Annotated in this window: 219 protein-coding genes, 2 tRNA genes and 1 pseudogene (1 of these 222 cut by a window edge); 91 read left to right on the plus strand and 131 right to left on the minus strand. The window is 32.5% G+C overall.

Annotation, left to right across the window (positions count from 1 at the left end; translation table 11 throughout):
* Nucleotides 1–79: 79 nt before the first annotated feature.
* The 14 genes from QGM60_RS12405 to QGM60_RS12470 all read left to right on the plus strand — a co-directional run bounded on the left by QGM60_RS12405 (nt 80) and on the right by QGM60_RS12470 (nt 10,263).
* On the plus strand, nt 80–739 hold the full coding sequence (locus tag QGM60_RS12405) for a hypothetical protein (RefSeq protein WP_281140573.1): 660 nt from the start codon (nt 80–82) through the stop codon (nt 737–739).
* Between the two features lie 156 nt (nt 740–895).
* Nucleotides 896–1,366 carry a hypothetical protein gene (locus tag QGM60_RS12410; protein ID WP_281140574.1) on the plus strand — a complete coding sequence of 157 codons (471 nt, stop codon included), beginning with the start codon at nt 896–898 and terminating at the stop codon, nt 1,364–1,366.
* Complete coding sequence (locus tag QGM60_RS12415; RefSeq protein WP_281140575.1) at nt 1,359–1,871, plus strand: MepB family protein; 513 nt, start codon at nt 1,359–1,361, stop codon at nt 1,869–1,871. Before QGM60_RS12410 ends, QGM60_RS12415 begins: the two co-directional genes overlap by 8 nt.
* Nucleotides 1,872–2,172: 301 nt before the next feature.
* Nucleotides 2,173–3,027, plus strand: coding sequence for a type II CAAX endopeptidase family protein (locus QGM60_RS12420; protein ID WP_281140576.1), 855 nt, complete (start codon nt 2,173–2,175; stop codon nt 3,025–3,027).
* Between the two features lie 69 nt (nt 3,028–3,096).
* Nucleotides 3,097–3,837, plus strand: coding sequence for a DJ-1/PfpI family protein (locus QGM60_RS12425; RefSeq protein WP_281140577.1), 741 nt, complete (start codon nt 3,097–3,099; stop codon nt 3,835–3,837).
* Nucleotides 3,838–3,937: 100 nt separating this feature from the next.
* Complete coding sequence (locus QGM60_RS12430; protein WP_281140578.1) at nt 3,938–4,789, plus strand: AraC family transcriptional regulator; 852 nt, start codon at nt 3,938–3,940, stop codon at nt 4,787–4,789.
* A 95-nt stretch (nt 4,790–4,884) separates the two neighbouring features.
* Nucleotides 4,885–5,370: an anthrone oxygenase family protein gene (locus tag QGM60_RS12435; RefSeq protein WP_281140579.1), complete on the plus strand. Its 486-nt coding sequence runs from the start codon at nt 4,885–4,887 to the stop codon at nt 5,368–5,370.
* A gap of 12 nt (nt 5,371–5,382) precedes the next feature.
* Nucleotides 5,383–6,228 (plus strand): NmrA family NAD(P)-binding protein, encoded by an 846-nt coding sequence (locus QGM60_RS12440; RefSeq protein WP_281140580.1) that lies wholly within the window; start codon nt 5,383–5,385, stop codon nt 6,226–6,228.
* A complete protein-coding gene (locus QGM60_RS12445; protein WP_281140581.1) occupies nt 6,225–6,962 on the plus strand; it encodes a hypothetical protein in 738 nt (245 codons plus the stop codon). Before QGM60_RS12440 ends, QGM60_RS12445 begins: the two co-directional genes overlap by 4 nt.
* An 11-nt stretch (nt 6,963–6,973) precedes the next feature.
* Entirely contained in the window at nt 6,974–7,414 is a 441-nt protein-coding gene (locus QGM60_RS12450) for a GNAT family N-acetyltransferase (protein ID WP_281140582.1), read from the plus strand.
* Between the two features lie 130 nt (nt 7,415–7,544).
* Nucleotides 7,545–8,174 (plus strand): DUF1801 domain-containing protein, encoded by a 630-nt coding sequence (locus QGM60_RS12455; RefSeq protein WP_281140583.1) that lies wholly within the window; start codon nt 7,545–7,547, stop codon nt 8,172–8,174.
* Nucleotides 8,175–8,203: 29 nt separating this feature from the next.
* Complete coding sequence (locus tag QGM60_RS12460) at nt 8,204–9,205, plus strand: alpha/beta hydrolase (RefSeq protein ID WP_281140584.1); 1,002 nt, start codon at nt 8,204–8,206, stop codon at nt 9,203–9,205.
* Nucleotides 9,206–9,226: 21 nt separating this feature from the next.
* Complete coding sequence (locus QGM60_RS12465) at nt 9,227–9,871, plus strand: fused MFS/spermidine synthase (protein ID WP_281140585.1); 645 nt, start codon at nt 9,227–9,229, stop codon at nt 9,869–9,871.
* Between the two features lie 41 nt (nt 9,872–9,912).
* Nucleotides 9,913–10,263 (plus strand): hypothetical protein, encoded by a 351-nt coding sequence (locus QGM60_RS12470; RefSeq protein WP_281140586.1) that lies wholly within the window; start codon nt 9,913–9,915, stop codon nt 10,261–10,263.
* Here QGM60_RS12470 and QGM60_RS12475 read toward each other — a convergent pair.
* Nucleotides 10,260–10,751: a CBS domain-containing protein gene (locus QGM60_RS12475; RefSeq protein WP_281140587.1), complete on the minus strand. Its 492-nt coding sequence runs from the start codon at nt 10,749–10,751 to the stop codon at nt 10,260–10,262. The genes QGM60_RS12470 and QGM60_RS12475 overlap by 4 nt on opposite strands.
* A gap of 376 nt (nt 10,752–11,127) precedes the next feature.
* On the opposite strand from QGM60_RS12475, the gene QGM60_RS12480 reads away from it, so the two are divergent.
* On the plus strand, nt 11,128–11,838 hold the full coding sequence (locus QGM60_RS12480) for a hypothetical protein (RefSeq protein WP_281140588.1): 711 nt from the start codon (nt 11,128–11,130) through the stop codon (nt 11,836–11,838).
* Between the two features lie 72 nt (nt 11,839–11,910).
* Here QGM60_RS12480 and QGM60_RS12485 read toward each other — a convergent pair whose 3' ends face one another.
* Complete coding sequence (locus QGM60_RS12485) at nt 11,911–13,983, minus strand: M13 family metallopeptidase (RefSeq protein WP_281140589.1); 2,073 nt, start codon at nt 13,981–13,983, stop codon at nt 11,911–11,913.
* Between the two features lie 103 nt (nt 13,984–14,086).
* Complete coding sequence (locus QGM60_RS12490; protein WP_281140590.1) at nt 14,087–14,617, minus strand: hypothetical protein; 531 nt, start codon at nt 14,615–14,617, stop codon at nt 14,087–14,089.
* Nucleotides 14,618–14,785: 168 nt separating this feature from the next.
* On the opposite strand from QGM60_RS12490, the gene QGM60_RS12495 reads away from it, so the two are divergent.
* The 3 genes from QGM60_RS12495 (at nt 14,786) to QGM60_RS12505 (ending at nt 19,090) form a co-directional block, all read left to right on the plus strand.
* Nucleotides 14,786–15,736 (plus strand): NAD-dependent epimerase/dehydratase family protein, encoded by a 951-nt coding sequence (locus QGM60_RS12495; RefSeq protein WP_281140591.1) that lies wholly within the window; start codon nt 14,786–14,788, stop codon nt 15,734–15,736.
* A 282-nt stretch (nt 15,737–16,018) separates the two neighbouring features.
* Complete coding sequence (locus QGM60_RS12500; RefSeq protein WP_281140592.1) at nt 16,019–17,293, plus strand: ribonucleotide-diphosphate reductase subunit beta; 1,275 nt, start codon at nt 16,019–16,021, stop codon at nt 17,291–17,293.
* Nucleotides 17,294–17,308: 15 nt separating this feature from the next.
* Nucleotides 17,309–19,090 (plus strand): ribonucleoside-diphosphate reductase subunit alpha, encoded by a 1,782-nt coding sequence (locus QGM60_RS12505; protein ID WP_281140593.1) that lies wholly within the window; start codon nt 17,309–17,311, stop codon nt 19,088–19,090.
* Nucleotides 19,091–19,284: 194 nt separating this feature from the next.
* On the opposite strand, the gene QGM60_RS12510 is transcribed toward QGM60_RS12505, so the two are convergent.
* From QGM60_RS12510 to QGM60_RS12520, 3 genes are all read right to left on the minus strand, one after another.
* Nucleotides 19,285–19,358, minus strand: a tRNA-Asn gene (locus QGM60_RS12510).
* Between the two features lie 86 nt (nt 19,359–19,444).
* A complete protein-coding gene (gene rseP, locus QGM60_RS12515; protein ID WP_281140594.1) occupies nt 19,445–20,788 on the minus strand; it encodes an RIP metalloprotease RseP in 1,344 nt (447 codons plus the stop codon).
* Between the two features lie 74 nt (nt 20,789–20,862).
* Nucleotides 20,863–22,794, minus strand: a complete 1,932-nt coding sequence (locus QGM60_RS12520) for a M1 family aminopeptidase (RefSeq protein WP_281140595.1) — start codon at nt 22,792–22,794, stop codon at nt 20,863–20,865.
* 81 nt (nt 22,795–22,875) lie between these two features.
* Between QGM60_RS12520 and QGM60_RS12525 the strand changes: the two genes are divergently transcribed.
* The 4 genes from QGM60_RS12525 (at nt 22,876) to QGM60_RS12540 (ending at nt 26,095) form a co-directional block, all read left to right on the plus strand.
* Nucleotides 22,876–23,550, plus strand: a complete 675-nt coding sequence (locus QGM60_RS12525) for an SCO family protein (protein ID WP_281140596.1) — start codon at nt 22,876–22,878, stop codon at nt 23,548–23,550.
* Between the two features lie 82 nt (nt 23,551–23,632).
* On the plus strand, nt 23,633–23,854 hold the full coding sequence (locus QGM60_RS12530) for a FeoA family protein (protein ID WP_281140597.1): 222 nt from the start codon (nt 23,633–23,635) through the stop codon (nt 23,852–23,854).
* Nucleotides 23,855–25,954: a ferrous iron transport protein B gene (feoB, locus tag QGM60_RS12535; RefSeq protein ID WP_281140598.1), complete on the plus strand. Its 2,100-nt coding sequence runs from the start codon at nt 23,855–23,857 to the stop codon at nt 25,952–25,954.
* 3 nt (nt 25,955–25,957) lie between these two features.
* Complete coding sequence (locus QGM60_RS12540; protein WP_281140599.1) at nt 25,958–26,095, plus strand: FeoB-associated Cys-rich membrane protein; 138 nt, start codon at nt 25,958–25,960, stop codon at nt 26,093–26,095.
* A 225-nt stretch (nt 26,096–26,320) separates the two neighbouring features.
* Here QGM60_RS12540 and QGM60_RS12545 read toward each other — a convergent pair whose 3' ends face one another.
* A complete protein-coding gene (locus QGM60_RS12545; RefSeq protein WP_281140600.1) occupies nt 26,321–27,106 on the minus strand; it encodes a hypothetical protein in 786 nt (261 codons plus the stop codon).
* Between the two features lie 81 nt (nt 27,107–27,187).
* On the minus strand, nt 27,188–27,844 hold the full coding sequence (locus QGM60_RS12550) for a metal-dependent transcriptional regulator (RefSeq protein ID WP_281140601.1): 657 nt from the start codon (nt 27,842–27,844) through the stop codon (nt 27,188–27,190).
* Nucleotides 27,845–27,944: 100 nt separating this feature from the next.
* Between QGM60_RS12550 and QGM60_RS12555 the strand changes: the two genes are divergently transcribed.
* The 5 genes from QGM60_RS12555 (at nt 27,945) to QGM60_RS12575 (ending at nt 34,267) form a co-directional block, all read left to right on the plus strand.
* Nucleotides 27,945–30,197 carry a TonB-dependent receptor gene (locus QGM60_RS12555; RefSeq protein WP_281140602.1) on the plus strand — a complete coding sequence of 751 codons (2,253 nt, stop codon included), beginning with the start codon at nt 27,945–27,947 and terminating at the stop codon, nt 30,195–30,197.
* A 39-nt stretch (nt 30,198–30,236) separates the two neighbouring features.
* Nucleotides 30,237–31,151, plus strand: a complete 915-nt coding sequence (locus QGM60_RS12560; RefSeq protein ID WP_281140603.1) for a zinc ABC transporter substrate-binding protein — start codon at nt 30,237–30,239, stop codon at nt 31,149–31,151.
* An 11-nt stretch (nt 31,152–31,162) separates the two neighbouring features.
* On the plus strand, nt 31,163–31,909 hold the full coding sequence (locus QGM60_RS12565; RefSeq protein WP_281140604.1) for a metal ABC transporter ATP-binding protein: 747 nt from the start codon (nt 31,163–31,165) through the stop codon (nt 31,907–31,909).
* An 80-nt stretch (nt 31,910–31,989) separates the two neighbouring features.
* Nucleotides 31,990–33,114, plus strand: a complete 1,125-nt coding sequence (locus QGM60_RS12570; protein WP_281140867.1) for a metal ABC transporter permease — start codon at nt 31,990–31,992, stop codon at nt 33,112–33,114.
* The gene (locus QGM60_RS12575; RefSeq protein WP_281140605.1) at nt 33,107–34,267 is read left to right on the plus strand and encodes a metal ABC transporter permease; all 1,161 of its coding nucleotides are present in this window, start codon (nt 33,107–33,109) and stop codon (nt 34,265–34,267) included. Before QGM60_RS12570 ends, QGM60_RS12575 begins: the two co-directional genes overlap by 8 nt.
* 1 nt (nt 34,268) lies before the next feature.
* On the opposite strand, the gene QGM60_RS12580 is transcribed toward QGM60_RS12575, so the two are convergent.
* Both QGM60_RS12580 and QGM60_RS12585 read right to left on the minus strand, forming a co-directional pair.
* On the minus strand, nt 34,269–34,460 hold the full coding sequence (locus QGM60_RS12580) for a hypothetical protein (protein ID WP_281140606.1): 192 nt from the start codon (nt 34,458–34,460) through the stop codon (nt 34,269–34,271).
* An 8-nt stretch (nt 34,461–34,468) separates the two neighbouring features.
* A complete protein-coding gene (locus QGM60_RS12585; protein WP_281140607.1) occupies nt 34,469–35,260 on the minus strand; it encodes a TerB family tellurite resistance protein in 792 nt (263 codons plus the stop codon).
* 178 nt (nt 35,261–35,438) lie between these two features.
* On the opposite strand from QGM60_RS12585, the gene QGM60_RS12590 reads away from it, so the two are divergent.
* The 3 genes from QGM60_RS12590 to QGM60_RS12600 all read left to right on the plus strand — a co-directional run bounded on the left by QGM60_RS12590 (nt 35,439) and on the right by QGM60_RS12600 (nt 37,325).
* Complete coding sequence (locus tag QGM60_RS12590) at nt 35,439–35,849, plus strand: BrxA/BrxB family bacilliredoxin (protein WP_281140608.1); 411 nt, start codon at nt 35,439–35,441, stop codon at nt 35,847–35,849.
* An 86-nt stretch (nt 35,850–35,935) separates the two neighbouring features.
* Nucleotides 35,936–36,679, plus strand: coding sequence for a lysophospholipid acyltransferase family protein (locus QGM60_RS12595; RefSeq protein WP_281140609.1), 744 nt, complete (start codon nt 35,936–35,938; stop codon nt 36,677–36,679).
* Complete coding sequence (locus tag QGM60_RS12600) at nt 36,669–37,325, plus strand: HD domain-containing protein (protein WP_281140610.1); 657 nt, start codon at nt 36,669–36,671, stop codon at nt 37,323–37,325. The genes QGM60_RS12595 and QGM60_RS12600 overlap by 11 nt, the downstream gene beginning before the upstream one ends.
* Before the next feature lie 54 nt (nt 37,326–37,379).
* On the opposite strand, the gene QGM60_RS12605 is transcribed toward QGM60_RS12600, so the two are convergent.
* Entirely contained in the window at nt 37,380–38,162 is a 783-nt protein-coding gene (locus QGM60_RS12605) for a hypothetical protein (RefSeq protein WP_281140611.1), read from the minus strand.
* A gap of 120 nt (nt 38,163–38,282) precedes the next feature.
* Entirely contained in the window at nt 38,283–39,155 is an 873-nt protein-coding gene (locus QGM60_RS12610; protein ID WP_281140612.1) for an AraC family transcriptional regulator, read from the minus strand.
* A 257-nt stretch (nt 39,156–39,412) separates the two neighbouring features.
* Between QGM60_RS12610 and QGM60_RS12615 the strand changes: the two genes are divergently transcribed.
* On the plus strand, nt 39,413–39,967 hold the full coding sequence (locus QGM60_RS12615; protein ID WP_281140613.1) for a hypothetical protein: 555 nt from the start codon (nt 39,413–39,415) through the stop codon (nt 39,965–39,967).
* 70 nt (nt 39,968–40,037) lie between these two features.
* Here the strand turns inward: QGM60_RS12615 and QGM60_RS12620 are convergent, their stop codons facing one another.
* From QGM60_RS12620 to hemH, 20 genes are all read right to left on the minus strand, one after another.
* Complete coding sequence (locus QGM60_RS12620; RefSeq protein WP_281140614.1) at nt 40,038–41,111, minus strand: PA0069 family radical SAM protein; 1,074 nt, start codon at nt 41,109–41,111, stop codon at nt 40,038–40,040.
* A gap of 166 nt (nt 41,112–41,277) precedes the next feature.
* Nucleotides 41,278–41,769 carry a hypothetical protein gene (locus tag QGM60_RS12625; RefSeq protein WP_281140615.1) on the minus strand — a complete coding sequence of 164 codons (492 nt, stop codon included), beginning with the start codon at nt 41,767–41,769 and terminating at the stop codon, nt 41,278–41,280.
* Nucleotides 41,770–41,967: 198 nt separating this feature from the next.
* Nucleotides 41,968–42,699 (minus strand): hypothetical protein, encoded by a 732-nt coding sequence (locus QGM60_RS12630; protein ID WP_281140616.1) that lies wholly within the window; start codon nt 42,697–42,699, stop codon nt 41,968–41,970.
* A 535-nt stretch (nt 42,700–43,234) separates the two neighbouring features.
* Nucleotides 43,235–44,704, minus strand: coding sequence for an AAA family ATPase (locus QGM60_RS12635; RefSeq protein WP_281140617.1), 1,470 nt, complete (start codon nt 44,702–44,704; stop codon nt 43,235–43,237).
* 1 nt (nt 44,705) lies between these two features.
* The gene (locus QGM60_RS12640; protein ID WP_281140618.1) at nt 44,706–46,070 is read right to left on the minus strand and encodes a S41 family peptidase; all 1,365 of its coding nucleotides are present in this window, start codon (nt 46,068–46,070) and stop codon (nt 44,706–44,708) included.
* Nucleotides 46,071–47,258 carry a hypothetical protein gene (locus tag QGM60_RS12645; RefSeq protein ID WP_281140619.1) on the minus strand — a complete coding sequence of 396 codons (1,188 nt, stop codon included), beginning with the start codon at nt 47,256–47,258 and terminating at the stop codon, nt 46,071–46,073.
* A gap of 102 nt (nt 47,259–47,360) precedes the next feature.
* Nucleotides 47,361–47,576, minus strand: coding sequence for a hypothetical protein (locus QGM60_RS12650; protein WP_281140620.1), 216 nt, complete (start codon nt 47,574–47,576; stop codon nt 47,361–47,363).
* 99 nt (nt 47,577–47,675) lie between these two features.
* A complete protein-coding gene (locus QGM60_RS12655) occupies nt 47,676–47,894 on the minus strand; it encodes a hypothetical protein (RefSeq protein WP_281140621.1) in 219 nt (72 codons plus the stop codon).
* 147 nt (nt 47,895–48,041) lie between these two features.
* Nucleotides 48,042–48,698, minus strand: a complete 657-nt coding sequence (locus tag QGM60_RS12660) for a response regulator (RefSeq protein WP_281140622.1) — start codon at nt 48,696–48,698, stop codon at nt 48,042–48,044.
* Nucleotides 48,699–48,800: 102 nt separating this feature from the next.
* On the minus strand, nt 48,801–50,855 hold the full coding sequence (locus QGM60_RS12665; protein WP_281140623.1) for a tetratricopeptide repeat-containing sensor histidine kinase: 2,055 nt from the start codon (nt 50,853–50,855) through the stop codon (nt 48,801–48,803).
* Nucleotides 50,856–50,891: 36 nt separating this feature from the next.
* Nucleotides 50,892–51,107: a hypothetical protein gene (locus tag QGM60_RS12670; protein ID WP_281140624.1), complete on the minus strand. Its 216-nt coding sequence runs from the start codon at nt 51,105–51,107 to the stop codon at nt 50,892–50,894.
* A 297-nt stretch (nt 51,108–51,404) separates the two neighbouring features.
* On the minus strand, nt 51,405–51,566 hold the full coding sequence (locus tag QGM60_RS12675) for a hypothetical protein (protein ID WP_281140625.1): 162 nt from the start codon (nt 51,564–51,566) through the stop codon (nt 51,405–51,407).
* Between the two features lie 136 nt (nt 51,567–51,702).
* Complete coding sequence (locus QGM60_RS12680; RefSeq protein ID WP_281140626.1) at nt 51,703–52,869, minus strand: hypothetical protein; 1,167 nt, start codon at nt 52,867–52,869, stop codon at nt 51,703–51,705.
* A gap of 46 nt (nt 52,870–52,915) precedes the next feature.
* Complete coding sequence (locus tag QGM60_RS12685) at nt 52,916–53,338, minus strand: hypothetical protein (RefSeq protein WP_281140627.1); 423 nt, start codon at nt 53,336–53,338, stop codon at nt 52,916–52,918.
* A gap of 182 nt (nt 53,339–53,520) precedes the next feature.
* A complete protein-coding gene (locus QGM60_RS12690; RefSeq protein ID WP_281140628.1) occupies nt 53,521–54,303 on the minus strand; it encodes an enoyl-CoA hydratase-related protein in 783 nt (260 codons plus the stop codon).
* A gap of 79 nt (nt 54,304–54,382) precedes the next feature.
* Nucleotides 54,383–55,837: a HAMP domain-containing sensor histidine kinase gene (locus QGM60_RS12695; protein ID WP_281140629.1), complete on the minus strand. Its 1,455-nt coding sequence runs from the start codon at nt 55,835–55,837 to the stop codon at nt 54,383–54,385.
* Nucleotides 55,838–55,878: 41 nt separating this feature from the next.
* Nucleotides 55,879–56,427: a CopD family protein gene (locus tag QGM60_RS12700; protein ID WP_281140630.1), complete on the minus strand. Its 549-nt coding sequence runs from the start codon at nt 56,425–56,427 to the stop codon at nt 55,879–55,881.
* Nucleotides 56,427–59,513, minus strand: coding sequence for a glycosyl hydrolase (locus QGM60_RS12705; protein ID WP_281140631.1), 3,087 nt, complete (start codon nt 59,511–59,513; stop codon nt 56,427–56,429). The genes QGM60_RS12700 and QGM60_RS12705 overlap by 1 nt, the downstream gene beginning before the upstream one ends.
* A gap of 44 nt (nt 59,514–59,557) precedes the next feature.
* Nucleotides 59,558–60,913 carry an MATE family efflux transporter gene (locus QGM60_RS12710; RefSeq protein WP_281140632.1) on the minus strand — a complete coding sequence of 452 codons (1,356 nt, stop codon included), beginning with the start codon at nt 60,911–60,913 and terminating at the stop codon, nt 59,558–59,560.
* 4 nt (nt 60,914–60,917) lie between these two features.
* Entirely contained in the window at nt 60,918–61,952 is a 1,035-nt protein-coding gene (gene hemH, locus QGM60_RS12715) for a ferrochelatase (protein ID WP_281140633.1), read from the minus strand.
* Nucleotides 61,953–62,172: 220 nt separating this feature from the next.
* Here hemH and QGM60_RS12720 point away from each other — a divergent pair, with 220 nt between their 5' ends.
* Nucleotides 62,173–65,697, plus strand: coding sequence for a TraB/GumN family protein (locus tag QGM60_RS12720; protein WP_281140634.1), 3,525 nt, complete (start codon nt 62,173–62,175; stop codon nt 65,695–65,697).
* A gap of 5 nt (nt 65,698–65,702) precedes the next feature.
* On the opposite strand, the gene QGM60_RS12725 is transcribed toward QGM60_RS12720, so the two are convergent.
* Nucleotides 65,703–66,602, minus strand: a complete 900-nt coding sequence (locus tag QGM60_RS12725; protein WP_281140635.1) for an AraC family transcriptional regulator — start codon at nt 66,600–66,602, stop codon at nt 65,703–65,705.
* A 201-nt stretch (nt 66,603–66,803) separates the two neighbouring features.
* Here QGM60_RS12725 and hemA point away from each other — a divergent pair, with 201 nt between their 5' ends.
* The 7 genes from hemA to QGM60_RS12760 all read left to right on the plus strand — a co-directional run bounded on the left by hemA (nt 66,804) and on the right by QGM60_RS12760 (nt 73,930).
* Nucleotides 66,804–68,054 carry a glutamyl-tRNA reductase gene (gene hemA, locus QGM60_RS12730; protein WP_281140636.1) on the plus strand — a complete coding sequence of 417 codons (1,251 nt, stop codon included), beginning with the start codon at nt 66,804–66,806 and terminating at the stop codon, nt 68,052–68,054.
* Complete coding sequence (hemC, locus tag QGM60_RS12735) at nt 68,047–69,621, plus strand: hydroxymethylbilane synthase (RefSeq protein WP_281140637.1); 1,575 nt, start codon at nt 68,047–68,049, stop codon at nt 69,619–69,621. The genes hemA and hemC overlap by 8 nt, the downstream gene beginning before the upstream one ends.
* 71 nt (nt 69,622–69,692) lie before the next feature.
* Nucleotides 69,693–70,718, plus strand: coding sequence for a uroporphyrinogen decarboxylase (hemE, locus tag QGM60_RS12740; protein WP_281140638.1), 1,026 nt, complete (start codon nt 69,693–69,695; stop codon nt 70,716–70,718).
* Nucleotides 70,719–70,776: 58 nt separating this feature from the next.
* Nucleotides 70,777–71,544 carry an EI24 domain-containing protein gene (locus tag QGM60_RS12745; RefSeq protein WP_281140639.1) on the plus strand — a complete coding sequence of 256 codons (768 nt, stop codon included), beginning with the start codon at nt 70,777–70,779 and terminating at the stop codon, nt 71,542–71,544.
* On the plus strand, nt 71,544–72,080 hold the full coding sequence (locus QGM60_RS12750) for a GNAT family protein (RefSeq protein WP_281140640.1): 537 nt from the start codon (nt 71,544–71,546) through the stop codon (nt 72,078–72,080). The genes QGM60_RS12745 and QGM60_RS12750 overlap by 1 nt, the downstream gene beginning before the upstream one ends.
* A 3-nt stretch (nt 72,081–72,083) precedes the next feature.
* Nucleotides 72,084–72,986: an oxygen-dependent coproporphyrinogen oxidase gene (gene hemF / locus QGM60_RS12755; RefSeq protein ID WP_281140641.1), complete on the plus strand. Its 903-nt coding sequence runs from the start codon at nt 72,084–72,086 to the stop codon at nt 72,984–72,986.
* Nucleotides 72,977–73,930 carry a DUF4421 family protein gene (locus tag QGM60_RS12760; protein WP_281140642.1) on the plus strand — a complete coding sequence of 318 codons (954 nt, stop codon included), beginning with the start codon at nt 72,977–72,979 and terminating at the stop codon, nt 73,928–73,930. Before hemF ends, QGM60_RS12760 begins: the two co-directional genes overlap by 10 nt.
* A gap of 32 nt (nt 73,931–73,962) precedes the next feature.
* On the opposite strand, the gene QGM60_RS12765 is transcribed toward QGM60_RS12760, so the two are convergent.
* Nucleotides 73,963–76,599: a DEAD/DEAH box helicase family protein gene (locus QGM60_RS12765; protein ID WP_281140643.1), complete on the minus strand. Its 2,637-nt coding sequence runs from the start codon at nt 76,597–76,599 to the stop codon at nt 73,963–73,965.
* Nucleotides 76,600–76,677: 78 nt separating this feature from the next.
* Between QGM60_RS12765 and hemB the strand changes: the two genes are divergently transcribed.
* From hemB to QGM60_RS12805, 8 genes are read left to right on the plus strand one after another with little or no spacing between them, the layout of a single operon-like run.
* Nucleotides 76,678–77,667, plus strand: a complete 990-nt coding sequence (hemB, locus tag QGM60_RS12770; RefSeq protein WP_281140644.1) for a porphobilinogen synthase — start codon at nt 76,678–76,680, stop codon at nt 77,665–77,667.
* 3 nt (nt 77,668–77,670) lie between these two features.
* Nucleotides 77,671–78,060, plus strand: coding sequence for a c-type cytochrome (locus QGM60_RS12775; protein WP_281140645.1), 390 nt, complete (start codon nt 77,671–77,673; stop codon nt 78,058–78,060).
* Between the two features lie 50 nt (nt 78,061–78,110).
* Nucleotides 78,111–79,229: a hemolysin family protein gene (locus QGM60_RS12780; RefSeq protein ID WP_281140646.1), complete on the plus strand. Its 1,119-nt coding sequence runs from the start codon at nt 78,111–78,113 to the stop codon at nt 79,227–79,229.
* On the plus strand, nt 79,229–79,702 hold the full coding sequence (locus QGM60_RS12785; protein WP_281140647.1) for a methylated-DNA--[protein]-cysteine S-methyltransferase: 474 nt from the start codon (nt 79,229–79,231) through the stop codon (nt 79,700–79,702). The genes QGM60_RS12780 and QGM60_RS12785 overlap by 1 nt, the downstream gene beginning before the upstream one ends.
* Before the next feature lie 12 nt (nt 79,703–79,714).
* The gene (locus tag QGM60_RS12790) at nt 79,715–80,356 is read left to right on the plus strand and encodes a hypothetical protein (RefSeq protein ID WP_281140648.1); all 642 of its coding nucleotides are present in this window, start codon (nt 79,715–79,717) and stop codon (nt 80,354–80,356) included.
* 30 nt (nt 80,357–80,386) lie between these two features.
* Nucleotides 80,387–81,541: a serine hydrolase gene (locus QGM60_RS12795; protein WP_281140649.1), complete on the plus strand. Its 1,155-nt coding sequence runs from the start codon at nt 80,387–80,389 to the stop codon at nt 81,539–81,541.
* A 13-nt stretch (nt 81,542–81,554) separates the two neighbouring features.
* Nucleotides 81,555–82,031, plus strand: a complete 477-nt coding sequence (locus QGM60_RS12800) for a hypothetical protein (protein ID WP_281140650.1) — start codon at nt 81,555–81,557, stop codon at nt 82,029–82,031.
* Complete coding sequence (locus tag QGM60_RS12805; RefSeq protein ID WP_281140651.1) at nt 82,024–82,737, plus strand: 3'-5' exonuclease; 714 nt, start codon at nt 82,024–82,026, stop codon at nt 82,735–82,737. The genes QGM60_RS12800 and QGM60_RS12805 overlap by 8 nt, the downstream gene beginning before the upstream one ends.
* A gap of 51 nt (nt 82,738–82,788) precedes the next feature.
* Here the strand turns inward: QGM60_RS12805 and QGM60_RS12810 are convergent, their stop codons facing one another.
* On the minus strand, nt 82,789–85,002 hold the full coding sequence (locus QGM60_RS12810) for a M43 family zinc metalloprotease (RefSeq protein ID WP_281140652.1): 2,214 nt from the start codon (nt 85,000–85,002) through the stop codon (nt 82,789–82,791).
* A 168-nt stretch (nt 85,003–85,170) separates the two neighbouring features.
* Here QGM60_RS12810 and QGM60_RS12815 point away from each other — a divergent pair, with 168 nt between their 5' ends.
* Entirely contained in the window at nt 85,171–86,862 is a 1,692-nt protein-coding gene (locus QGM60_RS12815; protein WP_281140653.1) for an ABC transporter ATP-binding protein, read from the plus strand.
* Here the strand turns inward: QGM60_RS12815 and QGM60_RS12820 are convergent.
* The 9 genes from QGM60_RS12820 to QGM60_RS12860 all read right to left on the minus strand — a co-directional run bounded on the left by QGM60_RS12820 (nt 86,857) and on the right by QGM60_RS12860 (nt 95,515).
* Entirely contained in the window at nt 86,857–86,982 is a 126-nt protein-coding gene (locus QGM60_RS12820) for a hypothetical protein (protein WP_281140654.1), read from the minus strand. The two genes, QGM60_RS12815 and QGM60_RS12820, sit on opposite strands and share 6 nt — an antisense overlap.
* A gap of 241 nt (nt 86,983–87,223) precedes the next feature.
* A complete protein-coding gene (locus QGM60_RS12825) occupies nt 87,224–87,877 on the minus strand; it encodes a CoA transferase subunit B (protein ID WP_281140655.1) in 654 nt (217 codons plus the stop codon).
* A gap of 18 nt (nt 87,878–87,895) precedes the next feature.
* Nucleotides 87,896–88,600 (minus strand): CoA transferase subunit A, encoded by a 705-nt coding sequence (locus QGM60_RS12830; RefSeq protein WP_281140656.1) that lies wholly within the window; start codon nt 88,598–88,600, stop codon nt 87,896–87,898.
* 92 nt (nt 88,601–88,692) lie between these two features.
* A complete protein-coding gene (locus QGM60_RS12835) occupies nt 88,693–91,044 on the minus strand; it encodes a transglycosylase domain-containing protein (protein WP_281140657.1) in 2,352 nt (783 codons plus the stop codon).
* A 9-nt stretch (nt 91,045–91,053) separates the two neighbouring features.
* Nucleotides 91,054–91,554, minus strand: a complete 501-nt coding sequence (locus tag QGM60_RS12840; RefSeq protein WP_281140658.1) for a gliding motility lipoprotein GldH — start codon at nt 91,552–91,554, stop codon at nt 91,054–91,056.
* Nucleotides 91,535–92,725: a regulatory iron-sulfur-containing complex subunit RicT gene (ricT, locus tag QGM60_RS12845; protein WP_281140659.1), complete on the minus strand. Its 1,191-nt coding sequence runs from the start codon at nt 92,723–92,725 to the stop codon at nt 91,535–91,537. Before ricT ends, QGM60_RS12840 begins: the two co-directional genes overlap by 20 nt.
* A gap of 237 nt (nt 92,726–92,962) precedes the next feature.
* The gene (locus tag QGM60_RS12850) at nt 92,963–93,193 is read right to left on the minus strand and encodes a ferredoxin (RefSeq protein WP_106680623.1); all 231 of its coding nucleotides are present in this window, start codon (nt 93,191–93,193) and stop codon (nt 92,963–92,965) included.
* Nucleotides 93,193–94,437 carry a peptidase U32 family protein gene (locus QGM60_RS12855; RefSeq protein WP_281140660.1) on the minus strand — a complete coding sequence of 415 codons (1,245 nt, stop codon included), beginning with the start codon at nt 94,435–94,437 and terminating at the stop codon, nt 93,193–93,195. The genes QGM60_RS12850 and QGM60_RS12855 overlap by 1 nt, the downstream gene beginning before the upstream one ends.
* A gap of 4 nt (nt 94,438–94,441) precedes the next feature.
* Nucleotides 94,442–95,515, minus strand: a complete 1,074-nt coding sequence (locus tag QGM60_RS12860; protein ID WP_281140661.1) for a rhodanese-related sulfurtransferase — start codon at nt 95,513–95,515, stop codon at nt 94,442–94,444.
* Between the two features lie 394 nt (nt 95,516–95,909).
* Between QGM60_RS12860 and recA the strand changes: the two genes are divergently transcribed.
* From recA to QGM60_RS12880, 4 genes are all read left to right on the plus strand, one after another.
* Nucleotides 95,910–96,911, plus strand: a complete 1,002-nt coding sequence (gene recA / locus QGM60_RS12865; protein ID WP_281140662.1) for a recombinase RecA — start codon at nt 95,910–95,912, stop codon at nt 96,909–96,911.
* A 107-nt stretch (nt 96,912–97,018) separates the two neighbouring features.
* Nucleotides 97,019–97,444, plus strand: coding sequence for a hypothetical protein (locus tag QGM60_RS12870; protein WP_281140663.1), 426 nt, complete (start codon nt 97,019–97,021; stop codon nt 97,442–97,444).
* A gap of 56 nt (nt 97,445–97,500) precedes the next feature.
* Nucleotides 97,501–98,046 carry an RNA polymerase sigma factor gene (locus QGM60_RS12875; protein WP_281140664.1) on the plus strand — a complete coding sequence of 182 codons (546 nt, stop codon included), beginning with the start codon at nt 97,501–97,503 and terminating at the stop codon, nt 98,044–98,046.
* 2 nt (nt 98,047–98,048) lie between these two features.
* Complete coding sequence (locus QGM60_RS12880; RefSeq protein ID WP_281140665.1) at nt 98,049–99,641, plus strand: hypothetical protein; 1,593 nt, start codon at nt 98,049–98,051, stop codon at nt 99,639–99,641.
* A 62-nt stretch (nt 99,642–99,703) separates the two neighbouring features.
* Here the strand turns inward: QGM60_RS12880 and QGM60_RS12885 are convergent, their stop codons facing one another.
* Entirely contained in the window at nt 99,704–100,465 is a 762-nt protein-coding gene (locus tag QGM60_RS12885) for a lysophospholipid acyltransferase family protein (RefSeq protein WP_281140666.1), read from the minus strand.
* Between the two features lie 196 nt (nt 100,466–100,661).
* On the opposite strand from QGM60_RS12885, the gene trpS reads away from it, so the two are divergent.
* Nucleotides 100,662–101,630, plus strand: coding sequence for a tryptophan--tRNA ligase (gene trpS, locus QGM60_RS12890; protein WP_281140667.1), 969 nt, complete (start codon nt 100,662–100,664; stop codon nt 101,628–101,630).
* 57 nt (nt 101,631–101,687) lie between these two features.
* Here the strand turns inward: trpS and dprA are convergent, their stop codons facing one another.
* A complete protein-coding gene (gene dprA, locus QGM60_RS12895; RefSeq protein ID WP_281140668.1) occupies nt 101,688–102,806 on the minus strand; it encodes a DNA-processing protein DprA in 1,119 nt (372 codons plus the stop codon).
* Between the two features lie 105 nt (nt 102,807–102,911).
* Between dprA and QGM60_RS12900 the strand changes: the two genes are divergently transcribed.
* Together QGM60_RS12900 and QGM60_RS12905 are read left to right on the plus strand one after the other, a co-directional pair.
* Nucleotides 102,912–103,853 (plus strand): SPOR domain-containing protein, encoded by a 942-nt coding sequence (locus QGM60_RS12900; RefSeq protein WP_281140669.1) that lies wholly within the window; start codon nt 102,912–102,914, stop codon nt 103,851–103,853.
* A 61-nt stretch (nt 103,854–103,914) separates the two neighbouring features.
* Nucleotides 103,915–104,424, plus strand: coding sequence for an acyl-CoA thioesterase (locus QGM60_RS12905; RefSeq protein ID WP_281140670.1), 510 nt, complete (start codon nt 103,915–103,917; stop codon nt 104,422–104,424).
* 198 nt (nt 104,425–104,622) lie between these two features.
* On the opposite strand, the pseudogene QGM60_RS12910 reads toward QGM60_RS12905, so the two are convergent.
* From QGM60_RS12910 to QGM60_RS13035, 26 genes and pseudogenes are all read right to left on the minus strand, one after another.
* Nucleotides 104,623–104,927 (minus strand): annotated as a pseudogene (locus QGM60_RS12910) (GIY-YIG nuclease family protein).
* A 208-nt stretch (nt 104,928–105,135) separates the two neighbouring features.
* Entirely contained in the window at nt 105,136–106,404 is a 1,269-nt protein-coding gene (locus tag QGM60_RS12915; protein WP_281140671.1) for a peptidoglycan DD-metalloendopeptidase family protein, read from the minus strand.
* Between the two features lie 29 nt (nt 106,405–106,433).
* On the minus strand, nt 106,434–107,225 hold the full coding sequence (locus QGM60_RS12920; RefSeq protein ID WP_281140672.1) for a DUF4292 domain-containing protein: 792 nt from the start codon (nt 107,223–107,225) through the stop codon (nt 106,434–106,436).
* Nucleotides 107,226–108,587 (minus strand): tetratricopeptide repeat protein, encoded by a 1,362-nt coding sequence (locus QGM60_RS12925; protein ID WP_281140673.1) that lies wholly within the window; start codon nt 108,585–108,587, stop codon nt 107,226–107,228.
* A 166-nt stretch (nt 108,588–108,753) separates the two neighbouring features.
* On the minus strand, nt 108,754–109,200 hold the full coding sequence (locus QGM60_RS12930; protein ID WP_281140674.1) for a hypothetical protein: 447 nt from the start codon (nt 109,198–109,200) through the stop codon (nt 108,754–108,756).
* Between the two features lie 71 nt (nt 109,201–109,271).
* Nucleotides 109,272–110,291 carry a sugar phosphate nucleotidyltransferase gene (locus tag QGM60_RS12935; RefSeq protein WP_281140675.1) on the minus strand — a complete coding sequence of 340 codons (1,020 nt, stop codon included), beginning with the start codon at nt 110,289–110,291 and terminating at the stop codon, nt 109,272–109,274.
* Nucleotides 110,292–110,433: 142 nt separating this feature from the next.
* Nucleotides 110,434–110,868: a dUTP diphosphatase gene (dut, locus tag QGM60_RS12940; protein ID WP_281140676.1), complete on the minus strand. Its 435-nt coding sequence runs from the start codon at nt 110,866–110,868 to the stop codon at nt 110,434–110,436.
* Nucleotides 110,869–110,907: 39 nt separating this feature from the next.
* Entirely contained in the window at nt 110,908–112,365 is a 1,458-nt protein-coding gene (locus tag QGM60_RS12945) for an oligosaccharide flippase family protein (RefSeq protein ID WP_281140677.1), read from the minus strand.
* A 145-nt stretch (nt 112,366–112,510) separates the two neighbouring features.
* Nucleotides 112,511–113,035 (minus strand): hypothetical protein, encoded by a 525-nt coding sequence (locus QGM60_RS12950; protein WP_281140678.1) that lies wholly within the window; start codon nt 113,033–113,035, stop codon nt 112,511–112,513.
* A gap of 162 nt (nt 113,036–113,197) precedes the next feature.
* Nucleotides 113,198–114,058: an ATP synthase F1 subunit gamma gene (gene atpG, locus QGM60_RS12955; protein ID WP_281140679.1), complete on the minus strand. Its 861-nt coding sequence runs from the start codon at nt 114,056–114,058 to the stop codon at nt 113,198–113,200.
* Between the two features lie 73 nt (nt 114,059–114,131).
* On the minus strand, nt 114,132–115,712 hold the full coding sequence (gene atpA, locus QGM60_RS12960) for a F0F1 ATP synthase subunit alpha (protein WP_281140680.1): 1,581 nt from the start codon (nt 115,710–115,712) through the stop codon (nt 114,132–114,134).
* Between the two features lie 52 nt (nt 115,713–115,764).
* Complete coding sequence (gene atpH, locus QGM60_RS12965; RefSeq protein ID WP_281140681.1) at nt 115,765–116,301, minus strand: ATP synthase F1 subunit delta; 537 nt, start codon at nt 116,299–116,301, stop codon at nt 115,765–115,767.
* A 6-nt stretch (nt 116,302–116,307) separates the two neighbouring features.
* Nucleotides 116,308–116,808 carry a F0F1 ATP synthase subunit B gene (locus QGM60_RS12970; RefSeq protein ID WP_281140682.1) on the minus strand — a complete coding sequence of 167 codons (501 nt, stop codon included), beginning with the start codon at nt 116,806–116,808 and terminating at the stop codon, nt 116,308–116,310.
* A gap of 101 nt (nt 116,809–116,909) precedes the next feature.
* Nucleotides 116,910–117,098 (minus strand): ATP synthase F0 subunit C, encoded by a 189-nt coding sequence (gene atpE, locus QGM60_RS12975; protein WP_013993139.1) that lies wholly within the window; start codon nt 117,096–117,098, stop codon nt 116,910–116,912.
* A 40-nt stretch (nt 117,099–117,138) separates the two neighbouring features.
* On the minus strand, nt 117,139–118,317 hold the full coding sequence (atpB, locus tag QGM60_RS12980; RefSeq protein ID WP_281140683.1) for a F0F1 ATP synthase subunit A: 1,179 nt from the start codon (nt 118,315–118,317) through the stop codon (nt 117,139–117,141).
* Between the two features lie 89 nt (nt 118,318–118,406).
* Nucleotides 118,407–118,799: a DUF6168 family protein gene (locus QGM60_RS12985; protein ID WP_281140684.1), complete on the minus strand. Its 393-nt coding sequence runs from the start codon at nt 118,797–118,799 to the stop codon at nt 118,407–118,409.
* The gene (locus tag QGM60_RS12990) at nt 118,792–119,040 is read right to left on the minus strand and encodes an AtpZ/AtpI family protein (RefSeq protein WP_281140685.1); all 249 of its coding nucleotides are present in this window, start codon (nt 119,038–119,040) and stop codon (nt 118,792–118,794) included. The genes QGM60_RS12985 and QGM60_RS12990 overlap by 8 nt, the downstream gene beginning before the upstream one ends.
* Entirely contained in the window at nt 118,994–119,425 is a 432-nt protein-coding gene (locus QGM60_RS12995; RefSeq protein WP_281140686.1) for a polymer-forming cytoskeletal protein, read from the minus strand. The genes QGM60_RS12990 and QGM60_RS12995 overlap by 47 nt, the downstream gene beginning before the upstream one ends.
* Before the next feature lie 20 nt (nt 119,426–119,445).
* Nucleotides 119,446–122,013: a tetratricopeptide repeat protein gene (locus QGM60_RS13000; RefSeq protein ID WP_281140687.1), complete on the minus strand. Its 2,568-nt coding sequence runs from the start codon at nt 122,011–122,013 to the stop codon at nt 119,446–119,448.
* A gap of 189 nt (nt 122,014–122,202) precedes the next feature.
* Nucleotides 122,203–122,703, minus strand: a complete 501-nt coding sequence (locus tag QGM60_RS13005; protein WP_281140688.1) for a hypothetical protein — start codon at nt 122,701–122,703, stop codon at nt 122,203–122,205.
* A gap of 3 nt (nt 122,704–122,706) precedes the next feature.
* Nucleotides 122,707–123,426, minus strand: a complete 720-nt coding sequence (locus tag QGM60_RS13010; protein ID WP_281140689.1) for an ABC transporter ATP-binding protein — start codon at nt 123,424–123,426, stop codon at nt 122,707–122,709.
* 16 nt (nt 123,427–123,442) lie between these two features.
* On the minus strand, nt 123,443–124,921 hold the full coding sequence (locus QGM60_RS13015; protein ID WP_281140690.1) for a DUF5687 family protein: 1,479 nt from the start codon (nt 124,919–124,921) through the stop codon (nt 123,443–123,445).
* 49 nt (nt 124,922–124,970) lie between these two features.
* A complete protein-coding gene (locus QGM60_RS13020) occupies nt 124,971–125,660 on the minus strand; it encodes a hypothetical protein (protein ID WP_281140691.1) in 690 nt (229 codons plus the stop codon).
* Nucleotides 125,660–126,298, minus strand: coding sequence for a hypothetical protein (locus QGM60_RS13025; RefSeq protein ID WP_281140692.1), 639 nt, complete (start codon nt 126,296–126,298; stop codon nt 125,660–125,662). Before QGM60_RS13025 ends, QGM60_RS13020 begins: the two co-directional genes overlap by 1 nt.
* Nucleotides 126,299–126,300: 2 nt before the next feature.
* Complete coding sequence (locus QGM60_RS13030) at nt 126,301–126,945, minus strand: hypothetical protein (protein WP_281140693.1); 645 nt, start codon at nt 126,943–126,945, stop codon at nt 126,301–126,303.
* Nucleotides 126,946–126,947: 2 nt separating this feature from the next.
* Nucleotides 126,948–127,280 carry a PadR family transcriptional regulator gene (locus QGM60_RS13035; protein ID WP_281140694.1) on the minus strand — a complete coding sequence of 111 codons (333 nt, stop codon included), beginning with the start codon at nt 127,278–127,280 and terminating at the stop codon, nt 126,948–126,950.
* A gap of 113 nt (nt 127,281–127,393) precedes the next feature.
* On the opposite strand from QGM60_RS13035, the gene QGM60_RS13040 reads away from it, so the two are divergent.
* Entirely contained in the window at nt 127,394–128,452 is a 1,059-nt protein-coding gene (locus tag QGM60_RS13040; protein WP_281140695.1) for a ferredoxin--NADP reductase, read from the plus strand.
* A 32-nt stretch (nt 128,453–128,484) separates the two neighbouring features.
* On the opposite strand, the gene QGM60_RS13045 is transcribed toward QGM60_RS13040, so the two are convergent.
* Nucleotides 128,485–129,519 carry a glycosyltransferase family 9 protein gene (locus QGM60_RS13045; RefSeq protein WP_281140696.1) on the minus strand — a complete coding sequence of 345 codons (1,035 nt, stop codon included), beginning with the start codon at nt 129,517–129,519 and terminating at the stop codon, nt 128,485–128,487.
* Nucleotides 129,520–129,618: 99 nt separating this feature from the next.
* Nucleotides 129,619–130,227, minus strand: a complete 609-nt coding sequence (locus tag QGM60_RS13050) for a DUF4254 domain-containing protein (RefSeq protein ID WP_281140697.1) — start codon at nt 130,225–130,227, stop codon at nt 129,619–129,621.
* Nucleotides 130,228–130,301: 74 nt separating this feature from the next.
* On the opposite strand from QGM60_RS13050, the gene upp reads away from it, so the two are divergent.
* On the plus strand, nt 130,302–130,961 hold the full coding sequence (gene upp, locus QGM60_RS13055) for a uracil phosphoribosyltransferase (protein WP_281140698.1): 660 nt from the start codon (nt 130,302–130,304) through the stop codon (nt 130,959–130,961).
* On the opposite strand, the gene QGM60_RS13060 is transcribed toward upp, so the two are convergent.
* Nucleotides 130,950–131,867 (minus strand): DUF6427 family protein, encoded by a 918-nt coding sequence (locus tag QGM60_RS13060; RefSeq protein ID WP_281140699.1) that lies wholly within the window; start codon nt 131,865–131,867, stop codon nt 130,950–130,952. The genes upp and QGM60_RS13060 overlap by 12 nt on opposite strands.
* 41 nt (nt 131,868–131,908) lie before the next feature.
* Here QGM60_RS13060 and QGM60_RS13065 point away from each other — a divergent pair, with 41 nt between their 5' ends.
* The gene (locus tag QGM60_RS13065; protein ID WP_281140700.1) at nt 131,909–132,136 is read left to right on the plus strand and encodes a uracil phosphoribosyltransferase; all 228 of its coding nucleotides are present in this window, start codon (nt 131,909–131,911) and stop codon (nt 132,134–132,136) included.
* Here QGM60_RS13065 and purD read toward each other — a convergent pair.
* Complete coding sequence (purD, locus tag QGM60_RS13070) at nt 132,131–133,402, minus strand: phosphoribosylamine--glycine ligase (protein ID WP_281140701.1); 1,272 nt, start codon at nt 133,400–133,402, stop codon at nt 132,131–132,133. The genes QGM60_RS13065 and purD overlap by 6 nt on opposite strands.
* Before the next feature lie 84 nt (nt 133,403–133,486).
* Here purD and QGM60_RS13075 point away from each other — a divergent pair, with 84 nt between their 5' ends.
* Genes QGM60_RS13075 through QGM60_RS13085 form a run of 3 tightly spaced genes read left to right on the plus strand, consistent with a single transcriptional unit; the run spans nt 133,487 to nt 137,060 of the window.
* Complete coding sequence (locus QGM60_RS13075) at nt 133,487–134,794, plus strand: phenylacetate--CoA ligase family protein (RefSeq protein ID WP_281140702.1); 1,308 nt, start codon at nt 133,487–133,489, stop codon at nt 134,792–134,794.
* 8 nt (nt 134,795–134,802) lie between these two features.
* Nucleotides 134,803–135,897: a UDP-N-acetylglucosamine 2-epimerase (non-hydrolyzing) gene (gene wecB / locus QGM60_RS13080; RefSeq protein ID WP_281140703.1), complete on the plus strand. Its 1,095-nt coding sequence runs from the start codon at nt 134,803–134,805 to the stop codon at nt 135,895–135,897.
* Entirely contained in the window at nt 135,897–137,060 is a 1,164-nt protein-coding gene (locus QGM60_RS13085; protein WP_281140704.1) for a glycosyltransferase family 4 protein, read from the plus strand. Before wecB ends, QGM60_RS13085 begins: the two co-directional genes overlap by 1 nt.
* Here the strand turns inward: QGM60_RS13085 and QGM60_RS13090 are convergent.
* The 18 genes from QGM60_RS13090 to QGM60_RS13175 all read right to left on the minus strand — a co-directional run bounded on the left by QGM60_RS13090 (nt 137,057) and on the right by QGM60_RS13175 (nt 157,328).
* Nucleotides 137,057–138,412 carry an undecaprenyl-phosphate glucose phosphotransferase gene (locus QGM60_RS13090; RefSeq protein ID WP_281140705.1) on the minus strand — a complete coding sequence of 452 codons (1,356 nt, stop codon included), beginning with the start codon at nt 138,410–138,412 and terminating at the stop codon, nt 137,057–137,059. The two genes, QGM60_RS13085 and QGM60_RS13090, sit on opposite strands and share 4 nt — an antisense overlap.
* Nucleotides 138,413–138,509: 97 nt before the next feature.
* Nucleotides 138,510–139,715, minus strand: a complete 1,206-nt coding sequence (locus QGM60_RS13095; protein ID WP_281140706.1) for a WcaI family glycosyltransferase — start codon at nt 139,713–139,715, stop codon at nt 138,510–138,512.
* 3 nt (nt 139,716–139,718) lie between these two features.
* Nucleotides 139,719–140,273, minus strand: coding sequence for a putative colanic acid biosynthesis acetyltransferase (locus QGM60_RS13100; RefSeq protein WP_281140707.1), 555 nt, complete (start codon nt 140,271–140,273; stop codon nt 139,719–139,721).
* 129 nt (nt 140,274–140,402) lie between these two features.
* The gene (locus tag QGM60_RS13105; RefSeq protein ID WP_281140708.1) at nt 140,403–141,485 is read right to left on the minus strand and encodes a glycosyltransferase family 4 protein; all 1,083 of its coding nucleotides are present in this window, start codon (nt 141,483–141,485) and stop codon (nt 140,403–140,405) included.
* Nucleotides 141,482–142,747, minus strand: coding sequence for an O-antigen ligase family protein (locus QGM60_RS13110; RefSeq protein WP_281140709.1), 1,266 nt, complete (start codon nt 142,745–142,747; stop codon nt 141,482–141,484). The genes QGM60_RS13105 and QGM60_RS13110 overlap by 4 nt, the downstream gene beginning before the upstream one ends.
* A gap of 2 nt (nt 142,748–142,749) precedes the next feature.
* Nucleotides 142,750–144,159: an O-antigen polysaccharide polymerase Wzy gene (locus QGM60_RS13115; protein WP_281140710.1), complete on the minus strand. Its 1,410-nt coding sequence runs from the start codon at nt 144,157–144,159 to the stop codon at nt 142,750–142,752.
* Nucleotides 144,160–144,340: 181 nt separating this feature from the next.
* A complete protein-coding gene (locus QGM60_RS13120; RefSeq protein ID WP_281140711.1) occupies nt 144,341–145,669 on the minus strand; it encodes an MATE family efflux transporter in 1,329 nt (442 codons plus the stop codon).
* 11 nt (nt 145,670–145,680) lie between these two features.
* Complete coding sequence (locus QGM60_RS13125; protein ID WP_281140712.1) at nt 145,681–146,502, minus strand: sulfotransferase domain-containing protein; 822 nt, start codon at nt 146,500–146,502, stop codon at nt 145,681–145,683.
* A gap of 184 nt (nt 146,503–146,686) precedes the next feature.
* The gene (locus tag QGM60_RS13130) at nt 146,687–147,730 is read right to left on the minus strand and encodes a GDP-L-fucose synthase (protein ID WP_281140713.1); all 1,044 of its coding nucleotides are present in this window, start codon (nt 147,728–147,730) and stop codon (nt 146,687–146,689) included.
* A complete protein-coding gene (gene gmd, locus QGM60_RS13135; RefSeq protein WP_281140714.1) occupies nt 147,730–148,845 on the minus strand; it encodes a GDP-mannose 4,6-dehydratase in 1,116 nt (371 codons plus the stop codon). Before gmd ends, QGM60_RS13130 begins: the two co-directional genes overlap by 1 nt.
* The gene (rfbD, locus tag QGM60_RS13140) at nt 148,838–149,716 is read right to left on the minus strand and encodes a dTDP-4-dehydrorhamnose reductase (RefSeq protein WP_281140715.1); all 879 of its coding nucleotides are present in this window, start codon (nt 149,714–149,716) and stop codon (nt 148,838–148,840) included. Before rfbD ends, gmd begins: the two co-directional genes overlap by 8 nt.
* Entirely contained in the window at nt 149,710–150,258 is a 549-nt protein-coding gene (gene rfbC, locus QGM60_RS13145; protein WP_281140716.1) for a dTDP-4-dehydrorhamnose 3,5-epimerase, read from the minus strand. Before rfbC ends, rfbD begins: the two co-directional genes overlap by 7 nt.
* The gene (gene rfbA / locus QGM60_RS13150) at nt 150,248–151,123 is read right to left on the minus strand and encodes a glucose-1-phosphate thymidylyltransferase RfbA (RefSeq protein ID WP_281140717.1); all 876 of its coding nucleotides are present in this window, start codon (nt 151,121–151,123) and stop codon (nt 150,248–150,250) included. The genes rfbC and rfbA overlap by 11 nt, the downstream gene beginning before the upstream one ends.
* A 3-nt stretch (nt 151,124–151,126) precedes the next feature.
* The gene (gene rfbB, locus QGM60_RS13155) at nt 151,127–152,185 is read right to left on the minus strand and encodes a dTDP-glucose 4,6-dehydratase (RefSeq protein ID WP_281140718.1); all 1,059 of its coding nucleotides are present in this window, start codon (nt 152,183–152,185) and stop codon (nt 151,127–151,129) included.
* A complete protein-coding gene (locus QGM60_RS13160; RefSeq protein ID WP_281140719.1) occupies nt 152,169–153,230 on the minus strand; it encodes a hypothetical protein in 1,062 nt (353 codons plus the stop codon). The genes rfbB and QGM60_RS13160 overlap by 17 nt, the downstream gene beginning before the upstream one ends.
* 5 nt (nt 153,231–153,235) lie before the next feature.
* Nucleotides 153,236–154,930: a hypothetical protein gene (locus QGM60_RS13165; protein WP_281140720.1), complete on the minus strand. Its 1,695-nt coding sequence runs from the start codon at nt 154,928–154,930 to the stop codon at nt 153,236–153,238.
* Nucleotides 154,931–154,959: 29 nt separating this feature from the next.
* Complete coding sequence (locus tag QGM60_RS13170; RefSeq protein WP_281140721.1) at nt 154,960–156,462, minus strand: GH3 auxin-responsive promoter family protein; 1,503 nt, start codon at nt 156,460–156,462, stop codon at nt 154,960–154,962.
* Nucleotides 156,462–157,328: a M23 family metallopeptidase gene (locus QGM60_RS13175; protein ID WP_281140722.1), complete on the minus strand. Its 867-nt coding sequence runs from the start codon at nt 157,326–157,328 to the stop codon at nt 156,462–156,464. Before QGM60_RS13175 ends, QGM60_RS13170 begins: the two co-directional genes overlap by 1 nt.
* 113 nt (nt 157,329–157,441) lie before the next feature.
* Between QGM60_RS13175 and QGM60_RS13180 the strand changes: the two genes are divergently transcribed.
* On the plus strand, nt 157,442–157,624 hold the full coding sequence (locus QGM60_RS13180; RefSeq protein ID WP_281140723.1) for a twin-arginine translocase TatA/TatE family subunit: 183 nt from the start codon (nt 157,442–157,444) through the stop codon (nt 157,622–157,624).
* Between the two features lie 57 nt (nt 157,625–157,681).
* On the opposite strand, the gene QGM60_RS13185 is transcribed toward QGM60_RS13180, so the two are convergent.
* From QGM60_RS13185 to QGM60_RS13205, 5 genes are all read right to left on the minus strand, one after another.
* Complete coding sequence (locus tag QGM60_RS13185) at nt 157,682–158,662, minus strand: DUF4837 family protein (RefSeq protein ID WP_281140724.1); 981 nt, start codon at nt 158,660–158,662, stop codon at nt 157,682–157,684.
* 23 nt (nt 158,663–158,685) lie between these two features.
* Nucleotides 158,686–160,212: a LysM peptidoglycan-binding domain-containing protein gene (locus tag QGM60_RS13190; protein ID WP_281140725.1), complete on the minus strand. Its 1,527-nt coding sequence runs from the start codon at nt 160,210–160,212 to the stop codon at nt 158,686–158,688.
* Nucleotides 160,213–160,290: 78 nt separating this feature from the next.
* Nucleotides 160,291–162,663 carry a hypothetical protein gene (locus QGM60_RS13195; RefSeq protein WP_281140726.1) on the minus strand — a complete coding sequence of 791 codons (2,373 nt, stop codon included), beginning with the start codon at nt 162,661–162,663 and terminating at the stop codon, nt 160,291–160,293.
* A complete protein-coding gene (locus QGM60_RS13200) occupies nt 162,635–163,669 on the minus strand; it encodes a hypothetical protein (RefSeq protein ID WP_281140727.1) in 1,035 nt (344 codons plus the stop codon). Before QGM60_RS13200 ends, QGM60_RS13195 begins: the two co-directional genes overlap by 29 nt.
* On the minus strand, nt 163,662–164,852 hold the full coding sequence (locus QGM60_RS13205; RefSeq protein WP_281140728.1) for a phosphoglycerate kinase: 1,191 nt from the start codon (nt 164,850–164,852) through the stop codon (nt 163,662–163,664). The genes QGM60_RS13200 and QGM60_RS13205 overlap by 8 nt, the downstream gene beginning before the upstream one ends.
* An 86-nt stretch (nt 164,853–164,938) precedes the next feature.
* Here QGM60_RS13205 and QGM60_RS13210 point away from each other — a divergent pair, with 86 nt between their 5' ends.
* Nucleotides 164,939–166,093 (plus strand): DNA polymerase III subunit delta', encoded by a 1,155-nt coding sequence (locus QGM60_RS13210; RefSeq protein ID WP_281140729.1) that lies wholly within the window; start codon nt 164,939–164,941, stop codon nt 166,091–166,093.
* Nucleotides 166,094–166,109: 16 nt separating this feature from the next.
* On the opposite strand, the gene QGM60_RS13215 is transcribed toward QGM60_RS13210, so the two are convergent.
* The 9 genes from QGM60_RS13215 to QGM60_RS13255 form a co-directional block, all read right to left on the minus strand.
* Nucleotides 166,110–166,955, minus strand: a complete 846-nt coding sequence (locus tag QGM60_RS13215) for a DUF4249 domain-containing protein (RefSeq protein WP_281140730.1) — start codon at nt 166,953–166,955, stop codon at nt 166,110–166,112.
* Between the two features lie 4 nt (nt 166,956–166,959).
* Entirely contained in the window at nt 166,960–169,335 is a 2,376-nt protein-coding gene (locus tag QGM60_RS13220) for a TonB-dependent receptor (RefSeq protein ID WP_281140731.1), read from the minus strand.
* A gap of 193 nt (nt 169,336–169,528) precedes the next feature.
* Nucleotides 169,529–170,422 (minus strand): LytTR family DNA-binding domain-containing protein, encoded by an 894-nt coding sequence (locus QGM60_RS13225; protein ID WP_281140732.1) that lies wholly within the window; start codon nt 170,420–170,422, stop codon nt 169,529–169,531.
* A gap of 94 nt (nt 170,423–170,516) precedes the next feature.
* Nucleotides 170,517–171,038, minus strand: coding sequence for an OmpH family outer membrane protein (locus QGM60_RS13230; protein WP_281140733.1), 522 nt, complete (start codon nt 171,036–171,038; stop codon nt 170,517–170,519).
* 196 nt (nt 171,039–171,234) lie between these two features.
* Nucleotides 171,235–172,107, minus strand: coding sequence for a class I SAM-dependent methyltransferase (locus QGM60_RS13235; protein ID WP_281140734.1), 873 nt, complete (start codon nt 172,105–172,107; stop codon nt 171,235–171,237).
* 110 nt (nt 172,108–172,217) lie between these two features.
* Nucleotides 172,218–174,089 (minus strand): tRNA uridine-5-carboxymethylaminomethyl(34) synthesis enzyme MnmG, encoded by a 1,872-nt coding sequence (mnmG, locus tag QGM60_RS13240; protein ID WP_281140735.1) that lies wholly within the window; start codon nt 174,087–174,089, stop codon nt 172,218–172,220.
* Nucleotides 174,090–174,168: 79 nt separating this feature from the next.
* Nucleotides 174,169–174,579: an rRNA maturation RNase YbeY gene (gene ybeY, locus QGM60_RS13245; protein WP_281140736.1), complete on the minus strand. Its 411-nt coding sequence runs from the start codon at nt 174,577–174,579 to the stop codon at nt 174,169–174,171.
* Complete coding sequence (locus QGM60_RS13250) at nt 174,572–178,174, minus strand: DUF4175 family protein (protein WP_281140737.1); 3,603 nt, start codon at nt 178,172–178,174, stop codon at nt 174,572–174,574. The genes ybeY and QGM60_RS13250 overlap by 8 nt, the downstream gene beginning before the upstream one ends.
* Before the next feature lie 117 nt (nt 178,175–178,291).
* A complete protein-coding gene (locus tag QGM60_RS13255) occupies nt 178,292–178,651 on the minus strand; it encodes an immunity 22 family protein (protein WP_281140738.1) in 360 nt (119 codons plus the stop codon).
* 134 nt (nt 178,652–178,785) lie between these two features.
* On the opposite strand from QGM60_RS13255, the gene gltX reads away from it, so the two are divergent.
* The gene (gene gltX / locus QGM60_RS13260; protein WP_281140739.1) at nt 178,786–180,303 is read left to right on the plus strand and encodes a glutamate--tRNA ligase; all 1,518 of its coding nucleotides are present in this window, start codon (nt 178,786–178,788) and stop codon (nt 180,301–180,303) included.
* Between the two features lie 79 nt (nt 180,304–180,382).
* On the opposite strand, the gene QGM60_RS13265 is transcribed toward gltX, so the two are convergent.
* Nucleotides 180,383–181,060 carry a hypothetical protein gene (locus QGM60_RS13265; protein ID WP_281140740.1) on the minus strand — a complete coding sequence of 226 codons (678 nt, stop codon included), beginning with the start codon at nt 181,058–181,060 and terminating at the stop codon, nt 180,383–180,385.
* An 81-nt stretch (nt 181,061–181,141) separates the two neighbouring features.
* Between QGM60_RS13265 and QGM60_RS13270 the strand changes: the two genes are divergently transcribed.
* Together QGM60_RS13270 and QGM60_RS13275 are read left to right on the plus strand one after the other, a co-directional pair.
* A complete protein-coding gene (locus QGM60_RS13270; protein ID WP_281140741.1) occupies nt 181,142–182,077 on the plus strand; it encodes an SPFH domain-containing protein in 936 nt (311 codons plus the stop codon).
* Nucleotides 182,070–182,591: a hypothetical protein gene (locus tag QGM60_RS13275; protein WP_281140742.1), complete on the plus strand. Its 522-nt coding sequence runs from the start codon at nt 182,070–182,072 to the stop codon at nt 182,589–182,591. The genes QGM60_RS13270 and QGM60_RS13275 overlap by 8 nt, the downstream gene beginning before the upstream one ends.
* Nucleotides 182,592–182,633: 42 nt before the next feature.
* On the opposite strand, the gene QGM60_RS13280 is transcribed toward QGM60_RS13275, so the two are convergent.
* Nucleotides 182,634–182,840 (minus strand): hypothetical protein, encoded by a 207-nt coding sequence (locus QGM60_RS13280; RefSeq protein WP_281140743.1) that lies wholly within the window; start codon nt 182,838–182,840, stop codon nt 182,634–182,636.
* 67 nt (nt 182,841–182,907) lie between these two features.
* On the minus strand, nt 182,908–184,905 hold the full coding sequence (locus tag QGM60_RS13285; RefSeq protein WP_281140744.1) for a glutamine--tRNA ligase/YqeY domain fusion protein: 1,998 nt from the start codon (nt 184,903–184,905) through the stop codon (nt 182,908–182,910).
* A gap of 89 nt (nt 184,906–184,994) precedes the next feature.
* Here QGM60_RS13285 and QGM60_RS13290 point away from each other — a divergent pair, with 89 nt between their 5' ends.
* The 3 genes from QGM60_RS13290 to QGM60_RS13300 all read left to right on the plus strand — a co-directional run bounded on the left by QGM60_RS13290 (nt 184,995) and on the right by QGM60_RS13300 (nt 185,728).
* Nucleotides 184,995–185,195 carry a zinc ribbon domain-containing protein gene (locus QGM60_RS13290; protein WP_281140745.1) on the plus strand — a complete coding sequence of 67 codons (201 nt, stop codon included), beginning with the start codon at nt 184,995–184,997 and terminating at the stop codon, nt 185,193–185,195.
* A gap of 45 nt (nt 185,196–185,240) precedes the next feature.
* A complete protein-coding gene (folB, locus tag QGM60_RS13295; protein ID WP_281140746.1) occupies nt 185,241–185,612 on the plus strand; it encodes a dihydroneopterin aldolase in 372 nt (123 codons plus the stop codon).
* 45 nt (nt 185,613–185,657) lie between these two features.
* Nucleotides 185,658–185,728, plus strand: a tRNA-Cys gene (locus QGM60_RS13300).
* Here QGM60_RS13300 and QGM60_RS13305 read toward each other — a convergent pair.
* The 6 genes from QGM60_RS13305 to rnr all read right to left on the minus strand — a co-directional run bounded on the left by QGM60_RS13305 (nt 185,719) and on the right by rnr (nt 190,561).
* Nucleotides 185,719–186,204 (minus strand): hypothetical protein, encoded by a 486-nt coding sequence (locus QGM60_RS13305; protein ID WP_281140747.1) that lies wholly within the window; start codon nt 186,202–186,204, stop codon nt 185,719–185,721. The genes QGM60_RS13300 and QGM60_RS13305 overlap by 10 nt on opposite strands.
* A gap of 92 nt (nt 186,205–186,296) precedes the next feature.
* Nucleotides 186,297–186,980: a LysE family transporter gene (locus tag QGM60_RS13310; RefSeq protein ID WP_281140748.1), complete on the minus strand. Its 684-nt coding sequence runs from the start codon at nt 186,978–186,980 to the stop codon at nt 186,297–186,299.
* A gap of 47 nt (nt 186,981–187,027) precedes the next feature.
* Nucleotides 187,028–187,699 (minus strand): head GIN domain-containing protein, encoded by a 672-nt coding sequence (locus QGM60_RS13315; protein ID WP_281140749.1) that lies wholly within the window; start codon nt 187,697–187,699, stop codon nt 187,028–187,030.
* 5 nt (nt 187,700–187,704) lie between these two features.
* The gene (locus QGM60_RS13320) at nt 187,705–187,941 is read right to left on the minus strand and encodes a hypothetical protein (protein ID WP_281140750.1); all 237 of its coding nucleotides are present in this window, start codon (nt 187,939–187,941) and stop codon (nt 187,705–187,707) included.
* Nucleotide 187,942: 1 nt separating this feature from the next.
* Nucleotides 187,943–188,242, minus strand: a complete 300-nt coding sequence (locus QGM60_RS13325) for a heavy metal-binding domain-containing protein (protein WP_281140751.1) — start codon at nt 188,240–188,242, stop codon at nt 187,943–187,945.
* Nucleotides 188,243–188,314: 72 nt separating this feature from the next.
* Nucleotides 188,315–190,561 carry a ribonuclease R gene (gene rnr, locus QGM60_RS13330; protein WP_281140752.1) on the minus strand — a complete coding sequence of 749 codons (2,247 nt, stop codon included), beginning with the start codon at nt 190,559–190,561 and terminating at the stop codon, nt 188,315–188,317.
* A gap of 700 nt (nt 190,562–191,261) precedes the next feature.
* Between rnr and rpiB the strand changes: the two genes are divergently transcribed.
* From rpiB to QGM60_RS13350, 4 genes are read left to right on the plus strand one after another with little or no spacing between them, the layout of a single operon-like run.
* Complete coding sequence (gene rpiB, locus QGM60_RS13335) at nt 191,262–191,696, plus strand: ribose 5-phosphate isomerase B (protein WP_281140753.1); 435 nt, start codon at nt 191,262–191,264, stop codon at nt 191,694–191,696.
* Nucleotides 191,697–191,699: 3 nt separating this feature from the next.
* Nucleotides 191,700–192,617 (plus strand): cation diffusion facilitator family transporter, encoded by a 918-nt coding sequence (locus tag QGM60_RS13340; protein WP_281140754.1) that lies wholly within the window; start codon nt 191,700–191,702, stop codon nt 192,615–192,617.
* Complete coding sequence (locus QGM60_RS13345) at nt 192,617–193,069, plus strand: GNAT family N-acetyltransferase (protein ID WP_281140755.1); 453 nt, start codon at nt 192,617–192,619, stop codon at nt 193,067–193,069. Before QGM60_RS13340 ends, QGM60_RS13345 begins: the two co-directional genes overlap by 1 nt.
* Nucleotides 193,059–193,655: a CHAP domain-containing protein gene (locus QGM60_RS13350; protein ID WP_281140756.1), complete on the plus strand. Its 597-nt coding sequence runs from the start codon at nt 193,059–193,061 to the stop codon at nt 193,653–193,655. The genes QGM60_RS13345 and QGM60_RS13350 overlap by 11 nt, the downstream gene beginning before the upstream one ends.
* On the opposite strand, the gene QGM60_RS13355 is transcribed toward QGM60_RS13350, so the two are convergent.
* The 3 genes from QGM60_RS13355 to rnpA all read right to left on the minus strand — a co-directional run bounded on the left by QGM60_RS13355 (nt 193,652) and on the right by rnpA (nt 196,572).
* Nucleotides 193,652–194,503 carry an OmpA family protein gene (locus QGM60_RS13355; protein ID WP_281140757.1) on the minus strand — a complete coding sequence of 284 codons (852 nt, stop codon included), beginning with the start codon at nt 194,501–194,503 and terminating at the stop codon, nt 193,652–193,654. The two genes, QGM60_RS13350 and QGM60_RS13355, sit on opposite strands and share 4 nt — an antisense overlap.
* Nucleotides 194,504–194,566: 63 nt before the next feature.
* Nucleotides 194,567–196,201 carry a S41 family peptidase gene (locus QGM60_RS13360; RefSeq protein ID WP_281140758.1) on the minus strand — a complete coding sequence of 545 codons (1,635 nt, stop codon included), beginning with the start codon at nt 196,199–196,201 and terminating at the stop codon, nt 194,567–194,569.
* Nucleotides 196,198–196,572: a ribonuclease P protein component gene (gene rnpA / locus QGM60_RS13365; RefSeq protein WP_281140759.1), complete on the minus strand. Its 375-nt coding sequence runs from the start codon at nt 196,570–196,572 to the stop codon at nt 196,198–196,200. The genes QGM60_RS13360 and rnpA overlap by 4 nt, the downstream gene beginning before the upstream one ends.
* Before the next feature lie 88 nt (nt 196,573–196,660).
* On the opposite strand from rnpA, the gene QGM60_RS13370 reads away from it, so the two are divergent.
* A complete protein-coding gene (locus QGM60_RS13370; protein ID WP_281140760.1) occupies nt 196,661–197,161 on the plus strand; it encodes an endonuclease V in 501 nt (166 codons plus the stop codon).
* 30 nt (nt 197,162–197,191) lie between these two features.
* Here the strand turns inward: QGM60_RS13370 and QGM60_RS13375 are convergent, their stop codons facing one another.
* Entirely contained in the window at nt 197,192–198,001 is an 810-nt protein-coding gene (locus QGM60_RS13375; RefSeq protein ID WP_281140761.1) for a LexA family transcriptional regulator, read from the minus strand.
* A 345-nt stretch (nt 198,002–198,346) separates the two neighbouring features.
* Between QGM60_RS13375 and QGM60_RS13380 the strand changes: the two genes are divergently transcribed.
* The 11 genes from QGM60_RS13380 to QGM60_RS13430 all read left to right on the plus strand — a co-directional run bounded on the left by QGM60_RS13380 (nt 198,347) and on the right by QGM60_RS13430 (nt 210,143).
* Entirely contained in the window at nt 198,347–202,054 is a 3,708-nt protein-coding gene (locus QGM60_RS13380; protein ID WP_281140762.1) for a hypothetical protein, read from the plus strand.
* Nucleotides 202,055–202,243: 189 nt separating this feature from the next.
* Nucleotides 202,244–204,808: a hypothetical protein gene (locus tag QGM60_RS13385; RefSeq protein ID WP_281140763.1), complete on the plus strand. Its 2,565-nt coding sequence runs from the start codon at nt 202,244–202,246 to the stop codon at nt 204,806–204,808.
* A gap of 4 nt (nt 204,809–204,812) precedes the next feature.
* Nucleotides 204,813–205,043 (plus strand): hypothetical protein, encoded by a 231-nt coding sequence (locus QGM60_RS13390; protein WP_281140764.1) that lies wholly within the window; start codon nt 204,813–204,815, stop codon nt 205,041–205,043.
* A gap of 47 nt (nt 205,044–205,090) precedes the next feature.
* A complete protein-coding gene (locus QGM60_RS13395) occupies nt 205,091–205,585 on the plus strand; it encodes a hypothetical protein (RefSeq protein ID WP_281140765.1) in 495 nt (164 codons plus the stop codon).
* A gap of 339 nt (nt 205,586–205,924) precedes the next feature.
* Nucleotides 205,925–206,329, plus strand: a complete 405-nt coding sequence (locus QGM60_RS13400; protein WP_281140766.1) for an SMI1/KNR4 family protein — start codon at nt 205,925–205,927, stop codon at nt 206,327–206,329.
* 178 nt (nt 206,330–206,507) lie between these two features.
* Complete coding sequence (locus QGM60_RS13405; protein WP_281140767.1) at nt 206,508–206,822, plus strand: hypothetical protein; 315 nt, start codon at nt 206,508–206,510, stop codon at nt 206,820–206,822.
* A gap of 24 nt (nt 206,823–206,846) precedes the next feature.
* Complete coding sequence (locus QGM60_RS13410; protein ID WP_281140768.1) at nt 206,847–207,167, plus strand: hypothetical protein; 321 nt, start codon at nt 206,847–206,849, stop codon at nt 207,165–207,167.
* Nucleotides 207,168–207,280: 113 nt separating this feature from the next.
* Nucleotides 207,281–207,652: a hypothetical protein gene (locus QGM60_RS13415; RefSeq protein ID WP_281140769.1), complete on the plus strand. Its 372-nt coding sequence runs from the start codon at nt 207,281–207,283 to the stop codon at nt 207,650–207,652.
* Nucleotides 207,653–208,589: 937 nt separating this feature from the next.
* Nucleotides 208,590–209,027 carry a TIGR02594 family protein gene (locus QGM60_RS13420; protein ID WP_281140770.1) on the plus strand — a complete coding sequence of 146 codons (438 nt, stop codon included), beginning with the start codon at nt 208,590–208,592 and terminating at the stop codon, nt 209,025–209,027.
* On the plus strand, nt 209,012–209,443 hold the full coding sequence (locus QGM60_RS13425; protein ID WP_281140771.1) for a phage holin family protein: 432 nt from the start codon (nt 209,012–209,014) through the stop codon (nt 209,441–209,443). Before QGM60_RS13420 ends, QGM60_RS13425 begins: the two co-directional genes overlap by 16 nt.
* A 109-nt stretch (nt 209,444–209,552) precedes the next feature.
* Nucleotides 209,553–210,143: a hypothetical protein gene (locus QGM60_RS13430; protein ID WP_281140772.1), complete on the plus strand. Its 591-nt coding sequence runs from the start codon at nt 209,553–209,555 to the stop codon at nt 210,141–210,143.
* Nucleotides 210,144–210,197: 54 nt separating this feature from the next.
* Here the strand turns inward: QGM60_RS13430 and QGM60_RS13435 are convergent, their stop codons facing one another.
* Genes QGM60_RS13435 through QGM60_RS13445 form a run of 3 tightly spaced genes read right to left on the minus strand, consistent with a single transcriptional unit; the run spans nt 210,198 to nt 214,483 of the window.
* Complete coding sequence (locus QGM60_RS13435; RefSeq protein WP_281140773.1) at nt 210,198–212,000, minus strand: M1 family metallopeptidase; 1,803 nt, start codon at nt 211,998–212,000, stop codon at nt 210,198–210,200.
* Nucleotides 212,001–212,006: 6 nt separating this feature from the next.
* Complete coding sequence (locus tag QGM60_RS13440) at nt 212,007–213,608, minus strand: S8 family peptidase (RefSeq protein WP_281140774.1); 1,602 nt, start codon at nt 213,606–213,608, stop codon at nt 212,007–212,009.
* A 14-nt stretch (nt 213,609–213,622) separates the two neighbouring features.
* On the minus strand, nt 213,623–214,483 hold the full coding sequence (locus QGM60_RS13445; RefSeq protein ID WP_281140775.1) for an MBL fold metallo-hydrolase: 861 nt from the start codon (nt 214,481–214,483) through the stop codon (nt 213,623–213,625).
* 208 nt (nt 214,484–214,691) lie between these two features.
* Here QGM60_RS13445 and QGM60_RS13450 point away from each other — a divergent pair, with 208 nt between their 5' ends.
* The 3 genes from QGM60_RS13450 (at nt 214,692) to QGM60_RS13460 (ending at nt 218,785) form a co-directional block, all read left to right on the plus strand.
* Nucleotides 214,692–215,009 (plus strand): DUF202 domain-containing protein, encoded by a 318-nt coding sequence (locus QGM60_RS13450; protein WP_281140776.1) that lies wholly within the window; start codon nt 214,692–214,694, stop codon nt 215,007–215,009.
* A gap of 22 nt (nt 215,010–215,031) precedes the next feature.
* A complete protein-coding gene (locus tag QGM60_RS13455) occupies nt 215,032–216,801 on the plus strand; it encodes an SLC13 family permease (RefSeq protein WP_281140777.1) in 1,770 nt (589 codons plus the stop codon).
* A 127-nt stretch (nt 216,802–216,928) separates the two neighbouring features.
* Entirely contained in the window at nt 216,929–218,785 is a 1,857-nt protein-coding gene (locus QGM60_RS13460; protein WP_281140778.1) for a sodium:proton antiporter, read from the plus strand.
* 60 nt (nt 218,786–218,845) lie between these two features.
* Here the strand turns inward: QGM60_RS13460 and QGM60_RS13465 are convergent, their stop codons facing one another.
* From QGM60_RS13465 to lepA, 4 genes are all read right to left on the minus strand, one after another.
* Entirely contained in the window at nt 218,846–219,592 is a 747-nt protein-coding gene (locus QGM60_RS13465) for a hypothetical protein (protein WP_281140779.1), read from the minus strand.
* Between the two features lie 387 nt (nt 219,593–219,979).
* Nucleotides 219,980–221,785: a 7TM diverse intracellular signaling domain-containing protein gene (locus tag QGM60_RS13470; RefSeq protein WP_281140780.1), complete on the minus strand. Its 1,806-nt coding sequence runs from the start codon at nt 221,783–221,785 to the stop codon at nt 219,980–219,982.
* Nucleotides 221,766–222,398: a response regulator transcription factor gene (locus tag QGM60_RS13475; protein WP_281140781.1), complete on the minus strand. Its 633-nt coding sequence runs from the start codon at nt 222,396–222,398 to the stop codon at nt 221,766–221,768. The genes QGM60_RS13470 and QGM60_RS13475 overlap by 20 nt, the downstream gene beginning before the upstream one ends.
* Nucleotides 222,399–222,442: 44 nt before the next feature.
* Nucleotides 222,443–224,239: a translation elongation factor 4 gene (gene lepA / locus QGM60_RS13480; RefSeq protein ID WP_281140782.1), complete on the minus strand. Its 1,797-nt coding sequence runs from the start codon at nt 224,237–224,239 to the stop codon at nt 222,443–222,445.
* 149 nt (nt 224,240–224,388) lie between these two features.
* Here lepA and QGM60_RS13485 point away from each other — a divergent pair, with 149 nt between their 5' ends.
* Entirely contained in the window at nt 224,389–226,794 is a 2,406-nt protein-coding gene (locus QGM60_RS13485) for an outer membrane beta-barrel family protein (RefSeq protein WP_281140783.1), read from the plus strand.
* Between the two features lie 58 nt (nt 226,795–226,852).
* Here QGM60_RS13485 and QGM60_RS13490 read toward each other — a convergent pair whose 3' ends face one another.
* Nucleotides 226,853–227,959 carry a hypothetical protein gene (locus tag QGM60_RS13490; protein WP_281140784.1) on the minus strand — a complete coding sequence of 369 codons (1,107 nt, stop codon included), beginning with the start codon at nt 227,957–227,959 and terminating at the stop codon, nt 226,853–226,855.
* A 60-nt stretch (nt 227,960–228,019) separates the two neighbouring features.
* Here QGM60_RS13490 and QGM60_RS13495 point away from each other — a divergent pair, with 60 nt between their 5' ends.
* Nucleotides 228,020–229,264, plus strand: coding sequence for a M28 family peptidase (locus QGM60_RS13495; protein WP_281140785.1), 1,245 nt, complete (start codon nt 228,020–228,022; stop codon nt 229,262–229,264).
* A 52-nt stretch (nt 229,265–229,316) separates the two neighbouring features.
* Complete coding sequence (locus QGM60_RS13500; protein WP_281140786.1) at nt 229,317–229,907, plus strand: hypothetical protein; 591 nt, start codon at nt 229,317–229,319, stop codon at nt 229,905–229,907.
* 40 nt (nt 229,908–229,947) lie between these two features.
* On the opposite strand, the gene QGM60_RS13505 is transcribed toward QGM60_RS13500, so the two are convergent.
* Nucleotides 229,948–230,148 (minus strand): hypothetical protein, encoded by a 201-nt coding sequence (locus tag QGM60_RS13505; protein ID WP_281140787.1) that lies wholly within the window; start codon nt 230,146–230,148, stop codon nt 229,948–229,950.
* 114 nt (nt 230,149–230,262) lie between these two features.
* Nucleotides 230,263–230,686, minus strand: partial view of a radical SAM protein gene (locus QGM60_RS13510; RefSeq protein ID WP_281140788.1) — the final stretch only. Its footprint extends 968 nt past the window's final position; the window shows 424 of its 1,392 coding nt (coding positions 969–1,392); its start codon lies beyond the right edge, outside the window; its stop codon occupies nt 230,263–230,265.

Genomic DNA, 230,686 nt, shown 5'->3' on the forward strand with positions numbered 1-230,686 from the left:
ACTTAACCTTAATCCTCTCTTTTGTGCTTTCTGATTAATAGTCTAAATGTAATGGATTGTAAACTTAAGATGTATAATTATGAAATACTTCTACCTATTAATAATATTTGCTTTATTATTTAGCTGCAATTCTATGAAGAGTGGGTCTGTTCCTAATTCGGAAGAATGGGTGGATGTTAATTATAGTAAAGGAGTTAAATTCTTGAATAAAAGAAATTTAAATAAAGCTTTAAAATATTTTCATTCTGCTCAACTTTTTGATTCTACTTCTTCAAAATCAAAAAAATCAAAAGAAATAATAGACTCATTACTTCCAATGTATAGAAAAGATAAAACAAAGAGGTTAAGTGGACGATGGAAATTGAAAGAACTAAATTTTAACCCATATCCTGGAAGTTTTTCTGACATTATTGAAATCACAGATAGTCTAATAAAATTTTACCAATATAAATCAGATTCAAAGTTTGAACTAGTTAGAAAGGAGAGAATAAAGTATTCAAAATATAATTCAAAAGATATTCTGTTTGATCCTTACAGTTTGGAATTTGAAAACGGAGAAATTTGGCTTTTTGAAATTGAAAGAAAACTCTTTAAAAATAAATTATACCCCACAATTGAAAAAGGTTCTGATGGTTATCACCATCACGTTATTGATGAGAGAAGTCTAATTATAAATAGAAAGGCAAGGCGAAAGACTCTAAAAGAAGAGACTTATACATTTTATGTTAAGGAAAAATAACCATACATAACAACAGCTATAGTTCATTGCTTCTAACTTTCCTCTCGAAAAGTCTTCACAAATTTGCTATCTTCGGTTTACGGCGGAAAATTCTCGCAGATTTTCTCGCAACGAAACCATATACAAACCATTATAGAACATTTTCCAAGCCAAGAAATGAAAGAGCTTAAATCAGCTATTTTAGAATCTGACTTAACGAAATTGAACTTACTGTTGAGTCAAAATAAAGTTTCTGGATTAAACGATAAGAAAGTAAAAGAACTGATTAGTTTGAGTAAAGAAAAAGGAGTTGTAAAAATTGAAACTACTCTTTTGCTGAAATATAAAGCTGAACTGAACTCATTTTCTAAAAAGGATAAAGAAAAAATTATCATTTCATTGATAGAGGAATTAAGTGAGGAAATTTATTACTCTGGATGGAATGATGGTATTGAAAAAGAGTTGTGGAATTGGGGAAGCGGAATTTCTGAACCGAATGAAATATTTGCAAAGAGAGTTGTCGTATCAGACGCAAAACTAGCAGTAAATTTTGGGAATGAAATTGGACTTTGGGCGGAATGGAATGATAAACAGAATAAACCAAAGGTAATTACTTTGGAAAAATGGATTAAGAAAACAAATGACTAAATTTGAAACTCTGAATAGAAATCTTATTGAGGTTAAAACCAAAATTTACAACAAGCTATCTCTCAATATTTCCGAACTGAAAAATGAACATGAAGGAACAGAGTATGATGCCTGTCAATTTGAACTCAATGGAATGAAAATTATTTCCAGAAGTTCAAAAATCACACCTAAAAAAGTTGGGCAATTTGTGACATTTTGGAAACGTAATAAAAACGGAGAAACAGAACCTTATTCCGAAAATGACTTATTTGATTTTTATGTAATTAACGCTAAATCTGGAGATCGTTTTGGACAGTTTGTATTTCCAAAATCCGAATTAATCAATAAAGGTTTTGTAACCTCAGAAAAAAAGGATGGAAAAAGAGGCTTTAGAGTGTATCCTGTTTGGGATAAAACGCTGAATAAACAGGCAGAAAAAACTCAGAAATGGCAACTGAACTATTTTTATGAAATCAATAAAGCAACCAACTTAAAAGATGTCAGCAAACTGTATGATAAAAAATAAAATCTTAATACTGTTTTTAATAATTCTATTCAATCTACAATTTGGTTTTGGACAGGAAAATGAAGTCTGAATGAAATCGACTGAATCATAATTACCACTGAACCAATTAACCGAAAAGAAACAATTTATAAAATAGTAGAACTAAAATGCAACAAATTTTAGTCCTTGCAGAAATTAAAAACATCTCTACAAAGAAATAAATCATTACTTCCTACAAATAAGGTTACATATTGGCTTTAAAGACTCTGTAACGAAACTCTAACCGCTTCGTCTTCCTAAGACAAACCAATCAAAAAACCAAATGCTTAAAAATCCATCGGAGTGCAGAGATGCATGGAAAACTATTCTTTTATTTCTAGCCATTGTTACTGTTATTAGTGCTTTATTTCATTATGCAATAGTTAACCTATACCCTTCCAGAATATACATAGGATCATTAATGTGGTGTCCTGCTATAGCCACAATAATTACTTTAAAATTAAAGAAGCGACCTATTTCATCCCTAAATTGGAACTGGGGAAATTGGAAGTATATACGACTTTCCTATTTTACACCTGCTTTGTACGGTATTATAACCTACATATTAATCTGGAGTTTTGGTTTTGGAAATTTTGCAAACGATGAAACGATTACAAATTGGGGAAAAGAACTGGGGCTATTTGGTATTGGTACATTAAGTCCCACATTTACATTAATTATAGCTATTATTTTAGTAGGAACGACCGAAGTTATCAGATCAGCGGCAACTACGCTAGGAGAAGAAATTGGTTGGCGAGGTTTTTTTATATACGAGTTAAGAAAAGTACTTTCATTTACTGGTGTTTCTATTTTTAGCGGTATTATTTGGGCTACTTGGCATTGGCCAGTGATAGTATACTATGGCGAGAATGTAATCTTAGAATTAATCTCATTTTATATTGTAATAATATCCATGTCATTTATGATGACCTACTACACATTTAAGTCCAAAAGTTTATGGCCAGCAGTTATATTTCATGCTGTTAGCAATGTGTATATTCAAAAAATATTACCCGAATTAACAATTAGTATCAAAGGAACCGAGCATTGGCTTGGAGAAAACGGAATTATGTTCGCTATTGTTACTTGTCTATTCGGAATTTATTTTTGGAGAAAAGCGATTAAAGAAAAAATGTAGTTCGCAAAGTAAAACAGTGATGGTTGGCAACAACATAGAAATTAACGATATTTGAGAGAAATTTTAAGGATGAAAAATAGTCTTCTATTTATACTTTTAATATTCATAGCGAGTTGTAACTCTAATAAGTCAGATAATAAAGAAAATAATATTGAAAAACTGAACCAACAAAGTTCAGATACACTCACAAAACACCTAAAACCTTTTAAATCTGAATTACCAACCATTGGGCTTTTGATGTACAATGGAGTATTACAAAGTGAAATTATTGCCACTTCAGATGTTTTTGCTAAGCCTACGGAAAATGGAGAACAGCTTTTTAATGTAATTACAATTGCCGAAACTCAAAACCCAATTACTACCGAAGAAGGTATTAAAATCCTTCCTGATTATACTTTTGAAAACTGTCCGAAATTAACAGCTTTATTTGTGCCAAGCGCTTATGATATGTATTCGCAAGTACATAACAACAATATTGTAAACTTCATAAAAGAAAAGAACCAAGAGACAGATTACACTGTCAGCAATTGTGGCGGAGCACAATTAATAGGTAAAGCAGGAATTGCCGATGGACACAAAATTGTGACTTGGATTGGTGGTGGCACACAATTACAAAAAGATTATCCTAATCTAAAAGTTCAGAATGACAGTTTGATAACCTATATAAAAGACGGAAAGTTTTTATCCTCTAACGGTAATTTGGCTAGTTACATTTCTGCCCTTGAGTTAGTAGAGATAATGACCGATTCTACTCATAGAAAATTTGTAGAAAGCTACCTGTATCTCGATAGACTTCAGAATTGGAAATAGTGAATATTTTAAATTAAACAGTGTCAATCGGGATTTAACGCCTAGTTATATTATTTTGATTTTATCTATATTTATCTTGTTAATAGGCTAACAATTCAACATGAATCGTGAAATCTTAGACATAAACGATTGCACTATTTTATTGGAAGAAGCTTCTACCGATAAAACCTTGGTAGACTCCTGCTTTTTTGACGAGCCTGTTATAGCTATAGCGTTTTATGGATCTGGTGATGTTGGTTTAACGGTAAAGTACAACGAAAAAACCAAAACCTTTCATCATACCAAAGGCATGGTACTGTCTTTTTATGCTGACGATAAAGTAGAGTTTCAACATCACGTTTCAGAACTTAAGCCTTTACAATGTTTGGTTATTGCAACTACATTAAAAAGCTTAGATAAGCTACCAAATGGAGAAGGTCTGTTTTTAGAACAATTTTTATCCCAATTAGTTCACCCAAAAGATAGTTATGTAGAAGGCCCCGTATTCAACATGACGCCTGAGATGTTTCTGTTAGTTGAACAATTCTTTAGCAACACCTATGACGGAGGTATTAAAATGATGTTTTACAAAAGCCATATGACTGCATTGCTTGCGCATTATTTTGGACAACTGGCCAACCAACAAACTATTAAAACGGATACTGCCCAATTAGAAAAAATAAATTTGGCTCAAAATATCCTATTGTCCGATTTAGAAAATCCTCCTTCCCTAACCGAATTAGCCCAGAGAATAGGCACCAATACCAACAAACTGAAAAAAGAATTTAAAGCGCAATTTGGTGTTCCTGTTTTTAAATACCTTCAGAATGAACGATTAAAAAAGGCCTACAATCTTATTAAAAATGAACAAAAAAGCATTCAGGAAGCTGCATGGGCTGTAGGCTACGATAGTCTTGGCTCTTTCTCAAATGCTTTTGAAAAAAAGTTTGGTTATAGACCTAGTCAGGTTTAAAAATTCTTTTCGAATAAATCATAGTTCTTCCCGAATAAGTCCCTAAGATACAATCGTAATAGATTTGCTTCATAATTAAAAGCAAAAAATAAAGCATGAAATCTATTACGTTTTTCAGCACCACATTATTAAATGGTCTTTCTGCTGGTTTTTTCTTTGCTTGGTCGGTTTCGGTCATTTTAGGCACAAAAAAAGTAAGTAACTTCACTTATTTAGAAACCATGCAGAATATCAACAAGGAAATTCTAAATCCGCTATTCTTTTTAATCTTTTTTGGAAGTTTAGCTGCTTTAATATTAAACACTGCCTTACAGTTTAATAACAAGCTTGTCTTTTGGCTTCTGCTATCATCAACAATGATTTATTTACTGGGTACTTTTGGAGTTACTGCCCTTGGGAATGTTCCCTTAAACAATGAATTGGAAGCTTTAAATATTAGTCAACTCAACGCTTTAGAATTAAAAAATTTCAGAACCTATTATGAAGGTCACTGGAACATGTATCACAATATTAGAACACTATCAACTATGATTTCTTTTATCCTATTATTAATCTCAATTTTTATTCAAAAAATATTTTAAATCAATCAAATTATGAACAGTAACATTTTAGTCATCGGCGGAACTGGTAAAACTGGTAGCCGAGTAGTAAAGCAATTACAAAACCGAGGAATTAATCCTAGAATTGGATCTAGAAGTGCCTCTCCGAGTTTCGACTGGGACAACAAGGACACTTGGGTAGAATCTTTAAATGGTATCGAAAAGATGTATGTTACCTATTATCCAGATTTAGCTGTTCCTGGCGCTAGAGAAGCTATTGAAAGCTTAACATATTTAGCAAAAGAGCTAGGTGTTAAAAAAATAGTTTTACTCTCAGGAAAAGGCGAAACCGAAGCTGAAGCCTGTGAAGACATTGTTATAAATTCTGGTGTCAATTACACTATTGTAAGAGCATCTTGGTTTAACCAAAACTGGAGTGAAAGTTTCTTTCTAGATCCTATACTTTCTGGTGAAGTGGCGCTACCTATGTCTGATGTATTAATTCCATTTGTAGATGCAGAAGATATAGCCGAAGTAGCATCCACTGTTTTGTTGGATGACAATTATAACGGAAAAATTATAGAAATAACAGGTCCGGAATTAATTACTTTTAAAGACGCTGTTAACATAATTGCCAAAGTCAGTGAAAGAACTTTACACTTTTACGACATAAGCTTAGAACAATATGTAGACGGCATGAGGCAAATGCAAATACCTAATGATGTTATCTGGCTCATTGAGTATTTATTTAGCCATGTATTGACCAATCCAAATAACCAAAAGATCAGTAATGATGTAGAAAACGTATTAGGAAGACCAGCAAAAACATTTAAAGAATATGCCGAAGACACTGTTATAACTGGTGTTTGGGATCCTCAAAAAACAATTAATAAAAAATGAAAAATATAATATTTTTAATATTCTTGGCATTAAGCATATATATGAAGTCTTTTTGCCAAGATGCACCATTAAACCCATTAAATCATAATGCCAATATAGAGTTTCTAACATCAGAAACTTATAATATGGAATGGATTATGTTAAAAGATTCAACCGAAGTAAAAATTGGTGAAATAGAAACTCAAATAAAAAAAGAAAAAGAGTTAATCTATTTTATTACCTCAGTAAATATTAAACAATCATCTACTCAATGGATTGATAGCACCGTTATTTCGTCTGATAATTTAAAGCCTATATACCATTCTTCTTTTAACCAAAATAGGGATATGGTCTTAAAGTTTGACGATAATATCACTGGATACTATTTTGACAAACAAACCAATACTAAAACGCAAATTTTAGAAGAAACCAACAAGCCTTTTTTTGACAGTAATTTTTATCCACAACTAATAAGACTTCTACCTTTAGCCAAAGATTACTCCACTAGCATCTCTATTTTTGACTATAACCCTGATTCTAAAATTGGTGTAATTAAAGCCACAATAAAAAACACCACCAAAATAAAATTAGATTTTGACGGAAAAACTCACAATATTTGGAAAGTTGAAACCACAGACGACATTTCGGATAATTCGGTATTAAACACATATTACATTGAAGTTTCAAAGAGAAAAATTCTTAAACAAGAAATTGATTTTGGTGGAAAAAAAATGATAATGCGTTTAATCGATTAATTTCTTTTAAAATGAAAATAGACTTCATAAACAAATCTGAATATAAGGAAGTGGTGAATCTTTGGGAGGCATCGGTAAGGGCGACGCATCACTTTCTTAAAGATGACGATATTGAGTATTTTAAACCACTCATTTTGAATTCTTATTTAGATGCTGTAGAATTAAGATGTGTGAGAAATCATGAAAGTACCATTATAGGCTTTTCAGGAGTTGCCGAACATAATTTAGAAATGCTTTTCATCCATCCAGATTATAGAGGAAAAGGAATCGGTAAATTATTACTGAACTATTCTATTGAAAATCTGGGTGTATTTAAAGTAGACGTTAACGAACAAAACGGACAAGCTTTAGACTTTTATAAATATTCTGGTTTTGAAGTTGTTGGCCGCTCTGAATTAGATTCATCTGGAAAGCCGTATCCCATTTTACACATGAAATTGAATAAATCATAATAACTATTAACCATAGGAGCTTAAATATCTCTACATTTAGGTACTTTTAAAACACAACCTAAGTAATAATGTGTATATATATAATTTCTAGAAAAGACAATCTTCTTGATCATTAAAAAATTTAAATAGTATGAATCCAAAAGTTGATGATTTTTTAGAGCATTCAAATAAGTGGAAAACAGAATTAGAAACCTTAAGAAATTTGATTTTGGAATGTAACCTCGTTGAAGATTTCAAGTGGAGAAAACCTTGTTATACTTTTCAAGATAAAAATATTGTTATCATAGGCGGCCTAAAAAATTACTGTAACATCAGCTTTCTTAAAGGCGCTTTATTGAAAGATGAAGATAAAATTTTACAAAAACCAGGTAAAAACTCTCGTTCTGCTAGAATAGTGCCCTTTACAAGTGTAGAAGACATATTGAGTTTAAAAACTGTACTTAAAAAGTACATATATGAAGCTATAGAAATTGAAAAATCTGGCTTAAAAATAGAAACATCTGATGAGCTTGAATATCCTGAAGAATTAAAACAAATATTTAAAGAAAATATAAAGTTCAAAACTGCATTTGAAAACTTAACTAAAGGTAGACAAAGAGGTTATCTTTTACATTTTTCTGGTGCTAAACAATACCAAACCAGATTAAACAGAATAGGCAAATATACCGAGAGGATTTTTGATGGTAAAGGGATGTTAGATTGTGTTTGTGGTCACTCAAAAAAAATGCCTAATTGCGATGGTTCGCATAAATATCTTTAACTTTAGGTTTTCTTATAAATAAAGCCCAAATGATAAAGAACTTCATAGTTTTCACTGCAATTTTCCTTAGTTTTCAACTTACTAATGCTCAAGATAACAAGCTCGAATGGTTAGATATTGAATTATCGAATTATGAATACCCTTTTGAGGTTTCCACTGTTACATTACATATTCAAGAACAAGAACTAAAGATGGCTTATATGGATGTGAAGCCAGATAATTACAACGGAAAAAATGTAATGTTGCTTCATGGAAAGAATTTTAATGGTGCTTATTGGGAGACAACGATTGATAGCCTAACAAAACACGGTTTTAGAGTTATTGTACCAGATCAAATTGGATTTGGGAAGTCTTCTAAACCTCAGCATTTTCATTATACATTTCAGCAACTAGCTAAAAATACTAAAGCCTTACTCGACTCCATTAAGGTGTCAAAAACTGCTGTTTTAGGCCATTCAATGGGAGGAATGCTAGCAACTCGATTTGCTCTTATGTATCCTGAAACTACTGAAAAGTTGATTCTTGAAAATCCTATTGGTCTTGAAGATTGGAAACTTAAAGTACCATATAAGCCTGTAGAATGGTGGTACCATAATGAGCTTAAAAAATCTTATGAAGGCATAAAAAAATACCAGCTTGAAAGCTATTACGACAATAAGTGGCAACCTGAGTATGACCAATGGGTAAATCTTTTAGCTGGCTGGACCTTAAATTCCGATTATAAAACTATCGCTTGGAATGCCGCACTTACCTATGATATGATTTTTACGCAACCGGTAGTTTACGAATTCAAAAATATTACTTCACCTACTTTACTAATTATTGGCACAAGAGATAGAACGGCTTTAGGAAAACCCTTAGTTTCTGATGAAGTCAAAAAAACTATGGGACTCTATAGCAAATTGGGAAAAGAAACAAAAGAGAAAATCCCAAATGCAAAATTGGTTGAACTAGATAACATAGGACATTTGCCACATATTGAAGATTTCGATAGGTTTATAAAACCTTTCATTAAATTTCTTGAGGAATAAATACTTCAATATTTACAACCTATGAAGCGCTTGCTCAGCTATATCTATCCTGTTACAAAAACTATCAATTCTAAATATAGTGGGAAGTTAGAAATTACATGGTATAACGGTAAAAAACATCTTAACTCAGCAAATGCCAATTATAGTTATGGTTCACTGCAACGCATTTTAAAATTTGGCTTAAAGAAGATTAATCTTTCTAATGTAAATTCAGTATTAATTTTAGGATTAGGAGGAGGAAGCGTCATTGAAACCTTACGACAAGACTTTAATTATTCTGGACTAATTGAAGCTGTTGAAATTGACCCTGTAATTATAGATATAGCTAAAACTGAATTTGGTATAGACGAGAACGACACATTAAAAATTCATTGTGCGGATGCCTATGAGTTCGTTAAAGACCACTCTAAAACATTTGACCTTATTATTGTGGATCTTTACATAGATTTAGATGTCCCAAACAAATTTCTGGATTTTGAATTTTGGGATAATATTTTGGCACTAAAAAACTTTTCTGGATCCATAATTTTTAATGCAGCAGTTAAAGTTTCAAAAGCTGATAAAATTATTTCGATTTCAAATTATCTAAAGACCAAAGTGTTTAATGTGGAATTTTATGACAATGTCAACAATACTAATACCGTCATTATAGCAAAAGGGCTGTAATTATTTTAATTTATTATATTGTAGTTACTTAAGCGAAGTATATGCAAAGAAAATGTCCTGAATGTGGCAGTAAAATTATTGGTAGAATTGATAAAAAATTCTGTAGTGATGGTTGTAGAAATAACCATAACAACCGCATGAATAAAGATTCTAAGAATCTTATTAGAAACACCAATAACAGACTTAGAAAAAACTATAGAATCTTAGAAGCCTTAAATCCAAATAAGAAAACCAAATGTTCTAGAGCTAAACTCATTGAAAAGGGATTTGACTTTAATTACTTCACAAGTATTTATACCACAAAAGCAGGTACAACCTATTATTTTGTTTATGACCAAGGCTATTTACCTTTAGAAGGAGACTATTACGCTTTGGTAAAACGCGATGACTAAGCAGAGTTGCTAGTCTTAATTGTACTATTCCAATTTTCGCCTTTGAGTTGTAGTGCTGCTTTTAAAATATCCTTTTGGCTTATTTGCCCTACTAACTTTCCATTCTCAACAATAGGAAAACGTCGTCTTCTAGAGCTCAAAAACTTATTGGCAGCATCAAAAACATTCATTTCGCCATCAATAGTTTCAACATCTCTAACCATACGTTTTTCAACATTATCATGTTCTAAAGGCATATTGTAATAACGACTCTCACTCAACTGTTTTAAGCAATCACCTTCAGAAATTATCCCTACTAATTCTTGCCTATCATTAACAACAGGACCACCAGAAATCTTATTTTTTATTAAAGACTCTACAACCTCTTGTACGGACTGTTCTGGAGTAAAGGTTATAAGCTGAGTTGTCATATAATCTTTAACTTTTAATGACGAAGGTGCAACAACATTTTGTTGTTTTCGCGACCCTTGAAAACTTTTGATTCCCATAGTTAGTGATTTTGAGTGAATTCTAAATTTATACAATAATTTTGAGCTTTCAAAACATTAAATATTAAAATAATAGGAATTATTCACTAAATAAGGCTTAAATATTGATTATTCTCAAATAAAAGGCGGTTACAATACTAAAAATGACATCTGAAATCTTCAGAACAAGTCTTTCTAATTTTAATTTGTTCACGGTTTGGTATAACTTTTGGATTAAGTCAATCCAGAATATTTGAATTTAGCAGAATTTTAAAGGTTCAATTCTATTAAATTTCATAGTTTTAGCGCCTTAAATCCTCTATAGGTAATATTCGCTTATAAAAATGATTTAGCAAATATTCTACTAAATAGACTATAAATGATAAACTAAGAACAAATGAAACAGATTACAATTGCAGTTATTATGCTTTTTTCGGTTGGTGTTTTTGCTCAGACTAATGCAGATTTAAAAAAGCACTACGAAGCTTATTACAAACAGATGAAAAAGCAAGGAGATATTCAAGGTATCATTAATGCCATGACTCATCTTGAGGTTTTAGAACCATCTGTTGCCAGAAGAGATACCATTGCTTACATCTACCTTTCTGAAGGACAATATATGCAAGCTCTTAATACTATTGGTGTAGAAAAGAATGCAACAGATTCTGATATGAATGTTGAAGTAAAAGCTTTAGCATTAAAAAATCTTAATCAACCAAAAATGGCTTTAGAACATTATGAAGTACTTTATAAAAGAGACCCAAATGTTTATTTAGCTTACGAAATGGCTGATCTAAAAATCCAAACTCAAGATTTAGCTGGTGCTAAATTAAACATAGATTATGCTTTAGCAAATGTAAAGGATGATATGAAGCGTGCTTATTATGAAACGCAACAGCCTTATGAGACCTCAATGAAAGCAGCCTTATTATACCTAAAAGGTATTTTAACTTTCACAGAAAATAGAACTGCTAATATTGATGCTGCTCTAAAACATATGAACGATGCTTTAGCAATTGACCCTAATTTCAACTTAGCTAGAGTGAGCAGAGAAGCTCTAGAATCCCAAAAAGCGCAAGCAGCTAAAAAACCTGCTACCGGAAACTAATAAAAGCTTAAATATAGAATAAAAAAGCAGCTCAAATTGAGCTGCTTTTTTTATAGTGATTCACAAAGTTTCTTACCAAATTCTTACACGGTCTTCTGGTGCAATGTACATGGCATCACCTTCTTTAATATCAAAAGCTTCATAAAAAGCATCAATATTTCTTAAAGGCTGAATCGCTCTATATACTCCTGGTGAATGAGGATCTGTTTTAATTTGTGTTTCTAAAGCATCTGGTCTACTTAGAGTTCTCCAAACGGTTGCCCAAGACATAAAGAAACGTTGCTCTGGCGTAAAACCATCTATTTTTTCTGGTCTTCCATTCTTTTCCAAATATATCTGTAAGCCATCATAAGCTCCCAAAACACCACCTAAATCACCGATATTTTCTCCAAGTGTGTTTCTACCATCTAGATGTAAACTATCATTAACTTTAATAGCAGAATATTGCTCTACCAACTTATCACCTCTCTTTTTAAACTCTGCTAAATCTTCTTCTGTCCACCAATTCACTAAATTACCATCACTGTCAAATTGAGCTCCTTGATCATCAAAAGCATGAGAAATTTCATGACCTATAACAGCTCCTATACCTCCATAATTAACAGCTTCGTCTGCTGTATAGTTATAAAAAGGTGGCTGTAATATTGCCGCAGGAAACACAATCTCATTATTCAATGGATTAAAGTATGCATTTACCATTTGTGGTGGCATTCCCCATTCTTTCTTATCTACTGGTTGTCCTAAATCTGAAAGTGATTTTTTCATATTCCAATCAGCAAAAGCTAACATGTTTTCAGCATAGCTATTACCTTCTTTTATCATTAATTCAGAATAATCTTTCCACTCGTCTGGATAGGCAATTTTCACTGTAAACTTGTCTAGTTTCTTTATAGCCTCCTTTTTCGTTTCTGGACTCATCCAATCTAACTTATCAATTCTGCCCTTAAATGCTGTAATGACATTGGCTATCATTTTCTCTGCTTTTTCCTTAGCTTCAGGCGGAAATTTAGCATCTACATACAACTTACCAATAGCTTCACCTACTCTACCAGTCACATTATCCATAGCACGATCTTCAGCTGGCTTTTGTTTTTCGGTTCCTCTTAAGGTTTTACTGTAAAATTCCCAGTTGGCTCTTTCCAAATCGGTACTTAAAAATGAAGCATTACTGTTTAAAGTACTCCATTTCATCATTGTTTTGATGTCATTTATTGGTGTAGACTTTAAAATATCATCTAGAGCCTTCATGTATCTTAATTCAATAACATAAACTGTATCTAATTTTTGCTCAACACCTATGTCTGATATAAACATATTCCAGTTTACTGATGGTGTTAGTTCCGATAACTCTTCTAAAGTTCTTGGGTTGTTAAGGTTACTGAAATCTCTACGCTCAGCCTTATCAAGTTGTGGTTCTGCCAACTTAGTTTCGAGTTCTAAAATCATTTCTGCAGCTTTTTTAGCTTCTTCTTCATTGTAATCTACAAACTGCATCATTCTCGTAACGTGATCTACGTATTGTTGACGACGTTCTTTTGATTTTTCATCTTGTAATACATAGTAATCACGATCTGGAAGTCCTAAACTACCTTGAGCAATATACGCAGCATAAACACTACTGTCATTGATATCTGGAAATACATTAAAACTAAAAAATGGTGCATCTATACCTATGGTTTTAGCATACACCGTTTGCATATCTTCAAGATTTTTTATGCCCTCAATTTTGTCTAATAATGGAATAATTGGGTTGATTCCTTCCCTGTTTCTTGCAACCGTATCTAATTCTGATTCAAAAAACAAAAGGGCTTTCTTTTGATCTGTACCTTCTTCGTAAGCACCTAATTCTTTAGATTTTTTTACAATGTTTAATACATCGTTTCGTGTAGATTTTCGTAACACATTAAAACCACCCCAACCAGCCTCATCTTCTGGTATTTTGGTGTCTTTCATCCATGTGCCATTAACGTAATTGTAGAAGTCATCTTTTGGATTTACTAAAGTATCCATGTTCTGCAATACAATTCCAGGAATTTTCTCTTCCTCTGCCATTGCAGTGTCTTTCTTAGCTTCTTCTTTACACGACACAAACGAAAGAATAGCCAAGCCTGATATCGTTAAAAAACGATTAAGATTGGTTTTCATAAATTAATGATTTGATTAGTTCTGATTAAAAGTAATTAATTATTAGACCAATAAATCATAAAATTGTTACAACTTTCAAAAAAATTATATGAAGTTTTAAAAATTACTCAGGTTTAATCTTGTCGTAGAAGTCTCTTTCTAACTTTTTATTAATCTGATAATTAAGATTAGAAAAAGCTTCCAGAACATCTTTTACACCCATCAGCTTTAAACGATCTTCTATATTATCGAGATTAAGATTTTCGTTAAGTTTTAGCATGTTTGTCTCTAGAATGGCAATTCTAGATAAAATTTGATTGGTTCTAAGGGTTTTAGGAACTGACTTATTGAACTCATCCAAAAATTTCTTTAAAGGCTCTTTTTCGCTATTAAAGAAGGATAAATCAGCTTTCTTTAAATAGCTAATCTGTATTGCTAACTCTTGATATTTTTTCCAATTTTCTAATCGTTCTTCACTTTCACTACTGAGTGCATAATCCGTGTAATCAAATTTTTCAATAGCATCTTCAGTAATAAGTGGCTGTTGTTGCTGAGCTTTTTTAGCTGCATCAATATCTTCAGTTTCATTTTTATCGTCTCCACAACTGATTAATAATAAACATGCCAAGCATAAAACGTTTAGAAAAATCTTCATTTTCATTTTTTATTTAAGGTGTAAAGATACTTAAACTAAAATTTTGATCTTGTATTGTCCTCAATAAAAACCTATTAAAGATATCGCATTCTAAAGTCATTTTTTTTGAACATTTTAAGTTTTACAACCTTAATTTCTTATTATTTTTGCTGAAAATTTAATTGTGTCATGTCTTCAAAAATTTTAATCATTGGTGCTTGCGGGCAAATAGGTACTGAACTTACAACAAAACTTAGAGAAAAGTACGGTGTAGATAATGTCATTGCCAGTGACATAAATACCAGAAATCTAGACTTAGTAAATTCTGGCCTTTTTGAAATCATAGACGCTAAAAATTTTAATGCAATTAAAGACTGTTGCATTCACAATAATGTGAAAACAGTGTATTTAATGGCAGCGCTATTGAGTGCTACTGGCGAAAAATACCCTATGGAAGCTTGGGATCTTAACATGAATTCATTATTTCATGTCCTTAATTTAGCCAAGCAAAAGGTAATTGATAAAATTTTCTGGCCAAGTAGTATTGCTGTATTTGGCCCTACAACACCTAGCAATAATACTCCACAACACACCATTTGCGAACCAACTACAGTTTACGGTATTACCAAACAAGTTGGAGAACGTTGGTGCGAATACTACCATAACAAATATGATGTAGATGTAAGAAGTATTCGCTATCCAGGAATTATTAGTCACAAAGCAATGCCTGGCGGCGGAACCACCGATTATGCGGTAGAGATTTATCACGAGGCTATTAAAAATGGCACTTATGAATGTTTCTTATCTGAAGATACTAGCCTTCCTATGATGTTTATGGAAGATGCTATTAAAGCCACAACCGAATTAATGGAAGCACCTTCCGAAAAACTGACTATAAGATCGTCTTATAATTTAGCTGCTATTACATTTACACCAAAAGAAATTTACGAAAGCATTAAATCATTATTGCCTGAATTTTCAATTTCCTACAATCCCGATTTTAGACAAGCCATTGCAGATAGTTGGCCTTCGTCAATTGATGATAGCGTTGCAAGAGAAGATTGGAATTGGCAACACGATTTTGATTTAGATGCCATGACAAAAGTGATGCTAGAAGAACTAAAAAAGAAATACAATTAATTTTTTTCTTTAAAATTTAAGTCTAAAAATTGAACTTTAGAATAGTCTTTTTCTCACTTTTTCAAGTCTTTACACAACTCCTTTTTAAGGCCTATTTTTTCACTTGTTAAGCTAAATTTTCAGCATGTTTTTTTGGGGTGTTTTTTCACATCTTAACCCAAAATTTAAAATCCCAATGTTGATAAATTGTTAAGAACAAAGATGGCATCTCCTCATTTCGTTTAGAATATTTTATGACTTTTATCAAATCTTATTTTTGATTGATTCTAACCGATTCTGTTTATGGAAATTTTGCACATTACTAAAAGAAATTTTAGCCAAAAACCTTTTGAGCTAAGTAAAATTACAAACGCCATTTTAAAGGCGATGAAAGCCGTTAACCACGGAGAAGCGACTGATGCACAGCTTATTGCAAACAACGTTCATGATGTTTTGTTAGCAAGAAAAAACCAAGATGTAGACTATTTACCAACCGTAGAGGAGGTACAAGATGTTGTTGAGGATAAGCTGATGGAAAGTGAATTTCATGATGTGGCTAAAGCCTATATTCTTTACAGAAATAAACAAGCTCTAGGTCGTAAAAGTAACATCTTTGAGAAGCGTGTAAATTTAAAACCGTATGAGTATCCTCAACTTTACGAATACGTTCCTGCGATACGACATTCATACTGGATTCATACAGAATTTAATTTCACTAGTGATATTCAAGATTTCAAATCAAACCTAAGTGAAAAAGAAAAATCGGCGATAAAAAATACGATGTTAGCCATCTCTCAAATTGAGGTTGCTGTAAAAACATTTTGGGGAGATGTTCACCACAGAATGCCAAAGCCAGAGATAGGATCTGTAGGTGTAACATTTGCTGAAAGTGAGGTAAGACATCATGATGCTTATTCGCACTTACTAGAAATCTTAGGATTAAATAAAGAATTTGAAGAGTTAAAGAAAAAACCTGTAATAATGAAGCGTGTGCAGTATTTAGAAACTGCGCTTAAAAATGCTAAGAGTGAAGATAACAGAGAATATTCAGAATCTATTTTATTATTCTCATTGTTCATTGAGCACGTGTCTCTATTTTCTCAATTCTTAATTATTATGGCTTTCAACAAGCACAAGAATATGCTTAAAGGTATTTCTAATGTTGTTGAAGCAACTTCAAAAGAAGAACAAATACATGGAGATTTTGGTATAGACATCATTAACATTATCAAAGAAGAAAATCCTGAGTGGTTTGATGAAAATCACAACACACTTATTCAAGATATGTGTAAGGATGCTTACATCGCAGAAAGCAGAATTGTAGATTGGATTTTTGAAGATGGTGAATTAGAATTCTTACCAAAAGCAGTAGTAAACGAGTTTATCAAAAACCGTTTCAACAAATCTCTAGAAAGTATCGGTATTGAAAAAGCATTTGATATTGATGAAAATTTATTATCTCAAACAGAATGGTTTGACGATGAAATTATTGGAACCAAACATGGTGATTTCTTTGTAAAGAGATCTATCAACTATAGCAAAAGAACACAAAGTATAACAAGCGACGACTTATTTTAATAATCCACAAAATCCATGAAGAACAAAACTATTGATCAGCCACAAGTACAAGAACAAACTACTACTAACCCTTTAGTTAACGCAAGAAAAGAATTTCTAGCCAACACTAGCAAAGAAGAAGGAGGGTTTGAATGGTTAAATGAATTTAGCCAGAAATTTTTAGAATCTGGATATCTTACAGAAGGTGTAACTCCGAAGCAACGTATTAGAGAAATTGGAGATAGAGCGGAGCAAATCCTTAAAATTCCGGGTTATTCTGATAAATTTTACCACTATATGTCTGAAGGGTTTTTCTCTTTAGCTTCGCCTGTTTGGTCTAACTTTGGTAAGGAACGTGGTTTACCAATTAGTTGTTTTGGTTCTCATATTGATGATGACATGGGTAATATTCTTTATACACAGTCTGAAGTTGGTATGATGTCTAAGCTTGGTGGTGGTACATCTGGATTTTTTGGAAAAATTCGTCATAGAGGTGCGCCTGTAAAAAACAATGGTCAAGCTTCTGGTGCTGTTCATATTATGCAGTTGTTTGAATCTATGGTAGATGTCGTAAGCCAAGGTTCTGTTCGTCGTGGTCGTTTTTCCCCTTATTTACCTATTGAACATCCAGATATTAAAGAATTTTTAGAAATTGGTACTGAAGGTAATCCAATTCAACAATTAACGCATGGTGTTACTGTAACTAGCAAGTGGATGGAAGATATGATTGCTGGTGATGTTGACAAACGTACAACTTGGGCTAAAGTATTACAAAGTCGTGGAGAAATGGGTTATCCATACATATTCTTCACTGACAATGCTAACGATGGTAAACCTGGAGTTTACAAGGATAAAGATCATAGGATTCACGCTAGTAACTTATGTACAGAAATCATGTTACCATCAAATGATGATTGGTCTTTTGTTTGTGTACTTTCTAGTATCAATGTATTACACTATGACAAGTGGAAAAATACTGATGCTGTAGAAACAATGATTTACTTCTTAGATGCAGTAATCACTGAATTTATTGAGAAATTAGAAGTTTATCGTGATTCAGATAACAGAGATGATCGTCAAACATTCCTATTCATGGAGCGTGCTTATAACTTTGCAAAAGATAACAGAGCTTTAGGTTTAGGTGTTCTTGGATGGCATTCTTTATTACAGTCTAAAATGCATGCTTTTGATAGCCAAGAAGCGTTCAACCTTAACCGTGAAATCTTCAAAACTATTAAAGATCGTTCATATAAAGCCTCTGAAGAATTAGCTGAAAAATTTGGTGAGCCTAAAGTTTTAGAAGGTTATGGTCGTAGAAATGCAACTTTAAATGCTATTGCACCAACAACGTCTTCTGCGTTTATTTTAGGACAAGTTTCTCAAGGTATTGAGCCAATATGGTCTAACATTTATGTAAAGGATATTGCTAAGATTAAAACAACGATTAAAAATCCTTTCTTAGAAGCTTTATTAGAAGAAAAAGGACAAAACACAACTGAAGTTTGGAGAAGCGTTAGAGATATGGATGGTTCTGTACAACACCTTGAATTCTTAACAGAAGAAGAAAAAGCAGTATTTAGAACCTACTCGGAGATTGATCAGCTAGATATTATCTACCAAGCTGCTGCAAGACAAGAGTTCATTGACCAAGGCCAATCTGTAAACATTATTGTGCATCCAGATATGCCAGTTAAAGAAATAAACAATATACATGTTACAGCATGGAAGTTAGGCTTAAAGTCCTTGTACTATCAGCATAGCATGAATGCGGCTCAAAAATTCAAACAGAAAAAAGAATGTGTAAGCTGCGAAGCTTAATCATAAAAAAACAAAAAACCTCATCTGAATTGGATGAGGTTTTTTTTATTTAGTGACTTGAGCTTATTATTGAAATATTAAAAGAAACCGATTACAGTACATTTGGAATACACATACCTTCTATAGAAAAAAAATTTTTCAAAGAAAAAACAGGTAAAACAAAAAATCCCATCAATTTTGATGGGATTTTTTTGCTCCTCAGACTGGGCTCGAACCAGTGACCCTCTGATTAACAGTCAGATGCTCTAACCAACTGAGCTACTGAGGAAGGTTGTTTTCGCTTTAGCGAGCGCAAATATAAATTATTTTTTTATTCTCTACCAAACGAAACGCAATTTTTTTCCGGTAAATTTTTTAGTTGGTAACGGCTTTAAAAATATCGTTTCCGTTAGCAAATAATACCAATGCTATTAAAATAATAAAACCTACTAATTGGGCGCGTTCTAAGAACTTTTCGCTTGGTTTACGACCAGATATCATCTCGTAGAGTAAAAACATAACGTGACCACCATCTAACGCCGGAATTGGCAGTAAATTTAAAATGGCTAACATTATTGAAAGAAATGCTGTAAGCGTCCAGAATGCTTCCCAACTCCAGAAGTCTGGAAAAATATCGTAAATAGCTTTAAAACCGCCAAGGCCTTTGTAAGCCCCTGTTTTTGGATTGAAGATAGCTTTTAATTGTTCAAAATAACCAGCAACCTGATCTACAAACTTATCAGCTCCACCACCAAAACTTTCAATAAAAGAGTATTCTTTTCTGGTAACTTCAAAATAACCTAGTTCTTCAAACTTTTCTTCAGAGTAGGCTGGGAATATGCCTATTTTCCCATTAGCATTTACTTTTAAATCTCTTTGAATGGTTTCTGAGTCTCTTAAAAAAGTCGCTGATACCGTTTGGTTTTTATAATTTTCTAATGTTGGTTCTAATTGATCAAAATATTTTAAATCCCTACCATTAATAGCAACCAATACATCTCCAGGTTTTAGGTCTACACCTTTGTTTTGCATAGTGTCATTAATTTCAGCAACCATAAAAGGTACACGTACACTAAAAAGACTAGATCTGTTTTTTCTAGAAGAAAGCTGCCCTAAAAAGTCTTCAGGTAAGTTTATCTTCTTTGTAGTTCCATTACGCTCTATAGTAAATTCTTCTGCTGAAATTAAACTTTTAGTAACATCTGTATGTGATTTTACAGGCTCATTATTGACTTCAATAATTTTGTCGCCTGTTTTAAATCCTAAATCTAAAAGCAAAGGATTCTCTATGTAGTAACCACCTTCTAAACTATCAATTGTGTAGTCTTTATCACCATAGGTAAACGAAATACCAACATATATAAAGTATGCTAAAATAAAGTTTACGGTAACACCACCCAACATTATAATAAGACGTTGCCAAGCTGGTTTGCTACGGAATTCCCATGGTTGTGGTGGTTTTGCCATTTGCTCTTTGTCCATGCTCTCGTCTATCATTCCGGCAATTTTCACATAACCACCTAAAGGCAACCATCCTATACCGTAAACGGTTTCGCCTATTTTCTTCTTAAAGAGAGAATATTTGACATCAAAAAAGAGGTAAAATTTTTCAACTTTCGTTTTAAAAAGTTTAGCTGGTATAAAATGCCCTAACTCATGTAACACAATTAGTAACGATAAGCTGAGTAAAAATTGAGATATCTTTATTATAAATTCCATGTAATCATTTTCGAATTTCGATTGACAAAAGTAATCTTTTCACATCATTTAGAAAACAAATAGATTTTAGAACCTTAATTTTTAATAAATTGATGGTTTAGAACTTTATCGTTTGTTTGAATTTGTAAGATGAAAACACCTGAATCAAAACCAGATAAGTCTATTTGAGACACCGCTTTGCTTTGCCATAATAACTGCCCCAAATTGTTGTATACTTTAAGGGCATTTATCTCTAAATTTTCAGGTTTATCAATATGAAGTATACTGTTTGTAGGGTTAGGATAAATTGCTATTGCACCCAAATTGTAGTTTGGAATACTTAATGAAACGGTATTATTCTTAGATATCAAATCCGTTCTTGGATCAAACAAAACCTCTTGAACTGTAAAATTAACCGTCTCGGTAAATTGTTGATTGTTTTCTGTATTATCCAAAACAAGATCTAAACTTTCTCCCATTGTACCCATCAATCTAATGGGCACTCCTGCTTCAAAAAAGCTTACAGAAGTATGACTTTGAAGTTGAGACAACGATAGCTGCACTTGATTTCCACTTTGGTTCCAGTTTACAGTATAACTTGGATATCCTTCATTATAAACCCAATCATTAAAAAATTCATCTAAGTCCACACCAGAAGAAACCTCCATAACATCTTGAAAATCCTCAGTTTTTGCATAATCAAAAGCTAAATCAGGATCCACCAAATAATCTTGAAGTCCTTGATAAAAATTAGCATCACCTAACTTTTTTCTGAGCATATGCAACACCATAGCTCCTTTATTATAACTTAACCTACTACTGAAAATTCTGTTAACGCTTAACGTATCTTGGTCCGATAAATACACTGCCCCATCAGGTAGAGACGTTATAGAATTTACTCGCTGTTGTTTCCAAATATCAAAAGAGGTGTCTCCATCAAAATCTTCTATAACCAAACCAGACATATAGGTAGCAAAGCCTTCGTTTAACCAAATATCTTTCCAACTACCGCAAGTTATTTTATTTCCAAACCATTGATGTGCCAACTCGTGAGAAATTAAGTTTCTATTAAATGAACCCATAAAAGAAACGGTTGTATGCTCCATGCCTCCACCCCAACCAAACTGTGCGTGGCCATATTTTTCATCGGCAAAAGGATATTCTTCAAACAAATTGGTAAATAAATTCATAATATCTACGGTTACCTGAGTATCTGTTTGAGCATTAGTTAAACTTTCAGGATAAACATAGTTTACAATATCAAAAGGATTCCCGTTATTGGGAACTTGATGCGTGTAGATTTCATAATTTGTAATGGCTATAGCTATTAAATATGCAGGAATTGGGTAACGGTGTTTATAACGTGTAATCTTATCATCTCCTTGTATAGTCTGACTAAGTTCTAAGCCATTTGACACTGCAACATAATCTTCACTTGAAGGATTAAATCTCGGAGTATTTAAATAAACATCTATAGAGTCTATTTTATCATTCAAATCTTGCTTACAAGGCCACCAACCTTTAGCTCCGTAAGGTTCAGATAACGTCCAAATTATTGGATCTCCATTATGTGTACTTTGCTCATAAGAACCAAAGCCAGAACTAATAGGGTTACCTGAGTAACTTACGGTCAATGAATCTAAAACTCCTTGGTTTTGTATTGCTGGCAAAGTAATTACTAATTCATCATCGGTGTTTTGTGAGAATGCCAAACTATTGCCTTGTTTTGTAACTTGAGAAACCAACATATTGTCTGAAAGGTCAAAGGTTATTTCACTTAAATCTTCTTTTGCAACGAAATAAGTAGTTACATCTCCTGAAATTGATGTTTGAGAAGGATCTACATTCAACTCTAACCTGTGGTACTTAACATCATAATTTCCGGTATTTAAATTTTTTGGAGTCATCATTAACTGCCTTGCCGATTTTGCCTCCATGGCTCTAATGTCTTCAAGATTCTTTTTATAATCCTGAGCATAAGATGATAGTGTAAAACATATCAAAAAGCCTAATAAATAAGGTCTCATAGCTTAATTTTTATTGTTAAAAATACTGATTTTGTTTCTATTGCATTGTACTTTTGCATTTAAATTACTCATATTACAATAATGTCACTTCTAACATTTTTTAAAGGCTACAAAAAGTTTGGAATTTTCTTTTTTGTCCTTTCAACTATAATAATCCTAATTATCTATAACATTCTTAATGTTAAAAAACCGCTCCCTATTTATCAACCAGCCATGGTTAGTGAAGAATTGGTAGATAGCACTATTCAATACCAAAAAAAATATCACAAGATTGCCGATTTTGAGCTGATAAATCAAAACGGAGAAACCATCACTCAAGATACTTACGAGGATAAAATCTACGTGGCCGATTTCTTTTTTACCACCTGCCAAACTATTTGTCCTATTATGACAGATCATATGTTCGAAATACAGAAAAAAATTCTGAGTGATGACGAAGTAATGCTCTTATCTCATTCTGTAACACCTAAAATAGATAGTGTGGCGCAACTTAGAAAATATGCCACTGAAAAAGGAGTTATAGACAGAAAATGGAATTTAGTCACGGGAGATAAAAAACAAATCTACGAGCTTGCTAGAAAAAGTTATCTCGCTGTAAAGACCGATGGTAATGGTGATGAATATGATATGATTCATACCGAAAACTTTATGCTCATTGACAAAAAACGTCAGATTAGAGGCTTTTACGATGGTACCAATCCTGAAGATATTGACCAACTTCTTAAAGATATTGCCATTTTAAAGAAAGAAGACTAATCTTAAAAATTTTACAAAGGTTTTAAAGCCTTAAAATTTTACCTTACTTTTGCTTCTTTAAAACTATTCTAAATAAGCGCAATTGACTTTAGCAGATTTAAAACGCGGACAACAAGGCATTATTAAAGATGTGTCTTCAATTCATATTCCTCTTAAACTTTTGGAAATGGGTTGTTTACCTGGCAATGCTGTAGAACTTGTGCAAGTCGCTCCGTTTGCGGATCCAATGTATTTAAACATTAATGGCTCTCACCTTGCCATACGCAAAGAAACAGCGATTCATATACTAATTGAAACCATCTAGATGAGTAAGCAGATTAATGTAGCTTTAATAGGAAACCCTAATACCGGCAAAACATCTGTTTTTAATGCCCTTACCGGACTTAATCAAAAAGTCGGGAATTATCCTGGTATTACAGTTGAAAAAAAGGAAGGTATTTGTAAGCTACCTCGTGGTGTTAAAGCACATATTATTGATTTACCAGGTACATACAGCCTTAATGCGTCTTCGCTCGATGAAAACGTAGTTATTGAATTATTACTTAACAGAAATGATAAGGATTTTCCTGATGTAGCGGTTGTTGTTAGTGATGTTGAAAACCTAAAGCGTAACCTCTTACTCTTTACTCAGATTAAGGATTTAGAAATACCAACCATACTGGTCATTAACATGGCTGATCGTATGGCTTACAAAGGTATTTCTTTAGATATTGATTATTTAGAACAGCAATTAGAAACCAAAATTGCACTTGTAAGCACAAGAAAAAAGCATGGTATTGATGAACTAAAAGAACTCATTACTAACTATAAAGATTTATCTACAGAACCTTGTCTTAATGCTTCTTCTATAGATGAACCATATTTTGACAATTTAAGAAAGGCTTTTCCTAACCAGTTACTTTACAAGCTTTGGTTGGTTATTACCCAAGATGTTAACTTCGGTAAAACAGATAGAAATACTATTGATGCTGTTGCCGATTTTAAGACTAAACCTAAAAGTGATTTAAAACGTCTTCAGCAAAAAGAAACTATCAGACGTTATCAGTTTATAAACGATACGCTGAAGAAAGGACAAACCATAGACCTTAAATCGGCCAAAGATTTACGCATTAAATTAGATAGAATTATTACTCACAAAGTTTGGGGCTATTTAATTTTTGCAGTAATTCTACTTACAATTTTTCAAGCAATTTACGATTGGTCTAGTGTACCAATGGATTTTATAGATAGTACATTTGCTTCACTCAGCGAATGGACCAAAAGTGTAATGCCAGAAGGAGCTTTTACTAATTTAGTAGCCGAAGGTATTATTCCTGGACTTGGTGGTATTGTAATATTCATACCACAAATAGCATTTCTTTTTCTATTCATTTCAATTTTAGAAGAAAGTGGTTACATGAGTCGTGTGGTGTTTTTAATGGACCGAATTATGCGACGGTTTGGCCTCAGCGGTAAAAGTGTTGTACCATTAATTTCCGGTACAGCTTGTGCCATTCCCGCAATTATGGCAACCCGAAATATTGAAAGTTGGAAAGAACGTCTGATCACTATTTTGGTAACACCATTTACAACCTGTTCTGCAAGGCTTCCTGTGTACCTTATAATTATTGCTTTAGTTATTCCTGAAGGACGATTTTTAGGCTTAAGTTATCAAGCTTTAACCTTAATGCTACTCTACTTAATTGGATTTGGAGCTGCTGTAGGTTCTGCTTGGATATTAAATAAGGTTCTAAAAATTAAAAGTAAATCATTCTTTGTAGTAGAAATGCCTAATTACAAAGTGCCATTGGTAAAAAATGTAGCACTTACAGTCTTAGAAAAGACAAAAGCTTTCATTTTTGGAGCTGGAAAAATCATTTTAGCTATTTCTATTGTACTTTGGTTTTTAGCGTCTTATGGTCCTGGTGATGATTTCAATAATGCAGAAGAAATTGTTACAGAACAATATGCGTCTGATAATCTTTCTGAAGAAGAACTTGAACAAAAAGTAGCCTCATATAAACTAGAACATTCTTTTATAGGAATAACAGGAAGAGCCATTGAACCTGCCATAAGACCTTTGGGTTACGATTGGAAAATAGGTATTGCTATTGTGAGCTCTTTTGCTGCTAGAGAAGTTTTTGTAGGAACATTAGCAACCATTTATAGTGTTGGTAGTGATGAAGAAGATACTATTAAAAATAGAATGGCTGGCGAAGTTAACCCAATACTTGGAGGGCCATTATTTAACTTTGCTTCGGGTATATCTTTACTTTTATTTTATGCTTTTGCGATGCAATGCATGAGTACTTTAGCTATTGTAAAACGAGAGACCAACTCATGGAAATGGCCTATGTATCAACTTGTTGTTATGAGTGGTTTTGCTTATATTGTAGCTTTAGCAGCTTACCAAATATTAATATAGAAGATGAACACAATAATTCAAAATAGCTTAGTATTTACAGCATTATTAATTGCTGTTGGGTTTTTGGTTAGAAAATTTATCTGGAAGCCGAAGAAAGCCTCAAGCAAATCTTGTGGAACTGATGACTGTGGATGTCATTAATTCTAATTCTTATTGGCTATTTTCTTGACTATAAATCAAGTCCATCTGATTTCTTCAGTGATTTATTAGCTGGTTTAACTTTTTACTTAGGTTTAGCTGTGTCAGGAATTATAGTTATAGTTGTTTTTAATTTAACTATACTTCATGCTATTTTTTGCATTGGTGTTGAGCTAATTTTAATTTTTGTTTTAAAATCTTTAATTAATAAAACAAATAAGTAGCTTTTTATTTCTCTAAAAACCCTTCAGGAATAGCAAAGGTTGTAGCATCGACATCAACAAATTCAACATTGCTTAAGTTCGCAAAACCAATTTCTTTACCAAGACCTTTTTCTTTAGTCCATTCGTAGTATTTCCAACTGTGTGGTACTGGAATGCCTTCTATAGATTTATAATCTTCATAACCAATAGCATGCGGATCTGCTTCTGCTGCTTCTAAAGATTTATTAGCCGTTACGATATAACCAGCATAGTCAATTAAGTTAGTTTCAGGATTGCTGTAAATGACATACCAATCGTCTGGCGCATCACCAACATCTCCTTTAAAGGATAAATGCTGTGCATTGTAAGCCACATCATTTAATTGCAGCTGAACCAAATCTTTTAAAACTGCACCATCATCACCAACCTTAGAAGGAAATAGTAAAAAATACATCCAAGTATAGGCATCAAAACGTGCTGCCTTTTCATTTTTTAAATCTGGCGAATGAAACACTTTTGAACCATCAAAATAAATAGCAGTTCCATCTTTTAATTCAATTTTTCCTTTGGTTGAATTGGTTAAAAAGGTCATTCTGCCATTCAAACGTTCATTTCCGCCAAAGTTAACTGTCATGTCCAAAGCAATAGCGTCATGAGCTAGAAAGCTCTCTTTTTTATGTGCTTTTTCGGTTTTTTGTAACCAAGTCAATTCTTTAGATATCTGTTGCTTTTGAGTTTTATTTTTTTCTGGTTGCTCGTTACAATTGGTAAATAAGATCAGTACTACGATAAACAGATAAAGATTTTTCATTGGTTAGTTTTGGATAAGTGGTTAAATACAAATTCCATTTGTCGCACAATTTTTAGATTCCTTTCACTTAAAAAAACTTTATTACACCTTTTTGAGATATAAGTTTTTAGCTACACTTTGAGAAACGACTATCTCATAATGTTCTAATGAAATTTTTACAGAATTATCATAGGGCTCTTTATGTTTCACAGTGATTATTGTTCCTAAGGCAATATTATTACTATCTAAATACTGAAGAAAAGCTGTGGAGGTATCATCTACTCCAACACATTTATAGGTTTCTCCAACCTCAGCCTTGGCAAGTACAATTTTATCAATATGATGAAAATTACCATCCTTGTCTGGTATTGGATCACCATGAGGATCGTGAGTAGGATGCTCCAAAAATGCATCGAGCTCATCAACAAGTTTATCGGATTTTATATGTTCTAAATGTTCAGCAACTTCATGAACCTCATCCCAAGTAAAATTCAACTTTTCAACCAGAAACACCTCCCAAAGCCTATGCTTTCTAATAATATTTATGGCAACACGCTTACCATTTTCAGTTAATGTAACACCTTGATATTTTTTATAATCTGCATAGTTTTTATCCGACAACTTCTTTATCATATCTGTAACAGAAGACGCTTTGGTGTTCATAGCTTCTGCTATTGCATTGGTTTTTACAGATAATTTACCATTATCGCCAATGTGATAAATCGCTTTAATATAGTTTTCTTCTGTTAGTGTAATCATGATTGTTTTGTAGAAGGTAAATATAGTAAACTTATATTTTTAAATATATTTTTAGACTAATCTAAATTTTATTTTAATTTTGTATAAGATTTAAAATTACATGAGGCTAATAGTGCTGCTTTTTATACTAATAACTTCAAAGCTCTTAGCTCAATCAAAATACAGTCTAAAAGGACAAGTGTTTTCTGAGGGGCAACCACTACCCTATGCAAATATTTATATTGAAAACACAACAAAAGGAACTGTCACAGACGAAAACGGAACATTTTTAATTTCAAATTTAGAAGCAGGTAAATACTCTGTTGTAGCTTCTTTTACTGGCTTTATTGTACAAAAAAGAACGGTTAAAATTTCAGATGGTGATGTTACAATTAATTTCAATCTTAGTCAGAGTGCTTCTTTAAACGAAGTGATAATCACAGGAACCTTAAAACCCGTATCGCGTTTAGAAAGTCCTGTTCCCGTTGAAGTTTACTCTCCAACATTTCTAAAAAAGAATCCCACACCCAATATTTTTGAAGCTTTACAAAATGTTAACGGTGTTCGTCCGCAACTCAACTGTAATGTCTGTAATGCGGGCGATATTCATATTAACGGTTTAGAAGGACCTTACACATTGGTAATGATAGACGGAATGCCTATTGTGAGTGGACTATCAACGGTATATGGTCTTTCTGGAATTCCTAATTCCCTCATTGAACAAGTTGAAATTGTAAAAGGACCTGCCTCATCATTGTACGGAAGTGAAGCTGTTGGCGGACTCATTAACATCATCACCAAACTTCCAGAAAATGCTCCACGGTTTTTTGCAGATGGTTTTGTATCTGGTTGGGGAGAAGTTAATCTTGATGTTGGTCTTAAATCAAGAATTGGTAAAAAAGCAACGGTACTTTTTGGCGCTAATTATTTTAATTACAACAACCCAATAGATAATAATAACGATAACTTTACGGATGTAACACTGCAAGACCGTATATCAATATTTCAGAAATGGGATTTTAAACGTGCTAATAACCGTAAATTCTCAATAGCAGGTCGCTATTTTTATGAAGATCGTTGGGGAGGTGAAATGCATTGGAACCCAAGCTATAGAGGAGGTAACGAAGTTTATGGAGAAAGTATTTACACCTCTCGCTTTGAAATCTTAGGAAACTACCAGCTCCCTATTACTGAAAAAGTGAATTTTCAATTTTCGTATTCCGATCACGATCAAAATTCAGTATATGGCGACACACCATACTTAGCACAACAACGTATTGGTTTTGGCCAACTTATTTGGGATAAAAAAACAAGTAAACACGATTTACTTATTGGAACTTCCCTACGCTACAATTATTATAATGATAACACCACAGCTACATTAAATGCAGATGAAGTTACAATACCATCACTATTCATTCAAGATGAAATTGGTTTTACTAAAAAGCAAAGTTTGCTTTTAGGGATGCGTTATGATTATGACAGCAGACACGGAAATATTTTTACACCTCGAATTGCTTATCGTTTTAAACCTACAGAAGATGATATCATTAGGCTAAATGCTGGCACTGGCTTTAGAGTCGTCAATCTATTTACAGAAGAACATGCTGCATTAACAGGAGCAAGAGATGTGATTATTGAAGAGACATTAGATCCTGAGGAATCCTACAACATTAATATCAATTACTTAAAGAAACTCTACCTAAAAAACGGTATGCTCTTTACGTTTGATACTTCGGCATGGTATACCTATTTCACTAATGCCATCATACCAGATTATGACACCAACCCAAATCAAATTATTTATGATAATCTTGATGGATATTCCACTTCAACAGGTCTTAGCTTTAATATAGATGCTATTTTTGGAAGTGGAATTTCTGCATCAATTGGTGGAACTTATCAAGATGTTTCTCAAACAGAAAATGGTGAAACCAAAAAGCAGATTCTTACGGAACGCTTTTCGGGAGTTTGGTCTTTTACATATAAACATTATCCAACACATTTAACCCTAGATTATACTGGTAATATCTATGGACCAATGCGATTGCCTCTTTTAGGAGAATTAGATCCAAGGCAAGAATACTCGCCAACTTGGAGCATTCAAAACATTCAACTCACATATGATAAATTTGATGATTTCGAAATTTATGGTGGTGTAAAGAACCTACTGAACTGGACGCCAAACAAAGGAAATCCTTTTATAATTGCCAGAGCAAATGACCCTTTCGATGAAAATATACAGTTTGATTTTGAGGGTAATGTTATTCCAACTGCAGATAATCCTTATGCTTTAACTTTCGACCCCTCTTATGTCTATGGTCCAAATCAAGGAGCTAGATTGTTTTTAGGTCTGCGTTATAAACTCAATTAATAAATGAATTTTAGTACTTTCACATTAAAATATAAAAACATGAAAAAAGCATACGTACTCATATTACTAATTGCAACACTTTTTAGCTGTAAAGATGAACCTAAAAAGGATGATAAACTCAACATTGTAACTACCACAACTATGATCACCGATTTGGTTAAAAATATTGGTGGAGACAAGGTTAATGTTCAAGGATTAATGGGTTCTGGAGTTGATCCACATCTTTATAAAGCGAGTGAAGGCGATGTATCTAAACTCGTTAATGCGGATATTATTTTCTACAATGGCTTGCATCTTGAGGGTAAACTTGTTGAAGTTTTCGAAAAAATGGAAAAGCAAAACAAAACCCAAGTAGCATTGGCTGAAGCAATAAACAAGAGAGGTCTCATCAGTTCTGAATATTTTTCTTCTAACTATGATCCTCATGTGTGGTTTAATATTGAATACTTTAAAATTTTCGCTGAAAAAGTGGCTGAAACATTAGCTGAAAAAGATCCGAAAAATGCTCAGTTTTATTTAGACAATGAGCAAAAGTATCAAATGGATTTAGACAAACTTCTGAGCGACGTTGAAGATGTTGTGAGTGCTTTACCTGTAGATGAGCGTATTTTGATAACTGCTCACGATGCATTTAATTACTTTGGTAAAACTTTTAATTTTAACGTTATAGGGTTACAAGGCTTATCTACTGCTACCGAAGCTGGTGTACAAGACGTACAAAAGTTATCTGCTTTTATTATTGAAAATAAAGTGAAAGCTATTTTTATTGAAAGCTCAGTGCCAAAACGCACCATTGAAGCTTTGCAAGAAGCCGTAAAATCTAAAGGTCATGAAGTAAAAATAGGCGGTACACTATATTCTGACGCCTTAGGTGATGCTGGTACACGAGAAGGCACATACCTTGGTATGTATAGATACAATATAAAGACTATCGTTAATTCGTTACTTCAATAACACACAAGGTAATGGAATCAAACAAACCTAAAATAGCTGTTAAGGTAGACGATTTAACTGTTGCTTATAATTATAAGCCAGTGCTTTGGGATATTGATTTAGAAATTCCAGAAGGGGTTTTAATGGCTATTGTTGGCCCTAACGGAGCAGGAAAATCAACACTCATAAAATCTATTTTAGGTATCTTAAAACCCATTGCCGGAAGCGTTAATATTTATGGCAAATCCTATGAAAAACAACGTAGATTAGTTGCTTACGTACCTCAAAAAGGCAGTGTTGATTGGGATTTTCCAACAACAGCACTCGATGTGGTAATGATGGGAACTTATGGAGCGCTTGGCTGGATTAAAAGACCTGGCCAAAAAGAGAAAAAAGCATCGCTTGAAGCTCTTGAAAAAGTTGGTATGCTTGCTTTTAAAAATCGACAAATCAGTCAACTTTCAGGTGGGCAACAACAGCGTATTTTCTTAGCACGCGCATTAGTACAAAATGCGTCTATTTATTTTATGGACGAACCGTTCCAAGGTGTAGATGCTTCAACCGAAATCGCCATTATCAATATTTTAAAGGCCTTACGAAAAGCAGGAAAAACGGTTATTGTAGTGCATCACGATCTTCAAACCGTACCTGAATATTTTGATTGGGTAACCTTTTTGAACGTGAAAAAAATTGCGACAGGACCAACGAAAGATATTTTTAATGATGATAACCTTACCAAAACTTATGGAATAAATTATAAGGTTAGTATACAAGAATAGTGTCATTGCGAGCGTAGCGTGGCAATCTCATATAAATAATAAGATTCCGCATCGAGTGCGGAATGACAAAATAAACAACTATAGAACTTAAAGAATACATAGAACTCGTCTTCTCAGACTACACCTTAAGAACTATAACACTTGGTACTGCAATTCTTGGAGCAGTTACAGGAATGTTAGGAAGTTTTGCTGTACTTAGAAAACAAAGTTTGTTAGGAGATGCTATTTCTCACGCTGCATTACCTGGTATTGCTATAGCATTCTTAATTACTGGCGCTAAAGACAGTAACACCTTATTACTTGGAGCTTTGGTAAGTGGACTAATCGGAACATTTTGGATAAGAGGCATCATAACAAAAACTCATTTGAAGTCTGACACAGCATTAGGACTTATTCTTTCTGTCTTTTTTGGTTTTGGAATGTTATTACTCACTTTTATTCAAAAACAACCCAATGCTAACCAAGCTGGATTAGACAAATACCTTTTTGGTCAGGCAGCAACTTTAGTAGAAAGCGACGTATGGCTTATGACCATAATCACAAGTACCTGTCTATTAGTAATGCTTACCTTTTGGAAAGAATTTAAAATACTTCTATTTGATGCCGATTATACCAAAACACTTGGCTTTAATACCAAAACTATTGATGTTCTCATTACCAGCTTTATTGTCTTAGCTATTGTTTTAGGGCTTCAAACGGTTGGTGTGGTTTTAATGAGCGCTATGCTTTTAGCACCTGCTGCTGCTGCAAGACAATGGACCAACAGTCTATCTGTAATGGTTTTCCTTGCTGCTCTATTTGGTGCTTTTTCTGGTGTATTTGGAACTGCAATAAGCGCTAGCCAAAACAACCTGTCTACAGGACCTGTTATTGTTATTATTGCAGGAATTTTTGTTTTGTTTTCATTCATCTTTTCGCCGAGTCGCGGATTATTGTTTAAACAAATTAGATTCATAAAAAATAGACGTGATTTAGAGCTTCATAAGACCTTGGCATTTATGTATCATATTGCCGAAACTCATGAGAATATTTCGCATCCTCACACTATTAAAATATTGAATAATTTTCAAGGTTATACCAAAAGTACACTCAATAAACTTGTAGATAAAGGCTATGTAAAACTTGAGGGAAACATGTGGAGTCTTACCGAAGATGGCTTTAATACAGCTTCAAATCTATACACACAACAATCAACAAATGAATAATGCACAATTAGAAATACAGATTATTGCAAGTTTGGTTGCTATTGCTTGTGCTATTCCAGGGACATTTTTGGTACTGAGAAAAATGTCTATGATAAGTGATGCTATAAGCCACGCTATTCTGCCAGGCATTGTTGTCGGATTTTTTATCACTCAAGATTTAAACTCTCCTCTACTTATCCTCTTGGCAGCTTTAACCGGAATAATTACTGTTGTATTGGTTGAATATATTCAAAAAACAGGACTCGTAAAAGAAGATACCGCTATTGGTTTAGTGTTTCCTGTTCTATTCAGTATTGGTGTCATTCTCATTGCTAAAAACGCCAATGATGTCCATTTAGATGTTGATGCCGTTTTACTTGGAGAACTTGCATTTTCTCCTTTTGATAGACTATTGATAGGTGACACAGATTTTGGGCCAAAATCACTTTGGGTAGTTGGAACCATACTATTAATTACAATTGTATTACTATTCACTTTTTTTAAAGAACTAAAATTAAGCACATTCGATAAAGGTTTAGCATCCTCCTTGGGCTTTTCACCAGTTATAATCCACTATGGCTTAATGTCTATCTCTTCCGTTACTACGGTTGGAGCTTTCGATGCTGTTGGAGCCATATTGGTTGTGGCTTTAATGATTGCGCCTGCTGCTGCGGCTTATTTAATTACAACTGATTTAAAGAAGATGCTACTCTTAGCAATAGCTTTTGGTGTTTTTAGTGCTATTTCTGGATATTGGGTTGCTCACTGGTTAGACGCTTCAATTTCTGGATCTATAACTACAGTATTGGGACTTTTATTTTTACTCGTTTATCTCTTTGCTCCTGCTAAGGGAATCATTGCTGTAATGTACCGAGAAAAACAACAACGTACAGAGGTTTCTTTACTCACCTTTTTGTTGCACTTAAAAAACCATGATGAAATCTCTGAACGCCATGTAAAACACCTTAACGAGCATATTAACTGGCAAAAGGTACGCTCTAAAACTGTGTTGGATTTAGCTCAAAAAAACAATATGATTTTAATTGAAGATCAAATTGTTTCCCTTACCGATAAGGGTGATAAATTTACTTCCAAAGCGATAGATTATATTATCACCAATGAAGATGCGCAGATTGAGGATATGAAAGATGACTTCTTTTTATTTAGAGGGTGATTTAATCCTTTTTCTGAAAATTTAAATCTTCTAAACTTTTATCTACCATCTCAATATCTGGTTTTTTATAAGTACTCGGGTGCTCTAATATTCCTAAATTAGAATCTGGATTTTCTTTTGTATTAATGGTTAGCTTTATAATCACAAAAGCTAATACAAATATGAATACAATTCCACCTATAAACCAAAGCATAATAAATTCTACTTAAACCCTCTTTCTTTCTGAATATGCTCATAGGCTTCTTGTACCTGTCTGAACTTTTCTTCAGCTCCTTCTTGATGCTCCTTGCCTAAATGACCTACACGATCTGGATGGTATTTTTTGGCCATTTTTCTGTAAGCCGCTTTAACTTCATCATCCGATACAGACTTATCAATTTCCAATATTTTATATGCGTTGTTTGTGCTGTTATAAAACATCGCTTTAATACTATCGTAATCTCTATTGCTAATGCCTAAATAACCTGAAATTGTATAAATTTTTCGAACTTCATCTTCAGTAACAAAACCATCGGCTTTGGCGATTCCGAATAAAAAATGGAGCAATTGTAAGCGTGAAGCATGATCCATCATTTGCTTAATTTGTAAACAAACTTGTCTCATGGATATATTTTGTTTGCTAATACGCTTAAATAGTTCAAAAGCGTGGTTTGCTCTTTCGGCACCATACATGTTTCTAAATTGTTGACGTACAAAATCGAGTTCGCGCTGGTCTTGCTTTCCATCGGCTTTAATCACAATAGAAGCCAAAATGAGTAAACTTACTTCAAAATCGCCCGATTTCGTTTTAGGCTTTTCCTTCTGCGTGTCATATTTAGGCATTTTTCTGTAAGGATCGTGCTCCTTTTTTCCTGTTTGTCTATCTCCTATAAGTGGTGTTCCGTTCTCAGATAAATTATCAACAAAACTACCAATAGCTAATCCTATAATAGCTCCTATTGGTCCGCCAAACGACCATCCTATTGCTCCACCAATCCATTTTGCAAAACTCATAAACTGTTTTTTAATGTGATTTTCAAATATACTATTTGTTTGTAGATATTTTTTTGGTTTTGTTACGATAGAAAATAGAAATGACGTCATTATAACTGATTACTGAATACCTCATGCTAGCAACTAATTTTCTGTATCTTTGCAGTTCAAAATTTAGATAAATTAAAATTTAAAAAATATGTATCCAGCAGAATTAGTAAAACCGATGCGTGAGGATTTAACCAACGTTGGTTTTGAAGAATTACATACTGTAGAAGCTGTAGATAACGCCATAGCAAAAGAAGGTACAACTTTAGTTGTTGTAAACTCTGTGTGTGGTTGTGCAGCAGCCAATGCAAGACCAGGAGCAAGAATGAGTTTACAGAATGCTAAAAAACCTGATAACTTAGTAACTGTATTTGCAGGTGTTGATAAAGATGCAACAACTAAAGCTAGAGAATATATGATTCCCTTTCCTCCAAGTTCGCCAAGTATGGCTTTATTTAAAGATGGAGAATTAGTGCATATGTTAGAGCGTCACCACATTGAAGGTCGTCCTGCAGAATTAATTGCAGAAAACCTTATGGATGCTTATAATGAGCATTGTTAAGAAGTATTTAGTTATTATAAATTATAAAACCACGAATTAGTTCGTGGTTTTTTTGTGCATACAAGTCATTGATTTAAATTTGTATTATGCAAAAGTTACTCGCATACCCATTAACAATTCTCTATTTTATCTGCTTTGGATTAACCTTAGTGATATTTCATCCTATACAGTGGTTTTGCTTTAATGTTTTTGGTTACAAAGCCCATAAAATCAGTGTAGATTGGCTTCAATTTTTTATAATGCGAAGTCTCAACGTATTGGGTACGCGCTTTACGTTTATAAATCCTTACGCCATTGAAGAAGGTGTCCCATTAATTATTGTTGCCAACCATCAAAGCATGTACGATATACCACCTCTAATTTGGTATATGCGAAAACATCATGTAAAATTCATCAGTAAAAAAGAGCTTGGTAAAGGCATTCCCAGTGTTTCATATAATTTAAGACATGGAGGTTCAGTTTTAATTGATAGAAAAGATGCTCTAGGTTCTATTAAAGCTATAGAAAGTTTTGCCCAACGTATAGACCAAAATAAATGGGCTGCTGTTATATTTCCTGAAGGAACGCGTAGTAGAGATGGTAAGCCTAAGCCTTTTAAAACCAAAGGACTCCTCACCATGCTAAAAAATATGCCAAATGCTTTAGTTGTTCCTGTAACTATAAATAATTCTTGGAAAACACTTCGCTATGGTAAATTTCCTATGGGAATTGGTGCTCACATAAAATTCAGAGTTCATCAACCTATTAACCCAAAAGATTACGAATATTTGACAGACTTAGTTGAAATTACTGAGAAACTTGTAAAAAGCAATATTCAGAATGAAGACTAACGATCTTATTGCTTCAACTATAAGTTTTGTAAAAGACAAACTCTCTAATGCAGAAGGTGGACATGATTGGTTTCATGTAGAACGTGTTTATAAAAATGTACTACTAATTGCCAAAAATGAGCCTGTTGATATTACAGTAGTAGCTTTAGCTGCCTTATTACATGATATTGCAGATTCTAAATTCAACAATGGTGATGAAACTCTTGGCCCTAGAGTTGCCAGCGAATTTCTTCTAAAACAAAATGTTGATAGTGAAATTATAGAACATGTGACACTAATCATTGAGCACATGTCTTTTAAAAACTCATTTGATTTAGGCACCTCCTTTACTTCAAAAGAAATGGAAGTGGTTCAAGACGCAGATCGTTTGGATGCTATTGGAGCTATTGGTATTGCGCGTTGTTTTAATTATGGTGGTTTTAAAAATAGACCATTATACAATCCTGAGATTCCTCCAAATTTAAAAATGAGTAAATCAGAATATAAAAACTCTGAAGCGCCAACAATCAATCATTTTTATGAGAAGCTTCTGTCATTGAAAGATCAGATGAACACTAAAACTGCAAAAAAAATTGCTTTAGAAAGACATCGTTATATGGAAGGCTTTCTAAAACAATTTTATGCTGAGTGGGAAGGAAATAAATAAAAAAAGGTGATTTTAAGTATAAAATCACCTTTCAAAATATTTTTAAAAAACTAGTTAATCTCTATAAGTATAAGTTGCCGAATAAATACTTGTGTAAGTATTCACACCACCATTAAAATCGTCTTCGTAAGCCGTAGCTGTAACGGTACCTGATGTTGGGTAATCTACATCGTTATATACATAATCAGCATTAATTTCATATAGTAAGACACCTTCATCATCTCTATAAGTAATAGAACTGATATTGTTTAAAGGAAATAATGCTCTAGCTTGTATAATTTCAGGACTAGAAGTATTAACTGTAACATTAAGATCTACTTGATCTAAAACATCAATAATACCAGCAGCCTCTAATGTATAGAAATAAGGGTTTGGTTCAGAATCATAACTAACCTCAGCAGTATATTCTACTTGGATATAGTCATCAGTATTAAAATCATATTCCATTTCGTAGAAAGTGATATTCACTGGGTTACCGTTGTTATCGTACTGATTTACAACACCTGTTTCAAAAGCATCGTAAGGTGATTGGTAAAGTTCCTCAATACTAAGGTTGTCTCCACCTCCTGATACATTGCTTAAATCTCCATTATTATAAACAAAAAGACTAGTGTCAGTTCCGTCAGTAATACTAGAAACTCTATCATTAGCATCATAATTAACCGTTATGTTAATGTCTTCTTCTGAATCTTGAGCTGATACAATAGCAATAGTTTCAATATATCTAGCTACAGCATCTGGATTTGCATCATCAAACTCGTCTGAAGATGAATCGCTACAGCTTGATAAGACAATAAGTAATAAGAAAGATAGTAAGGGCAAAAATTTGTTGTTCATAATAAATTGATTATTTGTTTTATAGAACCACAAATATAAATTTTAAAACCAAAAAACAAAGTTCAAAATCTTTTACTTAAGAAATATAACTCGTTTTGTAAAATGGTATCCTAAGTAAATTTACTGCACCATCATCTTAAGTTCTCCTCTATATTTAGAAGCACTTTTTCCGGTAAACTCTTTAAATAATTTATTGAAATGCGAAAAGTTGTTAAAACCACATTCGTAACACACATCTGTAATACTCATTTGGCTTTCGGATAATAACTTTGTAGCATGTACTACTCTATATTCATTTACCAATTTGGTAAACGTCTTTCCTGTAACTTTTTTAAAGTAGCGACAAAACGCAGGAACGGTCATACTCACTTTATCTGCTATTTCATCTAAACTAATATGCTCTTTAAAATTCTGGTTAACGTGTTTAAAGATCACATCAATCTTTGCACTATCTTGTGGCTCGGTTTCAAAAGCAAAACCATCTGCATTTAATATGGTATAATCATCTGCCTTTGCTAAACCGTGTAAAACTTCAAGAAGAATCAATATTTTTTTGAATCCTTCCTTTTCAGCTAACTTTTCAATTTTCTTACCAAGCTTCTGCTTTGTTTTAACTCCGAATAGAATACCTTTTTTTGAACGTTCAAATAACTTGTTGATGGTTTCCATTTCTGGAATGTCAAAAAAATGATTTCCCAAAAACTCTGGCTTAAATTGTACAATCGTTTCCGTACCATTAATAGTAAGACGATCTGTAAAACCATTGTGAGGCAAATTAGACCCTAATAATAATAATTGACTATTATTAAAATAGGACAAATGGTTACCTATATGACGTTTCCCTTGACCTTTATTAACATAGACCAATTCAATTTCTGGATGAAAATGCCAAAACGGCTTATTTTCACCAACATAAGCCTCGTTCTTCTTTATTTTGAGAGAACTTCCAAACTCTGGGCTTATTCTTTCTAATGTGGGTTTTCTAGTTGTCATAATAAATATATATGCAAAGATAATTTTAATAGAAAATGGAATTATATATATAATTACCTTCAATATATGCAAAATTAACCTATTATTTTATAACACACAATATTGATGTTAATTTTGAATACAAATAAGCCAAAATCGTTGTTTTTTAAACTTACGATGCGCTATACATTTGTAGTGTTAATCATTTGAAGCTGATAACTAAAAAACAACGTTCTATTAAACAGTAACTTTTAGTTTAACCAAAAAATGAAAAACCTATGAAAAATTTAAAGAGAATCTTAGTAGTAGCGGTGATGTTGGGAACATTGACAGGCTACGCCAATGACGGAGAAAAAGTTAAATCAATTTTTAACTATGTTGCAAAAGGAAGTCACATTTCTGTATCTGATACAAAAGGTGAAGTTATTTACAGTGGACAAATAAACTACAACGGAAATCTAACAACGTTGTTCGATTTTACCCAATTGAAAAACGGTAAGTATGTTGTAGAAATAAATAAAGATTTTGAAATTGAAATCAATACTATCGAAGTAAAAAACCACACAGTTTCTTTCTTAGATGGTACTAAAAAGAAAATTCACAAACCAGTTGTAAGAGCTGAGAGTGACAAAGTTTTAATTTCAAAATTAGCTACCCAAAGTAATGAAATGAAGGTAGAGCTTTACTACAATAGTGAGTTAATTCACTCTGAAACAGTAAAGGGAGAAGCTATCTTAAACCGAGTTTACAAACTGGATAGCAAATTAAAAGGCGACTACACAGCTGTTGTAAAATCAGACAACAGAGTGTTTGTTGAGAATTTCAGAATATAGATTGTTGTTTATATATTAGTTTTTATTTAGTAAAAAGTGGGCGTTGCTTAGTTAGCCCACTTTTTTATTTTTAAAACAATTTCATTTGACCGTCTTTATACTGTTCATGCAAAGACGTATTAAGTCTGGGCATAACTTTGTTCTTAAAGTATTTTGATCTTGCTAGCTTTATAAGATCATTGATTTGTTTTGCTATTTGCCCTTCACCTCGCATTCTTAAGCCAAATCTACTTTCGTTTAAAGTGCCTCCATGGCAATTTTCTATTTGATGTAGTACTTTATCTGCTCTATCTGGCAGTGTTTTCTTTATCCAATCTGTAAAAATTTCTCCAATGGCTCCATTGAGTCTTACTACTGTATGAGCTATACTTAAAGCACCAGCCTCGGAAACTACTTTTGCCATAGGTAAAATTTCATGACTGTTAATTGAAGGAATTATTGGTGCCAACATAACGTTTACCGGAATGCCATGATCACTTAATTCTTTTACAGTTTGAATTCTTCTTTTGATTGTTGCTGTTCTGGGTTCTAGAATTCGCCTGGTGTCTTCTGAAAGTGAGGTGATTGAAATATTTACACCAATCAAATTGTCCTTAGCCAATTCTTTTAGAAGATCTAAATCTCTTAGAATTAAAGCATTTTTAGTGATGATTGCTGTTGGGTGTTTATACTTTAGAAAGACTTCTAAACATTGCCTTGTGAGCTTGAATTGTTGCTCTGCTGGTTGATAACAATCGGTATTGCCAGACATAACAATTGGATGGGCTTTCCAACTTTTCTTTTTTAGATGAGATTCTAATAATTTTGGAGCATCTTTTTTTACTAAAATCCGTCTTTCAAAATCCAATCCTGCACTATAACCCCAAAATTCGTGACTATTACGAGCGTAACAATAAATACAACCATGCTCACAACCTTGGTACATATTCATAGAATAAGCCATACCAACATCTGGACTGGTGACTTTATTAACTATGGTCTTTGGGAAAACATTAAGGTATTGCGTTTTATTTTTATCTGCTATCTCACCTTCCTTTTGGCAGTACTCTAAAAAGTCGTCTCGAATTTCATGAGATAACTCAAAAAAACGATTATGCACATTCTGCTGTGCGCCACGACCTTTTATAATAGATTTGGATTTCATTCCATAAAATTAAAATGAAATCCATTTGGTTCTTGCTAATGATTGTAGTATTAACTATGTATATCTTTTATTCAATTTTCTTTAAAAAATAGATTATTATACTCCCTACTAAAATCTTGTCCAAAAGCATTTAACCTTAACATCACAGCAAATAAGACTACAGATTTCATAAGCTATGACTAAAAATCACTCCTGCGTTCAATATACCGCCTGGCGCAACACTACTGTAAGTTGAAACAACCCTAATTCCATAATGCAGTTTATTTTTTAAACCAAATAAAACCTGGACTCCTAAATCAATTCCTAACCCGTTATCATCTTCAAGGTTTAGCTTCTTATCAAAATTAACATAAGAGAACCCAAAAATAGATTCAAACTTAGAAGTCTCTGATTTTCCAAAATCATAGTTGACTTGAAATGCATACTTGTCTAATTTATACTTTAAATCTAAGTCCTTGTTCTCCATTGTTGCATTTGCTGCACTTAATACAAGTGTTATATCAGAATTTATGTTATAACTTAACAAACCTTCAATATTTACACCCATATCCTTTTGCATAAACTGTTCACTTAGATTAAACCCTAATGCAAATTTAGATTGAGAAAACAACACAGAATTAAATAGAAAAAATGAAATAATAAACAATCTCGTTTTCATAATTTTTGGCTTTTATTTTAATATAATTAAGATATTAATAGGACACATTTCGGTTAGCCTTCAGATGCATCGACAAGGTAAAAGTAGCTTGATAAAAAGAGGTGTTGGTACGGTAAAACCGTAATATATGTTAAAGTTATGGCTGTTTATAATATCATACCTCTTGTCTATAAAAATTTATGAATATACTAGAATAATCTATTCTTGATTCCAAGTGGGATCTATTGCTTGCAATTCCCTTAAAAATCCATTGTAATGCGCTTTACCATAAATTACAATGATTTTGCTATCATCTGAATTATGAACATACTCAGCTAAATGTTTATCTCTGAAATCTCTTATTAAACCCTGTTTAAAAATTTTATATTTATCAGAAACTAACACCTTAATTCCTTGACATTTATACTCTTGATAAATTCCTGTATTCATATCACAAGAATCTAGCTTTATTTCGCCATAATCTGTTTCATACTTTTTTATTAGATCGTCTAATGACACATCAATATTTAATGGATTTGATATATCAGAAATAAGTGCTTTTGGTTGTGGTTGATTGATGTACTTGTTACTGATTTTTATTCTTCCAGACAATTTATATGTTACAGTATCTATATGTCCTCCCTTTGCAAGTTGTCTACTCATTAATTTTCGCAGTTTTTTATAGTTAAATCTATTATAAACCGTGTCACTAGGGACTAAAGGTTTTATTAACTCGTAATAAGCTTTATATCCTTTTTTTCCGAGTGAATCTGTAAGTAAATAAACCGAATTGTAAAATTCTTTTTTTCCTACATGGTGCATAGGTATAAATACTACATTTTTCTCCCCATTTTTTATTGTTATCGGTTTTACCTCTTTTGCATTAGCACCTATTAGGCTTAATACTATTGTGCCACAAGAATTCACTGTTAAACAAATTAGTATCAGCAATAAGAATTTTAAAGTATTTATTTTTAGCATGATATCTTGTATATTATGGAAAACATCCTAATATTACTCTTTGAAAAATGATCTTGTTGCTTTCTCTTTCTTTTAGTAATATTCTAAAAGGTCTTCCCGAATTAACTAGACAGCTCAAAAAACGATTATGTACAATCTGTTGCAAAACACCAACTTTTTAACATATATAGATTTTATTCCATAAAGCTTAGGATTAAATCTATTTGGTTCTTACTAATGGATATTCTCATAAACTTTTTAGAAGAATTTCTATAAGCTTTACCTATTCATTCTACTGATCATTTGTCACTCTTATTGAGAATACGTAAACGGTTAAACCTGAAAACACAGAAAACATTAGATTAAATTCTCCCATTATTAACCAAAATATTAAAAACACTATTAAAGTCGTGAGCAATGACAAGAGCAAAATGGGAATATATTTTTTCATTTTATATTATATCTATTAACCTCTTAGAAATAATATTGTTTGATAAAAGATTAATCTATTACTCTCATACAAATTTTATGAGATTTTCTTTAGAACTTTTCTTTGTTTATCATTTTCAATGTTCCAATATTCTTCTAATGCAATCTGAGTACAATATTCTTGAAATTGAGCAGGTGTTTCTCTTTCGTTCTTTTTAATATGACTATAGACTTTATTTAACATATCTGGAAACTCAAAAAGAATATTTTCTGCCATCTTGATTTTATTTTCACTTGTCATATAAGTTAAATGTATGGCTCTGTCTATTCGCCCTGGTCTACTTGATACAAATGATTGAGTACCATCTTCAAGTATATTTGGTTGACCAATAGCGTCATCAATTTTTGATATATCATTAGTCGTTATTATAGTAAAAACGCCATCTGTTTTGTCCACTCCATCGATACAATTTAAAAGTGTATCAAAAGTTAGTGGTGTTCTCAAATTATTCCCTTCACCTTTCCCTCCATTTAAGTTGTTTCCTTGACCAAGCATATGTCCCTGCATTAACAAAGGTGACTGGGCAATATTTTTGCGTTTATCAAAAACATTGTCAATATCTTCGATAAGTGCTATACAAGGGACATTTAATTGCATGCTCTGCCAAGACTCAATTAGTTCCTCATTTGACATTTGGGCTAATGAGAAAAAATAAATTGGCAAGTCTAAGTCTTCTGCAAATGCTCTAGCCAAAGCAGTTTTTCCTGTACCAGGTACTCCATAAAGAAGCCAACCTCTCTTCCAGGGAATGTGTTTTTCCTTATACCATTCTTTACTTCTTACCCATACATTGATTAAATTAATTAGGTGTTTTACATTATCTGGAAAAAATAAATTATCTAAAGCACTCCTCTGATTTTTTATTTCTCTACCTAAATCCTCTTGATTAGTCGTCAGTATTTTATAGTGATTTTGTCTAAACCAAGAGTAACCGTATCCATATTGTTTTTTGTTATTTTCTTGAATACCCTTCCTTTCAGGAAAATAATAAATGTTAAACCTATTAGCCCTTTCATGTTCTTCTTCAATATTCCAGCTTAACTCATTTCTCTGTATTGTTGATTTTTGTATTATTTTAGAAACATCTACACTCCCTCTTAAAGAAATAATATGAGAACAACTTTTATTACCTTCTGAGCCGTCTTTAGATTCTGACCCTCCTACCGGCATACTATTTTTAGTAAAAATGAAAGGCACTCTGAACAACTTAAAGAAATATTTTTTTTCTGATAAAAAGATTATCATTTTGTCTCCAAACTTTTCATATGCAACTAAACCATATTTACCAGTTCTGAAGGATTCGTACTGAGAAGCAAATACTTTGTCATAGCTTTTAAGGTATTTATAATTCTTTATTAAATGACCTATAACCTCATTATGGACATCTTCAGTCTTAATTTCAGACTTTTGTATAAAGGATGATAAAATCATCCATAAAAATGTCTTTATCTTATCCCAAAAACCTACTATTACACCTAATATGGCACCTCCTTTTAATAAATCCATATTAATTATTGTTATTAGTGTTAGTATTTATTATCTCCAATGCTTTTTCTAATGCTTTTTCTGACTCAACATCAATATTAGGAAATACCCCTCTTTGATCTAACCTAACACCGTCGGTTGTATAAAAATCGGCAATTGGCAGCATTAAAACATATTTTTCATTTACGTCAAACCATTTAGCAGCTAACATTGCTCCTGCTGTTTTTTCACCAATGACAGTAGCGTCAAAATTATTCTTCAATGCGTACACTATTGGTTCACAAGTGCTTCCTGTATTTTTATTTGTCAATACAAATATTTTGCCTGAAAAAATTTCCGAGTCAGACCTTTCAAAAATAAGATGTGCTCCTCTCCCTGTCATTAGGTCATTACTAAATTCCTCAGTAGATTCAGGCTGAAGTTTAGGTAAAGTTTCAAATAATTCTTGTTTGAAGCCTGAATATTCCAACTTATTGGTAACGAAATAACCAACCTCTATATCCTTAGATGCAATATGCTTTGCAAGTTCAAATGCCGCACCTATTCCTCCACCTCCATTATCCCTTAAATCAACTATAAGATTTTTATAATTTTTATTTTTTGAGATTTTTGGAAGTATTTCCTTTAATTCTTGTTTGGTGGTACTAAAGTTTTTAATCTTTATATATGCTGTTTTGGGGTTCTTTTCTTCAAAAATTACAGTTGGCTCTACTGGTGAAACTTCATTTGAATTATCTACCTGATTTTCTTCTGAAATGAAAATATTGTAATGGGAAAATGGAAGCTTAGAGTTTATCATATTAAATCCTATGAAAAATTCTATATCATCTTTAGACTTATTACAGAGCTTCTTTAACTTGCTTTTGAACTTACGCCATTCTTTATTATCTAAGGTATTTTTAGAAAAAATTCTCTCTTCAGTAATTTTTAAAATTTTAGAGTATAGGTCTGAGTAATCTAAATGGTTGTCTTTTGATTTTTCACCCTCTAGTGTTCCTATTACTATTGAATCACCTTTTATGAATTCGCCGCTAAAATTTTGGGAAGTTAGAATTCCTTTAAATTTTAAGTCACCAAAAATTGGTAATTTAGTTGTACCGTGTATACTATCTGCATTTTGCTCACTTTCAATTTTTAATAAAACCCCTTGATTTGGTATTTTTCCAAGTGCTCGACCTAATCTCGCCTTAAGCCCACCAACCATTCTAATATCGGCGTTTTTAGGAGATGTTATAACATATTTGTTTTCATTCTTTTCGATATTTAAAAATGTAGTAAATACAACACCTTCTCCAAAATCCAACTCACTTTTCCAAATAACATTATCCTTTTGTGCAAGAGAATAAGTTATATATAACATAAATAATAGACTCAAATAAACTTTCATTTATACTGATTTTAAAAATTTCATTTCTATCAATTCTTCAAGCATACTCCAATTTATACTCGTATCCCTAATGCTCAAAATCTTGTTCAAAGAAACAACTCTTGGTGTTTTGAAATATGATAAAGTTTCATATAAAAAATCCGTTATTTTCATGATTTTATAATCTTTCTTACTTACTAAAAACATATTTTCGTCACTATGCTTTATAAGATGAACAAACTGATTAATTTTCAGTGTTATTTTTTGATCGGAAGTAAAATTGACTTTTGTTTTAAGCTTTTCATTTTGAGAATCTTCATATTGAAAAAACTTATCTATATAGAACCAACCTTCCCACTGTTCAGGTGATTCTTTTAGAAAACTTTCTAATTCACCGTATAATTTTTTTGTAATTATATTTATAAAGCCATTTCTGTCGTTGTCATTAATCAATTTTAATGTGTCAACAGGCTTTAAACATATAGAATTATTTAAGTCTTTATCTCTTTTAGTAAGTGCAGTAACAAGAGGAGCTTTAGATAAGTACGACAAAAAAGCTATACCTTGCCTGGCATATATGTGATTATTTAAAAAATTTATTTTTAATAAATTCTTATTTTCTTCTAAACTCTTATTAGAGGCTCCTTTATTTCCATCTATATAAAAAACAACAGATATACCTTGTTTTAATCTTTTGATTAGCTCAAAAATTAATCTTGGGTTTTCTGCTGGTAGAATCTCCAAGTCTCTTTTGTTATTATTCAATTTTTTAAATAATGTTTGAGTAACATCTCCTTGATCTTTTATATAATCACCTTCGGTAACTAGGCAAAAAGGGATATTCTCCTTATTTAATTTTTGAATAAATAATCTGTATGAGCCGGTGTGATATGTAACAAAAATATGTCCCTCATCATGGCATTTTTCTAGTGTATTAAATTCGTCTTTTGTCTCTAGATCATCTAAAAGATGAAAATAATACTGATCTAATGAAGATAGTGAACGATGGAATTGAATATCTTGAATTACTTTGTAATGATTGTCGCTCTTAACATCTGATATGAATGTTGAGAGATTAGCTGAAACCATTAAGTAAGTACCTAATAAACCCATACTTTCTATTTCATCAAATTTTGTTTTATAAACATCATCTCTAATTTTATTTACATTCTCATTGTAAACTTGTTTTTGATCAATATTTAGGCTCATAGGATAAAATTTTAATTAGTTAAAAAAAACTTACTGCATCTTTGAATGTATTTAATTAGGACACAGTAAGTCTTAAACATTATAATTTGGATGTTTTAGTTATTACTTAAAATCTAAAGTAGGTACATTGATAACTATATGGCAGCATTCATCCCCACCACAACATGCTCTAGCAGCACTTACAGCACTTTCATCATTGAAATCGAATGAATCATTTTTTGCTAGAAACTCATCAAACTTTTTTAAATCGTCTGATTTAGTTATTTGACTTCTAATACTTGATATTGAACTCTGATTCTTGTCTAATTGAATTTTCATAATTTAAATATTTTTACGCCTACTCTTTAAAGGTTTTTCGGCCTACACCCTTTCTAAATTTTTTTTATCAAATTCTTTTTTTTTTAAAAAACAATCTGATCAACCCATTTTTATTGGTGATTCAAAACCAATAGTAATTGTACAACACTTATCACCTCCACAACATCCTTTCGCTGCCGCAACATCATTTGCATCATTAAAATCAAATGAATCATGTTCTGCTAAGAAATCATCGAATTTTTTTAAATCACTAGCGTCTTTAATCTGACTTCGGATACTTGATACCTGTTTTTGGTTTTCATTGAAATTTATTTTCATCTTATTAAATTTTAAATATTAAACAATAAATACAATACTTATTCTGTTGCAACGTATTGATACTGTAAAATTAAAATGAGAGTAGGAGTTAGTGGTACGGTAAAACCGTACTATATGTTAAAATTTAAAATAAGGGTAAGTTTGTAGCTATATTAGACCCAGTTTACGGACTTCTCTTAATATGTCCTCATCATTTCCTTTGGTAATTCCCAAAACATCTTTGATACTAGATTTACGCTTTTCTATAGCACTTTGAGATAATGCTAAGTGTGTTGGCAGGTTTTTGGTTTTTATACCCTGTGCCAATAACTCAATGATTTTTCTGTTAGTTGTATCTAAAAGTTCTTCTTTAGAAATTAATGTCTTTTTTGCCTTTTTAACACTTTCAGAATAGTACATATTTCCTTTTATGAGTGCTGAAAAAGCTTCGAGTAGTTCTTCTCCATCGATATCACTTTTAACTAAGAGCCCTTGAGGATTTACTTTCTTAAGTACATTGTACAATACAATAGCTTCTGTATGAGAAGTTATAATAGCTATTTTTGTTTCTGGAGAATGAGTTTGTACTAATCGAGCTACATCTTCACCATTAAAAAGATTTTGTTCTTCAAATGGTGGAATACTGTAATCTATTATTGCTATATGAAAGCGATGTTTATTTTGATGTGCGGTTACGAGATTGTGAGCTTCTCTACAATTATTACAGGTTGTAAATTCTAGAGTTTCGTTAATTTCACTAAAAGATAATATACTTTTATAGCCATCAATTTGTGTAGGGTGGTCATCGATAATCAATACTTCCATAAAGTAACTTAGTCTAAGAATAGATAGGTATAAATCAAATATAGAATTTTTTTTTATATATCTGATAGTTAACCTTTACTTAATGTAAGTATAAGATTTTTCCTAGTTTTTTTTAGGGATAGAAATTGAAAGTATTGTTCCTTTATTAGGTTGTGAATCTATTTTTAATTCGGCATGTATTTTTTCAGCCCTTTCCCTTATATTCTTAAGACCAATGCCAGAAGATGAGTCTGATTTAGAAATACCAATTCCATCATCTATGAGCTCTATAATAATATTAGTTTCGTTTTGAATCATACGCACAACAACATTACTAGCCTTAGCATGCTTTTGAATATTATGAAACCCTTCTTGGAGAATACGATAAACCTCTATTTTTGTTGTTGTAGAAATAGTTTTCCAATCTATAAGTTCGTCGAAATATAAATTAAGCTTTAAATTAGAATGCCCTTTAATGTTATCAAATAGACCTGAAACCATTTTAGTGAAATTTATCTGATCCGAAAATAGATCTTCACTAAGATTATGAGATATGGCTCTAATCTCTTTCTCTACTTCTTGTAAACTTTTAATATATGGCAGACATTTTTCAATAGTTTGCTCATCTTTTCTTTTATTTAATACAAAAAGGTTTAATCTAATACCTGATAACCTTCCTAAGATACCATCATGCAATTCTTGAGAAATACGCTTTTTTTCTAAATGTTTGCCTTGCTCAATTTTAAACTGCTCTTCTAACATAAGATTATATATATGCTCGTTAGCCTCTAACTCTTTTTGAGCAATAAGCAATTCTTTATTTTTTAATTTTCTGGCACGATTTACATAAATTACTATGGCCAAGAATATTATAAGTATACTTAAGAGTAAAGCAATCCAAAATCTTGTGTTAGCTTCGTCTCTTTGAGATTCTGCAAATTGTTTTTCTCTTTTTATATTCTCTGTATTATATTCTATTAATGCAAATTTTTCTTGTTGTTGACGTTCGTTTTTAGTTATACTGTCTTGTAAAAACAAATACGTTTCATACCATTTTGCTTTATTTTCTATCTTATCAGTCTGCGCCATAAGATGTAAAGCTTTTAATTCATCACCCAGCTGATCATTCTTCTTAGAAGATGCATAAGCATTTTGTGCAAAATAAAATGATGAGTCTGCTTTGTCAATTTCTTTATAATATTTTGCTAACAATAATTCTGCAGAACTACGAGATGGTGAATCTAAACTATCATGTATTTTTAAAGCTTTCTTAAAAAGTGGCATGATATTATTCTTATCTAAATTATGGTTAGTATACGCCCAATTTTCTAGAAGATAAGCGTAATTCAAAGGATTCTGAACAGACAGAATCCCTAAATCATTAGCTTGATTAAAGTAAGATTCTGCTTCCTTATATAGGCCTTGCTCCATTCTTAAAACACCGATGTTTAATAACGATTGTGATTTCAATCTTAATTGATATGTTCTTTCTTTTCTAGTGAAATTATCAGTGATATTTAAAGCTTTTTTATGATAATCATAAGCTAAATTATACTTACCTGTTTCCATAAACAATCTCCCTAACGTATTGTATGCACCATATTTAGCCAAAAAACCACTGTCATTTTCTACTACTTTTAATGCCTCAACCGCATACTTTTCACTCTTAGGGTAGTCTTTTACAGATTTTAAGATAAGTGACAAACTTGAAAGAGCACTACGCTGTGTATTATTATCTTTGGTGGATGGGAAAAATGTTGTAGCCTTGTAACTGTAATAAAATGCACTATCTATTTCTTTAAGATTTAGGAAATATTTTCCGAAATACATATTACTTCTCGCAATTATAAATGTATCTCTAGCCTTTAACGCTAAATTATGAGCGGTTTTAGCACTTTCAAAATAACCATCAATATCATTTATACTATAATACCTATTTGCAACTTTTAAAAAATTTCTTCTTTTAGTGGAATCATTTTTTCTTTGATTAAGATAGTCTTCGATATTATTAATGGCCTTTTTCCTTTCTACTGTAGGTATAGAATTATCATGTGCTACATTAAACAAAGATTCCACCCTAGAAGGTATAGGTGGTTCTTTGCTTTTATATTTCTGTTCTTTACAAGAAATTAAAACACATGCTGTTATGGTTATAAATAAAAAAGTCGTTTTTTTCATTTCCTAAAAATAGAAAAAAGGAGTTTACTTCAATAATTAATCACCATCTGGATCGTCTTCTCCTCCAGTTCCAGGATCAATATCACTACCTTCAGAACCTTGGCCAATAGAATCCATAGACATAGTGTTGTATTCTATAGTTTCAAGATCTTCTACAGATAGTTTAAAGTCTTCATTTGGTAATTCTTCAACGGTACATGCGGAAATCAATATAGCAATTAATACGACTCCCAAAGTTAGTTTAGTCTTCATTTTGTTTGTGGATTTTTAATTAAATATTTTATTTTCTTAAAATCCGAATGCATTCAAATTCTTTAATAAAAGTAACCTTCAAAGACGTATTGGTTTTATGGGTTTTCCGTATAATTTGTTAATTTTAATTTGAAAGTCAGTTTTTATAAATAAAAAAACCATTTGTTTAAGTTATAAACAAATGGTTTTAATACGAAATCTCTAAACTTTAGATTAGTAAGTGTTTAAAACTGTTACTTGTTTTCTTTACTAAACTAAATATAATTGTTAATGTTAATTTGTTGCTAAAACTCTTGCTTACTTTTCAATATTGAACATCTTATTAATAAGCTCACTTTTATTTAGATAAGTAAATAACCCTATATCACCAATAATATTTGCTATCATAACAATTAAACTCAGTTCTACATCTTCTTTAAATATTAGTATATTATAAGTATAATGGCTTCTAAAATTCATGATTACTTTGTAGGACAATACAATAGAAAAAACCGATAATCCAATAAAAAATATAATTATTGAAAAAATAATATTTTTATTTTTCATATTAAAAAATTGTTATTCAATAGTTTATCAATTACGATTAAATCACTAGTTATTCATACTCATTAATACCATACAAAATCTCTTTCATTTTGCTTCCATTTATTTCTACAGGTCTATATGCAGTATTAAATTTTTCTATGGTTATAGCTATATTTTCTTTAAGTTTTATATATTCTAAAGGTATTTCTGTAGCACATTGTTGTTCGTTTTCATAACTATCTAACATGATCCCGAATTTTTCATAAAACTTAGATCCTTGGTCTATATGAGCATTATAAACTGTAATAAAGTTTAATAATCTATCTATTGAAAATTCAAGGTTAATTCGCATTTTATGCGCTTTATACTGTAAAGCCTCATCTTTTGAAAAACGTGTGAGCTCATCTATAAAGCTGTTTAAATTTTCCTTTACAACATCCCAATCATCATTATTTCTACATTCGGCTAAAGGAATATAATAATTGATAGGTTTAGTAAAGTCTACAAATAATTGCTCTAGCTCATGGAGGACATTAGCATTACTTTTCTGTAGAAATGCAGTTTCAAAATAAATGGTGCTTAAATCGTTATGCATTCTTAAAGTAAAATCCAAAATACATTCAACATCCTTTAAATCCGCTTCCTTTTCAGATTTACTTGTATTATCATTTGAAAATAGAGAGACAAAAGAGTGAATAACCGAGGTGTATATATTTTCACCTAACATGGAAGTTAAATCAAAGCCAGATTTTTTATCTTGTTTGCTGCTTATACTGCCTTTAAGCTCTAAAAACTCTGGGTAATGATTAGGGTTGCTTAGATTATTTATCTCATTAAATGTAGCAACAGATGAAAAATGATGATCTAAAGACAGCGTCTTTTCGTATAAAATCTTAATAATCTGTAAGCCTTTAATATAGCGTATTTTACTAAGATCCGCAGCTTCTACTTTTAAATTATAATTTAGCTGAGAGTTTAATTGGTTTATATCTATCAATAATGCTAATTGCTCGGCATTATCATTTGATAACTCCAATTTATTTTTATTGTCTTGTAGTTTTTTTAATAAAATTGTATTCGTTTTTTCATAACTAGATTTTACTTCTTTTATTTCAGAAACTAATTCAGTTAAAATCTTATCAATAGCTTCATTGGGATTATTATTACTATAACCATAGAAACACCAAGAAAGGCATACTACTAAAAACAACTTATTTAACACATGTATCTTCATCATCTTAAAATATTGACAAGGATGATATTGCCATTAATACATCCCTAAATTACTTCATCTCTTCAATTAGAAATTTTATTTCTACTATTTCACTTGTTATAATAACTGGGTATTCACCAGAAGGTATAATTGTTTCTTCCACTAGTTCCAAAGCGTCTCTTAAGTCTTTACTTAAAACAAATGGATTATCCATTATATAAATGTCATTGCCATCAACCTTTAGAGTTTTTCCCAATATAGCCGCATCTATCTCTTCTGTTATTCTATCTCTATATACCTTAAACGTGAGTGTTTTTCCTGATAAGCTTATATTAGTATTACCACCATTCTCAATGATAATCTCACACGTATTACCACCAGGATGTCTGCATTGTCTATCTTTATAGTCTGTATTGGTTTCAATTTCTATTACTTCTTGTGCCTGCAATATTGCTCCTAACAATAATAGAGGGATAAATACTATTAGTCTCATTATTTAAGTTTTTAATGTTTTGTAAAACTAATGTGGTATCTAAAGTAGATTTTACGGTAAAACCGTACATTATGTTAATTTTATCTTTCGTAAAAAGAAAACACCTTTCAATTTGACCTATTTATTGCCAAATCGAAAGGTGTTTTAGTTTTTTACTAGCTTCAGGTAGATTATAAAAAGTCTTATCCCCCAGGAAAATCCGCTTTACGTTTTTCTAAAAATGCCGTGGTTCCTTCTTTGAAATCTTCGGTTCCAAAACAATTACCGAAAGCTTTAATTTCTACGTTAAAGCCATTGACACCATCTTCATAGTTTGCGTTAATAGCTCTAATAGCTTCTGCAATGGCTACAGATGAATTACGCATAATTTTACTTGCTATTTTCTCACAAAACTCTATTAGTTCTTCTTGCTCTACCACATGGTTTACCAATCCATAGTGCAAAGCTTGGTTAGCATCAATCATACCTGCTGTCATTACCATTTCCATAGCTCTACCTTTTCCTACCAGTTGTGGTAAACGTTGTGTACCACCATAACCAGGTATGACACCTAGAGAAGTCTCTGGTAATCCCATTCTTGCATTTGTACTCGCTACTCTAAAATGACAAGCCATAGCCAATTCTAAACCGCCTCCTAAAGCAAATCCGTTTACAGCAGCTATAACTGGCGTACTTAAATGCTCAACAAAATCAAATAATAAAGCTTGTCCTTTTGCGGCAAGATTTCCACCCTCCTCTACATTGAAATCGGCAAATTCACTAATGTCTGCACCTGCTACAAAGGCTTTTTCACCACTTCCTGTAACGATTATAACTTTTGTGTCAGCATCGTTATTAGCTTCATCAAAAGCGTCATGCAGTTCTTGAATAGTCGCCTTGTTTAAGGCATTGAGTTTTTTGGGTCTGTTAATTGTAATTGTTGTAATTCCGTTTGAAAATTCGGATGTTATGTTTTCGTAGCTCATAATATTAGTTTTTATCTAAAGTAAGTTTAGATGATGTGATTATTTCTTGTGAGATTCTGAAACAAGTTCAGAATGGTAATTATTCCTTCGGAAGGGTTACGGTAAATGTGGTACCCTTACCAAGTTGAGATGTAAAGGTAATACTTCCGTTATAGGTTTCCACAATATTTTTCACCATAGCAAGCCCAAGTCCCATGCCACTTGACTTTGTTGTAAATTTTGGTTCGAAAATCTTGGTTTTGGTTTCTTCTGCTATGCCAATACCATTATCTGAAATGGTAATTCTCACAACATCCTTTTCAGAGAAAACGCGTACTTCAATTCTTGGTTCTTCAGAATCGTTTGGAATCGCCTGAATACCATTCTTTACTAAATTGGTAACAACACGAATCAATTGCGTTTTATCTACCTTAGCAATGATTTCTTTTTCTTCTGGTAGGTAATAGATATAATCTTCATTAAAGATATCTAATGCTAATTTTACAACCTCAACAACTTCTAAAACTTCACGTTGTTGTGCGGGCATTTTTGCAAAATTTGAAAATGCAGAAGCAATAGAACTCATAGTATCTATTTGCTGAATAAGAGTATTACTATATTCATTGACTTTTTGGTGGATATTTTCGTCATTCGGATCGAATTTTCTTTGAAAGCTCTGTACACTCAACCGCATTGGCGTGAGCGGATTTTTTATCTCATGCGCCACTTGTTTGGCCATCTCTCTCCATGCTTGTTCTCTCTCGCTAGTTGCTAGTTTAACTGCACTTTCTTCAAGTTCATCAATCATACTGTTGTACGAATTAACGAGTGTTTCTATCTCTTCACTAGACGATCCTATTTCAATTTTTGTATTTCTTTTTTCAAGTCGAATTTCATTCATCTTATCACTAATGGTTTTTAGTGATCTTGTAATGTATTTTGAAATTAAAAAAGCAAAGGCTATGGCAACCAAAATCATCACCAAATAAGCCAAACCAAGTCTAATTAAAAATTCTTTCAATTCTCTATTTAAAAAATCATCATTTTCTAAATAAGGTAAGTTGAGTATGGCTAAATTCTTGAATTTTGTGTCGGTGATATAAGAATACGAAGACTGAAAAGTTTGACCATTAACTTCGTTTTTTTGCACATAACGATGATCTACTGTATTTGCTAAACTGTTGAGGATTTCAACGTCTAAACAATTTAAAAGTGTATCTTTTTGAATAACCCCTTTTGAGGTCTTTAGTAATTGACCATCTAAATCATACAAATTAATTTGCAGGTTATGCACTGCTGCAATATCGTGTATTTCGTCTTTAAAAATTAATGGAATATTTTCCGTATTGACAGGATAGGTAGTTTCTCTAATAGCGAAATTTATACTTCGTCTTATACCTCTTTCCTTACGTTCTAAACGCTCTTCGTGATAATCTTTAGCTTCTTCATTATACTGATAAATCGTAACTGCAGCTATTAAAACCGAAGCCAATAACACTAAAAGTATCATGGCTGTGAATATCCTAGCTCGTAAAGACAGTTTTTTTAATTTCATGAAGCATTATATTGCGCTAAATATAGCAATAATCAAGCCAATTAAGCATCTGGATTTTTAGAACGGATATTTTTATAAAGCTTGAAACCAAGCATTATTAAGATTCCTAGCACAATAATACCTACAACCCCAAAAATCCAATTGATAGTACTTTTTAAAATCACTAAAAAGACTACTGCAAACAAAATAAATGTTGCACCTTCATTCCAAATTCGCATAAAATTTGAAGTGACTTTTACTTCATCTTTTTGTAGTTGCTTGTAATATATGTGTGTTTTAAAATGGTAGATAAAAAGTAATACTACAAACGTTAGTTTTACGTGCATCCAACCTTGCTGAAACCAACTTGGCATTAAAACCATTAGCCAAATAGCAAAAAGGGTTGCTAAAATTGCTGAAGGCCATGTAATGATAAACCATAAGCGTTTTGCCATGAGCTTTAATTGTTTACCCAAAATTTCTTTTTCGGGAGAAGGTTTGTGAAATGCTTCGATTTGATACACAAATAATCGTGGAATGTAGAATAAGCCAGCAAACCAAGTGATAACAAAAATAAGGTGTAAAGATTTTATGTAGTTGTAGTATTCCATTACTCGTCTATGAATAAATAATTTAAGTTCTTACTATTAAAAGCGTTGTTGAAAGCTGCTACTTCTTCATCGAGCAACTTATTAAAAGCTGTTAGCTGTTTTTCAATTTTTTGAGTCAATTCATTCTTAACAGCTATGTCTTGCTCAGTTGGAGCAAAATCTCCCATACCGACTAAGGCGTTCAAATGACCTAATTTATTGGTTAACTTAATTGGGAAGTTTAGAGGATCTTGTCCGCTTTTATTTTGGGTTTGATAAAGTTCTTTCTCAATATCAGACAGTTTTTCTTCAAGGGATTTTGCTTTTTCAAGCAAATCTTTCACCTTTTCATCATCTTCATATTGCTTTTGAAAACTCTTTAATTGCTTTGAAATATTTCTAATCTTCTTAATCGATTTATGCGCCTTATCAATGGTCTCATTCACGTCAGAGATAAAATTGAACTGTTTTTTCATTTCTTCAACAGTGCTTTCTGCTCTTGGATCGGCTAAAATTGCAAAATTCTGTGATTGTTCTTTGTCATTTACTTTTAGGCTGACCTTATAGTTACCTGGTATTGCTGCTGGACCTTCTAAACTTGCCCACCATAATATCATACCTGGTAATAGCTCAGCTCCGTCATAAGTCATGTCCCAAACAAACTGGTTAGATCCTTTCTTTACCTTGAGTTTATTTTCCTTATCCTTTGTTGAAAACGTTTTTATGGTATCTCCTTGGGAATTGAAGTAGGTTAGCGAAACCTCATCTTCTTCATTGTAATTTTTTAAATTAAAATAAGTGATAACTCCATTTGGATGGTTTGTACCTGCCGTTTTGCTTCCTTTTCTGCTTCCACCACGCATTCTATACGTACCTTTCGGCTTAAACAAAACATCTTGACTCAAATCAGTATTGTACAACTGATGGATAAGTGATAAATCGTCTATAATCCATAGGCTTCGCCCTTGGGTTGCAACTATCAAATTATTATCCTTTATGGTTAAATCCGTAATTGGTACTATTGGTAGGTTTAGTTGGAATGGTTTCCAGTTTTTACCATCATCAAAAGAAATATACATACCTGTTTCGGTTCCTGCATACAATAGCCCTTTTTGCTTAGGATCTTCTCTTAATACTCTTGTAAAATGCTCTTCATCAATACCATTAGTTATTTTTTTCCACGTTTTTCCGTAATCAGTTGTTTTGTATAAGTAAGGCGAAAAATCTCCGGTTTTGTATTTTGTTCCAGCAATGTAGCAAGTGCCTTCGTCAAAAGCACTAGGCTCAACACTGTTAATCATCATCCATTCTGGCATACCTTTAGGAGTAACATTATCCCAAGTTTTACCACCATCCTTAGTTATATGTATCAAACCGTCGTCACTACCAACCCAAAGCAAACCTTCCTTTAATGGTGATTCATTTGCGGCAAAAATGGTACAGTAATATTCTACTGAAGTATTATCTTGTGTTATTGGCCCACCAGAAGATTTTAGTTTCTCTGAATCATTTCTAGTTAAATCTGGACTAATAATATCCCAAGACTGACCTTCATTTTCGGTAACATGAACATGTTGAGAGAATGTGTATAGCCTTTTTGGATTATGTCTAGAAAAAACAATTGGGAAGTTCCACTGAAAACGATATTTCATACCTTCTGCACCATAACCCATTGGATTATCTGGCCAAACATTAATCGCTCTTACAGTTCCTGTTTTATGATTAACTCGTGTTAAAAAGCCATCATAACTACCTCCATACACAATATCATCATTTTCGGGATCTACTGCAATATGAGCACTTTCGCCACCTGCTGTACTTTCCCAGTCATCTTCAGCAATAGAGTATCCATCAGTTCTATGTGGAATTCTAATTGTTGTATTATCTTGTTGCGCAGCATAGATTCTATAAGGAAATGCATTGTCTGTAGTAACCCTATAAAATTGTGATGTTGGTTGATTGTAATATGTACTCCAAGTTTCGCCACCATCATAAGTAATTTGAGCACCACCATCATCACCAATAATCATTCGCTCTGGATCTTCTGGAGCTATCCACAAATCGTGATGATCTCCATGAGGAGCATTGTATGTACTGAAATTCTTTCCTCCATCAGTACTTTTATGATATCTCACATTAAGCACATATACAGTATTGACATCTTTTGTATCTGCATAAACTCTGGTATAATACCAAGCACGTTGTCTTAATTTACGTTCACTATTAACTTGTTTCCAGGTTTCACCTCCGTCATTACTTTGGTACAATCCACCTTCATCCTTATTTTCTACAATTGCCCATACACGTTGGTTATTTATAGGTGAAACGGTCACTCCTATAATTCCTAAAATGCCTTTAGGGAATCCTTCATTATTTGATATTTCTGTCCAACTTTCACCGCTATCAGTACTTTTCCATAATGCTGAACCTTCACCACCTGAACTTAAGCTGTAAGGCGTTCGTTGTACACGCCAAGTTGATGCATATAAAATTCTTGGGTTAGTTGGATCTATAATCAAATCTACAACACCAGCATTCTCATTTGAGAATAATGTTTTTTTCCATGTTTTACCACCATCAATACTTTTGTAAATACCACGCTCTTCAGTTGGCTTATAAATATTTCCTAAAACACCTGCATATACAATGTTATGATCTGTTGGATGAACAGCTATACGTGGTATATGTCTCGATTTTTCTAAACCAGCTGACTTCCATGTTTTACCAGCATCAACACTTTTCCAAACTCCATATCCAGAAGACACATTACCTCTTACAGTTTTTTCACCTCCACCAACATAGATAACATTTGGGTCACTTTTAGAAACCGTTATAGAGCCTATACTTCCACCAAAAAATCCATCTGAGATATTTTCCCATTCGCGGCCTCCATTAGTTGTTTTCCATATTCCACCACCAGTTGCACCAAAATAAAATAGATTTGGCTTATTGGAAACACCTGTTACCGCAGCACTTCTACCACCTCTAAATGGACCTATAAGTCTATATTCTAAAGCAGAATAATCAGATTCATCAAAATTTTGAGAATTAAGACTCGAATTGAAAACGCAAAGCAGTAAGACTGCAATAATTTTTAAAAATCGCATAATTACAAGATGTTGGTTATGAGCTTAAAATTACGGATTTAAAATTATTGATTGACTTCAGATATTAAATTTAACCTTACTTCCCTGTAAAGAAAAAAGGCTGTCACTATTGTAGACAGAACATCTGCTATTGGAAAAGAAATCCACACTCCCAGTTCGCCAAAATAGTTTGGCAAAATCAATATTAGCGGAATAAAGAAAAAACCCTGTCTGGTTAAGGTTAATAATAAAGCCGGAATAGCTTTTCCTATGGCTTGGAAATATGCTGCTCCAATAAGTTGAATCGCAATTATAGGAGTTGCTGCAAATACCCAACGCATAGCAGATGGTGTTTCTTTAAGCACTTCAGCATCTTGAGTAAACATTTTTGTAATGGTTTCTGGGAAAGCCATTAAAAATATAAATACAACCGTGGCCAATAAAGCTGCATATTTTATAGCTTTATTTATAGTTTGCCTAACTCTATCATAATGTTTTGCGCCATAATTAAATCCTGCAATCGGTAAAAATCCTTGAGTAATTCCAAACACGGGAAATAATGCAAACATTAACATACGCCCTACAATAGCATACGCTGTTACGGAAGTTTCACCACCAAGATCATATAAAATATTGTTCATCAATAAGTAGGTAACGCTTACAATTGCTTGTCTAGAAAGTGTTACAAAACCTAAAGATGCTATTTCTTTTACAACAGGTAGATCTAATCCAAAATGGGTAAGGTTTATTTTTAATTCTGAATTTTTCGAAAGAAAAAACCACAGAATGAAGAAAAAGCACAAAATGTAGGATCCTGTTGTTGCCCAAGCAGCACCAGCCATTCCCCAATCAAAAATATTGATAAAGAAGAAATCTAAAATAAGATTACCAACAGAAGGAATCATCATGGCATACATGGCAAATTTAGGTTTACCTTCTGCCCTAATTACAGTGTTTCCCATCATGCACAGTGCTAAAACAGGCACTCCATATAATACTATTTTATAGTAAATTTTTGCAGGATCGAAAATATCTCCTTTACCACCAAATGCCGGAATAATATCATTGACATACAAAAGTCCAAACACAACAAAAACAACTGTAATTAAAACAGTCAATGTGATTTGATTTCCGAATGTCTTTAAGGCTTTTAAAACATCATTTGAACCAAGTGCCCTTGATATAATGGATGAACCACCAACACCAATAGACATACCAAGTGCTGCTATAAAAAACGATACAGGAAGTACTACATTAATAGCAGCGATTGCAATTGGACCTATCCAGTTACCAACAAAAATGGTATCTACTAAAATATTTAACGACATCACTAAGATACCGATAGATGCAGGTACAGCTTGCTTTACAAGTAATTTTGTAATCGGCTGTTTTCCTAAATCTTGTGATGTTACGTTTGCCATTAAATTACAATGTCTTTTCTGTCGTTGCCCACTCTTCTATCATATTCACCAAAACTTGAGCAAAATCTTCACGATCATTTAAACATGGAATTACTGTGAATTCTTTTCCTCCGACCTCATGGAAAATTTCTTCTCCTTCCATCGCAATTTCTTCTAAAGTTTCTAAACAATCACTTACAAAAGCAGGCGTAACTATAGCCATTTTCTTTATACCTTCTTTCCCCATTCGCTCTATGGTTCTATCTGTGTAAGGCTTTAACCATGGATCGAATCCTAATCTAGATTGAAATGTAGTTGAATATGTGCCGTTTTTAAGACCAAGTGTTTTTGCAACATTAACGGTGGTAATTTCACATTGATGACGATAACAGAACTCGTGCTGAGGACTGCCCATTTTAAAACAACATTTACCATTCATTTTACAATTTCCATTAGAAATGTCGCTTTTTCGAATGTGTCGTTCTGGTACACCATGATAACTAAACAAAATATGGTCGTAGTATAAGCCTTCTAACTTTTCCTTTATACTTTGAGAAAGTACCTCAACATAATCTTTACGATTATAAAATGCTGGTGTTCTAGTTATCTTTACTTGCGGAAAATGCTTAGCCACCAACTCATCAACCAAAACATCTATAGTCTCAGTCGTTGCCATTGCAAACTGAGGATACAACGGCACCGTTTTTATCTCAGTACAACCTTTGTCAACTAGTTCTTGTAAGCCTTTTTTAATTGACATACTTCCGTAGCGCATGGCTAAAGCAACTGGATATTCTACTTTTTCCTGCACTTTTTCTTGTAAGCGTTCAGAGATTACAATTAAAGGCGAACCTTCTTCCCACCAAATTTTTTGATAGGCTTTGGCCGACGCTTTTGGTCTTGTATTAAGAATTATCCCTTTTACCAAAAGTGTTCTTGCCCATAATGGAACATCGATAACACGTTCATCCATTAAAAATTCCCCAAGATATTTTTTTACATCCTTTGGTTTTGGACTATCTGGAGACCCTAAATTAACTAGTAGTATGCCTTTTTTCATAGTTTTTAATTGCAGTACAAAAATACAACACTAATCGTAATACTAAATATTTGTTAGTATTGGTTTTCTTTATTGCTATATAATAAAATATATCTGTACTTTGTTAGTTTAATGTTTTGGATAAACATCTAAACTATTTGTTTTTTATCGAGTTTTATATAATGAATACGGCTATTTCAAGGATTTAAATATCTTTACATGCTATGATTCTGTTTTACAAATGAAAAAATTTATTTCTGCCCTTATATTCTTATTTTCAATAACCTGTATTGCCCAACAGAAATATCAAAGTTTACTTTGGGAGATTTCTGGTAATGGTCTTGAAAAACCGTCTTACCTCTATGGTACCATGCACGTTAGCAAAAAAGTTGCCTTTCGCTTAGATGATGTTTTTTATAAAGCATTAGAAGAAAGTGATTGTATTGCTTTAGAATCTGACCCAACCACATGGCCAGGTTTTAACTATGATATGATGGTTAGCGAAATGGCTTACTACAACAACTATAGAACAGAATTTTACACTAATCTTTTTAAGCTAACGCATCCTGAAGAAATGGCTGTTAGAGGTTCTGTAAGAATGGATAATAATGCTGTAAATGCTTATCTATATCGTAAAAACAACGCCTCTGATAATTTTGAAGAAGAAACCTATCTTGATATGTTTATTTTCCAAGCTGGAAAAAAGAACAATAAAGAAATTTATGCGCTTGAAGATTTAGCCGAGTCTAGATATCTAACAACCAAGGCGGCTTATAATTCAGATAAAAAAGATTTAGATCCTTGGATTCAAAAATTATTTTCTAAAGAAAACCCTTATCTCATTCAAGAGAACCTTTACAGAGATAGAAATCTAGATTTATTAGATTCTATTGGTGCAGGTGTAAATACGGAATTCTATAGAGAAAATATGCTTTACATTAGAAATGAAAACATGGTTAATTCACTTCAAAAGTTGATGCCGAAAAAATCTGTTTTTGCAGGTGTAGGTGCAGCACATTTACCAGGTGAAAAGGGCATGATTAATATGCTTCGTGAAAGAGGTTATAAAGTAAAAGCTTTAACGTCTGAGCAAACAGATTTCAGTAAAACAGAAAAGACAAAACTAGACAGTCTTTTTGTAGCTCCTGAGCTTAAGCTAAATGCCACTCCTGATGGATTTCTAAAAATGAAAACCTATGATGAGTTACGCGAATTTTCATACGGGGGACAGAAATATTATTTAGATCCAGATATGACCAATGGTGCTTATCTCACCTTAAATAGAATTAGTCGTTTTGTGTATTTGCCAAATGAAAAGGATAATATGACTTTGGAAGATATTGACAATTTTCTTTATGAAGATATTCCTGGTGATATTATTAAAAAAGAGCAACTAACAGACCCTTACCCAGGCATCAGTATTGTAAACAAAACCAAGAAAGGTGAGTTTCAGAAGTATCATATTTATCAGACTCCTTTAGAGATCATCATTATAAAATTTGCTGGTCGAAGCGATTTTGTTTTACAACATGAAGACAAAATATTCAATTCTATAACGCTAAAAACGCCTTCAAATTCTAACCAATTATTTGTATCTCCTCATAAGAAGTTTCAAGTAGATTTTCCTGAATATTACATCACAGCTAATATGGAAAATAGTGGTAAAAAAATATTAGAAGGTTATAAAAACGATGCCTATTATTTTATAGAAGAAGCGGCACTTCAAGATTTAGCGTATATAGAGGAAGATAGTTTTGAGGCTAAATATTTTCATCATGCCTTGTACAAAAATCACAAGCTTAGTGAAGCTAAAGGTGGCTTCAAAGCAGGTGGTTATAAAACTTATGAATCGCAAGCTGTTTTAGATTCTACTTCAAATAAAAACTTACATCTCAAAACTATTGTTAAGGATGGTAGCTATTATTTATTGGGCTATGTTGGTACAGATACCGGTGAAAAAGATGCCTTTTTTAAGTCGTTTAAATTCAATAAAACTGATTATAAAGATTTTGAAAAGGTTATAGATACCTCATTACATTTTTCTGTTAGAACTAATGGAAAATCACCTATACCTAATCCTTATAATGGTGGTTATAACAATGGTAAAAATGATAAAGACTATCAAGAAAAAACCAAGCAAACATCATATTCTACTAATGCGAATGAGCAAATTTCTATTTCTAGAACCAAGTTTCATGATTTGCAGATGTATCATAATGTTGATAGCTTATGGAGCGATGTAGACAAAAAGGTGAACTACACCACACGTTACTATTCACCAGACAAGAAATTCAAAATTTCAAATCGTCTTAAATCTAGAAAAGACAAGGTTTATTCCTATAGTTTTAGTTACACAGATTCCTTGAGTGCTAAGCAAGTTTTGGTGAAAAATATTCTTAAAGAAGGTGTACTTTTTGAGCTTAAAACCCTTATTGATTCTATAAGCGGCCCATCTTCATTTGTGACTGAGTTTTACGAATCCTTTACACCAATAGACACTTTGATGGGCAAGGACGTTCTTCAAGATAAAACCAAACAATTTTTTGAAGCTTTGAGAGCTAACGATAGTATTGTTTTAGAATCTTACAATCTCATTAAGTTTAAGAAGCATAATAGCAAAGACATTGTTGCGGTGCTTAAGGACTTTGAATTCGAAAAAGAGCGTTTAGACATCAAATCGCATTTAGTTGAAGAGTTGATTGAAATTGATTTAAAAGACAATCTAAAATTTATAAAACAACTCTATTACGATAGCTATTCTGACCCTCAAACACAAACTGCTATTTTGGAAGGTTTGTTAGAATCTAACAATAAAGATTCTTATGATTTGGCTTTAGAATTAATGGATCGCGATTTACCACTAAATGGAGTTGGAAGTATTTTCTATAATTATTACGGTAGAGATTCTTTAGAACTTAAAGCGTCTTTATTTCCAAAAATACTGCAATACAGCACCATTCAAGAATACAAACAACCTTTGTATAATTTATTAGCTAAGGTAAAAGACAGTGGCTATGTAAAGCTTAAAACGTATTCTAAATACAAAAATCAGATTATAAACGACGGTAAGACTGAAGTGAAGCGTAATCTTGGTAACAACTCTAGTTATGGTTATAATTCATATTCCAATGATTTAGCAACCTATGTAAAGTTGATTTTTCCTTATAGAAATGATCGTAATGCAAAAGATTTCTTCGAGAAATTACTTAATGTTGATGATAAATCTGCTCTTGTAGATTACTATGTTCTACTCGCTAAACACAAAGAAGCTATTCCTGCGAAACTAAAAGAAAAAATCCTTGATGACGAAGAGAATCAATATTTGTTATTAGAGGAATTAGACGATGCTAAACTTCTTAGCAAAATGAATTCATTAGACATAGACCAACAACAATTTGCTAAGTCTAAGTTACTATCTAATGCACGTTATGAAAAGGAAACAGACTCTATAAATTTCTTATTTAAAAGAGATTTTGTAACTGATAAAGGTAAAAATGCCGTTATGTATTTCTTCAAAATTGATAAGGAAGATGAATACTCTGGCAAGTCTGAAAACCTTCATTATATTTCTTTTATAAAACCAAAGAATCCTAAAGAATTAGTAGTAGATTTCTACAACAAATCTAGCAACTACGGTACTGAAGTAGATAAAACTAAAGAGTTAGAAGAACAGATTACCGAAATTATAAATCTAGCTATTTACAAAGATCGTAAACGTGTGACGCCTAGCGCTCGAGGTGGTTATAATGGGTATTATGATTATTAGAGGTTTTAACTCGTCGCCTGAATATACTTCTTAGGCGTTGTACCAAACTTCTTTTTAAACGCAGCAATAAAATGGCTAGAGGTGCTGTAGCCTACTTTTAGGCCTACTTCGTTAACATTGTTTTCACCAGATTCCAAAAGTTTGCGTGCCACTTCCATCTTATAATCAAATAAGAAGCTGTAAACCGTATCACCATAAATTTGTTTAAAACCTTCTTTAAGTTTTTTAAGGCTTAGCTCAATAGTATCTGCCAACTCTTGCAAACTTGGTGGCTCTGCCATATTAGCAATGATGATATCCTTTGCCCTTTTCAATTTGGCCACATTAACCTCATCCACCAAAAATGGACATTGCTCAATGTTTGCATCTTCACTTCTATTAAAAAACAAACTCAAAAGTTCATAAGCTTTTCCTTTGTAATAAAGTTGCTTAATAGAGCTATTGAGATTAAAGCTTATTAACTGATTGAGTACCACAGCCATTGATGGTGATATTTTTCCATCCTTGTAATATTTCTTATCTCTATTATCATCAGATAAAAAAGTAACATAATCTGCATCTTCAGAAAACAAACCATGAAATTTTTTAATTGAAATTACCAAAGAAGCTAGCCAAGAATGTGGTTGTAATTGTAAGTGAATTGGTAAATCGCGTTGTGGATTATACAATAAAAGTGAGGTTTCCTCTTTTATATTTAAGGTATATCTTCCTTCATTAAAGACAAAATCTGCTGAACCTTTGGTACAAAAATGAAATTGAATATATGAGCTATCAATCTCACGTTCAAGAATTTCAACATCATCATTATCATTTTTATGTGTTAAGATAAAAAACCCTTCTTCTAAAAACGTTTCATCAAAAGTTCCTTTAGCGACACTTTTTGACAGTACTTTTTCTGTTTTCATTTCAATGTTATTTAGATTCGTTCTAAACAAAAGCGTGAAAAACCCCTTGTTTTACTACAAAAATATGACAAATATCATGTTATATTAAAAAAACACCTCAAAAAACCACTAACGACACTTTAAGTTCTTCTAGCGTTATTTTTTTGTCATTAACAAAATTACATTTGCCTTGTTAATTTCCTTAGTCAGGTAAACGAGCGAATGCAACAACATAGAAAAACATACTTTTACGCTATAGGTCTTAGCTATAAAAAAGCTGATGCCGAAATTCGTGGTCACTTTAGTGTAAGTGAAACTGCAAAACAAAATGTTTTGTTACAAGCTAAAGACAATGGCCTTGAAAGTATTTTAGTAATTTCTACCTGTAACCGCACAGAACTTTATGGCTTTGCAGAACACCCTTACCAGTTGATTCACTTACTTTGTGAAAACACAAAAGGTACTGTTGAAGAATTTCAAGATGTGGCTTACGTATACAAAAACAAAGAAGCCATCAATCACATGTTTAGAGTTGGCTCTGGTTTAGACAGTCAAATTCTTGGTGATTTTGAGATTATTAGCCAATTAAAATTTGCTGCAAGAGCCTCGAAGAAAGAAAGCTTATTAAATTCGTTTACCGAGCGTCTTGTAAATTCTGTAATTCAGGCTAGCAAACGCATCAAGAACGAAACCGAACTCTCTTCTGGTGCAACTTCTGTTTCTTTTGCTTCCGTACAGTACATCATGAATAATGTAGAAAACATTTCTGAAAAGAATATTTTACTCTTCGGTACAGGGAAAATAGGAAGAAACACTTGCGAAAATTTAGTAAAACACACTAAAAATCCGCATATCACACTTATCAATAGAACAAAAGATAAAGCTGAGGAAGTCGCTGGAAAATTCAATGTCTTAGTAAAAGATTTTGAAAATCTAGAAGAAGAAGTTAACAACTCTGATATTGTTATCGTAGCTACAGGAGCTCAAAATCCAACACTTTACAAGTCGCTTATCAATACCGAAAAGCCTCTTTTAGTTTTAGACCTTTCTATTCCTAAAAACGTGAATAGCAACGTCACTGAGCTAAATAATGTATCTTTGATACACATGGATGATTTAGCAAAAATTACGGATGACACTCTTGAAAAACGTAAAGCATTTATTCCTGATGCTGAAGCTATTATTGAAGATATAACAAACGACTTTAACGCTTGGCTGAACACACTAAAGTTTGTACCTACAATCCAAGCTATAAAACATAAATTGACGGATTTAAAAAATTCTGAAATCAATACCCAACGTAAAAAACTAGCAGATTTTAATGAAGATCAAGTTGAGTTGGTTACGAACAATATCATTCAGAAAATAACCAATCAATTTGCACATCATCTTAGAGAAGATGGTAATACTTCAGATGAAAGTATTGAACTTATCAAAAAAATTTTCCAGTTAGAAACCACTGAAAATGTCTAAAATTATTCGCATTGGCACACGCGACAGTGAGCTCGCTTTGTGGCAAGCAAAAACCGTTCAAGCACAACTTGAAAAACTAGGTCATAAAACTGTATTAGTTCCTGTAAAATCTACTGGAGATTTAGTACTCAACAAACCTTTATACGAACTTGGTATTACAGGAGTTTTTACAAAAACTCTTGATATTGCTATGCTCAATGAAGAAATTGATATTGCAGTACATTCGCTTAAAGACGTTCCTACTCTTTTACCAAAAGGCATTGTACAAGCTGCCGTTATAAAACGCGGTAATGTTAGTGATACCTTGGTTTTTAAAAACAATGAAGAATTTTTATCGGCTAGAGAAGGTGTTATCGCTACAGGTAGTTTAAGACGAAGAGCGCAATGGCTTAACCGCTACCCAACACACACTGTTGTTGGTTTACGTGGTAATGTTAATTCTCGATTGGAAAAACTAGAAAATAGCGACTGGAACGGAGCCATTTTTGCTGCTGCTGGCATTGGAAGACTAAATATTAGACCTGAAAATTCGATAAATCTTCAATGGATGATTCCTGCTCCAGCCCAAGGTGCAGTAATGATTACAGCTTTAGAAAGAGACGAAGATATAAGACAAATCTGTGCTGAAATCAATCATGAAGAAACTGAAATTTGTACTTCCATAGAACGCGAATTTTTAAATCGTCTTGAAGGTGGTTGTACAGCGCCAATCGGTGCTTTGGCTTTAATTAAGAATGACGAAATCAATTTCAAAGGTATTCTTTTAAGTAAAGATGGTACTAAGAAAATTGAAGTCGTAAAAACCGCACCACTCGGTAAGCATAATGATATTGCAAAATTCTGTGCAGAATATGTTATTGAAAAAGGTGGAAAAACTCTGATTGATCAATTGCAACGTAGCGATAAACAAACCAATATTTATTCTACTAAAAAGTTAACGGACGATCAGATGTTACTTTTTCATAATGATGTTGTAGCAGAAAGTAATGATGCTATTAAAATTAGCTTGAACCGTATTCCGAAAACGGTTGTTAGAAAAGAAATTCAGAACGTTATTATTACCAGCAAAAATGCTGTTGAAGCTTTGCTACATAACTTTTCGGCAGTAGAGTTGCAATTCAAAAACATCTATTGTGTTGGCCGAAGAACAAAACGTATGGTTGAAAAGCGTATTGGAAAAGTTAAGCATACAGAAGCTAACGCAAAAAAGTTAGCCAACTATTTAGTAGATTATATTGAAGGAACAGAAGTCACCTATTTTTGTAGTGACCTAAGATTGGATGATTTACCTAATATTCTTTCAGAAAATAACCTTACGGTTAATGAAGTGGAAGCTTACCAAACCAAGTTTGATAGTTTAAGCGTTCCTGAAACCGTAGATGGAGTGATGTTTTACAGTCCTTCTACAGTACAAAGTTATAGAAAACAAAATGTAGCTAAAGGCATCGCTTTTTGTATTGGCGAAACCACTGCAAAAGAAGCTAGCAAACACTTTAAAGACGTACGTATTGCTAAAGTGCCAACAGTAGAAAGCGTGATTGAGTTGGTTAATGAAAATTATTTGTAATTAGTTTTTAGTCTTTAGTTGTTGGCAGTATAGAGCCACAACTATCCACTAAAAACTACACACTAAACACTATGATTAAAAACGATTTATTTTTAAGAGCATTAAAAGGAGAAACCGTAGAACGTCCACCAGTATGGATGATGCGCCAAGCAGGTCGTTACCTTCCAGAATTCATGGAAATAAAAGCCAAATACGATTTCTTTACACGTTGCCAAACCCCAGAGTTAGCAAGTGAAATTACCGTACAACCCATACGTCGTTACGGTATGGATGCAGCCATTTTGTTTAGTGATATTTTAGTGATTCCTCAAGCGATGAATATTGAGGTACAAATGAAACCTAATTTTGGTCCGTATTTACCAAATCCAATACGTACACAACAAGATGTAGATAATGTCATCGTACCAGATGTTACAGAAGCATTAGACTACGTATATCAAGCCATAAAAGTAACAAAAGAAAAGCTTAATGATGACATTCCGTTAATAGGTTTTGCAGGTTCACCATGGACAATCTTATGTTACTGTGTTCAAGGGCAAGGCAGTAAAAACTTTGACAAAGCGAAAAAATTCTGCTTTACTAACCCTATTGCGGCACATCAAATGCTTCAAAAAATTACAGATACAACCATTGCTTACTTAAAAGAAAAAGTAAAAGCAGGTTGTAACGCTGCACAAGTGTTTGATTCTTGGGGAGGTATGTTATCTCCTGAAGATTATCAAGAATTCTCATGGCAATACATTCAGCAAATAATTGATGCCTTAAAAGACGAAGCTCCTGTAATTGCCTTTGGTAAAGGTTGTTGGTTTGCATTAGATGTTATGGCAAAATCTGGTGCATCTGCTTTGGGTGTAGACTGGACATGTTCTCCTAAAAACGCACGTTATTTAACTGGAGGAAACATTACTTTACAAGGTAATTTTGATCCGACGCGTTTATATTCTTCACCTGCAAAAATCAAAGCCATGGTGACGCAAATGATAAACGAATTTGGTAAAGACAAATACATTGTAAATCTGGGTCATGGTATTTTACCAGACATTCCATTAGAAAATGCCAAAGCATTTATTGATGCCGTTAAAGAATACTCAGCATAATATTGTAACTTAACAAGCTGTTCAGCGTCTTTTAAGATGTTCAACCAAAACAACTTGTATGATCAATAACATATTAAAAGGGCTTCAAGCTTATTCTGGTGCATTAAGTTTAATCTCTAAACTTAAGCTTTGGAAGTATTTTGCTATTCCGATTGTCATTAGTGTATTAACCGCATTTTCAATTCTGTTGTCTTCCTATGGATTGTCAGATAATATTGGTCGATTTATAGCAAAAATCTGGTTTTGGGAATGGGGAAAAGAAACCTTTACATCAATTTCAACATTTATTGGAGCGATTATCATTATTGCCATTGGACTTATCCTTTATAAGCACATTATAATGGCATTATCTGCTCCGTTTATGAGTCCTGTTTCAGAAAAAATTGAAGCACATCTTACGGGAGTGCAAAAGCATCAGCATCGTAAAACCTCTTTTCAAGAACAGTTATGGAGAGGTATTAGAATCAATGCTAGAAACCTTATCAGAGAACTTCTAATTACACTTCCTATTTTATTGTTGAAATTTATTCCAGTCGTAAATATTTTCTCTACCATTCTACTCTTTCTAGTTCAGGCTTACTATGCTGGTTTTGGTAATATGGATTATACTTTAGAACGTCATTTTAAATACAGAGAGAGTATTCAGTTTGTTAGAAAATACAGAGGTATTGCTATAGGAAATGGTATTGTTTTTATACTGTTTTTATTAGTTCCTGTTATAGGAGTTATTCTGGTTTTGCCAATGAGTGTAACAGCATCTTCTTTAAATACGGTTAAACTTTTAAAGGATGAAAAGCTAATATCTAACAGTAATTTACCTGTGTAATGATTGCTCAGTTCGATGGTTTTGAAATTAATTCTATTCACAATGGTGACGCTTGGAAAATCTGTGATTTTACCATTACTAATAATGATAGATTAAAACGCTATTTCCCAAAAACGCTTGAGCAAAATCAAAACCCAACCTTATCCCAATTATTTGTTGAAAATAAGGTTAGACAATTTGAAAGAAAAGAGGAGTTTCTATTCACTGTAAAACAAAGTGAAACCAGAAATCTAGTAGGACTGATTTACATTAAAGAAATTGACTGGGATAAAAAACAAGGTGAATTTGCTTATTGTATAGATTATAATTTTAAGGGAAAAGAAATTATAAGCAAAGCTGTTGAATTGTTATTAGACTATGCGAGTAAAGAGCTAGGCTTGAAAGCTTTTCAAATTATTGCTCATAAAGACAACTTATCAAGCATTAAAGTCGCTTTGAATAATAGTTTTGAATGGCAAAAAACTCTTAAGAATGAATTTACTCCTATCGGTGAAAAACCTTTGGATATGGAGTTATATGAATTATATAAAAGTTAGATTTTGAAAGACAAATTTTACAACTACATACAACAATTACAAGACACCATCACTTCTAAACTTGAAGCTATTGATGGCAAAGCAAAATTTCAAGAAGATCTTTGGAAGCGTCCAGAAGGTGGCGGAGGAAGAACTCGTGTTATAGAAAACGGCAATGTGTTTGAAAAAGGTGGTGTTAATATTTCTGGTGTACATGGCAAATTACCAGATAGCATGCAGAAGTATTTTGGTGTAGAAGATGCTGATTTTTTTGCCTGTGGATTAAGCCTTGTTATCCATCCTAAAAGTCCAATGGTACCAACAGTACACGCCAATTGGCGCTATTTTGAAATGTATGACCAAGATGGTAATATTGTAGATCAATGGTTTGGTGGTGGACAAGATTTAACGCCTTACTATTTGTTTGAAGAAGATGCTAAACACTTTCATCAAACCTGTAAAACGGCTTGCGATAAGCACAACACCAACTTCTACCCAAAATATAAAGCGCGTTGCGATGAGTACTTCCATAATACGCACCGTAATGAAGCTCGAGGCATAGGTGGCTTGTTTTTCGATTATTGTAAAGCAAGTGATGTTATGACCATGGAAAACTGGTACTATTTCGTTACCGAAGTTGGTGATAGTTTCTTAGAAGCATACGTACCTATTGTTGAAAAACGCAAAGATTTAGACTATACTCAGGAACAACGCGATTGGCAAGAAATAAGACGTGGCCGTTATGTAGAATTCAATTTAGTACACGATAAAGGCACGCTATTCGGACTTAAAACCAACGGGCGAATAGAGAGTATTTTAATGAGTTTGCCACCACACGTGCAATGGGTTTACGACCATCATCCTGAAAAAGGAAGCGACGAAGAAAAATTGATTGATGTTTTACAAAATCCTAGAGAGTGGGTTTAATATTCAAAATAGTGATGCTGTTTCTCTTTTGTGGATTCTTACACTCACAACAAGACAGTCTAACTACGAATGAATATATAACAACTTTCCCTAACAAAATATCAACACGAATTTCATTAGTAAACACTTCCAATAGTTTTATTATAAATGATGTTGCAAATAATGCCAAATACGAACTAAAACCAAATGTAAGGGAGTATTTGGGGTTTTCTGTTCTCTTTAGAAGTATTGAAATAGATTATGGTTTTTCTCCTAAATTTTTCAATGCTAATAAAGACAATGATAACTCCAGACTTTTCAACCTAAATATTAGGACATTTTTAGGTCAGTGGATGCAAACTATTGACCTGTATAACCAAAAAGGCTTTTACTTTTCATCAAACAATCAAAGAGTCAATCTCAGCGGTGTAAAAACTTTCAAAATAGGAGGATCGACTTCATATATTTTTAATAAGAATTTTTCGTTTAGAGCTATAGGTTTTCAGAATGAATGGCAAACCAAAAGTGCTGGTAGTTTTGTCCCATCTATATATTACTATTATACAAAATACCATTTAACCTTAGAAGATATTGATGAAAAAGCATCTTCATTTGACATTGCTGTCGGACCTTCTTACTATTATAACTTTTGTTTGACTAAAAATTTTCTTTTCTCCCTTGGTGCTCATGCTGGTGTGGGTTTAAATCATAGTTCAAATCTGGGAGAAGGAGATTTCACTTCTATTTTATATGATTTTTCTGGGAGAGCAGTAGTCGGTTATAACTCTGATACTTTTTTTGCAGGAATAAACTCAAATATCATCTTACTTGAACATAAGATTGATGCCTCAACAGTACAAGATGATACGATTCCTTTTTTGGAATTCTACATAGGTTACCGTTTTAATGCTCCTAAAAAATGGATTAAACTTGCTGATGATTTCAATAAAAAATATGGATTATAAAACATCCAAAAGACGCCGTAAACAGAAAATGTTTACTTCCAAACTGTTGAAGCTTCTATGTTATCTTTAAGCTCATTTTTATAGTGAAACATCCGAGCTTTTAACAACAACCTTCTGCCCTCTGGTTGCCTTGTATAAATTAATTTATTTTTACCCATGTAATGCGTCCAGTGCTTTTGAAAGCAAAGCGCATCTTCTTTATTCTTGCCAAAAACATCAGGAACAGGATAGAAATTTTCAATATTAAAACCTTTCTTAAAAAAATTTGTATTTATAATAATATATCTAGGAGATTTAACCGGTTCTAAAAGCTCAGTAAGTGTTTTAAGAAAAAAAGCCTCTTCATAATTACTCGCTCCTTTTAGACTACATACCACCGCATTATTATATCGCTCTTCAGATTGAACAGAAACCAACTTTTTATCAGTAGTGAGTAGGTTCATGTCGTTCATAGTTTCTAAAATGACACGTCCCATTCTTTTGAGCTTTTTATGAAGAAATCCATGTCTCAAATAATAAACTGTCATTCTGTATAACTTGTAGCCAAAAAATGCCATAGTTATTAAGCCTATAAGCTGTATTGTGTTTAAAAACTTTTCATTTAAAGAAAAGCTAAAAACTAGTGTAATGGTACCGAAAAAAAATACTATAAGAAATAAGATAATCTCAGCAATAATTAATGGTGCCAATTTAGACAAGTACAATTCTCGTGCTGCCTTAAATTCTGATGTTTTAAAATTTTGAAATTGTAGTTGCCTTGTTAATTTACTGCCTTCGCCTATAGATTGTTTCCATTGAACAAAAGTGTGATCTCTGTTTTCTGAGCGTTCTATTGTTTCAGAATTTAAACGATCTAGGTTATCCGTTAAAATATCTTTAGGAATTGACAGTCGTTCATATCCATTAGTTATAAAAGGAATTTTTGTGTTCGTAATACCCACAAAAGCTTCAAAGCGTCGTTTAAGAAGTTCTATTTCACTTCCTCCGCTAGCATCTGTAGGATCAACACACGCTAAATGCCATATATTACTTGTTTTGTTTGGTCTCTCAGCATCTATTCTTATCGCTCTACCACGCATTTGATTTGAAGACACAAAAGATCCCACAAAAGATGCGAGTATTAAACTATTTATCGACGGAGCATCCCATCCTTCTCCCAATAAGGCTTTAGTACCAACGAGAACTTTTATTATACCATCTTCAAAAAGTTTCGTGATGATAACAACCAATGCTTTTTTAGCCGTATTAGAACCCGATATCATTACAAAATTATCATCTGCTTTTAATGTTGAAAATGTATAATTTTCATCTCCACTATAGGCTTCAACAGCATGCATTATAGAATAATGAACAATAACAATTGTGCCAGTCAACACTGCTAAATCTTTATTATCAACTGTACTCGTTCTTATGTATTGAAATATAGGTAAAACACCTATTTTATTAATCTTATTAACCTCTTCATCTAAGGTGTTTAAAAACTCTTTTCTAACATAATCAGTTAGAATAACACAGCTTAATTCTGTACCAAGAGATAATCGCTCAGAGTTTACAATTTCAACAATACTTTCTAGTTTACTTGGACTAAAAGCTAAAGATTTATAAAGTGTATCATTTCCTGAAAAATTCACTTTATTCTTTTCAAGAATATTGAGTTTACGCAATTCTTTTTCTAAAACAGAAAGATAGTCTTCATAATCTTCTAAATTTTCTCTGTCATCAACAAGTAGGTTTTGTAGAAGAATTTCTAACCAATGTATATCTAACTTAGGAAAGCGAATATTATCTGACTTATAAACACCTAAAACTTCTAATTTAGAACGGTCTATAGAAACACTTAAAGTATTAAGAGCGATTAAAATTGAAGAAAAGAAGCTGGTATTAGAATAAATCTCATCTTCATATCCTAAAGGGTCTTGGTAAAATCTGTGATATTCTAATAATGCGATAAAATTATGGTCACTAAACAGATTGCTTTTAAACGCCTCTATGCCATCTCTATAGGCTTTAATATGATGAATTTCCGAATCATAAGGCTTTGAGAAATACACAAAATCTTGATGTGGACTAAGGTCTTTTTCTCTAATGAGGCTAGGTACAGAAATTTCATCATCAACCTCACCACATAGCGTAAAGTATTTACCAACCTCTATGCTAGAGCTATCGTAAGGAGGTGTTGCCGTTAGTGCCACGATAAAATAAGGTTTGCTTTTTTTTAAGGCGATTAAACAGTTCCACCAGACATTTTTTAAATGATGTGCCTCATCTAAAACAAGCGTTTCAATATGATGTGATTTGAAAAATTCAAGAAAATCGGCTTTATTCTCAAATGACTTGTAAAATGAATGCAAAGACTGATAGGTAGAAAAAGTAATATCGCTTGGATTTTTTACATCAAACGAAAAGGCTTCAAAAGGCTTATCATCTGTAAAAAACGACTGGAGTCTATCTTGCCATTGATCTCTAATCGTTAATGTAGGTGCAAGCACAAGTGTCTTCTTTCCTATTCGTCGAAGAATTTCAATACCTAAAATTGTTTTACCTGATCCTGGTGGAGCAATAACATGAAAATGCTGATCTAAAATATGTGTCTCAAAATTATCTAATAGTTGCTTTTGATAGCTTCTCCATGGAAATTTAAATTCTAAAAGACTAAGACTTTCTAACACTCTAAAATGGGTTATATTGATTAACTTTGTATTCGCTAAAAATAAGCATATTCACTTTCATATTCAGATTTACAAATTATGTTCCCAATACGAAGAAATAGAAGATTAAGAACTAACGAGGCTATTAGAAGTTTAGTTAGAGAAACTTATATAACACCAAACGATTTTTTAGTGCCGCTTTTTGTGGTTGAAGGAAAAGGCGTTAAAGAAGAAATTGCTTCTATGCCTAATTACTATCGTTTTAGCCTAGACTTACTTAAAGACGAAGTAAAAACACTTTGGAGTTTGGGGTTAAAATCGGTTTTGCTATTCGTTAAAGTTGACGATAAATTAAAAGACAACAAAGGTACAGAAGCATTAAATCCAAATGGACTAATGCAACGTGCTATACAAACTGTAAAAGCCGTTTGCCCAGATATGTTGGTAATGACAGATGTGGCTTTAGATCCGTTTTCATCTTATGGACATGATGGTATTGTTGAAAATGGTAAGATCATTAACGATGCTACCGTTGAAGTTTTAGCCGAAATGAGTATTTCTCATGCCGAAGCTGGAGCCAATTTTGTAGCACCTAGCGATATGATGGATGGTCGTATTCTTGGTATTCGAGAGGCGTTAGATCAATCTAATCTTATCGATGTTGGCATTATGAGCTATTCAGCTAAATATGCCTCTGCTTTTTATGGTCCTTTTAGAGATGCCTTAGATTCTGCACCTGTAGATATGGTAGATGTACCAAAGGATAAAAAAACTTATCAAATGGATTTTTCCAACAGAGAAGAAGCGCTTAAAGAAACCGAAATGGATATTAACGAAGGTGCTGATATCGTCATGGTAAAACCAGGACTCTGCTATTTAGATATCGTTAGGGATATTAAAAATACTTTTGACATTCCTGTGGCTGTATATCAGGTATCTGGAGAGTATGCTATGCTTAAAGCGGCTGCCGAAAAAGGTTGGTTAGACCATGATGCTGTAATGCTAGAGCAAGTCACTGCTATTAAACGTGCTGGTGCAGATATCATAGCAAGTTATTTTGCTAAGGATGTTATGAAATTGATGCAATAAATTTTGAAACAATTTGCCTTCATATCAGTTTTTATAATCGTTGGAGGTTTATTTATTTTATTTTTTTCTTTAACCACTTCTTACCAACAACCTGGTTGTGGTGTGAGAGATTTTGAACCTTTTTGTGGAAATCCAATATCATCTAACGAAATCTTAGAAGGAAAAACAATTTACAATACTAATTGTGCAGCTTGTCACAAACTGGATAAGAATATGACTGGACCAGCCTTATCCAAAAAAGCTACGTTTTATGACTCTATAAGTTTTAGTTTATTTATAAAACAAAATAGGCGTGTTCATCCTCTTGATAGTTTATATAATTCAAATTGTGTGAAGTTCCCTAATTTATCAATAGAAGATAGCTATAAGCTATTCGAATATATTTCTAAGTAAATTTCTTATTTCATTTCGTAACTTAGCATTAACTTAAACCAAAAAAATTAATGGGCTTACTCGTTTTTTACGCCATCATTTCCATTTTCTTTTCCTTTTTATGTTCAATTCTCGAGGCTGTTTTACTAAGTATTACACCAACATTTCTTAATGTTAAGAAGAAAGAAGGTAAAGCTTATGCTGCAGAGTTAGAAGAACTCAAAAAGGATGTTGATCGTCCGCTTATAGCCATTTTAACCTTAAACACCATTGCGCACACCGTTGGTGCCATCTTGGTTGGTGTACAAGCAAAAGTGGCTTATGCAGAACTTTATGGAGATACAAAACATAGTGTTCTTGGTATAGAATTTACGGAAGATGTTATGGTCGGCTTAGTTTCTACCATAATGACTATCTTAATTTTGGTAGCTTCAGAAATTATCCCAAAAACTATTGGAGCAACGTTTTGGAAACAACTCGCTAATTTTACAGCAAAGGCTTTAAACATTTTAATATTCCCACTAAAATGGACTGGTATTTTGTGGCTGCTTCAACTCACTACAAAACTTATTGGAGGCAAAGGTCATGGTAGTGTTTTAAATCGTGAAAGCTTTGCTGCAATGGCAGAAATCGCTCACGAAGAAGGTGTTTTTGAAGAAAGTGAAAGTACCATGATTAAAAACCTCATCAACTTTAAAGAGGTGCAAGCCAAAGATATCATGACGCCTAGAACGGTTTTAAAAACTTCAAACGAAAAAACAAGTGTCAGAGATTTTTTTGAAGCTAATTCTAACATTAGATTTTCAAGAATTCCTGTGTACACAGAAAATGAAGATAACATTACTGGTTTGGTTCTAAAGGATGAAGTTTTTAAAGAAATGGGGCTTGGTAATGGAGCTAAGTTATTATCCGATATCAAAAGAAGTATCATTATTGTTAATCGTACAATTCCAATTCCAAAACTTTTTGAACAACTTGTAGAAAGCAGAAACCATATGGCTTTAGTGGTAGATGAATATGGTTCAGTAAGCGGCATCGTAACTATGGAAGACGTTATTGAAACACTACTCGGTCTCGAAATTATGGATGAAAGTGATAACGTTTCTGATTTACAACTTTTAGCTAGAAAAAGCTGGGAAACTAGAGCAAGACGCCTCGGAATTATTGAAAGTGATAATCCTGAAAACTAATGGAAAGCTGCTATATTGAAACTCCGCTTGGATATGCCAAAATAGTTGGCAACCAAGATGGCATTACTTCCGTTTCAATAGTAGATACAACTGAAAATATTTCTGAAAGTATTCCTGAATCGCTTTTAGATTGTGTCACTCAGCTTAAAGCTTATTTTAATAACGAGCTTAAAACTTTTGAATTAAAATTAAATCCTGAAGGCACAGATTTTCAGAAAAAAGTCTGGAAACAACTTGAAAAAATCCCTTTCGGAAAAACGATTTCTTACCTCGATCTTGCCAAGCAACTTGGTGATGCCAAAACCATACGTGCTGCAGCAAGCGCCAATGGTAAAAACCCACTTTGGATTATTGTGCCTTGTCATCGCGTTATTGGTACAGACGGAAGTCTCACGGGTTATGCAGGTGGTTTGCATAGAAAACAGTGGCTACTTAACCACGAAAGCAAATACAAACAGCAACGTTTATTTTAATTCGGTTTTACTATGAAGTTGAATAAATACCTCATCGGCGAAATACTATCATTACTAGCCTTTAGTGTCTTTACTATCATCGCCATAAAAAACGAACAGATAAGTATGTTTTACCTTGTTTATTTGTTTTGGATGGATGAGTTTCTGAAAACCATTTTCAATTTTTTAAACTATTTTTTTAACCGTTCAAACATCCCAAACCCTCTTGTTTACAAGAAAATGGCAAAAAGCAGACTATTTATGCTGTCCATATATTTTGTGTTTATTATAGTGTTTTTTGGTTTTATTATAGATTGGAAATCTAGCGATACAGTACTTGGAAATTTTGGAGTTTTCTTTTTTAAAAATGCTTTCTTCAACCTAAGTGTTACAGTTTTTTTATTGAGGGAAATTTACGAGTTCTATTATGGCTTAAAGAACATTCAAAATAGTCCTTATACTATTTTTTCCAAAGGTTTAATCACCTTACATCTTTCGCTATTATTAGGCATTTTTACTTGGGCTTTCTTTAATGGAAAGTTTGGCGATTTTAATTTAGATATTGGGTCTTACAAAACCATTGTGGCTATAATTCCTTTTATAATCATAAAACTTATATTCGAAATTATGGAGATAAAACAGAGAACTCCAAAATCTTTAGATAACATCCATTAATTTGTATATTTAGTACATAAAAACTAACATATGAAATTCTTGAAGAAACTCTTAAAATTTCTAGTCATCTTCTTTGCGCTAGTCATTGCTACACTCTACATTACTGATACCGATTATCTAATAAAAGCTGTAAGAACCATCTATCTAAAAGGTCACTCCACAGCCTATTTAGAAGATTATAAAGAATTTGACAACCAACTTATAGAAGCCAGTAATAATCCTGAACCTTGGCCAAAGCACGAGGCTTATAATTCTGTTGAGCCAACAGATCGTTTAGCAAAAGCAAATGAAGATTGGAAAACCATAGCTTATGTCATTATTAAAAATGATAGTGTTTGGTTTGAAGAATACTTTGATGGCTTTGGTGAAGACTCTAAGTCCAACAGTTTTTCTATGGCAAAGAGTTACGTGTCTGGTTTAATGTTTAAGGCTATCCAAGATGGTTATATTAAAAGTTTAGATCAGCCTGTTTGCGATTTTCTTCCCGCTTTTTGTGACGCTAAAGCCAAAAAAATGACAGTAGGTGATTTATCTAGTATGGCATCTGGTACCAATTGGGACGAAGCATATTATTCACCATTATCCATTACAACACGTGCCTATTTTGATGATGATTTAGCCAAAGTAATGAACGGTTTAAAAATGGAAAAAGAACCAGGACAAGCTTTTAAATATGCTAGTGGCGATACACAAATGTTAGCTATGGTAATTGAAAAAGCTACAGGTAAAAAAATGTACGATTATTTAGAAGAAAGCTTCTGGAAACCTCTAGGTTCTGAAAACGATATTTTATGGCAAGTAGATAGTGAAGATCACGACTTGGTAAAAGCTTACTGCTGTATGGCAGGTAATGCTAAGGACTTTGCTCGTTTTGGAAAACTATTTAAAGATCATGGCAAATGGGATGGCAAACAAATTTTAGATTCTGCTTATGTAGCCAAATCCGTTACACCTCGTTTTTCTGAAAGTCCAGAATACGGTTACGGTTGGTGGATGAAAGATGTGGACGGCAAACACTTTTTTATGATGCGTGGTCACTTAGGACAGTATGTTATTGTGCAACCTGAAGACAATGTTATTATTGTTAGGCTTGGACATCAGAAATCTCCAGATTCTGGTATCGGAAAGTTTACAAACGACATTACGTTGTATATTCAAGAGGCTTATGAGATGATGAATAAATAATATAATCTTTGACTTGATTAAGACATTAACAAAAGAACATTTTTTACTCATAGCTATTGGAGGATTTTTATTACTCATTTGTTATGATTTAGCCTTTTTTATCGGAACAGCAATTAGCGAAGTACTCATTTTTAATAATATCTCACCTTTATTAAATATAATATTCAAAGGTCTAACTCAAATATTAGTATTCATAATTCTCGTACAGATTTTTCTTAAATTCTTAGACAAAGAAGAAGAGCTAAGTATCGAAAAACTAAAGGATTACACAATAAGGTTAATTATTTTTTATATATTAATTCAAGTTTTACACTTTGTCAATGACGAGTACGGAATATCATCTTTTGAAAATTACTTTAAAGGTTTGGAAACCTATAAACAATACCTGATACAAAACCCAATGATATTAACAATTTCCTCTTTGACATACTACATACAATTAATAGCTTTTGGTTTTCTATTAATAAACAAAACGTCTAAAAATGATTAGCAAACTCAATCTTGAAAACATATTATTCTTAGATATTGAAACCGTTCCGGAAACGGAAAAGTTTTCAGAGCTAGATACCACCAAGCAATATCTTTGGGAGGCTAAATCTAGATATCAACGTAAAGAAGAGTTTTCACCTGAGGAGTTCTACGACAGAGCTGGCATTTGGGCAGAGTTTGGAAAGATTATCTGTATTTCGGTAGGTTATTTTAAAATGGAAGGTGAAATGCGAAGTTTTAGAGTGACTTCTTTCTACGGTGAAGAAGATAAAATCCTAAAAGACTTTAAAAACCTCATCATTTCTCATTTTAGTCAAAACAAGCATTTGCTTTGTGCACATAATGGTAAGGAATTCGACTTCCCATATATTGCCAGACGTATGATTATTCATAATATAGAATTGCCATACAAACTCAATCTATTTGGTAAAAAACCTTGGGAAGTACCACATTTAGATACTTTAGAGCTGTGGAAGTTTGGTGATTATAAAACCTACACTTCTCTAAAACTACTAACCAATGTATTGGGTATTCCTTCTCCAAAAGACGACATTGATGGCAGCGAAGTCTATCGTGTGTATTACGAGGAAAATGATATCGATAGAATCATTACCTATTGCGAAAAAGACACCGTTGCTGTAGCCCAAGTTTTCTTGCGTTTACGAGGAGATGAACTCCTTCATGAAAATGAAATAAAACACATATAAAAAAGTCCTGATTTTCATCAGGACTTTTCTTTTACACTGGTTTATCTGTTGTTATTCTTTAATAAACTTTCTTGTCATTATATCTTCACCATCATTCACTTCTAAGAAATACATCCCTGCTTTTAAAGTAGCAACATCGATTTCAGTAGATGCTTTTCCTGATGATACAGTCTGTCCTAGCATATTTATCACTTTATAAGAAACAGTATTATCACTAAACGTTTTAATATAAAGCGTACCGCCTTTTACAGGATTAGGATACATTAAGAAATCATATTCTGAATCCATTGGTTCCTCATTTAGAGTTCTCAGAGGTTTTATACTATCCTCAGTAGCTCGTGTTCCACCACCGATTCCTGTAATTGTAACTTGGTCTATATAAATATGATCTGCATTAGCACTAGCATCACATTGGAATCTAAATTGAGAATTACTAGCAAAATTGTACTGACTTGCGTCTAAAGTCACTGTTGCTGTATAGAATGTGTTATTATTAAAGTTTGTTCCACTAGCATATGAAGCTACGGTTGTCCAAGAAGAACCATTGTAGAAACGTAGCCAGAAGTCTTCACCACTTTCCATACTGTATGAATAGAAGTAAAATTCAACTTCAACTTGATTATAACTCGTTAAGTTAAATGAAGGTGAAGTCATGGCTGAAGCTGTACCAGAATTATCTCTAATTCTTATAGAATAGCTACCTTCGTAAGAACGTGATCCTGAATAACGATCGCAATCACTTCCACCATCAGACCAGCCATCCCAGCCAGTTTCAAAATAACCTTGGTGTAATACATCTGTTCCGCCTGTAGAACAAGGTGTACAAGAACCTCCACAATCTACACCTGTTTCATCACCATTTTGTATACCATCACTACACGTTGGTTCTGGTGTGCTTCCTAAACAGAACTCTGTAGACTCAGAACTACCAAATGATCCACCTGACGCTACAACTCCTGAAGCATCTGTTACAGAATATGAGCCATTTCCATAAGAACAGCAAATTCCATCTCCGTAGGCATCTGTTATTGTAAATGTATAACAACCGTCTGGTAAACATAAATCTTCTGTTATTGTAGAGCCATCTGGTTGAGAACCATAAGTACCACCAGAAGCTACAGTTTGTCCACCACTATTAGTAACAGTCCAAGCCGTTTCTTCAGGATAGTTATCTAAAGTAATTGAGATATTTACTGGATTTTCTGTACAAGCCACTTGGCAAGGTGCACATGAACCACCACAGTCTACACCAGTTTCGTCACCGTTCTGAATACCATCTGAACAGCTAGGTGTTGTACCTCCACCATTACATTTATCAGATAAAGCCAAACTTCTTCTAACGCCTCCTGGTGCTAAAATAGCGCGCATTCTATCTTTTTGTCCTTGGGTGAATAAATTCATACAAGAATCATCACTATAGTCCATATAGTTTTGTACCATGTCTGTTGTTCCACATGATACATGACCTATTGAGCAACCATAATTTGCTCCATCAGATGTTGGTGTGTCACTTACAAAATCATCTACAGAACAGCCACCATCACCCCAAATGTGACGAAGGTTTAAATAGTGTCCAACTTCATGAGTTGTCGTTCTTCCCAAATCAAAAGGTGCTGATAAATAAAAACCTGAACCTCCTGCACTACTTCCAAAATATTGTGGACTCATAACAACTCCATCTGTGGCTGCACTTCCGCCTGGAAATTGTGCATAACCAAGGATTCCTCCTCCAATATTACATACCCACATGTTTAAGTACTGAGAAGTATCCCAAGGACTTACTCCGCCTTGCGATGAACTTTTCATAGCATCGTTTGTTCCCCAAGACGTTCTACTCGATGATTTTCTAGTAATACCGTTTGTAGAATTACCATTTGGATCCACTGAAGCCATGCAAAACTCTATTTGAGTATCTGTAGCTTGCGACCAAGTATTGTCAGCGTCAGAATTCAATCGTCTAAAATCATCGTTCAATACTTGAATTTGAGATAAAATTTGAGCATCACTAATATTCTCATTAGAATTGCTATAAATAACGTGTACCACAACAGGTATAGTTATAACATCTCCACTGATACTCTTGGCTGACATCTCATTAATTTTCTTTTGCGTAAATTTCTCAATGTCATTCATACGCTTTTGTAAGCCTGGATCTAATTGTTTTCTGTATTCAAGATTTTCCATCGTTGAACACTCACGTTGCTGTGCAAATGAGATTCCCATGAATAAGAAACTCATCAGCAATAATCTAAATGTAGTTTTCATGTAAAAATTTTAAATAATTAATGGTTTTTGTGTTAAATTTCAATTCAAACTACTAATGTTTTGTTAAAATAAAAATTGTTACGAAAACGTTTTCGATGAACTACATAGCTAACCTAAAGATTTGCGGTTTTCCCGTAATAGTATTGAAGAAAATAACTACATTTACTCATGCAGAATGAAAAATTACTTCAAGTTAAAGACCTAAATGTTTCATTTTTCAAAGACGATTTAGAGAAGCAGATTACAAAAAATATCTCTTATGATATTCTTCCTAATGAAATTGTTGCTGTAGTTGGTGAATCTGGTTCTGGTAAATCAATTTCTTCTTTAGCCCTTATGGGCTTACTTCCTAAAGGGATTTCCAAAATCACATCTGGCTCTATAATATTTAATGAAAAAGACATAACTAATAGTTCTGAAAAGGAATTTCAAGCTATAAGAGGAAAGGAAATCGCTATGATTTTTCAGGAGCCTATGAGTTCTTTAAACCCATCTATGCGATGTGGTGTGCAGGTTGAAGAAATTTTGAAGCAACATTTAGATTTATCATCAAAAGAAATAAAGAGTGAAGTCATAAATCTATTTGAAAAAGTAAAGCTTCCCAACCCTAAGCGTATCTACAAAGCCTACCCTCATGAAATTTCAGGTGGTCAAAAGCAACGTGTAATGATTGCTATGGCCATAGCTTGTAAACCAAAACTATTAATTGCGGATGAGCCTACAACAGCTTTGGACGTTACGGTTCAGAAAGAAATTTTAGAATTACTTAAAGACCTTCAAAAGGAAACTAAAATGAGTATATTATTTATATCTCATGATTTATCATTGGTTTCGGAATTGGCCGATGGTGTTTTAGTAATGTATAAAGGAGAAATTGTTGAGCAAGGAGATGTAAAAACTATATTTAACTCACCAAAAGAGAATTATACTAAAGCTTTAATTGGAGCACGTCCATCAACAGAAGTAAGGTTGAAAAAGTTACCTACAATTTCAGATTTTATGTCTGGTGATATTGAAAAAACAATTATTACAGAAAGCGACCGAAAATCTCATCATAAAAAACTTTATAGTCAATCTCCTTTATTGGAAGTGATTAATGTAGAAAAGACGTATTTCAATAAAACGGGATGGCTCTCAAAAGATGAGGGTTTTAACGCTGTAGATGGAGTTAGTTTTAAAGTATATCCTGGTGAAACCATTGGCTTAGTTGGGGAATCTGGTTGTGGAAAATCTACGCTTGGCAATACAATTTTGCAATTAGACAAGGCCACTTCAGGACAGATCTTTTACAAAGGTGAAGATATAACAAACCTTAAAGCTTCTGAAATGCGGCAGCTTAGAAAAGACATTCAAATTATATTTCAAGATCCTTTTGCCTCGTTGAACCCTAGACTAACTGTAGGCAATGCCATATTAGAGCCTATGAAAGTTCATAATATTGGAACATCAAACACTGATCGTAAAGCAAAGGTTGTTGAGATTTTGGAAAATGTAGGTTTAGATGCAGAAGCTTATAATAGATATCCTCATGAATTTTCTGGAGGTCAACGACAGCGTGTTGGTATTGCAAGAACTATTGCGCTAGAACCAAAATTAATAGTGTGTGACGAGTCTGTCTCTGCATTGGATATTTCTGTCCAAGCACAAGTTTTGAACTTATTAAACACTCTAAAAGAAAAATTTGGATTTACTTATATATTTATTTCTCACGATTTAGCCGTGGTAAAATATATGGCTGATCAATTGATCGTAATGAATAAAGGTAAAATAGAGGAAATAGGTGATGCTGATAAAATATACGAATCACCTGAAAAGGCGTATACTAAAAAGTTAATTCATGCTATACCGAAAGGGTTATAGCATGAATACTTTTTTTGCTAATTTTAAAACATCTGAGACTAACTCCAGCGTGTTCTCTAAATAAGAAAACTCATGGTTTTCTTGTAGTGTAGGTTCTGGTAGATTTGTTTGTGTTTTCATAAGTAGCGGTTCATGGTAGATTTGGGGCAAAAAGTAAATTAAGCTTATGGTAAATTTGGTTAATTTAATTCGTTTGATTTGGGATTGCTAATATGAAACTTATTTTGAAATAATCAGTTTAAATACACTAAAAATCGATGAAACACATTTTTATTTAACATTTAACATCTTTTTCGAGGATTTATCTTACAAAAAAAACCACTAATAAAAGTGGCTTTATATTTTTTAAAAGGTATAAGGACTACAATTTCATTTCAGGTATCTCTCCTTCAACAATTAGATGACCTTCTGTGGCAGCTTTTATATCCTCAACAGAAACACCTGGTGCTCTTTCAATAAGTTTAAAGCCATTCTCTGTTACCTCTATAACCGCCATGTTTGTTACTATTTTCTTTACACAACCTACTCCTGTTAAAGGTAATGAGCAAGATTTCAACAACTTAGATTTACCTGCGCGATTGGTATGCATCATGGCTACAATAATATTTTCTGCACTTGCCACTAAGTCCATAGCTCCACCCATTCCTTTCACCATTTTTCCAGGAATTTTCCAATTTGCTATATCGCCATTTTCCGACACTTCCATGGCTCCAAGTATCGTTAAATCAACATGTTGACCTCTAATCATTGAAAAGCTCATGGCTGAATCAAAAAAACTTGCTCCTAGAAGTGTTGTAATAGTTTGCTTACCAGCATTTATTATGTCTGCATCTTCTTCTCCTTCAAAAGGAAAAGGTCCCATACCTAATACACCATTTTCACTCTGAAATTCTACTTCTATATCGTCTCTCACAAAATTTGCAACCAATGTAGGAATACCTATTCCGAGATTGACATAGTATCCATCTTTAACTTCTTTAGCTATACGCTGTGCTATTCCGTTTTTATCTAACATCTCTTGAATTTTTATTCCTTAATTACTTCTTTGTCTAACTGTTCGCTGTTCAATACGTTTTTCAAAACGTTCGCCTTTAAAAATTCGCTGTACAAAAATGCCAGGAATATGAATTTGATTAGGATCTAATGAACCCACTGGTAGCAGTTCTTCTACCTCAACAACGGTTACTTTAGCGGCACCACACATATTCGGATTGAAATTACGCGCAGTTCCTTTAAATATTAGGTTTCCTGCTTCATCACCTTTCCATGCCTTTATAAAAGCAAAATCAGCCTTAAACGCATGTTCTAACACATACATTTTACCATCAAATTCTCGTGTTTCTTTTCCTTCTGCGACTTCAGTGCCAAAACCAGCAGGAGTATAAATTGCTGGGAAGCCTGCTTGTGCTGCTCTACAGCGCTCAGCAAGTGTACCTTGTGGAATAAGTTCTACTTCTAACTCACCAGAAAGCATTTGGCGTTCAAACTCATCATTTTCGCCAACGTAGGACGATACCATCTTTTTGATTTGTTTTTGTTGTAACAACAGTCCCAAACCAAAATCGTCAACACCTGCATTATTAGAGATACAGGTTAAGTTTTTTACATTAAGGTCTACAAGTTTTGCTATAGCATTTTCGGGTATTCCAGATAGTCCAAAACCACCGAGCATAAACGTCATGTCATCTGAAACACCTTGAAGTGCTTCATCAACATTAGCTACTTTTTTGTTAATCATATATTAGAATATTTATCTTCTGAAAAATACAAAAACTATAGCCTAAACAAATAAATTCAGCTCAGAAATTAAGGGTGTGACTTTGGGCTTTTTTAGAAATCTACTTCTATTTGCTCCTCAGTTTCTTGAACTCCACCAAGGTCACCTTCATCTACAGCAGTACAATCAACATTGATTGATAAGTCTGCAGGTTTTTCAAAATCTTCTTTAGAAACGTCCAAGGTTTCATCTTCATAACAAGCTTTCATATACAGGCCCCAAATTGGTAATGCCATCGTTGCACCTTGCCCATAAGTTATACTTCTAAAATGGGCTGCTCTGTCTTCTGCGCCGACCCAAACACCAGTTACCAAGTTTGGCACCATACCCATAAACCAACCGTCGGATTGATTTTGTGTTGTTCCTGTTTTACCCGCAATTGGATTATTAAATTCGTATGGATAACCAGTCATGACTTCTTTATATACTGCAGATTTTTTAAGCCATGGAGAATTATGTCTCAGTCTTTTACCTGAGCCTGCATTTGTTACACCTTCCATTAAGTTGACTGTGACATAAGCCACTTCTTCACTTAAGACATCTTTACTTTCTGGCGCTACTTGATATAAAACGGTTCCGTTTTTATCCTCAATACGTGTTACCATTACAGGTGTATTATAAACCCCTTTATTAGCAAAAGTAGAATAGGCTGCGACCATTTCATAAACGCTAATATCTGGTGTTCCTAAAGCAATAGCAGGAACTGGCAAAATATCTTCTTCAACACCGAGCTTTTTAGCCATTTCAACAACAGGTTGAGGACCTACCTCATTCATAAGACGAGCCGTAATAGTGTTTGTAGAACTTGCTAAAGCATCTTTTAAGGTTTGTACACCCGAGTAATTACCATCAGAATTTTTTGTGGTCCATGGTTCAGGATTTCCAAATTTGTTAGCTTCAATTGTTATAGGTGTTCTTGGGAATGAATCGCAAGGTGACAATTGCAGTTGATCGATAGCTGTAGCATACACAAAAGGCTTAAATGTTGATCCTACTTGACGCTTTCCTTGCTTTACCATATCGTATTGAAAATGCTTGTAGTCCATTCCACCAACCCAAGCTTTTACATGACCAGTAGCAGGATCCATAGACATCATACCTGTACGTAAAAACGACTTATAGTAACGCATAGAATCGATTGGCTTCATAACGGTATCTACCTCACTTGCCTTACCATCTACCCATTTAAAAACCGTCATTTCTTGAGGTTCGTGGAAAGACGCTTCTATTTCCTTATCAGATTTGCCTTGATTTTTTAATATTCTCCAACGTTCACCACGTCTCATTCCGTCTTTCAATAGCTTATTGACTTCCGATTGCGTTAACTCTAAAAATGGAGCTGTTTTATTACGATCTGGTGTATTCTGATTATCAAACTCAGCTTGTAATCTTGGCATATGTTGTGCAACAGCATCTTCTGCATATTGCTGCATACGAGAATCGATAGTTACATAAACTTTTAGTCCGTCACTATATAAATCGTATTTACTCCCATCTGGTTTTCTGTTTTCTTCTTCATTTGCCCACTCTTTCATAAAGCTTCTAAGATATTCTCTAAAATAGGTAGCAATACCTTCTCTATGTGATTCTGGTGTGTATTTTAAATCTAATTCTGTTGCTTGAAGGGAATCTTTAAGTTCTTCAGAAATAAATTCATATTTATACATTTGAGCCAAAACCACATTTCTTCTATTGTGTACTCCAACAGGATTTCTTCTTGGATTATAAAGTGAAGAGTTCTTAAACATACCAACCAACATAGCCGATTCTTTCATATCCAAATCCTTTGGTTCTTTACCAAAATAAATTCTAGAAGCTGAACGAATACCATCACCATTATTACCAAAATCATAGATATTAAAGTACTGAGCCATGATTTCTTCTTTAGTGTACTGACGCTCTAATCGGATAGCAATAACCCATTCTCTAACTTTTTGAAAAAGTCGTTCAATTTTATTATCAGATACTTGATCTGTAAAAAGCTGTTTTGCTAATTGTTGAGAAATTGTACTCGCTCCACCACCACTTCCTAGCTTAAAAATAGCTCTTAATGTACCTCTTCCATCAATACCTGAATGGTCATAAAAACGAATATCTTCTGTTGCAATTAGTGCATCAACTAAATTTTTTGGTAAATCATTGTATCCAACAGGTGTTCTGTTGTCATTAAAATAGAATTTCCCCAATGTCTTATTATCGGATGAAATAATTTCTGTAGCTAAATTAGTTTCAGGATTTTCTAAACGTGTATGGTCTGGCATTTCACCTAAAAAACCCCAAGCAGCAAATAGAAATAACAATACAAATGCCACAATTCCACTTGCGAATAAAATCCAAAACCAACGAATATATTTAGAAAAATCTGCCGTATCAGATTTAGACTGTGTTGTTTTTTTCTTAGCCATACTAAACTGTTATTGTGCGTGTTCTACTCTAAAACCAATATCTGTAACTCCTTCTAAATTTTCAACACCATTAACGTCTCCATTTTCTCTCATAGCATGCTGAACATTTACGGAATAGTTACCCTCTTCTGTAAATTTAAATGGTGCATCATAGCCTCTGTACCATAATTTACTTTCCTTAACATCAGAAAATCCTGCTCCTAAAAGCTCTCCGTTTGGAGCAGCCATTTTATACTCTAGAGTATCTTTAACAGCCTTACCGTTTGGATAGTTAAGCTCTACAATTAGATATAAGTTATTAAACTTATACTCATTGTTATTCCTAATATTTACATAAAGATTGTAATTGCTTGTGGTGTCAGGTGCCTCAAACTTAAAAGTCGCCAAAGAGTCTTTGTGCCATTGATTTGGCACGGATTCATAAACATCAAAAACTGCTTTAGAATCGCAACCTAACATTAGAAAACATAAAGCGGTAATTAGGAATAACTTATTGTTTCTTTTTTGCATTTGGTTGTTGGTTACGTTTTCTATTTCGGTTTTTGTTTCTACTCTTTCTTTTATTGTTACGTTTCTTATTCGATTTTGGATTATCGAAACGCGTTAAACTATCTTGACCTACAACGTTCTCAAATTCGTTTTTAGTATCCTGAATATGCTCTGCAGCATATTCTTCAAGACTAGCTACTTTTTCCTTCTTTTTATTTTTTTCGACTATTTCATTGGCTTGTTCTGCAGTAATAACATGCCAATTCATCCATTCTCCTTCGTAAGCATACCACATTAAACCTTTGAAAATATCTGTCTTTTGGCATACTGCAACACCTTTTTCTGTGTAGAGTTTAGCGTCTGTCTTAGGAAATGATTTTAATGCGTCTAAATAGGCGTCTAACTCATAGTTTAAACAACACTTCAATTTACCACACTGACCTGCTAGTTTTAAGGGATTTAAAGATAATTGTTGGTAACGCGCAGCTGAGGTACTTACAGATCTAAAATCCGTTAACCAGGTAGAGCAACACAACTCTCTACCACAAGAACCAATTCCGCCAAGTCGTGCGGCTTCTTGCCTAAAGCCAACTTGTTTCATTTCTATGCGCGTTCTAAATTCACGTGCAAAAACTTTTATCAGTTCTCTAAAATCTACACGCTCTTCCGCAGTATAATAAAATGTTGCTTTGCTTCCATCTCCCTGATATTCAATATCTGAAATTTTCATTTTGAGATTAAGGTCAATCGCAAACTGACGTGCTTTAACCTTCATCGGCTCTTCCTTATCTCTAGAATCCGACCAAATATCTATATCTTTCTGAGAAGCTTTTCTATAGATTTTAAGTACATTTTCTGCATCGTCTATATCTATTTTTTTGCGCTTCATTTGTACTCTTACAAGTTCACCTGTAAGCGTAACCATACCTATATCGTGGCCAGATTTTGCCTGAGTAGCCACAATATCTCCAATACTTAACGTAAGATTTTCTGTATTTTTATAATAATGCTTTCTTCCGTTTTTAAAACGCACCTCAACTCCAATAAAGGGTTCTTGTCCGTTTGGAAGCGACATATTAGCTAACCAATCAAAAACAGTGAGTTTATTACAGCTATCTGTACCGCAAGTTCCATTGTTTTTGCATCCTTTTGGTTGGCCGTTTTTATCAGTTGTACAACTGTTACAAGCCATAAAAAAGTTATATATTAAGTCTGATTTTCTTGAAAATCAGATAAAGGATTCATAAATATTTAAAAAGTAAAGATACTATTATTTATTCAGAAAATTAATTCATTGTTTAACAGGTTAATAACCTAAATAAATAATTTTATTTTTATTTCGTAATGCTCACAATTTTAAAACATTACAACAATAAAAATTTAATACTATTAAAACAGCTTTGACTTGTAGTTGTATTTATTCTGCTTTTTAAACATCTTTTACCGAAATTATATTTACTGGACATGCTTTTGAAGCTTCAGTACAGGGTTCTAAAATTTCGTAATCGTTAGATTTTAGGGTAAAAAAACCTTTCCTATCGGTTGAATGTAATAATACTGTTTTACCGTCTTTTTTTGACATCCTAAACTGGTTTGGCGCCAACTCTACACAGTAATTACAGCCAATACACTTGTTTCTTTGCAAGGTAACAACAACCATTAAGCTTCAACTTTATTTTCTACAATTTTATAAAGTTTGTCTGATGGTCTTACTCTAAACTCTAATGGAATAGTAATTGAGTCTCCTTTTGTTCCTTTTTCTAACACTTGGTCATTAACTAGCATTTCTTTCAACTCAAACTCTTTTGCACCTGTTGTTGGACCAGTAATTAGCAAAGTATCACCTAATGATAAATCGTACGCTTCAATTTTAAATTCGCCAATTTTAGCTTTTGGATAAAAATGAATGCCTTTACCAATATACACCTTCTTTTGCGTTGCGTGCGAACCTGAACCTTTACTCCATTCGCCTAATTTTTGACCTAAATAGTAACCACTCCAAAAACCACGATTGTAGACTTTTTCTAGCTCTTGCATCCAACCAATTACTTTGTCTTTATCGTAAGTGCCATTTTCTACGCTATCAATTGCATCTCGGTAACATTTGATGACTCTAGCCACATATTCTGGCGCACGACCACGACCTTCAATTTTTAAAACTTTGATACCTGCATTTGCTACTTGGTCTAAAAAGTCGATTGTACAAAGGTCTTTTGGCGACATGATATACTCGTTATCCAATTCCATTTCAAAACCAGTTTCTTGGTCGATAACGGTATATTTTTTTCGACAATTTTGTTTGCAAGCACCACGATTTGCAGACGAGTTTTGCGAATGTAAACTCATATAACACTTACCAGAAACCGCCATACATAACGCGCCGTGACCAAAAATTTCAATCTCTACCAAACGACCTGATGGACCTTTGATTTGTTCTTTTTCAATTTGCTCTGTGATGTGTTTTACTTGACGTAAACTAAGCTCGCGACTTAACACCATTGTATCTGCAAACATGGCGTAAAACTTAACAGTTTCGATGTTTGTGATATTAATTTGTGTTGAAATGTGAACTTCCATACCCAACTCTCTAGCTACAGCAATTACTGCTTGATCCATTGCGATTACGGCGGTAATATTAGCTTCTTTCGCTTTTTTTACTAAGGTTTTTACGATAGATAAATCGTGATCGTAAATAATAGTATTAAGCGTTAGGTACGTTCTTACATTTTTGGCTTGACAACGTTTAGAGATTTCTTCTAAATCGTCTAAAGTGAAATTAATAGACGCACGAGCACGCATATTTAGTTGCTCTACTCCAAAATAAACCGAGTCTGCGCCATTATCTAAAGCTGCCTGCAAAGATTCAAAATTTCCTGCAGGCGCCATTAATTCTATCTTTTGCATCTTACTAGTCTTGTTTACTTTTTAGAGTTTCAAAAATATTACGCAAGTCTTTTTTATACGGCAAATGGTCTGCACGTCCTTTTTTAAAGATATCGTTACTATTACCTTGCCCTTTACGTAATGCTTTTTGCTCTTCGTAAGGCAATGCGTTTATTTCTTTACAAGTTGAAGAACAGCAATTGTCCATTTCAGCTTTACAATCTTCACATTGGATAAATAGTAAATGGCAAGCATCATTTGCACAGTTAACGTGCGTGTCACAAGGTTTCCCGCATTGGTGACATTGTGCAATAACATCATCACTTATTTTTTCTGAACGACGCTCGTCAAACACAAAATTCTTTCCTATAAACTTATTTTCTAAAGCTTTTTCGTTGACCTGTCTTGTGTATTCTATAATTCCACCGTCAAGTTGATAGACATTTTTAAACCCTTTGTGTTTAAAATATGCGCTGGCTTTTTCGCAACGGATACCGCCAGTACAGTACATCACTAATTTTTTGTCTTCTTTGTGTGCTTTTAAATCGTCTTCAATAATATCTAAAGACTCTCTAAAGGTATCTACATCTGGCGTTATGGCGTTTTTAAAGTGACCTATTTCGCTTTCGTAGTGGTTACGCATATCTACTAACACCGTGTTTTCGTCTTCGATTAAATCGTTAAACATTTCGGCATTAACGTGTATTCCTTTGTTGGTCACGTCAAAAGTATCGTCATTTAATCCATCGGCAACAATCTTATCTCTCACCTTAACTTTCAGCTTTAAAAAAGACATATTGTCTTGCTCTACAGCAATGTTTAGTCTTACATTTTCTAAAAAGTCAATGCTGTCTAAATGAGTTTTGAAGTTTTCAAAATTTTCGGCAGGAAGCGATAATTGGGCATTGATACCTTCGGTAGCGACGTAAATTCGACCTAAGACATCTAAACTGTTCCATTTAATAAACAGTTGGTCTCTAAATTCTTGTGGATTGCTAATGCGCGCATATTTGTAAAAAGACAGAGTAAGACGTTCTTTACCTGCTTTTTCAATAAGTTCGGCACGTTCATTAGCGCTTAATTTGTTGTACAGTTGCATGCTATACTTACGTTTTAAGAGTTAATAAATCGGTGCAAAGGTATTATTTGTTACTGAAATGAAAAGTTTTGGAGTAAAAAAAGCATTTTGAATCAACAAAATGCTTTTTTAAGATTAACAACTACTAACTTAAGAATTTATGCTAACCTACACCGACTATCAAGAATCGAGGTGTTCACGACAATTGAAACGCCTAATGTCTTCGCTAATTTGGTGTTTTTAAAAATAGACTTCATCTTAAAGACTTACACCTACTTTTTAAAAAATTTTCATAGCAATTTTTTCCTTTTTCAAACTGTAGATGTAAAAAGTGTAAAATGGTTGCGTCATTAAATTGAAAAAAATAAAATAAGTGGTATTTTTGATATCAATTTAATTAAGACAATAAGAAGAAATGAGTAGTGAAAAAGATGCAAAATTAAAAGCGTTAAAGCTAACGCTAGACAAGTTAGATAAGGCCTACGGAAAAGGTACTGTGATGAAAATGAGTGATCAGGCTATTGTAGATGTAGATGCAATTTCGTCTGGCTCTTTAGGCTTAGATATTGCCTTAGGAGTAGGCGGATACCCAAGAGGAAGAGTAATAGAAATATACGGTCCTGAATCTTCAGGTAAAACAACCTTAACACTTCATGCTATTGCCGAAGCACAAAAAGCTGGAGGTATTGCTGCGTTTATTGATGCTGAACATGCTTTTGATCGTTTTTACGCTGAAAAGCTTGGTGTTGATTTAGAAAATTTAATCATCTCTCAACCAGATAATGGTGAACAGGCTTTAGAAATCGCTGATAATTTGGTACGTTCGGGAGCTATAGATATCGTAGTAGTCGATTCTGTTGCGGCTTTAACACCAAAGAGTGAGATTGAAGGTGAAATGGGTGATTCTAAAATGGGCTTACATGCGCGTTTAATGTCTCAAGCGTTAAGAAAATTAACCGCTTCCATTAGTAAAACAAACTGTACTATGATTTTCATTAACCAATTACGTGAAAAAATTGGTGTGATGTTTGGCAATCCAGAAACTACAACTGGTGGTAACGCACTTAAATTTTACGCTTCAGTAAGATTAGATATAAGACGCTCAACTCAAATTAAAGACTCTAATGGTGACGTTATGGGTAATAAAACCCGAGTAAAAGTGGTAAAGAATAAGGTAGCACCACCATTTAGAACAGCAGAATTTGACATCATGTATGGTGAAGGAGTTTCAAAAGTCGGTGAAGTTTTGGATTTAGCAGTAGAAAAAGATGTTGTGAAGAAGAGTGGTTCTTGGTTTAGCTATGAAGACACTAAGTTGGGGCAAGGTAGAGATGCTGTAAAGTCATTGATAAAAGACAACCCTGAATTAATGGACGAGCTCGAAGAAAAAGTTAGGGCAATAATTAACGAAGCCTAGTTTAAAAAATTAAAATCCTGAAAAATTTCAGGATTTTTTTGTTTTTAGACGCAACCCTTTTGAACTTTATGCATCTACGAAGTGAAATAATTTGATTAATGATGATTATGAGAAAATATGCTTTAATATTTATCTTTTTTTTCAGTTTGCTTACTTCATGCTCATTAGATGATAATACTAATGAATATGATTATTATTTGGAAATACTTCCTATTGAAAGTGTGGATGTCCCGACACAATTTGTACATGGTGAAACTTATGAAATTTCAATGACCTATACCAAGCCAAGTCCATGCTATCAATTCAATGATTTTATTTATGAAATTAATGGGAGTGAACGAACCGTAGCTATAGTAAATACCGTTTATTATAATGGAGAGTCAAATTGTATTGGTGATGAGGAAGAGATTACAGTAAGTTTTAATTTTAGTGTTTTAGGACACGATACTTATGTGTTTAAATTTTTCCAAGGAGAGGACTCGCAAGGTATAGATCAATACTATATAGTTGAAGTACCTGTAGTTGATGAGTAATTTTTTTTGAAAACTATTTGAAAAGAAAATAATTATTAATTAATCCCAAAACTAATGTGAGTTTAGAACAACTCATAAAAAATTGTATAAAACAAGATGCTAAAGCTCAAAGCCAATTATACAAGCAATACGCAAGTAAGCTATTTTCGGTTTGTCTTAAGTATTCTAATAACTATGCTGAGGCGGAAGATAATCTGCACGATGCATTTATAACTGTATTTAATAAAATAGATCAGTATAAAAATAAAGGTTCTTTTGAAGGTTGGTTAAAACGAATAGCTATAAATACTGCATTACAACGGTACAGAGAAAATGTTGGTGTTTTTGATATTGTTAATGAAGATAATATTAAAGATGTTTCAGTAGATATAAATGATGATGATGTTAGTCTGGAGTTTCTACTAAAAATTATTCAGGAATTACCAGATCGTTATCGGTTGATATTCAACTTGTACGTTTTAGATGGTTATTCTCATGTTGAAATTAGTGAGTTGATTAACATTTCGGTAGGAACTTCTAAATCAAATTTAGCAAGAGCAAGATTGATTTTGAAAGATAAAATAGAGAATTACAAAGCGAATTCTAATTCGCAGAGTTTATAAAAATGAACGATAAGAAAAATATAGATAGACTTTTTCAAGAAAAGTTCAAGGATTTTGAAATGGCACCAGATGATGCCGTTTGGAATCGTATTTCTGAAAGTCTTCCTAAGAAAAAGAAAAAGCGACGTGTTATTGCTCTTTGGTGGCAATATGGCGGTGTAGCTGCTGTAATAGCCATTTTACTCACTGTAGGTGTTGCTGTTTATAATTCTGGAAATAACAAAAATCTAAACCCTTCTGTTGTTGAAACAAATAATTCTAATCAAAAAGAAGAAAACAAGAAAACAGAAACAAATATCAAAGATTCTTCAAAAAGCATACAGAATGAACTTAAAGAATCTAAAAGCGATTACAACAATGGTTTAGCGAATTCTTCTTCTGATAAAAATTTGAACTTAAACACAAAAGAAAATACACCATCCCAGCAAGAAAATTCCGCCAATACTTTAAGTAATACATCTCAAAGAAATCGCATTACAGAAAACAAAAACATCAATAATAAAAAAGAAGCTGGTATTACTGAAAAACAACAAGGCATTACAACTATTAGTGACCAAATAAAAGATGGCTCAAAAGTGACTTCTAATTCTGACAAGTCAAAAACCAATAGTTCTGAGACCAATCAACTCTCAACAGAAAATGAACTGGAATCTGCAATAAAGAACACTATTAAAGACAGTAATTCTGCTGTTGTTAGTAATGACTCTTCCACAAACACAAAAAACAACAGCAACTCAAATTCTGATAATGTTGAAAACACCATTACAGAAAATTCAATTGTTGACGAAACTAAAAAACAGTCTATAGAAGACGCTATTGCGGAGAATTCTGAAGATATTATAGATGAAAAAGAAGAAGAAAACCAAAACAGGTGGAGCATTGCACCAAATGTTGCGCCTGTTTATTACAGTTCTTTAGGAAAAGGCTCATCTATTGATAGTCAATTTAATGAAAATGCCAAAAGTAGTGATGTTAACATGAGCTATGGCATCAATGCTAGTTATGCTGTTTCAAGAAAGTTAAAAATACGTGCTGGCGTTAACCGTGTTAATCTTAGTCAAAAAACTTCTGATGTTTATGCTTTTGCTGGATCATCTACAGCTGCAAGAGCTAATAATTCAGAACAATCTACTGGCGGAAATATTGATTATGGCAAAAAATCTGGCGGTGTAGTGCTTATGAGCTCTTCAATGCTTTTTGGCTCTTCTGCTCCAGAAGCCTTTAATACACAATTAGCTGGCGATGTAGATCAACGCTTCGGTTTTATTGAAGTACCTCTAGAATTAGAGTACAGCTTATTAGACAAAAAGTTTGGGGTTAATGTTATTGGTGGGTTTAGTACTTTCTTTTTAAATCAAAATGAAATATATGCTGACATCGATGGTGCTTCAACTTTAATAGGTGAAGCTAATAACATCAACAACACAAGTTTTAGTGCCAATTTTGGATTGGGATTAGACTATAACTTGTCGCAACATTGGAATATAAATCTTGAGCCTCAGTTCAAGTACCAAATAAATACATTCAGTAATACTTATGGTGATTATAGACCATTCTTTATTGGTGTATATACAGGATTAAGTTTTAAGTTTTAGGTTAAATTTAAGTTAGAAGATTGCATACAATTAAGCAATGATGAATGCAATGATGACAAAAGCTACTCTTGGTTAGAGTGGCTTTTTGTTTTTATGGGTTTACTCAACTCCTCAAAAATAATATTTCTCGCTTTTTCATTTAAGCTTTTAGTATCTTGAGTTGTTAAATCTTCTGTCTTTAGAAAATGATGAATTTTTGCTCGCATTCTTCCTGGCCCACCACTAAAGAAAGTATACGAAAATCGTTTTTTATTATCATAAAAAGTTATTGGCACTACGGGTATTTTATGGTTTATTGCTAATCTAAACGCTCCATCTTTAAAATCATCTAATAGTACATGCTCTTCTGGCACACCGCCTTCAGGAAATATACAAATGCTCAACCCTTGTCTTAGTCGTCGCTGTGCTCTTAAAAAAACAGCTTGTCTACTTTTGGCACTACTTCTATCTACCAAAATACAAGTGCGCTTATAAAAGAATCCAAATAGTGGAATCTTCGCCAATTCTTGCTTACCAACAAAAACAAAAGGATTTTTAACTGTAACCAACATCAACATAATATCGGTCATTGAGGTGTGGTTCGCAATAAACATATAGCTTTTCTTTACATCTGGTTTTTCTTCTCTTATCACTTTATAAGAAAAGCCCATTCCTACGAGAATAAACTTAGCCCAAAACCTTGCTAGCCTAAAAAAGAACGGATACCATTTTTCTCTAGAAATAGAAATTAAAAGAATAGGAAACAAAATTACGATTGGTAAAGCCACCAAAACATAGAACCATATTCTATACAAAACCCAAAATGGATATTTTATTATTCCCATAGCACCAAAACTAAGTATTTAAATGAAATCACTTCTTATAGTTCTGCTAAAAAATTTAACTTTGCTTTCCAATTAGAAATTTAAGTTTAATAATAAAGTGATTCCTGCTTATTACTTGCTATCAGACTGAAGTTTATTGAAGTCTTGTAGTAAATAGAGCAGAATTAAAAAGATACCTGCCTTCGCAGGTAATATTATGGCAAGAATATTAACAGGAATACAAAGTACAGGAACACCGCATTTAGGTAATATTTTAGGAGCAATTTTACCAGCGATTGAACTCTCTGAGCAAAGCGATAATGAATCATATTTGTTTATTGCCAACCTACACACCTTAACCCAAATTAAAAATGCTGAAGAGCTAAGATATAACACCTATTCTGTTGCTGCTACTTGGTTAGCGTTTGGACTGGATATTGAAAAAACAGTATTTTACCGACAGAGCGATATTCCTCAAGTTACAGAACTTGCTTGGTATCTCGATTGCTTTTTTCCATATAACCGACTTAAACTTGCACATGGCTTTAAGGACAAAGCAGACCGATTAGAGGATGTTAACACAGGTTTGTTTATGTACCCAATGTTGATGGCTGCAGATATTTTGCTCTATGATGCCGAAATTATTCCTGTTGGAAAAGATCAAGTGCAGCATATTGAATTTACTCGCGACGTCGCTTCGAGATTCCACACCAAAATGGGAGAGGTCTTTGTACTACCTGAAGAGCGTTTACAAGAAAATACTATGCTTATTCCTGGTACGGATGGCGAAAAAATGAGTAAGAGTAGAGATAACTTTATTAATATCTTTTTACCAGAAAAACAACTGCGTAAAAAGATTATGTCTATAGAAACCGATAGTACTCCGCTTGAAGAACCAAAAGATTGGAAAACCTGTAATTGTTTTGCCATATACAGCTTATTAGCTTCTGAAAGTCAAATAGCAGAAATGAAGGCCAATTACGAAGGTGGTAATTACGGTTACGGACATGCTAAACAAGCTTTGTATGAATTGATTTTAGAGCGTTTTGCTGAACCAAGAGAACGCTATAACTACTATATGAATAATCTTAAAGAATTAGATGCTGTGTTAGCTGAAGGTGCTAAAAAGGCTAAAGTTGTTGCTGATGATGTATTGAAGCGTGTTAGGGAAAAGGTTGGGTATTAAAGCCAATCTCTTTAAAGACCTCACAGGTTTAAAAAACCTGTGAGGTCTTTGTTAAGCTCAAATAACCTCAAACAACTTCCCAGGCAAAGGTCTTATCACACCTTTCAATTCCATCGTTAATAAAATACCTGCTAATTTATAAGTGGGAATATTGCATTGTATAGCAATAACATCTAGTAATTCCTTGCCATTGACTTCCAAAAAATTGTAGATGACTTTTTCATCACCTTCTAACTCTACAAATAATTGCTTTTGAACATGTTTCTTGGACGCTGAGGCACTCGAAGCGTCTTCAAGTTGCCAATTCAACAGATATGGTACATCTAAAGGATCGGACAATAAATGTGCTTTTTGAAATTTTATAAGATTATTACAACCTATACTCTGGCTATCTGTGGTTCTTCCTGGTACAGCAAACACTTCTCTATTGTAAGAGTTTGCAATATCAGCAGTCACCAAACTGCCGCCTTTTTCAGCGGATTCTATAACGATGGTAGCTTCGCTTAAACCTGCAATGATTCGGTTTCGCTTTAAAAAGTTATTTCTATCAAAAACATCTGTACTCCAAAAATCTGTAAAAAACCCACCATGCTTTTCTAGGTCAGCAACATATTTTTCATGTACTTTCGGGTAAATTTGATTTAATCCGTGAGCCAAACAACCAATAGTTTGTAAGTTGTGTTTTACAGCTGCCTTCTGAGCCGTAATATCAGTACCATAAGCAAAACCAGATACAATTATTGGATTGTAAACAGCTAAACTTTCAACCAATTTCTCACAAAACGCAATTCCACTAGTAGTTATTTTCCTTGTGCCAACGATACTAATTATAGGTTGGCTTTTAATATTGATATTTCCAGACTGAAACAACACTATTGGGCCATCAATACAATGTTTCAACTTTTCGGGATAGGTATCTTCTGTAAAATAATGCGCTAAGATGTTATTGTCTTTAATGAACCGTAATTCATTTTCAGCTTCCTCAAAATGGGTTTTATCAAAAAGACCTTCAATAGTAATTGTACCTATGCCATCAATCTTTAAAAGATTAGACCTTTTTTCGTTAAAAACAGCTTCGGCTGAACCACAATGATTGATCAATTTCTTTGCTGTAGTCGCTCCTATTTTTGGTACATGTTGTAAGGCTAAAGCAAAAATTAATTGTTGATCCGTCATTTTAAAGTATTGATTTCAAACCTACAAGAAACTAAATTTTTCTGATGTTAATAACTAAACAGGGACAAAGTTTCATCAGAAACAAAAATTTTTAACTTTGCTTTTATGCAGTTAGAGACTTACATCAGCGACCTTTTATACCGTTACGATTGTGTTACCGTTCCTGGATTGGGAGCCTTTTTAACCAATCGTGTTTCGGCAAAAGTTCATGAAATTACACATACGTTTTATCCACCTAAAAAGGTGCTATCTTTTAATGAGCAACTTCAAAATAATGATGGTCTTTTAGCTAACTACATAGCCGAAGTTGAAAAGATACCTTATTCTACAGCGACTGAAAAAATTGCTAAGCAAGTAAAATCTATTAAATCTTACTTGGTAGAAGGTGAAACTATTCAATTTCAAAACATAGGAGAATTAATATTGAACACTGATGGTAAGATTATTTTTGACCCATCAACTCATATTAATTACCTAACGGATTCTTTTGGGTTGTCTCACTTTACATCTTCGGATATTAATCGTGAGGTTTACAAAGAAGAAGTTGAAGCTATTGAAGAAAAAGCACCTATTGCGTTTACTCCTGAAAAGCGATCTAACCTTAATTTGTTAAAGTATGCTGCTGCAGCTGTTGTTGTATTGGGTCTAAGTGGTTTTTTAGGCGCTTCTTATTACAATAATTCCATAGAAAGCCATAATCAATTAGCTCAAGAACAAGCTAATGAACAGTTAGACGCAAAAGTACAGGAAGCTACTTTTGTAATTAGTAATCCACTACCTGCTGCGACGCTGTCTTTAGAAAAAAAACAAACGGGTAATTATCATATTGTGGCTGGCGCTTTTAGAATTGAAGCTAATTCTGATAAAAAGGTAAAACAACTAAGAGACAACGGTTTTAAAGCTAGAAAAATCGGTGTTAACCGTTATGGTCTTCACGAAGTTGTTTATGGTAGTTTTGAGACAAGAGCCGAAGCACAGCAAGAACTTTACAACATAAGAAAAGAGCATAACCGCGATGCGTGGTTATTGATTAAGAAATTAGATTAATTCTTTCTTATCCCTTTATTTCTTTAAAAGCACCTTATCTTTGCACAAATTTTAAGAATTTATGCAATCTAGAACAGCTTCTCAATCTAAAACTACGGTAACCGACTTAGTATTACCAAGCGAAACTAATCCTATCAACAACTTATTTGGTGGTGAATTATTAGCACGCATGGATAGAGCTGCTAGTATTGCTGCAAGACGACACTCTAGACGAATTGTAGTAACCGCTTCAGTAAATCACGTAGCTTTTAATAGAGCTATTCCTTTAGGTAGTGTGGTGATGATTGAAGCTAAAGTTTCAAGAGCGTTTACATCTTCTATGGAAGTTTATATGGACGTTTGGATTGAGGACAGGGAGTCTGGCGAATGTATCAAAGCCAATGAAGCTATTTATACCTTTGTAGCTGTTGACGAAACTGGTAGACCTGTAAAAGTTCCTGAGTTAATTCCTGAAACAGAACTTGAAAAAGAGCGCTTTGATGCTGCTTTAAGACGTAAGCAATTAAGCTTAGTCTTAGCAGGAAAAATGAAACCTGCTGATGCTACTGAGTTAAAGGCCCTTTTTGAGTAGTTTTTATACTAATATACTGGCGCAGCCAAAATGTAATTTGTTACTATAATTTTCCCTAAAATGTAAGACCAAGCAATCTTTTGTCTTGTTTAATTTAGATTCTTCACTATCGCTCTGAATGACATGCAAATATCTTTAAATTATATAAAACCTAAACTTGTGCTTGTCATTCTGAAGGACGAAGGACTGAAGAATCTCTCAAATTTCACGATTCAAAAAATTCCATTGAGGGTTAAATAACTTAATCAAATCCTCTTTTTTATTTCTACTCCAACCCTTTATCTCTTTTTCTCGCTTTATGGCATTTTCTACCTCAAAAAATGTTCGTGATAAATAAGGAAGAAACATTTATACTTGGCTGTAAAAGCTTTAGAAAACGGCTCAGGATTATTATGAAAATATAGTCTGTCTTTAAGATTATTCGTCATTCCTGTATATAAAACTGTTTTACTTTTATTCGTTAAGATATATACGTAGTAGTTATGTGTACCTATTGTTTTCATATTTAAAGGCTAGATTCTTCGCTGTCGCTCTGAATGACATTCAAAAAATCTTTAAATTATATAAAACTTAAACTCATGTTTGTCATTCTGAAGGATGAAAGACTGAAGAATCTCTCTTTATTAATTTTACTTTTATTAGATTCTTCGCTACGCTCTGAATGACAAATAACTGCTCAATCTATGGTGGCTATGTTGTAGTAAAGGTGAATTAAAACTTAGCTAACCAATATTGGGGATTTAATCTTTGATCGTTCTTAAATAAACGGAAGTCTAATAAACTTTCGCCATTTACTTTACTAGTGAATACTTTACCTATAACCTGACCTGTTGTGACTTTATCACCAGGTTTGACGTAAACTTTTGATAAGTTGTAATAGATAGTAAAATAATTTCCGTGACGAATTAATATTCCTGGGTTAGCGTTTTTTACAAGTATAATTTTAGAAACCACACCATTAAATACAGTTTTAACATCAGCATTTGCTGTAGTTGCAATTTTAATTCCAGAATTATTGACTTCAACAGAGTTGTCTGTTAAAGAGCGTGTTTTACCAAATTTTCCTTTAATGACTCCTCTTTCAACCGGCCAGCCTAGTTTCCCTTTGTTAGACTCAAAATTTGTTGCTAATTTTTTTGCTTCTGGAGTCATTACAAATTTTGATGAGCTAGAGCTCGTATTAGGTTTTCCTTTGTTAGCTTCTTTGTTAGCCGCTGCAATAGCTTCTCTAATTAACCTATTTATTTCCTTATCTAAACGATCAGCTTCCTGTCTTTTTTCCTTGATTTGAGCTGCGAATTTACCCATATCTGCTTTTATAGAAGCCATTAAGGTTTCACGTTCTTTAAGCTCTTTTTCTAATTCACGTTTAGCTATTCGGTTATCTTCAATTAACTTTTGCTTGTCTTCTTTCTGTTTAGTAAGTTGAATATTTAAATCTTGAAGTTCTTTTGTTTTAGTCTTTATAGCTTCACCTTGTTCCTTTTGGTAATTGGCATACTGCTTAATGTATTGTAGTCTTTTATAAGCTTGTTTAAAGTCTTCCGAAGACAACAAAAACATAATTTTACTCTGCTCAGACTTACTTTTATAAGACTTTACTACCATTGCAGCATAATCTTCCTTCAGCTCTTCTAATTGCGCTCTAAGGCTCGTTATTTCCTTTTGATTGGCATTTATTTCTCTGGTCAGTAAATTAGCTTGCTCATTGGTAATTCTGATAAGATTCTGCCTAACATTAACCTTGTAGTTTAAGTCTTCAATAAGTGTGAGAGCGGATTTTTCTTCTTTCTTCTTACTTGTATATATTAATTTGAATTCCTCTATTTCTCTTAAAATCTGCTGACGCTGTGCTTCTAGCTTTTTTTGCATAGCGCTTTGGGCAGATAACTGCACAGATGAAAATAATATGACTAAAACCACTAAGGCATTACAATATTTTTTCATCATTTTAATATTAAAAGATTTCTCGTCGTTCATTCTTCACTCTGTCGAAATGACAAATACATTTATTTTATAACTATTTCTTTATAACCAGCAGGAATTTTAAACGGGAAGCGCACTTCCTCATTTAAAGATACAGATTTATACTCTAAAGTAATTGCCACCTGATCAGAATCTTCAACCGCAATTATTCTAATATTCTGAGGAAGAATTTGCTTATCCACTTCTTGATACGACGCATAATCTACTTGTAACATACGCTTCTTTAATTGCTGAAACATTTGTAAACTATCCATCTTAAAATGCGACGGATTGATTAAATAAAACAATTCTAACAATGCATTTTGATCTTTTGGCTGAAGCGCATAAGAGTTTTCGTTTATTGCGACTTGATAGGGTTCATCTTTCAAATTAGTAATTGCTTGCCCTAAAAGTATATTTTGAACTCTGTCAAAATCTAAATCAATACCAGCAACATCACTCAGCAACTTATAGTCTCCATCAAAGTATTCGTTATCAATCTTGTTATAAAACTGAACTTTTTCTGGTGTTATCATCATCCGAGCCATTCCAAAAGAAGCACTTAACCAAATTACTTTATCCTTTTCCATTCTAAAGCTAAAGGTATGGCCTTGCTCTTTTTCTCCTTGAATAAGATCAATCTCTACTCTGGCGTTCATGGTTTTAAAATCAGCTTCGTTTTTTTCGTGCTGTTTTATCACTTGTTTAGCCGAAAGCTTATCGCTTGCTTCACCTGATGCAATAACGTTTTTGGTAGATTTACAACTTAATGCTGTAGCTATAATCACAAAACTTAATGTGATTTTTAGGCTTTTATAGATTTTGGGTAACTTCATTTATTGTTGTGCTTTTAAAGCTTGTGCCTTTTTAGCAAACGTTTCGGATTTACTAATATTATTTAATCCTTTGTATGCTATACTTAATTCTGAATAAAAATCGGATTCCATTTGTGGGTTCTCTATCAAGAAATCGAGGCCCATTTCCAGCTGATTTTTTGCTTTTTTGTACTCACCCAGTTTATTGTTTGCTACACCATTAACCAAATATAAAATTGGTTGTGCTGGATACAACTCTAAGGCGCGTTCAGAATCTTCTACAACGGCATTATAATCCTCAATGTCTAGTTGTAATAATAAGACGTCTTTTATCAATTTAAAATCCTTTGGATTTTGTTTTAAAGCTTCTTTAAAGTTTGAAAGTGCTTTTACTTTGTCACCCGCTTTTAAATAATAAGCTCCCAAATCGCTATGGGTTTGAGCATCTTTATTTTGATCTATTAATGCTGTTATTTCTATTAAATCGGATTCGTACTCTGGGTTTTGAGCCACAAAAGCCACAAAGTCTTTTAATACTTTAGCCTTAGCATCTGCATTGATTTCTGGGCTTGTTAATGCAATTCTCACTGAGTTGATAGCATCATCTATTTTATCGTCTTGCAAGTAAAACTTATATAAAGCTAAGTGTACAAACTTAGAGTCTGGTTTTACTTTTAAAAGGTTTCTTGCAGCTTTGTAGGCTTTCTTTTTGTCACCCGTTTGGCTATAACGGTAAATCAGCTTTAGGTGATTATCTTCGATATTAGGATTGTTTGCAATACGTTGTTCTAAGTTTTCTATTCTATCGTCTGCGTTACCTGTAATACTATAAATATCATTACGCATGGCGTCTCTAGACTCACTTAAACCGTATTCTTCATCTAACTCATCTAAAATATCTAGCGCTTGTTTATAACGTTCTTCCCTAACATATAGAGCTGCTAAATCTTCTTTATAATCTGGGTGATATCTAACAAGTTGCTTTATGGTTTTTATCGCATTATTGACATCATCTTGTTGGTAATACACATCATAAAGCTCGTCTAAAAACCAAACATTGTCTGGTTGCATATCTATAGCTTTCTTTAGATATTCTTCTGCAGCTCCAAAGTTTTTAAGTTTGTTGTAGTTTTTACCAAGCTCAAAATAAATGACAGGCTTTTTAGAATCTAGATTTAAACATTTGTGAAGCGCTTCAACCGCTCTATCATAGTTTTCTATGCCTTTTTGTTTTAAGGCTTCAAAAAAGTGCTCTTGAAATTCGTCTTCAACATTTCCTAAGTCATCATCTGGTCGTTTGTTGAAATCGACTTGGGCCATAGCAAAGCTTGGTACTAAAAATAGTACTAGTAGAAGTTTTGTTATGTGTTGTTTTAATTTCATATTTAGATTCTTCGCTAACGCTCTGAATGACAAATTGGTTTCAAAAGTTATTCCAAACTTGTGTTTGATTATGATTTTTCGCGGTAACCGAAAGATAGCAAATTGCAATTAATTCTGATTAGGAATTTAGGCGCAATGAGCTATATACAATATTGTAGCAAGTTTTTTATTTATATTTCTCAAATGTTTTTTCAAGTCCTTCAATCAAAACTTTCATTGATTTAGGGTAACAGTTTCTAATGCTTTTTAATTCAATTTTAGTGTCTTTTCCGTTTTCAGAAATTAATATTGTAATAGGTGCTAAATAGTCGCAATTTGTGGCACTAATTTCCTTTTCATATTCTATTAATTTATCAGTAGATTTTCTATACACCCTACTGATAAATTTTTCGTCTAACAAGTTAACTGTTTTGATAGAATTAAACTTGCCCAAATCTATGTCATAACAATTATCAATTTCAATTTTACGACTCGTAACACGAAAGGCCACGTACTTGCATTGATTGTTGTTATATTTAGTGCTAATCAGAATCATACTCTTGTCATTTCTGACTTGACTAAATGCCATTGAAGAGATTATCAATAAGAATAAAATTCCTAAAATTAGTTTCATATTGTGTTCATTAAATGTATAACAACTTGAGATAATGAGATTTCTGCCTGCGCAGGAATGACAATCGCGATTTATTCCATCACAGTATAATCACCAATACTAATTTTAGTAAACTCGCCATTATACTTAACGTGGTTACCAATCATAGCTTCGTCTAAATTAGCGTTTTTAATAGTCGTCTGATTCTGTATTAAGCTATTTTTAACGGTTGAGTTTTCAATAACACAATCTTTGCCTATAGAAACGTTAGGGCCAACCGTAGCGTTCTTTAAAACCGTTCCTTTTGCGATGAAACACGGTTCAACTACTTTTGAATTCTCTAAAACGACAGAATCGTCAACTAATTGCTCTTCGCCATCTGCTTTTAAGAAGCCTAACATCTTGGTATTGGTTTCTAGCGTTACGTTTTTGTTTCCGCAGTCCATCCATTCATCAACTGTACCAGTTTTGAATACTTTCCCATCTGCCATCATGCGCTTTATACCATCGTTAATTTGGTATTCTCCACCATTCATTACATTTTCGTCTAAAACTTCTTGAAGCTTCGCTTTTAAAACGGCAACATCTTTAAAGTAATAGATTCCGATTACGGCTTGGTCACTCACAAAAGTTTCTGGTTTTTCTACAAGCTCAATAATTTCTTGATTGTCGTTAAGCTTCACTACACCATAAGCTTCAGGATTTTCCACTTGCTTGGTCCAGATAACACTGTCTGCACTTGGGTCTAAATCAAACTCAGCTCTTATCAGCGTATCTGCATAAGCAATTACCGCAGGACCTGAAAGTGATGGTTTAGCACTCATAATAGCATGACCAGTTCCTAACGGTTGATCTTGTCTGTAAATGGATGCTTTAGCGCCTAAATCTTCAGCCAACTCCGTTAAACTCTCAACCACATCATCTCCAAAAAAAGCTGGATCGCCAAGCACAAAAGCCACTTCTTCAATAGGTTGCTTTAAAACCTTAGCAATATCTTTTACCAAACGATGCACGATGGGTTGGCCTGCTACCGGAATTAATGGTTTTGGAACTGTTAAACTATGTGGCCTTAAGCGTGAGCCTCGACCCGCCATTGGTACTATTATTTTCATTTTTTTTAGACATTAGACCGCTTTGCTGTTAGATAATAGACGCTAGACGGTTTTTTTGATTTTTAAATGTTCTTTAAAATTTAGCACGAATTCAGAAACAATCTTCTTTCTTATTCTAAAATCGTCAATCGTAATTCTTCAATCATTTGGTTCCTGTACTACCAAAGCCCCCTTCGCCTCTATCGGTTTCTGAAAGCTCTTCAACCTCTATCCATTCTGCACGTTCGTGTTTTGCAATAACTAGCTGCGCAATGCGTTCACCATTTTGAATGGTAAATTCTTCATTTGATAGGTTGACTAAAATCACGCCTATTTCGCCTCTGTAATCGGCATCTACAGTTCCTGGTGCATTTAAAACTGTGATTCCTTTTTTTGCTGCTAGTCCACTTCTTGGTCTTACTTGTGCTTCGTAACCAATAGGTAATTCTATATATAATCCTGTACCTACAATGGTTCTTTCTAAAGGTTTAAGAATTCTATCTTCTGAAAGGTTTGCCCTTAAATCCATTCCAGCTGAAGCTATGGTCTCGTAATGCGGTAAATTATGGTTGGATTTATTTATTATTTTTATTTCCATGTTTCTTTGTCTAATCTTCTAAAAAGTGAAGACATTGTATTAATTCAAAATCTGTTTTAACTGTTTCTTTTCTAGGAAAACAACTAATCCCAAAAATACAATTATCATAGCAATTCCTATGTAGTAATTACCTGGATAATAATAAAAAGATAATGCTGACAGTGCTATCGAAACAATTAGGTACAACCCTATTTTTTTTAAATTGTAAGGTATTGGATAGTATTTTCTCCCAAAATAAAATGACAATAGCATCATAGAAGCATAGGCCACTAATGTTGCTACTGCAGATGCTTTGTAACTGAATTGATGAATAAACGCTAGATTGATTATCAATGTTACCACCGCACCAAACACAGAAATATAGGCACCATATTTTGTTCTATCCGTAACCTTATACCAAACAGAAAGATTATGATATATACCTAAACAGAAATTTGCTAAAAGAATTATAGGAACAATCCACATGGCTTCCCAATACGCCTCACTTCTTATGATGAAAGGTTTAATTAAATGTGCAAAAACAGCAACTGTTAATAGTATAATGGAACCAAAGGCTACAAAAAATTCAAGAATTAATGCATAGTTTTTTTGAGGGCTTTTTGATTTGGCATGACTGAAAAAATACGGTTCAATTCCAAGTCTAAATGCTGTTGCAAACAACGTCATAAACAATGCTAATTTATAACATGCTGAATACATTCCTATTTCGCTATCTGCTATATCTGAAGGTAACAATTCTTTTAGTAGAATACGGTCAAAAGCTTCGTTTATAGAAAATGCTACACCTGCAACCAATACAGGAAGTGCATATCTCATCATTTGTTTCCAAAGCGTTTTGTTAAATCTAAACTTGAGTTTTAAATAAAACGAAAGCATTGCCATCAATGTAAACCCACTTGCTACCAAATTTGCAATGAAAATATAACTGACTTCAAAGTTGGGCTTATAAATACTTTCAAAAAAAGATCCTTCAGATGCTAAATCTTTTAATGCTAATAGGAAGAATAAATTAAGCCCAATATTAATACAAACGTTAAGAATCTTAATTATAGCATATTTCATCGGTTTTTGATTCGCTCTAAGCCAAGCAAAAGGGATAATAACTAGAGCATCTAAAAGTAAAATCCATATGACTAAGTTGACATATTTCACATCTATTTCAATGACATTAGCAATGTGACTTTGAAATATTAATGCCAAGAGGAAAAACACCAGTGATGATATTACTAAAGAAATTGTAGCTGTACCTATAACGGCTTCTTTATCCTCTTCCTTATTAAAAAAACGGAAGAAAGCAGTTTCCATACCATAAGCTAGTATGACATTGAATAAAATAAAATATGAAAATATAACCGAGACTTCACCATATTCCGCAGGACTTGATAAGACGTCTGGACTTGTGTACAATGGCACTAATAAAAAACTCAACATTCTTGGTAGCACAGTTGCTAAACCATAAATGAATGTTTGTTTAAAAAGAGATTTAAATCCGCTCAATCCTAAATTATTAGTACATCAAAAGTATTGAATTATTATTAAAAAGCTCTCAAAGCTTTTGGTGTAAAAAGAAAAAAAGTCTCACCGATAAGGTGAGACTTTTGCTATTAATAATTCATTTATTACAACTTAACTCTAGTGTAGGCTATTCATCGTCCGTAACAGCCAGAATAGAAGATGAGTTACTTGCGTATAAAGAAGGTGGTCCTTCTTCATAATAAGTACCAGCAACCTCATTTAAGTTTCTTATTTTGAAAAACTTTTGTTTTCCATTTTCAGTATAACTGATAGCACATTCATTGTCCTTTAAGTCAAATGGATAATCTTCTGGCTTTTCGTCTTTCTTAAACGTATAATAACGTGACTTACTTTTAAGAATTGCACGATATTTCCCTTCTGTTTTAACAAGTTTAGCTTTCATGTTTCTAAAGTAAACACTGTCAATATCAACATTTGTACCTTCCTCTAAAACAGGAATAAATACATTAATTCCAGTACCTCCAACTTTAATACCAGCATACCATTCTTGAAAATATGCTTGTTTTAATTTTAGAGATGTTGGCTCTTCAAATCTTGTAGCAACAGCATCTTTGGAACTTGAGCATTGAAACGTAGATAAACACGCAATAGCAAATACGATGGCGAAAAACGCCTTTTTTAGTTTCTTCATTACAAAGTAGGTTTTGTTTTGGTGGTGCAATATACTACATTTTTTTACTTTATCGATATTTTTTGCATTTAATCGATGAAATGCAATTTTCATTATGATTCTAGGCATAAAAAAACCCAACTTATAAAGTTGGGTTTTCTATTAATATTATAAATTAAAGTCTTAACCATTCAACGCTTCAGCACCACCAACAATCTCAAGGATTTCGTTAGTAATAGCTGCTTGACGTGCTTTGTTATAAGTTAATTTTAATTGATCTCTTAATTCTGTTGCGTTGTCAGTTGCTTTGTGCATAGCTGTCATACGCGCACCGTGCTCTGAAGCGAATGAATCTCTAATACCTTTATACAATTGAGTCTTTAATGACTTAGGAATTAAAGTTTCAACAATTTCTTGCTTAGATGGCTCAAAAATGTAGTCTAAATTAACGTTAGAATCACTTTCAACAGGAACAATTGGTAAAAACTGCTCAGTCATTACAACTTGAGTTGCAGCATTCTTAAAGTGGTTGTAAACAATTTCCACTTTGTCATACTTACCATCAACAAACTGCTGCATAATGGTCTCAGCAATATTAGCAACATTCTCGAAAGTTAAATCATCGAAAACTTCACTATTATTAGCAACAACTCTGTTAGACTTAGCAAAAGCATCATTCACCTTCTTACCTATTGCGTAAATAGATACATTCTTTCCGCTGTACTTATTATTAATTAAGTTATTAACCTCTTTAATAATATTAGAGTTAAAAGCTCCTGCTAAACCTCTGTTTGAAGTAATAGCAACAACCAACACATTCTTAACCTCTCTTTGTACTGAATATTGGCTAGAAGAATCTGAATCTAAGGTTGCACTTAAACTTTGAAGCAACTCAGTAAGCTTGTTAGAATAAGGACGCATAGCAGTAATAGCATCTTGAGCCTTCTTTAACTTAGCAGCAGATACCATTTTCATGGCACTGGTAATCTGCATCGTTGAAGATACTGATGATATTCTGTTACGTATTTCTTTTAAGTTTGCCATTTCTTAGTAATTAGTATTGAGTATTCAGTAGTGAGATGTTATAGTTCTCACTACTCAATACTAAAATCTATTATTATGCTCTAAACTTACCTGAAAGGTCTTTAGCTACATGTGTTAATGTATCAATAACCTCATCAGTTAATTTACCTGATTTAAGTGTATCTAGAGTATCTCTGTGCTTAGCATTTAAGAATTCAATGAAGTCTCTTTCAAATTCTTTTACTTTATCTACAGGAACATCTTTTAACAAGTTCTTAGAACCAGCATAGATAATCGCAATTTGATCTTCTACAGTATAAGGATCGTTTTGTGCTTGCTTTAAAATTTCAACATTACGCTTACCTTTTTCAATAACTTTTAATGTTGATGCATCTAAATCAGACCCAAACTTAGCAAATGCTTCTAATTCACGGAACTGTGCTTGGTCTAATTTTAATGTACCAGATACTTTCTTCATAGATTTAATCTGAGCGTTACCACCTACACGAGATACAGAAATACCTACGTTAATTGCTGGACGAACACCAGAGTTAAATAAATCACCATCTAAGAAAATCTGACCATCTGTAATAGAGATTACGTTAGTTGGGATGTATGCAGAAACGTCACCTGCTTGTGTTTCAATAATTGGTAAAGCTGTTAAAGAACCACCACCTTTTACTATTGGCTTTAATGATTCAGGTAAATCGTTCATTTCTTTTGCAATAGCATCATCATTGATAACTTTTGCAGAACGCTCTAATAAACGTGAGTGTAAGTAGAAAACGTCACCTGGATACGCCTCACGTCCTGGTGGACGACGTAATAATAATGATACCTCACGATAAGCTACTGCTTGCTTAGATAAATCATCATAAATGATTAATGCAGGACGACCAGTATCTCTAAAATACTCACCAATTGAAGCACCTGTCATAGGTGCGTAAACTTGCATTGCAGCAGGATCTGAAGCGTTTGCAGCAACTATAGTTGTGTAAGCAAGAGCACCTCTTTCCTCTAATGTTTTAGCAATACCTGCAACAGTTGATGCTTTTTGACCAACTGCAACATATATACAATATACAGGATTACCTGCATCGTAAAATTCTTTTTGATTTAAGATGGTATCAATACAAACTGTTGTTTTACCAGTTTGACGGTCACCAATAACCAACTCACGTTGTCCTCTACCTACAGGAATCATAGCATCAATCGCTTTAATACCTGTTTGTAATGGTTCTGTTACTGGCTCTCTATAGATAACACCAGGAGCTTTACGCTCTAATGGCATTTCGTAAGTTTCACCAGAGATAGGTCCTTTACCATCAATTGGGTTACCTAAAGTATCAACAACACGTCCAACGATACCTTCACCTACTTTTACAGAGGCAATACGAGATGTACGCTTTACAGTAGAACCTTCTTTTACTGCTTTAGCTTCACCTAATAATACAATACCTACGTTATCTTCTTCAAGGTTAAGTACAATACCTTCTGCACCACCATCGAATTCTACAAGCTCACCATATTGAGCATTTGCTAATCCGTAAGCACGTACAATACCATCACCTACAGTTAATACTGTTCCTACTTCGTCTAATGAAGCGCCTGCTTCAAAACCTGAAAGTTGTTGTTTTAAGATTGCTGATATTTCAGCTGGTTTTACTTCTGCCATCTTTATTTAATATTTAATGCTCACTTCGACTACGCTCAGTGACCACATAAATTTAGTTTAATGTAAATTCTCTTTTTAACTTATTTAATTTGTCTGCGACACTAGCATTGTACTGCATATCGCCAACACGCAAAATGAAACCACCTAAGATGCTTTCATCAACTACGTTATTTACTTCAGCTTCTTTTCCTGTAAGTTCTTTTACTTTTGCTAATACTTTAGTTTTAAGATCTGCTGTTAAAGGTATTGCTGTAGTAACTGTTGCTACTTGCGTACCTTTCATTTCATCATAAAGGTGTGTATAACTAGTAGCTACATCACCAAGAATTGCCAATCTTTTATTTGAAATTAAAGTATCTATTAATTTTACTGTAGAATCATTTATGTTTTTAAAAACAGATGTTAATACAGCTTTTTTATCTGAAGATCTTACTACAGGACTTTGAAGCATTTGGTTTAAATCTTCACTTTCAGCTAATGTATTAGTGATTAACTTCATATCACTATTAATAGCATCAGCAGAGTTTTGATCTGTTGCTAGGTTTAAAACCGCTTTAGCATATCGTATTGCCGCTCTTGATCCTGACATGTATTCTTAGTTTAAAGTTGCTTCACCTAACATAGACTCAACCAATTGTATTTGCTTGTCTTTGTTAGATAATTCTCCACGTACTACTTTTTCAGCAATGTCTAATGATAATCCAGCAACATGACTTTTTAATTCTGCCATAGCTGCTTTCTTTTCACTTTCAATAGCCTCTTGTGCTTGAGCAATGATTTTACCTGCTTGTGCTTGCGCTTCTTCTTCAGCATCAGCAATCATCTTAGTCTTAAGCTCTCTAGCTTCTTTAAGCATAGTTTCGCGCTCTAATCTTGCTTCTTGCAATAACTTTTGGTTATCTGCTTGTAGGTTTTCCATTTCCTTTTTAGCATTCTCAGCAGCATCTAAAGCTCCTTGAATCCCTTCTTCTCTTTCGTTTAACGAATTAAGAATAGGTTTCCAAGCAAACTTCACCATTAAGAATATTAAAAGCAATAACAATATAGTTTGCACTACAAATAAGCCTGGTGAAAAATCGTTTAATAACTTATCCATTGTTGTATATAATTAAATAATGTCTTTCTTTTTTTAATTTAAAAACACGTCCTGCAACCAACCGTTACAGGATAGTGTTTTTGTAAATTTTGATCTGGTTCTTATTTTCCTAAGAATAAAGCACCAAATGCTAAACCTTCTAAAAGTGCAGCAATGATAATCATAGCTGTTTGGATTTTTCCTGTTGCTTCTGGTTGACGAGCAATACCTTCCATTGCTTTACCACCGATTTGACCAAGACCAATACCTGCTCCGATTACGATTAAACCCGCTCCAATTAAATTGTACATAGTAAATAAATTTATATAGTTAAATTAAAAAAACTCATCTTCAAATGAAATTCTCTCTTACGTCTTCCGCATCAGGAATTTCATGACCATTTTCATCATGTTCATGTTCATGGTCGTGCTCTGCTACAGCCATACCAATAAATAAAGCTGAAAGCATAGTAAATATATAAGCTTGTAAAAATGCTACAAGAACTTCGATTAATGTGATAAAAAATGACAACACTAAAGACAAGCCTGTTGCACCCGCTACAGTCAATGTATCTTTTAATGTAAACATAATCGCTATTAAACTCATTACTACAATATGACCTGCAGAAATGTTAGCAAACAAACGCACTAATAATGAGAATGGTTTAATTAAGAACGCACCTGCTAATTCTATAATAGCTAAAACAGGTCTGATTAAAACCGGCACGCCTGGCATCCATAACATGTGCATCCAGTAATCTTTATTTCCACTTACTGTATATATAACTAAAGTAAAGATAGCTAAACATGCTGTTACCGCTAACTGACCTGTAACATTAAAACCAAAAGGAGTAAGACCCATTAAGTTTAATATCCAGATAAAAAAGAATACCGTTAATAAATATCCCGTAAACTTTCTGTAATGCTTATCACCAATATTTGGTCTTGCTATTTCGTCTCTAACATAAATTACCAATGGCTCTAAAACACGTCCGAAACCTGTAGGTATTTGCTTGTTTTTGTATTGTTTTGCCAATCTAGAAAACCAGAACAACATCAATAAGCCAACTAACAATACACCAACAACACTTTTAGTAATTGAAAAATCTAAAACTTTGTGAGCGTTTTTCGCATGGTGATCTTCATCAAAACTTACAGCGGAAGCTCCTGATTCTAATTCGTATATTTTACTGTGGATTTTCGCAAATTTTTGACCACCTTTTTCAACGATTACGTGACCATCGTCATTATGGTGAAATTCAGAAGACATAAAAGTTACTAGACCTTCTGATGTCCAAAGAATAACTGGAAGTGGGAATCCAAAATGTTTTCTTTCACCTTCGTCATTAGTGTAAGAAAAAAGTGTAAAGTCGTGAGAGTCTTGAATATGGTGTAAAATATACTCTTCTACTTCCTTTTTTGTACTTACTTGACCTTCACCTTCGTTAGAAGATTTAGCGTAAATAGATGTTGACAAGAACACTAAAACTACAAGTGTTATAAATTTAAAACTTTGTTGAAATATCTTCATTGTTATAAAATCAAAAAAACCACTCTTTTCAAATTCCGTGCAAAAGTACGCATTTTATTAAAATAACAATGCCTTTTTTATCTTATTATTCATGTGACTTTTTTATTAATGATTTTAACGACAAAAAACACCTCTAATCCTAGAAATGAGAGCAATGGAATTAGCAGGTTTAATCGCTCTGCCATATTTAAATCACCTAAATTGAAAACGGAATCTTTAAAGGCAAAATAAAATAGCGCACCTTTAATAAATAGTGTGGGTAAATAGATAAATCCTAGCTGCGGTTGAAGGTTTTTTATTTGTGAAAACAACTTAAAATGTACACAAATGATTAGTGAGGCAACGGCAAAAAACAAGTTGGTATCCCAAGTTTTGTATCTTAACAGAATTTCCGAATTGTTGAGCATTGCTTCTTGGGAAAACTGAACTATTAAAAACAAAATCCCAAAAAAAACAGTGTAGACCAATAGAGATTTAATCATCGTCTTTAGACACTTTTATGACTTGGGAAATTACTAAATACATCGAAATAAATACTGAAATAAGTGTTACTGTAGACTCCCAAAAATCTTTATCATATTTTTCATCTAACCATTGCCCTAAATAATTTCCAAGAAAAATGGTGCCTCCCATTTGAAAAGCTACAGAAGTAAATCTTAGAAACTTATTGGGCTTGTTATTTGGCTTGGGCTTGGGCTGCTTGTTCTGATTTGGCTGACTCACTAGATAATGATTTAACGGTGCCTTTCATACTACAGGTGGCATTAAATGTTGCTCCTGGTTCAACAGCAAGTTTAGTGATATGTACTTCACCTTCAATGTGTGCGGTAGACTTTAGTGAAAGTGTACCTGACAAGATTAATTTTCCTGAAAACTTACCTTCAAAATCTGCGTTTTCTCCTTGAAGTGTTCCTTTTATAAAACCAGATTTACCAACAACTATCTTTCCAGAGGTTTTTACATTACCTTCAACAGTGCCATCGATTCTAAATGGTCCTTGGCTTGCTATATCACCTACTATTTTTGTGCCTTGTGCTATTATGTTCTGTTGTGTACTTGTTTCCATAATTGATAGTTTGTTTTGTTTTTTTTTGTCTGGAGAAAACATGATAATTCTTTTGTTTTAAATTACTGTAATTTCAAATAAGCATTTAAATTTTTATGTCGTTGAATAATAGCATAATTCGTTGAGGAAATAGCAAAATACGGTTTTGTTATTTTTGGTTTTACTTTTCTTCCTCTTTTGTCCTTTTCTTCGGATTGAAGTATTTGCGCAAAGCCATTGGCACCTTCAATACTCTTAAGACCATGAACTACTACAAATGTAGTATTTTCATCATAAATATCCTTAGATGTTGTTAGGTCAAAATAATCAACTTTGGCAACTTCTTCGTCTAAGATCTTAATAAATTTATCAATATCTTCGTCTGTATTGTTATCAAATTGATATATCACATTAAATTTTTGAGCTTTATCATCTGCTAAAAACTCTTTCTTAGCCAATACCGGAATTGCATCCTGCAACAGCTCTTGTGCTTTTTTACCTTCTTCGGTATTTGGATATGTCAGTGCTATGTAGTTTACACCTTCTTTGTAAGCTTCAAACCCATATAATCTTCCTTTTGCTGATGCCTTTAAGATTTCAAACTTGGCAACGATATCATCACCTTCAAATCGTTTTATTTGCTTTTCGGCTTCTGTAATAACCTCAGCGTATTGCTCATTTTCAAATTGCGCATAGAGTTTTTCATAAATAGCCTCTGGACTATTTTCGTCTTTTGAAAGTTCGGACTGCGGATTCAGTAAAATCTCTGCGTAACGTGATTCCGGATAATTTTTAATAATATCTTCCTTTACGGTTTGAGCCGCTCTGTCTAAGCCTAATTCAGAATAAATTTGATATAAGTTATATTTAGACGGTAAAATTAATCGGGCTTCAGGCTTGTTTATTAAAAGTGTTTCTAGCTTGTCTTTTGCTAATTCATACTCTCTAAACTTCTCTTTATAGATAATACCTAGTTGGTAATACGCATAATTTCTTTCTTTTACAATGCTATCTATTTCGCTTTGCTTAGTTGGTAAAGATGCCAAATAGGTTTGGGCATTGAACTTTGGATCTTCTTCTGAAGACACCGTTTCTTCACCTAATTGCGCGCTTGTAACCTCAATATCTTCACGCTGATTTGAAAGCCTCCAATTATCTTGAAGCTTTCGATCTCCCCAAAGTTTAACAAACTCATTTTTACCGTAAGCCACTGTTGTTGGGTTGTAGAAATAAAAATTACTACCACCTGGTGGTGTATTAGATTTTGTTTGCCTAATATCAGTAAGCGATTTAGAATTTGCTAAATCTCTATTATTAACTGTATTGTTAGTCGCAGTGCTATTATTTTGTCTCTTGAGATCCTCTTCTTTTTTAGCGGCTTCTTCCTCTGCTTTTAACTTTAAGCTCTGAGCATATTTTGTGTAAATTTCTAATTGCTCAGCTTCAGGAAGGCTAATGATATTTAGTATGCTATCATTAGTTTGTGCTATACCTTCATAATAAATAACATCCTCAAGATTTTCTCTTTTTCGTTTTATGATTCGGTATGGCTTTGTGTTTTTTACCATAGCCGTCATTGTACTATCATAATAGTCGCCTGCAGTTTTGTAAATATTATGATCAAAATACATATTACCTAAAGTTTCATAATTGAGAGACTTTAGATATTTGTCTGCTGTTGTTTTTCTTAGTGATTTGTTATAATACACTTCAGCCAAACTATCAGAAGTATTAATACGATGATATTCTGCTATTCTAAAATAAATTTTATCTAAAAAAGGTCTGTTTTCTCTGTTTTCTTCAAGTTCAGTTAGGTATTCTTCAAACTCAGTCACATCACCTGTAGACGTATCGAAATTTAATGAACGCTCAATATGCGCATTGATATAATACGATCGTGGAATCTGACGATGCATTTCAATAATGGCATCGAATTCTACATTGGCACTATCTTTTTGTCCGAATTGATTAAAAAGCTGACCTCTTATGTAATGGTATCGTGCTTTTTCGTTTTTTACTTTAGTATAATTGGCTGCAATACCCAATTGCGTTATGGCACTATCTGGATGTTTTAAGTTGAGATAAGCTTGAGCCATTGCTGCTGTAGCATCTGCCAAATCCTGATCTTCTAATTCTTCCTCTTCAAGTAAACGCTTTAACTTTTTTAGAGCACCAACATTGTTATCTAAACGGATGCTAGACTTCTCTCGCCAAATTTTTACTTTGTTGATTTTATCACTTGTAGGATATTTATTTAAGATGTTGTTGAAAGCTGCTAGAGCTGGCACAAATCGTTGATCGAAATAACGTGCTTTTCCTAAGAGGAGATAGGCTTCATCTATTTGAGGATTTTTCTCTTTACCATCGATATTCATGCCGTGTTTTTGAATGGCTTTTATCGCTTTTTCTTCGGCACGTTCAAAGTCGGCATTTTTAGTTTCACCTGGCAGAAAAACATCTTCCTGAATACTCATGCGCTCAACAGGAAGTAACTCCCAAAAGTTTTCGGAAAACTCGTCGTTAATAGCTGCTTTACCTCGATCTAAAGCAATATTACCATTGTAAAGAATGTTGTATTCTGTACCTAAGGCATGAAAATTTCTATTGATAAATGTATCCTTTTTACGAGAACAACTATGCAAGATTAGCATACAGCTGCCAAGGCTTAACAAGATTTTATAATAGGTTTTCAACGCTGGTTCTATTTGGTTAATAGATAACTAAAATATTATGATTTTAGTGTGTTTGCGGTAAAAATAAACATCTTTTTGATTTCTAGAGATAATTTCGTGGTTTTTCGAGGACTGAAATGGCGCTAAAAAGTATATATAAGAAATTCACTACATAATGCGAGAAAGGATTGTGGAAACTGCAACAGCTATAAAAACTCCAACAAAAAACGCTAACTTGTTTTTTAATGCTGAACCTTGTAAATGAGCATACAATACCAGTAAAATCTCTAACTCATCAACCTTTTTATCTAAAACATCGATAACATAATTTTTTTTGTCAAAAATGATATCCTCATTATTGATTTTGACAAGTGTTTTGTTTTGATTATCTACAAGTTTAGTACCACCTTTATAGCTAGAAATTCCTTTTATTTTATGTCCAGACCCTGAAATTTCAATTGCTCCAAAATTAGACTTTTGATTCAAGTTAACTTTAACCTTGTCGTTTTCTAAAACAACTGAAGCTAACTTGTCTCTTTTTATGTTATAGATCCTATCATTAATGAAAATTTCAGTTTCAATAAAATTGTCATCTATTTTTATTTGTCCAACCAAGGTTTGGTCATCACTATATAGATTGTAAAAATTGTCTTCTAATCTAGCTATCATAATTTATTCTTCTTCCTGAGATATCATACCGCTTGAGAAATGTGCTTCAAGCTCTTTTAGAGTCGCAGGATTTGTTTCTAAATCTTTAACAATATTACCTTTTTCTAGTACTACAATACGTTCGCAAACGTCAGTAACATGCAATAAATCGTGACTAGACACCAATACCGTAACGCCTCGTTTCTCTGCTAAATCTTTTATAATTTGCTTTAAACGGATTTGAGTCGTAGGATCTAAATTAGCAAAAGGTTCATCCAAAATAATGACTTCAGGATTCCCTATCAATGCAGCAACTATTCCTGCTTTCTTTTGGTTACCTTTACTTAAGTCTCTAAGGTATTTTTTCTTCCCAAGAATTTCACCATTAAAGAAATCTTCGAACTGAGACGTTAAAGCATCTACATCGGCTTTGTTCTGTCCTCGTAATTCACCTATAAAATAGAAATACTCTTCAGCCGTTAAGTAGCCAATTAAGAAACTTTCGTCTATAAATGCGGATGTAAAAGGTTTCCAGTCTTCGCTTTCATTAACCTTTATCTCATTACTTTTTATAAAGCCTGTAGATGGTTGAATAAGGTCTAATAACAAGCTGAAATAGGTTGTTTTTCCGGCTCCGTTATTGCCTACCAAACCAAAACTTTGACCTTTTGGTATGGATAATTCTTCAATGTTTAGAACTGTAGTTCCGTTATATGTTTTTGAAAGGTTATTTGTGTATATCATGATGTTGGTTGTGTTATTAATTGTCTTGACTAAAGGCACTAATCATTTTGTATTTTGAATCTAAATAGCGTTTTGTTATCGTTTTCATTAGTTTTTTGTGTAAAACGATTCCCAAAACACCAAGTATTATTAAGGCTGCGATACCTGCCTCAAATCCGAGTAACCAGTTAATTAACGCAAATATTAGCATTGGCAAAATCATAAGTGGTAGACCTATAATCCATTGTACGGCTCCTGTACCTTGATAATTGAATGCTGCACGCTGATTGAGGTCTATTTTCTTTCGGTTGAATGAACCTCCAAAAAGCATGACGTGTGAGTTAACACCAATATTGTAAATGGCTGCAGCAAAATGCGCTATCAATATCTTCCAACCAAAGTAAACATAAGGAATACTTAGTAAAAACATAATCCCAACACTGAGTACCATTAGTACAAATTTAGAACGTAAGTATTGTTCGTATTTAATATTTTGACTCATCAATAACTTGTAATAACCACTATCCCAAGCTGGAATAAACTGCCCAAAGTTGATAAGAAAAATTCCCGTTACAAAAATCCCTATAAAAGGAAAAAGCCAAACCATTTCTTTATACATAGGTTGAGGATAAAAGAACAAACCATAAAGTAAGCCTATAACCATTATGAATACAGAAGATTTAGTACGCTTATTTCTCCAAATGAGTTTTAAATCTAATTGCATAAATGGCGCAATATTTCCAAATCGTTTTGTCCAAGATAAATCAGCAGCCTTAACTTCTGCAACCTTTGATTTCAATGAGCTATCTAGGAAAAGTTTTTCTCTTAAAATCTTGAAATTATAGACATATAATAAAGCTAAAATTACCAATGGAATTAATATTAACACTGGACTATTAGCAATACCTATTAATGCACCACCAATGAGGGATGTCATTGACACAAATTCAAAATAATTGAGACCATAAAGCAATCCTACAACTAGTATTAAGGGTAAAAAAGATAATTCTGTTTTAGCAGAAAGTGCCTCAATAATGAAGTTTAAAAAGTTATTTATGAATACCAGAATAATCATTGTCAGCATCCATGTTAATACCATTGATGTTGAAAATCCGTCACCAATAAGCATAACACTAAATGGGATTATTGCAAACAATGGTAAGAAGTTGAAAAACGATAGCGCAGACTTTCCTAGAACATAGTGGACTACTGTTGATCGTTTAATAGGCAACGTCAGTAGAGGTTTTACACTCATTACGGGCAACTTTTGAAAAAAGAAACGCAGGAGTAAATCCAGAATAATCCAGAAAAAAAGAAATCCATTAGCCACGACAAAAGGATCTTGATCTGGGAAAGTCTCTTTTAAAAGGAACAAAAGACCAAAACCTATAAATGAAAATATCACAATAAAATACAGCGCTAAAAACACCATTAAAATGTTTAATGCCATACTTTTCTGCCAATAAGATGAGCGGAAATACTGTTTCCACTCTAAGTTGATAAACTGTTTTATCATAGTATATTTGGTTGGTTTTATATGTTAAGTAACTAAAATACTGTTTTTGTTACAAAGAAAACTCTGGATAGGTTTCATTTAACAAATCTTCAGCCTTATTAGGAATAAGCTCAAAGCTGATGTAATTAAGTAATAATAGTATTGTATAGACTACGGAAAGACCTATTATAGCGTAAATATTCATTGAGAACTCGTCCGAAACAACTAAAGTATGATGTACCTGAGACAACACAATTAAAGAGGTTACACCTGCCTGTTTAAAAATCAACTCTTCAAGCATCCATTTTTTATTGGATATTTTTTTTCGTCTTACAAACTGTCTATTGAGTCTAACGTTTTTATAAATAGTCCAAACAGCTATAATTCCATAAAAAACTGCAGAAAGCACTCCTGCTATTTTAGATGAGAAGGAAACATAAAAAATTAGAAACAAAACTATGGTTGCTAATATCTGAGGAATTTCAAACCATTTTTTCAACTCTTTCCAAAGGTAACTCCTGTAACGTTTGTTCATGGCTTTAGACTTTTGCTCAATGGCTTCCATAAAACCAAAAATCCCAAACTTTTTAAAGGCTTTGTCTCTGGCGTCTTCAAAACTTAACTTAGGCTCGTCTTGCCACATCGTCTCAATATCATTAGCCAAGTGATCAACTAACTCTGTTTGTAAATCGTAATGTTCTACAAAATGCTTTCTTGTAAAAGCATAAAGGTCTTCTATTTGAGATTCGGTTAGTTTCACTACAGTAGATGTTTTAATTTTAAAGCTTTATTAAAAGCATATATATAAACCTTATAACCAGCTGTCATCATTAGCAAATAAAATGTCATAATTAGGGGTAACAATAGATTCAAATATTCTTTTGGCAATAACTCTAACGGTAGATTGATCATTATTAAACCAAAAGAAAAATAGAAAAGACCATATTGCATATTTACGGATCTGCCCAGCTTTTTTCTCCATGCTTTTGCAGATTCATAAATGAGAATTAAAATAGGTGCAGCTAACACTATTAAAGATATTGTTTCCGATACTTCTGAAAAAACAACCGTTACTCTGCTAAAAATCAAATAAAATAACACAAAACCTATTAGAGATTTTGGTTGCTTTACCAAGTTTACCATTTCTGTAAAATGCTTTTTTCTATATAACTTGTTGGTAGATTTCCAACTTTGAACATTAATCTCTTTAAGATTTTTATACCAATTAGCATTTATAAGACTTTGTCTAAATACAGTTTGAAAATCTGCTGAACCAGAATAGTTTTCCATATCAGAAACTAAATGGTCAACCATTTCTAATCGTACATCCCAAAATTTTATTCCTTCGTTTTTCAGGTAATTATCTACGTGTTGTATTTGTTCCTTTGTTATTTTCATATTTAGACTAAACTCTTAAATCTATTTTGAAACTCATAAATCATCTTTTTACTAACTATTGTCATGGCAATTAAAAGAGTAAGTGCAAAACTCGTCATTACATAAAGTACGAAGCTTGTATTTGTACTTTTTAAGCCTGCTACATTCCAACATAAATGAAATAAATTAAACGACATAGCATATATTAATCCAAGCCGCTCTAGGGCAGAAAATCGTCTTAAATTAGATCGTTTTACTTTTATGTAGTAATAAATGCCAAAAATTACAAAACCAATTAATGGTAAAGCGGCAAGCCAACTTCTAAAATTATTTATACCAAATATTTTATTTACATTTTGAAACAGTATATACAAAGCAAAAAAAGTAAGTATACAAGGCCAGTTGAATAACTCATGAAATATACTTTTTGTTAAACGTCTATCTGTGTCTTTAATAAATGATTTATTATTATTCAATAAACTGTTTTTATTATCAACCATATAGTCTTTAAAAATAAAATAGAAATCCCTTTTATCTCCATTTTCCATCTTTGTTTCTATAACTGAGGCTATATGATCTAGCATTTCCATTCGAATATCAATGTGGATGATATTAGAGTTTTCAAGATATGTATCTATAAACTTTATGTTTTCTTTAGTTAGCTTCATCTTTAAGCCAATTTAGGGTTTACCAAAGTTTGCATGGTCTTTATATATTCGGCTAATTCTTCAAGTTTATTAGCAGTTTCTTTGGTGCCGTTTTCTGTGAGTTTATAATATTTGCGCAAACGGTTATCAACCTTAGCAACCTCAACATCCAACAGTCCTTGGGCTTCTAACTTATGTAAAGCAGGATATAATGCTCCTTCAGTAATTTTTAGCTCTCCTTTAGTGAGCTCTTTTACCTTTTGGGTTATTTCATAACCGTACATTTTATCGTGCTCATTTAACAACTTTAAAATGATGGTATTTAAACTCCCCTTATATAATTTTGAATTACTCATAACAACACAAATATACATAATTTTCTTATGCATAAGTTTTTTAGGTATTATTTTAATCTTAATTTCTCGTGCTATGCCACACTCCTTCCTTATTTTTGCAGAAAATATTAGTAATGGCACAATTTCATACCCTAAAGATAAAATCCGTAGAAAAAGTTACCGATCATGCTGTAGCGATATCTTTTGAAATTCCTGAATCTTTAAAAGCTAATTTTGCTTTCAACGCAGGACAATATATTACCTTAAAAACTACAATTAATGGCGAAGAAATTCGTCGAGACTACTCTATTTGCGCGTCAAAAAACAGTGGTGATTTAACCGTTGCTGTAAAATCGGTTGATGGTGGTACATTTTCGGTTTTTGCCAATACACAACTAAAAGCTGGAGACACTATTGAAGTAGCTGAGCCTAACGGCCGTTTTGTATTTGAGCCTAATGAAGCAAAATCTAGAACTGTTGCTGCTTTTGCTGCTGGTAGTGGTATTACTCCTGTTCTAAGCATTGCTAAAACACTTCTTGAAGAAGAGCCCTTCAGTAATTTTATTTTAATTTACGGGAACAAATCTTCTAAAGACACTATGTTTTTTAAGGATTTGGTAGAAATGCAAGCACAATACGGCAATCGCTTACATGTTCATTTTATATACAGTCAATCTCGTGAGGAAGGAGCTCTTTTAGGCCGAATTGAAAGAAGTACGGTAAATCTTATGGTGAAAAATAAATACAAAGAAGTCACTATTGATGCGTTTTACATTTGTGGACCAGAAGCTATGATTCATACAGTAAAGGATACTTTAGTTGAAAACAACATTAAGGAAAAATCCATTTTCTTCGAGTTGTTTACAGTTCCTGATGCACCAGAAGAAGAAAATAATGTTGAAGGTTTAACAGGAAACACCAAAGTTAAAGTCTTGGTAGATGATGAAGAGTTTGAATTTGAAATGTCTAAAGAACAATCTATTCTTGAAGCGACTTTAAAACAAGATATTGATGCACCATACTCTTGCCAAGGTGGTATTTGCAGTAGCTGTATTGCTCGCCTAACTGAGGGTGAAGCTAAAATGAGACAAAACAATATTCTTACGGATAATGAAGTTGCAGAAGGCTTGGTATTAACTTGCCAGGCGCATCCTACAACAGCTACGGTTACTGTGGACTATGATGATGTGTAATTTAGAAGCTTAGATTTTAGACCTGTAAAATATTAGATTCCTGCCTTTGTAGGAATTACAGACTTTACTTTTGAAACAATAGTCTCAACAGCAATACTTCCTGCTGCGTTTTCGTAGGCTTCAGGATATTTATTGCCGTAAATAGATGTAGGGATTTTAGGATATTGGCTTCTATCTGCTGTAAGTTGAAAATCTTCAGGTTGATTAAACGGCACAAAACCAGCAAAAGGATGGGTAACTCCCCAAATCGTAATTACTTTTACACCAAACATTGCAGCTAAATGTCCATTCCCAGAATCCATAGCAAGCATCAATTTTAAATTTGAAATTAACGCTAATTCATCTTCAAAATTTAGCTTTCCTGCAACAGAAACTACATTATCATATTTCGCTTCAAAGGCATTAAGCACTTCTATTTCTTGTTCTCCTCCACCAAATAAGATAACCTTATAATCTATAGATAATTCCGAAATAACCATTTCCATGTTCTCTAGTGGATACATTTTACTACTATGTGCAGCAAATGGTGCAATACCTACTAAAGTTTCATTGCTGTTAATACCTAAATCTAAAACTGCTTTGCTTAAAGGTTTTGCTTTTGGAAATTTTGGCTGTGATAAATCGACTGGAAACCCTAATGCTTTAAACACATCTGCATAGCGTTGATGCGTGGTTTTTAGTTGTTTTACCACTTCACCTGAAACTAAAGCTTTTTTCTCTGCTCTACCTTTATCAATCTGGATTACTTTTTTCCCGAAGAAAAACAGTTTCAAAATTTTACTTCGTAAAACGTTGTGTAAATCTGCAATAACATCAAAGCCTAACGTTCTAAGTTCTTTTGATAGTTTATAAAGCCCTAAAACGCCTTTGTGTTTGCCTTTTAAATCAGCCACATAAACCTCAACATTTGGAATACCTTCAAAAAAAGGTTTAAAAAACGCTCTGGTAACAACGGTTACTTTTACTTGTGGATGTTGTAATGTTAATGCACGCAATACAGGCACTGTCATAGCAACGTCTCCCATTGCCGAAAATCTTATGACGAGTATGTGAGTGGGTTTTTGCATAAAAAACTGTCACACTGAGCGCAGTCGAAGTGCTTTTTAAGTTAGAAGTATACTTTGGTATCGACTGCGCTCAGACTGACAATTCTCTCTTTAATGAATTTATTTTTGTCCTCTTAAAACAGGATTAAGCTCATCGTCATTGTACATTTTCATTTGTTTGTAAACTTTCATGTACTTATCTCCGTTCGCTATATCAGTTAATAAATCGTCAATTGCAGTGCTCAAATCTGTACGTTGCTCTAGTAAAACGTCTAATTTCATTTGGCAAGCTGCTTTATGATCTTCGGTAGCATCTTCTCTCACAGTTTCTAAATGCATGTGATAGATTTTTAATGCCAAAATAGATAGTCTGTCTATAGCCCAAGCAGGACTTTCTGAGTTAATTTTAGCATCTGCTTTTACAGCAACATCTTTGTATTTGTCTAAGAAGTAGCTATCAATATATTCAACTGTATCGGTTCTGTCTTGGTTAGAAGCATCAATCATACGCTTTAATTTTAATGCCGCAACAGGATCGATATTTGGGTCTCTAATAATGTCTTCATAAGCCCACTGTACTGTATCTATCCAACATTTTCTGTATAACAAATGAGCAATTACATCTTCATTTTTATCATACTTATTTGTAAAAGGTTGTTCTACCGTATTTAAAACTTTATAGGTTTTAATAACATCTTGAAATATACTGTTTGCTTTATCTGAAAACATATCGAATTATTTAGTTTGAATATGCAAATATACTTTGAATTATTAACTTAGCCATTCAAGAAAAACACATCATTATGCAAATTCATAACCTTTCTGAAACGCCTTCAATTTTAAATACTTTTATGTCTGAAATTAGAGATGTGAGCATTCAAAATGACCGCATGCGCTTCAGACGAAATATTGAACGTATTGGTGAAGTTTTAGGTTATGAATTAAGCAAATCGCTTTATTTTGAAAAACATCAAACAGAAACACCTCTCGGAAATCACAACACTACTTTGTATAAAAATGACATTGTGTTATGTTCTATTTTAAGAGCTGGTGTCCCTTTACATAATGGCTTATTGAACTATTTTGATGCAGCAGAAAACGCATTCATTTCAGCTTACAGACATCATAAACACAATCCTGAAAGTTTTGAAATCATTGTTGAATATTTAGCCTGTCCAAGTTTAGAAGGCAAAACCTTAATTCTTGCGGACCCTATGTTGGCAACTGGACAATCTATGGTAGCAACTTACGAAGCACTTAAACCTTTTGGCACTCCAAAAGATATACATTTGGTAAGTGTTATTGGCGCACAGGAAGGTGTGGATTTTGTATCTAATCACTTTAATGAAGATGCACACTTATGGATAGCAGATGTAGATCAAAAGCTTAACGAAAAAGGTTACATTGTTCCTGGTTTAGGAGATGCTGGCGATTTAGCTTTTGGAAACAAACTACAACAATAAGGTTAGTAATGGCGTAATAATAAGTAAGGCTACAAACACTTCTTTAAACCAACGTTCTGAAATAACTTCAACATAGTTTGCCATCATTATAGAAAATGGCACAAACAAGAATATAAATTCGCTACCATTTTTTTCGGGAGCAATGATAGCCACCAAAACTGCAATAATGGAAGCCCAAGCTATTATAAAATACGTAGGTTTTAGCTTCTTGTTTTTATCTGGAATAATCCTAAAGAAATAAACCAATATCCAAATATGTAGCGTTGCTAAAACCGTTAGTTTAATGATACTCGATTTTGTGTTGTAAGGTGTTAAGTCTAAACTTGAAAAACGATTAAAATCATCAGGTTTAAAGAAGGTATCGTGAAATAAAATATTGAAGGCTACAAAAAGTATTAAAATCGTTAAAAGGCCTACGAAAGGAATAATTACATTTTTTAAATCATTCTGCGAATAATAAATCAATGCTACAATTACAAGTGCAAAAAACAGAATTGACCAAAAGTAAAACAGTGTTGCTAAACCTATCCAAAAAGCAGCATCAAAAAGTTTTTTCTTTATGTCTATTTTAGAGTGTAAGTTTATAAGTCTTCTTAAAGCAAAAAGATTAAACAAACCCGCAAATAATAGATCTGAATACCTCATAGCTCCTGGAAACATAAAAAAAAGTAATCCAAGAACCATTATAGCATAGCTATTGTTTTGGGTAAGCTTATTTTTAGAGACTATAAAATCTAATAAGAAAATTAAAAAGAGTACAACTCCTAGTTTAGAGAGCATAGATAAAGCGCTACTAAAGTCATAAAACAGCTGATTATAGTAGGTAGTCACAAAAACAAAAATGACCAGAACCGCAACTATAATAAAGTTTATAGGTTTAGATTTACTAAAAATGCTTGTAATCATTAACTCTTTTTGTATTTTTGCTTCGTAAATTTATAAAAGTTATGAAGGATTTCTTTTACGCAATACGAGATTTATTTGTTGATGTCTTATTTGCTCCATTAGATGCTCTAAGAAAATTAGAGTTAGAAAGCTGGTTTGGTGCCAACTTTATGTCTTGGATTTTTATGGCCGTAGGCTTTGTAGCATTCGTTTATTGGATGCTTCAGTTAAAAAAATACAACGACAACAACGAAGAAGACAAAAGCATATCTTCTCACTCGTATTTATAAGTCGAAACCGATATCTTTACGATAATACATCTTATCAAAATGTAGTTTTTCTATACTTTGGTAAGATTTTTTTATGGCCTCTTGGTACGTTTCACCATACGATGTAATTGCCAATACACGTCCACCAGAAGTTACAACTTTATCATCTTGAAACTTTGCTCCTGCATGAAAAACTATTGAATCTTCGATGGTTTCAATCCCTGTAATTTCTTTACCTTTTTCATAAGCTTCTGGATAACCACCAGATACCATAACAATAGTTGTTGCTGCTCTATTATCAATTTCTATATCGATACTAGAAAGCGTTTGATTACCCATGGCTTTAAAAATCTGAACCATATCCGTTTTCAATCGTGGCAAAACCGCTTCAGTTTCAGGATCTCCCATTCGTACATTATATTCAATAACTTTTGGGTCATCTCCTACTTTTATTAAGCCAATAAAAATAAATCCTACATAAGGTAGATTATCTTTTTGTAAACCTTCTACCGTAGGTTTTACAATCTGATTTTCAATTTTATTAAAAAAATCTTCTGTAGCAAATGGTACTGGAGACACAGCTCCCATTCCACCTGTATTTAAGCCTGTATCTCCTTCTCCTATTCGTTTATAATCTTTTGCCGTTGGTAAAATCTTATAGTCTTTTCCATCTGTAAGTACAAAACAACTCAACTCAATACCATCTAAGAATTCTTCAATAACCACTTTGGTACTTGCGTTACCAAATTTGGCATCGACAAGCATATTTTTTAATTCGGTTTTAGCTTCTTCTAGGTCGTTTAAAATTAAAACCCCTTTTCCTGCTGCTAATCCATCAGCTTTTAAAACGTAAGGTGCGTTTAAGGTTTCTAAAAATTTATAACCATCTTCAACATTATCTTTAGTAAAACTTTGATAAGCTGCAGTAGGAATGTTGTGACGCATCATAAATTCTTTGGCAAACTCTTTACTACCCTCTAACTCAGCAGCTGCTTTTTGCGGTCCAATAACTACAACATTCTTAAGTGCTTCGTCTTGCAAAAAGAAATCATGAACTCCCTGTACTAAAGGATCTTCTGGACCAACAACAACTATTTCTATATTGTTTTGAATTACCGCTTCTTTAATAGCCTCAAAATTGGTTACTGAAATATCTAAGTTAGTAGCAATAGCTTGAGTACCAGAATTTCCTGGCGCAACAAATAGGTTTTTGCAGTGATTACTTTGTGCAATTTTCCATGCAAATGTATGTTCTCTTCCTCCAGATCCTAAAACTAAAATATTCATGATTATGTTTTGTTTGGGCAAAAATAATTGGTTTTGACCTTAAAAAACAATTAATTTACGGAAACCTTAATCGTAAAACACACATTGCGACTTTTTGATTTTTCATTAAAGTTTAATGGCTTTGAAATAGACAAAGCAAAAGAAGCGTTGTCTAAAATTCAATCACAGTCTGATGAAGATTTTATTAGCTATATCGAAAATCAGAAAAAAAGGATTGTGTCTTACCATTTAGAGCATAATGCTTTCTATAAAAACTTCGGAAAATCAATAGATATAAATAATTGGGAATCAGTTCCGGTTATGACCAAACGCCATTTACAGCAACCTCTTGAAAAGCGTCTTTCGGATAATTATACTGCTAAAAATGTATATGTAAACAAAACCTCTGGTAGCTCGGGTGACCCTTTTATTTTTGCAAAAAATAAATGGTGCCATGCATTAACTTGGGCTGAAATAATGAATCGTTTTGGTTGGTTTGGTATAGATTTCAACACTTCTAAACAGGCTAGGTTTTACGGTATCCCTCTGGATAAAAAGGGGTATTACAAAGAGCGTTTAAAGGATTGGTTTGGCAACAGGTATCGGTTTTCAGTTTTTGATTTAAGTGACAGAGCTTTTGAAAACGTACTATCAAAATTCAAATCAACTAACTTTGATTATATCAATGGTTACACAAGTTCTATTGTACAATTTGCAAAATTTTTAAAACGGAAAAATGTTGTTTTAAAAACAATCTGCCAAAGTCTGAAAGTTTGTGTTGTAACTTCAGAAATGTTATTTGATGAAGACAAAATACTTTTAGAAACGCAATTTGGAGTGCCAGTAGTGAATGAATATGGCGCTTCTGAACTTGATTTAATTGCTTTTCAAAATCCAAAAGACCAATGGCAAGTAAACAATGATACTTTGTTTGTTGAAATTTTAGATGAAAACAATACCGTGTTGCCAAACGGTAAAGAAGGTCGAATTGTTATTACATCACTTTACAATAAAGCGCATCCTTTTATTCGCTATGACTTGGGAGATGTAGGCATCCTATCCGAACAAAGCACACCAAATAAACCAATCTTAAAAAAATTAATTGGCAGGACCAATGATATTGCTGTTTTACCGAGTGGTAAAACTGCGGCCGGACTAACATTCTACTACATTACCAAAAGTGTTATTGAAAATGATGGCAATGTGTCTGAGTTTGTTGTTGAGCAAAAGACAATAGATACTTTTGAGATATCTTACGTGAGTAATAATGCCCTTTCTGAGGAAAGGCAAAAGTTTATTACAAAAGAAATGGAGCGTTATTTAGAGTCTGGTATAAAGGTTATCTTTAATCGCGTAAACAAATTGAACAGATCAAAATCTGGAAAGCTAAAGCAGTTTTCGTCAAAACTTTAAAACAAATTATGCAAATAACTATAGTAGCAGGTGCACGACCAAATTTTATAAAGATTGCACCTATTATTAAAGAAATTGAAAAGAAAAAAAATGAAGGTTATGATTTAAACTATCGTTTGGTGCATACTGGCCAACATTACGATAAAAAGTTAAGTGCTACATTTTTTGATGAATTATCTATACCAGATCCAAATGTAAATCTTAACGTTGGAAGCGGAACTCAAGCCGAGCAAACTGCAGCAATAATGATTGGCTTTGAAAAAGAACTTCAGGCATTTCCTACTGACTTGGTAATTGTTGTTGGCGATGTTACCTCAACAATGGCTTGTTCTATCGTAGCAAAGAAGCTACATATTAAGGTCGCACATGTAGAAGCTGGTATACGCTCTGGTGACTTAAAAATGCCCGAAGAAATCAATAGAATGGTAACCGATAGTATAACCGATTATTTCTTTACCACGTCTAAACTGGCCAATAATAATTTAATGCAATTAGGCATTAATGAAAAACAAATCTTCTTTGTAGGAAATGTAATGATAGATACGCTTTTGAGCAAAGAAAAAGACTTTAGACAACCTAAAGCTTGGCAAGAGCTAAATTTAAAATCTAAAGATTATTTTGTTTTAACATTACATAGACCAAGCAACGTTGATGAAGAGTCTCATTTCAAAAATATGCTAAATGAAATTATTACCTCCAGCAGAAATAAACCCATTATTTTTCCCGTACACCCAAGAACTAAAAAAATATTAGATACTCTTGACATTAACTTTGAAAATCTTCATTTTGTAGAGCCTCTAAGCTATCTTGAGTTTAACTATCTGGTAAAACATGCCTTTGCAGTTTTAACCGATTCTGGTGGTATTACAGAAGAAGCTACTATGCTAAATGTGCCATGTATGACTTTTAGAAACTCAACCGAAAGGCCAGAAACTTGTGACATCGGTACCAATGTTTTAGTAGGTTCTTCAATTGAAAAAATTAAAAAATCTTTTGAAAAACTATTTGATGGTAACTGGAAAAAGGGTGCTTATCCAGAATTATGGGATGGAAAAGCTTCGGAAAGAATAATAGAAGAAATTATAAAAATTTATAATTTGTAATGGAGAAACTCACCATTATTACAAGTTACTATCCTCCTGAAATTGGTGCTGCTTCAAATAGAATTCACCATCTTGCTAATGCTTTAAAAGATGAGTATGATGTCTCTGTCATTACGCCTTTGCCAAATTACCCTACAGGTAAAATATTTTCTGAATACAAAGGCAGATTCAGCAACACCTCTCATGAAGATGGTGTAAATGTTATTAGATTATGGTTATACGCTAGTAAATCTAAGAATAAGTTTTTACGCCTTTTTGCTATGCTTTCCTATAGCCTAAGCCTTAGTTGGTACTTTTTATGGCATAAGCTTCCTAATAGAGTTTTAGTACAATCTCCACCTCTACTTGTAGCCTTTACATGTATGCTTTTATTACGTTCAAAAAGAAGAAAACTTATTTTAAACGTTAGTGATTTATGGCCAAGCGCAGGATTTGAGCTAGGTGCACTCAAAAAAAATTTCAGCTATCGATTACTTCAAAAACTTGAAAAATTTAATTACAAATCTGCAGACTTAATTTTAGGACAAAGCAATGAGATTTTAGGCCACGTTAAAACTATAACAACTAAACCAGACTTGTTTCTATATAGGAATTTCCCTGATATCATTCCGCCAAAATTGGAAGATTCAGAAAAAAAGGAAGGTGATACATTAAAAATTGTTTATGCGGGATTATTGGGTTTTGCTCAGGGTATTTTGGAGCTCTGTAAAAAGTTAAACTATGAAAACATTGAGCTTCATATATACGGTTCAGGAGCAGAAGAAGAGCAAATTGTTACATATATTGAGCAGAATAAAGATTTACCCATATATTTCTATGGCAGAGTGGATAGAAAAGATCTACACATGGTATTATTACAATATGATATAACCATCATTCCTTTACTTAACAGAATTTATGGATCTGTTCCTTCCAAAATTTTTGAATATGCAAAACTGGGGCTTCCTATGCTTTATTTTGGTGGTGGTGAAGGTGAGAATATAATTAACAATTACAATCTTGGGTGGGTGGCTCAAGCTGGAAATTATTCTGATTTAAATAGTGTTTTGACTAAAATCAAAATAACTGATTTAAATACTGAAAGAAAAAGAGAGATTCAAAAGACAGCTTTTAAAAATTTTGATTTTAGAGCACAAATTGAAAAATTATTAGAGATTCTCTAGTAAGCTTTATCCTCTCCTTTAACTGCATTTATAAATGTTTGTGCGATTATTTTTAAATCTAAAAGTAGTGACCAATTTTCTATATAAAATATGTCTAACTTTACTCTTCCTATAATGTCTTTATCTGTTTCCACTTCTCCTCTGTAACCACTAACTTGTGCTAAGCCCGTAATTCCTGGTTTAACAAAATGTCTAACCATAAACTTATCTATTTTTTTAGCATACATGTGGGTATGACTAACCATATGAGGTCTAGGACCTACAACAGACATATCTCCAAACAAAACATTAAAAAATTGAGGTAGCTCATCAATACTTGTTTTTCTAAGAAATTTACCAATTTTAGTAATACGGTGATCTCCTCTTGTTACTTGATATAGGTCTGCATCTTTGTTTGGAGTCATTGACCTAAATTTGTAACAATCGAACTCTTTATAATTAAAACCATTTCGAGATTGCTTAAAAAAAACTGGCCCTTTTGATTCTAGCTTTATTAATATTGCTATAATAGGAGTTAACCAAGACAAAACAAAAATAATTATAAAGCTTGAAAACAAAATGTCAAAACTTCGTTTTATAATCATATTCACAGAGTCTTCTAAAGGTATTGTGCGTAAAGTTAAAACAGGAATGTAATCATAGTACTCGTAACGTAGTTTCTTGGAATAAATCTCTTTACTATCTGGAATAAACTTTAGTATTTTCAGGTTGTTGTCAGCAAAATCAACTATATCTGCAATTTGGGCATTTGTTAATTCGGAAATGGAACAGTAAATTTCATCAATTCCTTCTTGTAGGATATAGTTAAAAGCCTGAACAAGGGAGTCTTCTTTTTCTTTGAAATTAAATGTCTTCTTATATGAATATCCGTACTCTGGATTTTCATTAAAAAAGCTTTTTAACGCAATAGTCTTTTTATTCACACCAAATATTACGGTGTTTCTATAGTTACCACCAAATGAAATTCTATAGCGCTGCAATAGATAATACACCATAAACTTGAATATACTTATTAGAATAAAACTCGCTATTGTATATTTTACAATTGGTTTCGGGTAAATTTTTAACTCGTGGTATAGTCCAGAAAAGGCAAAAATAAACAGCAGAAATAGGATTGCTTGTCTAAAAACAAGCGATAGAATATCAACTGGTCTTGTATATCTATATACTTCATAAAATTTAGAATAGATAGATATAAGCATCCAACCCAACGATATAAAAACAACAAACACCAAAGAATTTGTTTTTTCTAAAAGATATAATACCGCTAAGGTGTTTATAATACTTAAGTCAATTATGTATGAAATAGGCCGTAAATAGCCAGAATATCTTCCCTGTTTAAATAAGCTCAAGTATGAATAATTTATTTATGTAGTTGACTTAAAAATTTCTCATAAATTTAAACAAAAATAAGAAGAAGTTTAAAAACACATAGTTTTAAACAAGTGTTTATAATTGCTTCAACTTGTCTAACATTCTATTTAGAATTTTAGTCTTAGAGAAATTTTCTATCACAAACTCTCGAGCTAGATTACCGTTCATTTCCAAACGCTCCTTATCAGACAGAAGTAATTCTAAGTCATGAACAACATCTTTTGAATACTCTGAAAAAAACAAACCTCCTTTTGAGGCCATAATAATCGACTTAACTTCTGATTTATTATTACCTATTATTATTGATGGTTTTGTACTAGCTATCATACCTAATACTTTAGATGGCATTACCGTATCTACAACTTCTGTCTTTTGAAATAAAACGTGTATGTCTGTACTGCATAACAAATCAGACAGCTCATTAAAAGGTACAGGATTATAATATTTAATATTTTTAAAATTTTCTGTTTTTTGTAATAGCCAATCTTTTTTTGAGCCATTTCCAACAATTATTACATCATATTTTTCAGGATTAATATCATTACAGAATTTTAAAAAAGCATCCCAATCCTGCTTATCTCCAATATTTCCAGAGTATAAAATCTTAATTTTTCTTGAATTTAGATATCTATGAATACTCGACTGTTTTGGGTCAATTGCTTTCTCATCAATCCAATTCGGTAAAAAATATGCTTTTGATTCTGTTTTCTTTTTTAATCTTTCCATCATACTATAGCTAATAGTACTTGCTAAGTTTGCTTTGGAAAGCAACCATTTTTCAATAGAAAATAGTGAAGAAAATATTATATTCTTTTTTTCACTAACTCCAGTTTGCAAAGCTGCATCAAACTCAAAGTCTTGTATGTGAACCCACAATTTGGCATTGAATTTTTTTTTAAGAATATATCCTAGAAAAATTGAAGATGTAAAAGGAACAACTGATATTACTAAATCACAATTCTTTATTTTCAAAATATTTATAAAAGAACCAAAAGTGAAATCTATTAAATGTATAACCCTCTTTAGAAAAGTGGGTTTTTTAGGCACGTATTGTTTATATCTTAATATAGTATTACCGTTCAATTCCTCTTTTAAGAACGTTTTTTTGTCTTTATAAGTCTTAGAAATTTCCCACTTTGGATAATAAGGAAATGCCGTTACTACTGTAACCTCATATCCTACACTTTTTAAATATTCAGCCCATTGAGTAGAGTACAACCCTATTGCTGTATCTTCAGGTGCATAATTTAACCCTATGAAAGTTATATTAGTAATTTTCATAGATTATACCCTGTCTTTTATAATTTTAGCAGGAGAACCAAAACAAATTTTATTGGGTGGTAAATTATTAAACACACTACTTCTTGCACCGACAACAGTATAATCTCCTATACTTACCGAAGGAGCTACATATACATCTGTAGCTAACCAACATTTACTGCCTATCGTTATTTGTTGGGAAAAAATATCAAAATTATCTGAATTGTACTTGTGAGAGCCAGTGCATATATAACTTCTTTGAGAAATCACAGTATTACTCCCTATTTCTATTTTTCCAAGAGAATATAATACTACCTCATCACCTATCCAACTATAGTCTCCAATAGAAACTTTCCATGGATATGTGATTTGTGCCGTTGGTCTTATAATCACCTTTTTTCCAATATCAGCGCCAAAAATTCTTAACAGAAAACGCCTCCAAACATAAAAAAATTGAGGTGAATTTCTAAAGAAAATAATATAGGTTAATCGCCATAACTGCACTATAATTTTAGACTTTCCCCTAAAACCTCTTGGGTTTTTAAAATTTAGAAGATTTTGATGTGTATAATTATTCATTTAAACCTTTATTAAAAAAAAGATATAATCATGAGTTTATATAAAATATTTTCAATACGAATTTTCGAATATAAAACATTCATCTATATTGTTTTCTTTAAAACAAAACTACTCGTTTTGAATAAAAGATTAATTTTTACGACATTTTTCGAAAATTTTAATCATGCTTGATATAAATATCTCTTCTTTAAAATTTTTATTTGCATAGTCTTTATTTAAAATACCTTTAGTTTCTATAATTTGTTTATGATTTATTATTTCATTTATCTTAATCCTTAAATCTTCCACATCATTTTTCTTAACAAAAATTGCATTTTTATCTGTACAAATATCAGGAATGCCACCATGTTTTGTTGTTAAAATCAAACTCCCAAATGCCATTGCCTCAATTATAGAAATTGGTTGACCTTCCCCACGATCATAAAAAGTGGGTAGACAAAACACATTTCCCCATTCAAGCAGTTTTATTTTCTCCTTTCCTTCTACTACACCAAGATATTCTACATTAGTTAAATTTTGCATCAACAACTTAACTTTCTCATTTTCTGGTGGAATATTTCCTGCAACTCTAACCTTAATTTTAGATGAATCAATACTCTCTAATGCCTTTAACAATAGATTTATACCTTTTCCCTCTATAAGGTTACTTAAAAATATAAGTCTTACTTCACTATAATTTTTATTTATTTGAAGATTAGGATAAAGCCTATCCTGAAAAAAATTTTTACAGATAAAAATTTTTTCTCTACTAAGAAAAAAAGAAAGGTGACTTGTCAAAGACTCTGAGAGAACAATACCATAATCAAATAAGTTTAAGGTAAAAAGCATAAACTTCTTTTTTATTACACTTTGATTTTCAAATTCATTTTTTAAATATCCTCCATGTAAATGGACTATAGTTGGTATTCTAAAAATCTTTGTTATCAACAAAAAAGGTAAGTATTTACAAACACCAAAAAAAGTTTGACCAATTGTAATATTTACTATTCTGTAAAAAGGTATTTTGTAAATCTGAAAGTAAGAAATTAGAACTTTAAATTTGTCTAATGAAATACTACCAGTGTTTCCTTTAATTTTAGTTTGATTTTCTGTATTAATAAAACCAACATTTATTCCTCTGATTTGTAATCCTTTCCTTAAAACTAAGTTAGCTAAACTAACACCAGAAATTGGTGGAGGAAAAGTTCCTATTAATAATATATTTTTTTTCACTTAATTGTACTAGTTACTGTAGACCTCTCTGTTTTTTCAGTGCCTTTATTTAATTCTAAACTATGAGTATAACGCGTATATAGAGCAAAATAACCAATAAAAAAGCTAAAATAAATAACACCGTCCTCTCTTTCTAAAATATTTTCAAAAGACATAGTAAGTCCGTAAAAAATAAGCAAGAGTATAAGAACTTGATTATCATAGCGAATAGCTAAAGTCAAGTTATAGCACAAAAAACATAAAAACGTTAACAAACCGATAAGTCCCATAGACAACGTAAAACTAATATACTGATTGTGTGAGTTATATTTGCCTTCATATAGGATTGGAGAATCTTTTTTTAGGCTTTCCAAAAGTTCATCTTTATGGTCTCCTACACCAAAGCCTATCAAAGGTGATTCTATAATTTTTTTAATTGAAGATTTATATATATTATATCTAATATTGGTTGATGTTATTCCACCTGTTTCTACATTATCCACTTTCGTAAGTTCAGAAAATTTCTCTCTGTATTCTGGAATACTAGAAATAACTACTAAATTAATAACCATTATTGCTAAACCAACATAAAGTAATCTCTTATTTCTCTGAAATAAGAGAAATAATAAAAAAGTAATACCCAAAACAATAACAGGTCCTTTTTTTATCAAAATAAATAAAAAGCCTATTAGCAAAAAATCTAAAAAAATTAATACAGCTTTTTTATAGTTAGATTTAACCTCTATTATTATAAAGAAAGAAAACAGCAATGCTATACAAATATGCATAGATAGATATATCGGATGAATATTAAATGCCCCTTGAGCAATCCTATTTAAAGTAGGATAATGAATAAAAATCATACTCTTGTGATGTCCTAGATGATATATAAAGGAAATAGCATTAAATAGTAATACTGAACCAAAGAAAACTATCATATATCTATTTCTATTGTGTTGAAGTTTCTTAATCATTGTTTGGGGATACAAAGAAAAAATCATCGGAAAAATTATCAAAGAAGCCATTGTCTCTAACTTTTTGAAAGCATAGTGTAGATTTTCTGAATACAACAAACTTAAAATCATTAAAAGATAAATAGATGAGTTGATAAAAAAACTCTTAAAATCAAATGTAAAATCGTTTTTTCTATTAATAAATAGAATTACCAAACCAAAAAAAGCAATATTGTAAGGTTTAAGGTTTGAGGGAAATAATGGCAAAGCAAACATTTGCAAAAGACTCAAATCAAGTAGTTTAAATTTCAATTTGTCTGAAATATGCATAGTTATTTTTTTAACATCAATTTGACCGCTTTATTCACAAATTTTGGTATCAGTAACACTCCTAAGATAGTCCCGATAAAATATGCATAACCATTTGTAAAATCACCTCTAAGTAAAAAAAGCATATGAATTGAAAAGTAAAAGGCAATATTCTTTTTTAGCTGATCTCGACTATTAAGCCATATTAAAAATCTTACTACGATAAAAGACAGCACTAGAGATAATAGTATAACCCCAAATATCCCAAAATTCACATAACCCTCCGATACAAGTGGATTGGATAAATTGTTAAAGTTAAACCCATATTCATCTATAATAAAATCACCTATAAGTTCTCCTGTCGATATTGGTTTAGATTCCCAGATAGATCTAGGAACAAAAAACAATAAACCACTTAATAATTGATAACCATAGGAAAACCCATTCATAGAGACATATTCAATTGTTGCAGATATATTTGAATATGCATCATAATTTAGGGTGTTAAAAGTTTCTGCAAATTTAGTATTAGTAAACTCCTCAAGTATTAATTTGGGATTATTAACTATTGCTTCAAATGAATAATCTATGTGAGTGAAAATTTGAAATAACGGAAAAAGTAATATCATAGCAAAAAATAAAAATGACATAATTTTAACATTAGTGTTTAGTATTTTAGGAAAAAAAATAAAAATTAAACCAATATAAATTGGTCCTAATGCATTACGCTTTTCAGTAAGAGGGTTCTTAAACCAAAACAAGATTATAATTGAAAATATTAAAATAAAAAAAATAATAATTGCATTATTATTTTTTTTATTTTGACTTTTATAGAACTGACTACATAAAATTATAGTTGCAAAAGGAATCATAAACAAGACCTTTTTTTGTACCAAAAGTTCAAATACCGAGTAAGTAGATTTTTTCCAACTAGGTCTAGCAAACTCATCCATTATAAAATCTAAGCTAAAAAACAAAACCGTAAGACTAATTATTAAAAGAATCAAAAGTGTTAGGGGTAAGGTTTTGTCTTTTTTTGATACAACAACTCTAGTTATTTTACTTTTGAACTTCTTTTTAAAATAAACATAAGAAAAGAAAAAAATGATATTAAAAAAAACAATTATTGCATTTGTTTTAAGAGTCAATCCGATATTATAAACGAACATCGTTGCAAACCTATTATTTGTATCGGTAAAGCTGCCTATTTGAATTATTGGTGCAAGTAAAAAAAACAAATAATTAAAAACAATATAAGCAGAAATAAAAGGTGAATACTCCTTTTCTATAAACAAGTGATAGTATGCTATTAGGCTAATTACCAAAAAACTAATAAAAAATGAAGCCCAAACAAATATATCACAACTAAATGATGCAAACAGAATAGTACTAAGCAATATGTAAATCAGTAAAAATACTTTCCTTAAATTCATTTAATTTTAAAAAATTACTTTATTTCCTAACTAGTACAGTTAACTCTAATACAGTATTATATATATTTCTTTTGTATATAAAATATTAATTTTAATCATGGTTTCTCAGATAGAGAATTTTAATTTTTTGAAAGAAGATAAGTTGAAAATCTTCTTAATATAGAAACAAAAGTATATTTAATTATTTAATAAACCCTCCTAAAAGATTGAAAACGGAAAGGTTTACTCTATCTGTTTTAATAACATATATTACTCCTATAATATTCCAAAATATAAATGAAAATGCGGTACTTATAGCAGCTCCTAACATTTCATACTTAGGAATCAAAATAAAATTTGTAATAATGTTAATGACTAATGCAAAGACTAATGTCTTTTGAAGAAAAAATTGTTTTGAAGTCATATTGAGATATAATCCAACTGGACCACACAAAACGTTTACTATTTGACCTATCAAAATAATGTTTAGTGCGTTTTGAGCTAAAATATAGTTTGCTCCAAATAATCTGAATACTTGGCCTGAAAAAAAAATTATAAGTATTATTAGAGGTAGTGATAAAGTAGCATTTAATAACGTCGCCTTTTTAATAATTAATCTCAAGTTTTTTTTATCCTTTTTAAAATATAATTCTGAAATTTTAGGTGCAATTGTAGCATTAATTGAAGTAAGAATGATACCAACTATTGCTGAAATTTTAACAGCAATACCATAATATGCAATTATTTCGAACCCATAGTAATATTCAAGAGTATAAACATCTATGCTTTGCATTATTAATAATGAAATTAAACTAAATGACATCGGAAAGGATACCTTGATAATCTCTATGAAAGACGTTTTCTCTTTAACATATACCTGTTTGATTTTCATTAATTTAAAAACAATTAAAATAGTTGAAAAAATAGCCAAGATTAGAATTGATATAACAAATATATCTAGGACAATACTTATTTTATCAAAGAGAATTAAAACACATAGAAAAATAAAAAAGAGTCCAAACCTACCTATGTTTCTAAACAATTCTGAAATATATAACATATCAAATGCCCTTAAAACTTCAAAATTTAACATTGCTATAGAGAAGGGCAGTAATGTTATAAGAGCTTTATCTAAAACAGACATTAGTTGAATATCCTGAAAATATTCAATATCAAAACCGTTAGACAAAATTATATATGTCACTATTACTAGTAAGTAGGAGCTAACTAATAGGATAAGTTTTCTTTTGTATAATGAAACAATCTTCCCAAAATTTCCATAAGCTTCAAACTTTCCGACAAACTGAAGAAAAGAAGTATTCATACCCAAGAGGGTTAATGAACTAAGTAATAGTATCGTAGAATTAAAAAAATTATATTGTCCTACTAACTCTTCAGAAGCATAATTTGTAAGTAACAGCAAAATTAATATTTGTAGACCAGATCCTAATACTCTTAAAAAAAGGACACTTAAACTTCTTTTAGTTATTGGGTCTTTTAGAGCTTTAAAAAAAAGAGGGGATAATCTCATACAAACTATATTTACCAGTTTAAATCCTTTTCGTAACCTAATTCTATAAGAATTTCCCCGTGATGCTTTTTAAATATACTTTTTGCATCTTCATTAAAATAATTCTTCCAATCCCCTACTATACCCTTTCTTAAAAAACTAGTAGTGTTTTCGTTACCACGTTTACGCTTTGTCTGGTTTTCAAAAGAGTACTTCTTAATAATTTTTTCCAAATCTGATTTTTCATTAATTTGCACCCCTAAAAATTCTCTATTTAATTTTTCTATTTCCTTATATGTGTCTTCTAATAAATCCTCGTACCTGACTAAATAAATATTTTTTCTTGTTCTATAAAAATTAAGCCATGCCTTGTTGTAATCACCCCAATTGCCTGGATGGTTAAAAAAAGTCATTTTAGAAGGAGTATTTTTAAATAAGAAATCTATATATACTGGTAAATTAGTTTTAATATCATCAAAATCATCAAAATTTAGTTTACCTCTATAATAATCAACTAATTTTTTATCTTTTCTGTTCTTATCGTTCCATATTAAATGATGAAAATATGACGATACCATTATGTCTCTTCCATCTCTCAATAGCCAAATAATATTCTTATTCTCTTTGATTAAAAATTTTGGTAAATAATGAGAATGGTATACTGATTTTACTAATTTAGGATAAGTATTTCTGGGAAATGGTATATCTAAGCTACCTGCAATTAACTGAGCTAACCATGTACCACCAGACTTTGGATACTCAACAATTATAGGCGATTTATTAACAAAAGTTAAAGAATTAACAAACAATAATCTTGTTGCATATTCAAATTTCTTTAGTTTGTATTTTATCATGAAAAAAAAATTTAGAATATAAGCTATATATGATATAGTTTTTTTGAGTTCATTTAGGAATCACTATTGTTCAATATATCATATATATTCTATATAACTCTATACCTAGCTAAGCGATCAATTAAAAATTTTGGTCTATTATTTAATAAAATTTTATAACTTAATTTAAAGAGAAGTCTTTTTTTTATTCAATATACCAGCTAAAAATCTTCTTGATTCCTTCATCCAATTCAATTTTATGCTTCCAACCTAAATCATTTAGTTTAGAGACATCTGTGAGTTTTTTCATGGTGCCATCTGGCTTGTTGGTATTGTACACTAAATTACCTTTAAAACCTATAGTAGTCTTTATCGTTTCGGCGAGCTCAGCAATAGAAATATCTTTTCCTGTGCCTATGTTGATATGTGTATTTCGAATTTCTTTTTCATTAGCTTTAAACGTATCTTTAAAGTCTCTATTTTCCATTATAAACACACAAGCATCTGCCATGTCCTCTGACCATAAAAACTCTCTTCTAGGCTTTCCTGAGCCCCAAATTTCAACACTCTTAGCAGAGACACCAAAGTTTGAAAGATATTCTTTAGCCTCTTCTATGGTTTCTACACCTAAATCTGCAACAACCTCATTATACTTTTCTTCAGAAAGTAGTTTTGCCAAATAAATCTTTCTGATTAAAGCTGGCAATACATGTGATTTTTCTAAATCGAAATTATCGTTAGGGCCATAAAGATTGGTTGGCATTACAGAAATAAAGTTAGTACCATACTGAAGGTTGTAACTTTCACACATCTTTATACCTGCAATTTTTGCGATAGCATAAGGTTCATTAGTATACTCTAATGTGTCTGTTAACAAATAATCTTCCCTCATTGGTTGTGGACAATTTTTAGGATATATACATGTACTTCCTAAAAATAAGAGCTTCTTAACTCCGTTTAAATAACTTTGATGAATCACATTATTCTGAATCATCATATTATCGTAGATAAACTCTCCTCTATAAACATTGTTTGCTACTATTCCGCCAACTTTTGCTGCTGCTAAAAACACGTAATCTGGCTTCTCCTTTTCAAAAAAAGCCTTTGTTTCGTTTTGATCTGTTAAATCAAGTTCTTTATGTGTTCGAGTTATAATATTGCTGTAACCTTTAGATTTCAGGTTATTGAGTATAGCACTCCCAACCAAACCTCTGTGTCCAGCTACATAAATTTTAGAATCTTTATTCATTATTCAAAATAATTTTTGATTCTATAACCACCATCTTTTAAGTACTGTTGCTTTTGCATTAATTTGATATCACTAGACATCATATCTTCTACTAGAGCTGGTAAATCGTATTCTGGAACCCAACCTAATTTTTCTTTGGCCTTTGTAGCATCACCAATAAGTAAATCGACTTCGGTTGGTCTAAAATACTTTTCGTCAACAGCTATAACTTCCTTACCAACTTCTAATTGATAGTTTTCGTTGTTACATGCTTTTACATAGCCTTTTTCAGCTGATCCTTTTCCTTTGAACTCTAATTCAATACCAACATGTGAGAAACACATTTTTACAAAATCCCTAACCGTAGTTGTTTTTCCTGTTGCAATTACCCAATCTTCTGGTTCATCTGCTTGAAGAATCATCCACATCATTCTAATGTAGTCCTTTGCATGGCCCCAATCTCTTTGGGCGTCTAAATTTCCAAGATATATTTTATCTTGAAGCCCTAAAGCTATTTTTGATGTTGCTCTTGTAATTTTTCTAGTTACAAACGTTTCACCTCGTATTGGAGACTCATGATTGAAAAGTATACCATTACACGCATACATACCGTAAGCCTCTCTGTAATTTACAGTAATCCAATAGGCATACATTTTTGCTACTGCATAAGGACTTCTTGGGTAAAATGGTGTTTTTTCGGTCTGAGGAACTTCTTGTACTTTTCCATATAACTCTGAAGTTGAGGCTTGGTATATTTTAGTGGTTTTTTCTAATCCTAAAATTCTAACAGCCTCCAATATTCTTAATGTTCCAATACCATCTGCATTTGCAGTGTATTCTGGTGTCTCAAAAGATACATGCACATGGGACATAGCTGCCAAATTATAGATTTCATCTGGCTTTACATCCTGAATAATCCTGATAAGATTAGTGCTATCAGTTAAATCCCCATAATGCAAAAAGAAATTAGCATTTTCTTCATGAGGGTCTTGATACAAGTGATCGATTCTATCTGTATTAAAAAGTGAAGAACGACGTTTTATACCATGAACTGTGTATCCCTTTTTTAGTAGAAATTCACTTAAATAAGCGCCATCTTGCCCTGTAACGCCTGTTATTAATGCTACTTTACTCATTATGCTTTTTTTGTATGTTTTTTAAATTGATTAATGCTTTTTTTAAACTTGCTTTCCAATGTGGAATTTCAATTTTTAAAGCTTCCTTTATTTTACTTTTATCCAAGACACTAAAATGAGGTCTTTGTGCTGCTGTTGGAAAATCTTTAGATTTTATAGGAATTACTTTTGTTTTCTTTTTCTCTTCTTCAAAGATAGTAAAAGCAAAATCATACCAACTAGCAACCCCTTCGTTACTAAAATGATATGTGCCGTATCTGTTTGATTTAGATTCTATGATTTCAAAGATTACCTCAGCTAAGTCCGTAGCGTAAGTCGGTGTTCCTATTTGATCTTCAACAACGCTCAACTCATATCTTGTTTCAGAAAGTCTGAGCATAGTTTTCATAAAATTAGTTTGGAACTCTGAGTACAACCACGAGGTTCTAATAATGAAGTACTGATTACATATACTTTTAATCGCTTCTTCTCCATTAAGTTTTGAGGTGCCATAAACACCTATGGGATATGTAGTATCGGTTTCTTTGTATGCCATTGAACTTTGCCCATCAAAAACAAAATCTGTTGAAATATGAATAAGCGTCACAGAAGACTTAGCGCAAATATTAGCTAAGTTTTCTACAGCTTTTTCATTAATAGCAAAAGCTTTCTCTTGTTCTGATTCGGCTTTATCTACCGCTGTATATGCCGCACAGTTTACACAGTAATCTAAATTATTTTCAGAAAAATATTGTTGTATTTTCTTGTAGTCTGTAATGTCTAAATCTGATGAACTTTTAAAGATTAGATTAATATTTTTATAACGATTTGAAATACTATCTAAGCAATTCGCTAGTTGACCATTTCCGCCTGTAACTAGAACATTTACCATAGTTCTACATTTTTGAAACTAGGAAGAACGACGTCCTTTTCAGAAATAATTAATTCTTCTTCTGGCAATTTCCAATCAATATCTAAATCAGGATCATTATATAAAATACCATCTTCAGACTCTTTATTATAAAAGTTATCACATTTATATGAAAATATAGCAGTGTCGGACAGAACTACAAAACCGTGAGCAAAACCTCTGGGTACAAATAACTGCTTTTTATTTTCTTCTGTTAATTCAACTGAAACGTGCTTTCCGAATGTTTTAGAATCTTTTCTTAAGTCTACGGCAACGTCCAAAACCTTTCCTTTTATAACCCTAACTAACTTTGCTTGAGCATACTCCCCTTTTTGAAAATGTAAGCCCCTCAAAACTCCCTTAGTAGAAAAGGACTCGTTATCTTGAACAAAATTCACGGATGTTCCTACTGCTGATGTAAACTTTTCTTGATTGAAACTCTCAAAGAAATAGCCTCTTTTATCTTCAAAAACGGTAGGTTCTATAATAACACAACCCTCAAGCATGGTTTCTTTAATTGTCATTATTCTTATTTAAAAGTCCTAAAAGATTTTTTCCATAGCCACTTTTCATCAATGGATTGGCTAGTTCAATAAATTGGTTTTCATCGATGTAGCCCATTTCAAATGCAGCTGCTTCAATAGAACCTATTTTTAGTCCTTGTCTATTTTCTATGACTTCAACAAATTGTGATGCTTGCATTAAAGAATCAAAAGTACCTGTATCTAACCAAGCGGTTCCTCTATCTAGGATACTTACATTAAGTTTTCCTTGACTAAGATATTCTTTATTAACATCTGTGATTTCTAGCTCACCTCTATGACTAGGTTTTATACTTTTTGCAATACTGACAACATTATTATCATAAAAGTAAATACCTGGAACTGCATAGTTTGATTTTGGCTTAATTGGTTTTTCTTCAATAGAAATTGCGTGACCATTTTCATCAAATTCAACAACACCATAACGTTCCGGATCGTGAACACGATAAGCGTAGATTATACCTCCTTCTGGATCATTGTTGCTTTGTAGTAATGATGCTAAGCCAGAGCCATAAAAAATATTATCTCCTAAAATTAATGCCACCTTATCATTTCCAATAAAATCTTCACCAATAATAAAAGCTTCAGCTAAACCGTTTGGTTCATCCTGTACTGCATAAGAGAAGCTACAACCATACTTTTCTCCATCCCCTAATAAATCTTTAAAAAGTGGTAAATCTTTTGGGGTTGATATAATTAAAATCTCTTTAATACCAGCATACATCAACGTTGATAAAGGATAATAAATCATTGGCTTGTCGTAAATAGGCATTAACTGCTTACTTACAGACAATGTCAATGGATGTAATCGTGTTCCTGAACCACCTGCTAATATTATTCCTTTCATAGACTATGAATACTGTTTTTCGTAATAAGTTTGATATGCTCCAGAAGTTACATTATTAAGCCATTCTGAATTATCAAAATACCAATCTATGGTTTCTTTTAGGCCTTCTTCAAAAGTTACAGATGGCATCCATCCTAATTCGTCTTTTATTTTGTTAGCGTCTATAGCATATCTTAAATCGTGCCCAGGGCGATCTTTTACAAATGTGATTAATTCTTGTGAACTTCCTTGTGGTCTTTCTAATTTAAGATCCATTTGATCACATAATAGCTTTACTAAATCAATATTTCTCCATTCGTTGAAACCACCAATGTTATAGGTTTCACCTATTTTACCTTCATGAAAAACCATGTCAATAGCTCTGGCATGATCCTTTACATATAACCAATCTCTTGTGTAATTACCATCTCCATAAACCGGTAAAGGTTTCTTATTAATGATATTATTTATAAATAAAGGAATCAATTTCTCTGGGAATTGATTTTGCCCATAATTATTAGAACAGTTTGTTATCACATAAGGCAAACTATATGTTTCGCCATAAGCTCTAACGAAATGGTCAGAACTAGCTTTTGATGCTGAATAAGGTGAATTTGGATCGTAAGATGTGCTTTCTGTAAACAATCCCGTTTCTCCTAAGGTACCATAAACCTCATCTGTACTAATATGATAAAATAGTTTATCCTTATAATTACCACTCCACAAACCTTTAAAAGCATTTAACAATACCATTGTGCCTATAACATTGGTTCTTACAAAAGCCAAGGGGTCTTTTATAGAACGGTCTACATGAGATTCAGCCGCTAGGTGGATAACATCTGTGAAATTATATTTATTAAAAATCTCTGTTATATAAGTTTCATCTGTTATATCTCCCTTTAAGAAAGTATAATTTTCTTTAGACTCAATATCTACAAGGTTTTCTAAGTTACCGGCATAGGTTAAAGCATCTAAATTGAAAATATGATAGTTAGGGTACTTATTTACAAAAAGTCTTACTACATGAGATCCAATAAAGCCAGCACCACCAGTTATAAGTATTTTTTTAGGTATTATACTCATAATTTTTTATAAACTTGAAAATATTCATCAAAGCATAGGCAATCACCATAATTGAAAAAATAATTAGCGGCAACAAGAATGTAAGTTTACTTAAAACTCTTGAATCCTTTTTACCTATTTCATCAAAAGACGCTATTATATCATAATAATCTTGCTCTTCGATTTTTATTTCTTCTAAATTTTTTAATGCTTGCCTTATTTTTACTTCTTCTTGAAATAATTCAAACTCTTTGGTTTCCACCTTCTCTTGACTTAATGGCAATAAGCTTCCTGTTGAAAGTTGAAGTTTCCCATTATTCGCTTCACTAGTTTTAATCTCAATATACATATTTTGAAGCTTGTCAATATTTTGTAATTGTGCTAAATAATTCGCTTTCTCAACTCCATATATTGAATCAAACTTTTGCTTTAGTTTTTTTGAATATTTATTTTCAAATGTTTTAATAAATCCTTTTTCTAATTGAGGAAAAATATTGGCACTTTTAGATTTTGCTGTAATAGAAAAAATAGAGCTAGAGAGCATATCCCTATTTTCAACAAATTTTTCAAAAGAAAAGTCCTTTACAAGGCTTGTATCAATATCTTGTAAGTATTCATCGTATTCAATTAACAAATCGTTCTGAGTTTCAGGACCAGCTTCAATTTCAAATTCTAAAATATTTGAAGCATTTAAAGTGTCTATTTCAAAAACTTTAGATATTTCTTTTAAATTTTTAGAATTTATTAAAGCATTGAAGTAGTCAACATTGTTTACTAACTGATATTTTGAATCAAAATAAGGCTTAACAATCATACTAGATGTGTAAACAGGCTCCTTAAACTTATCAACTATATAACCAATAATTGCCGCAGCCATCAATACAACCGCAATTAATTTAAAATGTTCAACTAGAGGTTTTAAAATTAAAATTATAGCTGTAAAAATTCCTTTGAAAATCTTACCAATAAAGTTGAATAGTTTTTCAAATAATCTCCCTATAGCATTGAACAACTGACCTAAGTCAATTTCTTCGTTATCATTTTGCTGAGGTGTTTTGTCACTCATGTTGTTTATGAATTAAAAATCTGTTCTAGTATTTTTTTAGTAATTACGTATGTTGGTTTTACTCCTGAGGTTCCTAAACCTCCTGAAGCTAAAGTACTCCCTGTTTCAAGAGGATTATCACTCGCATAATAGGCATATCTAACTTTTACATCTTCATTTATGCTGCCTCTAACTTTTGATGCCGCCTGAATAGCCTTTTGGTAATGTGCACCTTCCATTTCAAGACCTATCACATTCCATGTAGAGTTTTTAAAGAATTTAAGTATTTCCTTGTTTTGTAAGGATGTGCCAAGCACAGTTATCATGGTACCCTCAAAAACTTCTACTCCACAATCTAATAAATCACTTTTGCTTAGTTCATTTTTAAAAGGATAGTTGTCTGCGGTACCTTCAAAAATATGAGCTGAAGGTATCATTATATCTCCTTTACCTCCTTCTAAAATACCTGCTTTGCCCATAATAGAAATAGACCGAACATCTAAATGAACTTTTTTGCCATCAACTTTTATAGGTTTTAAAAACTCATCTAAAGTTTCATAAGCTTGCTCACCAAAAGCATAATCCATCACGAAAATGACTGCTTTTTCTTCAACACTATCTTTTAAGTAATTGAATTCTGTTTTAGTGAAATCTATTTTATCTGTGTCGAAAATCTGCACGTCAATGTTGGTTCCAGAAGTATCTTTAATGTAGATCATTCCGTTTTGCAACGCTGATTTTTCTACTTTATTGCGCAATAATGCGTTTTTTGAATCACTTAATGCTTCGTAGGTTTGAAATATATCTTTCTTGGATTCAGAAGCTTTCAAAATGCCTTTTGCAAAAAGAGAATTCATCACACTATGCATGTTAGCACTTATAATGTGAATTGGGCGCTCAAGCAGTCCATTTTTGTGTAATTCGGCCTTTATAGTGTCAGCCCAAACTTCTCCATGAATATGATGCCCTAAACGCTCTCTTAAAACAGGACTAAAAGTTATGGTTCTTTTAGTATTGTTTATAGTTTCTTCTATCGCAAGTTTCCCTAACCAATAAACAATATGAAGTAAGCGCTCTGGCTGACCTTCTATCGCAAATTTAGAATAGGCTTCTGTTAACTCATTAAAAGTTCTTCCTAAAATATTAGCCGTATGCGTTATGGCTATTTCTCTATCTTTTTGAGAAAGTTTTTCTGAAGATAATACTGCACTTTCTAATTTCTGCCAATCCCTTACAGTTGAACCTTCTTCATCGATAAGAACACGTTTGCTAATCTTGTGAGATTCTACAAAAAGAAATGTAAGATGCGTAAGTATATCATAAATCTCTGAGCGACCTCTAGTGATTTCGATATTCATTTGCTCATCATCGATTCTGTAACAGTTTCTCCTTCTTTTAGGCGGAATTATTGCTTTAAAATGTGAATTAGCATAACCTTCATCACTTGTTAAGTTAATGAACGTACATTCTTCTATACCTTGAGGTAAACGATCTATAACATATAATAAGCCCTCTAATTCCGCTTTTTCTTCGCCTATAGAACCATAAATTTCTGGACGAAGTAGCAGAAGTGCTTCTCTTAGTGTTTCACCAGAAACACCCATAGGTTTATAAAAACCGCGATTAAACAAGTGTCGCATGGTAATGTACATACGCTCTATTGCGCTCGAACTTTCTTGCGCTCTTGTTCTTTCGTGTCTTTTCTTATTTGTTGTACTCATATAGTAATTTAACCAGCAAATATATAGTTTTATTTAACTAAATGAAGCTCATATAACTTATCTGCTATTTTCCTATCGTTTGATAACCTTGGAATCTTATTTTGACCGCCGAGTTTCCCAATAGATTTCATATAAGTTTGAAAGCCATCTTTTTTAATTTTTGTCACTTTCAATGGCCTTAAAACCTTTCCCTCTATTAAATCAAAATAATAACTATTCTGCTTTTGTAAAGATTGGTCTATAGCCTCTATGAATGTTTCTTCATTTTCAGGTTCATTTTCAAATTCTATAAACCATTCATGAAACGGCAAGCCAGATTCAGGGTTTATTTGTGGCGCAACTGTGAATTCATTTACGGATATCTTAGTGTTTTCTGTTGCTTCCTTTAAAGCTTGCTCCACTTCTTTTCCAATAACATGCTCGCCAAAAGCCGAAATAAAGTGTTTAATTCTTCCGCTTACAATAACACGATATGGGCTTAAAGATGTAAACTCAACCGTATCTCCAATGTTATAAGCCCAAAGACCAGCTGTAGTAGAAATTATCATTACGTAATTGACACCAAGCTTTACATCTTTAATAGTTATTCTTTTAGGGCTCTCATCAAAGAAATGGTTGACCTCTATAAATTCATAAAAAATTCCCGAATTGAGTTGAAGCAACATTCCTTTTTCGTTTTGTTTGTCCTGAAATGCGAAAAAACCCTCACTTGCCGGATATAACTCAATACTATCTACCTTTCTGCCAATTAAATTTTCAAATTTTGCTCGGTAAGGTTCGTAATTAACCCCACCGAAAATAAACAGATTGAAATTCTTAAAAACATCTCCAACCTTTTTATTCTTTTTTTCAATCAATTTCTCAAAATACATCTGAACCCAAGAAGGAATTCCAGAAATAACAGTCATATCTTCTTCTATAGTTTCATCTACAATGGCATTGACCTTAGTTTCCCAATCTTCAATACAATTGGTTTCATAGCTGGGCATTCTATTTTTTTGAAGGTATTTAGGCACGTAGTGTGCTACGATTCCAGACAATCTGCCTAGTTTTATTCCATTTTTTTCTTCTAAAATTGGACTACCTTGAAGAAAAATCATTTTTCCATCTACAAATCTTGAGTTCCCAGTTTCATGGATGTAAAGTAAAATAGCATTTCTAGCTGCCTCTACGTGTGTTGGCATACTTTCCTTTGTAATAGGAATATATTTTGCACCAGATGTTGTTCCTGAAGTTTTTGCAAAATATACTGGTTTTCCTTTCCAAAGTACATTTTCTTCTCCAGCAACTACGCGCTCTACATAAGGTTTTAATTCTTCGTAGTCTCTTACGGGAACTCTTGTTTTGAAATCCTCATAAGACTTAATTTCATTAAACTTATGATCCTTACCAAAAGCTGTAGTTTTAGCTTCTGTGATTAAATCATCAAATACCTTTTGTTGTGTCTCTACAGGTTTTGAAGACCATTTTTTTATACGCTTAGCAATATATTTTGCAAAAGGTTTTGAAAGTGCCGCCTTAACTGAAGCCATTACTGAAAATCAATAAAATTAGTTGGATTTACTGGATAGCCTTTGCTCCATAATTCGAAATGCAAATGAGGCCCTGTGGTTAACTCTCCTGTATTACCAGACATTGCTATCACCTCACCTGCTTTTACTAAATCTCCTTGAGATTTTGTAATCTCAGAATTGTGTTTGTAAACAGAAATCAATTCTTGATTATGCTCTATGATGACCACATAACCTGTTTCCACAGTCCATTCTGCAAATATTACAGTACCATCTGCTGTGGCTTTAACAGGTGTATTGGCTGCAACAACCACATCAACCGCATAATGTTTTTCCTTGATATTATACGATTCGGAAATAGTTCCGTTCACTGGAGGAAATAAAACAAAATTCGATTTATCTCCCGACTCAAAAAGATTGTATTTATCTTCTTTATTAACTTTTTCTCTAAGCAAAGAGTCTTCTTTATTGGTGGTAACTTGTAATACTCCTATATCATTCTTTGCCGCCTGAAGTATAGAATCTCTATTAAAGTTTGAAGAAGCTACATCACCCGTCAGTACTTTTCTAATAGAAGCATAGTAGCGCTTGTTAAGCTCCAACTCATGGACTAGAGAATCTGTTTTGTAGTTTAAAATGGTTGCTTGTTTCTTTAGTCTTGCTGAAGAATATCCTGGTATATACTCTCTAAGCGGAGTAAAAGCAATAAGTAATGTGGTTAGGAAAATTAAAGTAATGGCTGATATTGATGTGATTATAAACACATTGAGCCGTGTTAACTTTATAGCAAAACGTTCTTCAAAAGTGTCTTCGTTTAAAATCACTAAACGATACTTATGAAGCAGTTTTTTTGTGAATTTCTTTTCTTTAATCTTCTTTTTAGCCATCAAAACAAAATTAGTTAAAATACTTAAATAGGCGCTTCATTAAATCCTAAAGTTGACTTAAGAACGTTATTATTAAACTATAATTACTAACTTTGCAGTCTAAATTAAAAATTATGAATCTTAGCATTATACCTTTAGCGATTGGACCTTGGCAATGGGTTATCATAGGCTTAGCAATTCTTTTACTTTTTGGTGGAAAGAAAATTCCTGAATTAATGAAAGGACTAGGTAGTGGAATTAAAGAATTTAAAGACGCAAGTAAAGACGATTCTGCTGATAATAACGAAAAGAAATAGTCTTTTTTATAATAGAAACTAAAGAAAAAGCCAACTTTAAAAGTTGGCTTTTTTTTATTACTTAATCTTAATTGATTTTATAATGGATTCGAGTTCAAAAATGTACTCTCGCTTATCTAAAGAAGGTGCATAAACATAACCATCTGCTACTAAGTAACGATTGTTTATTTTATCTTCAATCAAATATGTTATAAATGGACCAGCCATAGTGTAGCCTTCCATAGTCCAAAGACCTCTTACTTCATAAGCTGGTTTATTATCAATAATTGTTTCGAACATTCCTGGTGCATACGCATCTTCAACTTTCATATAAATATCATCCTCTCCTGGAATCTTATTTTTGGTAATCTCATTTCTTAATTTAACAATGTCTACTATTGTACTGTCACCTTTTGAAATAGACTCTAACGGAACCTCATAAAACATTAGTTCCATAGTTTTAGAATTACTCAGGTTTTTTCTGATCCAGAAGAAGTCATCATCAGCTTTACTGATTCTGTATACCGAAGGAATATTTATGGTAAAGCCTAATTTGCTCTCCATTTTTGCATCATCTAATAACGACAGTTTTATACGTCTCTGCTTTTCCTTAACTTCTTCTTTGTTAAAGGCATCAATTATTTTTGCTGCGTTTTCTTTTAATTGCTCAACAATTTCTTTATCAGTTTTTCCACCAATTACAGCTACAGTCTGCGGTTTAGCGAATTCATTATTTACAATTTTTGTAACAGGCTTTAAATTTCCTTTTTCAATCTTCAGTATAATTCTGCTTCTGGTAGCAAACCCATCGAACACTTGTGGCGGAATTTGTCTCATGTGAAACAATGGTTCATCTACAGGTAAACCCATTAACGGAGCGGCAAAAATGCTTCTGATATTTTCTCCAATGCTTCCTTCCCACAAAGTGTTATCTACTACAACCGAAATACTATTTAGATTTCCGTTAGACTCGGGTAAGTAAACTTGTTTGTCTGACTGCTTTTTTTCATCACAAGCCAAGACGGTAATACATAGTAATAAAGCGTATAAAGCTTTCATAATTTTTGTTTTTGTTGGTTTAACTACTCTGAAACAATCAATTTTGTTCCTATTCTGAGTTTATTACCACTAATATCGTTCCAATCTTTAATATTTTGAACAGAAACTCCAGAAAATTTTTGAGCTATGGTCCAAAGTGAATCTCCAGATTGTACTGTATAAGTCTGTTTTCCTTCTGCGTTCACTACTTTTTTGGGTGCAGAAGGTGTACTTGTAACATCAATTTTTCTAGGGTAAATTGTAAGTCGTTGGCCTATTTTAAGGTTATTACTTCTTAATCCGTTCCACTGTTTTATCTGACTCACCCTAACTCCGTATTTTCGTGCTATTTTACCAAGGTAGTCACCACTTCGTACACGATATCTAACTTTGGTATCATTATTAAATAACTGAGGTAAAGGTTTTTCTCGCTTGTCAAATTCGCTTTTGGCAAAAGCATAAATTTGTTCCTCGTTGGTTACAAACGTTCCTACTGCTTCTCTTGGCAATCTTAGAACATAGGTTTTACCTTCAACTTTCGGAATAATATCTAATCGATACGAAGGATTCAAAAATTGAAGTTCTTCTATATTAACACCTGTAACTTCAGAGACTTGATCTAAAGAGATCATCTGTTTTACGTGAATAGTATCGGTTTCTATATGCTGAAACATTGGTCTTTCAGGTTGAAAACCATGCTCTTTAGCATATTCAAAAATATACATTGTCGCCAAAAATGCCGGAACATAACCAGCTGTTTCCCTAGGTAAATTATGACGAATATTCCAATAATTCTTATAACCACCAGAACGTCTTATCGCTTTATTTACGTTTCCTGGACCTGAATTGTAAGCCGCTAAAGCTAAGTCCCAATCTCCAAAAATTTCATACAACTTTCCTAAGTATTGAGCCGCAGCTGTTGTTGACCTTATAGGGTCGCTACGTTCATCTACATAACTGCTTACATCCAAATCGTGTTCCTTGCCTGTAGCAAACATAAATTGCCATAAGCCAGTTGCACCTACTCTAGATCGCGCTCTTGGCTTTAATGCAGATTCTACAATAGCCAGATATTTCATTTCTAATGGAATATTGTAATTGTCGAATTCCTGCTCAAACATTGGAAAATAAAAATGGCTTAAACCCATCAAACTTTCTAATGAAGACCTTCTATATTTCAAGTAGCTTTTTATGACACTTTCTAACGAAGGATTGTACTCTACATTAAAAGGTGTTCTTGCATTTAAACGCTCAAGTCTTGCTTTTAGAGTATCTGTGGGTAATTCAGGATAATCCACAGGATCATATTCCAATTCTGTAACCGATTTATATATGGTATCAAAGAGTGAATTGCTATACAGCTCTTCTAACCATTTCTCATCTAATTTAGCAGCCTCAGGATGATCTTTAAGGTCTTTAATGTTTAAAGTATCTTGCTCTGCAGGAATTGTCTGTTTTGAGGTAAGCAACTTTCCGTCAATCACAGAATCTTTTGAGGTGGTTTGAACCCTCTCTTGGGTCCAGCCAAAATCAAAAAAGCACAATAAAATTAAAGTATAAACTAATCGCATGTTATCGAATTTATATAAAAAAACGTAATTCCTGTAAATATGGTATATTTTTAATGCTTTTGAAATTTGATTAAACACTTAATAATTATCGTTATACCAGCGCAACCAACTACATTCCTTTAATACCTCTTGATAATAATTGGACTCTGAGTAATTATCGCGTAAATCTTTGAAATGGGCTTGGTGATTTTCACAAAGGTAAAAATCATATTCATTTGTTTGATTATTCCTTGTATAATCAAAGCAACTTTCTGTTTTAGCTAACATAAAAGTGAGCCGTGCTTTTACTTCATTATCTCCTTTGCTTTCTATACCTTTTTTAAAATACTTTTCTGCCCACATCATTGCGTTATCTGTTGTTTCTGTAGTATTACCACCAGATTCACTCATCAACTCATTTCGGTTATCATTTCCTACATAATAAAGATTATTTACAAACCATCCTACTGCACTCATATTGTACCAAGCATTACCCAACATATAATAATATTCTGCTGCGTTTTCTTTTTCTTGTTTTGCTAAAGTCTCGAGCTTTATAAGGGCTTTGGTTAGTTTTATTTTATTATCTCTATAATTTTCTCTTACTCCCACTGGTTCATCATCTGAAGTAACGGTATTATTTAATTTCAACTCTTCTAAATATTTGACATGAAATTGATCTGATATTGAGTTGAAATCAACATTCATCCATTCTTTTATAGATCCTGAGAATAATTCTGGTCTAACGTCCTCATTCCAAAACTCTGATGTATTTTTAATTGCTTCAAACTCTTTTAAAGCTCTATACAATTCTTTTTCTCTTAAAAAATATGTTCCTCTTAGCTCGTGTATAAAATCATTGACATCCACCTTTACTCTGTCTAAAATTATTTGCTCAAAATGGGTGAAAGACTTTAATTTTATAAATTCATCTAAACTATTAATAACATCTATTTTTAAAAATGAATACTTGGTTTCAAGCTCATAATTATAAGCATAGTTGTTATTAATTGTACTCCAGTCAAAAGGTTGATCACGAGGATAACTATCGTAATCTATTGCTATAAAAGCACTTAACAAGGGATTATCTTTAGAATATAAGGCACTAATATGATTGAAAAATGCAGCGACTACTGGTTTGTATGTATTAAGGTCTTTATCTTGATCTAATTGTTTGAAAACTTCATTGATTTGCTGACGGTTTGGTGTCTTTATATCCATAAAATCTATTGCAAACAGTAATCGTTTTTTATGAATTTTAGAAGCATGCCACTGAAATTGTGTATTTAATGTAGCTTTTGCTTCACTATACTTACCTTTTTTTATTTGCGATAGTGCTTTAAGCAAAGTCAAAGCACTTTTATCTTTAAGTGTTTTATTTGTTAGAATTTCATCTATAATGATTTTACTTTCATTAGTATAAGTATTCTGTATTCCTTCAAAATAATATCCATTGTCATCATGCTCAAAGAGCTGAGATTGTATATCATCTATAAGTCTTGCTGTTAACACTTCTAAATACGGTGAATTGACATCGATTTCTGCTATTTTCTTCATCTCTTTTAAAACATCTCCTCTGCCATAATACGCTTTAAAAAAATGAAAAATATCCTTGTACTTTAAGTCCTTATAAAAGCTGCTGTTTTCATTTAACTGGCTCCAGTCTATAAAACGAAGACTCAAAGCACAACGCTCTCTTCTGTCTGGTAAGTTTTTGAATACCTCAAGGTAATTTTGAGCAGCTATACTGTGTTGACTAAGATTAAAATAAGCTCCCGAAACTTGCTCTAACGCTCTGTAATAGATGTATCTAGAACTATTATTTAATTCTAAATATCTTTTAAAAGCACTGATAGCCAAATCATTGTCTTGTTTGTAATGTGCTAACTTTACAATTTGATACCCAACTCTATTCTTAAAAAATTGGTCTGGTGCGTCTTTAATTAGAGCAACCGCTTTTTCTAACCAAGGAGATTTATCTTCAAAACTTAATGTTTCTCCTTGATACCAACCTGAATCGTACGTCTTATCGCTAGCTAAGCGCTCTGTGCCTTTTGCCAAAAGTAGATAACGCTTAAAAAAAGTGTACTTAGTTTTATTAATGTTGGTATACATTAATCTTTCGTTCTCATCGACATCTTCTTCTCCCTGAAGCCATTGTATTGACTTTTTGTAAACAAGTAACCTTAATTCTTCTTTAGAAAAACTACCATTAAAGTAGTTATACCATTCATCAATATTATAGTTTGTAGCATTGCTGTTGGGAAAATAATCGCAAAAAACAATATCTGGACAATTTAAAAACGACTTATTATCTTCATCTACTAATGAAAACTGATCAATAATTGGATAATACACACTATCCCAAGACGGATCCCAACCACAAAAAGTAGGCAACTTAGAGTTGGCTTCTAAACTTGTAAACCCAAGAATTACAAGTGCGTTAATTATAACAAAATGTCTTAAGATCATCGTTTGTAAAATTAGACAACACAGGCGAACCTATGTGATAAAAAACTGTGCTATATGGTTTTGTTGATGCTGCTTTTATTAACTCGGAGAGTTTTTTTAGGTCATTTTTACTTACCGTCTCAATCCTAATAACATCATCTTTATAAATAAAATTACTACTTATATAACAATCTTGAGTAGCCTTGTAAATATTTAACGTTTGAGTAGGTCTAAAGTTCTCGCTAAAAGTCTTCAACGAATAATTATTTAAAATTGCTACAGGCTTTTCTCTTCTGTAAAGAATAGCCCACTCAAATACAGGCAAGGCCAGATCATAAGGTAGTGGATATTCACTAAGACGCTGTAAATATTGACTAGTAATATTGTTGTTAATAATAGAGTTTGTCTCGTCAATATTCAAAATATCTCCAACATTATATGCCATAAGTACCACTTTATCTACAGGAGGCACTCCTGTTTTTTCTCTATATTTTACCTGATGCAATCTTAATGTTGTCGAGAGTTCAATGTTATCAAAATAGGTTGCTAAACTTTCTAAGAAGGCAAAGTATTTCATTTTTGTGTTTTGAGACCAATCGCAATCAATCTGAATTTTAGTTAACATCTTTTGAGGCTCGAAATAACTTTTAAAAAGACGCTTTATTTTTTGAGAAACAGGTTTTGATAACGATTTACTTTCCTCTAAGGTGATATGTTTAAAAACTTCATTTTTTATGAATACAACTGGAACTATGGTGTCTACAACCACTTCAAAATCTTTTGAAAACTGAACTGTTGCAATTGGTAAGGGTTTATTTTCTTTGGTATTAAAATCTACATCAAAAAAACGCATATACAAGATGTTACTTTGTCCATCTTGTATATGCGTTTTATCTTGTTCTGTTAAGTTAAAATTCGTTTTCCAGTGGTAAAAACTGTATTTAGAATCATTTACTTCTGTTTTGCACGACGAAATTGTTGTGCAAAAAACTATAACGAATATTAAACTTGAAAGACTTTTAATCATTAAGAATTGCCGCAATACCCGGAAGCGTTTTCCCTTCTAAGCTTTCTAGCATAGCACCTCCACCAGTGCTTACGTAGCTTACTTTATCTTCAAACCCAAACTCTTTTACAGCAGCTACAGAATCTCCTCCTCCTACTAAAGAAAAAGCTCCATTTTTAGTCGCATTAGCAATAGAATTTCCAAGTGCAATTGTGCCTTTAGAGAAGGTTTCCATTTCAAAAACTCCTAGCGGACCATTCCATAAAATAGTGTTACACTTGTTAACTACGTCATCAAAAATCTCTAAAGATTTATGCCCTGCGTCTAAGCCTTGCCATCCATCAGGAATATGATAAACATCGACATGTTGTGTATTGGCATCGTTGCTAAAAGCATCTGCAGCAATTACATCTACAGGTAAGTGAACTTGTACTCCTTTAGCCTCAGCTTGTTTTAATATATCTAAAGCCAATTCCATTTTATCATCTTCACAGATAGAATCTCCAACAGAGCCACCTTTAGCTTTAATGAATGTAAATGTCATTCCACCACCAATAATAAGGTGATCTACTTTGTCTAAAATATTTTCTATAACTGTGATTTTAGAAGATACTTTAGCGCCACCAAGTACTGCTAACACAGGCTTTTCACCATCTTCTAATACTTTTTTGATGCTCTCTATCTCTTTGGCCAATAAGCTTCCGAAGCATTTAGCATCAGGAAAAAATTCTGCAACAATAGTTGTAGAAGCATGAGCTCTATGTGCTGTACCAAAAGCATCATTTACATAAATATCTCCTAGCTTAGATAGTTGTTTTGCAAAGTCTTTATCACCTTTTGTTTCCTCATCATGAAAACGCAAATTTTCTAGCAATAAAATTTCGCCTGGTTGTAAAGCATTTGCCTTTTCTTCGGCTTCTTCACCAACACAGTTGCTTGCAAATTTTACTTCAACTCCTAAAATATCTTCAATTTTTGGAATAATATGCTTTAAAGAAAACTCTTCTTGTACTCCCTTTGGTCGTCCTAAATGCGACATTAAAACACAGCTTCCTCCATCTTCTAAGATTTTTATAATCGTTGGTTTTGCCGAAATAATTCTAGTGTCGTCAGTAACTTCAAATTTATCATTTAGAGGTACATTAAAATCTACGCGGATTAATGCTTTTTTATCTTTGAAATTAAAATCGTTTAGTGTCTTCATCTGTTTTAAATAAGGAATATCTTTCTCTGTTTTGAATAACAAATATAAAGATTAGAAAGCATAAAAAAATTACATAGTTTTGCTTTATGTTATTTTCTGAAGTTTTAGGGCAAGAACACATTAAAAATCACCTTACAACAAGTGTTGATCAAGGTAGAATTGCACACGCGCAACTTTTTGTTGGACCAGAAGGTTCTGGCACTTTGCCAATGGCCATAGCTTATGCACAATACATTTTGTGTAGTAACACTGGTGGTGAAAACACTGGCGGAAATGAATCTTGTAATCTAAAATTCAAAAACGTATCACATCCTGATTTGCACTTCGCCTTTCCTGTTACCACAAGTGATAAAGTAAAAAGTAAACCCGTTTCTAATTTTTATCTCGAAGAATGGAGACAACTGTTAGAGCAGCAACCTTACGGCAACCTTTTTGATTGGTACAAATTATTGGATGTGGACAACAAGCAAGGGCAAATTGGTGTTGATGAAGCTTTTGAAATTGTAAAGTCCCTTTCACTAAAATCTTATGAAGGCGGTTACAAAGTGATGCTAATTTGGATGGCAGAAAAAATGAATACTGCTGCTGCCAATAAGCTTTTAAAACTTATTGAGGAACCACCAGAAAAAACCATTTTCATTCTCATTGCAGAAGACGAAGAGCAAATTATAAATACCATTCGTTCGCGTTGTCAAATACTAACATTTCCTCCACTAGCTGAAGAAGCAATTACTGAAGCTTTGGTAAGAAACTATCATATTGAAAATGCAGTTGCCACTAAAATTGCGCATCAAGCTAATGGTAATTACAACAAGGCTTGCGATCTTATCTATCAAGATAGCGAAGATATTCAGTTTGAAAAATGGTTTATTCTTTGGGTCCGTTCAGCCTTTAAGGCTAGGGGAAACAAAGCTGCTATTCACGATTTAATTTCTTGGAGCGAAGAAATTGCAAAAACTGGAAGAGAAACACAAAAGAAGTTTTTAGCATTTTGTCTCAATTATTTTAGACAAGCTATGCTTATGAATTACAAAGCTGATTCTTTGGTGTATTTAGAACCAAAATCCGAAGGTTTTAAACTTGAAAATTTTGCGCCTTTTGTACATGGTAATAACATTTTGGAGATTAGTGATGAGCTTCAAGATGCTATTTATCATATAGAACGCAATGGTAATTCTAAGATTATCCTAACCGATTTAAGTATAAAACTTACACGTTTACTACATAAAAAAGCCAGCTAATTGCTGGCTTTATTTTTTATTCAAAAGTATAGGACGTTACATTGACTTGCGTTAGCCTAAAATACCCAAAAGCATATTGTTCTGGATTTGTAGGATTAATACAATTTCCTCTGATTAAAGCAGAATTAGACGAAAACGGATCACCACCACTGTAATACTGCTCTATCAATAATCTCATGTAGTTGTAATATTGTTCAGAAATACCATAAAGTTCAATATCTACTACATCTCCAGGTTGAAACGCAGCTTCACCATTATCTTCATCATCATCCTTTTCAAAAAAATCGTGGATTTCATTACCGTTTACAAATTCGTCTGAAATATCTTCAAAATAGGGAAACAAATCTCCATCTTCATAATAGCGAATAAGGTAATAGTTTTCTTCATCTACAGGATCGTCGAAATAAACATTCACTTCTAGTAATTCATCATCAAAACCTCCTTCAACACTTTGTGTAACACTGTTAATATCTGAAACTGACATTAACGTTTCGGTAGCTTCATAATTTTCACCATTATAGCTAACGTCTAAACGGTAAGTGTCTCCAATAACAGGTACAAAATTATCTATAGTATAATTACCATCATTTTCATCTACAAAATTGAATATGGTACCAGAATTTGTATTGGTAACTGTAACCGTTGCTCCGCTAACGCTAGTACCTTCTTCCATACTAAAATATGGAGACGACATGCTCAATCTTATGGTTTGGGCATTACCAGTTGTACCTTTTTCCCAATCTAAAGACGCTTCTATAACCAAGCGTGGTTCGGCATTGTTTACATCAACATCTATGACATCTTCGCAAGATGCAAAAACAATTCCTGTAAATATTAATAGGCCTTTTATATAGTTTTTCATGATGCTAAAATTTAAAGTTATAGGTTACCGAAGGAATAATTCCAAAAATTGAAATTCGAGTAGCTTCGTTTAATCCTGTTTGATTGTTTTGATTGAAACTTACTGAAGCGGCATTTCTTCGATTATACAAATTATAAATACCAAAAACCCATTCGCCTTTCCAGCGTCTTTCATTGTCTTTGTTTGGTGTATACGTTGCCGAAACATCTAATCTGTGATATGCTGGCAAACGGTCTTCGTTTCGGTTAGAATATGTTGCAATAGACAAGCCTTCGTAAGTATATTGTCCGTTAGGATACGTTACAGGACGACCCGTTTGAAATACAAAATTAGAACCAAACCTCCATTTATCATTGAGTTTGTAAGATCCTGTTAAAGAAATATCGTGTGTGCGATCGTAAGGTGTATTGTACCAATCGCCATTATTTATTCCTGGTCCGCCAGCATTTCCTCCTAAAGCACGTTGTTCGGACTTTGATAAGGTATATGCTAACCAACCTGTAAAATTGCCTTTGTTTTTTCGAAATAAAACTTCTAAACCGTAGGCTCTTGCTTCACCGTTTAATATTTCGGTTTCAATATTATTGTTTCCTATTAAATCAGAGCCATCAATATAATCTATGCGATTGTCAACTGTTTTGTAGTAGGTTTCCAGCTCTAAAGTATAGGCATTGTCCTTAAGATTTCTATAATATCCTAAAGCAAATTGATTGGATATTTGAGGCTTTATATACTGTCCGCTTGGCGTCCAAACATCTAAAGGTGTTACCGACGATGTATTAGATAAAAGATGTAAATATTGTGTGGATTTGGTATAACTAGCCTTTATTGAAGAGGCTTCATTAAGCTGATAAGAAACGCCTAATCTTGGTTCAAAATTTCCAAAGGTTTTTATACTTTCACTCTTGTTGTAATAGGTTTCGCTTTCTGCTTCTCCACGCTCGTAAATACCTAAATCGCTATTATAGATTACAGGTTGATTGTTGACATAAGTCGTCATGCTTTGTCCACCCAATCTCGAAAATGCACTGTAACGCAAACCATAATTAAATGCCAACTTATCTGAAATTTGATGCTCTGCACTTATATAAGCGGCACCTTCAAAAGCACGCTTTTCGTCTAACTTTAAATAGTTAATTGCAGATGTTTCAGAAGATGGTCTTACTTCACCAGGATTAAGATTATAGGTTAAACCGCTAATACCAAAATCTAGCGTAAGGTCATTGTTTACGTAGTAGCCTAAATCATATTTTACATTGAAATTGGTGATGTCTGCGTTCCAATCTAATTCAATAAAATCTAGTAAAATTCGATAATCGTATTTGCTATAGATGAAAGATAAATTAGAAAATAACTTGTCGTTAAACACGTGATTCCAGCGCAAGTTTCCTGTCGCATTTCCGTAGTTATTTTCTATTATTTTAGATAGGTTGAAAATATCGCGACCAAAATAACCCGACAAATACAAACGGTTGTTTTTATTGATTTCATAATTAGTCTTCAAGTTAAGATCGTAAAAAGATATTTTATCGTCTTTAACATCTTCAATAAGCGGCATAAATAAATGTGCATAAGATGCTCTACCAGCTATTAAAAAAGAACCCTTATCATTAAAAATTGGCGATTCTGCAGTCAATCTACTCGAAATTAAACCAATGCCGCCAGTCAATCCAAACTGTTTGCTATTACCATCTTTTTGTCTAACATCGAGCACAGAAGATACTCTACCTCCATATTTTGCCGGAATATCTCCTTTATACAACTTGATGTTTTTAATAGCGTCTGCATTGAATACAGAGAAAAAGCCAAAGAAATGCGATGTGTTATAAATTATAGCTTCATCCAAAAGAACCAAGTTTTGGTCTGCAGCTCCTCCTCTAACATGAAAACCTGCAGAACCTTCGCCATTATTGGTAACACCAGGCAATAATTGTATAGATTTTACAACATCAACCTCACCTAAAACCGCTGGCATTTCTTTAATTGTATTAGCATTAAGTTTTGCCACACTCATTTGTGGCTTTCTGATGCTTACAACTTCAGATTCTTCTGCGACGATAACAATTTCATCAAGTGATGTTGCGGATTCTTCGAGTTCAAAATTTAGTTTTTGGTCTTTGTTTAAGGTTATTTCTTGAGTTATAGAAGTAAAACCCACGTAAGAAATGACCAAAGTATATGTGCCTTCTGGAGCTGTTAGAGAGAAAAAACCGTATTCGTTTGTAGTTGCGCCATAATTGGTGTCTTTTAAGTAAACGGTTGCGCCCAAAAGCGTTTCACCATTATTAAGGTCTTTAATGGTTCCACTTATACTGTATTGTTCTTGTGCCTGACACAAAAAGCCCGTAAATAGGAAAATGACTAAACATAAATGTTTCATTAGTGATTGTTCTGTTTTTTGATTGATAAAATTAAGGTTTGAAATGGTATAAAAATCGATTTTTACTTTATGCCTTTGTTAACGCAAATAAATTCCAAATATTAGCGAAACACGCTATGGAGACGCTTATTTGGTGCGAATTGTTACATCTTTGGAGTGAAAATCTTAAAAGTAAACTTAAAGCTAAAACTTATTAGGCTTCAAAAGCCTTCTTAATTGCTTCTGAAAATGATTTTGAAACCGGAATTTTCACTTTAGAATCAGAAGTCTCAATAATTAAAAAAAGCTTTCCACTGATCTTTTTCATGCTATTCACCTTGAACAAATTTACTGCAAAAGATCTATGACATTGCTCAATAGGCAGATCTTCTGTTTGTAAAAGAATATGTTTTAATCGGTTTCTTATGATGTGTTTTTTTACATCGTCAGACTTACCATAATATACCAAAACATATTGATTACTAGATTCTAAGTACAATATATCCTCTAGATTTAGTTTTAAATCTGGGTGATTATTTTCATCATAGAAAACGACTTGCTTTGTGGTGTCTAGTTTAGTAAAACTTTCTTTAAAATTCTTAAGCTGATGATCTAATTGTTGTATTTCGGATTGCATTTGTGTAATAGCGACATATATAACACTTCCTAGGAAAGGAAACAGTAAAATCATCAGCACTTTTGGGTACATTTTTAACTGAAACCAAATATTAAGTTCTTGTTCAAAATCATTACCTAGATCTGGAATAATAAAGGAAAGTCCAAAGTTTATAGCTAACAATAATAGGGCTTCAAAAAGCACCCAATATAAGTATTTTTTATTATTAACTTTTTGATAATCAAAAACTTGCCTCAAAACAAACTGAGATAAGCCTAAAGCTAAAAACGTACTGATAGCTATAGAAAAGAAGAATAAAAACTTATGAAAAGTAGGATTTGCTGGGTTGGACATCTCTTCCGAAATGCCGTAGGGCTGAAAGAAAATCAAAAAAACGTGAGAGAACACAACAGCACTAACAATGTAGATCCATTTAGATCTTTTATCGTTGAAGTAGTAAAACGGCTGTTCTAAAAATTCACTGATTTTCATTGCTGCTTTTAGTTAAAGAACGAACATAAAAACAAAAAAGCCAGATGTTTATTGTATCATCTGGCTTAAAGTATTGTGTTTTATTAATTACAAATTACTTTTTCTTTTTGTAAGAGCTATTTAAAGCTGTTAGTACTTCTTCCGTTACATCATTAGATTCTTCACCGTACATTACGCTTCTTGATGCATCACTTGTACCAAAAATATAAGAATATCCGTTTGTCTTAGCATATTCCTCAACAAAATCTACAACTTCAGTTATTGAAGAATCAATCTCAGTTTGGAAATCGGTTTTAAACTTGTCTTGTTCTGACTTCATTTGTTGATCGATCAACTGCCATTTTTGTTGAAAAGGTTGTGCCGCAGCTTGTTGTTGTTGCTCTGACATTCTACTTAATTTTTGTTGTAATTCTGACAACTCAAGTTGATAAGCTCTTCCAAGGCTATCGTTCTTTTTTTGAGATTTTTCATCTAGAAGTTGATATTTACTTTCAACGTCTTTCTTCCCTTTATACTCATTAATTAATTCTGAGTTATTCACAAATCCAATTTTTACTTGTTCTTGACAAGATGAAAATGCAACTAATGTTGTTAGGGCAACTATTATTTTCTTCATTATAATTTCTATTTTATTTTTTGCAAATGTATAAAAGTTAGTGTGTGATTTTCTTTAATTTTTTAATATTGATAAATTCTATAACTTGTTTTAATTAGAATTATCAAAACCTATTAAAAACAAGCCTAAATAAAGCGTTTTAAGACACTTTATATTTTCTTGCTTATCATTTAGTATTTAGCAACACAAAACCCTATTAATGGTTTTTATTTAAAGAAATACCACTTTTTAAGATATAAATATGCGAAGAATACTCCTTACTTCTATTTCCTTTGGTATTTGAACGCCATCCTATCCAAAATGCTTTAAGAGGATTCATAAAACCAGATTTGTATTTTTCTGAAAGTAGGCTCACATAATAAGCGTCAAATTTCATTGGCAAAACTTTTACCAATTTCAATTGTTCCTCGTGAAACAATTTTTCAATTGACGTTTTTGAAAAATGCCAAAGGTGTCTCGGCACATCAAAAGCTGCCCAAAAGTTTTTATAATGTTGTGCATCGTAACTTTTAAAATTTGGCACTGCAATTACCAAAGTTCCATTCGGTTTTAATAAACGTTTAAAAAGTTTAATATGCATTTCTAAATTTGGCAAATGTTCTAAAACATGCCAAAGCGTAATCACATCAAAACTATTTTCTTTTAAAGTTTCTAAATGCTGAATATCGAAAACTGAATCATTAGTTTTAGAATTTGCAATTTTTCTAGCCTTTTCATCAGGCTCTACTCCAACAACATTCCATTTATTTTTTTTTGCGGTTTCTAAAAAATCTCCTGTACCACATCCAATATCTAAAAGTTTTTTTTCTTCAGATTGAAATGAATTAATCAGTTTCAATTTTTGCTTTAAAGAGATTGTTCTGACTAAATGATATACTTTTTCAAACAGATTTCGCTTGGCATCAGTGTGCGAAATGTAGTCTTCGCTTTTGTAATATTCTGAAAGTTTTTCGCCTTGAGGTTGTGGAAATGTTTCTAACATATCCAATGCTTCATTATGCAATAATTGAAATTCTTCTCCTGAAACGGAATGGTCTTTTACGGTTAAATATGTTGGTTTGTTACTCATATTTAGATTCTGAATCAAGTTCAGAATGACAAACTATTTAAATTTTTTACTTAACGTTCCACGTGGAACATATACTTTTGACTTCTGAGATTTCTGTTACCTCAGGAATTTTACCTACCTAAATAAACTAATAAAACAGAAATATCATTAGGCGATACTCCACTAATTCGTGAAGCTTGCGAAATGGTTACTGGCTGTATTTCGGTTAACTTTTGTCTTGCTTCCATACTCATGGATTTTAGTTTTGAGTAATCAAAGTTCGATGGGATTTTTACATTTTCAAGACGGTTTAACTTATCTGCATTGTTCTTTTCCTTTTCAATATAGCCAGCATACTTTACCTGTATTTCGGTTTGCTCAATGATTTCAGAATCGAGTTTATTTTCAGAAATATATTTATCTACTGAATCTACTTTTCGCATATCTTCAATAGTAATATTTGGTCGTGCATACAACTTAAACATCTTGTCTTGTTGCTTCACTTTTGCTGAATCTTTTGATTCTAAAATCGGATTTATTTCATCTGGTGTTACACTAGTATCTTTAAAAAACTCAACAAAATTTGAAGCTTTTGATCGCTTCTCTTCCATTCGTTTTAATCGTTTTTCAGAGGCTAAACCAAGTTCGTATCCTTTAGGTGTTAATCTAAAATCTGCATTATCTTGTCTCAAAAGTGTTCTATATTCAGCACGAGATGTAAACATTCTATATGGCTCTTCTGTACCTTTTGTAATTAAATCATCTATTAAAACACCTATATAAGCTTCGTCTCTTTTTAACGTAAATGGATCGCGTTCCTGAACTTTTAAGCTCGCATTGATACCTGCCATCAATCCTTGAGAAGCTGCTTCTTCATAACCCGTTGTTCCATTAATCTGACCAGCAAAATACAATCCATCAACTAACTTCGTTTCCAAAGTATGCTTTAATTGTGTTGGAGGAAAATAATCGTATTCTATAGCATAACCTGGTCTAAAAAACTTCACGTTTTCAAAACCAGCTACTGAACGCAAAGCATTAAATTGAACATCTTCTGGTAAGGATGTAGAGAATCCGTTGACATAAACCTCTACCGTATTCCAGCCTTCTGGTTCCACAAATAATTGATGTCTATCCTTATCCGCAAAACGATTGATCTTATCTTCTATCGATGGACAATAACGAGGGCCAACACTTTTAATTCTACCATTAAACATTGGTGATCTATCAAAACCCTTTCGAAGTAAATCATGCACTTCTGGACTCGTATAGGTCATGTGACAAGAACGTTGTTTTTTTAATGGTTTAGTAACATCTAGATATGAAAACTTTTCTGGATTATCATCACCAGGCTGTTCTATCATTTTAGAATAATCTAAGGATCTACCATCTACTCTTGGTGGTGTTCCGGTTTTCATTCTACCAGAATCAAAACCTAGTTTAATAAGGTCTTCAGTAATTCCTGTTGCAGCTCTTTCACCAGCTCTACCTCCACCAAAATTTTTATCTCCAATATGAATTAAGCCATTTAAAAAAGTACCGTTTGTAAGTACAACAGTTTTGGCTTTTACTTCAATTCCTAAAGAAGTTTTTACACCAGCTATTTTATGGTTTTCTATAATTAAACCCGAAACCATTTCTTGATAGAAATCGAGATTAGGTGTTTGTTCTAACAATAATCTCCAATCTTCAGCAAAACGCATTCTGTCGGATTGTACTCTTGGACTCCACATTGCAGGTCCTTTAGATTTGTTAAGCATCTTAAATTGTATCGCAGAAGTATCAGACACAATTCCACTATAACCTCCTAAAGCATCAATCTCTCGCACAATTTGCCCTTTAGCAATTCCTCCCATAGCAGGATTGCAAGACATCTGAGCTATATTCTGGAGGTTCATTGTAATTAATAACGTTTTGCTTCCCATATTTGCAGCAGCAGCAGCAGCTTCACTACCAGCATGACCAGCACCAACAACAATCACATCATAAACATCATTAAACATATAAATATTGATTTGTGTTCCACGTGGAACATTAAGATTTATTTTTTAAGCCTGTAAAGATACAACCAAGACTTTACAACTAAGAACGTTTGCTTAGATAGTAATCTTCTTTAGCGGTCATTACCTCTTGGTCTTTATCGGTCTTATCTTTATAACCACAATAATGAAGCACACCGTGTATCATAACTCGACTAATTTCATCTTCAAAAGACACCTTAAAATCATCTGCATTCTCTTTGACTCTATCTACTGAAATATAAATATCTCCATGTAGCTCTTTTCCTACTGAGTAATCGAAACTTATGATATCAGTTAATGTGTCGTGATCTAAAAAATTGACATTGATTTTATATAAATAATCATCTGTACAAAAGATATAATTTATCTCCCCTTCTTTGCAAGATTCTTCTTGTATGGCTTTTGAAATCCATGCAGAAAATTGCGCTTCATTTTCTAAACTAAAATCGGTTTCGTAATTAAAACTAATCATCTGTCTTTTTAAAATACTCTTGAATCTTTTTCTTAAAATGATTTTGCAAAGGTAGTGCTTGGCGATTTAAGATTTCAGTAGTGTTGAAGTATTCTTTTGCAGTGTTAATTTGATTGGCATTATTGTCATTGAAATCTTTAGTATTGGTTTCAGATTTACGCTTGGTATCTTGTCCTTGCATAAAGGTTGCGTTTTCTAATTTTAAAAGTTGATGTTGTAAATTCATCATCTTTTGAAGTGTTTGATTGGTGAAACCTGAATTCAATAGATCCAATTCTATATCTTCCATTTGCTTTATCAATTCACCAGCAGATTGAATAGTGCCATCATTAGACAACCTATCTTCTAATGCTTGACGCAACTGTTGTTGTCTTTGGTAAATTTTAAAAAGCTCAGCGTTTTGTTCTTCTCTTCCACCTTCACCGTAACCATCATTTTCTTCTCCATCACCATCAGAATTTCCGTTGCCACCATTACCAGATTTACCATTCTTACCTTCTTTACCTTGTTTACCTTGTTCTCCTCCTTCACCATTTTGGTTTCCTTCACCATTCTGTTGACCATTTTTTCCATTCTGTCCACTCTTACCTTGTTGATCACCGCTTTGTCCATTTTCACCACTTTGACCACTTTCTCCTTGTTGACCTTGCTGTCCTTCCTGACCTTGCTTACCAGATTCTTCACCTTTTCCCTGTTCACCTTCTTTGCCTTGTTCTCCAGGTTTTTCACCTTCACCTTCTTTACTCCCATCCTGATTTTTCTTGACTCCTTCTTCCATTTGCTTGTTAAGCTCTTCTTGACTCATTATAATATCTGGAAGTTGTTGACCTTGGCCACCACCAGAACCCATGGATGGATTCATTTGCATTTCCATATTATCTAAAACATCACTCAAGAAACTCGCTAATTCATTAGTAGCAGTAATAGCATATTGTTGAGACGACACACCTTGATAAATACGATTCTCTGTAAACTGACCTAAAGCTTTATCAATATTGAAATATACATCTGTTATTTGCGTATTGACTTGTTCTGAAATCTTTGGCTGTCTTAGAGACAAAGCAAATAAGCTATCATCTATATGCTCAAAATGTTCTCTGAGATTGCTCTGTTGAATGATATATTTTCCATACTTATTGTTATTGATGTCTATGCCATCAAAAGTATTCATAAGTGCTTCTTGGTCGAAAGAATACAATAATAGGTTCTCAAGTATCTTGCGAAGCATTTCTACATCTTCAGCCGTTTGATCTCCTCCACCTCCTCCACCAGACATAGACTGCATCATCATTTCACTCATTTGCATCATTTTCTTTGCTGCCTTCTTTTGTCTATCTTGAGCCTTCTGTTGTTGCTGTTCTGATTCTTTTGAGTCTTCTTTACTGTTTTCTTTCTCTTCTAAAGCATCTTTAGCTTCCTTTTGATCAAACTCTATCTCATCTTCCAAAAACTCATCTCTAGGCACATCTGTTGGCTTCTGAAGTTGTCTATCATCTTGTTTTAGTTCATCTAAATCTTTCTGTAAATCTTCAAACTTTTTATTAAGCTTTTCTTGAGCTTGTTTATTGTTTTCTTCTTTGCTTTTTTCTGATAATTCTTTTTGCTCTTCAGACAACTGTTGAAGTTGATTAGCTATTTTTTCTGTTTTTTTCATCACGTAGAAACGCTTAGTCAACTCTAAAAGTTGTTGCATACTACGTTTCTTGTTTTTATTCTGTTTCGCTAATTCTTCTAGTTTTTGGGTGAACTCTTCTTTATTAATTTTATCCTTCAACTGCTCCAACTCCTCTAAAAGTTTTTCGTCTTTTTTGAGTTGTTCTTCATTTTCCTTTAAGCGTTCTTTTAGGTCTTCTTTGAACTCATCTTTATCCTTCTTTTCTTCCTGAAATTCTTCAAGATTTTCTTGGAGTTTCTTGTTGAAGTTCTTCATCAACTGTTCTTGTTGCTTCTGACGCTTAAGAAAATCTTCAAACTTCTTTTTATCATTGAAATTAAGCTCCTGCTTTTCCTTTTGGGTTTTAGAAAACTCTTCTAGCTTTTTGTCTTGCTCATCTAACTTTTCAAAAGTCTTTCCTATATCTTTTATAGTTTCATTCTGCTCATTTAATTGTTTCTGCTCCTCTTCGTCCTTTGTTAATTTTCTATAACTGAAAATGCTACTCTTGGTACGTTTATAATTATGAATGGCATCATTATCAAAAACTTCAAAATACAATTGATAACTTACTCCTTCCTCTAAATTGAATTGGTTTGGAAACGCACTGACAAATTCAGCAAAATTAGATTTGGAAATACTAATTGGCTCAACCACTTTTTTAGAATCATCATCGGAAGGATAATAGACTAAATTCAATTTTGTTAATCCATAATCATCATTAGCTTGTCCGTAGAAATAAAGTGTTTGATTGTCTAAAGAATCCTTTTGAACTTTAATATTTAACTCTGGATAGACGTCTTTTACAACATTGATATTATAAGCCAAATTTTCATAATCACGTAAATCCTTATTACTAGTGCTTATGCTATAATTATAGTTTTTATATAATCGTTTTGAAGCTTCAAAATCACCATTATCACTAGGCTTAAAATTCAAAGTGTCTTCTGCATAGATATGTACTGCAGTCGTTGATTTTGTCTTGGCTCTCCATGTTACATTAGTGCCTTCTGGTATCACAGCCGAACCTGTACTTTTTAAAACCTCATCTTGTTTTTTAGTGTGTACAGGATAATCTAGCACCATTTCAAAATTCACCAAATTTGGTGTATTAACCACATTCAGTTTATACGTTTTTGAAACCACACCATTGGCTTCTAAAGTAAATTCGATAGATGTTTTAGGAATGCTAAATGTATACTGAAACTCACCTGGTGCCACTTGTTGTAAAAAGTACGTTTGACCATTGAATTCTATTTGCGCATTCTCTGGAATAACCTCACCAACTGTTGAAACATTAAGTTTAAAATCCTTATTTTCAATAGCTTGTAAGGATTCGTTAACCACAAAAAATTGAAATGGAGCTTGAGGTTCGTAAGCTGTTTTATAATTTACAACACGCTCGTAACTATCACTAAACCAGTTGATTTTACCTGTAAGATATGATAAAACAATAATCACAACAGGAATAGCCGCATATTTAAGATACTTGGTATTGGATTTAAAATTGATAGCCGACTTAAACGGAATAGGTTGCAATTCTTGCGATTTTTGCTCAATACTAGCAATCAATAAATCGGATTGATGCGGATTTTGGTTGAGTTGAAGAACATTAAGCAACTTGTCATTTACCTCAGGAAAATGATTTCCTATTAATTTTGAAGCGGTATCATAACCTATTCCCTTTCTTATTTTAAATAGATGTGCCAAAGGAATGGCTATAAATTTTACAAAAAGCCCTACCTCTACTGCAATAAACACCCAAAAAAGTATGGTTCTTGCCGTCGGATTAAGCCACAACACATATTCTACAAACAAGGTTATTAAAAGATATAATAATCCTATAGCAAAAAACAAGATTACTCCTTTAAGCAACTCATTGGTATAGTAGCGTTTAATAAATTGCTCTAACTTATGTTTTATGGTTTCAAAATTGCTCATATACTAATCTAACAGACTAAACTACAATTTTATTTTATACGGAATTATTGAAAAGTGATAAGATTCTGTTAATGGCTAGTTATTATTGTTAAAACTAAAGACTGTTACTTATAAACATTACTCTATTGTGTAATCATAAGTTCCTATATATTTTAAAACTTCAGATTTGCGAATTCCATTATTAAATTGAAAATTGTAAAGACATATCACAGAATTTATTCCTTCGCTTAAAATAGGTAACTGATTAATAAAAGATTCAGCATAGGAAAATCCATTAATTTTTTGAAATAAATCGTTATTCTGATCATTAAAATCTACCTCTTGAAATTGTGGATCTATATAATCAATATTGAAGTCATTCATAAATGAAGAAGTTGAATCTCCTTCTTCATCAAAAACCTCTTGAACATATTCCTTTAATGCTTCTTCACTATTAAATTTCCCAACCCAAATAGATACTTTGCCTTCTTTTTCCATATTTCTTTTTTTTATAAAACTACTGAATAATCTATTTTCTTTGCTAGCAAATCATATCAGATTATCTTTGCACAAGATTCTGAAATAACACTTCGACAAGCTCAGTGTGACAGTTCAGTTATAAAAATAGAGAAATGTCAAAAAAAGTACGTGTGCGCTTTGCGCCTAGTCCAACAGGACCTTTACATATTGGTGGTGTAAGAACTGCTTTATTCAATTATTTATTTGCCAAAAAACACAATGGTGATTTTGTGTTACGTATAGAAGATACAGACCAAAACCGTTATGTAGAAGGTGCAGAAGATTATATTGTAAAATCCTTAAACTGGTGTGGCATTCCGTTTGATGAAGGCCCAGGTAAAAACGAAAAATTTGGTCCTTACAGACAAAGCGAACGTAAGCATTTGTACAAACAATATGCAGATCAATTGATTGCTGAAGGTAAAGCCTATTACGCTTTTGATACTTCTGAAGAACTTGATGCACATAGAAAACAACACGAAGCGGAAGGCAAAACTTTTATTTATAACTGGCACAATCGTGAAAAAGGACGTTTGGTAAATTCTTTGGTACTTTCTGAAGAAGAAACCCAAGCAAAGATTAATGCTGGTGAAGATTATGTGGTCCGTTTTAAATCTCCGCAAGATGAAACTTTACACTTAAAGGATATTATTCGTGGCGATATTTCTATCGATACTAACATTCTTGATGACAAGATTTTGTTTAAAAGCGATGGTATGCCAACCTATCATCTCGCTAATATTGTGGATGACCATTTAATGGAAATTACACACGTAATTCGTGGTGAAGAATGGTTACCTTCTTTAGCATTACACAAATTATTATATGATGCTTTTGGTTGGGAAGCTCCAGAATTTGCGCATTTACCTCTAATATTAAAACCAACAGGAAAAGGAAAATTAAGTAAGCGTGATGGTGATAAATTAGGTTTTCCTGTATTTCCATTAGCTTGGACTGACCCAAAAAACAACGAGGTTTCTAGAGGTTATAAAGAAGATGGCTATTTTGCTGAAGCTGTTGTTAATTTCTTGGCCTTTTTAGGCTGGAATCCTGGTACTGAGCAAGAAATTTTCAGTTTAGAGGAATTAGTTGCTGCGTTTGATCTTTCTAAAGTTAATAAGGCTGGAGCGCGTTTTGATCCTGATAAAACCAAGTGGTTTAACCATCACTACATGCAACAGCAGTTAGATTTGGATCTTGCTGAAGAATTTCAAACTAAAAATATCTTGTTGAAAGATATTGATGTGAACTACATTGCTTTGGTGGTTGGGTTAATTAAAGAGCGTGCAACATTTGTAAGTGATTTTTGGGATCTAAGTCATTTCTTCTTTGTGTCACCAACAGACTATGACGAAAAAGCCTCTAAAAAAGCTATAAAAGAAGATACTGAAGACCTTCTTAAAAAAGTTGTAGAATTAGTGAATAACACTGAAGATTACACCGTAGAAAATCTTCAAACAAACATAAAAGGTTGGATCACTGATAATGGAATTGGTTTTGGAAAAGTAATGATGCCATTGCGTTTAGCTTTGGTTGGAGCTTTACAAGGGCCAGATGTGTTTGATATTATGTATATGATTGGTAAAACAGAAACTGTTAAGCGTATTGCCGCTTTAGTGAAGACAATTTAAAAATTTAATTAGATAATAAAAAAACGTGATTATAATTAAAATATAATCACGCTTTTTTCATTTACAGTAAACTCGTTAATCAAAACGAAACCAATAAGGAGAATACAAACATAGATTGGTTACCTTCAAATCTATCACCATTGTTTAGATTAAAGTTGTTATCATTAAGTTTATTTAAAGTATTTAAAAAGCCATAAATGTAATGTGCTCTTACTCTAAAATGATTTGTGCCTGCTGAAAGGCCAACAAGTCCATTGATATTAAATCTTGAAATATCTTTAATATCCTTAGCGGAAAGATTATCGTAACCTGTTATGATGTTATCTTCTTTTGATTCATCATCAAGTTTTAGTTTGCTATTGTACTGTACCATTGGGCCAGCATCAATAGTGAGATACTTTTTAATTAATTTCAAATGACCTAAAAAGGAAATCTGAGCCATCATCACTTTATATTCTATAAACTCTTCAGATCCTAAAGTTCCTGACGGACTAGAACTAATTTCAACTGTGTTTTCAGCAAATTGAATGTTATAACTTAGGTTATACCATTTATGAGGTATATCTACAGCTGCTGTTAATCCACCAATGTAGCCTGTGCCCTGCTTTGTTTCAAAATTATCAGTAATAATATCAAATTGCGTGATACCACCTTGAAGACCAATGGTATTTTCAATTTTATAGCGTCTTTGAGCATTCATTTTTGTAACAAAACCTATACAAATGACTACTAATAAGATGTATTTGAGTTTTTTCATGATTATTCAGATGAATTACAAACAAATATAGTTTAAATTAGTACGAACATTTATTTCTAACCATTACCTAAATATTTATTTATGGATTTTCCGATTTTCTTAATTCCAATTGTATTTTTTGGACTCGTTATTTTAATTTCATCTTTCTTTATTGTAAAGCAACAAACTGCAGCAGTTGTAGAGCGTTTTGGGCGTTTTCAATATATAGCACAATCGGGTTTAAGATTAAAAATTCCTTTAGTAGATCGTATCGCAGGTCGTTTGAGTTTAAAAATTCAACAGTTAGATGTTATTATAGAAACCAAAACCTTGGATGATGTTTTTGTGCGTTTAAAAGTTTCTGTTCAGTATAGAGTTATCAGTCAGAAGGTTTATGATGCTTTCTACAAACTAGACTATCCGCATGAACAAATTACATCTTACGTATTTGATGTGGTACGTGCTGAAGTGCCTAAGATGAAATTAGATGACGTTTTTGTTAAGAAAGATGATATTGCATTAGCTGTAAAAGCTGAATTAAATGATGCGATGCTAGACTATGGTTTTGATATCATTAAAACCTTAGTTACAGACATTGATCCTGACGCACAAGTAAAAGCGGCAATGAACCGTATTAACGCTTCTGAACGTGAAAAAATAGCTGCTCAGTTTGAAGGCGATGCGCAACGTATTTTAATTGTTGAAAAAGCCAAGGCTGAAGCTGAAAGTAAACGTTTACAAGGTCAAGGTATTGCTGATCAAAGACGTGAAATTGCAAGAGGTTTAGAAGAATCTGTAGAAGTTTTGAATCGTGTTGGTATTAATTCACAAGAAGCTTCTGCCCTAATTGTTGTAACACAACATTATGACACGCTTCAATCATTAGGTGAAGAAACTAATAGTAACTTAATACTTTTACCAAACGCACCACAAGCTGGTAGCAATATGCTTAACGAAATGGTAGCTAGCTTTACGGCAAGTAACCAAATAGGTGAAGCTATGAAAGAAGCAAAAAACAAAAAGAAAGATAATGAATAAACTCAGAAACCTACTTCTAATACTATTTTTAGCAACAACTGTGAATGTCTTTTCACAGAATAAAGAAGATGCTTTAAAAGACGCTAAAACGATTTCTAAAGCTACCCTAGCCTATGATTTTGATACGGTATTAAAGTATACTTTACCAAAAGCTTTAGAAATGATGGGAGGTAAAGAAGCAGCTAAAGAAATACTAACTTCAACTTTTGAGGGTATGACATCTCAAGGTTTTAAATTTGAAAAGCATGAAGTCATTGGTGTTTCTGATGTTGTTAAAGAACAAAATCAATACCGATGCGTTGTTGAAAGCTATGGGCAAATGGTAATGCCTGGACAGCGTATAAAAACTAAAAGCTATCTTGTTGGTATCTATAACGATGAAGGTAAACATTGGTGGTTTATTGAAGCAAAGCAATTAAAAAATGAAGCTGTCGCTGATCAACTTTTACCTGGCTTTGAAACGGCTTTAGAATTAAAAGATGATGAAACCGAAGTCGAACCGATAGTAGACTAATAAAAAAAAGCCTCGAAGTAATTTTTCGAGGCTTTTTTATGTTTAGTTTTCTTTGTACTTCTCAATCATTTCCTTCAATTGATCTAGATAATTTTTTAAATCTTCTTCATCCAATTTAGCTGAATCATTAGCTCCTTCGGGAAGTGTGCTTCTTGTTTCATCTAGATATTTTTGAAGTTCAGGATAATTGTCTTCAATATCTCTAGTTACCGTTGAAATTTCTGTAAGTATTTTTTGTGTGTTATCCATAATATTTTCGCATTTAGGCAAAAAGTTAATGAATAACCTAAAAAATCCCTCTCAATGAATTGTTAAATTACAATTTTGAGGCTTCTTCAACCAATAACTTATTTCTATCTTCTAACGCTTTGTTGATAAACTCATTAATCGCTTCATTTTTTTCTAAGCCATTTTTAAGTAAAACACCTAGCGCAATCATAGTGATAATACGTGTACCGCTTTTCTTAACCGAAGTATTAAAAAGTGGCTCTACATCTTCATAAGATACGTCTTTAGCTAATTCTAAAATCTCTGCTTTTGCTTTTGCTCTGGCATCGTCTGGCATTCTATCGTACTTTTTACCAAAAGACTTAATTTGCTCTATTGCAGGACGATTATTGGTTTGCTTTTGAGGCTGATTCTGGTTTTGTTTTGGTGCTTGTTTTGCCCAACTATCACGTAAACCAACGGTTTTATTAAATACTAAGGCGCCCGATTTAGAATCGTCATCCACATTAAAATACCCTAAACGTTGAAACTGAAACTGCTCTCCTACTTTAGCTTCTTTTAAACTTGGCTCAACAAAAGCATTGATGATGTTTAAAGAATTTGGATTTAAAAATTCCATAAAATCTTTACCATCATGACTGTCTGGCGCTTCGTCCATAAACAATCTATCATATTCTCTAACTTCAGCTTTTACAGCATGTTTTATAGAAACCCAATGTAGCGTTCCTTTTACTTTTTTAGAGGTATCTGTATCATAGGTACAATGTACTTCGGTAATATTGCCTTCAGCATCTTTTACAACGCTTTCAGCTTTGATGATATAGGCATTTTTTAAACGTACTTCTCCACCTAATTTCAATCTAAAAAACTTGCTTCCAGCTTCTTCTTTAAAGTCTTCTTTTTCGATATAAATTTCTTTTGAAAAAGGCACTTTTCTAGATCCAGCACTATCGTCTTCTGGATTATTTTCTGCTTCTAACCATTCTTCTTTATCATCTGGATAGTTAGTAATTACCACTTTTAAAGGATCTAAAACCGCCATAACACGTGGTGCAGTTTTATTTAAATCCTCACGAACACAAAATTCTAAAAGTGCCACATCAATGACGTTTTCACGCTTTGCAACACCTACTTTTTCTATAAATTGTCTAATCGAATTTGGTGTATAACCTCTACGACGTAACCCAGAAATTGTTGGCATACGCGGATCGTCCCAACCAGAAACGACCTTCTCTTCTACCAATTTAAGCAACTTACGTTTACTCATAATGGTGTAAGACAGATTTAAACGGGCAAATTCGCGCTGTTTTGGCTGCATTGGATAGGTTTCCTTAGAATAGTCATAAACTTGCTCTTTAAACCAATCGTAAAGCTCTCTATGAGGTTTAAATTCTAAAGAACATAAACTGTGACTAATTTGCTCGATATAATCACTTTCGCCATGCGTCCAATCGTACATTGGATAAATGCACCAATCGTTTGCTGTACGGTGATGATGTTTCTTTAAAATACGATACATAATAGGATCTCGCATTAACATATTAGGATGTTGCATGTCTATTTTTGCACGTAAAATATGTTCACCTTCGTTGAATTCGCCATTTTTCATGCGTTCAAAAAGGTCTAAATTTTCTTCTACAGATCGGTTACGATAAGGACCATCTACACCAGGTTGTGTTGGTGTTCCTTTTTGTTCTGCCATCGCTTCAGAGGATTGACTATCTACATACGCCTTTCCGTCTTTAATCAATTGTACAGCCCAATCGTATAACTGCTGAAAATAATCTGAAGAATACAGTTCGTTTTCCCATTGGTAACCTAACCAAGCCACATCTTTTTTAATAGCATCTACGTATTCTTGCTCTTCTTTTGCTGGATTAGTATCGTCAAATCTAAGGTTAACAGGCGCATTGTACTTTAGTCCTAAGCCAAAACTAATACCAATAGCTTTGGTATGACCAATGTGTAAATAGCCGTTTGGTTCTGGCGGAAAACGAAAGCGTAGCTTATCTTTTTCTAAACCATTAGATAAATCTTCTTCTATAATATGCTCAATAAAATTGAGTGATTTTGTTTCTTCAGACATTGCAAAAAATTAAAGTGCAAAATTACATAATTTGTAACATTAAAACATTATTACGTACTTATAGAATGAACTAAAAAAACTTAAATAGAATGAATTACAAATGTCCAAAATGTGATAATACAACTTATGAACTTGATGAAATGAGAGCAACAGGCGGAACCTTCTCAAAAATCTTTGATGTTCAAAACAAAAAGTTTACCTCTGTAACTTGCAAAAAATGTACTTATACTGAGTTTTTTAAGGCTAAAACCAGTGCTATGAGTAATATTTTTGACTTTTTTACAAATTAAAGATTCCTGCCTTCGTAGGAATGACAGAAGGTTTATCTTTGCATCATGGGAACAATTAAAGTTGAAAATATCCGTGTATTTGCTCATCATGGTTGTTTAAAAGAAGAAACGGCTATTGGTAGTGATTACCGTGTAGATTTAGAAGTAAAAGCTGATCTTAAAACTTCTGCTGAAACTGATGAATTAAAAGATACTGTAGATTATGTTTTCTTAAACAAAGTCGTACGAGAAGAAATGTTTAAGCCTTCTAAACTTCTTGAAACTGTTGCTCAGCGCATATTAACACGTATTTTTAACGAAGATAAATTAGTGACTAAAGCTACTGTTTCTGTGAGTAAAATCAACCCTCCTATTGGTGGTGATGTTGAAATGGTAACGATAAAACTAACTGAACGGCGAAAAAACAAATTGGGATAGTGTAGAAACGCATATAATTTTTATATTTGCTGTCCTATTAAAAATGGCGTCTTGACCGAGTGGCTAGGTAGAGGTCTGCAAAACCTTGTACAGCGGTTCGAATCCGCTAGACGCCTCTAGAGAAACCTTCAACTTTTGTTGAGGGTTTTTTATTTTCTCTTAAAAAATAATCTATCACCACAAAAAAAGAAGCCATCAACATGCCTAAAGTAAGTATGAGAGAACCGTAAGGCCAATGATGAATTCTTAGTAATAGACCAAGTAAAATAAAAATTACAATTATTGACACAAAAGTGTAGTATATCACTTTTGAAATTTTACCACCTTTTATACTTTTTGAAGTAAAATAAGTAATTCCTTCTTCAATAAACCACCAAGCAAAAAGAACTAATGGAATATAAGATGTAAATTCAGGTAGATAAAATAAATGTAAACCTGAAGATATATAATTTATACACCATGTGATTACTAAAAATAATTTGAGGTAATCTAATCTTACTTTTTTGTCCTTAAGAATAAATCTTAACGAATACATCACCAAAATACCTACTATTGGATATAAAACTAATATGTTTCCATAGGGCCAATGCATAATTTTAAATAGTGAACCAATAATGAGTAATGAGAAACAAAACCTAAGTAATAAACTGAATTTTTTAGTTTTATTTTCTTCCACTATGTTATCTAATCTAAAGGATTAATCTGCTCAAATTTATCTTTTAAAAGCTTTTTTTCATCAGGAAATAAACCTTGTACCAGAAGTAACACACCAAAACCTAAAATTACAAGAGCAATAATCTTTTTTGTTTTGAAAATACGACGCGGTGTTAACTTATTTTTTAAGCGTTTAGCAGCAGCAATTTTTATTAAATCTACAAGGAAATACGTAACTAACATTGTTGCTATAAAAATAACAACACCATTATCTGAACTGGTTAAAGATGTACCAATAACAATAAATCCTAACCAACCTAAAAGCACACCAATATTAATAAAATTGAGTAAAAATCCTTTGATAAATAACTTACCGTAGTTTTTTCTAACAAGTTCTATTCTATGATGTTCCCTTACAATGGATCTGAAGGATTTAGATGTTTTTATAAAAGAAATAATGCCATAAACCACTAGCAAAACACCACCAAAAATTAAGAAATTAGGATCGTCCTTAATCTTTTCTACAAGCTTATTGGTACTAAAAAAGGCTAAAGCAATAAAAACAATATCTGCTAAAATAACACCTAAATCAAATATAATAGCACTTGTAAACCCTTTGGTAGCACTAGTTTCGAGGAGTACAAAAAAAACGGGACCAATAGTAAAGGCTAAAATAATACCAAATGGAATGGCTCTTATGATGTCTTCAAACATGTAAATCTTGCGGTTTACACAAATGTATGAAAACTAACAGGAAAATATTACATACGTTTAATAGTTCCTCCTAATACCTTGCTTTCATCAATTTCTTTAGGGTTACCATAAATGTAAATATTACCACCAACTTTAATTTTTGCTTCAACATATTCTGTAGCATGGATGTATACTTCACCACCTGCTTTAACACTAGCTTCTGCTCTAGAAGTCACTAACTCTCTTCCATCAAATTCTCCACCAGTATTTACAGAAACATCTTGATTTTTGGATGTACCTGAAACATTAATTATACCTCCTGTTACTGCTCTAAAATTAGCGTAAGTCGTTTTTATATCAGCATCTATTTCAGCTCCTTCTTGTGCTTTTAAATCAATTTCATACTGAGAGATAGTGTCTTGCACTTCTACTTTTGCTCCTTCATTAGCATCAATGATATCTATGCTTGTGTAATATAATATGACTACTGTATCATTACCATCATAACTCTCTTCAATATTCATTCTTATTTTGAGTAGTCCATTTTTGTTAATTAGCTCAACATCATTTTTATTATCACCAGATATTACCGCTTTATTTTCGTCAGATTTAATCATTTTAAGATTGATTAAATCGAACACTTTTACAGTGGAAAATTCACCTAATGATTTTTCAATAGTGTCTTGTGCTGAAGCAGTTACAGTGATTGTAAAAAACAGCATATATAAGAAATGTTTCATAGTCTTTATTTTAAAGTTATTACCTTTTTACTAAATAACCATTTTAGTTGAATTTCATCTCCAGAGCGCTTTCTAACAACTCGTCTTTGAGGTGATAATAGTACTGTTAATACAGCTGAAATCATTACCAAAACATAGTTATTGATACTTGGAAACATATATTGAATTAAAAATCTAACAACCATATACGTAACGAAAAAAATACCGAAAACGTACAGATTGGCTTTTGTAGTGGTTTTCATCTTATTCTACAACTTTAACTGCGGTTCCGGTTACCGAAACCATAGCATAATTATTGTTTGCTAATTCTATTTCAACTTTTATACCAACAATGGCGTTAGCTTCTAATTTTAAGGCATTTTCTTGTAATTTCTGAAATGCTTTTTCCTTGGTAATATCTACACTATCACTTACAGATTTATAATATTTTGAAACACTAAAACCCATGGAGAGTTTAGTTTCATTCATAGCGACACCAGTTACAATGCCTAAATAATTTATTATTTTAAAACCTTCAATGGAATTTGTTGTGGTTAAAATCATAACTTATAATTTCAATTATTTCTTAACATCAAATATAAGATGGTTAACTAAATTTAGTATGTGAAATTGTTTTTATTCTTCTTCATTATCAGCTTTACCAACCATATAAAAATCGAGATGTTTTTTCACTAAATCCGTACTTTTCACTTTTACAATGACTTCTTCTCCCAATTGATACATCGTATGTGTATTTTTTCCAATCATAGCAAAATGTTCTTGGTCAAAGTAATACATATCATCTTTCATATCTCTTACACTTACCATACCTTCACACTTATTGGCTTCAATTTCAACATAGATTCCCCAATCAGTAACACCAGAAATAACACCTAAAAATTCTTCATCTTCATGATCTTGCATAAAACGAATTTGCATGTACTTAATAGAATCGCGTTCAGCTTTTGTAGCTAAATATTCCATATTACTACTATGCTTACATTTTTCTTCGTAAATCTCTTCGTTAGCAGAATCTCCTCCATCTAAATATTGCTGTAATAAACGATGTGCCATAACATCTGGATAACGACGAATTGGCGATGTAAAATGACTGTAATAATCAAAAGCTAAACCGTAATGTCCAATATTATGCGTGGTATATTCGGCTTTTGCCATTGTTCTGATAGTTAGCGTATCTACTAAATTCTGCTCTTTTTTTCCAACGACATCTTTTAAAAGGTTGTTTAAAGAGGAAGCAATACTATTTCTATCCTTAAAATTAAGTTTATGCCCAAAACGAGAAACTACTGTTTGAAGCTGCGCTAATTTAGATTCATCTGGTTCATCATGAACACGGTAAACAAATGTCTTTTTAGGGTTTTTCTTTCCAACAAACTCAGCTACTTTTTTGTTAGCTAAAAGCATAAATTCTTCAATAAGTTTATTGGCATCTTTACTGGTTTTAAAGAATACTCCAATTGGATTAGCTTCTTCATCCAAATTAAATTTCACCTCAACTTTATCAAAAGAAATAGCTCCATGTCGCATACGTTGCGATCTCATTTTTTTTGCTAAACGATCTAAAACCATAATAGCTTCTGCGATTTCAGGTTTGGTATTATACTGCTCACCAGAAAGTGATACTTCTTTTGGAATTTTGGTATCTAACTTAGATGCTTCGACTGAGCCAAGCGAGACTTTAGGATTATTTTCAATAACTGCTTGTGCTTCCTCATAAGCAAAGCGTGCATCAGAATAGGTTACTGTTCTACCAAACCATTGGTCTTTTATTTCACATTTATCATTCATCTTAAAGACTGCAGAAAACGTGTATTTTTCTTCATGAGGTCGTAACGAACACGCTCCATTAGATAAACGTTCTGGCAACATTGGTACGACGCGATCTACCAAATAAATGGATGTAGCACGTTCATATGCTTCATCATCTAATATGGTTCCTGGTTGTACATAATGTGATACATCTGCAATATGTATTCCTATCTCGTATAAGCCATTTTCTAAAACTTTAAAGGATAATGCATCATCAAAATCCTTAGCGTCTTTAGGATCTATGGTAAAGGTTAAATCTTTACGCATATCACGACGCTTGGTAATTTCTTCTTCAGTAATAGAAATATCTAAATTATTAGCATAATTTTCTACTTCGTAAGGAAACTCGTGTGGTAATCCATACTCAGCTAAAATAGCATGAATTTCTGTTGAGTGTTCTCCAGGTTTACCTAAAACCTGAACTACTTTTCCATAAGGAGAATCTGCTTTTTCTGGCCAATCTTCTAGAGAAACTAAAACTTTATCACCATCTTCTGCTTTATTAATTTTATTAATAGGTACAAAAATATCAGTGTACATTTTTGTACTGTCAGCAACTACAAAAGCAAAATTCTTTTTATCGTGAATTTGGATAGTACCAACATATTCAGATTTAGCACGTTTTAAAATGTTTGTAATCTCACCTTCTTGCTTACCTCTATGTTTTCTTCTGTAAGCATAGAATTCTACTTCATCACCATCTAGAGCTTTGTTTATATTATTAGAGGCTACGAATACATCTTCTTCAAAATCATCTGAAATAATATAACCGTTTCCTTTAGAACTTAAATCTAAAATACCTGTGTAATATTCTGTAGTTACAACGGCTTTAAACTTGCCTCTTTCTACTTCTTCTATGTCTCCCTTAGCCTTTAGTTGCGCTAATTTCTTTATAATTTGATTTCTGCTGCTAGCATCATTAACACCAAGTTTAGCAGCAATTTGTTTATAGTTAAAAGTCTTGTTTCTTTCTTTTTTTAAAATACTAAGAATTGTATTTGTAAGGTTGGAAATCTTGTTCTTTTTAGATTTTCCTTTTTTCTTTCTTGTCATTTAATTTTGTAATAAAATTCATTATCATTTGTCATTAAGAGTGTAACTAATAATCTCATTACAGTGAGATTTCCTTGTTTTGACTTCTGCAGGTTCAGTCTGACAACTCATAATAATATTGTCATTTATAACTTAATAAAGGTGGAAGTGAAGTTATTAAGTTTATTACAAAGCTACACTATTAAAATTTAATAGTGTTTAATAAAGGTTAAATAAATGAAAAATCACTTATTCACAATTATATTATATACTATCATTCTTTTCTTTTAAAATTTAAAAAAAATTGATGTTTATTATTGTTTGTTAATTGTTAGTATAACTTTCTTTAATTTTACTTTGATAACTTGTAATTTACATTCTATTACAGTTTAGTTAACAGTAATTTTACATGTAAGAGCTTCATTTTTAAGGAATGTATAATAGATATTAACAGCTGTTAATAGTAAATGTTAATAGAAAAATTTTATATTTTTTTACTGAACAACTGTTGATTTTTACTGAATCACTGTTGAAAAAATCGCTCCAAAAATCTGCATAAAAAATTAGGAGATTTTATTCCTGTTTTTGTTTGAAAAAATTATCCATTAATCCTAATTTTAGTTTTAAGAAAATGTAAACACTTATTAACATGTAATGAGCATTGCTATTAACTGACTTTAATTATTTGTAACTTTGCATAGCAATTGTAACACAACAAAAAATGACGATCTCAATAGGTAACGATCACGCAGGACCAGATTATAAATTTGAAATTATAAAACATCTTGAAGCTAAAGGTTATACAGTAAATAATTATGGTACTGATAGTACTGATAGTGTAGATTATCCAGACTTTGTGCATCCTGTTGCAAAGGATGTTAATGATGCAAAAGTAGATTTTGGAATTCTTATTTGTGGTAGTGCAAATGGTGTAGCTATGACAGCTAATAAATACCAAAATGTACGTGCTGGTATTTGTTGGATGAATGAAATCACAGAATTAACAAGACAGCATAACAATGCTAATATTATCTGTATACCTGCAAGATATACTTCTATTCCACAAGCGTTAAAAATGGTAGATACATTTTTAAATACAGAGTTTGAAGGTGGTAGACACAAAAATCGTATTGATAAGATTCCATTATCTTGTTAATTTATGGGGCATTCGCACTCACATAACCATGCTCACGATCATAAAGATTTAAAAGGTAGAAAACTTTTAATTACAATACTTCTTAACATTGTAATAACTGCAGCTCAAGTTGTAGGTGGATTAGTATCTGGAAGTTTATCGTTGTTAAGTGATGCGCTTCATAATTTTAGTGATGTTATATCATTGATTGTAAGCTATATTGCTTCAAAATTAACAAAGCAAAAAGCCTCTATTAATAGAACTTTTGGTTATAAACGTGCTGAAATTTTAGCGGCTTTCGTTAATGCCTCTACACTTATTATTGTTGCTGTAATCTTAATTAAAGAAGCTATAGAACGCTTTTTAGAACCACAAACCATTGAATCTAATTTAGTGATATGGCTGTCTTTAGTTGCTATTTTTGCTAACGGTTTTAGTGTATTACTCATTAAAAAAGATTCTGAAAACAACATAAATATGCGTTCGGCATATTTGCATTTACTAACAGATATGTTAGCAAGTGTAGCTGTTTTAATAGGTGGTTTACTTATGAAATACTACCAAATATTTTGGGTAGATAGTTTATTAACCTTGTTAATTGCTTTGTATTTAATTTGGGTGGGTTACGATTTATTAAAAACATCAACCAAAATGCTGATGTTATTCACTCCAGAGCATATTGATATAAAAGCTGTGGTAAGAGCAGTAAACAAGCTACCAAAAGTGAGTAAATTACACCATGTTCATATTTGGAATTTAAGTGATGATGAACTTCATCTTGAAGCACACTTGGATCTTACTGAAGATATTTCAACTACAGAATTTAATGAGTTATCCATAAAAATAGAAGCTCTATTACACGAAGAGTTTAATATTAATCATGTAACCATTCAACCAGAATTCAATAAAGAAGATCCTAAAGAAGTTATTGTCCAAGACTGATGTTAAAAATTAAGACTAAATCCTTTAATGAGTTAAACACTAAAGAGCTTTACTATGTATTACAATTACGATCTGAAGTTTTTGTAGTAGAGCAAGATTGTGTTTATCAAGACATTGATGGAAAGGACCAAAAGGCTTTACATATTTTAGGTTACAGAGACAGTAAATTAGTGGCTTACACACGTATATTTCAACCTGGTGATTACTTTAAAGAAGCTAGTATTGGTAGAGTTGTAGTAAAGCAAAGTGAGCGACAACACAAATTTGGTTATGATATAATGAAGGCTTCTATACAAGCTATCAATAACCATTACAATACTACTGAAATAAGAATTTCTGCTCAGACTTATCTTAAAAGCTTTTACAATAACTTAGGTTTTAAAGAAGTTGGTGAGGGTTATTTAGAAGATGGTATTCCGCATATTAATATGGTTATTAACAATGAGAAATAAAGTTTTAGTTTTTCTTGGAATAGCTACCTTAATTACAATATTATTTTTTCTATCAAAGAGAGTCAACTTAAATCCATACTACGAAGTTGGACAAAAAATAGATAGCCTAAATGGTGTTATTGTCTACTATAATGGAGGTGTAGGAAATGTAAGTGAAAGAAATTTATCTGAAGATGGTTACAATATTGGTTTAAAATATCAATGTGTAGAGTTTGTAAAAAGATATTATTATCAGAAACTAAATCATAAAATGCCTGATAGTTATGGACATGCAAAAGATTTTTTTGAATTAGGTTTAGATGATGGAGATTTTAATAAGAAAAGGAGTTTACTTCAATATTCAAATCCTAGTAAATCAAAACCAAGAAAAGATGATTTAATAGTTTATTCTAAAACGGTATTTAACCAATATGGTCACGTTTCAATTGTATCTGAGGTAGTTGGTGAAAAAGTTGAAATTATTCAACAAAACCCAGGACCATTCAGTAATTCCAGAGAAATCTATGATTTAATCTATACAGAAGATGATGGTAAATGGAAAATTAAAAATGACAGAATAATTGGTTGGCTTAGAAAGCCAAACTAATCACTAGATTTAGAATCAAAAACACGAGTAACAACTAATTCTACACGTCTATCAAATTGTGGCTCACCACCTAAAGGAAATTTTCTTCTATGGCCAACAAACTTCATTCTGTAACGTTTTACACCTTTTTCAGCTAAGTAATCATATACAGCTTTTGCTCTAGCCAATGATAGGTTTCGTTTTTTAGTTTTTCGGTCTATAGCATCACGTTCACCATTTGTACAGCATACATGACCTTCTATGTTAAAATAAACATCTTTTCTTTCAACAAGAATATCAGCAATTTTATCTAAAACAGCTTTAGATTGTTTAGTAAGATAACTGTAACCTGTTCTAAATAATAGATTTTCTAAAAGAATTTTATCCCCTTCTTTTAGTTCTCCTTTTAGCTTGTCTTCTGTAGTTTCTTTTGGAGGTTTTACCTCTACAACTTCTCTTGGAGGATTATAAGGTTTTACAATGATTTCAACCTTTCGGTTTAGTCCTCTTATTTTATTAAGATCTCTTTCTTTTATAATGTTGACTAAAATTTTTCCTTTACCATCAACATTAGTAATTACAGACTCATCAAATTCATTATTAGAAAAAACTTCTCTTATAGCATCTGCACGTTGTTGAGATAATACTAAGTTATAAGAATCACTACCTCTATCATCACAAAAACCATAAATGGATATTTTTTCTATATCCATATTTTCTATTTTAGATAGAAAAAGTAAAAGTCTACTGTGTTCTGTTTCAGGAATATCGAATTGGTCAGTTTCAAAATAGACTTCGTGTTTCATCTCTTCCTGAGCGAAAGTGACCAACTGAAAACTGAAACATAAGAATATAATTAGGGCTTTCATTTTGTATATAATTTTCTAACAGCAGAAAATTTATCTGATGTTAAATATAATTAATTTTAACATTTATCTCAAAATACTTGCATATTGCGAAGGATTATTAAGAATACTCACAGCTTTTTTAATTTCATTATTGTTAGCTGTGTAATATGTGTATAAACCTTCACTATAAAAATAGCGTTTAATAATCTCGTCTGTTAATAAAGATTTTAATTGTTCTTTATTTCCGTCAATAGCGTTGCTTTTATAGGTTTTTAAAGCAGTTTCTAAATCTTTATACTCAGAACTAATAATACCATCTAATTCTTCTTCTTTTGCTACTAAAATAGCATCTTGTAAAGCTCTTTCAGTTTTAGTTTCAAAATTAAAACCTGTAGTTTTTACATAGCTTTTGAATTTTTTAAATTCAGCATCACTTAAATCAAAGCTTTTTAAATCTTCAACTGAGTTGTTATAATAATAATCTGTTGCAAAATTGAAGATGATATTTTCGTTTACTATAGCTTTGGTGATAGGTGTTTGCTTAGCAAATTCTACTTCAACATCTGGTTCTATACCTCCACCATCATAAACTGCTCTACCATTACGAGTTTTAAAGGCGTTGTAGTTTTCCTTTTTAGTTCTTGTAGCATTACCATTTTCATCTCTATTCCAATAGTCTAAAGCCTGAATACAGCGACCTGAAGGTGTGTAATATCTAGAGATAGTAATTTTCATTTGGGTGCCATAAGTAAGCGGTTTTGGACGTTGTACTAAACCTTTTCCAAAACTTCTGGTACCCACAACCACTGCTCTATCCATATCTTGTAAAGCACCCGAAACAATTTCGCTAGCCGAAGCACTTTTACCATCTACTAAAACTACTAATGGTATTTCTGTATCAACTGGTTCGCGCTGTGTGTAATAAGTTTTGTTGTATTTTTTTACTTTAGATTTAGTCGTTACCACCAACTGATTTTGAGGTACAAAAATATTGGTCACATTTACAGCTTCACTTAGTAACCCACCTGGATTACCTCTTAAATCTAAAATTAATTGTGTAGCACCTTGATTTTTTAAAGATCTAATAGCACTTACAGTTTCAGAAGAGGCTTTGCTATTAAACTTTCTTAATACCACATAGCCTGTTTTTTCATCAACCATAGAGTAGTGCGGTACGGCTTTAATTTCTAAGGATTCTCTAGTAATTTTTACCGTATTTGTTTTGCCTTGTCTTTTATAGGTTACAGAAACCTCTGTGCCAGCAGCACCTTGTAAAAGATTTGCAGCATCGTCTTTAAAATTAGATACTGTAACATTATCAACTTTAATAATTTCATCACCAGCTTTTAATCCGGCTTTATCTGCTGCATAATCTTTGTAAGGCTCAACAATAACCAATTTATCTTTTAAGGTTAAAACCTTAGCGCCAATGCCAGTATAGTCACCTGCATTATTTATTCTAGAGGCTTCTACATCTTGCTCGTTATAAAATTGAGTATAAGGATCTAAATCATCTAGCATGCTTTTTATGGCTGTATCCATAAGATCACCAGGATTAGTATCATCAACATAATTCATGTTGATTTCCTTAAAAAGCGTTGTAAAAATCTCTATTTGTTTAGCGATTTCAAAAAAATCATTCTTAAAAGCTGTTGTACTAAAGAAAATAGCGACAGCTAGTATAGGTAAGATGATTCTCTTTTTTAAGATATATTTCATTGAGCTACTTTTTTAACGAACTTTTCAAATAGCAATTTTATACTATTGTCAACTTTATCAAAAGTCGTTCCATCTTTACTAAGGTACAAAATCATAAACGCATAAGATGCCGAACTATTGTTAAAATATAAAGGTTTGTTGAGTCGGTAAGCTTCTCTTAACAATCGTTTAATACGGTTTCTGGCCACTGCAGTTTTATGAAGCCGTTTACTTACCGAAACACCAGTTTTTAGAATGCTATCATCTTCAAATTCGGTTTTAAGGTAAATTAATTTCAAAGGATATGCGGTTAACGATTTTCCTTCGGTAAATAACTGTTCTATAAGTTTTTTACTTTTTAATTTATCTTTTTTTGAATATTTGAAGTTCATAGTTAAATATCAGACTACAAAAGTAAAAAACCACAGGGATAAGATGTGATTTTTATGTATTTTGTGTTTTATCAATAAAAGATATTAAATGCTACTTGCTATAGACGTCCATTATAAAGAGAAATACGCCAAAGCCGTTGGCGTTTTATTTAATTGGGAAGATGAAAAACCTCAACACATTATTACAGATACTATTGATGAGGTCGCAGATTATGAGCCTGGTCAGTTTTATAAAAGAGAGTTGCCTTGTATTTTGCAGTTATTAAAACAAGTAGAGCTTAATAGTTTAGAAGCTATTATTGTAGATGGTCATGTATATATAGATAATGATAAAACCTATGGTTTAGGTGCTCATTTATGGCAAGCATTGGATGAAAAAATACCAATTATTGGGATTGCTAAAAAAGCGTTTCATAATACAGAATTAGTTTCTAAACCTATTTATAGAGGAGAAAGTCAAAACGCTTTATACGTTTCTAGTATTGGTGTTTCGGAAGATGAGGTTTTAAAGAAAATAGAATTACTTCATGGAAAATATCGTATCCCAAGTATTTTAAAAACCTTAGATCAAGTAACTAAACAGGAGTAAAGTAAGTATATAATAAACTGTTAAATCAAACTATTTAAGAAGCTTACCTTGCAAAGCTCCTTCCAAATCTACAACCTTACTTTCTAACTCATGTAATCTATCATAGATATCTACAGGTTCTGGCATTTGTTTAGAGGCATACATTGTAACATACCAAACCTCAACGATATCTTCAGTATTTATGGTATAAGTTGGATAGTTACCATCCTTATTATCACTTTTTAATATCAATTTTCCGCGTTGTTCAATTCTATTAATCACACGTTTTAGTACAATACCATCATTTTTACTGACAATAACATAGACGCGACCATCTTTAATATCTCTAAGATCTTCTACATATTTCCCAAAAACCAAATCACCATCAAAAAAAGTTCTTACCATGGAGTTACCTTTTACTTCAAAACAACGAAAAGTACCATTGGTAAGATGTGGCATATTAAAAGATGGTAAGGTTTCAATATATTCTGGATCTCCATAACCATTTAAATAACCCGCTCTTGCCTTTACAGGAACATAAATAACATTCTCATTTCCGGTTTGGTTCACAGCAATTACTTGTGGCATTCCAGAATATGTTGGATTTATAGCCGCTTCAGATTTTAGCATCACATCACTTTTTCCAAAAAGATAATCAGGATTAATATCAAATTCTTCAATAATAGCCGAAAGCACATCATAACCAGGTTTCGTCTTTTTTCTAGACCCATCAGACTGTGGACGGCCATTAACAATACTATCTATAGTGGTTCCTGTAACTCCTATTCGTTTAGAAAACGAAAAATTATTTAGATTAAAATGATTAATTATTCCTGATATTTTTTCGTCAATACCCTCCATAGATAATAAATTTAAAATAAAACTTTTTACAAAATATTTAAAAATATGTTTGTTTTAATTTGTAAAATGATGTATATTTGTACTCTAATTTATTGCAATATACTAAAAATAGTAATTTATTCAAACATTTGTATAAATATAAATGTTTTCAAGGTTTTATTTAAAGACGTCTTAAATAAAATCTTATTAAAAATTCCATAATTCAAAAAATAAGTGAGCTATGGAATCTTTAAAGTTTATGCCTTGTATTAAGGCAATTGTACATAAGAAATCTGTTAGGAAAGCGAAAATTTAACAGTTCTGTGTAAAGAACTTAAATGAATGTATAAACTTTAAAATTAAAAAATGAGTACAAAAATTAAGAATACGCTCTTTCGTTTTGTGTCGATGAGAGCACCTGAATTAGTAGATGAAGAAAGCAAACAAGAAGGCTTTATTTTTAGAAGTGATTCTGTAGAAAAAGGTGTTTTTGATACTGCTGTATCTGATTTATCAGAAGGCACTACAAAATGGCAGGCAATGAAAACAGCTTCAGAGACATTTCAGGCATTAACCAAAGAGCAGTTAAAAGCGTTAAAACCTGAATTATATAAATTTTCAGTTTGGGTTGCTAAAAATAGATTGTCTTACAGTCAAGAAGCTCTAGAAAGTCAGATTGAGGGATTAACTCCGATATCCGATCAAAAGGTATTAGGAGAGTTATGGAATAATCTTTTCTATCAAATTTTAACACAAAAAGAATTCTACGCTAAAGAGATTTTAATTCAGTTATTAATTGCAAATAATTTTCTAACAAATTACAAAGGAGACAAGAGCACCGTAAAAGGTCTACTTAATTCTAAAGTTGTTTTACCAAAAACATTATTTATAGAAGAAGGTATTACTGAAGGAGCTCAAGCTAAAGTAGCTCAATCCCAAACAGCACCGCCATCATTATATATGATGCAACAACATGCTGTATCAGAAGCAAAATTGTTTAATGAGCAATTAACTCAACTTAAAAAAGAATTAAAAAAAGCAGAAAAAGTATATAGTAAGGAATACCAAGCTGCTTTAGAAACAGCAGAAGAAAATTATCAAAAAGAGATAAAGCCTATCTTAGATCAATATAATGCTGATTTAGAAGCAGAAAGGCAAAAATGGTGCGAAATAAGAGATCCAAACCAAACTTATGATCCAAACGATCCTTGTAAGCAACCTAATGTTATTCCAGAACCAGATGTTCCTAAATTTACTTTTCAATTTAGAGACGAACTAGACTATGATTTTATACAAACTAAACTGAGTACTGAAAGTTTTGAAACACTTTCATTTTTAGTAGGTACGGTAGATTCTTCCGCAAAGAGTGGTGAGCAATTGCGTATAAGTGAACAAGAGTTTAATTCTTTTTCTGAAGATTTAGAAGGTTTTACTGATTTAGATAATGTTATACAAGATGTTATTTCTGATAATGAAAACACCATTGTAGATAATACTCAAGATGAAGGGAATACTTTTGTAAGTATTGGAGGTGTTGTTGTGCCTGTTGATAATACCGACACATCTCCAGATTTTAGTTATGAATTATGTTTCACTCCAAAAACTGTATTATCTATAGGAGGTTATTATTTTGCAAATTTAGGACTTAAGGTTCCAGATCCTTCTTGGCAAATAAGTGGAATAGATTATACATTGCATAGATCTGACGGTGATTACACAGATGATACAATATTGCATTTTAGTTCAAATAATGGTTTGCGTCATTATATTAAAATGAATATAGGTAATCCAACCTTAGCAGATCAGCCTCAAATACAGTCGTTTTCTGCAACTATTACATTTACCAACGGAGTAGTAAAAACTTTAAATGAATCAGTAGTGGTTCTTGGTTCTTGTACTAATGGAATTGCTAGTGGGGAATTCATTGATGATACTAATGATGATATTCCTAATTCAGGAACTTCAAATGAGCAACCTTTTATACCTTCTGGTTTTGGCATTAAACAATTAGGTGTTGCAGATTATAATAAGGTTGAGCAAACAACTCAAGGTTATGTTGAAGGTGATGTAGCACACATTGAAAACATCATGGCACGTGAGTTTAAAGAACGTAGTACAAGACGTCTCAGAAGAAAAGAAGATACCGTTACTACATCTTCTGAAACAGAAAGAGAGCAGCTAACGGATACAACTTCGGTTAATCGTTTTGAGATGCAAAACGAAGTAGCAAAAGTAATTCAAGAAGCTAATGATTTTAGTGCAGGAACAAGTTTTAATGCAAGTTATGGAACAGGGAAAAATGGTATTCAGCTTGGTGCAAATGCAAATTATGCCACACATAACTCTAGCGAGCAAAGTACAGTTCAGGCAGTAACGGAAGCCAAAGAAATTACAGAACGCGCTTTAGATAGAATTGTTACTAAGGTAAAAGAAGAGCGCATTGAAAAGATCGTCGAAGAGTTTGAAGAAAACAATTCACATGGTTTTGATAATAGAAAAGGAGATAAACATGTTGTAGGTGTGTTCCGTTGGGTAGATAAGGTATTTAAAAACCAGATTATCAATTATGGTAAGCGTCTAATGTTTGAGTTTATGGTACCACAACCAGGAAAGTTGCATAAACTAGGTATGATAGGAGCACAAAATACAGACGATAGTTTATTGGTTGAACCAGTTGATCCAAGAAAGTCAACAACGCAGCAAGTGAAAGATTTCTCGGAGTTAACTGATACAAAACTCAAATATTGGGCAGCTAAGTATAATGTAGATTTTAATTCTAAACCTCAAAGTAGAATTTCCATTTCGCAAGGTTTTGAAGGTAATTACAATTCAACAGGATATTTTACTACTGGAAAAGGTGAAATAGAAATTCCTGAAGGTTATGAAGCTAATAAAGCTAAAGCAAGCGTCTCTTTTGACTTTCATCCAGGAGGTATGGAAGCTTCAGGTGTAACTATAAACGTTGGAGACAAATTTTACAATAAACAATGGTTTCGTCATTTTAATACACAAAATATTTCATTTAATAATTTAGGAGGTATTCAGAAAAAGTTAGGTGTTGCTTATAAAGCTTTTGATTGTGGTACCATGAGCTTATCTGTAGTTGCTGAATGTGATTTAACCACAGAAGCCTTAAATCAATGGAAGCAAGAAACATTTAAAGCAATTATAGATGCTTATGATGAAGCATTGATTACTTACAACGAAAAGCTTGCAGAAGAAAAAGTGTTAGGTGTAGAAATCAAAGGAACCAATCCAGGATTCTACAGAGAATTCGAAAATAAGATTTTACGTAAAAACTGTATTTCTTATTTATTAGACCAAAATCCAAGTGCTAAGAATACTTATGGAAAATCTAATCTATTCTATACCAACAATGGAGGTGAGGCAAACTTTGGCAATATCGAAGTTAATGTAAACCAAGCGTTGGATAGTTATGCAGCGTTTGTAAAGTTTATGGAGCAAGCTTTTGAGTGGGAAATTATGTCTTATAATCTATATCCATATTATTGGGGCAATCGCCAGGATTGGTCAAACCTTTACCAATATGATGAGTCTAATGACCCATTATTCCGCAACTTTATGCAGGCAGGTATGGCAAGGGTTGTGGTTACCGTTAGACCAGGTTTTGAGGAAGCTGTACGTTACTATATGCAAACCGGACAAATTTGGAACGGAGGCGAAGTCCCTGTTATTGAGGACGAGCTATACTTATCGCTCATAGACGAATTGCGTAAGCCAGAAGGTGAAAAACTTGGTAAAGCTTGGCCAACAAGAGTACCAACAGCTTTAACCATTTTACAAGCGCAAAGTATTGGCTTAAATGTTACTAAAGCGTTACCGTTTAATGAAGATCTTTCAGATTTTGAAAACCCAGAAGAGGTACCACAATCAGCAGAGATTGAGATGACTGACGCACAGATTGGTATTTCTGAAGGTGATGGAGAACGTCACATAGAAAATGTAGATATCGTTGATGGTTATTTACAATTTAATACAGACGACGATCCAAGACAAACCGTAGCTCAAATTTCTATTCAGTCTATTAAGAATGCTATAGATGGTTTAGCTTAATCAGAGAATTTCGTTACTAGAAATTCTAAACAAAACATCCTTACCCTTTTTTGTCATTCAGAGCTATCAGGCTGACTTTGTAGAAGTTAAAGCAAAGAATATCAAACCATTCCGTGCTCAAACCAATTGAGTGCGGAACAGGGTATGGTATGTTTTAAAATAAATGATTTAATAATTAAATATATAATTATGAGTGCAAACACTAATTATTATTCAAGTGAACAAGATGTTATAAGCAAAACTAGCTTTAAGGAACTAGCTTTTGAAGCTAAGCATGGATCAGAAGTAAGTAAATGTGGAGCGTTTACAGATGATTTTTATGAAGGAGCAATTAATGCAAAAGACGTAATTGATAATATAAAATCTAATAGAACTAAAGGAATATTATTCTTTTATTTTTTTGACTATGTAGAAAGTTTGTCTAAAGAGTCTATTACTACTTCTTTTAATTCTACAGGACCACCCACAATCATTACATTAAATAGACCAATACCATACAATTATGTAGGGTTTAATGGTAAAAATAAAATAGCTTCATTAGATATTAAGCTTAACAAAAGAGCTTGCTACATTAATACTAAAAAACCAGGTGTTCTATGGAATGTAAAGCCAGAAAGTAATGTTTTTGAGGTAGAGATTAATTTTGTTTATGATGATGCAATAGACCTTAGGGATTTCAACACAACGCCAGAAACAGATAATGATTACAAACTTGAAGAAAAGTATAACGGTATTGTTATAAAAGTTACAAATACGGAAGATCTTTTGGCATTATCTAAAGATTTAGGTATTGAACAATATATATATAACAGAGTCAAAACAGATTTTAAAAACTTTCTAAGCTCAATCGAAAGTATAGAAGAGCTAGAGTTTATCTATAAACAACTTCCCGATCAGCTTATTAATGATATTGAATTTATTAATGGAATAGGCTATGATACATTCTATAAACATTTTAAGGCGTTTTTCGATTATGATACCGATGGCTTACTAAGTAGTTTTAGAGACAACAGTAATGGCGTGGTTAAAAGCCTAAGATGCCTAGCATCCTTTAAAGAAAAGCTTTTAAAGGAATTAAAAGAGAAACCAGAGTTTATTAAAACAGCCTATAAAAATCTAGATGGCAGTAGTGAGTATCTTGGAGAAATAGAGCAAAATAGAACCATTTATGCAGATATTCTGTGGAGCTTATGCCAACTAAACAATTTCAAAGGTTTAAATCGTACTGGCAAGATATTTAGATTTGGTAACAAAGATGGTATAGATTATGAGTTAGATAGTAATGTGTGGACTAACAATATAGAAGATCAACTCTTCTTAAAACAGGAGAAATCTAGGCTCACTACGGTAAAAGTACCAAAATTTGAAACCGACCCATCAGACGGTGTTACTTTTGATACAGGGCTTACGGAAGATAAAACCTATAGGACAAACCTCACTACTGATGAGGGCAGTTACTTCCACCCGCTAGACTTGGTAATCTTTGAGATTTACAGAGGAGAGGAAGAGCCTATAAGGCTTTTAGTCCCTGCAATTTTTTTAAAGGCTTTATCCGACAAGGAGGAATGGGAAGAGATTGATAAAAACATCCGTATCGGGGTAGATATCTTAGCCGTACTTTTGGGAGTTCTTACATTGGGCAGCACTTCTGGTATTTGGGCAGTATTAGCAGTTGCTGATATAGCTATTGCGGGCACGGATGTTGTTGTAATGACATTTAGAGACGAAATAGCAAGTACCGAAGGCGGTAGAGCCTTCCTGCAAACATGGGAAAAAATTTATATCGTAGGCGGTGCCATAACGGCAGGTCCAGTATTAATTAGAACTTTTATAAGCGGAGGAGCTAAGTTGCTCAGCCAAGCAGGCAAACTTAAGCTTAGCCAAGACGCCTTAAAGTACATACGCACCCTAATGCTCAAGGTAGTGCTAGAGGTAAACATACACAACTTTACAGGTAATACGGCAAAGATATTAAGCACTAACCAAGAGCTTATTACAGCAACAAAAGGCATTATTGATGAGTTTAAGGCCACAAAACTACTAGAAGCAAACTGTATCATTGCCGAAGGCACAGTACAAATAGGCAAAACTACCCAAAAAGAAGTAGCGGTTATCTATAAAGGCACAATAATTGCTGAAGGCACTATTGGTAATAAGGCATTTGCAGACTTACTTAGAAAGCTTAAGGGAGCAACACCAAATAAGAAAAAGCTTTTAGAGTTATTAGAAGGGCTTTATGAAAATAGAGGGATTCCATTTTTGAAAGGATTTAGCTTAAAAAAAATAGTTAGTATTCCTAAAGGCAAAAGACCAAAACCTTCTTTATATTTACCTAAAACTTACATTAAGAACCATTTGGAGTTGTTTTTAAATGAGGGTGTCGCTTCTAGGATAGTTTTGAAAAAAGATTATCTTAAATACGGAATAGGTAAACCAGATTTAGGAAAAACAGAATTCTTAAGTCTAAAATCTCAAATTGACAAACTTTTAAAACAGGCTAATGGGGATGTGAGCAATTTATCTAAAACTTTGGGTGTTCCAGAAGAACAACTAAAAGGTGGTTTGGTAAGGATAGATTTTAAATTATCGAAAAAGAGTAAACTTGTTTTTCCTGAAGGTAATGAGTTTGGAGCTAACCCGCAATGGCTACCTGGCGGAAAATTACCAACAGGAGAGCTTGAGATAGTAATTAAAACAGAAGGATTAATTCTTAACAAGGATTATCGAGTGTATGATATAATATTTAATAAATAAAATTATGAAAAAAGAACTTTATAGCAGAAACTGGGATTATACATTATATGAAGTAAATGGTAAACAAATAATTACTGTTACTATTTTTGGGAGAGTAGACTATCAAAGAAGTTTTTACTTAGAAAATGAAGTAAAAGAATCTGAGTATGAAAACCTCAAAGAGCTTTCTGAAGACATTAGGAATAACTACGATAAGTTTAAGTCTTTAGAGATAACTCCACCAATTCTTGAGTAGCCCTTTTTAGTTGAAAAATGCTTACACAAGCCCCAAACATAAAAACAATGATACAAGTAAAATTATTGATAACACCCAATGAATTAGAGTTTCAAAAAAAGGATGAAAGATTTAAAGACTTTATAGATTGTTTAAACAATGAGCTAAGGGAACCTATAGAAATTATACACGAGAAAGACAACACATATTCTGGCTATTATTTGTTTTTTGAAAGTAATTATCTTCCAAATGAGCACTACAAACATGTAGATCAAAAAACATTTTTAGTTTCTGTAAGCAACCCTAATAATAATATAATTAAAGATTGTAATCCAGCAGGTTTTGTGGCGTTAAGAAATTATATGGCAAAATTCCCTCTTTTATTTGGGTTAGAAAAAGCACTTCAGTATGCTGGAATGGATATTAACAGATTAAGGTATTTTGATTACAACGCTGTTATTTTACAGGAAAAAGACGGTACATATAAGCCTATGGTAAAAACGGTTTTTAAGTATTTAGAGATTTATGATAAGTATTTAAAGAATCTGCAAAAACACCAGTAAAAAATTAAAAAGAGCATTTGTACAAATGCTCTTTTTTGATGAAACATTCTCATAAAATAATAAGATCCCTGACAGACACTCCTCTGTAAAGAGTTCTGATAAATTAAAACTAAGCCATAGTATATAAACTATGGCTTTTGTAATTTTAGAACAATAAATTTTACAATAGAACTACAGAGTCATTAAAAGAAAATATGTTTGGCATCACTTAGATGATTTAGATGAAAATTTAGAATGCACGATACAATTAATTACGAAAAGTGTGCACAAAGCAACATATAAACATTTAGGTTCAGCTTCTCAATTTCAAAATTTATTAAACATTCTAGAATATTTGACATGATACAATTAGAAGAAACTCAGCAAAAATTAACACCTCAAGAAATTATAGAATTCGAGACAGAAATGAACGTAAAATTACCTCAATCGTTTATAGAACAAATAATGTCTTCAAATGGTGGTTATCCAGTAGATGATTTATATTATATGGGATACCAAATAGATGAATTCTTTTCTATAAAATATGGCGATGAAACTATAAGTGAACAATTAAAACTTTTAGAAGGCTTTTTTGATAATAAAAAAACTATTCCTTTTGCAGACTCTAATGGTGGAATTATTTATATAGATACTATTGATTCAAATAAAGTAAGTATAAGATATTCAGATGGTCAAACAGATTTTTTAGCTGATTCATTTAAAAAATTTATCGATGGGCTAAGAGATGAACCTTATGATTTTTAGTTCAAAAATAACTTAAAAAAAGCCCTCGCAGGCACTTGTCTGTGATGAGTGTGGTGTTAGATAAGTAAAGATAAGAGCTACCTTTATAAGTGTAGCTTTTATTATTTTTGGATTGGTAACGAGTTAAAAACTCTCGCTAGTGAGGGCGGAACACCCATTAATAAATAAAAAAATATGAATGAATTATACAGAAGAGCAAATAATAGAAAAAGCAAAACAGATAATGAAAGACCTTAGACAGGAATTCTACTCTGAGGAATGTATTAATGGAATTTTTTTTACTAAAGAAAAGAGGCTTCTTTTTGGGGAAAATAAAGACAAATTCGACGCAGTATGGTCTGTAGGCATTAGTTCTTTTTTTGATAACGTTGACTTCCTACATATTTCAGACGAAACAGGTGAACCGTTATACTATCAAAACTTTAACACGTTTGTTTTTGACATTGGTAAAGATACCAAGGAAAGATACTTTAAAATTGAAGAAGAACAATAAATAATCATGTTAACAGAGCAAGAAATGCTAGAAATAGCTGAAAAATTTTTAAAAAAATTAGAAAGTCAAGGAAGTGTTGAGTTAATGCTATACGAAGAACCGATAAAAAAGACTTATGGTAATATTTATCATTTTAATTCAAAAAAATTTATTTTAACTCAAGAAATGGATTATGCACTTGGAGGCAACGCCCCGTTTTTAGTGGAAAAAGAATCTGGAAGAGTAGTTGGTTTTGGTACCGCTGGAAAGTTCGAAGATTATGTTAACGCTTACGAAAATGGCACACTAGTGCCAACGTTGCATACCTATTGGTATCCTGATGAAGATCGGTTTAGCCATAAATGATATGTTCAAAAGCCACATCTCTGATGTGGCTTTTGGTATTTTAGAAAACGGACGCTCGGTTTCAGAAATGATTAGCTTTATTTTTAAAAATATTAATTGACAAAACTGTAATAATGAATTCAAATATTGAAAGATTATTATCTGATATGATCTCATATTACGATCATACGAAAAACACAGAGGAGGATAATTTTTTGTTAAAAGCACAAAATAAATTAGGTAGAAAAAAGATGTTTTCTAGAACCCTGAGTTTATTTGGTTGGATAAACCCAATTAATCATAATCTTCCTGATTTTAATCCTGACAAATATGATATCTTTGACAAAGAGGTTATGGATAGTGAAGATTTTAAAGAGGTTTATGAGGGATTTGAATTTGTCTTCAAAAATATCCCAGAGATGAAAGAACTTTTTGTATTAAAGGAAGAACATGTTGAGTTTAACCCTTCATTAAGTAAAAGTGATATTCAGGATATTTATTTATGAAGGAAAACCACACTTATAAATTACGATCTTTTCAGATAAAACGAAGACCGGACTAGATATTGTTCACTCGGTTAAGCTTGACTAAGATAACTACCTAATAAGATTTATAATCAAAAAGCCTGCGTTTAAATCCAGTAGATTCTTTGATTTTTTCAGAGGTTAGTCTAAAGGAGGTAAGCTTAGGTAGACATAAAAGCTGGTTTGTGTTAGAGCAAAAGGTTTTTAAAGTAAGAAAAAGAATCTTGAAGGGCAGTTGGTTTTGGTACCGCTGGAAAGTTCGAAGATTATGTTAACGCTTACGAAAATGGCACATTAGTGTCAACGCAGCACACCTATTGGTATCCTGATGAAGATCGGTTCAGCCATAAATAATATGTTAAAAAGCCACATAATTTGTGGCTTTTATATTTTAATAAGTAAACTCATGCTACTCGCCATAGGCGCCCACTATCAGAAGAAGAAGCCTTAGCTAAAGTTCAATTACTACATGGGCCGTATCGTATACCTACCGTTTTAAAAATTCTAGATCAGATTACAAGCAAGAGTAAGTATGCCTTAATTAGAGCATAGGTCTAAATATGCCTCTAAAAAGGCAATTTATTTGTTGACGCTCTACATGGTGTTGTAATGACATCTATTTATTTCCGTACCAACAAATTACAAAATTTAATAAATATATTTTGCAAAATGTTTGTTTTTTATTTGTAATATGTTTATATTGTATTCGCTTTTCTAACAACGGTTATCCGTTTGTACAATAAATTTCGTGTTAAGTAGAAACTAATAAACCTAGGTTAAACCCTGTTCTGGTTAAGAAAAAATTAAAGTAACCTTTGGTATAGGTTTGGTCTGCTTATATCTTTTATTTAAACATATGTTTAAAAATTAAGGAATAATTCTATTCCACAAATCAGTAATCTTTTAAACAAACAGTAAGATGAACATTATTAATAAGGCGCTATCAGAATATGGCGTTAAAGAAATTGTTGGCTCCAAAGACAACCAAAGAATTATAAAATATTTTACGGATTTAGGTTTTGATGGTGAAAAACTAAAAGACGAAACTGCATGGTGTAGTGCTTTTACTAATTGGATAGCTAAAACCTGTGGCTATGAATTTTCAGGTAAACTTACAGCGCGTAGTTGGCTCTCGGTTGGCGAATCTGTAACAAGTCCAGAAATCGGTGATATTGTAGTATTTTGGAGAGAGTCTCCAGAAAGCTGGAAAGGCCATGTAGGCTTTTTTATTAAGCAGACTAAAGGCTATGTCTACGTCTTGGGAGGTAACCAACGCAACATGGTATGCATAAAGGCATACCCCAAAAACAGAGTGTTGGATTATAAAAAACTAAGAAAACAATGGAAAAAACCATAAAAGTTTTATTCTGGTTACTCACGTTGTTATCTCCTGTTAACAGTGTTATGGTCACTATTGTATTTTTAATTGTTGTAGACTTTATTACAGGATCTTATGCTTCCTTCAAAAACAGTATACCCATTAGAAGTTCTAGAATTGGGCATACTATTTCTAAGTTTTTTATCTACAATTTGGTGATTTTAGCAGCATTCTTTTTAGAGAAACACATTGTCAACGAAGTGCCTTTTCTAAAGATAATCGCTGGTTTTATTGCCATTGCAGAGATAAAATCTATTCTAGAAAATTACAATGTTATATATGGTATAAATCCATTTAAAGCATTAATAAACCTTATAAAGTTAACACCGTTAAAAGACACAATTGAATCTTTAACAGATGAGGATTCTAAAGCAGAGGATAATCAACAACAGTAATTTAGACAAGTATTAAAAGCCTAAGAAGTCTCCAGTGATGTTTCAGTAAGCGAAAATCATTGGAGACCGAGGCTTTCTTTTTTAAAACCTAAGTAAAAAAGCAATTTAGATGAAAACAGAAAAATTCCTATTATATATCATTTTATGCATTGTACTATTCAATCTTTTGAATTTACAATGCAATCCTAAACCAAAAAGAGAATGGCCTAAAATAAGTGTTGTAAGAGATACGATTTGGCAAACAAAGATAGACACCTTTAATGTTCAAACCACAAATTATAAAACAGTGTATGTTGATACTACAGACGTTTCTAAAGTTATTGAAAATCAACAAAACCTAACAATTGTTAAAGATCATTTTATAGAGGCAAAAGCCTATAGAGACACCTTAAGCAACGATGATATAGATATTTTCACCTACAACCTGGTAGATGGGAAACTTTTGGATAGTGAAATATCATATAAGTTAAAAGTGCCTAGAGAAATTACGGTGACAAAAACCATAGAGCATCCAAAAAGTTTTAGAAGTGGTCTATATATGTTTTCAGAGATTGGTGGTAATCAAAACATGTTTAATAATTTAAGTTTAGGGCTTCAGTATAATAGAAAAGGTAAATGGTTTGCTAGTTACAGAGCTAATTTTAATGAGTTGAAACAAACTACACACAATATAGGTGTTGGTTTTAGATTATTTAAATAAAAAAACCGCATCAATCTGATGCGGTTTTTTTTATTCATATTTCAAATATGAAGTCTAATTTAATAGATAAGTATTGTTAATTCTATTGATATCTGCCATCATTTGCGATGGATCAATCTCAACAGATTTTACTTCCTTTTTGGTTTCAAAAGTGTAGGTTGGGTAAGCCCAAGCCCAATCGTTTATAATAGTTGCTGAGGTTGGTTTTTCGCCACGCATCATCTGCAACGGAATATAAAAATCTTCAGTAGTGCCATCTGTGTAAGTAACCTTAAGATCTATAGGCATAGGCATTAAACCGATACGTTCCAGAGTTATGGATTTACCATCAACAGACTGTATTGCATAATCAATAGTATTGGTAGTCTGCGCAAAGTCTATTAAATACCAATCTAGTTCAAAATCTGTGATACGTTCTGCAGTACGGATGATATCTAATGGCTTTGGATGTTTAAAAGAAAAGTCATCAAAATATTTTTTAATGGTTTTCTTAAGGTTGTCCTCACCAATAACATAACCTAATTGTGCTAAAAATACAGCTCCTTTGTTATATGCTGCCCTACTGTAAGCTCTGTTTAAAGCATAACGATCAGCATGTGTGGTCATAGGTTGTTCAATATCAGAATTAGCTAATTTTATATAATCTCTGTAAGAACTCGCTAAAGGATTATCATATTTTTTTTCTCTTAAATGGTTTACGGCCAATTCAGAAATATAAGAAGTAAAACCTTCATCTAACCATTCATGTTTAGCTTCATTACTTGCTAATAAAAATTGAAACCATGTATGGGCTAATTCGTGAGCTGTTACTCCTAATAGACTACCAAACTTTCGTTTTCCGGTAATTAATGTACACATGGCATATTCCATACCTCCATCTCCACCTTGTATTACGGAATACTGATCGTAAGGATATTGACCAACATTTTCACTAAAAAACTGCATTAACTCAACCGTTTTTGGTTGTAGTTTTTTCCAGTTTTCTAAATACGTTTGATCTAAATCTTTTTTGTAATAAAAATGAAGAAGAGGACCATTTGGTACTTGTATAGAGTCATGCTGAAAATCTGGATCTGCAGCCCAAGTAAAATCATGGACTTTAGGAGCTACATAATGAAGCGTTTTTTTACCTTTTTTGGCTTTGGTTTCTTCCTTTAAATAACCCGTTCCGCCAACGACATAGTCTTTATCAATGGTTAATTTTACATCAAAATCTCCCCAAACTCCATGAAATTCTCTAGCGATATACGGATCTGCATGCCAACCTTCAAAATCATATTCAGCAAGTTTAGGATACCATTGTGTCATAGATAAAGCGACTCCTTCTGCATTGTTTCTTCCAGAACGACGAATTTGTACAGGAACTTGTCCATCAAAATCCATATTGAAAGTTACTTTTTCACCAGGTTGAATAGGCTTATTAAGCTTTACTTCTAAAACGGTTCCTACAGTTTCATAAGTTAACGAGGTACCATTTTGAGTTAAGGAATTCACTTTGATATATCCTATTTCATTGGGCTGAAGCTTACTGATTCGGTCACCGATTTTAGCACTCGGATCTGCTATCGTTCTAGAACGTACATCCATTTCACTACCTGGTTGAAAGGCATTAAAGTAGAGATGATAATATACTCTATTTAATACATCAGGGGAATTATTGGTATATACCAATTTTTGCTTACCATGGTATTGGAATTTTTTAACATCCATATCGATTTCCATTTTATAATCGACATGCTGTTGCCAGTAGCCATTTACAGAAGTAGGTTTTACTTGTGAATTTTGAATTGGTTTTTCCGTTGCTCCACATGAAAAAACAATGGAAGCAACAAAAAAGCTAACTAAAAATTTCTTCATTCTATATTATATTTTTGAGGCTAAAATTAAAGCGTTAAATGCATTTACTATTTTTCCAGATGTAGATAAATCTGAGAACGGACGAACGTCTGAAGCATCACCACCAACGACAACTTTAGTTGTTAATGGTAAACCAGATTCTAGAATAACTTGTTTTACCTGAGCAGCAGTTAAATTTGGATAATACGAACGAATTAATGCCGCTACACCAGCAACAGCAGGTGCTGCCATTGAAGTACCGCTAATAGCTTCGTATTCATTTTCTGGAAAAGTAGAATATATCTGAGATCCAGGAGCAAAAATATCAACGTTCTTTTTACCGTAGTTTGAGAAACTTGATACCATTTTAGAACCATACTTTGGTGCTAATGAACCTACTCTAATATAGGTGTTAGAAACCTCTTCGTAGTTAACATTATCATCTGGGAAATTAGGCTCAGTATCTACATCTTTACTATCGTTACCAGCAGCATGTACAAAGACTACATCATTATCTGAAGCATATTTTATGGCATCGCGTACCCAATCTGCATGTGGTGAAAACGACTTTCCAAAACTTCCGTTAATGACTTTTGCACCATTATCTACCGCATATCTAATAGCTAAAGCAACATCTTTATCATATTCATCTCCATTAGGAACAGCTCTAATTGCCATAATTTCAACATTATTAGCAACACCGTTTGCTCCTAAACCATTATTGCGTTCTGCAGCAATAATACCTGCAACGTGCGTACCATGAGATTCAGAGTCTTTTACATGTTTTACATTTCCATTTCCATAACCCGTATCGGTTAAATCATTGATATCATCACTAGTTTTACGACCAGAAAAATCTTTGTTCAAGTTGAAATTTAAACGTTCGTTATATGATTCAATAGCACCTTTAAGCTCTTTTTTAGCGTCTTCCATAGACTCTAAACCATTGCTGTACATGTACTGCGCCATTTGCTTAGCTTGAAGTACAGACTCGTCTTGAGATTCTAAAGCAGCGACATCTTCTTTGGTGTAATTACTTTTACCAGTAGCTTTTGAAAGAATTTTATCAGCTTCTATAACTTGCTGATTAATTTGCTCATATCTAGTTTTTGCCCCTAAGTATTTTTGATACTCTTCATCATGCAATTTTTGAGCTTCATTATATCTTGGATCTGAAGTGTCTCCACTTGCTATAAGACGAACATATTCTAATTGTTCATCATAGGCATCACCCAAAAAGTTCCAACCATGGATATCGTCTACATAACCATTGTTATCATCATCAATACCATTGTTTGGGATTTCGTTTTCGTTAGTCCAGATAACATCATCTAAATCTTCGTGGTCTATATCAATACCAGAATCTATTACTGCAACAATGACTTTCTTTCCTTTTCTGTTTTTAATTAATTCTTCATAAGCTCTCTCTACAGCCATACCAGGAATGGTATCTTTTACAAGATCTAAATGTCCCCATTTATGTTGCTCAGCTTCTGTAAGCTCAGTAACTTTTAAAGGGGAAGTATCAATATTTTCTACAGGAGTAGAAAGCACTTTTGATGATCCGCAGGCTACCAATACTGTAGCCGCAAAACTTAAGTAAGTTATAGGTTTGTGGTTAAATTTCATGTGTGTATTAATCTTTAGTTAAATATTGTATTACAAGTAAATGTTTCGTTGAGTCTTACACCTTTTTCAGTGTGTTTTACAGTGATGATTTCATTATGGGCATCGTGCTCAAGGAAGAGATAAAAATTATTGTCGGCCGCCAAATTAAGGAATAATTCTTTTTCATCTAGGGTTAAAAGCGGTCTTGTATCATAACCCATTACAAAGGGTAGTGGTAGATGACCAACCGTTGGTAATAAGTCTGCCATAAAACAAATGGTTTTCCCTTTGTAATTTATCATAGGAATCATTTGTTTGTCGGTATGACCGTTGGCAAAAAAGATATCAAAGCCTAATTCAGAATCTTTTAAAATATGATTTTTGGGCATTGAGGTAAACTTTAACTGCCCGCTTTCTTCCATGGGCAAAATATTTTCTTTCAAAAATGAAGCTTTCTCTCTTCTATTAGGTTCTGTGGCCCATTTCCAATGATCCGCATTACTCCAAAAATGTGCATTTTTAAATGCTGGCTCATAACCTGTTCGATTGTTGTTCCATTGAATGCTTCCACCACAATGATCAAAATGAAGATGTGTCATAAACACATCTGTAATGTCATCTCTATGAAACCCATATTTTTTCAGGGATTTGTCTATACTATCATCTCCCCAAAGGAAGTAATAGCCAAAAAACTTATCATTTTGTTTATCTCCCATTCCGGTATCAATTAAAATCAGGCGATCACCATCTTCAATTAACAAACAACGTGCCGCAATATCAATCATATTGTTGTTGTCTGCAGGATTTGTGCGTTGCCAAAGTGATTTTGGTACAACACCAAACATGGCACCTCCATCGAGTTTAAAATTTCCAGATTCAATAGGGTATAATTTCATAAGAAAAGGATGTTTAAAAACAAGTCACGCAAATTACTAAAAGGATAACAACTAATAAGGAGATGCTGTATTTTATTAAAGGATATTTAACAAAAAAGGAAAAGAATATTGTGGAATTAGTAAAAAAAATATAATTAAATTTATCTAAAATGGAGAAAAACCAAATAAGCAAAAAATTATGAGCAAGTCTAAACTACAATTTAAAAAGATGAAATTATTAAGATTTGGTCGTGATTTTGAACCCGATGAAAAAGTAATATTACGAGATTACTTAGCCATAGAACGAACACGTTTAGCTAATGAACGTACACTTTTGTCTTACATAAGATCTTCATTGTATTTGTTGCTTGGAGGTATTGGTTTTTTTCAGTTAAAGGGATTTCCTAACTTTAAATACCTAGCTTTACTATCCTTAGCTTTTAGTGTTATTTTTTTTGTGATAGGTGTTTACAGATTTACACTTTTAAAGAAAAGTCTGAAACACCTTTACTATATGTCTGAAGAAAAAGATAACCAAAAAGATTAATATGTTTTTATCTCGTAATTAAATGGATCTGATAATAACCTTTGCTATTATTGTTGTTGGTGTAATCCTTTTTGTAAAGGATTATTTTTCTATTGATACCACATCAATTTTAATTATGGCTATGTTTATCGTAGCCGGAGTCTTGAGTCCCGAAGAAGGCTTTTCAGGTTTTAATCACCCTGCAACTCTAACACTCGGGTGTATTTTTGTAGTTAGTGGTGGCATTTTTAGTTCGGGGATTTTGGACGGCCTGAGTTACAAGATTATAAAGCTTGCCAAAATACACTATAGCATTGCACTGGTGATTTTCTGCACTATTTCAGGCTTATTTTCAGCATTTATAAATGATACAGCTGTGGTCGCTTTACTTTTACCAATAGCATTAACGGTTTGTAGAGAGACTAAAATAACACCAAGTATGTTGCTTATGCCGATTTCATTTGCGGCACTTTTTGGAGGTACTTGTACTTTGATTGGAACGTCAACAAACATTTTAGTTAGTAGTTACGCCAAAAAATACGGAGTAGAAGAGTTTGGTATGTTTGAATTTAGTGGTGCTGCACTTTGTCTTTTGGCTATTGGGTTTGTCTACATTTTTATTATCGGACCGATTTTATTACCGAGGAACCGTGGAGGAAATGAAGAGTTTACCAAAAAAGCTCAAGAATATATCACAGAAGTTTATGTTGAAGAGAATTGCGAAGACATTGATCAGTTCCTTGGAAAATCTATCTTGGTAAAGGATTTTGATGTTAATGTTTTATCCATCCTCAGAAATGGTGTACTAAAGCATAATTTTGGACTAGACACAAGAATATTAGCTGGAGATATTTTAAAAATTCTTGCACCACCTTCAACATTATCGAGATTGTTAGATTATGATGGCTACAGTATAAAAGGTAATAAACGAATGCAAAAAGCAGAAGATGAGTTTAAGTCTTTCAACCTTTATGAAGTTATTATTCCTTTTGGGTCTAGCTTATCCCAAAATTCATTGAAGGGCATAAATTTTAGAAGACAATATAATTCTTCAGTTATAGCTATAAGACAACGAGGCTCTATCATATACGATAAGCTGACTCACGCTATTTTAAAAGAAGGAGATATGCTTCTAATATTAGGGCAAGAAGAAGAAATTAATAATCTAGAAACACATAATCTTGTTGTTAGACTTTCGGAATACGTAAAGAAGAAAACCAACTATAAAAAAGCGATACCAGCAGTATTAATTGGAATAGGTGTTGTTTTGGTAGCATCATTAAATCTCACTTCAATCTTAATTAGCGCTATGGTTGGAGCTTTGTTAATGGTTGTTTTAGGCATATTAAAACCAATTGAAGCATACAATGCTGTAGAGTGGAAGGTTATTTTTATGATGGCAGGCGTTTTATCCATGGGAACAGCGCTTGAAAAAACCGGAGGAGCGACTTTGATTGCTGGCTATATCCAAGATACTTTTGGGCAATATAATGCACATATTACACTAAGCTTAATTTACCTCATAACATTTGTTTCAACCAATTTAATATCGAGTAAAGCCACAGCAGCATTAATGGCACCGATAGTGATTAGTTTATCTAAAGCGATGGAAATAAGTGAACGGCCATTATTAGTAGCAGTAATGTTTGCTTGCTCCTTAACTTTTATGACACCAATGAGCTATCCAACCAATACAATGGTCTATGCTCCTGGGAATTACAAATTCAATGATTTTTTAAAAATGGGAACCCCTTTAAATCTTATCATTTGGTTGGCCGCATCCATGATTATACCTTACTTTTTTCCGTTTTAATTTTTATAATAGATTTAAGTTTTTTATTTAAATAGACTTGTATCTTCACGGCGAGCACATGGCTAATGTTTAGTAACACAGAAGTGGTTATTTAATTATTTATTATTTTCACAAAAAAACAATTTAGATGTTAGAACTAGCAGGAATCATTATACTAGGAATACTAGCACAGTGGGTAGCATGGAAATTTAAAATTCCAGCAATTTTACCATTAATTTTAATAGGTCTTTTAGTTGGACCTATAGCAGCTGAATTTCTTTCTGCCGATGGACATAAATGGATAGAACCTATTTGGAATGAAGAGGAAGGACTTTTCCCTGGTGAGAGCTTGTTTTATTTTGTGTCTTTGGCCATAAGTATCATACTTTTTGAAGGAGGCCTAACACTTAAACTAAGTGAAATAAAAAACGTAGGACCTGTAATAACCAAACTTATTACAGTGGGTTCTGTAGTAACTTTTTTTGGTGCAGCAGCAGCAGCCTTCTATATTTTTGATTTAAGTTGGGAGATTTCATTCTTATTTTCTGCATTAATCATTGTAACTGGTCCAACAGTAATAACGCCTATTTTACGTAATATTCCTTTGAAAAAGGACGTCTCTGCGGTTTTAAAATGGGAGGGTATTTTAATTGATCCCATAGGAGCCTTAGTTGCCGTATTGGTTTATGAATTTATTAGTGTTGATGCAGGTGGCGAGTTTACTAAAACAGCATTGATTGAGTTTGGTAAAATTGTGCTTTTTGGCTCTACATTTGGTTTTACTTTTGCTCATGCCTTGAATCTTATTTTAAACAAGAAATGGGTGCCACATTATTTAATGAATGTATTTTCATTAGCGGCCGTTTTAGGTGTTTTTGTCTTGTCTGATAACTTTGCTCATGAATCTGGTTTACTAGCTGTAGTAGTTATGGGAATGGTTCTTGGTAACTCAAACTCACCACATTTAAAAGATATTTTATATTTCAAAGAGTCTTTAAGCGTATTGTTGATTTCAATACTATTTATTTTACTCGCTGCCAATATTAATTTTGATGAATTATTATTGATTTACAACTGGAAAACTGCAGCTCTTTTTCTGATAATAGTCTTTATAATTAGACCCCTTGGTGTGTTTTTAAGCACTTATGGATCTACTTTAAAAACCAATGAAAAACTTTTTATTAGTTGGGTTGGTCCTCGTGGTATTGTTGCTGCAGGTATTGCATCTCTTTTCGGAATTAAATTAGCTAGTAAAGGTGTTGTTGATGCCGAATACATTACACCTTTAGTTTTTGTAATTGTTTTAGGAACCGTATTATTAAACGCAACCACAGCACGGTTATTTGCTCGTATGGTTGGAGTCTTTTTAACCAAATCCAATGGTATTTTAATTGTTGGAGCATCAAAGGTTTCAAGATTGTTAGGGCATTATTTAGAAACCAATGGTAGACATGTTGTGCTTATCGACAGTAATCAAAACAATATTGCTAAGGCAAAGGAATTGGGTTTAGAAGCTATAAACACAAACATTTATTCCGATTCGCTTACGGATAATATTGAACTTAATGATGTAGGATATTTAATGGCTATGACAGGAAGTTCAGACATTAATAAATATGCCATTAATAAATTCAGAGATCAATTTGGTGAAAATGGATCTTTTAGATTGGTAACTGCTGATGAAATAAGTAAAGTAAAAGACAATCCTAAAGAAGGCTTATTTTCTCAAACCGATGATTATATTTCCCTAACCGAAGTAACCCGAAATTTTCCTTCGATACAAGAAATTGAATTAGAAGATCAATCGCATTACGAAAGTTTAATAGAAATCACCAATAAGGATAGAGAAATGATTCCAATCTTTATTAAAGATGACAGTGGTGAACTACATATTATTTCTTCGCATAATAAAGAAGTTAAAGCTATTGGACAAGGCTTTAAGCTTGTCTATTTAGGAAAACCATTTGATGTTGAAAAGGTTGCTAAAGAAGAGGAAGAAGATTAAATAAAAAAGAGTTTAGTGCAAACAACCAAACTCTTTTTTAGACTTAAAACTTAAATATTACTATTTCCCGAGATTAAACAATAGGGATAGAGTTAATAGGTTGTTTTTATTAATGAAAAAATAAGTGGAATTATCTTTATATTCTCCACCACCATCTGGCTTATATTTTAAGCTGTTATATGCCAGAATATTGGTTTCTAAAGCCAGAGACCATGTAGTTGAAAGCATTAACTGAAAGCCAACTACAGCCGCAAGAGTTAATCTTGTTATATCTGTTTTATAATCATTGTATTTTTCATTTCCAAAACCATAACCAGCTAATAAACCGTACAAAAGGCGTATTTCATTCAGGGTCGAAATGGTATGGAACATAATAATTCTAAGCTGTAAATCAATCAAGTTTTCAGATAAATCATCATAACTGTAACCACTATACATTGCACCAAGAGACGTGTATAAAGCCGATCTTTGAAACAATTTTAATCTATAATAATAGGCAGCTTGTAAACACCATGATGTTTGCTCTTCACCAAAAGCAACACCAGCTCCAACCGAAAGCATTTGCAAAGCAAAAACAATATCTTCTGGTTTAATTTGCTCATTTACTTTTGTGCTTAATTCAGGCTTATTTTCTAAATAGTATTTAAAATCTTCAAGAATATAGTCGGTTTCAATGTTCGTAAAATCTTCAGCCTTAATTTCTTTTTTATTGAATTTAAAGTCTGTTAGGGAGTTAGATTGTGCTTGTATTTTGTAAGACAAGCTAAATAAAAGTATAAGTACAGAGTAAAGAATTTTTTGTTTCATGACAGTTGATTTTGATTGTATTAAATGTTGTTAAGACTCAAAGCAAACCGATTTATGTTTAGCATAAATATTTGTTTTTGATACCTAAGAAGTTAATTAGATAATGAGTAGAGAAGTCTTTCATTGTTGTACGTTTTAAATTGATAGGATAAAACTACACCGAGAGTATGCAAAATGACAATACCTGAGTTCAGGTATATTTGATTTTATATCATAAAAAAACAAAGAGGCTATAACCAATAGTTAAAGCCTCTTATTCTCAAGATAATAAGTGATCAATTTAAAACATACATCTTGAATGTTGGTTTGTCCCCAAAAAATTTGATTAATAGCCGAACAAACATAGGTTGCGTAAGAAGTTTTTACAATACCAGAACTCTGGTAGATTTAGGTTGGGAATGTGATAATAATAGAAGTACCTTGTTTTTCTTTGGAATCAATTTCAACACTACCACCAATTTGTTTAGCTCTTAAAGCAATATTTCTCAGTCCAAGTCCGCGTGTATTGCCAATATTAACAAAGCCTTTGCCATTATCTTCAATAGTGATGATAGCATAAGTATTGTGACCTATTAATTGCATATTTACTTCGCTAGCTTCAGAATGCTTTATAATATTATTTAAAACTTCTTGAACTATTCTGTAAAGTTGAAGTTCAGTTTCATCATCTATTTGGGTTGGAAACTTATAGGTATAAAACTCAATAGCTATTGATGTGTTGCTCTTTAATGTGTTTACTAAATCTTTAATAGCTTTTTCAAGACCAACAAATTTTAAATCAGAAGGAGATATTTCATGAGAAAGGTTTCTAACATCTTTACATATGTTGTCTATACTATCACTTATGGCTTGGTTAGTTACATTTTCTGAGATGAAACGTTTAAGATAGCTCAATTGACTTCCTACATTGTCATGTAGCTCTTTACTTATTCTTTTCCTTTCTTGATCCTCTCCTTTCATAAAGGCTGATAGGCTTTTTCTCTCTTCAAGTATTAATTTTTCAGACAAACGATTTCTTTGATCGTAGATGTCCTTTACCATTAAAATTACAGAAAGTGTAAGGAATAAAATTTCTAAAAATGAAGTATAAAATATTATAGGTAAACCGAAGACTATTCCATTTATAATTCCAAAACCATGATATAAAATAGTACAACACACGCCAACTATCATAAAAATATAAGCTAAGGCAAAAAAAGAGGTTTTTTTAAAATTAGTTTTTAGAAAAGCCACTATTTGGAAAGCAATGAGAATACCCAAAACTAATAAAGAGAAATACCAAAGCTTTACAAATAAATGAATCCATGCCTCGCTTATGGTTGTAAAATGTATAAGTATTCTTAATGTTATACAAGCAATCAAAAAAATATCTACAAGCTGTTTTAATCTAGGTGCATATTTTTTTGCTTCTAAAAATCTTTGTGAAAAAAGAACAAAGAGAATCAAAGAGACTTCGCTAAATAGGATATAGTTAGTATAAGTATTAAAGATGTCATTTTTAGGTAATAAAATTTGAGAAAACAATCCTGTATACGCAGTAATATATAAGCCTAAAAAAATGATGTACAGACCATAAATGAGATATCGCCATTTCTTTACAAAACAGAAGACTAATAGGCTAAAAACAATGGACAATATACTTATACCAAAATAAATGCCTAAGCTTATTTGTTGTATTGTGTTTTCTTTTGTGAAAAGCGAATCATTTTTAATTAATATAGATGTTACCAAAGGTTTTCCCTTATCCTTTTTCAAGACAATTCTATAATTTGAAAATTCATTAGCTTCAAGGTTCAAAGGAAAAGCAAACAAACGATGAGAGAAAGCTTTTTGTGAGACGGGATATTTTATACCTGTTTCATATAAAAGTTTATACAGTCCATTATTCTTTTTTAAAACAGAAACCTCGTTAATCAGAGCGTTGCTTAGCTCTAAAATCAAAACACATGATTTGCTCGTTTCATTCTTTAAATTAAAATCTACAATATTTACTTCTCTTTCATAGTCGGAATAAAAGAAGTCTTTTTTGTTTTCAACGGAACTATTATTGACAAGGTTAAGTGTTTTAAGATTTGCTTTTTGAAATTCTGAAGTTATACGCAATGTGTCAGTTACTTGAGCCAATATGCTATGAAACGAGCATAAATCAAGTAAAACGAAAAGGATAGTTAAATTAGATAAGACTTTTTTCATTGACAAGCGTTATCAAATCAATGGAGTTATGAATATTAAGCTTTTTAAAAATATTCTTTTTATGAGTTTCCACTGTATAAGGGCTTATGAATAAGTTCTCAGCTATCTGAGGCACATTAAGACCCTTAATCAGTTCTTTAATAATTTCTTTTTCGCGTTGCGTAAGTTTAATCCTTTCTACAAAACCATCATTTTCTTCAACCGAATTAACAACACCTTTTCCAATATAAAAAACAGGATTATTAAAAACAGAATCAATAGCATTTAAAAGGTCGGAGGAAGAACAATTTTTAAGTAAAAACCCATTGGCTCCATATTGTTTCGCTTTTTTTACGATACTTTGTTTATTATACATAGTGAGTATAATAACCTTAATTGATGTAGAAAATGTTCTTATTTCTTTTAGAATGTCTAAACCATTTACGGTTGGTAAATTAAGATCTAAAAGTATAATATCTGGATTATTATTTCTTATGAAATCTATAGCTTTATCACCATCCACAATGGTATCAATTTCATAAAAGTCATCATAACTTTTTAGAATAGAAACTAAGCCATCAATAACAATTTGATGATCTTCACAAATGAGAATTTTTTTGGATTGAAGCGTCATGGTTTTCAGTACCTTTTAAAGATACTAAAAAATGACTAATGACTTTAATCGTTGAGTTTTAGAACAGCCATAAACGCTTGCTGAGGTATTTCTACATTACCTACTTGGCGCATACGCTTTTTACCTTTTTTCTGCTTTTCTAAAAGTTTACGCTTACGCGAAATATCACCACCATAACATTTTGCGGTAACATCTTTACGAAGTGCCTTAATAGTTTCACGAGCAATAATTTTTGCTCCAATTGCCGCTTGTACAGGAATATCGAACTGTTGTCTTGGAATCAATTCCTTCAACTTTTCAGTCATCTTTTTACCTATAGTGTAAGCATTATCGGTATGTACTAATGCTGAAAGTGCATCAACAGTTTGCGCATTTAATAAAATATCTACTCTAACTAACTTAGAAGCACGCATACCAATAGGAGCATAGTCAAAAGAAGCATAACCTTTAGACACAGTTTTTAACCTATCATAGAAATCAAAAACAATTTCAGCTAAAGGCATGTCAAAACTTAACTCAACACGCTCAGTAGTCAAATACGTTTGGTTGGTAATTTGCCCACGTTTTTCAATACAAAGACTCATTACAGGACCAACAAAATCTGCTTTAGTAATGATTGTAGCTTTGATATATGGCTCTTCAACACGATTTAAGGTTGAAGGTTCTGGTAAATCTGATGGGTTGTTTACAATAACAATTTCATCAGGGTTTTTATTAGTAAAAGCATGGTAACTTACGTTAGGTACTGTAGTGATTACCGTCATGTCAAACTCACGTTCTAAACGCTCTTGAATAATCTCTAAGTGAAGCATACCCAAGAAACCACAACGGAAACCGAAACCTAAAGCAGCAGAACTCTCAGGTGCAAATACTAAGGAAGCATCATTAAGCTGAAGCTTTTCCATAGAGGCTCTTAGCTCTTCATAATCTTCTGTATCTACAGGATAGATACCAGCAAAAACCATAGGTTTTACGTCCTCAAAACCAGAAATAGCATTTTTAGTTGGTTCTTTAGCATCGGTTATAGTATCACCAACTTTTACTTCACGAGCATCTTTTATTCCAGTAATTAGGTAGCCAACATCACCAGCTTTAATTTCTTTTTTCGGATGTTGTTTAAGCTTTAAAGTTCCAACTTCATCTGCAAAATAATTTTTTCCTGTTGCGATGAATTTAATGTTTTGTCCCTTCTTTATAGAACCATTTATAACTCTAAAATAGGTTTCTACACCTCTAAATGGGTTATAAACAGAGTCGAAAATTAAAGCCTGTAACGGTTCGTCTGGATTACCTTTAGGAGCAGGAATACGGTCAATGATTGCGGTTAAAATATCAGCAACACCAAGACCGGTTTTTCCACTAGCAGGAATAACTTCAGAAGGATCGCAACCCAACAAGTCAACAATATCATCGGTAACTTCTTCTGGGTTGGCACTTGGTAAGTCTATTTTGTTAAGAATTGGAATAATTTCCAAGTCGTTTTCTAAAGCAAGATATAAGTTAGAAATAGTTTGTGCCTGTATACTTTGAGCAGCATCAACAATAAGTAAGGCTCCTTCACAAGCAGCTATAGAACGCGATACTTCATAAGAAAAATCAACGTGACCAGGTGTATCAATAAGATTTAAAACATATGGCTCACCGTTATGGACATAATCCATTTGAATGGCGTGGGATTTAATGGTAATACCACGCTCACGCTCCAAGTCCATGTTATCGAGCAATTGGTCTTGTTTTTCACGATCTGTTACTGATCCTGTAAAATCCAAAAGACGATCTGCCAATGTACTTTTTCCGTGGTCTATGTGTGCAATAATGCAAAAATTACGTATGTTCTTCATCTCTTTTTCTAAGCTACAAAATAGTTCGCAAATATAATTGATTTGAATTGCTTTATACTATCAAATTTTACTTTTAAGTAGCTGTTAATGCGGTAAAACCATAATGTTAAGTAAAAAACAATTTATATATTGCGTTAGAAACCTAACTAATGATTGCTAGCCTACGACTTTTTTTTAGTGTAATTCTTATTGCACTTAGCTCTTATGCACTTGCTCAAGATTTTTCAATATCAGGAAAAGTTGTTGATTCAGAGAATACTCCTATTGAGCTAGCTAATATTTTGATTTTAAACTCGGAAGACGAATCCTATATTAAAGGAACATCTACAGATGGGAATGGTTTTTTCAATATTGAAAACCTTTCTTCAGAAACATACCTGTTGAGAATAAGTTATATTGGTTTAGAAACGTTTGAGCAAAAGATAATATTAACAGGAAATCTAGATCTAAAAACCATTACATTATCAGATACTCCTGAAAGTTTAGAAGAGGTTACCGTTATAGCAAAAAAGCCGACTATAACTCGCCAACCTGATCGATTGATTTTTAATATTGAAAATACAGCTTTAACCGAAAGCTCAACACTCGGAGTTCTTAAAAGCACACCAGGAGTTATAGTTACTGAAGGAAGCATAAATATTAAAAGTGCTCCTGCAGCTATATATATTAACGAAAGAAAGGTACAGCTAACCTCAAGTGAATTGATTCAACTTTTAGAAAGCGCTCCTGCAAACAGTATAAAGTCTATTGAAGTGATTACAAATCCACCAGCAAGTTATGATGCAGATAGTGGATCGGTCATTAACATCATTATGAGCAAAAACTTGGTTACAGGTTATAGAGGAAGTGTACAAACCAATTATACTCAGGGAGTTTTCCCTAGATATAATGCAGTAACGAGTCATTATTTTAAAAATGATAAAATCAACGTTAATGTTAACTATAGCTATACCAATCAAAAGATTAATAGAGATCAAGATGATCGTGTAAATTATTTAGATAATTCTAATGAAATAGACGAGGTCTGGAAATCTAATGTTAACAGAAACACTTGGTCAGAAACACATAATCTAAATCTGAATTTAGATTATTTTATTGACGAAAAAAACACGTTGAGTTTAACAAGTACAGGCTTATATATGCCATATTTCAAATATCAAATCCGAAACAATACAGATATTTTTGATGAAAATGGTGATTTTGAATCGAACTTTACAGCAGATAATCTCTCTCGGGACAATAAGTATAACATAGGCACGGATTTGATTTTTAGACATGATTTTGAAAATAAATCTAGTCTCATTTTCAATGCGCATTACACAACATATGATTATGAGCGTAAACAAAATGTATTTCAAGATGAATTGTTAGAGATTGATGACTCTGAATTTACAACATTAGCAAATCAAGACACACAGATTATCACCGGAAAGGTGGATTACAGTTTACCTGTAAATGAAAGTTCAAATTTTGATGCAGGTGTAAAGTTTTCTAATGTAAAAACAGATAGCGATATCACAAGGTTGGATATAATAGGAGGTTCAGAAGTTGTTAATGAGGATAATACAGATGCTTTTCAATATGATGAAACAGTTTTTGCAGCATATTCCAACTACAGTAAATCTTGGGATAAGTGGGATATAAATCTTGGTTTAAGAGTAGAGCAAACCAATATTGAAGGACAATCAGTATCGTTAAGCGAAACTAATACTCAAGATTATTTTAATTGGTTTCCTAATGCTAGTATATCTCATAATATTTCAGATAATTTCACGGTTTATACAAATTATAAAAGAAGCATATTCAGGCCGAGTTATACAAACCTCAATCCTTTTACATTTTTTATTAATGAAAATACAGTCGTTCTAGGTAATCCTAATTTGGTTCCAACATATAGAGATCACTATAAAATAGGAGCTAATTTCTTAAAACATTTTACAGTTGAGGCTTATTACATGAATTATGATGGTGATATTGTAGAGCTTCCTAGACAAAATAATGACACAAATATCATTGCTTATACTCCTACAAATCTAGATAAGAAAGTAGATTATGGCTTCGATTTTATTTTTGATTATTATCCAACGAATATATGGAACTTATACTTTGTGACATCATTTTATAATATTACTGAAGAGTCTGATTTTGGTGAAGGTTTTGTGGAGCAAAATCAATGGTCTAATTACAGCTTATTAAGTAATAATCTATCCTTGTTAGAAGATAAAAGTCTAAGTATTAATCTGACCTTATATTGGATAGGGAAAAATCTACAGCAATTTCAAACTGTTGAAAACAGATTAGCATCGGAATTAAGCTTGTCTAAAACAATTTTAAAGAAAAAAGGTGTAATATCTTTATCTGTAGATGATTTGTTTAATATGCAAGATTATGAATCATCAATTAACTATCTCAATCAATCAAGTCAAAGGTTTATAGATATAGACAACCGTTATATAAAAATAGGTTTCAGTTATAAGTTTGGAAATACAAAGCTTAATACTAATGAGCGTAGAACTTCAGAAGAAGAACGCCAAAGGTTGAAAGATCTTAATTAGAGCAAACATAAACAAGATGCTGAGATAAATTCAGCATCGCAAAATGAGAGTTATTCTATTAATCCTGCCATTCGGCAATAAACAGGTTAGTATCTCTAGTGCCTCCATTATTTCGGTTAGATGAGAAAATCAAATACTTACCATCGTTAGAAAATACAGGGAAAGCTTCAAATGTATTACCATGTGTAACGCGTTTTAGGTTTTTCCCATCAATATCAATCATATAAAGATTAAACGGAAAACCAATTTCACTTTCAAAATTAGAAGAGAACAATACCTTTTCTCCACTTGGGTGAAAAAATGGACTCCAATTGGCATTACCTAAATGTGTTAACTGACGCATATCGCTACCGTCGGCATTACAAATAAAGAGTTCCATATCACTAGGCTCTACTAAACCTTGAACTAATAAATCTTTGTATTCTTTTTGTTCTTTTTCGGTTTTAGGACGCGACGCTCTAAAAATAAGTTTACTACCATCTGGTGAAAAGAAGGCACCACCATCATAGCCTAGCTCATCCGTAATTTGCTTTACATCTGTACCGTCTATATTCATAGTATAGAGTTCTAAATCACCGCTTCTTGTTGAGGTAAATACAATTTTATCACCTTTAGGCGACACGGTAGGCTCAGCATCATAACCATCCTCATTAGTGAGTTGCTTCACGATGTTTCCTTCTAAATCGGCCACAAAAATGTCGTAAGTATCATAGATAGGCCAAATGTATTTTCCGTTTTCTTTTAGAGGAACTTCAGGACATTCGTCACCTCCCAAATGCGTAGAGGCATAAATAATGTGTTTGTTATCCGGTAAGAAATATGAACAAGTTGTACGTCCTTTTCCTGTACTTATCATTGGTGGAGCAATACTGTCGGTAAATGTTTCATTGGCATCCATTAAAAACATTTGGTCACAATTTACTCCCCATTTTTTATTGTTAGATTGAAAAATAATCTGTTTGTCATCAAAACTCCAATAAGCCTCTGCATTATCACCTCCGTAGGTTACTTGTCGCAAAGACTTGAAATTTTTTTCCTCAGGATAGATTAAGGATTCATTCATTTTGGTAGCACCAGAAGTAGAATCTGTAGCAGTATTATCTTTTTCATTTTTACATGAAATAAATGCAAAACCAGCAAGAAAAAAAACAGCTAATCTGTTCATAATAAAGAATTATAATAAATGGCGATTAATGCCTAATTTTGAGCAAAAATAAGATTTAAGATGAAAAAAATTGTCTTTTTAGGAGTTTTAGCAACAATACTGTCTTGTAAAACTGAACCAAAAGTTGCAGAGAATAAAATTAAAGAAGATGTTGCTTTTTTGGCCGATGATAAACTCGAAGGTCGCCAAACAGGAACGGATGGGGAGAAAAAAGCATCAGAATATTTGATAAAACGTTTTAAAGAGATTGGATTGCAGCCCAAAGGAACCGAAGGCTATTTACAGTCGTTTTCATTTAAACCTAAGACGGACCCTCACAAAGAAGTGGAGTTTACTACTAATGCAGATAGTACCATTACAGGAAATAACATTATTGGCTATATAGATAATAACTCTAAAACAACTATTGTCATAGGCGCGCATTACGACCATTTAGGTTACGGAGGCGAAGGCTCATTATATAGAGGTGAAGAAAAGGCTATTCACAATGGTGCCGATGATAACGCTAGTGGAGTAGCCGTTTTATTGAATTTAGCAAGCAGATTAAAAGTTAAAAGTGATACTAATGAGGTAAAAGATAAAAACAACTATTTGTTCATGGCTTTTTCAGGTGAAGAAATGGGTTTGCTGGGCTCTAATTACTTTTCAAAAAATCCAACTATAGATGCCAAATCCATAAACTATATGATAAATATGGATATGGTTGGGAAGTTAAAAACCGATAGTACTTTGGCTGTTTATGGTGTTGGTACTTCTCCAATGTTCAAACAGACTTTGATGTCAAATAATGAGAAATTCAAATTGATTGAAAATGAAAGTGGAGTAGGACCAAGCGACCATACTTCGTTCTACCTTATTGATATTCCTGTACTACATTTTTTTACAGGTCAGCATGAAGATTACCACAAACCAAGTGACGATTCAGATAAACTAAATTACGAAGGCATGGATTTAATCTCAGATTATATTTTTGATATTATTTCCGACTTGGATGATAATGGCGAATTAGCGTTTAGAAAAACAAAAAATGAAAGTGAAGAAACTCCACGATTCAAAGTAGGCTTGGGAGTTGTACCAGACTATTTATACGATGGTGAAGGTATGCGTATAGATGGCACCAGAGAGGAAACACCAGCATTTAATGCAGGTTTACAAAAAGGTGATGTTGTTGTAAAATTAGGTGATAATACCATTACAGACATGATGAGTTATATGAGAGCTCTGTCTGTGTTTGACAAAGGAGATGAAGCAGACATCACAGTAACACGAGGAGATGAAACTATAGAAACTAAAGTTAAATTTTAAGTCAAAACTACAATTGTGTATATTTACTGACTAACAACCATATAATCTAAAAATGAAAAGACTTATATCCTTATTTTGCTTATTTACATTATTAACCGCATTTACTTGCGAAAATGAACCTTTGGACTCAGATGTTCAAACTAATGTAACCAATCCGAATCCGGATATTAACCTAATTGGTACATGGGATTTAGTAGAATTTTCCACAACGCTAGGTAATACAATGGAATTTGCTGGTCAAACCATCGTAAGTGATTTAGATATTACAGGTACAGAATATAATTATACTCTAGAATTCACAGAAAATTCATATACTACAAATGGTAGCTACAGCTATGTTGCTAGCGTCTTATTTGACGGAGTTGAGATGTCCAGCGAACCATATACACTTGAAAGTGTAAGTGGTAATTATAGTATTGATGGAAATGAAATGACAGTTGATGGTCAGTTTTTTGAATTTTCTTATGAAGGAGAAGTTGATAGTAGCGCCTTTGAAGGCGAACAAACAGCAACCTACGAATTATCAGATGATGGGCAGACGTTGACCTTTGTTCAAGATGAAGTAATTGTAACGGAGGATAGCACAACAGGAACTGTTGTAACCAGTAACGTGAGCGGTACATCTGTTTGGCAGAGACAATAAAAGAGATAAACAATATTGCAATATTGTTTATTAATTATATCTAGCTCATCATAATAGTTCCACAAATACCTAAACTTACAATACAATACAAAGCGGCTAAAATAAACAATACTTTAGCCGCTTTTTTATAGCGTTTAAGTAAGATAAAGCCTATTATAGCTAATAGAATTGCTGGACCAAACATAATGGCTAGAATAAAATAAAGTATACCATCTAAATTACCTACTTCTAAAAAAAACATAAAATTAAATTGTATTAAGAATTATACGGCCTTATCTACCTAGCTCTGTTAGTAAATATAAAGGTTTCAGTTTTTTTTTTATTGTAAACCTATTTATAGGTTAGAATAGAAATATTATAATTGATTTCTAAGTTCTTCTAAACGCTCCTTTTTATCATCACGATAAAATAAATTCATGGTTTCAAAAGGAATAATTTTATTGTCCTTATCAACGATATGCACACATGATTTTTTTATGGCACGTACATCAAAATTATAAGCATCAATAAACTGCATAATTATGATTCTGAACAAATTATCATACCCCAAATTTGGAGCATCAATATTGGGTAAACAACACATTATAGATTTTAGATTCTCCTCTGCAACCTCTACTGAATTACCTGTACTAAACAAATCAATCATTTTACCATGCAGTTGTTCATCTTGCTCATATATTATGGTGTTTTTACTATTATCTAATAAATCATTAGGGTTAATATACCGTGTCAATGGAAAGACTTCCCCATCTAATTTTAAAGCATATCCCATAACCAAC

Source organism: Winogradskyella sp. SYSU M77433 (assembly GCF_029911945.1).
Classification (GTDB): domain Bacteria; phylum Bacteroidota; class Bacteroidia; order Flavobacteriales; family Flavobacteriaceae; genus Winogradskyella.

Coding starts and splice junctions, on each gene's coding strand:
- QGM60_RS13255 (WP_281140738.1), bottom strand. CDS start 178,651: ATGGAAAAAGAAGGCAAAGTATCTATTTGGGTTGGGAAATTTAATAGT.
- QGM60_RS13320 (WP_281140750.1), bottom strand. CDS start 187,941: ATGAAAACCACTACAAAAGCCAATCTGTACGTTTTCGGTATTTTTTTC.
- QGM60_RS13505 (WP_281140787.1), bottom strand. CDS start 230,148: ATGTTTTTTTTAGAAGTAGGTAATTTAGATGGTATACTTTATTTTATT.
- folB (WP_281140746.1), top strand. CDS start 185,241: ATGGGAACAATTAAAGTTGAAAATATCCGTGTATTTGCTCATCATGGT.
- QGM60_RS13420 (WP_281140770.1), top strand. CDS start 208,590: ATGAACATTATTAATAAGGCGCTATCAGAATATGGCGTTAAAGAAATT.
- QGM60_RS12605 (WP_281140611.1), bottom strand. CDS start 38,162: ATGAACAACAAATTTTTGCCCTTACTATCTTTCTTATTACTTATTGTC.
- QGM60_RS12585 (WP_281140607.1), bottom strand. CDS start 35,260: ATGAGTTTTGCAAAATGGATTGGTGGAGCAATAGGATGGTCGTTTGGC.
- QGM60_RS12460 (WP_281140584.1), top strand. CDS start 8,204: ATGATAAAGAACTTCATAGTTTTCACTGCAATTTTCCTTAGTTTTCAA.
- QGM60_RS13250 (WP_281140737.1), bottom strand. CDS start 178,174: ATGAGCAATTTTGAAACCATAAAACATAAGTTAGAGCAATTTATTAAA.
- rpiB (WP_281140753.1), top strand. CDS start 191,262: ATGACGATCTCAATAGGTAACGATCACGCAGGACCAGATTATAAATTT.
- QGM60_RS13445 (WP_281140775.1), bottom strand. CDS start 214,483: ATGAAATTATACCCTATTGAATCTGGAAATTTTAAACTCGATGGAGGT.
- QGM60_RS13355 (WP_281140757.1), bottom strand. CDS start 194,503: ATGAAAGCCCTAATTATATTCTTATGTTTCAGTTTTCAGTTGGTCACT.
- QGM60_RS12430 (WP_281140578.1), top strand. CDS start 3,938: ATGAATCGTGAAATCTTAGACATAAACGATTGCACTATTTTATTGGAA.
- QGM60_RS13010 (WP_281140689.1), bottom strand. CDS start 123,426: ATGATATACACAAATAACCTTTCAAAAACATATAACGGAACTACAGTT.
- QGM60_RS12560 (WP_281140603.1), top strand. CDS start 30,237: ATGAAAAAAGCATACGTACTCATATTACTAATTGCAACACTTTTTAGC.
- wecB (WP_281140703.1), top strand. CDS start 134,803: ATGCAAATAACTATAGTAGCAGGTGCACGACCAAATTTTATAAAGATT.
- QGM60_RS13175 (WP_281140722.1), bottom strand. CDS start 157,328: ATGGCTAAAAAGAAGATTAAAGAAAAGAAATTCACAAAAAAACTGCTT.
- QGM60_RS13190 (WP_281140725.1), bottom strand. CDS start 160,212: ATGCGATTAGTTTATACTTTAATTTTATTGTGCTTTTTTGATTTTGGC.
- QGM60_RS12640 (WP_281140618.1), bottom strand. CDS start 46,070: ATGAAAGTTTATTTGAGTCTATTATTTATGTTATATATAACTTATTCT.
- QGM60_RS12885 (WP_281140666.1), bottom strand. CDS start 100,465: ATGGGAATAATAAAATATCCATTTTGGGTTTTGTATAGAATATGGTTC.
- QGM60_RS12690 (WP_281140628.1), bottom strand. CDS start 54,303: ATGAGCTACGAAAACATAACATCCGAATTTTCAAACGGAATTACAACA.
- atpB (WP_281140683.1), bottom strand. CDS start 118,317: ATGAAGATATTTCAACAAAGTTTTAAATTTATAACACTTGTAGTTTTA.
- QGM60_RS13325 (WP_281140751.1), bottom strand. CDS start 188,242: ATGATTTTAACCACAACAAATTCCATTGAAGGTTTTAAAATAATAAAT.
- dprA (WP_281140668.1), bottom strand. CDS start 102,806: ATGACGGATCAACAATTAATTTTTGCTTTAGCCTTACAACATGTACCA.
- QGM60_RS12680 (WP_281140626.1), bottom strand. CDS start 52,869: ATGATGAAGATACATGTGTTAAATAAGTTGTTTTTAGTAGTATGCCTT.
- QGM60_RS13100 (WP_281140707.1), bottom strand. CDS start 140,273: ATGAATAATTATACACATCAAAATCTTCTAAATTTTAAAAACCCAAGA.
- QGM60_RS13115 (WP_281140710.1), bottom strand. CDS start 144,159: ATGAATTTAAGGAAAGTATTTTTACTGATTTACATATTGCTTAGTACT.
- QGM60_RS13050 (WP_281140697.1), bottom strand. CDS start 130,227: ATGTTTTCAGATAAAGCAAACAGTATATTTCAAGATGTTATTAAAACC.
- atpE (WP_013993139.1), bottom strand. CDS start 117,098: ATGTACAATTTAATTGGAGCGGGTTTAATCGTAATCGGAGCAGGTATT.
- QGM60_RS12635 (WP_281140617.1), bottom strand. CDS start 44,704: ATGGATTTATTAAAAGGAGGTGCCATATTAGGTGTAATAGTAGGTTTT.
- QGM60_RS13385 (WP_281140763.1), top strand. CDS start 202,244: ATGAGTGCAAACACTAATTATTATTCAAGTGAACAAGATGTTATAAGC.
- QGM60_RS13030 (WP_281140693.1), bottom strand. CDS start 126,945: ATGAAGCTAACTAAAGAAAACATAAAGTTTATAGATACATATCTTGAA.
- QGM60_RS13170 (WP_281140721.1), bottom strand. CDS start 156,462: ATGGCTTCAGTTAAGGCGGCACTTTCAAAACCTTTTGCAAAATATATT.
- QGM60_RS12595 (WP_281140609.1), top strand. CDS start 35,936: ATGCAAAAGTTACTCGCATACCCATTAACAATTCTCTATTTTATCTGC.
- QGM60_RS13400 (WP_281140766.1), top strand. CDS start 205,925: ATGATACAATTAGAAGAAACTCAGCAAAAATTAACACCTCAAGAAATT.
- QGM60_RS13290 (WP_281140745.1), top strand. CDS start 184,995: ATGAATTACAAATGTCCAAAATGTGATAATACAACTTATGAACTTGAT.
- QGM60_RS13230 (WP_281140733.1), bottom strand. CDS start 171,038: ATGAAGAAAATAATAGTTGCCCTAACAACATTAGTTGCATTTTCATCT.
- QGM60_RS13435 (WP_281140773.1), bottom strand. CDS start 212,000: ATGAAGAAATTTTTAGTTAGCTTTTTTGTTGCTTCCATTGTTTTTTCA.
- QGM60_RS13305 (WP_281140747.1), bottom strand. CDS start 186,204: ATGCATTGGCCCTATGGAAACATATTAGTTTTATATCCAATAGTAGGT.
- QGM60_RS13035 (WP_281140694.1), bottom strand. CDS start 127,280: ATGAGTAATTCAAAATTATATAAGGGGAGTTTAAATACCATCATTTTA.
- QGM60_RS12465 (WP_281140585.1), top strand. CDS start 9,227: ATGAAGCGCTTGCTCAGCTATATCTATCCTGTTACAAAAACTATCAAT.
- QGM60_RS13120 (WP_281140711.1), bottom strand. CDS start 145,669: ATGAGATTATCCCCTCTTTTTTTTAAAGCTCTAAAAGACCCAATAACT.
- QGM60_RS12995 (WP_281140686.1), bottom strand. CDS start 119,425: ATGTTTTCTCCAGACAAAAAAAAACAAAACAAACTATCAATTATGGAA.
- QGM60_RS12705 (WP_281140631.1), bottom strand. CDS start 59,513: ATGCGATTTTTAAAAATTATTGCAGTCTTACTGCTTTGCGTTTTCAAT.
- QGM60_RS12855 (WP_281140660.1), bottom strand. CDS start 94,437: ATGCAAAAGATAGAATTAATGGCGCCTGCAGGAAATTTTGAATCTTTG.
- QGM60_RS12795 (WP_281140649.1), top strand. CDS start 80,387: ATGAAATTCTTGAAGAAACTCTTAAAATTTCTAGTCATCTTCTTTGCG.
- QGM60_RS12780 (WP_281140646.1), top strand. CDS start 78,111: ATGGGCTTACTCGTTTTTTACGCCATCATTTCCATTTTCTTTTCCTTT.
- QGM60_RS12480 (WP_281140588.1), top strand. CDS start 11,128: ATGAAACAGATTACAATTGCAGTTATTATGCTTTTTTCGGTTGGTGTT.
- QGM60_RS12985 (WP_281140684.1), bottom strand. CDS start 118,799: ATGATTAAATCTCTATTGGTCTACACTGTTTTTTTTGGGATTTTGTTT.
- QGM60_RS13350 (WP_281140756.1), top strand. CDS start 193,059: ATGAGAAATAAAGTTTTAGTTTTTCTTGGAATAGCTACCTTAATTACA.
- QGM60_RS13060 (WP_281140699.1), bottom strand. CDS start 131,867: ATGATTACAAGCATTTTTAGTAAATCTAAACCTATAAACTTTATTATA.
- QGM60_RS12470 (WP_281140586.1), top strand. CDS start 9,913: ATGCAAAGAAAATGTCCTGAATGTGGCAGTAAAATTATTGGTAGAATT.
- QGM60_RS13040 (WP_281140695.1), top strand. CDS start 127,394: ATGGCACAATTTCATACCCTAAAGATAAAATCCGTAGAAAAAGTTACC.
- QGM60_RS12500 (WP_281140592.1), top strand. CDS start 16,019: ATGGAAATTTTGCACATTACTAAAAGAAATTTTAGCCAAAAACCTTTT.
- QGM60_RS12840 (WP_281140658.1), bottom strand. CDS start 91,554: ATGCAAAAAAGAAACAATAAGTTATTCCTAATTACCGCTTTATGTTTT.
- QGM60_RS13200 (WP_281140727.1), bottom strand. CDS start 163,669: ATGATTAAAAGTCTTTCAAGTTTAATATTCGTTATAGTTTTTTGCACA.
- QGM60_RS12660 (WP_281140622.1), bottom strand. CDS start 48,698: ATGGAAGTATTGATTATCGATGACCACCCTACACAAATTGATGGCTAT.
- QGM60_RS12555 (WP_281140602.1), top strand. CDS start 27,945: ATGAGGCTAATAGTGCTGCTTTTTATACTAATAACTTCAAAGCTCTTA.
- QGM60_RS12665 (WP_281140623.1), bottom strand. CDS start 50,855: ATGAAAAAAACGACTTTTTTATTTATAACCATAACAGCATGTGTTTTA.
- gltX (WP_281140739.1), top strand. CDS start 178,786: ATGTCAAAAAAAGTACGTGTGCGCTTTGCGCCTAGTCCAACAGGACCT.
- QGM60_RS12580 (WP_281140606.1), bottom strand. CDS start 34,460: ATGCTTTGGTTTATAGGTGGAATTGTATTCATATTTGTATTAGCTTTT.
- hemC (WP_281140637.1), top strand. CDS start 68,047: ATGTCTAAAATTATTCGCATTGGCACACGCGACAGTGAGCTCGCTTTG.
- QGM60_RS12825 (WP_281140655.1), bottom strand. CDS start 87,877: ATGTTAGATAAAAACGGAATAGCACAGCGTATAGCTAAAGAAGTTAAA.
- QGM60_RS12425 (WP_281140577.1), top strand. CDS start 3,097: ATGAAAAATAGTCTTCTATTTATACTTTTAATATTCATAGCGAGTTGT.
- QGM60_RS13425 (WP_281140771.1), top strand. CDS start 209,012: ATGGAAAAAACCATAAAAGTTTTATTCTGGTTACTCACGTTGTTATCT.
- atpH (WP_281140681.1), bottom strand. CDS start 116,301: ATGTCAGGATCAAGAGCGGCAATACGATATGCTAAAGCGGTTTTAAAC.
- QGM60_RS13410 (WP_281140768.1), top strand. CDS start 206,847: ATGCTAGAAATAGCTGAAAAATTTTTAAAAAAATTAGAAAGTCAAGGA.
- QGM60_RS12600 (WP_281140610.1), top strand. CDS start 36,669: ATGAAGACTAACGATCTTATTGCTTCAACTATAAGTTTTGTAAAAGAC.
- QGM60_RS12860 (WP_281140661.1), bottom strand. CDS start 95,515: ATGCAACTGTACAACAAATTAAGCGCTAATGAACGTGCCGAACTTATT.
- QGM60_RS12720 (WP_281140634.1), top strand. CDS start 62,173: ATGAAAAAATTTATTTCTGCCCTTATATTCTTATTTTCAATAACCTGT.
- trpS (WP_281140667.1), top strand. CDS start 100,662: ATGGCAAGAATATTAACAGGAATACAAAGTACAGGAACACCGCATTTA.
- QGM60_RS13110 (WP_281140709.1), bottom strand. CDS start 142,747: ATGCATATTTCAGACAAATTGAAATTTAAACTACTTGATTTGAGTCTT.
- QGM60_RS12725 (WP_281140635.1), bottom strand. CDS start 66,602: ATGAAAACAGAAAAAGTACTGTCAAAAAGTGTCGCTAAAGGAACTTTT.
- QGM60_RS12905 (WP_281140670.1), top strand. CDS start 103,915: ATGCAATCTAGAACAGCTTCTCAATCTAAAACTACGGTAACCGACTTA.
- QGM60_RS13045 (WP_281140696.1), bottom strand. CDS start 129,519: ATGCAAAAACCCACTCACATACTCGTCATAAGATTTTCGGCAATGGGA.
- lepA (WP_281140782.1), bottom strand. CDS start 224,239: ATGAAGAACATACGTAATTTTTGCATTATTGCACACATAGACCACGGA.
- QGM60_RS12950 (WP_281140678.1), bottom strand. CDS start 113,035: ATGAAGAAACTAAAAAAGGCGTTTTTCGCCATCGTATTTGCTATTGCG.
- QGM60_RS12490 (WP_281140590.1), bottom strand. CDS start 14,617: ATGAAGATTTTTCTAAACGTTTTATGCTTGGCATGTTTATTATTAATC.
- QGM60_RS12590 (WP_281140608.1), top strand. CDS start 35,439: ATGTATCCAGCAGAATTAGTAAAACCGATGCGTGAGGATTTAACCAAC.
- QGM60_RS13455 (WP_281140777.1), top strand. CDS start 215,032: ATGGATCTGATAATAACCTTTGCTATTATTGTTGTTGGTGTAATCCTT.
- QGM60_RS12475 (WP_281140587.1), bottom strand. CDS start 10,751: ATGGGAATCAAAAGTTTTCAAGGGTCGCGAAAACAACAAAATGTTGTT.
- QGM60_RS13315 (WP_281140749.1), bottom strand. CDS start 187,699: ATGAAACATTTCTTATATATGCTGTTTTTTACAATCACTGTAACTGCT.
- QGM60_RS12650 (WP_281140620.1), bottom strand. CDS start 47,576: ATGAAAATTCAATTAGACAAGAATCAGAGTTCAATATCAAGTATTAGA.
- upp (WP_281140698.1), top strand. CDS start 130,302: ATGCAAATTCATAACCTTTCTGAAACGCCTTCAATTTTAAATACTTTT.
- QGM60_RS12620 (WP_281140614.1), bottom strand. CDS start 41,111: ATGAAATCCAAATCTATTATAAAAGGTCGTGGCGCACAGCAGAATGTG.
- QGM60_RS13195 (WP_281140726.1), bottom strand. CDS start 162,663: ATGATCTTAAGACATTTTGTTATAATTAACGCACTTGTAATTCTTGGG.
- QGM60_RS12610 (WP_281140612.1), bottom strand. CDS start 39,155: ATGACAACTAGAAAACCCACATTAGAAAGAATAAGCCCAGAGTTTGGA.
- rnr (WP_281140752.1), bottom strand. CDS start 190,561: ATGACAAGAAAGAAAAAAGGAAAATCTAAAAAGAACAAGATTTCCAAC.
- QGM60_RS13460 (WP_281140778.1), top strand. CDS start 216,929: ATGTTAGAACTAGCAGGAATCATTATACTAGGAATACTAGCACAGTGG.
- QGM60_RS12920 (WP_281140672.1), bottom strand. CDS start 107,225: ATGAAGTTACCCAAAATCTATAAAAGCCTAAAAATCACATTAAGTTTT.
- QGM60_RS12540 (WP_281140599.1), top strand. CDS start 25,958: ATGAACACAATAATTCAAAATAGCTTAGTATTTACAGCATTATTAATT.
- QGM60_RS12750 (WP_281140640.1), top strand. CDS start 71,544: ATGATTGCTCAGTTCGATGGTTTTGAAATTAATTCTATTCACAATGGT.
- QGM60_RS12410 (WP_281140574.1), top strand. CDS start 896: ATGAAAGAGCTTAAATCAGCTATTTTAGAATCTGACTTAACGAAATTG.
- mnmG (WP_281140735.1), bottom strand. CDS start 174,089: ATGTTTAATGATGTTTATGATGTGATTGTTGTTGGTGCTGGTCATGCT.
- rfbB (WP_281140718.1), bottom strand. CDS start 152,185: ATGAGTATAATACCTAAAAAAATACTTATAACTGGTGGTGCTGGCTTT.
- QGM60_RS12830 (WP_281140656.1), bottom strand. CDS start 88,600: ATGATTAACAAAAAAGTAGCTAATGTTGATGAAGCACTTCAAGGTGTT.
- QGM60_RS12685 (WP_281140627.1), bottom strand. CDS start 53,338: ATGAGACTAATAGTATTTATCCCTCTATTATTGTTAGGAGCAATATTG.
- QGM60_RS13415 (WP_281140769.1), top strand. CDS start 207,281: ATGAATTCAAATATTGAAAGATTATTATCTGATATGATCTCATATTAC.
- rfbD (WP_281140715.1), bottom strand. CDS start 149,716: ATGGTAAATGTTCTAGTTACAGGCGGAAATGGTCAACTAGCGAATTGC.
- QGM60_RS13470 (WP_281140780.1), bottom strand. CDS start 221,785: ATGAAAAAAGTCTTATCTAATTTAACTATCCTTTTCGTTTTACTTGAT.
- QGM60_RS13225 (WP_281140732.1), bottom strand. CDS start 170,422: ATGAAAATCAGTGAATTTTTAGAACAGCCGTTTTACTACTTCAACGAT.
- QGM60_RS12455 (WP_281140583.1), top strand. CDS start 7,545: ATGAATCCAAAAGTTGATGATTTTTTAGAGCATTCAAATAAGTGGAAA.
- QGM60_RS12785 (WP_281140647.1), top strand. CDS start 79,229: ATGGAAAGCTGCTATATTGAAACTCCGCTTGGATATGCCAAAATAGTT.
- QGM60_RS13405 (WP_281140767.1), top strand. CDS start 206,508: ATGAATTATACAGAAGAGCAAATAATAGAAAAAGCAAAACAGATAATG.
- QGM60_RS12440 (WP_281140580.1), top strand. CDS start 5,383: ATGAACAGTAACATTTTAGTCATCGGCGGAACTGGTAAAACTGGTAGC.
- QGM60_RS12435 (WP_281140579.1), top strand. CDS start 4,885: ATGAAATCTATTACGTTTTTCAGCACCACATTATTAAATGGTCTTTCT.
- feoB (WP_281140598.1), top strand. CDS start 23,855: ATGAGTAAGCAGATTAATGTAGCTTTAATAGGAAACCCTAATACCGGC.
- QGM60_RS13390 (WP_281140764.1), top strand. CDS start 204,813: ATGAAAAAAGAACTTTATAGCAGAAACTGGGATTATACATTATATGAA.
- QGM60_RS13375 (WP_281140761.1), bottom strand. CDS start 198,001: ATGGAGGGTATTGACGAAAAAATATCAGGAATAATTAATCATTTTAAT.
- QGM60_RS13000 (WP_281140687.1), bottom strand. CDS start 122,013: ATGCTAATCTTGCATAGTTGTTCTCGTAAAAAGGATACATTTATCAAT.
- QGM60_RS12835 (WP_281140657.1), bottom strand. CDS start 91,044: ATGGCTAAGAAAAAAACAACACAGTCTAAATCTGATACGGCAGATTTT.
- QGM60_RS12820 (WP_281140654.1), bottom strand. CDS start 86,982: ATGAAAACACAAACAAATCTACCAGAACCTACACTACAAGAAAACCAT.
- QGM60_RS13500 (WP_281140786.1), top strand. CDS start 229,317: ATGAAAAGACTTATATCCTTATTTTGCTTATTTACATTATTAACCGCA.
- ybeY (WP_281140736.1), bottom strand. CDS start 174,579: ATGATTAGTTTTAATTACGAAACCGATTTTAGTTTAGAAAATGAAGCG.
- QGM60_RS13485 (WP_281140783.1), top strand. CDS start 224,389: ATGATTGCTAGCCTACGACTTTTTTTTAGTGTAATTCTTATTGCACTT.
- rseP (WP_281140594.1), bottom strand. CDS start 20,788: ATGGAATTTATAATAAAGATATCTCAATTTTTACTCAGCTTATCGTTA.
- QGM60_RS12405 (WP_281140573.1), top strand. CDS start 80: ATGAAATACTTCTACCTATTAATAATATTTGCTTTATTATTTAGCTGC.
- QGM60_RS12575 (WP_281140605.1), top strand. CDS start 33,107: ATGAATAATGCACAATTAGAAATACAGATTATTGCAAGTTTGGTTGCT.
- QGM60_RS12625 (WP_281140615.1), bottom strand. CDS start 41,769: ATGAAAACGAGATTGTTTATTATTTCATTTTTTCTATTTAATTCTGTG.
- QGM60_RS13270 (WP_281140741.1), top strand. CDS start 181,142: ATGGATTTTCCGATTTTCTTAATTCCAATTGTATTTTTTGGACTCGTT.
- recA (WP_281140662.1), top strand. CDS start 95,910: ATGAGTAGTGAAAAAGATGCAAAATTAAAAGCGTTAAAGCTAACGCTA.
- QGM60_RS12880 (WP_281140665.1), top strand. CDS start 98,049: ATGAACGATAAGAAAAATATAGATAGACTTTTTCAAGAAAAGTTCAAG.
- QGM60_RS12815 (WP_281140653.1), top strand. CDS start 85,171: ATGCAGAATGAAAAATTACTTCAAGTTAAAGACCTAAATGTTTCATTT.
- QGM60_RS13015 (WP_281140690.1), bottom strand. CDS start 124,921: ATGATAAAACAGTTTATCAACTTAGAGTGGAAACAGTATTTCCGCTCA.
- rfbA (WP_281140717.1), bottom strand. CDS start 151,123: ATGAAAGGAATAATATTAGCAGGTGGTTCAGGAACACGATTACATCCA.
- QGM60_RS13345 (WP_281140755.1), top strand. CDS start 192,617: ATGTTAAAAATTAAGACTAAATCCTTTAATGAGTTAAACACTAAAGAG.
- QGM60_RS13005 (WP_281140688.1), bottom strand. CDS start 122,703: ATGATAGCTAGATTAGAAGACAATTTTTACAATCTATATAGTGATGAC.
- hemE (WP_281140638.1), top strand. CDS start 69,693: ATGATTAAAAACGATTTATTTTTAAGAGCATTAAAAGGAGAAACCGTA.
- rnpA (WP_281140759.1), bottom strand. CDS start 196,572: ATGAACTTCAAATATTCAAAAAAAGATAAATTAAAAAGTAAAAAACTT.
- QGM60_RS13285 (WP_281140744.1), bottom strand. CDS start 184,905: ATGTCTGAAGAAACAAAATCACTCAATTTTATTGAGCATATTATAGAA.
- atpG (WP_281140679.1), bottom strand. CDS start 114,058: ATGGCAAACTTAAAAGAAATACGTAACAGAATATCATCAGTATCTTCA.
- QGM60_RS13360 (WP_281140758.1), bottom strand. CDS start 196,201: ATGAAATATATCTTAAAAAAGAGAATCATCTTACCTATACTAGCTGTC.
- QGM60_RS13215 (WP_281140730.1), bottom strand. CDS start 166,955: ATGAAAAACTATATAAAAGGCCTATTAATATTTACAGGAATTGTTTTT.
- QGM60_RS13160 (WP_281140719.1), bottom strand. CDS start 153,230: ATGAGTGACAAAACACCTCAGCAAAATGATAACGAAGAAATTGACTTA.
- rfbC (WP_281140716.1), bottom strand. CDS start 150,258: ATGACAATTAAAGAAACCATGCTTGAGGGTTGTGTTATTATAGAACCT.
- QGM60_RS12925 (WP_281140673.1), bottom strand. CDS start 108,587: ATGAAATTAAAACAACACATAACAAAACTTCTACTAGTACTATTTTTA.
- QGM60_RS12505 (WP_281140593.1), top strand. CDS start 17,309: ATGAAGAACAAAACTATTGATCAGCCACAAGTACAAGAACAAACTACT.
- QGM60_RS12745 (WP_281140639.1), top strand. CDS start 70,777: ATGATCAATAACATATTAAAAGGGCTTCAAGCTTATTCTGGTGCATTA.
- QGM60_RS12550 (WP_281140601.1), bottom strand. CDS start 27,844: ATGATTACACTAACAGAAGAAAACTATATTAAAGCGATTTATCACATT.
- dut (WP_281140676.1), bottom strand. CDS start 110,868: ATGGAAATAAAAATAATAAATAAATCCAACCATAATTTACCGCATTAC.
- QGM60_RS13310 (WP_281140748.1), bottom strand. CDS start 186,980: ATGTTTGAAGACATCATAAGAGCCATTCCATTTGGTATTATTTTAGCC.
- QGM60_RS12850 (WP_106680623.1), bottom strand. CDS start 93,193: ATGGTTGTTGTTACCTTGCAAAGAAACAAGTGTATTGGCTGTAATTAC.
- QGM60_RS13220 (WP_281140731.1), bottom strand. CDS start 169,335: ATGAAACATTTATGTTTAGTCATTTTCCTATTTACGGGCTTTTTGTGT.
- QGM60_RS13025 (WP_281140692.1), bottom strand. CDS start 126,298: ATGAAAATAACAAAGGAACAAATACAACACGTAGATAATTACCTGAAA.
- QGM60_RS12695 (WP_281140629.1), bottom strand. CDS start 55,837: ATGAAATTAAAAAAACTGTCTTTACGAGCTAGGATATTCACAGCCATG.
- QGM60_RS13280 (WP_281140743.1), bottom strand. CDS start 182,840: ATGGATAACACACAAAAAATACTTACAGAAATTTCAACGGTAACTAGA.
- QGM60_RS13495 (WP_281140785.1), top strand. CDS start 228,020: ATGAAAAAAATTGTCTTTTTAGGAGTTTTAGCAACAATACTGTCTTGT.
- QGM60_RS12710 (WP_281140632.1), bottom strand. CDS start 60,913: ATGGCAAACGTAACATCACAAGATTTAGGAAAACAGCCGATTACAAAA.
- QGM60_RS12445 (WP_281140581.1), top strand. CDS start 6,225: ATGAAAAATATAATATTTTTAATATTCTTGGCATTAAGCATATATATG.
- QGM60_RS13065 (WP_281140700.1), top strand. CDS start 131,909: ATGAAGGATTTCTTTTACGCAATACGAGATTTATTTGTTGATGTCTTA.
- QGM60_RS13450 (WP_281140776.1), top strand. CDS start 214,692: ATGAAATTATTAAGATTTGGTCGTGATTTTGAACCCGATGAAAAAGTA.
- QGM60_RS12545 (WP_281140600.1), bottom strand. CDS start 27,106: ATGAAAAATCTTTATCTGTTTATCGTAGTACTGATCTTATTTACCAAT.
- QGM60_RS13475 (WP_281140781.1), bottom strand. CDS start 222,398: ATGACGCTTCAATCCAAAAAAATTCTCATTTGTGAAGATCATCAAATT.
- QGM60_RS12450 (WP_281140582.1), top strand. CDS start 6,974: ATGAAAATAGACTTCATAAACAAATCTGAATATAAGGAAGTGGTGAAT.
- QGM60_RS12485 (WP_281140589.1), bottom strand. CDS start 13,983: ATGAAAACCAATCTTAATCGTTTTTTAACGATATCAGGCTTGGCTATT.
- QGM60_RS12525 (WP_281140596.1), top strand. CDS start 22,876: ATGTCACTTCTAACATTTTTTAAAGGCTACAAAAAGTTTGGAATTTTC.
- QGM60_RS12790 (WP_281140648.1), top strand. CDS start 79,715: ATGAAGTTGAATAAATACCTCATCGGCGAAATACTATCATTACTAGCC.
- QGM60_RS13085 (WP_281140704.1), top strand. CDS start 135,897: ATGGAGAAACTCACCATTATTACAAGTTACTATCCTCCTGAAATTGGT.
- QGM60_RS13125 (WP_281140712.1), bottom strand. CDS start 146,502: ATGATAAAATACAAACTAAAGAAATTTGAATATGCAACAAGATTATTG.
- QGM60_RS12900 (WP_281140669.1), top strand. CDS start 102,912: ATGCAGTTAGAGACTTACATCAGCGACCTTTTATACCGTTACGATTGT.
- QGM60_RS13440 (WP_281140774.1), bottom strand. CDS start 213,608: ATGAAATTTAACCACAAACCTATAACTTACTTAAGTTTTGCGGCTACA.
- QGM60_RS13265 (WP_281140740.1), bottom strand. CDS start 181,060: ATGAAAAAACTCAAATACATCTTATTAGTAGTCATTTGTATAGGTTTT.
- purD (WP_281140701.1), bottom strand. CDS start 133,402: ATGAATATTTTAGTTTTAGGATCTGGAGGAAGAGAACATACATTTGCA.
- QGM60_RS13465 (WP_281140779.1), bottom strand. CDS start 219,592: ATGAAACAAAAAATTCTTTACTCTGTACTTATACTTTTATTTAGCTTG.
- ricT (WP_281140659.1), bottom strand. CDS start 92,725: ATGGCTTGTAACAGTTGTACAACTGATAAAAACGGCCAACCAAAAGGA.
- QGM60_RS12670 (WP_281140624.1), bottom strand. CDS start 51,107: ATGAAGACTAAACTAACTTTGGGAGTCGTATTAATTGCTATATTGATT.
- QGM60_RS13395 (WP_281140765.1), top strand. CDS start 205,091: ATGATACAAGTAAAATTATTGATAACACCCAATGAATTAGAGTTTCAA.
- QGM60_RS12935 (WP_281140675.1), bottom strand. CDS start 110,291: ATGAAAATAATAGTACCAATGGCGGGTCGAGGCTCACGCTTAAGGCCA.
- gmd (WP_281140714.1), bottom strand. CDS start 148,845: ATGAGTAAAGTAGCATTAATAACAGGCGTTACAGGGCAAGATGGCGCT.
- QGM60_RS12615 (WP_281140613.1), top strand. CDS start 39,413: ATGAAAAATTTAAAGAGAATCTTAGTAGTAGCGGTGATGTTGGGAACA.
- QGM60_RS13210 (WP_281140729.1), top strand. CDS start 164,939: ATGTTATTTTCTGAAGTTTTAGGGCAAGAACACATTAAAAATCACCTT.
- QGM60_RS13380 (WP_281140762.1), top strand. CDS start 198,347: ATGAGTACAAAAATTAAGAATACGCTCTTTCGTTTTGTGTCGATGAGA.
- QGM60_RS12700 (WP_281140630.1), bottom strand. CDS start 56,427: ATGGAATACTACAACTACATAAAATCTTTACACCTTATTTTTGTTATC.
- QGM60_RS13165 (WP_281140720.1), bottom strand. CDS start 154,930: ATGAGTACAACAAATAAGAAAAGACACGAAAGAACAAGAGCGCAAGAA.
- hemB (WP_281140644.1), top strand. CDS start 76,678: ATGTTCCCAATACGAAGAAATAGAAGATTAAGAACTAACGAGGCTATT.
- QGM60_RS12645 (WP_281140619.1), bottom strand. CDS start 47,258: ATGAGCCTAAATATTGATCAAAAACAAGTTTACAATGAGAATGTAAAT.
- QGM60_RS12915 (WP_281140671.1), bottom strand. CDS start 106,404: ATGAACGACGAGAAATCTTTTAATATTAAAATGATGAAAAAATATTGT.
- QGM60_RS13180 (WP_281140723.1), top strand. CDS start 157,442: ATGAATCTTAGCATTATACCTTTAGCGATTGGACCTTGGCAATGGGTT.
- QGM60_RS12520 (WP_281140595.1), bottom strand. CDS start 22,794: ATGAGACCTTATTTATTAGGCTTTTTGATATGTTTTACACTATCATCT.
- QGM60_RS13095 (WP_281140706.1), bottom strand. CDS start 139,715: ATGAAAATTACTAATATAACTTTCATAGGGTTAAATTATGCACCTGAA.
- atpA (WP_281140680.1), bottom strand. CDS start 115,712: ATGGCAGAAGTAAAACCAGCTGAAATATCAGCAATCTTAAAACAACAA.
- hemH (WP_281140633.1), bottom strand. CDS start 61,952: ATGAAAAAAGGCATACTACTAGTTAATTTAGGGTCTCCAGATAGTCCA.
- QGM60_RS12810 (WP_281140652.1), bottom strand. CDS start 85,002: ATGAAAACTACATTTAGATTATTGCTGATGAGTTTCTTATTCATGGGA.
- QGM60_RS12675 (WP_281140625.1), bottom strand. CDS start 51,566: ATGAATTTTAGAAGCCATTATACTTATAATATACTAATATTTAAAGAA.
- QGM60_RS13130 (WP_281140713.1), bottom strand. CDS start 147,730: ATGAATAAAGATTCTAAAATTTATGTAGCTGGACACAGAGGTTTGGTT.
- QGM60_RS13235 (WP_281140734.1), bottom strand. CDS start 172,107: ATGAGTAACAAACCAACATATTTAACCGTAAAAGACCATTCCGTTTCA.
- QGM60_RS13370 (WP_281140760.1), top strand. CDS start 196,661: ATGCTACTTGCTATAGACGTCCATTATAAAGAGAAATACGCCAAAGCC.
- QGM60_RS13490 (WP_281140784.1), bottom strand. CDS start 227,959: ATGAACAGATTAGCTGTTTTTTTTCTTGCTGGTTTTGCATTTATTTCA.
- QGM60_RS13430 (WP_281140772.1), top strand. CDS start 209,553: ATGAAAACAGAAAAATTCCTATTATATATCATTTTATGCATTGTACTA.
- hemA (WP_281140636.1), top strand. CDS start 66,804: ATGCAACAACATAGAAAAACATACTTTTACGCTATAGGTCTTAGCTAT.
- QGM60_RS12930 (WP_281140674.1), bottom strand. CDS start 109,200: ATGAAACTAATTTTAGGAATTTTATTCTTATTGATAATCTCTTCAATG.
- QGM60_RS13185 (WP_281140724.1), bottom strand. CDS start 158,662: ATGAAAGCTTTATACGCTTTATTACTATGTATTACCGTCTTGGCTTGT.
- QGM60_RS13275 (WP_281140742.1), top strand. CDS start 182,070: ATGAATAAACTCAGAAACCTACTTCTAATACTATTTTTAGCAACAACT.
- QGM60_RS12495 (WP_281140591.1), top strand. CDS start 14,786: ATGTCTTCAAAAATTTTAATCATTGGTGCTTGCGGGCAAATAGGTACT.
- QGM60_RS12970 (WP_281140682.1), bottom strand. CDS start 116,808: ATGGATAAGTTATTAAACGATTTTTCACCAGGCTTATTTGTAGTGCAA.
- QGM60_RS12655 (WP_281140621.1), bottom strand. CDS start 47,894: ATGAAAATAAATTTCAATGAAAACCAAAAACAGGTATCAAGTATCCGA.
- QGM60_RS13340 (WP_281140754.1), top strand. CDS start 191,700: ATGGGGCATTCGCACTCACATAACCATGCTCACGATCATAAAGATTTA.
- QGM60_RS12565 (WP_281140604.1), top strand. CDS start 31,163: ATGGAATCAAACAAACCTAAAATAGCTGTTAAGGTAGACGATTTAACT.
- QGM60_RS12415 (WP_281140575.1), top strand. CDS start 1,359: ATGACTAAATTTGAAACTCTGAATAGAAATCTTATTGAGGTTAAAACC.
- QGM60_RS12805 (WP_281140651.1), top strand. CDS start 82,024: ATGATTAGCAAACTCAATCTTGAAAACATATTATTCTTAGATATTGAA.
- QGM60_RS12870 (WP_281140663.1), top strand. CDS start 97,019: ATGAGAAAATATGCTTTAATATTTATCTTTTTTTTCAGTTTGCTTACT.
- QGM60_RS12420 (WP_281140576.1), top strand. CDS start 2,173: ATGCTTAAAAATCCATCGGAGTGCAGAGATGCATGGAAAACTATTCTT.
- QGM60_RS13205 (WP_281140728.1), bottom strand. CDS start 164,852: ATGAAGACACTAAACGATTTTAATTTCAAAGATAAAAAAGCATTAATC.